General features: G+C 50.3%; 195 protein-coding genes, 2 tRNA genes and 1 other RNA gene (1 of these 198 cut by a window edge). 112 read left to right on the forward strand and 86 right to left on the reverse strand.

Annotated elements, in window-relative coordinates; translation table 11 throughout:
• The 3 genes from BUB94_RS04555 to BUB94_RS04565 form a co-directional block, all read left to right on the forward strand.
• Positions 1 to 204, forward strand: a 204-nt coding sequence (locus BUB94_RS04555) for a transposase (RefSeq protein ID WP_139258420.1), incomplete at its 5' end; no start/stop codon positions are given.
• Between the two features lie 115 nt (positions 205 to 319).
• Complete coding sequence (locus BUB94_RS04560) at positions 320 to 3,097, forward strand: glycosyltransferase family protein (RefSeq protein ID WP_254793670.1); 2,778 nt, start codon at positions 320 to 322, stop codon at positions 3,095 to 3,097.
• 13 nt (positions 3,098 to 3,110) lie between these two features.
• Positions 3,111 to 4,103, forward strand: coding sequence for a GSCFA domain-containing protein (locus BUB94_RS04565; protein ID WP_073234585.1), 993 nt, complete (start codon positions 3,111 to 3,113; stop codon positions 4,101 to 4,103).
• An 82-nt stretch (positions 4,104 to 4,185) separates the two neighbouring features.
• On the opposite strand, the gene BUB94_RS04570 is transcribed toward BUB94_RS04565, so the two are convergent.
• Entirely contained in the window at positions 4,186 to 4,389 is a 204-nt protein-coding gene (locus tag BUB94_RS04570) for a hypothetical protein (RefSeq protein WP_073157004.1), read from the reverse strand.
• 196 nt (positions 4,390 to 4,585) lie between these two features.
• Between BUB94_RS04570 and BUB94_RS04575 the strand changes: the two genes are divergently transcribed.
• Positions 4,586 to 5,989, forward strand: a complete 1,404-nt coding sequence (locus BUB94_RS04575; RefSeq protein ID WP_073234588.1) for a tetratricopeptide repeat protein — start codon at positions 4,586 to 4,588, stop codon at positions 5,987 to 5,989.
• Positions 5,990 to 6,138: 149 nt separating this feature from the next.
• Positions 6,139 to 7,596, forward strand: coding sequence for a family 16 glycosylhydrolase (locus tag BUB94_RS04580; RefSeq protein ID WP_073234981.1), 1,458 nt, complete (start codon positions 6,139 to 6,141; stop codon positions 7,594 to 7,596).
• Between the two features lie 51 nt (positions 7,597 to 7,647).
• On the opposite strand, the gene BUB94_RS04585 is transcribed toward BUB94_RS04580, so the two are convergent.
• Positions 7,648 to 8,841: a class I SAM-dependent rRNA methyltransferase gene (locus BUB94_RS04585; protein WP_073156995.1), complete on the reverse strand. Its 1,194-nt coding sequence runs from the start codon at positions 8,839 to 8,841 to the stop codon at positions 7,648 to 7,650.
• A gap of 61 nt (positions 8,842 to 8,902) precedes the next feature.
• Between BUB94_RS04585 and BUB94_RS04590 the strand changes: the two genes are divergently transcribed.
• On the forward strand, positions 8,903 to 9,244 hold the full coding sequence (locus BUB94_RS04590; protein WP_073234590.1) for a hypothetical protein: 342 nt from the start codon (positions 8,903 to 8,905) through the stop codon (positions 9,242 to 9,244).
• Between the two features lie 86 nt (positions 9,245 to 9,330).
• Entirely contained in the window at positions 9,331 to 9,717 is a 387-nt protein-coding gene (locus tag BUB94_RS04595) for a VanZ family protein (RefSeq protein ID WP_254793672.1), read from the forward strand.
• Here BUB94_RS04595 and BUB94_RS04600 read toward each other — a convergent pair.
• The gene (locus BUB94_RS04600; RefSeq protein ID WP_073234593.1) at positions 9,709 to 12,459 is read right to left on the reverse strand and encodes a TIGR02171 family lipoprotein; all 2,751 of its coding nucleotides are present in this window, start codon (positions 12,457 to 12,459) and stop codon (positions 9,709 to 9,711) included. The genes BUB94_RS04595 and BUB94_RS04600 overlap by 9 nt on opposite strands.
• A 2-nt stretch (positions 12,460 to 12,461) precedes the next feature.
• On the reverse strand, positions 12,462 to 13,391 hold the full coding sequence (gene murB, locus BUB94_RS04605) for a UDP-N-acetylmuramate dehydrogenase (RefSeq protein WP_073234596.1): 930 nt from the start codon (positions 13,389 to 13,391) through the stop codon (positions 12,462 to 12,464).
• A gap of 97 nt (positions 13,392 to 13,488) precedes the next feature.
• Between murB and BUB94_RS04610 the strand changes: the two genes are divergently transcribed.
• The 14 genes from BUB94_RS04610 (at position 13,489) to BUB94_RS04675 (ending at position 28,375) form a co-directional block, all read left to right on the forward strand.
• Complete coding sequence (locus tag BUB94_RS04610) at positions 13,489 to 14,595, forward strand: CHC2 zinc finger domain-containing protein (protein WP_073234599.1); 1,107 nt, start codon at positions 13,489 to 13,491, stop codon at positions 14,593 to 14,595.
• A complete protein-coding gene (gene mtgA, locus BUB94_RS04615) occupies positions 14,595 to 15,533 on the forward strand; it encodes a monofunctional biosynthetic peptidoglycan transglycosylase (protein ID WP_073156976.1) in 939 nt (312 codons plus the stop codon). The genes BUB94_RS04610 and mtgA overlap by 1 nt, the downstream gene beginning before the upstream one ends.
• A 50-nt stretch (positions 15,534 to 15,583) precedes the next feature.
• Positions 15,584 to 16,855 carry an argininosuccinate synthase gene (locus BUB94_RS04620; RefSeq protein WP_073156974.1) on the forward strand — a complete coding sequence of 424 codons (1,272 nt, stop codon included), beginning with the start codon at positions 15,584 to 15,586 and terminating at the stop codon, positions 16,853 to 16,855.
• Positions 16,856 to 16,981: 126 nt separating this feature from the next.
• Entirely contained in the window at positions 16,982 to 17,743 is a 762-nt protein-coding gene (locus BUB94_RS04625) for an RsmB/NOP family class I SAM-dependent RNA methyltransferase (RefSeq protein WP_073156971.1), read from the forward strand.
• Positions 17,744 to 17,836: 93 nt separating this feature from the next.
• Positions 17,837 to 19,507: a hypothetical protein gene (locus BUB94_RS04630; protein WP_073234602.1), complete on the forward strand. Its 1,671-nt coding sequence runs from the start codon at positions 17,837 to 17,839 to the stop codon at positions 19,505 to 19,507.
• Between the two features lie 6 nt (positions 19,508 to 19,513).
• Entirely contained in the window at positions 19,514 to 20,104 is a 591-nt protein-coding gene (locus BUB94_RS04635; protein WP_139260122.1) for a DUF1007 family protein, read from the forward strand.
• 23 nt (positions 20,105 to 20,127) lie between these two features.
• The gene (locus BUB94_RS04640) at positions 20,128 to 21,117 is read left to right on the forward strand and encodes a nickel/cobalt transporter (protein ID WP_139260123.1); all 990 of its coding nucleotides are present in this window, start codon (positions 20,128 to 20,130) and stop codon (positions 21,115 to 21,117) included.
• Between the two features lie 42 nt (positions 21,118 to 21,159).
• The gene (locus BUB94_RS04645) at positions 21,160 to 21,900 is read left to right on the forward strand and encodes a hypothetical protein (protein WP_139260124.1); all 741 of its coding nucleotides are present in this window, start codon (positions 21,160 to 21,162) and stop codon (positions 21,898 to 21,900) included.
• A gap of 9 nt (positions 21,901 to 21,909) precedes the next feature.
• Positions 21,910 to 23,226, forward strand: coding sequence for a PCMD domain-containing protein (locus tag BUB94_RS04650; protein WP_073234628.1), 1,317 nt, complete (start codon positions 21,910 to 21,912; stop codon positions 23,224 to 23,226).
• 11 nt (positions 23,227 to 23,237) lie between these two features.
• Positions 23,238 to 24,905, forward strand: coding sequence for a PCMD domain-containing protein (locus BUB94_RS04655; protein WP_073234631.1), 1,668 nt, complete (start codon positions 23,238 to 23,240; stop codon positions 24,903 to 24,905).
• 18 nt (positions 24,906 to 24,923) lie between these two features.
• Positions 24,924 to 25,595: a DUF3575 domain-containing protein gene (locus BUB94_RS04660; protein ID WP_139260125.1), complete on the forward strand. Its 672-nt coding sequence runs from the start codon at positions 24,924 to 24,926 to the stop codon at positions 25,593 to 25,595.
• Between the two features lie 60 nt (positions 25,596 to 25,655).
• Positions 25,656 to 25,979 (forward strand): thioredoxin, encoded by a 324-nt coding sequence (gene trxA, locus BUB94_RS04665; protein WP_073156948.1) that lies wholly within the window; start codon positions 25,656 to 25,658, stop codon positions 25,977 to 25,979.
• Between the two features lie 171 nt (positions 25,980 to 26,150).
• Complete coding sequence (gene hisF, locus BUB94_RS04670; RefSeq protein WP_073234636.1) at positions 26,151 to 26,927, forward strand: imidazole glycerol phosphate synthase subunit HisF; 777 nt, start codon at positions 26,151 to 26,153, stop codon at positions 26,925 to 26,927.
• Positions 26,928 to 26,974: 47 nt separating this feature from the next.
• Entirely contained in the window at positions 26,975 to 28,375 is a 1,401-nt protein-coding gene (locus BUB94_RS04675) for a TldD/PmbA family protein (RefSeq protein ID WP_073156945.1), read from the forward strand.
• A 67-nt stretch (positions 28,376 to 28,442) separates the two neighbouring features.
• On the opposite strand, the gene BUB94_RS04680 is transcribed toward BUB94_RS04675, so the two are convergent.
• Positions 28,443 to 29,204 carry a transporter gene (locus BUB94_RS04680; RefSeq protein WP_073156943.1) on the reverse strand — a complete coding sequence of 254 codons (762 nt, stop codon included), beginning with the start codon at positions 29,202 to 29,204 and terminating at the stop codon, positions 28,443 to 28,445.
• Between the two features lie 483 nt (positions 29,205 to 29,687).
• Between BUB94_RS04680 and BUB94_RS04685 the strand changes: the two genes are divergently transcribed.
• Complete coding sequence (locus tag BUB94_RS04685; RefSeq protein ID WP_073234639.1) at positions 29,688 to 32,246, forward strand: ATP-dependent Clp protease ATP-binding subunit; 2,559 nt, start codon at positions 29,688 to 29,690, stop codon at positions 32,244 to 32,246.
• A gap of 130 nt (positions 32,247 to 32,376) precedes the next feature.
• Here BUB94_RS04685 and BUB94_RS04690 read toward each other — a convergent pair whose 3' ends face one another.
• From BUB94_RS04690 to hisC, 3 genes are all read right to left on the reverse strand, one after another.
• Positions 32,377 to 33,273: a hypothetical protein gene (locus tag BUB94_RS04690; RefSeq protein ID WP_139260126.1), complete on the reverse strand. Its 897-nt coding sequence runs from the start codon at positions 33,271 to 33,273 to the stop codon at positions 32,377 to 32,379.
• A gap of 224 nt (positions 33,274 to 33,497) precedes the next feature.
• Positions 33,498 to 34,325 (reverse strand): inositol monophosphatase family protein, encoded by an 828-nt coding sequence (locus BUB94_RS04695; protein WP_073156934.1) that lies wholly within the window; start codon positions 34,323 to 34,325, stop codon positions 33,498 to 33,500.
• 114 nt (positions 34,326 to 34,439) lie between these two features.
• On the reverse strand, positions 34,440 to 35,531 hold the full coding sequence (hisC, locus tag BUB94_RS04700; RefSeq protein ID WP_073234642.1) for a histidinol-phosphate transaminase: 1,092 nt from the start codon (positions 35,529 to 35,531) through the stop codon (positions 34,440 to 34,442).
• A 61-nt stretch (positions 35,532 to 35,592) separates the two neighbouring features.
• Between hisC and BUB94_RS04705 the strand changes: the two genes are divergently transcribed.
• The gene (locus BUB94_RS04705; protein ID WP_073156929.1) at positions 35,593 to 36,300 is read left to right on the forward strand and encodes a hypothetical protein; all 708 of its coding nucleotides are present in this window, start codon (positions 35,593 to 35,595) and stop codon (positions 36,298 to 36,300) included.
• A gap of 1 nt (position 36,301) precedes the next feature.
• Here the strand turns inward: BUB94_RS04705 and BUB94_RS04710 are convergent, their stop codons facing one another.
• Positions 36,302 to 38,533, reverse strand: coding sequence for a DNA internalization-related competence protein ComEC/Rec2 (locus tag BUB94_RS04710; RefSeq protein WP_249269299.1), 2,232 nt, complete (start codon positions 38,531 to 38,533; stop codon positions 36,302 to 36,304).
• Between the two features lie 184 nt (positions 38,534 to 38,717).
• Between BUB94_RS04710 and BUB94_RS04715 the strand changes: the two genes are divergently transcribed.
• Genes BUB94_RS04715 through BUB94_RS04730 form a run of 4 tightly spaced genes read left to right on the forward strand, consistent with a single transcriptional unit; the run spans position 38,718 to position 42,580 of the window.
• Positions 38,718 to 39,974 (forward strand): zinc metalloprotease, encoded by a 1,257-nt coding sequence (locus BUB94_RS04715; RefSeq protein WP_073156923.1) that lies wholly within the window; start codon positions 38,718 to 38,720, stop codon positions 39,972 to 39,974.
• A 7-nt stretch (positions 39,975 to 39,981) separates the two neighbouring features.
• The gene (locus BUB94_RS04720; protein WP_083538112.1) at positions 39,982 to 40,620 is read left to right on the forward strand and encodes a DUF4416 family protein; all 639 of its coding nucleotides are present in this window, start codon (positions 39,982 to 39,984) and stop codon (positions 40,618 to 40,620) included.
• The gene (locus BUB94_RS04725; RefSeq protein WP_073234649.1) at positions 40,617 to 41,600 is read left to right on the forward strand and encodes a hypothetical protein; all 984 of its coding nucleotides are present in this window, start codon (positions 40,617 to 40,619) and stop codon (positions 41,598 to 41,600) included. The genes BUB94_RS04720 and BUB94_RS04725 overlap by 4 nt, the downstream gene beginning before the upstream one ends.
• Positions 41,601 to 41,602: 2 nt before the next feature.
• Positions 41,603 to 42,580, forward strand: a complete 978-nt coding sequence (locus tag BUB94_RS04730) for an asparaginase (RefSeq protein ID WP_073234652.1) — start codon at positions 41,603 to 41,605, stop codon at positions 42,578 to 42,580.
• A 33-nt stretch (positions 42,581 to 42,613) separates the two neighbouring features.
• Here the strand turns inward: BUB94_RS04730 and BUB94_RS04735 are convergent, their stop codons facing one another.
• Positions 42,614 to 42,931, reverse strand: coding sequence for a hypothetical protein (locus tag BUB94_RS04735; protein ID WP_073156914.1), 318 nt, complete (start codon positions 42,929 to 42,931; stop codon positions 42,614 to 42,616).
• 68 nt (positions 42,932 to 42,999) lie between these two features.
• Here BUB94_RS04735 and dtd point away from each other — a divergent pair, with 68 nt between their 5' ends.
• Entirely contained in the window at positions 43,000 to 43,434 is a 435-nt protein-coding gene (dtd, locus tag BUB94_RS04740) for a D-aminoacyl-tRNA deacylase (protein ID WP_073156911.1), read from the forward strand.
• Between the two features lie 229 nt (positions 43,435 to 43,663).
• Entirely contained in the window at positions 43,664 to 44,443 is a 780-nt protein-coding gene (locus BUB94_RS04745) for a hypothetical protein (RefSeq protein ID WP_254793674.1), read from the forward strand.
• Positions 44,444 to 44,528: 85 nt separating this feature from the next.
• On the opposite strand, the gene BUB94_RS04750 is transcribed toward BUB94_RS04745, so the two are convergent.
• The 12 genes from BUB94_RS04750 to BUB94_RS04800 form a co-directional block, all read right to left on the reverse strand.
• Positions 44,529 to 44,864: a GerW family sporulation protein gene (locus tag BUB94_RS04750; protein ID WP_073156906.1), complete on the reverse strand. Its 336-nt coding sequence runs from the start codon at positions 44,862 to 44,864 to the stop codon at positions 44,529 to 44,531.
• 55 nt (positions 44,865 to 44,919) lie between these two features.
• Entirely contained in the window at positions 44,920 to 45,765 is an 846-nt protein-coding gene (locus BUB94_RS04755; protein WP_073234658.1) for a hypothetical protein, read from the reverse strand.
• Positions 45,766 to 45,809: 44 nt separating this feature from the next.
• Positions 45,810 to 46,682: a hypothetical protein gene (locus BUB94_RS04760; protein WP_073234661.1), complete on the reverse strand. Its 873-nt coding sequence runs from the start codon at positions 46,680 to 46,682 to the stop codon at positions 45,810 to 45,812.
• Positions 46,683 to 46,707: 25 nt separating this feature from the next.
• A complete protein-coding gene (gene asd / locus BUB94_RS04765) occupies positions 46,708 to 47,559 on the reverse strand; it encodes an archaetidylserine decarboxylase (RefSeq protein ID WP_073234664.1) in 852 nt (283 codons plus the stop codon).
• 53 nt (positions 47,560 to 47,612) lie between these two features.
• Positions 47,613 to 47,930 (reverse strand): hypothetical protein, encoded by a 318-nt coding sequence (locus BUB94_RS04770; RefSeq protein WP_139260128.1) that lies wholly within the window; start codon positions 47,928 to 47,930, stop codon positions 47,613 to 47,615.
• Between the two features lie 174 nt (positions 47,931 to 48,104).
• Complete coding sequence (gene serC / locus BUB94_RS04775) at positions 48,105 to 49,223, reverse strand: 3-phosphoserine/phosphohydroxythreonine transaminase (RefSeq protein ID WP_073156892.1); 1,119 nt, start codon at positions 49,221 to 49,223, stop codon at positions 48,105 to 48,107.
• A gap of 164 nt (positions 49,224 to 49,387) precedes the next feature.
• The gene (locus BUB94_RS04780; protein ID WP_073156891.1) at positions 49,388 to 49,912 is read right to left on the reverse strand and encodes a hypothetical protein; all 525 of its coding nucleotides are present in this window, start codon (positions 49,910 to 49,912) and stop codon (positions 49,388 to 49,390) included.
• A 155-nt stretch (positions 49,913 to 50,067) separates the two neighbouring features.
• The gene (gene metF / locus BUB94_RS04785) at positions 50,068 to 50,958 is read right to left on the reverse strand and encodes a methylenetetrahydrofolate reductase [NAD(P)H] (protein ID WP_073156888.1); all 891 of its coding nucleotides are present in this window, start codon (positions 50,956 to 50,958) and stop codon (positions 50,068 to 50,070) included.
• 447 nt (positions 50,959 to 51,405) lie between these two features.
• Positions 51,406 to 51,479: transfer RNA gene (locus BUB94_RS04790), tRNA-Arg, on the reverse strand.
• 63 nt (positions 51,480 to 51,542) lie between these two features.
• A complete protein-coding gene (locus BUB94_RS16670; protein WP_158236674.1) occupies positions 51,543 to 51,719 on the reverse strand; it encodes a hypothetical protein in 177 nt (58 codons plus the stop codon).
• Complete coding sequence (locus tag BUB94_RS04795) at positions 51,716 to 52,159, reverse strand: hypothetical protein (protein WP_073234670.1); 444 nt, start codon at positions 52,157 to 52,159, stop codon at positions 51,716 to 51,718. The genes BUB94_RS16670 and BUB94_RS04795 overlap by 4 nt, the downstream gene beginning before the upstream one ends.
• A gap of 64 nt (positions 52,160 to 52,223) precedes the next feature.
• Positions 52,224 to 52,799 (reverse strand): TlpA family protein disulfide reductase, encoded by a 576-nt coding sequence (locus BUB94_RS04800; protein WP_083538113.1) that lies wholly within the window; start codon positions 52,797 to 52,799, stop codon positions 52,224 to 52,226.
• A gap of 382 nt (positions 52,800 to 53,181) precedes the next feature.
• On the opposite strand from BUB94_RS04800, the gene BUB94_RS04805 reads away from it, so the two are divergent.
• A complete protein-coding gene (locus BUB94_RS04805; RefSeq protein ID WP_139260129.1) occupies positions 53,182 to 53,466 on the forward strand; it encodes a hypothetical protein in 285 nt (94 codons plus the stop codon).
• 85 nt (positions 53,467 to 53,551) lie between these two features.
• On the opposite strand, the gene BUB94_RS04810 is transcribed toward BUB94_RS04805, so the two are convergent.
• Positions 53,552 to 55,321: a BamA/TamA family outer membrane protein gene (locus BUB94_RS04810; protein WP_073234675.1), complete on the reverse strand. Its 1,770-nt coding sequence runs from the start codon at positions 55,319 to 55,321 to the stop codon at positions 53,552 to 53,554.
• Positions 55,322 to 55,420: 99 nt separating this feature from the next.
• Between BUB94_RS04810 and rnpB the strand changes: the two genes are divergently transcribed.
• Together rnpB and BUB94_RS16375 are read left to right on the forward strand one after the other, a co-directional pair.
• An RNA gene (gene rnpB / locus BUB94_RS04815) (RNase P RNA component class A) lies at positions 55,421 to 55,801 on the forward strand.
• A gap of 350 nt (positions 55,802 to 56,151) precedes the next feature.
• Positions 56,152 to 56,346, forward strand: coding sequence for a hypothetical protein (locus tag BUB94_RS16375; RefSeq protein WP_139260130.1), 195 nt, complete (start codon positions 56,152 to 56,154; stop codon positions 56,344 to 56,346).
• A 491-nt stretch (positions 56,347 to 56,837) separates the two neighbouring features.
• Here the strand turns inward: BUB94_RS16375 and BUB94_RS04825 are convergent, their stop codons facing one another.
• Positions 56,838 to 58,304: an OmpP1/FadL family transporter gene (locus BUB94_RS04825; protein WP_073156873.1), complete on the reverse strand. Its 1,467-nt coding sequence runs from the start codon at positions 58,302 to 58,304 to the stop codon at positions 56,838 to 56,840.
• A gap of 166 nt (positions 58,305 to 58,470) precedes the next feature.
• Between BUB94_RS04825 and BUB94_RS04830 the strand changes: the two genes are divergently transcribed.
• The gene (locus BUB94_RS04830) at positions 58,471 to 58,776 is read left to right on the forward strand and encodes a hypothetical protein (protein WP_101479569.1); all 306 of its coding nucleotides are present in this window, start codon (positions 58,471 to 58,473) and stop codon (positions 58,774 to 58,776) included.
• Positions 58,777 to 58,815: 39 nt separating this feature from the next.
• Here BUB94_RS04830 and BUB94_RS04835 read toward each other — a convergent pair whose 3' ends face one another.
• From BUB94_RS04835 to dnaX, 8 genes are all read right to left on the reverse strand, one after another.
• Positions 58,816 to 60,888, reverse strand: coding sequence for an ATP-dependent DNA helicase RecG (locus tag BUB94_RS04835; protein ID WP_073234681.1), 2,073 nt, complete (start codon positions 60,886 to 60,888; stop codon positions 58,816 to 58,818).
• A gap of 9 nt (positions 60,889 to 60,897) precedes the next feature.
• Positions 60,898 to 61,896, reverse strand: a complete 999-nt coding sequence (locus BUB94_RS04840) for an MlaD family protein (protein WP_073234684.1) — start codon at positions 61,894 to 61,896, stop codon at positions 60,898 to 60,900.
• 2 nt (positions 61,897 to 61,898) lie between these two features.
• On the reverse strand, positions 61,899 to 63,152 hold the full coding sequence (locus BUB94_RS04845) for a GspE/PulE family protein (protein ID WP_073234687.1): 1,254 nt from the start codon (positions 63,150 to 63,152) through the stop codon (positions 61,899 to 61,901).
• Between the two features lie 110 nt (positions 63,153 to 63,262).
• Positions 63,263 to 66,424 (reverse strand): efflux RND transporter permease subunit, encoded by a 3,162-nt coding sequence (locus tag BUB94_RS04850; protein WP_073234690.1) that lies wholly within the window; start codon positions 66,422 to 66,424, stop codon positions 63,263 to 63,265.
• Positions 66,425 to 66,442: 18 nt separating this feature from the next.
• Entirely contained in the window at positions 66,443 to 67,492 is a 1,050-nt protein-coding gene (locus BUB94_RS04855; RefSeq protein WP_073156857.1) for an efflux RND transporter periplasmic adaptor subunit, read from the reverse strand.
• Between the two features lie 17 nt (positions 67,493 to 67,509).
• A complete protein-coding gene (locus tag BUB94_RS04860) occupies positions 67,510 to 68,928 on the reverse strand; it encodes a TolC family protein (RefSeq protein ID WP_073156854.1) in 1,419 nt (472 codons plus the stop codon).
• Between the two features lie 225 nt (positions 68,929 to 69,153).
• A complete protein-coding gene (locus BUB94_RS04865; protein WP_073156852.1) occupies positions 69,154 to 69,462 on the reverse strand; it encodes a YbaB/EbfC family nucleoid-associated protein in 309 nt (102 codons plus the stop codon).
• Positions 69,463 to 69,593: 131 nt separating this feature from the next.
• Entirely contained in the window at positions 69,594 to 71,366 is a 1,773-nt protein-coding gene (gene dnaX / locus BUB94_RS04870; protein WP_073156849.1) for a DNA polymerase III subunit gamma/tau, read from the reverse strand.
• A gap of 291 nt (positions 71,367 to 71,657) precedes the next feature.
• On the opposite strand from dnaX, the gene BUB94_RS04875 reads away from it, so the two are divergent.
• The gene (locus tag BUB94_RS04875) at positions 71,658 to 72,038 is read left to right on the forward strand and encodes a hypothetical protein (protein WP_073156847.1); all 381 of its coding nucleotides are present in this window, start codon (positions 71,658 to 71,660) and stop codon (positions 72,036 to 72,038) included.
• 148 nt (positions 72,039 to 72,186) lie between these two features.
• Here BUB94_RS04875 and pheT read toward each other — a convergent pair whose 3' ends face one another.
• From pheT to BUB94_RS04910, 7 genes are all read right to left on the reverse strand, one after another.
• Entirely contained in the window at positions 72,187 to 74,622 is a 2,436-nt protein-coding gene (gene pheT / locus BUB94_RS04880) for a phenylalanine--tRNA ligase subunit beta (protein ID WP_073234696.1), read from the reverse strand.
• Between the two features lie 171 nt (positions 74,623 to 74,793).
• On the reverse strand, positions 74,794 to 75,825 hold the full coding sequence (gene hemH / locus BUB94_RS04885; protein WP_073234698.1) for a ferrochelatase: 1,032 nt from the start codon (positions 75,823 to 75,825) through the stop codon (positions 74,794 to 74,796).
• Positions 75,825 to 76,997, reverse strand: a complete 1,173-nt coding sequence (locus tag BUB94_RS04890; RefSeq protein ID WP_073156839.1) for an RluA family pseudouridine synthase — start codon at positions 76,995 to 76,997, stop codon at positions 75,825 to 75,827. Before BUB94_RS04890 ends, hemH begins: the two co-directional genes overlap by 1 nt.
• Before the next feature lie 81 nt (positions 76,998 to 77,078).
• Positions 77,079 to 78,746 carry an NAD(P)/FAD-dependent oxidoreductase gene (locus BUB94_RS04895; protein WP_073234702.1) on the reverse strand — a complete coding sequence of 556 codons (1,668 nt, stop codon included), beginning with the start codon at positions 78,744 to 78,746 and terminating at the stop codon, positions 77,079 to 77,081.
• Positions 78,747 to 78,764: 18 nt separating this feature from the next.
• Positions 78,765 to 80,555, reverse strand: coding sequence for a pyruvate kinase (gene pyk, locus BUB94_RS04900; RefSeq protein ID WP_073234705.1), 1,791 nt, complete (start codon positions 80,553 to 80,555; stop codon positions 78,765 to 78,767).
• 184 nt (positions 80,556 to 80,739) lie between these two features.
• The gene (locus BUB94_RS04905; protein ID WP_073234707.1) at positions 80,740 to 83,889 is read right to left on the reverse strand and encodes a right-handed parallel beta-helix repeat-containing protein; all 3,150 of its coding nucleotides are present in this window, start codon (positions 83,887 to 83,889) and stop codon (positions 80,740 to 80,742) included.
• On the reverse strand, positions 83,889 to 85,751 hold the full coding sequence (locus BUB94_RS04910; protein ID WP_073234710.1) for a FecR family protein: 1,863 nt from the start codon (positions 85,749 to 85,751) through the stop codon (positions 83,889 to 83,891). The genes BUB94_RS04905 and BUB94_RS04910 overlap by 1 nt, the downstream gene beginning before the upstream one ends.
• A gap of 180 nt (positions 85,752 to 85,931) precedes the next feature.
• Between BUB94_RS04910 and BUB94_RS04915 the strand changes: the two genes are divergently transcribed.
• Genes BUB94_RS04915 through BUB94_RS04925 form a run of 3 tightly spaced genes read left to right on the forward strand, consistent with a single transcriptional unit; the run spans position 85,932 to position 88,002 of the window.
• A complete protein-coding gene (locus BUB94_RS04915; RefSeq protein ID WP_073156826.1) occupies positions 85,932 to 86,216 on the forward strand; it encodes a hypothetical protein in 285 nt (94 codons plus the stop codon).
• Positions 86,216 to 86,671, forward strand: coding sequence for an rRNA maturation RNase YbeY (gene ybeY / locus BUB94_RS04920; protein WP_083538114.1), 456 nt, complete (start codon positions 86,216 to 86,218; stop codon positions 86,669 to 86,671). The genes BUB94_RS04915 and ybeY overlap by 1 nt, the downstream gene beginning before the upstream one ends.
• The gene (locus BUB94_RS04925; RefSeq protein WP_073234713.1) at positions 86,671 to 88,002 is read left to right on the forward strand and encodes a hemolysin family protein; all 1,332 of its coding nucleotides are present in this window, start codon (positions 86,671 to 86,673) and stop codon (positions 88,000 to 88,002) included. The genes ybeY and BUB94_RS04925 overlap by 1 nt, the downstream gene beginning before the upstream one ends.
• 110 nt (positions 88,003 to 88,112) lie before the next feature.
• On the opposite strand, the gene BUB94_RS04930 is transcribed toward BUB94_RS04925, so the two are convergent.
• The 5 genes from BUB94_RS04930 to BUB94_RS04950 form a co-directional block, all read right to left on the reverse strand.
• Entirely contained in the window at positions 88,113 to 89,957 is a 1,845-nt protein-coding gene (locus BUB94_RS04930) for a DNA topoisomerase IV subunit B (protein WP_073156822.1), read from the reverse strand.
• A 241-nt stretch (positions 89,958 to 90,198) separates the two neighbouring features.
• Positions 90,199 to 91,347 carry a hypothetical protein gene (locus BUB94_RS04935; protein ID WP_139260131.1) on the reverse strand — a complete coding sequence of 383 codons (1,149 nt, stop codon included), beginning with the start codon at positions 91,345 to 91,347 and terminating at the stop codon, positions 90,199 to 90,201.
• A gap of 103 nt (positions 91,348 to 91,450) precedes the next feature.
• Complete coding sequence (locus BUB94_RS04940) at positions 91,451 to 93,361, reverse strand: glycoside hydrolase family 9 protein (RefSeq protein WP_073283676.1); 1,911 nt, start codon at positions 93,359 to 93,361, stop codon at positions 91,451 to 91,453.
• A gap of 117 nt (positions 93,362 to 93,478) precedes the next feature.
• Positions 93,479 to 94,108: an RdgB/HAM1 family non-canonical purine NTP pyrophosphatase gene (rdgB, locus tag BUB94_RS04945; RefSeq protein ID WP_073234722.1), complete on the reverse strand. Its 630-nt coding sequence runs from the start codon at positions 94,106 to 94,108 to the stop codon at positions 93,479 to 93,481.
• Positions 94,109 to 94,141: 33 nt separating this feature from the next.
• Entirely contained in the window at positions 94,142 to 94,333 is a 192-nt protein-coding gene (locus BUB94_RS04950; RefSeq protein ID WP_073157379.1) for a TM2 domain-containing protein, read from the reverse strand.
• Between the two features lie 147 nt (positions 94,334 to 94,480).
• Between BUB94_RS04950 and BUB94_RS04955 the strand changes: the two genes are divergently transcribed.
• The 5 genes from BUB94_RS04955 to BUB94_RS04975 all read left to right on the forward strand — a co-directional run bounded on the left by BUB94_RS04955 (position 94,481) and on the right by BUB94_RS04975 (position 104,230).
• Positions 94,481 to 96,472 carry an alginate O-acetyltransferase AlgX-related protein gene (locus BUB94_RS04955; RefSeq protein WP_249269301.1) on the forward strand — a complete coding sequence of 664 codons (1,992 nt, stop codon included), beginning with the start codon at positions 94,481 to 94,483 and terminating at the stop codon, positions 96,470 to 96,472.
• Between the two features lie 46 nt (positions 96,473 to 96,518).
• On the forward strand, positions 96,519 to 97,232 hold the full coding sequence (locus BUB94_RS04960; protein ID WP_073156812.1) for a transglutaminase family protein: 714 nt from the start codon (positions 96,519 to 96,521) through the stop codon (positions 97,230 to 97,232).
• Between the two features lie 82 nt (positions 97,233 to 97,314).
• On the forward strand, positions 97,315 to 100,077 hold the full coding sequence (locus BUB94_RS04965) for a TIGR02171 family lipoprotein (RefSeq protein WP_158236672.1): 2,763 nt from the start codon (positions 97,315 to 97,317) through the stop codon (positions 100,075 to 100,077).
• On the forward strand, positions 100,077 to 102,818 hold the full coding sequence (locus BUB94_RS04970; RefSeq protein ID WP_073156806.1) for a TIGR02171 family lipoprotein: 2,742 nt from the start codon (positions 100,077 to 100,079) through the stop codon (positions 102,816 to 102,818). The genes BUB94_RS04965 and BUB94_RS04970 overlap by 1 nt, the downstream gene beginning before the upstream one ends.
• Positions 102,819 to 102,829: 11 nt before the next feature.
• Positions 102,830 to 104,230 (forward strand): hypothetical protein, encoded by a 1,401-nt coding sequence (locus tag BUB94_RS04975; RefSeq protein ID WP_073234728.1) that lies wholly within the window; start codon positions 102,830 to 102,832, stop codon positions 104,228 to 104,230.
• Positions 104,231 to 104,345: 115 nt separating this feature from the next.
• Here BUB94_RS04975 and BUB94_RS04980 read toward each other — a convergent pair whose 3' ends face one another.
• Positions 104,346 to 105,719: a glycoside hydrolase family 5 protein gene (locus BUB94_RS04980; protein ID WP_073156803.1), complete on the reverse strand. Its 1,374-nt coding sequence runs from the start codon at positions 105,717 to 105,719 to the stop codon at positions 104,346 to 104,348.
• A 217-nt stretch (positions 105,720 to 105,936) separates the two neighbouring features.
• Here BUB94_RS04980 and BUB94_RS04985 point away from each other — a divergent pair, with 217 nt between their 5' ends.
• The 7 genes from BUB94_RS04985 (at position 105,937) to BUB94_RS05015 (ending at position 116,103) form a co-directional block, all read left to right on the forward strand.
• Positions 105,937 to 107,196 carry a TolB-like translocation protein gene (locus tag BUB94_RS04985; protein ID WP_139260132.1) on the forward strand — a complete coding sequence of 420 codons (1,260 nt, stop codon included), beginning with the start codon at positions 105,937 to 105,939 and terminating at the stop codon, positions 107,194 to 107,196.
• A 50-nt stretch (positions 107,197 to 107,246) separates the two neighbouring features.
• The gene (locus tag BUB94_RS04990; RefSeq protein ID WP_073234731.1) at positions 107,247 to 108,002 is read left to right on the forward strand and encodes a TrmH family RNA methyltransferase; all 756 of its coding nucleotides are present in this window, start codon (positions 107,247 to 107,249) and stop codon (positions 108,000 to 108,002) included.
• Positions 108,003 to 108,054: 52 nt separating this feature from the next.
• Entirely contained in the window at positions 108,055 to 109,170 is a 1,116-nt protein-coding gene (locus BUB94_RS04995; protein ID WP_083538115.1) for a fibrobacter succinogenes major paralogous domain-containing protein, read from the forward strand.
• 55 nt (positions 109,171 to 109,225) lie between these two features.
• Positions 109,226 to 110,365 carry an ATP-binding protein gene (locus BUB94_RS05000; RefSeq protein WP_073234734.1) on the forward strand — a complete coding sequence of 380 codons (1,140 nt, stop codon included), beginning with the start codon at positions 109,226 to 109,228 and terminating at the stop codon, positions 110,363 to 110,365.
• A gap of 123 nt (positions 110,366 to 110,488) precedes the next feature.
• The gene (surE, locus tag BUB94_RS05005; RefSeq protein WP_073234737.1) at positions 110,489 to 111,379 is read left to right on the forward strand and encodes a 5'/3'-nucleotidase SurE; all 891 of its coding nucleotides are present in this window, start codon (positions 110,489 to 110,491) and stop codon (positions 111,377 to 111,379) included.
• A gap of 57 nt (positions 111,380 to 111,436) precedes the next feature.
• Positions 111,437 to 114,130, forward strand: a complete 2,694-nt coding sequence (gene gyrA, locus BUB94_RS05010; protein WP_073161478.1) for a DNA gyrase subunit A — start codon at positions 111,437 to 111,439, stop codon at positions 114,128 to 114,130.
• 248 nt (positions 114,131 to 114,378) lie between these two features.
• A complete protein-coding gene (locus BUB94_RS05015) occupies positions 114,379 to 116,103 on the forward strand; it encodes a glycoside hydrolase family 11 protein (protein ID WP_083538116.1) in 1,725 nt (574 codons plus the stop codon).
• 175 nt (positions 116,104 to 116,278) lie between these two features.
• Here the strand turns inward: BUB94_RS05015 and BUB94_RS05020 are convergent, their stop codons facing one another.
• Positions 116,279 to 117,445 carry a GDSL-type esterase/lipase family protein gene (locus BUB94_RS05020; protein WP_073234740.1) on the reverse strand — a complete coding sequence of 389 codons (1,167 nt, stop codon included), beginning with the start codon at positions 117,443 to 117,445 and terminating at the stop codon, positions 116,279 to 116,281.
• A 118-nt stretch (positions 117,446 to 117,563) separates the two neighbouring features.
• Between BUB94_RS05020 and rfbD the strand changes: the two genes are divergently transcribed.
• From rfbD to ftsE, 6 genes are all read left to right on the forward strand, one after another.
• Entirely contained in the window at positions 117,564 to 118,478 is a 915-nt protein-coding gene (gene rfbD / locus BUB94_RS05025) for a dTDP-4-dehydrorhamnose reductase (RefSeq protein WP_073161475.1), read from the forward strand.
• A 1-nt stretch (position 118,479) separates the two neighbouring features.
• Entirely contained in the window at positions 118,480 to 118,623 is a 144-nt protein-coding gene (locus tag BUB94_RS16675) for a hypothetical protein (protein WP_158236671.1), read from the forward strand.
• Between the two features lie 128 nt (positions 118,624 to 118,751).
• A complete protein-coding gene (gene hrpA, locus BUB94_RS05030) occupies positions 118,752 to 122,744 on the forward strand; it encodes an ATP-dependent RNA helicase HrpA (RefSeq protein ID WP_073234743.1) in 3,993 nt (1,330 codons plus the stop codon).
• Between the two features lie 38 nt (positions 122,745 to 122,782).
• Positions 122,783 to 123,619 carry a hypothetical protein gene (locus BUB94_RS05035; protein ID WP_073234746.1) on the forward strand — a complete coding sequence of 279 codons (837 nt, stop codon included), beginning with the start codon at positions 122,783 to 122,785 and terminating at the stop codon, positions 123,617 to 123,619.
• A 5-nt stretch (positions 123,620 to 123,624) separates the two neighbouring features.
• Positions 123,625 to 124,914 (forward strand): peptidylprolyl isomerase, encoded by a 1,290-nt coding sequence (locus BUB94_RS05040; RefSeq protein ID WP_249269302.1) that lies wholly within the window; start codon positions 123,625 to 123,627, stop codon positions 124,912 to 124,914.
• A 15-nt stretch (positions 124,915 to 124,929) separates the two neighbouring features.
• Positions 124,930 to 125,619, forward strand: coding sequence for a cell division ATP-binding protein FtsE (gene ftsE / locus BUB94_RS05045; RefSeq protein ID WP_073234749.1), 690 nt, complete (start codon positions 124,930 to 124,932; stop codon positions 125,617 to 125,619).
• 156 nt (positions 125,620 to 125,775) lie between these two features.
• Here ftsE and BUB94_RS05050 read toward each other — a convergent pair whose 3' ends face one another.
• The 8 genes from BUB94_RS05050 to BUB94_RS05085 all read right to left on the reverse strand — a co-directional run bounded on the left by BUB94_RS05050 (position 125,776) and on the right by BUB94_RS05085 (position 132,793).
• On the reverse strand, positions 125,776 to 126,639 hold the full coding sequence (locus BUB94_RS05050) for a pseudouridine synthase (protein ID WP_073161470.1): 864 nt from the start codon (positions 126,637 to 126,639) through the stop codon (positions 125,776 to 125,778).
• 45 nt (positions 126,640 to 126,684) lie between these two features.
• Positions 126,685 to 127,509: an arginase family protein gene (locus BUB94_RS05055; RefSeq protein WP_073234751.1), complete on the reverse strand. Its 825-nt coding sequence runs from the start codon at positions 127,507 to 127,509 to the stop codon at positions 126,685 to 126,687.
• A gap of 9 nt (positions 127,510 to 127,518) precedes the next feature.
• Positions 127,519 to 128,214 (reverse strand): queuosine precursor transporter, encoded by a 696-nt coding sequence (locus BUB94_RS05060; protein WP_073161468.1) that lies wholly within the window; start codon positions 128,212 to 128,214, stop codon positions 127,519 to 127,521.
• Between the two features lie 11 nt (positions 128,215 to 128,225).
• A complete protein-coding gene (queC, locus tag BUB94_RS05065; protein WP_073161467.1) occupies positions 128,226 to 128,915 on the reverse strand; it encodes a 7-cyano-7-deazaguanine synthase QueC in 690 nt (229 codons plus the stop codon).
• 95 nt (positions 128,916 to 129,010) lie between these two features.
• On the reverse strand, positions 129,011 to 129,523 hold the full coding sequence (gene queF / locus BUB94_RS05070; protein ID WP_073161466.1) for a preQ(1) synthase: 513 nt from the start codon (positions 129,521 to 129,523) through the stop codon (positions 129,011 to 129,013).
• A gap of 108 nt (positions 129,524 to 129,631) precedes the next feature.
• Positions 129,632 to 130,366, reverse strand: a complete 735-nt coding sequence (locus tag BUB94_RS05075; protein ID WP_073161465.1) for a hypothetical protein — start codon at positions 130,364 to 130,366, stop codon at positions 129,632 to 129,634.
• Positions 130,367 to 130,401: 35 nt separating this feature from the next.
• Positions 130,402 to 131,358 (reverse strand): radical SAM/SPASM domain-containing protein, encoded by a 957-nt coding sequence (locus BUB94_RS05080; RefSeq protein WP_073234753.1) that lies wholly within the window; start codon positions 131,356 to 131,358, stop codon positions 130,402 to 130,404.
• A gap of 136 nt (positions 131,359 to 131,494) precedes the next feature.
• Positions 131,495 to 132,793: a chloride channel protein gene (locus tag BUB94_RS05085; RefSeq protein WP_371585430.1), complete on the reverse strand. Its 1,299-nt coding sequence runs from the start codon at positions 132,791 to 132,793 to the stop codon at positions 131,495 to 131,497.
• Between the two features lie 256 nt (positions 132,794 to 133,049).
• Between BUB94_RS05085 and BUB94_RS05090 the strand changes: the two genes are divergently transcribed.
• Positions 133,050 to 134,792, forward strand: coding sequence for a beta-galactosidase (locus tag BUB94_RS05090; RefSeq protein ID WP_073234756.1), 1,743 nt, complete (start codon positions 133,050 to 133,052; stop codon positions 134,790 to 134,792).
• Positions 134,793 to 134,970: 178 nt separating this feature from the next.
• Here the strand turns inward: BUB94_RS05090 and trpA are convergent, their stop codons facing one another.
• The 6 genes from trpA to BUB94_RS05120 form a co-directional block, all read right to left on the reverse strand.
• Positions 134,971 to 135,714: a tryptophan synthase subunit alpha gene (gene trpA / locus BUB94_RS05095; protein WP_249505832.1), complete on the reverse strand. Its 744-nt coding sequence runs from the start codon at positions 135,712 to 135,714 to the stop codon at positions 134,971 to 134,973.
• Positions 135,715 to 135,833: 119 nt separating this feature from the next.
• A complete protein-coding gene (gene trpB / locus BUB94_RS05100) occupies positions 135,834 to 137,114 on the reverse strand; it encodes a tryptophan synthase subunit beta (protein ID WP_073234759.1) in 1,281 nt (426 codons plus the stop codon).
• 459 nt (positions 137,115 to 137,573) lie between these two features.
• A complete protein-coding gene (locus tag BUB94_RS05105; RefSeq protein WP_073234762.1) occupies positions 137,574 to 138,896 on the reverse strand; it encodes an ATP-binding protein in 1,323 nt (440 codons plus the stop codon).
• A 152-nt stretch (positions 138,897 to 139,048) separates the two neighbouring features.
• On the reverse strand, positions 139,049 to 139,453 hold the full coding sequence (locus BUB94_RS05110; RefSeq protein ID WP_073234765.1) for a GNAT family N-acetyltransferase: 405 nt from the start codon (positions 139,451 to 139,453) through the stop codon (positions 139,049 to 139,051).
• Positions 139,454 to 139,933: 480 nt separating this feature from the next.
• The gene (locus tag BUB94_RS05115; RefSeq protein ID WP_073234768.1) at positions 139,934 to 140,572 is read right to left on the reverse strand and encodes a hypothetical protein; all 639 of its coding nucleotides are present in this window, start codon (positions 140,570 to 140,572) and stop codon (positions 139,934 to 139,936) included.
• A 69-nt stretch (positions 140,573 to 140,641) separates the two neighbouring features.
• Positions 140,642 to 141,127 (reverse strand): hypothetical protein, encoded by a 486-nt coding sequence (locus tag BUB94_RS05120; RefSeq protein ID WP_139260134.1) that lies wholly within the window; start codon positions 141,125 to 141,127, stop codon positions 140,642 to 140,644.
• 554 nt (positions 141,128 to 141,681) lie between these two features.
• Here BUB94_RS05120 and BUB94_RS05130 point away from each other — a divergent pair.
• Positions 141,682 to 141,969, forward strand: coding sequence for a nucleotidyltransferase family protein (locus BUB94_RS05130; RefSeq protein WP_073234989.1), 288 nt, complete (start codon positions 141,682 to 141,684; stop codon positions 141,967 to 141,969).
• Between the two features lie 127 nt (positions 141,970 to 142,096).
• On the opposite strand, the gene BUB94_RS05135 is transcribed toward BUB94_RS05130, so the two are convergent.
• The 6 genes from BUB94_RS05135 to BUB94_RS05160 form a co-directional block, all read right to left on the reverse strand.
• Positions 142,097 to 142,315 (reverse strand): DUF3791 domain-containing protein, encoded by a 219-nt coding sequence (locus BUB94_RS05135; RefSeq protein ID WP_073234776.1) that lies wholly within the window; start codon positions 142,313 to 142,315, stop codon positions 142,097 to 142,099.
• Entirely contained in the window at positions 142,312 to 142,551 is a 240-nt protein-coding gene (locus tag BUB94_RS05140; protein WP_073234779.1) for a hypothetical protein, read from the reverse strand. The genes BUB94_RS05135 and BUB94_RS05140 overlap by 4 nt, the downstream gene beginning before the upstream one ends.
• Position 142,552: 1 nt before the next feature.
• Positions 142,553 to 143,047, reverse strand: a complete 495-nt coding sequence (locus BUB94_RS05145; RefSeq protein ID WP_083538118.1) for a DUF3990 domain-containing protein — start codon at positions 143,045 to 143,047, stop codon at positions 142,553 to 142,555.
• Positions 143,048 to 143,182: 135 nt separating this feature from the next.
• Positions 143,183 to 144,424 carry an ATP-binding protein gene (locus BUB94_RS05150; RefSeq protein WP_073234782.1) on the reverse strand — a complete coding sequence of 414 codons (1,242 nt, stop codon included), beginning with the start codon at positions 144,422 to 144,424 and terminating at the stop codon, positions 143,183 to 143,185.
• A 117-nt stretch (positions 144,425 to 144,541) separates the two neighbouring features.
• On the reverse strand, positions 144,542 to 147,496 hold the full coding sequence (locus BUB94_RS05155; protein ID WP_073234784.1) for a DNA methyltransferase: 2,955 nt from the start codon (positions 147,494 to 147,496) through the stop codon (positions 144,542 to 144,544).
• Positions 147,497 to 147,819: 323 nt separating this feature from the next.
• Positions 147,820 to 148,416: a hypothetical protein gene (locus tag BUB94_RS05160; RefSeq protein WP_139260135.1), complete on the reverse strand. Its 597-nt coding sequence runs from the start codon at positions 148,414 to 148,416 to the stop codon at positions 147,820 to 147,822.
• A gap of 64 nt (positions 148,417 to 148,480) precedes the next feature.
• Here BUB94_RS05160 and BUB94_RS05165 point away from each other — a divergent pair, with 64 nt between their 5' ends.
• Positions 148,481 to 148,912 carry a DUF1810 domain-containing protein gene (locus BUB94_RS05165; RefSeq protein WP_073234790.1) on the forward strand — a complete coding sequence of 144 codons (432 nt, stop codon included), beginning with the start codon at positions 148,481 to 148,483 and terminating at the stop codon, positions 148,910 to 148,912.
• Between the two features lie 91 nt (positions 148,913 to 149,003).
• Positions 149,004 to 150,266: an ATP-binding protein gene (locus tag BUB94_RS05170; protein WP_073234793.1), complete on the forward strand. Its 1,263-nt coding sequence runs from the start codon at positions 149,004 to 149,006 to the stop codon at positions 150,264 to 150,266.
• 87 nt (positions 150,267 to 150,353) lie between these two features.
• Here the strand turns inward: BUB94_RS05170 and BUB94_RS05175 are convergent, their stop codons facing one another.
• Complete coding sequence (locus tag BUB94_RS05175; RefSeq protein ID WP_073234795.1) at positions 150,354 to 150,932, reverse strand: hypothetical protein; 579 nt, start codon at positions 150,930 to 150,932, stop codon at positions 150,354 to 150,356.
• Positions 150,929 to 151,336, reverse strand: a complete 408-nt coding sequence (locus BUB94_RS05180) for a hypothetical protein (protein ID WP_139260136.1) — start codon at positions 151,334 to 151,336, stop codon at positions 150,929 to 150,931. The genes BUB94_RS05175 and BUB94_RS05180 overlap by 4 nt, the downstream gene beginning before the upstream one ends.
• A gap of 232 nt (positions 151,337 to 151,568) precedes the next feature.
• Here BUB94_RS05180 and BUB94_RS05185 point away from each other — a divergent pair, with 232 nt between their 5' ends.
• Positions 151,569 to 151,886 carry a type II toxin-antitoxin system RelB/DinJ family antitoxin gene (locus BUB94_RS05185; protein WP_073234995.1) on the forward strand — a complete coding sequence of 106 codons (318 nt, stop codon included), beginning with the start codon at positions 151,569 to 151,571 and terminating at the stop codon, positions 151,884 to 151,886.
• Between the two features lie 104 nt (positions 151,887 to 151,990).
• Here the strand turns inward: BUB94_RS05185 and BUB94_RS05190 are convergent, their stop codons facing one another.
• The gene (locus BUB94_RS05190) at positions 151,991 to 153,649 is read right to left on the reverse strand and encodes a bifunctional indole-3-glycerol phosphate synthase/phosphoribosylanthranilate isomerase (RefSeq protein WP_073234801.1); all 1,659 of its coding nucleotides are present in this window, start codon (positions 153,647 to 153,649) and stop codon (positions 151,991 to 151,993) included.
• Positions 153,650 to 153,863: 214 nt separating this feature from the next.
• On the opposite strand from BUB94_RS05190, the gene BUB94_RS05195 reads away from it, so the two are divergent.
• The 4 genes from BUB94_RS05195 (at position 153,864) to BUB94_RS05210 (ending at position 158,400) form a co-directional block, all read left to right on the forward strand.
• Entirely contained in the window at positions 153,864 to 154,976 is a 1,113-nt protein-coding gene (locus BUB94_RS05195; RefSeq protein ID WP_073234804.1) for a fibrobacter succinogenes major paralogous domain-containing protein, read from the forward strand.
• Between the two features lie 121 nt (positions 154,977 to 155,097).
• Entirely contained in the window at positions 155,098 to 156,300 is a 1,203-nt protein-coding gene (locus tag BUB94_RS05200) for an ATP-binding protein (protein WP_073234807.1), read from the forward strand.
• Positions 156,301 to 156,339: 39 nt separating this feature from the next.
• Complete coding sequence (locus tag BUB94_RS05205) at positions 156,340 to 157,230, forward strand: fibrobacter succinogenes major paralogous domain-containing protein (protein ID WP_139260137.1); 891 nt, start codon at positions 156,340 to 156,342, stop codon at positions 157,228 to 157,230.
• 96 nt (positions 157,231 to 157,326) lie between these two features.
• Positions 157,327 to 158,400, forward strand: a complete 1,074-nt coding sequence (locus tag BUB94_RS05210; RefSeq protein ID WP_073234810.1) for a Fic family protein — start codon at positions 157,327 to 157,329, stop codon at positions 158,398 to 158,400.
• Between the two features lie 174 nt (positions 158,401 to 158,574).
• Here BUB94_RS05210 and BUB94_RS05215 read toward each other — a convergent pair whose 3' ends face one another.
• Together BUB94_RS05215 and BUB94_RS05220 are read right to left on the reverse strand one after the other, a co-directional pair.
• Positions 158,575 to 160,170: a bifunctional anthranilate synthase component II/anthranilate phosphoribosyltransferase gene (locus tag BUB94_RS05215; protein WP_073234813.1), complete on the reverse strand. Its 1,596-nt coding sequence runs from the start codon at positions 160,168 to 160,170 to the stop codon at positions 158,575 to 158,577.
• A 121-nt stretch (positions 160,171 to 160,291) separates the two neighbouring features.
• Complete coding sequence (locus tag BUB94_RS05220) at positions 160,292 to 161,704, reverse strand: anthranilate synthase component I family protein (RefSeq protein WP_073234816.1); 1,413 nt, start codon at positions 161,702 to 161,704, stop codon at positions 160,292 to 160,294.
• Between the two features lie 628 nt (positions 161,705 to 162,332).
• Here BUB94_RS05220 and BUB94_RS05225 point away from each other — a divergent pair.
• The 5 genes from BUB94_RS05225 to BUB94_RS17455 all read left to right on the forward strand — a co-directional run bounded on the left by BUB94_RS05225 (position 162,333) and on the right by BUB94_RS17455 (position 166,483).
• Positions 162,333 to 164,039 carry a type II and III secretion system protein gene (locus BUB94_RS05225; RefSeq protein ID WP_254793679.1) on the forward strand — a complete coding sequence of 569 codons (1,707 nt, stop codon included), beginning with the start codon at positions 162,333 to 162,335 and terminating at the stop codon, positions 164,037 to 164,039.
• Positions 164,036 to 165,100 (forward strand): hypothetical protein, encoded by a 1,065-nt coding sequence (locus BUB94_RS05230; RefSeq protein WP_073234822.1) that lies wholly within the window; start codon positions 164,036 to 164,038, stop codon positions 165,098 to 165,100. The genes BUB94_RS05225 and BUB94_RS05230 overlap by 4 nt, the downstream gene beginning before the upstream one ends.
• An 86-nt stretch (positions 165,101 to 165,186) precedes the next feature.
• Positions 165,187 to 165,954: a hypothetical protein gene (locus BUB94_RS05235; protein ID WP_139260139.1), complete on the forward strand. Its 768-nt coding sequence runs from the start codon at positions 165,187 to 165,189 to the stop codon at positions 165,952 to 165,954.
• On the forward strand, positions 165,951 to 166,265 hold the full coding sequence (locus BUB94_RS05240; protein WP_073284562.1) for a type IV pilus modification PilV family protein: 315 nt from the start codon (positions 165,951 to 165,953) through the stop codon (positions 166,263 to 166,265). The genes BUB94_RS05235 and BUB94_RS05240 overlap by 4 nt, the downstream gene beginning before the upstream one ends.
• Positions 166,253 to 166,483 (forward strand): prepilin-type N-terminal cleavage/methylation domain-containing protein, encoded by a 231-nt coding sequence (locus BUB94_RS17455; RefSeq protein WP_073234831.1) that lies wholly within the window; start codon positions 166,253 to 166,255, stop codon positions 166,481 to 166,483. The genes BUB94_RS05240 and BUB94_RS17455 overlap by 13 nt, the downstream gene beginning before the upstream one ends.
• Positions 166,484 to 166,554: 71 nt before the next feature.
• Here the strand turns inward: BUB94_RS17455 and BUB94_RS05250 are convergent, their stop codons facing one another.
• Positions 166,555 to 168,126 carry a glycosyltransferase gene (locus BUB94_RS05250; protein WP_170932275.1) on the reverse strand — a complete coding sequence of 524 codons (1,572 nt, stop codon included), beginning with the start codon at positions 168,124 to 168,126 and terminating at the stop codon, positions 166,555 to 166,557.
• A gap of 130 nt (positions 168,127 to 168,256) precedes the next feature.
• On the opposite strand from BUB94_RS05250, the gene BUB94_RS05255 reads away from it, so the two are divergent.
• From BUB94_RS05255 to BUB94_RS05315, 13 genes are all read left to right on the forward strand, one after another.
• Positions 168,257 to 168,787 carry a sulfurtransferase TusA family protein gene (locus BUB94_RS05255; RefSeq protein ID WP_073158035.1) on the forward strand — a complete coding sequence of 177 codons (531 nt, stop codon included), beginning with the start codon at positions 168,257 to 168,259 and terminating at the stop codon, positions 168,785 to 168,787.
• 10 nt (positions 168,788 to 168,797) lie between these two features.
• The gene (locus BUB94_RS05260) at positions 168,798 to 169,382 is read left to right on the forward strand and encodes a hypothetical protein (protein WP_073158038.1); all 585 of its coding nucleotides are present in this window, start codon (positions 168,798 to 168,800) and stop codon (positions 169,380 to 169,382) included.
• A gap of 14 nt (positions 169,383 to 169,396) precedes the next feature.
• Positions 169,397 to 169,672 carry a hypothetical protein gene (locus tag BUB94_RS05265; RefSeq protein ID WP_073234834.1) on the forward strand — a complete coding sequence of 92 codons (276 nt, stop codon included), beginning with the start codon at positions 169,397 to 169,399 and terminating at the stop codon, positions 169,670 to 169,672.
• An 88-nt stretch (positions 169,673 to 169,760) separates the two neighbouring features.
• The gene (locus BUB94_RS05270) at positions 169,761 to 171,650 is read left to right on the forward strand and encodes a SulP family inorganic anion transporter (RefSeq protein WP_073158044.1); all 1,890 of its coding nucleotides are present in this window, start codon (positions 169,761 to 169,763) and stop codon (positions 171,648 to 171,650) included.
• A 202-nt stretch (positions 171,651 to 171,852) separates the two neighbouring features.
• A complete protein-coding gene (locus BUB94_RS17295) occupies positions 171,853 to 171,987 on the forward strand; it encodes a hypothetical protein (RefSeq protein ID WP_254917597.1) in 135 nt (44 codons plus the stop codon).
• A 64-nt stretch (positions 171,988 to 172,051) separates the two neighbouring features.
• Positions 172,052 to 172,642 (forward strand): phosphoribosylglycinamide formyltransferase, encoded by a 591-nt coding sequence (gene purN / locus BUB94_RS05280; protein ID WP_073158047.1) that lies wholly within the window; start codon positions 172,052 to 172,054, stop codon positions 172,640 to 172,642.
• Between the two features lie 100 nt (positions 172,643 to 172,742).
• Positions 172,743 to 173,474: a ribonuclease HII gene (locus BUB94_RS05285; RefSeq protein WP_073234840.1), complete on the forward strand. Its 732-nt coding sequence runs from the start codon at positions 172,743 to 172,745 to the stop codon at positions 173,472 to 173,474.
• 233 nt (positions 173,475 to 173,707) lie between these two features.
• A complete protein-coding gene (locus BUB94_RS05290; RefSeq protein WP_139258260.1) occupies positions 173,708 to 174,400 on the forward strand; it encodes a MotA/TolQ/ExbB proton channel family protein in 693 nt (230 codons plus the stop codon).
• Between the two features lie 8 nt (positions 174,401 to 174,408).
• Positions 174,409 to 174,819 carry an ExbD/TolR family protein gene (locus BUB94_RS05295; RefSeq protein WP_073158055.1) on the forward strand — a complete coding sequence of 137 codons (411 nt, stop codon included), beginning with the start codon at positions 174,409 to 174,411 and terminating at the stop codon, positions 174,817 to 174,819.
• Between the two features lie 11 nt (positions 174,820 to 174,830).
• On the forward strand, positions 174,831 to 175,607 hold the full coding sequence (locus tag BUB94_RS05300) for an energy transducer TonB (protein ID WP_254793676.1): 777 nt from the start codon (positions 174,831 to 174,833) through the stop codon (positions 175,605 to 175,607).
• A gap of 19 nt (positions 175,608 to 175,626) precedes the next feature.
• Positions 175,627 to 176,937 carry a translocation protein TolB gene (locus tag BUB94_RS05305; protein ID WP_249269310.1) on the forward strand — a complete coding sequence of 437 codons (1,311 nt, stop codon included), beginning with the start codon at positions 175,627 to 175,629 and terminating at the stop codon, positions 176,935 to 176,937.
• A 17-nt stretch (positions 176,938 to 176,954) separates the two neighbouring features.
• Positions 176,955 to 177,554 carry an OmpA family protein gene (locus tag BUB94_RS05310; RefSeq protein ID WP_073158058.1) on the forward strand — a complete coding sequence of 200 codons (600 nt, stop codon included), beginning with the start codon at positions 176,955 to 176,957 and terminating at the stop codon, positions 177,552 to 177,554.
• Positions 177,555 to 177,653: 99 nt separating this feature from the next.
• The gene (locus BUB94_RS05315; RefSeq protein WP_249505810.1) at positions 177,654 to 178,655 is read left to right on the forward strand and encodes a tetratricopeptide repeat protein; all 1,002 of its coding nucleotides are present in this window, start codon (positions 177,654 to 177,656) and stop codon (positions 178,653 to 178,655) included.
• A 390-nt stretch (positions 178,656 to 179,045) separates the two neighbouring features.
• Here the strand turns inward: BUB94_RS05315 and murA are convergent, their stop codons facing one another.
• On the reverse strand, positions 179,046 to 180,329 hold the full coding sequence (murA, locus tag BUB94_RS05320) for a UDP-N-acetylglucosamine 1-carboxyvinyltransferase (protein ID WP_073158062.1): 1,284 nt from the start codon (positions 180,327 to 180,329) through the stop codon (positions 179,046 to 179,048).
• A gap of 5 nt (positions 180,330 to 180,334) precedes the next feature.
• Positions 180,335 to 181,171 (reverse strand): RDD family protein, encoded by an 837-nt coding sequence (locus tag BUB94_RS05325; RefSeq protein ID WP_073234843.1) that lies wholly within the window; start codon positions 181,169 to 181,171, stop codon positions 180,335 to 180,337.
• An 86-nt stretch (positions 181,172 to 181,257) separates the two neighbouring features.
• On the opposite strand from BUB94_RS05325, the gene rapA reads away from it, so the two are divergent.
• From rapA to BUB94_RS05350, 5 genes are all read left to right on the forward strand, one after another.
• Positions 181,258 to 184,245 carry an RNA polymerase-associated protein RapA gene (gene rapA / locus BUB94_RS05330; RefSeq protein ID WP_073158068.1) on the forward strand — a complete coding sequence of 996 codons (2,988 nt, stop codon included), beginning with the start codon at positions 181,258 to 181,260 and terminating at the stop codon, positions 184,243 to 184,245.
• 186 nt (positions 184,246 to 184,431) lie between these two features.
• Positions 184,432 to 185,571: a glutamate 5-kinase gene (gene proB / locus BUB94_RS05335; RefSeq protein WP_073158072.1), complete on the forward strand. Its 1,140-nt coding sequence runs from the start codon at positions 184,432 to 184,434 to the stop codon at positions 185,569 to 185,571.
• A gap of 15 nt (positions 185,572 to 185,586) precedes the next feature.
• Entirely contained in the window at positions 185,587 to 186,294 is a 708-nt protein-coding gene (gene scpB, locus BUB94_RS05340; protein WP_073158075.1) for an SMC-Scp complex subunit ScpB, read from the forward strand.
• A complete protein-coding gene (gene mutS / locus BUB94_RS05345) occupies positions 186,294 to 188,945 on the forward strand; it encodes a DNA mismatch repair protein MutS (RefSeq protein WP_073234846.1) in 2,652 nt (883 codons plus the stop codon). Before scpB ends, mutS begins: the two co-directional genes overlap by 1 nt.
• Before the next feature lie 105 nt (positions 188,946 to 189,050).
• Entirely contained in the window at positions 189,051 to 189,554 is a 504-nt protein-coding gene (locus tag BUB94_RS05350) for an HD domain-containing protein (RefSeq protein WP_073234849.1), read from the forward strand.
• Here the strand turns inward: BUB94_RS05350 and BUB94_RS05355 are convergent, their stop codons facing one another.
• From BUB94_RS05355 to BUB94_RS05365, 4 genes are all read right to left on the reverse strand, one after another.
• Positions 189,555 to 190,061 (reverse strand): RidA family protein, encoded by a 507-nt coding sequence (locus tag BUB94_RS05355; RefSeq protein WP_073158084.1) that lies wholly within the window; start codon positions 190,059 to 190,061, stop codon positions 189,555 to 189,557.
• A complete protein-coding gene (locus tag BUB94_RS17300) occupies positions 190,045 to 190,173 on the reverse strand; it encodes a hypothetical protein (RefSeq protein ID WP_256375045.1) in 129 nt (42 codons plus the stop codon). The genes BUB94_RS05355 and BUB94_RS17300 overlap by 17 nt, the downstream gene beginning before the upstream one ends.
• Before the next feature lie 65 nt (positions 190,174 to 190,238).
• Positions 190,239 to 193,631: an MFS transporter gene (locus tag BUB94_RS05360; protein WP_083538119.1), complete on the reverse strand. Its 3,393-nt coding sequence runs from the start codon at positions 193,629 to 193,631 to the stop codon at positions 190,239 to 190,241.
• A 123-nt stretch (positions 193,632 to 193,754) separates the two neighbouring features.
• Positions 193,755 to 195,428: a sodium-dependent transporter gene (locus tag BUB94_RS05365; RefSeq protein ID WP_073234852.1), complete on the reverse strand. Its 1,674-nt coding sequence runs from the start codon at positions 195,426 to 195,428 to the stop codon at positions 193,755 to 193,757.
• A gap of 228 nt (positions 195,429 to 195,656) precedes the next feature.
• Here BUB94_RS05365 and BUB94_RS05370 point away from each other — a divergent pair, with 228 nt between their 5' ends.
• The 4 genes from BUB94_RS05370 (at position 195,657) to radA (ending at position 199,642) form a co-directional block, all read left to right on the forward strand.
• A complete protein-coding gene (locus BUB94_RS05370; RefSeq protein ID WP_073234855.1) occupies positions 195,657 to 196,391 on the forward strand; it encodes an SDR family NAD(P)-dependent oxidoreductase in 735 nt (244 codons plus the stop codon).
• Positions 196,392 to 196,550: 159 nt separating this feature from the next.
• Complete coding sequence (locus BUB94_RS05375; RefSeq protein WP_073158092.1) at positions 196,551 to 197,114, forward strand: deoxycytidylate deaminase; 564 nt, start codon at positions 196,551 to 196,553, stop codon at positions 197,112 to 197,114.
• A 28-nt stretch (positions 197,115 to 197,142) separates the two neighbouring features.
• Positions 197,143 to 198,021: a hypothetical protein gene (locus tag BUB94_RS05380; RefSeq protein ID WP_073234858.1), complete on the forward strand. Its 879-nt coding sequence runs from the start codon at positions 197,143 to 197,145 to the stop codon at positions 198,019 to 198,021.
• A 223-nt stretch (positions 198,022 to 198,244) separates the two neighbouring features.
• Positions 198,245 to 199,642: a DNA repair protein RadA gene (radA, locus tag BUB94_RS05385; protein WP_073158098.1), complete on the forward strand. Its 1,398-nt coding sequence runs from the start codon at positions 198,245 to 198,247 to the stop codon at positions 199,640 to 199,642.
• A gap of 111 nt (positions 199,643 to 199,753) precedes the next feature.
• Here radA and BUB94_RS05390 read toward each other — a convergent pair whose 3' ends face one another.
• Positions 199,754 to 201,166, reverse strand: a complete 1,413-nt coding sequence (locus BUB94_RS05390; protein ID WP_083538120.1) for a pentapeptide repeat-containing protein — start codon at positions 201,164 to 201,166, stop codon at positions 199,754 to 199,756.
• A gap of 120 nt (positions 201,167 to 201,286) precedes the next feature.
• Here BUB94_RS05390 and BUB94_RS05395 point away from each other — a divergent pair, with 120 nt between their 5' ends.
• From BUB94_RS05395 to BUB94_RS05405, 3 genes are read left to right on the forward strand one after another with little or no spacing between them, the layout of a single operon-like run.
• Positions 201,287 to 202,495 (forward strand): NAD(P)/FAD-dependent oxidoreductase, encoded by a 1,209-nt coding sequence (locus BUB94_RS05395; protein WP_073234861.1) that lies wholly within the window; start codon positions 201,287 to 201,289, stop codon positions 202,493 to 202,495.
• Between the two features lie 6 nt (positions 202,496 to 202,501).
• Entirely contained in the window at positions 202,502 to 202,948 is a 447-nt protein-coding gene (locus BUB94_RS05400) for a SufE family protein (RefSeq protein ID WP_073158103.1), read from the forward strand.
• 36 nt (positions 202,949 to 202,984) lie between these two features.
• Positions 202,985 to 203,581 (forward strand): hypothetical protein, encoded by a 597-nt coding sequence (locus BUB94_RS05405; RefSeq protein ID WP_073234864.1) that lies wholly within the window; start codon positions 202,985 to 202,987, stop codon positions 203,579 to 203,581.
• A 101-nt stretch (positions 203,582 to 203,682) separates the two neighbouring features.
• Here BUB94_RS05405 and tsaE read toward each other — a convergent pair whose 3' ends face one another.
• Positions 203,683 to 204,090, reverse strand: a complete 408-nt coding sequence (tsaE, locus tag BUB94_RS05410) for a tRNA (adenosine(37)-N6)-threonylcarbamoyltransferase complex ATPase subunit type 1 TsaE (protein ID WP_073158109.1) — start codon at positions 204,088 to 204,090, stop codon at positions 203,683 to 203,685.
• A gap of 296 nt (positions 204,091 to 204,386) precedes the next feature.
• Positions 204,387 to 205,514, reverse strand: a complete 1,128-nt coding sequence (gene nspC, locus BUB94_RS05415; RefSeq protein WP_073158112.1) for a carboxynorspermidine decarboxylase — start codon at positions 205,512 to 205,514, stop codon at positions 204,387 to 204,389.
• 71 nt (positions 205,515 to 205,585) lie between these two features.
• Between nspC and BUB94_RS05420 the strand changes: the two genes are divergently transcribed.
• Genes BUB94_RS05420 through BUB94_RS05435 form a run of 4 tightly spaced genes read left to right on the forward strand, consistent with a single transcriptional unit; the run spans position 205,586 to position 209,116 of the window.
• Positions 205,586 to 206,353, forward strand: coding sequence for a hypothetical protein (locus tag BUB94_RS05420; protein WP_073234867.1), 768 nt, complete (start codon positions 205,586 to 205,588; stop codon positions 206,351 to 206,353).
• Positions 206,354 to 206,375: 22 nt separating this feature from the next.
• Positions 206,376 to 207,359, forward strand: a complete 984-nt coding sequence (locus BUB94_RS05425) for a FecCD family ABC transporter permease (protein ID WP_073158117.1) — start codon at positions 206,376 to 206,378, stop codon at positions 207,357 to 207,359.
• Positions 207,359 to 208,078 (forward strand): ABC transporter ATP-binding protein, encoded by a 720-nt coding sequence (locus BUB94_RS05430; protein ID WP_139260140.1) that lies wholly within the window; start codon positions 207,359 to 207,361, stop codon positions 208,076 to 208,078. The genes BUB94_RS05425 and BUB94_RS05430 overlap by 1 nt, the downstream gene beginning before the upstream one ends.
• A 3-nt stretch (positions 208,079 to 208,081) precedes the next feature.
• Positions 208,082 to 209,116, forward strand: coding sequence for a TraB/GumN family protein (locus tag BUB94_RS05435; protein WP_073234870.1), 1,035 nt, complete (start codon positions 208,082 to 208,084; stop codon positions 209,114 to 209,116).
• Here the strand turns inward: BUB94_RS05435 and BUB94_RS05440 are convergent, their stop codons facing one another.
• From BUB94_RS05440 to rho, 3 genes are all read right to left on the reverse strand, one after another.
• Positions 209,117 to 210,448 carry a sigma-54 interaction domain-containing protein gene (locus tag BUB94_RS05440; RefSeq protein ID WP_073234873.1) on the reverse strand — a complete coding sequence of 444 codons (1,332 nt, stop codon included), beginning with the start codon at positions 210,446 to 210,448 and terminating at the stop codon, positions 209,117 to 209,119.
• A 93-nt stretch (positions 210,449 to 210,541) separates the two neighbouring features.
• Positions 210,542 to 211,348 (reverse strand): pyrroline-5-carboxylate reductase, encoded by an 807-nt coding sequence (proC, locus tag BUB94_RS05445; RefSeq protein ID WP_073234876.1) that lies wholly within the window; start codon positions 211,346 to 211,348, stop codon positions 210,542 to 210,544.
• A gap of 150 nt (positions 211,349 to 211,498) precedes the next feature.
• Entirely contained in the window at positions 211,499 to 213,472 is a 1,974-nt protein-coding gene (rho, locus tag BUB94_RS05450; protein WP_254793677.1) for a transcription termination factor Rho, read from the reverse strand.
• Positions 213,473 to 213,786: 314 nt separating this feature from the next.
• Here rho and folK point away from each other — a divergent pair, with 314 nt between their 5' ends.
• The 3 genes from folK to panC are packed head-to-tail and all read left to right on the forward strand — an operon-like array spanning position 213,787 to position 215,802.
• A complete protein-coding gene (gene folK, locus BUB94_RS05455) occupies positions 213,787 to 214,296 on the forward strand; it encodes a 2-amino-4-hydroxy-6-hydroxymethyldihydropteridine diphosphokinase (RefSeq protein ID WP_073158128.1) in 510 nt (169 codons plus the stop codon).
• Between the two features lies 1 nt (position 214,297).
• Positions 214,298 to 214,948: a deoxynucleoside kinase gene (locus BUB94_RS05460; protein ID WP_073158131.1), complete on the forward strand. Its 651-nt coding sequence runs from the start codon at positions 214,298 to 214,300 to the stop codon at positions 214,946 to 214,948.
• Positions 214,948 to 215,802, forward strand: coding sequence for a pantoate--beta-alanine ligase (panC, locus tag BUB94_RS05465; RefSeq protein ID WP_073158134.1), 855 nt, complete (start codon positions 214,948 to 214,950; stop codon positions 215,800 to 215,802). The genes BUB94_RS05460 and panC overlap by 1 nt, the downstream gene beginning before the upstream one ends.
• Before the next feature lie 102 nt (positions 215,803 to 215,904).
• Here panC and BUB94_RS05470 read toward each other — a convergent pair whose 3' ends face one another.
• A complete protein-coding gene (locus BUB94_RS05470) occupies positions 215,905 to 218,970 on the reverse strand; it encodes an adenylate/guanylate cyclase domain-containing protein (protein WP_073158137.1) in 3,066 nt (1,021 codons plus the stop codon).
• An 89-nt stretch (positions 218,971 to 219,059) separates the two neighbouring features.
• Here BUB94_RS05470 and BUB94_RS05475 point away from each other — a divergent pair, with 89 nt between their 5' ends.
• From BUB94_RS05475 to BUB94_RS05520, 10 genes are all read left to right on the forward strand, one after another.
• Positions 219,060 to 222,032, forward strand: coding sequence for a DNA translocase FtsK (locus BUB94_RS05475; protein ID WP_073234879.1), 2,973 nt, complete (start codon positions 219,060 to 219,062; stop codon positions 222,030 to 222,032).
• 148 nt (positions 222,033 to 222,180) lie between these two features.
• Positions 222,181 to 223,089 (forward strand): 4-(cytidine 5'-diphospho)-2-C-methyl-D-erythritol kinase, encoded by a 909-nt coding sequence (gene ispE / locus BUB94_RS05480; protein WP_073158142.1) that lies wholly within the window; start codon positions 222,181 to 222,183, stop codon positions 223,087 to 223,089.
• Positions 223,090 to 223,123: 34 nt separating this feature from the next.
• A tRNA-Gln gene (locus BUB94_RS05485) sits at positions 223,124 to 223,195 on the forward strand.
• 37 nt (positions 223,196 to 223,232) lie between these two features.
• Entirely contained in the window at positions 223,233 to 223,817 is a 585-nt protein-coding gene (locus BUB94_RS05490) for a 50S ribosomal protein L25 (protein WP_073234882.1), read from the forward strand.
• A 154-nt stretch (positions 223,818 to 223,971) separates the two neighbouring features.
• The gene (locus BUB94_RS16680; RefSeq protein WP_158236659.1) at positions 223,972 to 224,118 is read left to right on the forward strand and encodes a hypothetical protein; all 147 of its coding nucleotides are present in this window, start codon (positions 223,972 to 223,974) and stop codon (positions 224,116 to 224,118) included.
• Between the two features lie 2 nt (positions 224,119 to 224,120).
• Positions 224,121 to 225,257 carry a hypothetical protein gene (locus tag BUB94_RS05495; protein WP_073234885.1) on the forward strand — a complete coding sequence of 379 codons (1,137 nt, stop codon included), beginning with the start codon at positions 224,121 to 224,123 and terminating at the stop codon, positions 225,255 to 225,257.
• Positions 225,254 to 225,868 carry a TlpA disulfide reductase family protein gene (locus tag BUB94_RS05500; RefSeq protein WP_175549681.1) on the forward strand — a complete coding sequence of 205 codons (615 nt, stop codon included), beginning with the start codon at positions 225,254 to 225,256 and terminating at the stop codon, positions 225,866 to 225,868. Before BUB94_RS05495 ends, BUB94_RS05500 begins: the two co-directional genes overlap by 4 nt.
• A 20-nt stretch (positions 225,869 to 225,888) precedes the next feature.
• Positions 225,889 to 226,440, forward strand: a complete 552-nt coding sequence (gene pth / locus BUB94_RS05505) for an aminoacyl-tRNA hydrolase (protein ID WP_073234891.1) — start codon at positions 225,889 to 225,891, stop codon at positions 226,438 to 226,440.
• A gap of 64 nt (positions 226,441 to 226,504) precedes the next feature.
• A complete protein-coding gene (guaB, locus tag BUB94_RS05510) occupies positions 226,505 to 227,962 on the forward strand; it encodes an IMP dehydrogenase (RefSeq protein WP_073158156.1) in 1,458 nt (485 codons plus the stop codon).
• 144 nt (positions 227,963 to 228,106) lie between these two features.
• Positions 228,107 to 229,654: a beta-galactosidase gene (locus tag BUB94_RS05520; RefSeq protein WP_175549682.1), complete on the forward strand. Its 1,548-nt coding sequence runs from the start codon at positions 228,107 to 228,109 to the stop codon at positions 229,652 to 229,654.
• Between the two features lie 75 nt (positions 229,655 to 229,729).
• Here BUB94_RS05520 and BUB94_RS05525 read toward each other — a convergent pair whose 3' ends face one another.
• A complete protein-coding gene (locus BUB94_RS05525) occupies positions 229,730 to 230,191 on the reverse strand; it encodes a hypothetical protein (RefSeq protein WP_073234900.1) in 462 nt (153 codons plus the stop codon).
• A gap of 51 nt (positions 230,192 to 230,242) precedes the next feature.
• On the opposite strand from BUB94_RS05525, the gene BUB94_RS05530 reads away from it, so the two are divergent.
• Positions 230,243 to 230,686: the start of a hypothetical protein gene (locus BUB94_RS05530; RefSeq protein ID WP_139259133.1), read on the forward strand. Its footprint extends 501 nt past the window's final position; the window shows 444 of its 945 coding nt (coding positions 1–444); its start codon is at positions 230,243 to 230,245; its stop codon lies off the right edge, out of view.

Raw genomic sequence — 230,686 nt, forward strand, 5'->3', positions numbered from 1 at the left:
CTCAACACAATCAGGCTGGGCGTGTCAAACGCAAGGATCGAGGCGACGAACAACAAGATAAAGCTACTGATACGGACTGCCTATGGCTTCAGGAATATGAACAACATGCTGTCGCTGATAATGTTGAGCTGTTCCTATGTAGATGTAAAGATAGCCTACGAATGGGAATCGGAATCGAGAGAATCATCTAGCAAGGCTGCCTAAATGCTTCCACACATGTTGATGATGCCTCTTTTTTTTAACATTTTTATCTAAAATGTGTTCCCGGCGATCTAGCTGGGATTTTTTTATGGGTTTGCTTCTTACTAAATTGTAAGCCATGAATTTCCTACAGAAGAAGCCCGTATTTTTCCTGGCAGCATCTGCTGTCTTCTTTGCAATTCTATTGATCGTTTTCCGCGATTTTGCGTTTGACTCGACGCAGCTGATGCTGAATAGCGACCAGCTGAACGGTATCGGTAGCCGCATTTTGCGTACCTTCGATGTCATCGTGACTGAATGGGACGATTCCCGCCTGGGCGGTGTGCCCACGATCGACGCTCTTTTTGCCGACGTCTACCATCCGCTGGTCTGGTTCCAGTTCCTGATGGATCCGGCCAGGGCTGTGGGCTTCAAGTTCATCCTCACTTTGCTGGTGGCTTTTATGAGCGCCTTTGGCCTGGGCTGGCACCTGACCGAAAATAAGTGGTGGGGTGTTCTGCTGGGCGGCCTCTATGCCTTCTCTCCGGAATTCTTCACTTACCTCTATGGCGGTCATGACGGTAAGATGATGGTGTTTGCCATTGCCCCGCTGGCCTTGCTTGCAATTCGTAAGGTAGTCCGTTGCGGAAGCTTGCCCTATATGGTTGTGCTGGCCTTGTCTGTGGCCTGGATGATTCTTGGTTCTCACCTGCAGTTGACTTACCTGTTCCTGTGGGGCGCAGGCCTTTATACTCTTTACGAAGTGGCTTTCCATTGTGATGCTCTGAAAACTCGCGGTAAGCGTCTGGGTCTTGCCGCTATCGGTTTGGCTTTTGGTCTTGCCATTTCCTGCTTCCAGATTGTTCCCCCTTATCTCTATACCACCACCCAGTCTGTCCGTGGCGATGAAGGCCATACCAATTACGGTCACGCTGTAAGCTGGTCCTTGCATCAGGAAGAAATGGCTCAGATTCTGTTGCCGGGTTTTGTTGGTGTTGACGTTTACGAACAGAACGAAAAGACTGGCGATATTGAAGGCAGTTCCTTCATTGGTTTTACCATGGACGAGTACCGCAAACTGGCTGGAGGCTCTCCGTTCTATTGGGGTCATAACGCATTTAAGCTGGACCATAATAATGCCGGTGCCTTGCTGACCTTCCTTGGATTCCTCTGCCTGTTCCTGCCGGGTAAGCGCCGCTATGCCGCTTTCTGGGGTATGGGTGCCGTTGTGGCCCTGAGCTACGGTATGGGCGACCATTCTCCGCTGTTCAAGTTGTGGTATAGCGTTCTGCCGGGTGTAAAGAACTTCCGTGCTCCGGGTATGGCCCTGTTCTGGTTGCCCCTCTTGCTGGTGATGATGGCTGGCCCTGTTCTTAAGGCCTTGACTGCTGGTTCTGCTGCCGAAACTCCCGAAGGCCAGGCTGCCGCTGCAGACGATCGCCGCGCCCTGCTTCACGGTACGGCCATGTATGTGATCCTGTTGGTGCTGGCTGTGGTTGCCCGTTTTGCCTGGACCACCTTCATTGGCCCTGTAGGCCTTGTGGTGATGATCCTCTTTGCGCTGGCATGCCTCGGTGTCATGAGCCTGGATGATCAGAAGAAGTCCTTTAGCATTGCCAATTTTGTGGACTCCTTTAAGGCTGGCCTGCCGGGAACCCATCGCGGTGTGCAGGCTTGTGTCCTCTTCGGTTTCGCTTTCCTGGGTGTGATGCTCATGAGCGGCCAGAAACTGTTGAACGATCCTATTACCGCTCCGTATTTTAAGCCGCTGAACGAAATCGTCATGAATGCCACCGCCGGCAAGGTAATCCCTGGTTTCGTGCTGGTCCTTGTGGTGATTGGCGTTGCCCTGGTTGTGGCCCGCTGGAAGGCTAGTGTTGGCGCCAAGGCTGGTGTGCTGGCTCTGGCTGCCGCTCTGGACCTGTTCATGATCAATGCCGCCTTTATCCAGAACGTTCCCGCTTCTGAATACCTGCAGCCCAACAATGGTGTTATCGCTGCAGTAAAGGCTCCCTTCAAGGCTGATTCCCTGAATACGCCTCGCGTTCTTTCTCTTTCCCGTAACAAGGCTCTCAGCGGAAATGTGTTCCCCCAGTACCACATGCGTAATGCCGATGGTATTCACGATAACGAACTGGCTAGCTACCGTGCATTCCGCGGCGGTCAGCAGGACGCTAACTATCTGATGAACGTTAACGACCCTCAGGCTGCTCACCCCTTCCTGGATTTGATGAATGTGGGCGCTATTATTTTCGACAGCCGTCAGGGTACAACTTACATGCCTATTCCTACGGCCATGGGCGAAGCCTACATCTTTGGCGAAGCTGTGGTGATGGATGATGCGGCAGCCATTAAGACTTTGCAGGAACAGGCTGCAATCAGACAGCCGGAAGTTTCCGTGTCTCCTGTTGCAGAAACAGCTCCCATGGAAGGCTCTGTTACGGATAGCGCTGCCGTGGATTCCGCTCTTGCTGCCGAGCCCCGTCAGGAAATTGCCGCTCCCAAGTATGCCGATGTATCTGGTAAGTTCTTCTATCGCGAAAAGGTGATTCTTTCCGAAGCTCCTGCTAATGACTATAAGGGTAGCGTCGCCGCTAGCGGCCCCATCCAGGGTTCTGCAAAGGTTGTGGCTTCTCCCAAGATGGATACCCAGGTGTTCGCCGTAGAAGCTGACCGCCCCGGCTTCATGGTGGTGGCTGGTAACTACCATCCGTACTGGAAGGCTTACGTGAACGGTGCTGAAGCCAAGGTCTACAAGGCATTCGGAACCCTCCGCGCTGTAGAAATTCCTGCAGGCAAGTCTGAAGTCCGCATGGAATATCGAAGCACTCCTTTCCACGCCGCTGTAAAGGTTAGCCTTGCTGCCCTGATTCTGCTGGTGGCTGTTGGCGTATTTGCCGCCATCAAGAAGCGTTAATGGTAACGGGCCTATGGAACTGCAAACTCGGGTAGAAATTCCTCCGTCGACGGTACGGATTGATTACACCGGGAAGCTTGCTTTCATAGGCTCTTGTTTTGCCCAGAACATTTCTGAAAAATTCACCCGTCTGAAATTCAGGACTCTGGTGAATCCCTTCGGGATCATCTACAATCCCCTTTCCATCGAATATATGGTGGAGCGCATTGTCAACGGCGAAACCTATTCGGCCCGGGATGTGCAGGAAGGGAATGTTTTCCTGGATGGTGAAAATTGGAACTGCTGGGACTTTCATGGTTCCTTTTCTGCGAAGGATGAAAATTCCTGTATCGAGGGGTTGAATGCTGCTGTTCTTGGTGCCCGCGAGTACCTGAAGTCTGCAGACGTGGTGTTTATAACTTTAGGCACCGCCTTTGTGTATTTCTTGAAGCAGACCGGGAACGTGGTTTCCAATTGCCATCGCCGAAATGCAGATCTGTTTGACCGTCAGTTGATTTCTGTAGAACGGGCTGCTGACGCGCTTAATTCTGTTGTCTGTAATTTGAGACGGTTGAATCCCGACGTGAAGGAGGTGTTTACCGTATCCCCCTTGAGGCACCTGAAGGATGGCGCTTACGGGAACAATCTTTCGAAGTCCTCCTTGCTGCTGGCCGTGGATCAGGTGGTGAAGGCGAATCCGCAGGTTGAATATTTCCCCAGTTACGAGATTGTGCTGGATGAATTGCGGGACTACCGCTTTTACGATTCCGACATGATCCACCTTTCCGAGGTGGCGGAAGATTACATCTTTGAACGCCTGCAGGAAACGTATTTTGACGAGGCTGTTCGGGAAAATGTCAAGCGGGTTGAAAAGTTTTTGAAGTCCGCCAATCACAGAATCGTCGATGCGGCTTCTTCCATGAACAAGGCGTTTGCATTGAAACATCTGGACATTGCCCAGGATCTTGAAAAACGGATTCCCGGGCTGGACCTAAGTGCCGAAAAGACGTACTTCCTTTCGCTATAAAAAAAGACGGACGCTCATGCGTTCGCCTATTTCTTTTTTAGGTCTGCATTGTTAATTTGCGGACCCCACAAATATTAAAGTCCTAGGGCTGGGCGCCTCGTCCGGGGGGCGTCTTTACAAAGTAGATGACGCAGGGCACAATGAGGCTGATCAGGCACAGGATGGCCATCAAATTGTTGAACCAGTCTGCCTTATGGAGCGTGGCCGGGACCAAGGTCTCGTTGACCAGTACCAGGAGTGCCGCAAAGGCGATTCCCGGGATTAAGTAAGAAAGTAACTTGCTCATAAGTGTTCTCCTATTTTTCCACGTTCATAAAACTAACATGATTTTGGCTGGGGTAATGTAAATTTTGGGAAAATTTTAGGGGTGGGTAAACGCAGGAGGGATTGTCTAACTGGGAAAATGTAAAACGCCTGTAAAATCGCGTAACTTGTTGGCTGTCAATGAGTTGAGATGTTTTGAAAATGTTATTTTTGACAGTATGAATATGAAATTTTCTGCATTTGCACTTGCTTGCCTAGTCGGATTTTCCTTTGCCGCTGATCCCCGAATGGAACAGGGCGCCCGCTTTGAAGCCCAGGGAAACTTCGAGATGGCTCTGGGTGAATACCGTTCTATTTTGGCTGAACAGCCCAAGAACGCCGAAGCCTATTTTGCCGCAGCAGAAGTCCGTGTTAAGATGAAGGACTATAGCGGTGCTTTGGCTAACTATCGACTGGCCTACAAGTTTGATCCCGCCATGAGTGCCGCCTATGAAGGTGCCGCCAAGGTTTATGAATCGTTGGGTCAGAAGGCTAAGGCCGAAGCCGAACGCGCCAAGGATCCCAAGAATAATCCCGCTCCTGCAGAAGAGGTTGCCGCTCCTGTTGAACCCGCTCCTGCCGCTGAACCGGTCAAGGTTGCCGAACCGGCACCTGTCGCTGTTGAAGCTCCCAAGGCAGAACCGGTGGCCGAAGCTAAGCCCGAACCGAAGGTTGAACCTAAGCCTGAAGCCAAGGTGGAACCCAAGGCTGAACCGGTCAAGGTTGCCGCTGAACCTGCCAAGGAAGAAACTGCTCAGGCACTTCCTTCCGATCCTTTTGAAAAGGGTAAGGCTCTGTATGCCGAAGGTAATTATGCCGATGCCGCCAAGGCTTGGCGCGAAGTGCTGAAGAAGACTCCTGGCCACGCCGGTGCTTATTTCTACGCTGGCTTGACCCGCTTCCAGCTGGGCGAATACGAAAAGGCCGAATTCAACTTGAAGAAGGGTCTGGAATATAAGGAAGAAGGCAATGATGCCAATTACTTCCTGGCTTGTGTCTATCAGAAGATGAACAAGTCTGACCTAGAAGTGAAGTTCCTGGCTAACTACATGAAGAAGGCTGCTCCTAACGGCAAGTACCGCAAGGCTGCCGAGGAACGTCTGGCTGAAATCAAGGCTGCAAAGGCTGAAGCTTCCAAGACCGAAGAAAAGATTGCAACTGCCGAAGCAGTAAAGCAGAATGTGAAGGCCGAAAAGATGGACAAGTCTGAAAAGGCTGTCGAGGCTTCTGCCCCTAAGGCTGCTGAAGAAACGGAAGAGTCCGATGTGGCTGCCGCACCTTCTGCTGTTCCGACCATTGCCAATGCCAACTTGCTCTTTGGCGCCGGCAGCTATGAAATGGCCCTGCAGATGTACAAGGCTTTGCTGGAAACGGAACAGAATCCTGAAGAACGCTACTTTACTATGCTCCAGCTTGGCAATGTCTACCGCGAACTCAGAGATTTCCACAGCGCTGTCACCCGCTACCGTGAAGTAGTCCAGCAGTTCCCGGATTCCGATTGGGCTACCGAAGCCGAACGTGCCTTGGAAGATGCCGTGTGGCTGGAAAAGCACGCCAAGGAATTGCCCCGCCGCGTTCGTTAAGTTTGTTGTTTAGACCATAGAAAAGTCCCCGCTTTGCGGGGGCTTTTTCGTTTGTGAAAATCTTTTCGCTTTGAATGTAGACGGTTTGACATTATATTTGGGGTGTGCCTGCGGGATTGGTGTTTTGGGTGTCGCAGGCGAGGATGGGTATGAAGTATTCTGGAGTAAACTTGAAGGCGCTGGCTTGCGTTGCCTGTGCTATGACTGTTGTAGCGGTGGCTGATCCCCCTGCAAATTTTAGCGGTTGGGAACTGGTCTTCGAAGACAACTTTGACGGCAACACTCTTGACACCAGCAAGTGGAATCCCACGTACAACTGGGGACACACTCACAATCACCGGGCCTATTGTGACGAGGCGAACGTTATCGTCAAGGATGGCAAGCTGATGCTTAAGGCCGAGGCGAAAAAACATCCCAAGGCTCCCGCATCCGCAAAGTTTGATGGCAAGGAGATTCCCGTAGACTATACTTCGGCGGCCATTGATACCCGCGGCCATTTCGAGGTGAAGTACGGCTACATCGAAGGCCGCTTCAAGGCACCCAAGCACAAGGGAACCTGGCCTGCCTTCTGGACTTTGCAGGACGGCTGGCCTCCCGAAATCGATATCCTTGAAATTCCTGCATCCCGAAAGCAGCATCATTACTATTTGCATTATACAAACCCTAGCTGGTACAATGACCATGGTTCCGCCTGGGATCACGAGGCTTCTTTTGGCGGACACAAGGATGATAACGTAGACCGTTCCGCAGACTTCCACACCTATGCGGTGGAATGGGATGAGTCAAACTTGAACTTCTACTTTGATGACAAGAAGTTTGCCAGTTATAACCGCCCCACAGAAATCAAGCAGTTGTCGGCTCAGTACATTATTGTGAACCTGGCTGTGGGCGGATGGGCCGGAAACGACATCGAGGTGACCGCGAATAATCCGGCCTACTTTGAGGCGGACTGGGTTCGTGTGTGGAAGGCTAAGCCGGCAAAGCCTGATACGGTGATTTTCTACAATGAAGCCTTCAAGACTTGCATGCAGCCTAGCGACGAAAAGAAGTTGGTTCTAGGGGACTGCGCCGATGAAAAGTCTGTGGCCATTATCAAGCCGCTGGGTTCTGCCAATACCTTCCGTGTGGACTTTGGTGACATGACTTTGGAAATGCCTAACGAAACTACGGATCCTGGCGTTACTGCCGGTGTGTACGCCTGGAACGGCAAGAATCACCAGAAGGTTGTCTTTGAAAATCAGTACAGCAATCAGTACCGTCTGAAGATGCTCCATAGCAATCATTACCTGCGTTCAACCTCTGACGGTGCCCGCGTGGTGCAAGACTGGAACGATAGCTGGGAATGGAATCAGAAATGGCGCATCATGAAGCCTAGCGAATATGTGGCTCCCGGTGCCGACACAACGGCCAAGGATACAGTAACGCAGGATACCACGAAACAGGACTCCACGTTGTCTATCGGCGTTAGGAATCTTCGGGTAGCAGGTCGCGAAATTGGCAACGCGTATGGAAGCCGGATTTTCCGCAAGAACGGAATGCTTTACGTGGAATTTGGAAACGGAACCGGGGAATCGAAAATTTTCGATTTGAGAGGCCGCAAACAGTAATAAAAAAAGTCCAAGGTTTTGACCTTGGACTTCTTGTTTTTATATGATTTTTTAAATCACCTGGACCAGCAGACCTTTAAGGTATTGTCCTTCGGGGAAGGCTGTATTTACCGGATGGTCCATGGGCTGGCCGAAACGTTCGATAATTTGTACGCGACGGTGGGCATCGGCTGCGGCATCGGCGATAATCTTCTGGAACAGGTCCATTTCCATAAGGCCGGAACAACTGAAGGTTGCCAGCATACCGCCTTCGGCCAGAAGCTTCATGGCCAACAGGTTGATGTCCTTGTACCCGCGGCAACCCTTTTGCAAGTTGTCCTTGGATTCCACGAACTTGGGCGGGTCCAGCACGATAAAGTCAAAGGTCTCAGCGCGGTCACGGCACTTACGCAGATACTGGAATACGTCTGCTTCTACGTGGGTAGCGTGGGCGGTAGAAAGCTTGTTGCGCATGATGCCTTCCTTGGCCAGAGCCAGAGCGTCCTTGGAAACGTCTACCTGATAAACCTTTTCGCAGCCACCGCGAAGGGCGTAAAGGCCGAAGCCTCCTGTATAACAGAAGCAGTTCAGCACCTTCTTTCCCTTGGCCAGTTCGCCAACACGACGGCGGGCGTCACGCTGATCCAGATAGTATCCGGTCTTGTGGCCGTTCTTCACGTCGATGGGGAAGAGAATTCCGTTTTCGTTAATGACTACAGGTTCATCGGGAACTTCGCCGTAGACCACGCCAGTGCGGAGGGGAAGACCTTCCTTCTTGCGGACGTCGGAATCGCAGCGTTCATAGATGCCGCGGCAGCCAGTCTTTTCGGCCAACAGCTCGTAAATAATCTTGCGGTTCACTTCGGCGCCGGCTGCCAGAATTTCTACGGAGTAGATGTCGGCGTACTTGTCGATAATGCAACCGGGAATGCCGTCGTTTTCGGCGTTAATCAGACGGAATGCCACGTCCTTGTCGGCGATGTCGAAGCCGCGGCTCTTGCGTGCGGCAATGGCTCGATCCAGAATGTCGCTGAAGAAGTCTCGGTCGATGTTCTGCTTTTCGCCAAAGGTCCAGAAACGACCACGAATCTGGGACTTGGGGGAATAGGCGGCAAGGCCCAAAAAATCGCTATGGTAGCTGTAGACTTCTACGACGTCGCCCAACTGGGGATCGCCTGTCACTTCGTCGATAGCTCCGCTAAAAATCCAGGGATGGTAACGGAGGGCTGACTTTTCGCGTCCGGCTTTCAAGGTAATTGCTTTCATGCTTTAAAATATAGAAATTGAATAAAATGTATCTTTGTCGCGAAAATTTGGAAGTTGTTAAATGGATAGGAAAAACATTGTGGGGCTGATGGTCCTGACTGGGTTCTTGCATGCTATTTGTGGTTGCTCCGATAGTGGAACGTCTGCGACAGGACCGACGGCCTTTTTTTACGATGGTGAATTTAGTGGCGTGTCTACCCGTGATATGGAAAGCCTGTGCAGCAGGCTTCAGAAAGAAGTAGATGCTCTTGGAGAGGATTCTGTTTTCTGTGGAGAACACTCTGCTGACTATATTGTCTATATTCCCAGGAGGGAAGCCGCATCTCTTGACGAAGTCCTACTGAAAAAGACTGAAGAATGTGCTGAAGCTTTGGATGAATGGCGCAGACGCTATAAAAAATGATTTTTATTTCAATATAAGACTGACCTATGTTTGAATCCCTGTTTCAAAAATACCCTTTCTTTCGTAAGATTCCTGCAATCCTTTGCATGGCGATTATCTTTAAACTTTCGTCAATGACCTCGGCGGAACTGGAGGGGCTCCCTCATGTTTGGGACAAGTTGGCTCACACTTGTGAATATGCCACCTTGGCAGGGTGCTTTTGTATGTGGTGGACTCGTGGCCAATGGACGGCTAAATCCTGGTTTCGTGTTGTTATAGTAATGTTGCTGGCTCTTGCCTACGGTTGCACCGATGAATACCATCAGCGTTTTGTAGAAGGCCGTAGCTGCGATGCCATGGATCTGATTGCAGATACGCTTGGAGGTCTTATTGGCGGTTCCGTCTACGTTCTGATTGTGAAAATCCTGAACCGTTATGATCCGCTGCCCCAAACGGAATCCGATGAATCTCCGGATTCCGAAGAATCACTTTAGGGTCTTCAGTACAGAATCCACTCGGGCTGTAATCTTGTAGGTGGCTTCGCTGCAGAGGTGGTCGTTGTCGTAGGCCAGGCTGTTGGAATAGTCATGATCGCCCATCTTGTTTTCGTCAAGCAGGACGAAGTTCGGATATTCCTTGGTCAGATTCTTGATTTGACTGATGACTTCCTTGGCAGTGCTTCTTTTCATGCCGTGTCTTCCGAAAGCGCCTGTCTTCTTGTACTTTGGATTCTGCGGGAAGATGACTCCCACGACCTTGATTTTCTTGCTGGCGGCAGTTTTGAGAATAGACTTCAAGGCTTTCATCGAATTTTCCAGAAGCTCCGGATTCTTGTCGAAAATCGTGGAGTCCGCTTCGACTTCAGCGGTTTCGCCCCAGGATTGACAGGGGATTCCTAAAAGACGTCCCTTGTCTGTTGTGTACTTGTGAGCGTCTTCTACGCCGAGGCCGTTTTCGGTGGCGTCTAACAGACCTGCGGGAATGCCTTTAGCCCAATAGTCATGATTGGCATCGTACGCATAACCGGGGTAATTGGGAGCGTTGACGGCGAAGAAATTATCGCTGCCCTTTCCGTCTGTTTTCCACCAGAAGTCAATGTCGATAGAAAGTACGATATACTTTAGCTTCTTGGCATTCTTGTAGATGTACTTATTGAGGTAATCCTTGGTGGCGTAAATAGAATTGGGGGCGTGGGCTAGGTTTACGGCGAAGAAATCGTCTTTCAGCAGATATGGGCTTAAGGAATATAAGGTACGTGATGATCCCATGAGGGCCACTTCCATGGAGTCGATGTACCTCCAGAGCAGTTCCATTTTGTAACGCATGATGACTGAGGACCAGACGTCGTTTGCTACTAGGTAGGTTCCTGCGCTATCTTGGTCAATTGTAGTATCTGGGACTGGTCTTGCAGCAAACCACATGCTGGGATGCCAAAGTTCATCTCCTTCTACAAGTTCAGTTGTACTGCTGTCCTTGATATTGACCAGGGCGATTTTTTCGTGTACTTCGTTTGCGTTCGTGAGGGAGGCAATTACAAAATTCTTGGAAACCCATTCGGTGTGATCGAAGGTTTTCTTGCTGGGGGCTCCGACGCTCTTTATCAGTTTGCCGGTGCTGTCGGCGATGAACATTCTTTCATGAGTATGGTAGGACTTCCCAACGAATTTTTTGCCGGTGGTCGAGGCGAAGTCCAGGAAAAGGGTTCTTCGGGTGCTGTCTTTAGAAAGGCTGACGTTGCAAGCCTGTTCCTTGTTGTACCAGATTGAATCCTTGGAAGAGTTGGTTAGTCTAGTTCTTCCGTAGGCGAATTTCGTTCTTAAAAGCTGGGCCCCTGTGACGGCGATTTTTCGGTCTACGCTAACGCCTCCGTGGTAGGCTCCGTCTATGATTTTCCTGGGTGTGCCGAAAGTCTCGTCTCTAAAGGAAACTTGCCAAGTGGAATTAGACTTGAATTGTGCCTCGTCCTTGTTGCTTTGTTGGCTGGTAACGTAAACGATAGTCGTATCGCCGTTAGAGGATACTTGCCAGCGGGGGATTGCAGCGGCTTCTACGTCTAATTTGTGGATGGTACGGTTGTTGGAATTCAGCTCTCTTACGTAAATCGAAGACTTTCCGGGAACGCCTTCGGGCTTGGTACAGTAGGCGACGTATTTCCCATCGGGGGAAATATCCGGATGATAGGCAGAAACGGTATCGTAAAATTCCACAATCTTGGTCTTGGTCAAGGAGTAGTCGATATAGACCAGTCTTTCTGTAATGTCGTTGCGGAATACGAGTTTTGTTTTGTAGGTTCCCGTTAGCTTTTTAATTGCGTCTGGGCTTAAGATCATGTTGATGTTGCTTTCGGTCATGAGACCGCTGCCGTTTAGCCAGGAAGGCGAAGGAATCTTTCCGAAGGCGAGGCGGAAACCGACGTAGTCGGCTTTTGTCGAAGAGGTGACTGTGTAGACATCACCGCGGCTGAACAAGCTGATTGCGCTTTTGGGATTGCGAAAACTGCCACCCTTTACGATGCGTTCTCCAAGGGAATTGCCTTCGTAAGGCCCGACGTAGTTGTCCATGATCGTGTCTTGCGGGTAATCGAGCCAGTCGTTTACCCATTCCATGACATTGCCTGCCATGTCGCAGAAATCCTTGCTGCCAGAGGCTTTCTTGCAGACCTTGTGAGTCTTGTAGTCGGAATTGTCGGCGTTCCAGGATTTGTTTAAATCCCAGCTGGTGTTTGCTGCAAAAATCCATTCGGCTTCGGTGGGGAGGCGGTAAGCGTTTGCGCCGGTGTTCAATGCCAAATTTATAATGCTTGTGCAGTGTCCATCGCTATCGAAGGTCTTGGTGGTGTAGGTGTAAGCCGTATCCCGTTTTTCCTTTTTGCTTAGGGCGTTGGCATAGACGATGGCGTCGAAATAGGTGACGTTCACGATGGGGAGAGAATCATTTTCGCATTTCTGGACAGGGGACTTCGATCCCAGTTCTTCCTTCATGACTTTTCGGAATTCGCCGCAGGTGACTTCATGCCTTCCCATAGAAAAGTCGTAAGAGAAAGTGGTCTTCATTTTGGGGCGTTCATTGGCCTTTGCGGAATTGTCGTCTGTTCCTACAAATCCGTCTGACCCTGATGCCCGAACTAAAATAAAACCGTCAATGTCTGAATCCTCTACGAATGTGGATTCAGATGAGGTGGTGTCTGTGCAGCTACAGATAAAAATCAGTGCCAGAAGAAAAAGAGACCGCAACATTGTTACCCCCCAAGTAAAATGATTTCTCTCTTCAGTTGAATTCCGAATTTTTCGAAAACTTTTTGTTGAACGTACTCGCTAAGAGCCTTGATGTCTGAAGCGGTGGCGTTGTCTGCGTTGACAATGAAGTTGGCGTGAACCGTGCTGACTTCTGCTCCGCCAATGCGGTAGCCCTTGAGTCCTGCCTGCTCGATGTAATAGCCTGGAGCGATTTGCTGAGGCATGTCTTCGGCACCAACGTCAAGGCGTTTGAATGTGGAACCTGCGTTGGGCATATTTAAGGGCTGGCTTGCCTTGCGCTTGGCCATGCACTCCTGCATTTCGGTTTCCAGAGTGTAGCTATCTTTGCCGGACATCTCTGCAGGTTCTAACTGGAATGTTGCGGACAAGATAATTTCAGCTTGACCTTTGGCACGGTCGTCGGAGGAAACCTGAAAACCGCTGTGCCTATAGCCAAAGTCGCACTGGGCTGCGGTTCGTGTATGTACGGTCCCATTGGCGTCAAGGCTTTCTACTTCTACGCAAGTCTGGCAGATTTCCTGACCGTATGCGCCTGCGTTCATGTAGATGGCTCCACCTAACGTTCCTGGAATACCGGCTAGCTTGTGTATCCCGCTGTAACCCATCTTAATGGATTTGCGCGCAAATGCGCCGAGGGATACGCCTGCTCCAACCTTGAACTTGCCATTTCCAAGATCCTGAACTTCAGAAAATGATTTCCCCAGGGTGATGATTCCGCCGCCAAATCCCTTGTCGGAAACTAACAAGTTTGTTCCGTTACCAAGAACGAAAAAGGGGAGGTTCTGGTCTGCCAGTCGTTTCCGCACATCGAGGATTTCGTCTACGGATTCCACCTTGAAAAAATAGCGGGCCTCTCCTCCGACTTTGAAGGAGGTGTGCCTACTCATGGGTTCATTTTCTAAGATAACCATTTCTCAAATATAGTTATCGGTTATGAATTGCATGAAATTTGATCTTTTTGAATGTGATTTTGTTATACTTATAGACGTTTAAATTTTGATAATCTAAATGACCAACGAAGAACTGAAACAATTCAAGGCCTCCATTTCTATCACTGCCGTGGCCCAGAGCCTTGGGGTGAATGTGGTGCGGGGTAAATGCCGCTGTTTTTGTCCACAGCGCCATGTCCATGGAGATAGAACTCCTTCTGTTTCAGTTTCTGAGGAACGGGGGTATTTCCGCTGCTGGGTTTGCGATGATATTCGCGGCGATGTGATTTCGCTTGTGCAAATTGTACGGGATTGTTCTTTTACCGAGGCCCTGGCTTGGCTTATGGAACAGTATCCGTTCCTGGTGCCTGGCAATGCGCAAAAGCCTGTTTCCCGTTCCGATGGCCCCGGCTTGCGAACCATAATCAATGGACGTCAGGTAAGCGTGCCTGCGGCACCTCCTGCTGAACCGGATCTCAAGGAACTTGTTCCCGAAGAAGATCGCAAGCGTATCGTCCTTTCTTTTTTGAAACGTCTCAGTCCTGTAGACAATACTCCCGCTGCCCGTTGGTTGGCCAAGCGTCGAATCTATAAGCCGGTGTGGGACCGTATGCTCCTTCGAACCATTGTGGATTACGAAGCGGTAAACAACAGCCTGAAAGCGGATTTTGGTGTCGAGGTTTTGAAGTATGTGGGGCTGTTTAACGACAAGGGCAACCTGCGTTACTACAAGCATCCCCTGATTTTCCCCTATCTGGATAAGGAGCGCAGGGCATTCTATTTCCAGTCTCGCGCGATTGACAGTTCCGTGGTTCCCAAGGAAATGAACTTGAGGTCTACGGTTCCCTTCCCCTATAATTTTTCGGCGCTGGATGAAAAGCCCGGCTGGGTCTACCTTTGTGAAGGTTGTGTGGACACGCTGACTTTTTTGGGGCAGAAGATAAACGCTGTAGGTATTCCGGGAGTAAGATCCTTTAAGGTGGAATGGCTAAGCTACTTTAAGAACAAGAATGTGGTTCTCTGTCTTGATCATGACGAAGCTGGGAGAAGCGGTATGGAATATATCGGTAACCTGTTTACTCAGGCTGGTATTCGAAGTGTGATTCTTGGTGAAGGCATGGAGGGTTTGCCGACGGCCATGAAAGAGGGCGAGGACATTAATGACTGGTTTGGAGGAAAGAAGTGATGAAGAAGTTTTTTGGAAAGATTAGAGATTTTTTCAAGTGGCTATCGGGTACACTGGTCATCCGGATTTTGGCCTTCATTATCAAGTGGATTTATAGACTGATCAACTTTATCCTCCGACAGGCCCTGTTGATCTGCATTATTTATTCTACCGCGTTTACGGTGGCGGCTAGCTACTTGATTTATCGTGTCTTTATCTACGGCTATGACATTTATGAAAGTGTTGAGGAACTGAAGGTTACTCAACCCGAGAATTCCAAGTACATGGAAGCCTTGAGGGATTCCAATCCAAATGTTCAAATCAGACATACCTATGTACCGCTGGATTCTATAAGCACCCATCTGCGTAAGGCGGTTATTGCCAGCGAAGATGCCGGCTTTTATTTCCATCCCGGTTTTGACATTCGCGCCATTGCGGAAGCCCTGGATGCAAACCAGATGGCCGGGAAGACTAAGTTTGGCGGTTCTACCATTACACAGCAGCTGGCCAAGAACCTGTTCCTTAGCGGTGAGCGTTCTTTTGATCGTAAGTTCAAGGAATTGGCCTATGCCTTGTTGATGGAACATGAACTGGGTAAGGACCGAATCCTGGAACTTTACCTGAACTACGCCCAGTGGGGCAAGGATATCTTTGGTTGTCAGGAGGCTTGTCTTTCCTATTACAAGAAGAGCTGCTCCAAGATCAGTCTGGACCAGGCCATCAATCTGGCCGCCATGCTTGCGGCACCGGCAAAGCATCACCCCAATATGAGGGAGAGCCAGTTCATGGCTAAGCGCCGTGCTGTTATCTATCAGAATATGTTCCCCAAGAAGGATAGCGTTCTTGTGGATTCCCTGAGGCAGTTGATGGCTCCTCCTGCGCAGCCGTTGACTCCTGTGGCTCAACCACAGCCTGCAACCGAAAAGAAGGTTAAGGCGAAGGCTTTCAAAAATCATTAAAAGTGCTATATTTTCAACGTCTAAATTTTTTTTCTTAAAAGGACAATAAAATGGCTAAGAAAGATTCCAAGAAGAAGGTCGTCCTCGCTTATAGCGGTGGTCTCGATACCTCTATCATCATCCCCTGGCTCAAGGAAAACTATGACTGCGAAGTGATCGCTTTCGCTGCTGACCTCGGTCAGAACGATTTCCCGGATGCTAAGGCTCTGGAACAGAAGGCTCTCGCAACTGGCGCTTCCAAGTGCTACGTCCTGGACCTCAAGAAGGAATTCCTCGAAGACTACGTATGGCCCACCGTCCGTGCTGGTGCCAAGTACGAAAACACCTACCTCCTGGGTACTTCTTTCGCTCGCCCCCTCATCGCCAAGTATCAGGTGAAGATCGCTCAGAAGGAAGGCGCATACGCTGTTTCCCATGGTGCAACCGGTAAGGGTAACGACCAGGTCCGTTTCGAACTGACCTACGCCGCTCTCGATCCGACCCTCGAAATCATCGCTCCGTGGAAGGACTCCAAGTGGAACATCCACAGCCGTGAAGACGCTATTGACTACGCTGCCGCCCGCAAGATTCCTCTGAACGGCATCAGCAAGAAGAAGATCTACTCCGAAGACGGCAACCTGTGGCACCTCTCTCACGAAGGTGGCATCCTGGAAGAACCGGACAAGGAACACAAGTACGATATGCTCAAGCATACCGCTACCTACGAAAAGGCTCCCAACAAGCCGGCTCACGTGACCATCGGCTTCGACAAGGGTACTCCGGTTTCCGTCAACGGCAAGAAGATGGACGCAGTTGAACTCCTCGAAACTCTGAACAAGATCGGTGGCGAAAACGCTTGCGGTCTCCTGGACATCGTTGAAAACCGCCTCGTCGGCCTCAAGAGCCGCGGCGTTTACGAAACTCCGGGTGGCACCCTCCTGTACAAGGCACACGAATGCCTGCAGCAGCTGGTTCTCGACAAGGAAACCTTGTTCGAAGCTCAGAAGATGTCTATGACCTATGCAAACCTGGTTTACAATGGTCAGTGGTTCACTCCGCTCCGCCAGTGCATGGACGCCTTCTATGACGAAGTCAACAAGGTTGTTACCGGTGAAGTTACCCTCAAGCTTTACAAGGGCAACATCATTCCGGCTGGCATGAAGAGCCCCTACAGCCTGTACGACATGAACCTCGGTGGCTTCTCTGATGTCGAAATGTACGACCAGAAGGACGCTACTGGCTTCATCCGTTGCTTCGGCCTCCCGCTGAAGACTCGCGCTCTCCTCCTCAAGAACAAGACCAACGTCAAGTTCGGTAAGGAAGTGAAGCTCCCGAATAAGTAGTAGCAAAGGGAACCCCATGGTTCCCTCTAGACTCCTTCCTAGAATCTTTCTAGAAAAAATCCCTCGGTTCATAGCCGATGGATTTTTTGTTTTGGAGAGGAACTGAAAATTTTTATTTTTGGTCCTATGGAATTTTTTGACTATTACGAGAAGTTGTTTGGGAATCGCTGGCCGGCTTTGCTGGAGTCCTTGAAGGGCGAGGGCAGGGCTATGGAACTTAGGTTTGGCGATGGCCTTGAGCCGTACTACCTAGACGAGGCTTCTGTCTATGCGGCACGTGCGCTTAACGTGCGGCCTGGTGATGACGTGCTGGATATGTGTGCCGCTCCGGGTGGCAAGACTCTCGTGATTGCATCTATGCTGAAGGGGGAGGGTTCTTTACAAAGTAACGACCGTTCTCCGGATCGTAGACTTCGCTTGCAGCGCGTGGTGGAGCAGACTTTGCCCGAGGCCTGGCGTTCCATTATCAAAATTTCTGGTTATGATGGAATGAAGTTTGGCCTGCACAAGAAGGAGTCCTACGACAAGATTCTGCTGGATGCGCCTTGTTCTTCTGACAGGCATGTGCTGAACTCTCCGGAACATTTGAAAGTTTGGTCGGCGAAGCGTGTTAAGCGTTTGTCTGTAGAACAGGGGGCTCTGTTGGCTTCTGCGGTAGATGCCCTGCGACCGGGCGGAACGATTGTGTACGGCACTTGCGCCCTTTCTCCCATGGAAAACGATGACGTGGTCAAGAAGATCCTCAAGAAGCGTCCTTCTATGCAGCCTGCAGAAATTGAAGAGGTTTTGCCAGGCGCGGACCGTACGGAGTTCGGTGTGCATATTTTGCCCGACACATCAGACGGAAGAGGCCCGATTTACTGCGCTAAATTGGTCAAGTCTCTTTAAAGTTTGCTTTTTTTATCTAGAATATTCCCTTTTTCTTACAATTATGGGTTTTGGGCTTTTGCCAAAGGCCCTTTTTTATTTATTTTTCTTTACATGTTGAAACGTATTTTAACTTCTTTGGTTGTTTGGGCTGCGGCTACAATGGCCTTTGCCCAGGATGAAATGTCCACTCAGGATGTGTGGCAGGAATCCCCCAGTGTGGAGGCTTCCGATGCCATGGCTGGTTTGGAGGCGGTTGCCTCTCAGTCTCAAGGTCAAACGTCTACAGATGAAGCCGGTACGACCGCAGAAACTCCTGCCGAGTCTCCTGCGTCTGCCGAATCTGCCGCTCCTGCTCCTGCGGCTGTTCCCGCTGCGGTTGTTGCACCTGCCGCTCCGGTTGCTCCCGTAAAGAAGACTCGCGAAGTCCCGGTCCGCTACTGGGTCAATGGTGACTCTACAGAACTGGACGCCATCTTCGTGAAGATCGAAAAGGATACGGTCTACCTGAAGAAGCCCAACGAAAAACAGCAGAAGCGCATCGAAAAATTGGATGATGCCGCCGCCGTAGCCCTCCAGGAAAGCAATGGCCAGGAGGTGGAAGAAATCGAAGAAGATGAAGAAGTCGTCATTCCCAAGAAGGAAAACGAAATCATCATGACCGACGCGGTGAAGGACTCCATGTCTGCCCAGGCCGAAGAGAAACCTGCAGAAGAGGTTCCCGCCGACGATGGTGTAGGTGACGACCTTGAAACCGCACTTGCCAAGGAAGATCAGCGCCAGAAAATGGAAGAAATCGCCAAGGTGGAAGAAGAAATCCGCCAGCGCGAAATCCAGGACAGTATCGAAGCCGAAGCCAAGAATCCCTTTATCAAGATTTACCGCTATGAACTGAAGCGCCTCTACAACCTGGAAGATGAGGTCATGATCGACCTGTCCCTTTCTGATTACGTGGTGCCCGAAATTGTTATCGAAGAAGAAAAGATTGAACTTTATCCTCCCGGAAAGGCCAACCTCCTTGTGGTGTCTGAACCGGAAGCCTGCTCCCTGTTCGTAAATGGAATCCCCCTGAAGCAGGTGGCTCCCGATACCATCAAGAATATCAAGCCGGGCAAGTACACCATCTCTGTCATGAAGGTCCTGAAGGACGTGGAATGGTGGGGCTCTACCGTGGTGCGCATCAATGCGGATAGCCTGAACAAGGTGAGCATTCCTGTGCTTCGCCCCACGACCCGCCTGACCTTGAACACGGATCCGGAAGCGGTGGAAGTGTACATCAACGAACAGCCCACCGAGTACGTGATGCCTCATTACGTGACCGACGTGGTGGTCAACGAGATTAAGCCCCAACCCTCCGCAACGGTTTACCTGAGAAAGGTGGGCTACCGCGATACTTCCGTGACCATCGAAGTGAAGGCCTTTATGCCTAACTTGGTCAACGTGGAAATGACTCCGGTGCTGGATGTGGAATTCATCGAAAGCCAGAAGAACTACGACAAGGCTCGCAGCAACCATCGCATTGGCCGTGGCCTTCTGTGGGGCTCCATCGCTCCCATTATTGCCGGTGGTGTTTTGTGGTACCTGGCCGAACGTGACTGGAGCGACGCTGCTGCCAAGAAGAAGGCTTACACCAAGCTCTCTGCATTTGATAGTGACGATACCCGCCAGATGGTCAAGGACAACCATAGTCTGAATCGTTCTGGTGACGTCAAGGGCGGTATTGCTGCCGGTCTTGGTGCTATCGGTATTGGTTTGTTGACTGCCGGTATTATTCTCGCGTTCTAGGTTCGTGTGAAGACTCTAAAGTTGATTTTCTTTTTGTGCATGGCCTGGGTTGTCCCAGGCTTTTGCCATCCCCACGTTTTTGTGGATGCGACAGTCAAGGTTCTTTTTGACAAGGATGGATTTACCTCGGTCAGGAACCGCTGGGTGTACGATGAACTTTATAGTACCGCCATGACGTCGTCTGGCGATGTTGATGGCGATGGTGTAATTTCTCCCAAGGAAAATGAGTGGTTCAAGAGTATTATCCTGGATCCTATTGAAGGGAATAACTACTACAACTACGTTCAGCGCGGTTCTGATTTCTTGAAGGCTAAGCAGGTCAAGAACTTCAAGGCTTCTTTGCAGAATCGCCGACTGGTCCTTGACTTTGACGTGTATTTTGGTTGCCCTGCCACCAATGATTACTCCATGCTTGTAGTTGTTGTTGCCGACGTTACCAATTACATCTTGATGACCACAGATATGGAAAGTGCCGACGTTGAGGCTCCTGATTCCATAGACGTGGAGTTTTTTAACGACGGCGTTAGCGACTTGACCTTGTTCAAGGCTTTTCATTCGGGTATAGAAGGCTTATACCTGAGATATAAGAAAAAGTAGCGAAAGACTGTTGCGGGGTGAATGTGCAGAATCTCCTGAAAGTTTTAATGGTGCTAGTGCTCTCCTTGGCTATTGGGGCGTCCGCCGCTGTCAAGAAGAAACGCTTTGATGTTAGTGAAGATGGTTCTTCTAAACCTGTTGCGACGCAGGTAGAAACTTCAACAGTCCCTGACAGTGCGGTCAATACAACTTCAGAGGAACCTCTGAAATCTGCGCCCACTCAGGGGGCCTCTTTTCATGCCGCTTTGGCTCAGGTGCAGAAGGATCTGCGCGAAAAAGTAACGGCGAAAATTGTGACCATGAAATCTGGGGACTGGTCTTGTATCTGGAAGTTCCTTCTGCTGTGCTTTGTCTATGGCATGCTCCATGCCTTGGGCCCGGGCCATGGCAAGTCTATTGTCATCGGATTCTTCTTGGCTCGTCGCGGACGTTGGCGTCAGGGAGTTGCTCTGGGTGCGGGTATTACTTTTACTCATACGCTGAGCGCTGTTGTACTACTCTTTATTTTGTGTGCAATTTTCAAGGCCACGGTATTCCCTGTTTTCGAAAATGGTCGCGGTGGTATCGAAATGGCTAGCTATGCATTGCTCATGATTACGGGCTTGCTGCTTGCTGTGCTTGGCGTTGTGGATTTTGTCAAGGGACGTCGCCGTAAATGTGAAGGCCAGGAAAATGTGTTGCCGCCTGTCGCCCGCTGGAAAGAAATTATCGGCATTGCTGCAGTAACGGGAATTGTGCCTTGCCCGGCTGTGGCCCTGATTGTTCTATTCTGCCTGCTGAATTCCATGGTGGGGCTTGCCTTGCTTGGTGCGGTTCTCGTTTGCATCGGCATGACTTGTACCAATGTTCTTTTTGGTATTGGGGCAGTAGCCTTTAGAAAGGGAATCGACAAAACTTCAAGGGCATCTCGCTTTGCCTCTAGCATTTACTGCTTTACTTCGATGGTAGGCGGGGCGGTAATTTTTGTTTCGGGCTTGTTGCTTTTTTCCAATTTCTTTGCTGGTAGGGTTTAGGGGTTTGACCTGATTTTCGCAAATTTTTAACTTTGCGATAATATGAGATTTTGTTTTTTGTTATGCTTGGCTCTTTTTGTAGCCATTGCTTCCGCCGAAGAAAAGAAAGGTGGAATCCTAGAAGGCTTGTATCCTGTAGAAAAAGGTGAAGCCATTGCCGCAGGAAATTTTTATGGCGGTACATCCCTTTCATTGATCCAGGCCAATACCGATGATGATGTGCTGAACATTATGATCGGCGATGTATACGAGGCTTATGGCTACACTTTTACGGTTGAAGCGTTCGGTGGCTACTTCGTCAAGGACGCTATGGCCATCGGTATGCGTGCCGGTTATTCCAGAACCTGGTTTGACATTGACTTCGCCCTGCTAGAAGATGTTTTGGATCTGTCTGAACGTCGAAAGTATGTGAGCAACGGATTCTTTATCCAGCCGCTATTGAAAAACTACCTGAAGATTCTTGATTCCAGAAACGTCTACTTCTTCAATGAAACCTCCATTTCGGTTGAATATTCCTACGGCATATCCCAGACCGATGATGGGGAAGACATGAAGAAATCCCGCAACCGTTCCTGGTCTATTGCGGCAGGTATCAATCCCGGTATTTGCATCATGGTGCTGAACCGATTCGCCTTTGAAACTTCTGTGGGCTTGCTGGGCCTGAATTCCAGCGTTATTGAAGTTGAAGAAAATGGCGAAACTAAAAGTCAGCTTGTGTACAATGTAGTGAACTTTACCATTAACCTATTGGCCCTGGACTTCTCTCTGGTCATGTTCTTCTAGGAGATTGCAATGAACTGGATGAATAAGACTGCTTTTTTGTTCGCGGCTGTGGCCTTGTGCCTGTGGGGCTGTGGCGAATCGGGAACTTCCGCCGAAGTTGAAAAGGTTGATGAAGGCCCTCTCTTTTCAAACTGCAAGGATGCAAGCCTGAATGTCAAGAAACATGAAATTGATGTTCCCTGCCAAAAGGATTCCCTGAAGGTTTCGTCTCTGTCTTCTTTGGGTGGCGCTAAATACTACCTGGCTTTGGACCAGGACCTGGTGGATCCTGAAATAGATTGGGATAGTCCGCTGAAGTCAGGCGCATACTTGATAACAAGAGAAGGTGAATTCGCAAATATTGTAGTCCTTGATGAAAAGAACCGCGTTGTTGACGTCTGGAAGGTCAAATCTCCCGAGGTAAAATCCAGCAGTTCTAAAAAGGTTAGCAGTTCCAGTAGCGTAAAATCCAGTAGTTCTGCCAAGAGCGAGTCTTCCAGTTCCGTAAAGGATGCAGAATCCAGTTCTAGCGAAGAAGTTTCTAGTAGCTCTGAAGAAATTTCTTCCAGCTCCGAAGAAATTCTGTCTAGTAGTGCCGAAGAACCGCAGCTCCCGGGTTCCGATTTTACCAAGTACGACGCTTCTTTCTGGGGAACTACCAGCGATGTCATGGCTGAAGCAACTTCCGCCGGCGATATCAAGTTCCAGTCTTCGGCTAATCTTGAATTTGCCAGTGGTCGTGCAACCTTGACCACCCGCGAGATTGTCGGTTCATTTCTAAGCATTCCCGGCTCCTGGAAAATTGCAGGCGGGTTCTACTTTGCTGGCTCCTTTAAGGCCAATGATATCGTCCAGCTTTACCAGTGGAATTACACTTCGGGAACACCGGATGCCGGTTATGAATCGGATATTTCTCAGGGGATGACATTTGGTCGCCCGTTTACGGCACGCCCGGTTTCCTTTGAGGTGAAATATTCCTACGAACATGTTTCCAATACAAGTACGGAATATCCTCAGAAGTCCTTGATGTATGTGATGCTGGTTAGCGCCGACAAGAAGGTTGTGGCCTGCGGTATGCATTCCGATTCCGAATCCGTAAGCGATAAAACCGTCGTTGTCGAATTGTCCTATGGCGCTGATCCCGATGGATTGTTGCAGGGTGGTTTTGCCATGGCTGAAGGTTTGACTTTGGGCGAGGGAACCGAAGAAGTTGCTTCTATCCATGTGATGTTTGCTTCTTCTGCCTATGCCCATGTGGTGGCTGGCGGTGCTGCTGGAACTGGCAAAAAACAGCGTGGCGGAAAAGAAGCTAAGCTGATCCTCGATAACTTTAAGCTGAATTACTAAGAGGTGGTATCATGAAAGGTCTGATTTCACTCCTTGCGTTCTTAACCGTTTTTATGTCTTTTGTAGCCTGCACTGCCGACTACGATACCTTTGGAACATCGGGCTACAAGACTCTTAACGAACTGACCTTTGAAGGTCAAGATGGTTCCGTGTCGGTCTATGCCGACGAACATAAGATCAAGGTGAAACTTGTCGCTCCCGAAGAAGGTGAATCCTGGGACTCCGTGGCGGTGGATGTTCTGGATATCAGTTCCATGGCGACATTGCACTTGGTCAATAGCAAGTTCAAGGAATTTCCGTCGGATTCCGCCGGATTGGATTCTCTGGCTCACGAAGTTTCTTATTCCAGCGAACGTCTGCGCTCTGGCGACAAAATCCGCATTCCCTCTAGCCTTGCGGTTTATGTGGCTGTGGTGGCCGAAAATGGGGACGCCTCCATTTGGCAGATTAGCTTTACCATTCCTGGCGTAGAAGCCGTTACTGATGACAAGGGCAAATCTTCTTCTAGTTCGGCCAAGTCTTCCAGCAGTGCCAAGTCTGATGATAAGTCTGACGACAAGCAGGATGAAGTGAAGTCCAGCAGTTCCAAGGCTCAGGATTCTGGCGAAAATCTCGGCTCCGCCGAAGAATTCCCTGAATCGAAACCGGATGCACCGCGAATTCTGTCTATGAAGATTGGCGGGAACGAGGCGATCATTGATAGCTCCGTCAGCGACGGCAAGGTCTCCTTCAGAATCCACTATGATGATTTGGACTACGCCTCGGGATTGTCTAGCGTTAAAATTAGCGATATTACCTTGTCTGAAGGAGCCGAAATTTCTGGAGTAGAAAATGACGGCGAATACAACCTGGCCCAGGGGGTGATTGCTACAGTCTCCAACGGCAAGACCGAACAGGAATACCGAATTGTTGCTGGCTATCAGTTCCCCAATAGTTCTTTTGATTCCTGGAACAAGTATGTTGCATCTGACTGGTCTAATGGAAACACCTCCGGCTTCAACATGACTTCTCCTTTGGATGTGGCTGGTGGAAAGGCTGCCAAGATGGAGTCCATGGATGCGAAGATTCTCATTGGACAGTTTGCCAGCGGAAATATCTTTACAGGCTACTTTAATCCTAAGGGCGTTGGCGCAACGAGCATGTTGAGCAAATATCCCGACGGAAATGAACTGATTGATTTCGGTAGGCCTTTTGAAGGTCGTCCGCAGTATGTAGAAGTAGACTTTACCTATGAAGGCAAGGGCGACAGCTGCGACATTTACTTCTTCCTGGAAAATCGTACTGCCACTGCAAATGAGGGAAAGAATCAGTACCGCACCTCTAGCGATGTAAATACGTTGGTGGCTTCTGCCTGGTACCGTTCTGCCTCAGATGACAATTCTGGCCGCCCCAATCCCGATGTGGTTTCCATCGTCGAAAAGGAAAACGGTTTTAAGACCTTGCGCTTGAAGTTTAAGTATGGCGAACCTTATGAAGATTCTCCTATCCATAATTCCAACACTTTTAAGGATGACCTGGAAAATTCCAGCGGCATTGATAACCATCTGAATGGCTATGACGGCGATATGGCTGTGACCCACCTCAGGGCGGTCATGGCATCTAGCGCTAACGGCAATTATTACAAGGGAAAGGTGGGAGCTACACTTGTTGTAGACGAGATACGTTTCTATTATTACTAACGTTTTTAAGAGGACGAAATGAAAAAGACTTTCTTGGCTTTGGTTATGTTGGGTGCTCTTGTTTCTGCAAGCTTTGCCCAGGTAGTGGACGATCCCTCCAAGTATACTTCCGGTGCTCCCGCTCCTGCGACTCCTAATGTGACGATCAATCATGTTGCTAGCAGTGAACCCATTTTTGCCATTTCTGTGCATCCGGTGTCCCTGATTTTTTACCCCCTCTTCAAGGATTATCTGCCACTGATGCTAACCTTGGAAGGTAACATCAATTCCAATGCATCCATTATTACTCGCCCTTACTTCAAAACCAAGAGCTGGGATGGCGAAGACGAAAATCGCAGGAAGATTGATTTTGATGTGAATGTCTTTGGTATTTCTGAAGGTTTCCGCTATTACTTCAACCGCGGCCATCTGGGAATGTACACGGCTATTCATGCCATTTATGAATACGCAAAGGTGGAACGCGACTACGAAGACAAGAGGAGCAAGGACGTTAAGGAAACCGGAAATAGCCTGGGTCTTGCCATGTATGTGGGTAATAAGACCATTTGGGGCCATTTTACCTCTTCCTTTGATATCGGTGCCACCTATACCAACACTTATTTGAGCAAAAAGTACCGCGATGACCTGGAAGAAGTATCTTCTGTGGGCGTAGATTTTGATGTAAATTACACAATTGGGTTTACTTTCTAGTTATATATCCTCAAATTAGGCTGATTTTATTATCTTTACAGATGTAAATTGGAGATTGTCATGGCTGCTTTAGCTCTTACTGCAGAAAATTTTGATGAAGTGATCAGTTCTGGTCAGTTGGTGTTCGTTGATTTTTGGGCTACCTGGTGCCGCCCCTGCATGATGATGGGCCCTATTGTTGATGAACTGGCTGCCGAATATGACGGCAAGGCTATCATCGCAAAGATTAACGTAGATGATGCCGGCGTGAACGACATTTGCGCTCGTTTTGGCATTACTAACATCCCCAACATGAAGCTGTTCAAGAACGGCGTCGAAGTGGGCAACGTTGTTGGCGCAGTGCCTAAGAACACCGTCAAGGCTGTTATCGACCGTAACCTCTAATAGCGATTCTTACACAGATTTTCAAAAAATCCGCCTTTTTGAAGGGTGGATTTTTTTTATCGAAAGCGCTGGATGCAATCGCGCCGGAGTTGCCTGACTTTAGCTCGCAACTGGCTGCTCACCGCTCACTGCCCATGCCTCATTCCTCGTACCTTTTTCTACATTTGCGTCATGCTCACAAAACGTTTGATTGTCTGTTTGGATGTCCGTGACCGTAAGGTGACGAAGGGTGTTAAGTTCAAGGGTAATATCGATATCGGTGATCCGGTGGAGATGGGTGCCCGCTATAGTGACGAAGGCGTCGATGAACTGGTGTTCTACGATATTACCGCCAGCGCCGAAAACCGCCCCTGCGACATGGAAATGATCCGTCAGATTGCAAAGCGCGTATTTATCCCCTTTGCTGTAGGTGGCGGTATCCGCAATCTGGAAGACATGCATCAGGCATTGCTGGCCGGTGCCGAAAAGGTGAGTGTTAACAGCTTGGCTGTCCTCCATTCCGAAATCATTGCAGAAGGTGCAAAGGCCTTTGGCCGCCAGTGCATCGTGCTGGGTATGGATGCGAAGTTTGTGGGTGTTTCTGAAAAGTTCCCCAGCGGTTATGAAGTGTACATTCGTGGCGGCCGTCAGCCTATGGGTCTCGATGCCGTAGAATGGGCCAAGAAGGCTGAAGAGCTGGGCGTTGGCGAAATTTGCCTGAATGCAATTGATACCGACGGTGTCAAGCAGGGCTACGAACTGAACATTACCGACCAGGTGGCCAAGGCTGTCCAGGTTCCCGTGATTGCCAGCGGTGGTGCCGGTACTCCCGACCATATTGTGGACCTGTTCAATAAGACCAGCGCCGATGCCGCCTTGGTGGCTTCCATGGTTCATTTTGGCGACTACACTGTGCCGGGCATCAAGGATGCCATGCGCAAGGGTGGCGTTCCCGTTCGCAACAAGTAATTTTTGACGCGGCACCTCTAGGGGTTGTCGCGTTTTTTTGAGGTTTTATGAATCCGTCTGTAGCTGTTAAGATTTTTGAGGCTGGCCGAAGCGCCGGTGCAGACTTTGTAGAAATTTTTGAAGAAGAAACTCGAAGCTCTAGCCTGGGACTTAAGGACAGTAAGATTGAAACGGCTACGGCAGGTACAGATTACGGTATCGGCATCCGTTTGCTGTATGGTACCGAAGTCCTCTATGGTTTTACCAGCGACGATTCCGAAGAAGCCTTGGTGAACTTGGTAAAGACCTTGGCTTTTGGTCGCATTGCCGCCATGAATGGTGGTGAAGGTTCTGCTGCAAAGCCTTTTGAATTTGCTCCTGCAAAGCGCGTCTGCGATTACAACGCCGCCGCCTTCCAGGATCCTCGAGTTTTGGGCCAGGCTGTCAAACAGGATTTTCTGTTCCGTGCCGACAAGACTGCCCGCGGCATTTCCGACAAGATTGTTCAGGTGACCGTTGGCGTAACTGATGACTGCACCCACATTAATTTGTTGAACAGCGAAGGTCTGAATGTGGAAATGGACCGCAGCCACTTGCGCCTAAGTGTAAGCGTCACTGCAGCAGATGGATCTGAACGCTTGACATCTGCAGAACGTCCGGGCGCCATTGGTGGTTATGAACTGCTGGCCAATTACTCTCCCGAAGAAATGGCCAACTCCGCTGGCGAACGAGTGCTTCGCATGTTGACTGCCGGCTACATTCCCGGCGGCCAGATGCCTGTAGTCATGGGCAACGGCTTTGGCGGTGTAATCTTCCACGAAGCTTGCGGCCATCCGCTGGAAACGGAATCGGTACGACGCAACGCCAGCCCCTTCTGCGGAAAGTTGGGAACGGCTATTGGTCAGCCCTGCCTTACCGCCATTGACGACGGCACCTTGGATGGTGTCTGGGGTAGCCTGAAAATTGACGACGAAGGCACTCCCGCACAGCGCACCACCCTCATCGAAAACGGTATTCTCAAAACCTACATGTCTGACCGTGTGGGTGCTAAGGAAGTGGGCATCGGACTTACCGGAAGTGCTCGCCGCGAAAGCTACAAGTACGCTCCCGTTAGCCGTATGCGCAATACCTTTATCGCCCCGGGCAAGGATTCCCTGGACGATATGATTTCCAGCGTGGATTATGGTCTGTATGCCGCCCGTATGGCTGGCGGTTCCGTAAACCCGGCCACCGGTGAATTCAACTTCGCTGTTGACGAAGGCTACATCATTCGCGATGGCAAGATTTGCGAACCGGTCCGTGGCGCGGCCCTTATTGGCAAGGGGCACGAAATTATGCCTAAGATCAGCATGGTGGGTTCTGACTTGGAATTGGCTGCCGGTGTCTGCGGCGCAAGTTCCGGCCATATCCCCGTAACCGTCGGTCAACCGTCCATCAAGGTGGACCAGATCCTGGTTGGCGGAAGGTGATTTTATCTTCTGTTAGAAAATAAAAGAGGCGCCCCGAAAGGAGCGCCTTTGCTTTAAACCTTGTGACTTAGAAACGGAAGTTTAAGCCTAGGCCATAAGTTTTAGGACGGTTGGGACCATAAAGGTGGTCGCCGATGCCAACTCCGTAGGAGGCGTCTAGGTTCAGCCATTCGGTGATGTCAAACTTGGAACCCACGGTAATCCAGGTTCCGACTGGGGTGTTTTTGCCAAGAAAGGAATCAAAACCGCTATCGTCATAGATTCCGATGATAAAGGAAACTGTAGAACGGATATAGGGCGTGTAGTGGGGTACAACGGTAAAATCCAGTTCTGCTGAAATGTTAGCGGCTAATTCCGAATAGTTCTTCTCACCTTCTGTTTCATACTGGACGCCAAGTTCCGACCCGAAGTTGACCGTGGGGGTTAAGATTGAGGAGAATTGAAAGCCTCCTTTCAGCGTCCATTCGTCTTCAACGTTGTAAGAATCATCGCCAACGGGGATAGCTACGTCGAAGAAAGCGTTCATTTTAGGGATGAACTGGTATCGAATCGAAGCTTCGATGTTTCCTAAACCATTGACATCGTCCATTTCGGTTCCATGCAGTTCTGTGTAGAAGCGGAACGGAACCATTACCCCTAATTCCAAGTTTTGAATGACGGAAAATCGTGCGCCAGCGAACATGGTGAGGCAGCTGGCGTAATTTGTTTCGTTGTAAGCGAGACCTGTATGAGCTTCGCCTTGATTTTTGGGGAGCACCGGGAACAGATCCCAGGAGGCGAAGGTTGCCGAGGCTGCGAAAATTCCGGTGAGTGCGATTTTTTTGAGCATATTTGTTCTCCTTGTTGTAAAAAATTACGGGCGGTAATATACAAAAAGGGGGGGGGGCGCAGACCAATAAACTCAAATTTTTTTTAGACCCCCAAAAAACAAGCGGCGCCCCCCCAAAGGAGCGCCGTTGTTGGTGTATGGGATGTTTGGTTTTGTATCCTTAAGATAGATTTGTTTGGTCCAAGTGGGAATAGTCCAAGGTGATTTGCCGTTGTTGGGTTTTACAACACTTTACAATGGGAGCGCTCCTTTTGGGAGGGTGTTGGAGGGTGTATGTCGCAAATTTGGACGTTCTGGCGGTTCTTTTTGAGATGAAAAATGTTCTTTTTTAAACGAAATAGGGGCTTTTTTTATGAAAAAAAAGCCTTTTTTTACCGTTTGCGGTGTTTTTTTGCGGTAAATCCATAAAAAGACGGTCTTGGCATGACAATTGCATAAAGTGGGGCGTTAATAAAGAAAAGCGCCCTTGTGGCGGAGGCAAATATGTCTGATTTTAATAATGATGCAGAAAAGGTTTTGGCCAAGGCCCAGAGTTTGATGGACCGTAATTCCCATTCTTACCTGGGATGTGCCCATTTGGCCGTGGGTCTGGTAGAAGGCCCTGATGCGACCCTGAAAAAGCTGTATAAGTCCAAGAACGCGAAGACCCAGGATTTGCGTGGTCGTCTGGAGCCTTTCGTGCAGAAGGTGCCCCGTGTGGAAGGGGCGAATCCGGATGTGGGCCCGGATAGCGACTTGAATCGTGTTTTGCGTGCTGCCGTGCAGTCGGCCCGTCAGGTGAACCGTATGGTGACTCCTGGCGATATGCTGGTGGCCTTGATGAAGTTTGCGGGGGACCGCGGCATTGCCAAGGTTTTTGAAGACGCCTTGGGTTCCGTGGAAGTGGTGGAAACTTGGCTCTCCGATCCCTTTGCCGGGGCAGCCAATGCCGAGGAACAGTCCCCGCTGAAGTTGTATGGTCGTGAGCTGGTTGAAATGGCTGCCGATGGTCGCCTTTCGCCGGTGATTGGCCGTGAAGAGGAAATCCGTCGTGTAATCTTGATCCTTAGCCGAAAGACGAAAAACAACCCCTGCCTCGTTGGTGAACCTGGCGTGGGTAAGACCGCTATCGTCGAAGGGCTCGCCGAGCGAATTTATCGCGGCGATGTGCCTGACGCATTGAAGGGCAAGAAACTTTTCGCCCTGGATTTGTCCGCCCTGATGGCTGGCGCAAAGTACCGCGGCGATTTCGAGGAACGTCTGAAATCTGTTCTGGACGCCCTTGAAGAAGACGGAAATACTCTTCTGTTCATTGACGAAATCCATACCATTGTGGGTGCCGGCAAGACCGAGGGCTCCATGGATTTGGGTAACATGCTGAAGCCCAAGCTGGCTCGTGGTGAACTGCACTGCATTGGCGCTACCACCACCCAGGAATACCGTAAGTACATCGAGAAGGATTCCGCTTTGGAACGTCGTTTCCAGCCGGTGCAAGTTGATGAACCTACGGAAGAAGAGGCAATCTCTATCCTCCGTGGAATTAAGGATGGTTTCGATGCTCACCACGGCGTGCGTCTGCATGATAATGCCTTGGTGGCTGCAGTGAAACTTTCTAACCGTTACATCAGTGACCGATTCTTGCCGGATAAGGCTATCGACCTGATTGACGAAGCCGCAAGTTTGGTGAAAACTCAGATGGATACGGTGCCGGAAGCTCTGGATACTTTGCAGCGTAAGGAACTGCAGATGAAGATCGAGGAGCAGGCTCTGGCGAAGGAAACGGATGACAATTCCGTAAAGCGCTTGAAGGAACTGCGTGAAGATTTGGCTGTGACTGCTGCTGCCGTGAAGGCTATGCAGGAACGCTGGCAGGATCGTCGTGCCGCCTTCGCTGAAATTCGTGACTTGAAGAAATCTCTGGCAGATGCCCGTACCGAAATGGAACAGGCCGAAGCCCGCTACGACTTGAACCGTGCTGCAGAACTGAAGTACAATAAGATCGTGAACCTGGAAAAGGAAATCGCGGAAAAGTCTGCTGCCATCGCAAAGTCTACCACAGGCGATGACCTGAGCGAAGAGGTGACGGAAGATACCATCTCTATGGTGGTGAGCCGCTGGACTGGCGTTCCCGTAACCAAGCTTTGCGAAGGTGAAAAGTCCAAGTTGTTGCATTTGGATGAACGCCTGCACGCTCGCGTGATTGGCCAGGATGATGCTGTGGAAGCGGTGTCTGAAGCTATCTTGAGAAACCGTAGCGGATTGAGCCGCGAGAACGCTCCTATTGGCAGCTTCCTGTTCCTGGGCCCCACAGGCGTCGGCAAGACGGAACTGGCCAAGGCTTTGGCTGTGGAACTTTTCGATGATGAAAACGCTCTGGTCCGAATCGACATGAGCGAATACATGGAAAAGCATACGGTAAGCCGTTTGATCGGTGCGCCTCCGGGATATGTGGGCTACGAAGAAGGCGGCCAGCTGACGGAAGCCGTTCGTACCAAGCCTTATTGCGTCATCTTGCTGGACGAAATCGAGAAGGCTCATCCCGATGTGTTCAACACCTTGCTGCAGGTTCTTGATGACGGTCGTTTGACTGATGGTAAGGGCCGCACGGTGAACTTCAAGAACACCCTGATCTTGATGACGTCTAACCTGGGTGCTGAAAAGTTCCGCGAACGCTTGGCCTCTGGCAATACGGCGCCGGTGACGGTTGCCGACATTGAAGCCGACCTTCATGCTTTCTTCCGTCCGGAATTCCTGAACCGTCTGGATGAAACCCTGGTGTTCCAGAGTCTTACCAAGCCTCAGATCCGCGACATTGTAAAGCTGAAGTTCGCTGGCCTTGCAAAGCGTGCCGCCCGCCAGGGCCTGGAACTGACTCTGTCCGATGCAGCCTTGGATGCCATTGCGGATGGCGCTTACCAGCCGGAATTCGGTGCACGTCCTATTCAGCGTTTCATTGAACGCAATGTAGAACGCCCTCTGAGTCACGCAATCCTTGCTGGCACCGTAAGCGCAACAAAGCCGGTGGTCATCGACTACGAAAACGGCGTGTTTACTGTGAAGTAAAGCGTCGCGGAACGCCGCAAAAAATTCCTCCTAACCCCAAAGCGCTGGACGAAAGTCTGGTACAAGAACAGCCCCGGATTTCTCCGAGGCTGTTTTTTATACAAATTGCGTTGTGTTGTTGCAGGCTAGATTAGAATTTTGCAAACCAGGAATTTTTCTTGGAATGCCTTGACTCCTTAGCTGCTCTTTTATACAGAAGGGGAATGTTTGAACTTGGCTGTTGAGCAATACTACGAATGCATTCACGGAATTCATCGATGTTCGTAAGGTGGTTTTCGTGAATGAGTTGGTTGTAAACAATGCTGTCTGGTTCGTATTCAATGCCGCATTCGTGGAACCCGCTCATGTCGTAGATGTCGCGACTATTGCAGGTTTCCCTGGTAATCTGTTCTTTTAAATCTTTTAGGTAGCAAGTGGAGGAAAGCGTGGTTACGGTTGCTTCTACCAGCCTTGATTCCATTGATTCTTCTGCAGAGGTGAGGCTAAAGGTGTAGACTTGGCCGTTAATGGTGAAGTTCGCTTGCTTGTTGCTTACTTTTTGATACGTAATGTTGTTTTCTTGCAGGAAAACGTCGAACTCCGGGCCTCCCTGATCCTGATCGTCAAAATCGCTGGCGTAGATTTCGTGGAAACCGGAACCATTGTAGAGAGCCTGTACAATGTAGTAGGCTAGATCCGTTTTTGTGAAATCAGCATTTTCTCTTAAACTAAAGTTGACAGTGGCTGTTGATTGGGTGAAAGTGATTGTTTCTGTGGCGTAAGGTGAGAGGCTGCACTCTTGCACTCCGTCGTCATCGTCATCATCGCAAAGAAGCGCTTCCCAAGTACCATATAGGCGACCATTGTTTTTGCCAATAAGAAAGTTTTTGCGATCGTAAACTTCGTCATCATAGGTCTTAAAGGTGTGGAGGATCAAAGTATCTCCCTTGATTTCGTACGTATTGGTATCTGCATGAACTTTTAAGCCTCCGTTGAGCCATTGTGGTTCCCCATCTACAAGGGCGCAGTCGCCGACTTCTCGTGACATGGAAACAATAAGTGTTCTGGATGCTTCGTCGACGGAAAGCTGATAAACATATCCGCCAGTAGGTGAAAACGGATTGTTTGAGGCTGCAGTCCCGGAACTGTCGTCGCCACATGCGATTAAGGATAAAGCAGTTAATGCAACTGTAAAAATTGCAGTTGTAATTTTTGTGAACTTCATTTGTTGTCTCCTTCTAACCTGTTTTGCCGTAATCTACGGCTTTGATATTACTTCTTGAAATACCCTGCAACTTCGTTGTGGATGAGTCCATTGGATGCGAAGCTGGTGTAGCCTTCGTAAATGGGGGCGACGGGCTTGCCGTTGGCATCGAACAGTTCGGTTCTGCCGTCCAGCATGCTGAACTTGCCACCTGCCTCAGAGAAAAGCAGAGGATACGGGGCGATGTCCCAGAGGGAAACGATGGGGTCGATCATCAGTTCGGCGCGGCCTGCGGCTACCAGGTAGTAACCGTAGCAGTCGCCCCAACCGCGGTGGAGACGGGCTGCGCGACGGACGTTTGCGTACTGTTCGCCATAGCCTGCAGTTTCCATGGTGTTGACGGTGCCGGAAAGAACCAGGGCGTCGGAAAGTTTTTCCACCTTGGAACACTTGGAGACGCGGCAGTCCTGTGCGCTGCTACCGAGGAATGCGCCGCCATCCTTCACGGCCCAAACAGCGGTGTTCATGGCCGGGATGCGGATAAGGCTGGCGATTGCTTCGCCGCGACGGTATAGTGCAATCAAGGTACCGAACAGAGGCACGCCGTGGATGAATGCCTTGGTGCCGTCGATGGGATCGATGACCCACTGGTATTCTGCATCGGGACTTTCGATTCCAAATTCTTCACCAATGACGCCGAAGCCCGGAGTTTCCTTTGCCCAGAATTCGCGGCAAAGTTCTTCGGTGCTCTTGTCGGCGATGGTCACAGGAGTCTTGTCTGCTTTCCATTCCACGCCAACATCGTTCTGGAAATACTTTAGGATGTTACCCTGAGCCAGTTCGGCAGCCTTCAGGGCAATGTTTAACAAATCAAGATTTTCTTTTGTTGCGCTCATTGTAACCTCTCTGGATCCTTCACTTCGTTCAGGATGACATATAGGGTCGTTCAGGATGACACCTCAAAGCGACGAAGTCGCGCCCTCATACCTCAAAGCAGCGCCGCTGCGCCCTCATACCTGTTTTGTCCACTTCTTAACAAGATCCATCAAGAACTGGTTTTCTTCAGGCTTGCCCAAGGTAATGCGGACGTGTTCCGGCAAACCGAAGCTGGTGAGGCCGCGGATAATCATGCCGTTTTCTTCCAGGAACTGCACCATTTCTTTTGCCTTAGGGCCGATGTGGACGCAGATGAAGTTGCCTTGGGTGGGCAGCACCTTGAAACCGAGACCTTCGAAGAAGGGCTTCAGGACCTTGATGCCGTCGGCGTTCAGCTGGCGGGTACGTTCCACGTGTTCCTTGTCGCCGAGGGCGGCAATGGCTGCAGCCTGGGCGGCCAGGTTAATGTCGAAAGGCGGCTTGATCTTCCACATGGCCTTGATGACCTGTTCGCTGGAGATGGCGTAACCCAGACGGATGCCTGCCAGACCGTAGATCTTGCTGAAGGTGCGGTTGATAAGCAGGTTGGGGTACTTCGCGATCATTTCGAACATGCGAGGGTAATCTTCAGCGGTGGCGAATTCAGCGTAGGCTTCGTCAAGGAACACCATGACGTTGGAAGGAACCTTATCCAGGAATTCCTTCAGTTCAGCGCCTGTGTAGTAAACGCCGGTGGGGTTATTGGGGCTGCAGATAAAGGCCACGCGGGTCTTTTCATTAATGGCAGCGGCCAACTTATTCAAGTCGGTCTTTTCTTCGCCTTCACCAACGCCAATGAAATCAGCACCGTTGGAGAGGGTGGTAAACTTGTAGACGCTGAAGGTGGGAGTGATGCCCACGCAGTTGTCGCCCTGACGGATAAATGCCTTGCCCACCATGTCGATGATTTCGTCGGAACCGTTACCCAGCACCAACTGGCTGGTCTTGACACCGTAAAATTCGGCAAGGGCGTTAATCAGGGTGGGAGCGTCACCACGAGGGTAAAGATGCAGTGTGTCCACGATCTTCAGGTAGGCTTCCTTAGCCTTGGGGGAAGGGCCGAGGGGGTTTTCGTTGGAAGCCAGCTTTACCACTTCGGTAAGGCCGTACTTGGCACGAATTTCATCCATGGACTTGCCAGGGACGTAGTCAGAAAGCTTAGAAAGTTCGGGACGCGGATCGATCATAATATCCTCTTTTGAATGAGCCTACAAAAGGCTGGATAAAATTTAGCTAACTTTGGGCAGTATGAGAAATTTACGTCTTGCCATTTTCGCCTTTGTGGTTGCAATGTTTGCAGCTAACAGTTTCGCCCTGGACCGTATCTGGAACATGCGCTATACTTATGGCCCTGATTTCAGACCGTCTCCCAAGTTCGCCGCCGGTGTTGGCCTGCGTTCTGATTTTGGCAGCAATGTGCTGTTCCCCGTGAACATCATGGGTCAGCTGGCCAAGGACTGGGATATCGGTGCCAAGCTGGATGTGTACACTTACAATCAGCTGGACAATGTGGAAACTTCCGTAGACTTCGGTACCCGCTACCGTTTTAACGGAGCCTTTTTTGAAATTGACGGCTACTTCGGCTTGAACCGTGATAACGGTGGAGCCTTGGTGCTGACTTATGGCAAGGAATATTTCATCGCCAAGAATTTCTCCAATGGTTATGAGGCCCGTGCAGGTTTTCTGAAGGGTGTAACTGGCGAAGACGGCTATGTGAAATTCGCCGTAGGAACCATTCCCACTTTGCATTTTGGAAAGTCCTTCCTCTTGATGATCGAGGTGAATTCCTCGGGTAGCGTGGGCTACCTCAAGGATGACTTCATGCTGGATATCATCCCCAAGATGGAGTTGGCTCTAGGTGGTGCTAGAGTCCGCGTAGAATTCGATATCGGCGTATTGCAGGAATCCAATAACGACCAGAAGAGCATTGCCCTCTACGTTTTGACTTCGCTGTAATTTATTCTAGCATGGTGCTTGTCTGCACGCCTTCCCTTGAAAATAAAATGTGGATGGTCCCTTTTTCGGCGGTATTCACGTAAGGTATTCCAAGGGAATCTAGCCGTTGGATGACCTGCTTGCTGGGGTGGCGAAAGCGGTTGTGTCGCCCGCTAGAAACAATAGCTAACTGGGGTTGCACCTTTTGCAGAAAGACTCGACTGCTAGACGTTTTTGATCCGTGATGTCCTAATTTCAGGACATCACTTTTTATGTACATATCTGTGTTCATGATTTCCTTTTCTCCTGCAATAGTCAGATCGCCTGTAAGTAGGGCGGAGTGTCCCAATCCCTTGGCCCGCAGTGTGATGCTCTGGGTGTTTACGTCGACACACCGGCGGGTAACCGGATGAAGAATTTCAATCTGGAAAAGATGTTCTTTCCATAGCAATCCACGTTCCATATCCCGAATGATTATGCCTCGGCTGTATGCTTCCTGAATGAATTTTTGCCAGTTAGACTTGTCTTCTATGCGGGCACAATCCGTAATCCACAATTCTTTTACAGGGAATGTCTTGATCAGGGAAAGGGCTCCGCCGTAGTGGTCCAGATCCGGGTGGGTGATGATAAAGGCGTCGAGGCGGGAAACTCCGATGTGGTGCAGGTAGGGGACGATGGTGTTCTGGGTTCCGTCACCGGCGTCGATGAGGAAATGTTTTTGGGATGGAGTTGTAAGCAGGTGGCTGTCGCCTTGGCCTATATCTAGGGTGGTTAATTGCCAATTGGGAACGCTAGCCTTTATGAAATTTCCGTAGGCGAATGTTCCGCAAAATACGAGAAGGCTCGTCAGGTAAAATCTCTGGACAAGGCGGTTCTTTTTTGCGGCAGGGGCCAGCAGTATCACCAGCCCCAGCAGAAGGAGTAACGCAGGGCCGAAGGGGCCCACCGTGGCGGAGGCTTCCGAAGAGTCGGACAGTAATCGCGTTAACAGGGTGGCCAGACGCAAAAAGAATTTGGCGGCATAGCAGAAGTTTTGCCTTAAAATATCGAGGGGCGATAGCAAGGCAAATAGGCCAGCCTGCATACCCATGGAAATGGCTGGCACAACGACGATGTTTCCGAACCAGGCAACGGGCGACAAAGTCTTGAAATGATGGATGAGAAAGGGGGCTGTAGAAAGGGTGGCGCAAAAGGTGACGTAGGTAGGTTCCAGTATGGCTCCTTGAAAAAATGCCCATAGTTTGTTCTTGGTCAGTTTCTTGGGGAGACCCTGTAGTGGATTTAGAGGGCCGCTAATGATGATGCCCGCCGTAGCCGCCACGGATAGCTGAAAGCCTGGATTCCAGATGACTTCAGGTTCCGGGAACATGATGATGAATAGGGCGATTCCCAGACTGTTTAATGGGTTGGGCTGCTTTTGGAAGGTGGCTCCTATTAGAGGGACCGAGAACATGATGACGGCCCGTCGCACGGCAGGAGAACCTCCGGTTACAGGGATGTAGAGCAATAGCAGTAATACCGCAAACAGACGCACTATGTGATGGGGGAGGCCTGTTGCTTTCAAAAGAATCATGAGCATTCCTGCCAGCAGTACCACATGGAATCCGCTGATGGCTAGCACATGCACAAGCCCCGTCCTCTGAAAGTCGCTGCGGAGGGCGTCGGGTATTCCGCTCTTGTCGCCGGCAAGTAGCCCGAGCAAGAGTCCTGTTTCGGCTGGGTCCAGGTAGTCGGCGAATCTGCGGGCTATCCATTGTCGGAATTTATAGAAGTATCGTTCGGGAACTAGTCGGTGGCTATAGACATCCCAGTGCTTGAATTTTCCGTAGGCGGTTAATCCTTGTGATTGCAGCCATTGCCGTGTATCAAACGCACCTGGAACGGTTGGCGGATTGACTGGGTACCAGCTGGCTTCGTAACAAATGGAATCTCCGGCCATGGGCATAATGGGGAGGTCCCGTTTTTCGGTGAGTCTTATTTTGTTAGAACCGCTGTTGATGATGACGGCTAGACCGCTGGATTTTTTTTGAATCGTCTCGACGATGCCGCAACCCTGTTGAGGAACATCTTGGGACTTAATCGGGTTTATGGGGCTATGCAATGCGTAGTGGCTGATTAGGGCTAGAATCAGGGCCGCAAGGGAGGCCTTTTGCAAGTGGCGGGAGGCAACGTGGATCAAAAAGGGACAAAGAATCAGTAGGGGAATTCCATAGACGGGGGCGTCGAAGGTGACCAAAGTGACGATGAAAACCATGGCTCCCCATAGGGCCGGTTTTCCCTGGATTCCTGTTAACAGGTCTTGAAGATTGCAGAAAACATTTTTTATACTAGTTGAAAAGTGCTTCATTGGCTGAATTCTCCCAAAATTCTATCTTTTTTCTATACACGTATCTTTGGGGAATTAGGAACCTATGAAAATGAAAAATTTCTGTAAAAATATGTTGAAGAAATCCTTGTTGTTGTGGATGCTGGCGGTTTGCCTTGGCATGATGGGCTGTATCTTCGATTCCGATGAGGAAACCGAAGTGACCTTGTTGCCCGACAGTGGATTGTTCTTTCAGATGTTCCCCAATGACAAGGCCAACAATGATTCTGTGGATGCCCAGTTGGCTCACGGTATCAGGTTGCTTGTTCATCCTAAGGCTACCTACGAACTGTCCTTTGACAAGGGGGAGGCTACCGAAGCTCCCAGGCTGCAACTTTTTAGACTTGATGTAAAGGGGGACAGCTATTATGCTTCCAAGGTCCGCGTGATTTCGGCTACCGAAAGTAATGGCCGTTTTGTGTATAAGTTTACCTGCGACGAAAATGATATGGCTCAATGGGCGACCTCGCTGGAAATGAACCGCGGATTTTATAAGGGCTCCACAAGGAATGTCGAATTTAAGGGAAAGGGAGCCTACTCCGATCACATGTCCTTGAATTTGGTGGCTGTAGGAAATGTGGCCGAGACTTTGGATGGTTTTACCATTGAGGAATTTTCCGATGAACTGCTGAAAAGGTTCCGCAAGTATTATTCCAGCGTGACCATCGATACCCTGTATGTGAGCTACGCCCAGGATCACCCCTGGGTGGGCAAGAATTATCCGGCTGATGAACCGTGGGTTGCCGGAAGATCTTCAAGGGATACCATGCTTTGCGAATTGACTGGCTGGCCCGATATGGAATCGGCTCTGGAATTGATTCTGGTTCACTCAATCTATAGTGATGGCGTTGTTGGCTTCTCGAATCTTTTTAGCGGTAATATGGAAGCTGGTGAAGGCAGCACCGTGTTGCTTGGAACGCATACGCGAAGCCGCGGGTCGTCAGTTCCTTTGACTATGGATGAAATTGTGGAAACTGCCTTGCACGAAACCGGACACTTCTTTGGACTTCGCCATACGACCTCTACTATGAGGGATATGAGTGCCTATTATGATTTCTCCAATTACGAAGACGGTCTGGAGGACACACCCTATTGTCCGGAACTTCAGCGCAGTGGCTTAGTGAAGGAATCTGCAGAAGGTGAGGTGGACTTCCGTATTCCTGGAATGAGGATGAGACGCGAAGCGAAGGCTGACTATAATTTCACATTGGAGCAGTGTCCCGATGCAGACAACTTCATGTACCCTGTTGTTTCTGATGTCAGGTATTCCCAGTTCTCGAAGGAACAGTTGGAAATCATTCGTTCCAGTTTGATGATTTTCCCTCATTAAGGTTTTTATGAAAGCTTCTCAATTTAGTGAACAGGCTCAGCTGATAGCCTTTGTTTTGCAGAAGGGTGCTGAATGGAATCCCTCTGTGATTGAACTCCTCGAAAAGACTTGGGGGCCGATTCGGCATAAGGGAAAACTTTTTGCCTTTGACAGGACCAATTATTATACCCCTGAAATGGGGGATGGTCTTTACCGTGGAGTGGTTTCTTTTGAGAAATGCATTTCGCCTGAGACCATCGCCGATGAAAAGGAGCGGAGCAACGCACTGGAATTGACTACTGCCAACAGCGAGAATCCTGATCACCGCCATGTGAATATCGACATCGGCTATATGGATTTGGATAAGGTGGTGTTGCCTAGCTACAAGCGCGGACCTTTTAAACTTTACGCCGGGAAGGGCGTGTGGCTGGATATGCTGCTGACCTATGCCAAGGGCGTTTTTCACCCTACAGCCTGGGCCTTCGAAGACTTTACCCGCAACCCCTACCAACACGACCTTCAGTTGATAAGAGAAAAGTATAAAAAGTCGAGAGTCGCGGCGGATAGCTTGCAATCCGACATGACCGAGCCGCCCACTTTGGCACCGGAGGGGCAAAAGTATAAAAAGGCTAAAGCGGCTGGTGGTGAGGGTTCTTGCCGCCTATGAAACGCTTGTGCTTGATTGTTGTGGTCGTGGTGGCCTTTTTATATGGAGGCCATCAGCTACGTATTCGCCTGGCAGAAAATGCCGCCATCGAAAAGCATAATGCCCTGGTTGAAGAGACCAACGCCTGTCTGGAATCCGGGGATTGGAAGTGCGCCGAGAAGGATTTGAAAGTGCTGCTTTCTGAAACTCCCGAAGATCGCAACTTGCAATTGCATATGGCGGGTGTGCTGCTGGAACAGGAACGCTACGAAGACTGCATCGCCTACATTTCTGGACTGGGTTACAGCAATGGGGATCTGGAATATCTAACCGAAAAATCCAAGATGCTCATTCGAGAAATGGAAACATTGGGCCTGGAACGTTCCGCCCATTTCCGACTGGAATTTGATGGACGCCCCTCTCGCAGCGATGTGCTGGAAGCCCTCTCGGTGTTGGAAGTCGCTTACGATTCCCTTTGCCACCTGTTTGATTTCCGCCCCGAAAATAAGTTGCAGGTGGTGCTTTATGAATCAGAAGATCATGGCGGTGTTGGTGGTCGTCCTGCTTGGGCAGGAGCCCTGTTTGACGGAAAGCTTCGTATTCCTGTAAATGTCATGCAGTATCGTGAAGTCTATCGCCCCATGCTGTTTCATGAATTGACTCACGCCTTTATTAGGGCCATGGTCCGCGTAAAAATTCCCACCTGGGCCAACGAAGGTATTGCCCAGGTTGTAGATGCAAGCCGCAATGACGTGGCTAGACCCGCCGGAAGTGAACCTTCCTTGGATGTGCTGTCGGCTCCCTTTGTTGGAGAGACCCGTACCGATGAGGCGGTAAAGCTTTACTGGTATTCCCAGAAAATGGTGGAGGGAATGCTGAAAAGGAATGCTGACTTTACACGGTTCCGTGATTTTATCAAGAGCCTAAGCTCCATGAGCGCCGATGAAGCCCTGCAGAAATTTTATGGAGTGACTGCCCAACAGCTTTTGAATGAGGTCTGACCATGGCGAAAAAGAAAGTTGTTATCCTTGCGACTGGTGGAACTATTGCCGGTGTTGGTGAAGCCGGTGCCAATACGGGCTATGTATCGGGGCAGATTGCCGGTGTAGACCTGGTGGCTGCCGTTCCTGAAATTGCAGACTACGCCGATGTGACGGTGGAGCAGTTCTGCAATGTGAATTCTGACGACATGACGGGCGAACTGTGGCTTAAGCTGGCCAAGCGTATCGACGAACTTGCCGAGGATGGATCCGCCTCTGGACTGGTTGATGCGTTCGTCATAACTCATGGTACCGATACCATGGATGAAACGGCCTACTTCCTCAGTCTGACTTTGCGAACCGAGAAGCCGGTTGTGCTGACTGGCTCGATGCGCCCTGCCACTGCCAAGGAACCGGATGGCCCGGCTAACTTGCTGGGTGCCGTACAGAGTGCTGTTGGCTTTGCTCTAGAAGATGAACCCGTTGGAAATAACGTGTGGGTTTATTTCGGAGGCGACCTGCTTGATGCTCGCAGAGTTCAGAAATGCAGCGCCAGCGAATTGCAGCCCATGGGAATCGATTTCCCTGGATCTGGGGCGGCTGACTTTGACAATGCCTGCGAATCCCCGTTTTTTGATATTTCCGGCGTGACGGAACTGCCTAGAGTTCATGTGGTGTACTTCGCCGTAGACGCGAACCCCCGCCTGCTGGAATTTGCCTCGGCCATTTCAGACGGACTCGTGATTGCTGGGGCCGGCAGTGGAGAATTTAGCCTTCCGTGGTCCCGTGCATTGGCTAATGTCGACATCCCTGTGGTTGTGGCTACTCGAATTAACCACGGTGTGGTTACCCTGAACAGGAATCTGGCTTTGGCACCCGAAGGTGTGGCCAGAATCAGCGCCGGTGAACTGCCTCCTCAGAAGGCTGCAGTTCTTTTGCGACTGGCCTTGACCCAGACCAAAAATCCGTCGCGTCTGGCTAAAATTTTCGAAAATGCCTGATTGCGGGTTCGTTGCGGAACTTTCGCAGGAACATTACTGATTCAGTTTTTCCTTGGCGGCCTTGATAGCGTCTTCGGCCTTGTCTAGGGCGGCGTTTGCGGCGTCCTTGGCTGTAGATTTAGCGGCGTCGGCTGCATCACTAGCTTTGTCCTTGGCTGCATCTGCTACGTCGCTAGCCTTGTCTTTAGCAGCATCTGCTGCATCGCTTGCTTTATCCTTGACTACATCTGCAGCTTCGGTAGCTGCCTTTTTGGCCTTGTTGGCGTACTTGCTGGCGGTTTCGCTGGCTTCCTCGCCACATGCGGTAAGGCAGGCTGCTGCAATCATGGAAATCAAAATTAGACGCTTCATAAATTCCTCGTAAAGTTAGGGGTAAATATAGCCACTAATATATCGTCTGAATGTCTATATTTTGTCATATGAAATTTCTAATCCAGCGAGTAAAAAAGGCCCAGGTGGATATCGCCGGCGAGACCGTCGGACAGATAAACCAGGGTTATATGGTCTTAATAGGGGTTGGCGAAACCGATACCCGCGAAGAGGCTGACCGCCTGATCCGCAAGATGATGAACCTCAGGATTTTTGCCGACGAAAATGGCAAGACCAACTTGAGCATCAAGGACGTAAACGGCGAGTTGCTGCTGGTTTCCCAGTTCACCTTGTACGCCAACTGCAACAAGGGGAATCGACCCACCTTCAATGGTGCCGGAAATCCGACCCTTGCCAATGAACTGTATGAATACGTCATTGAACAATGCCGCAAGGAAATTGCCAAGGTGGAAACAGGTCGCTTCGGTGCCGACATGCAAGTAAGTCTAGTCAATGACGGCCCGTTCACCATCATGCTGGAATGAAGGTTCGCTCGGCAAGCCTCGCTAGAGGTGCGAGGTCGGTAGCTCCGCTACCTAGAGCGAACGGCCTAAAGCGAAAAGGTTAAAGTGTAGAGAATATAACTCACACCTCATAACTCATAACTCATATCTCACCGCCCATTGCGAGGATAATGTGCGCAAAATAAAATTTCAAGTCGTCCTATTTTTTTTCGCCCTGTTCTTGTCTTCTTTTATGATTTCGTGCGCGGGTATGCGTGACGATGCTCCCGGCGAATCTGCCGGTGATTCCGGCATGATGGACACTCCCTGCGATGAGTGCGGTAAGCGTGGCGATATCGAACTGAAAATCACCGACGAAAAGTTCTACCGCGAGTGGAATGTGGCTGCCTATAACCGCCTGGATTCCAATGCCGTAGTAGGCGTGTTCCCTTCGCTTTTGGTAAATGCCAAGCGACCCGAAACCTGCCGCTTCTGCCACAGTTACAGCGCCGACGCCTTGGATTTTGATCTGGCTCGCGTTGAAGACTCCATCTTCGTAAAGGCTTTCCCCAAGATGCAGCGCGAGCTGATGCTCCCGGGAATGCGTCTGCCTGACGCCGATTCCAGCTACCTGGATACGCTGTCTGCCGCTTTCCTGAATTTCAAATTCGCCGATAATTTGCCTCTTGAAGATTTTACCCCGTGGCAGGACCGCGAAGGTATCGAGCAGCCCTTTACCCGTGTGGTGCCTACACCTCTCAAGAATTTGCTGAACAATACCGCTAGCCGCTATGGTCTGCGCTATATTTCTATCCCGGTGCGTCTTGATGTATTTATGGATCCTGATCTGGGCAAGTCCGGTGGCTTTACCTGGAAGATCCTATGGACCCTTTGGGATGCCCGTTATGGGGAATTGGTCTTCTTGACCTATTCGGAATATACCGCGTCGACTGCTAGCCGTGTCGCTCCGGAAAAGGAATGGGCGGAACCCTTTGGAGCTCGACTGCAGAAGATGTTCACCACCGACGTCAATACCCTGGAAGCTCATTAGTCTGACGCAGAAATTTAGCGCACGAAAAATGGCCCGCGATAGCGGGCCGTTTCTATACATCTTGTTTTATAGTATGCGTTGTCTATTAGACTTCACTATTTTTCTTGCTGAACTTGTTCATTACATCGGGAACCAGGTCCATGACCTTGCTCATAATGGAACTGTCCTTGCTGATGGGCATGATTCGAACGTCGTCGCCCTTGATCACCAGGAATGCAACCGGATCTACGGAAGCGCCGCCGCCGGAAGCGGAGGTGTCGCCCTTGCTGGAATGTCCGCCGAAACCAAAACCGACAGAAACGCGGCTGACGGGAACGATGATGGTGTCGCCGGATTCAATGGGCTTGCCGATTACAGTTTCTGCCTGGGTGATAAAGCGGAGCTTTTCTAAAAGAGTTTCTGCGAGTTTTTCAATAGCCATAATTCTAATATAGTTATAAATGCCTAGGTTGTTTTGCCTGGATGAACGTTAAACCTTAATATCGAGCTTCGTAAATGCGGTCGCTGGCGGTAAAGAATTTGCGTTCCAGATCGGGCCAGCTGAGGAATCCCCAGACGACGGCGATGCGGCCACCTGCCAACTGGGTTGCGATTCCGTTTGCCCCTTCGCCTGCAGCAAAATAGACGCAGTCGCTGCTGGGGAAGATGCCCTTGGGTTCAACAATGTTCAAGTTCTGGATCCAGCTTTCGAAAGCTTCGGCATCTTCCTGGTCCCAGCTGCGGGCCACGTTCCAGCGGAGGTTGCCATCGCGGTAGCTCTGTACCAGCACGGGGAAGGTGGACTTGACTCCCATGAAGTACTTTGTCTGGATGGAGGTCTTGCCCTGTTCGCGATTTTCGAAGGGCAGACTTAAGAAAGCCTGGGGAAATCCGCCGTGGAATCCGGGGAATCGACGTACGTAGTTTTCCAGGTCGCTTCGTTCGTAGCGTCTAAAGCTGTCGTGCCTGAAAATGAAAATCCTGTGGTCGGCACGGATGCTCTGTTCCAAAAAACTACCTCGCAAGATGGGGGCGCTGCCTTGGAATCGTCCGCTGTTCATGTAGTAATCCAGGGCGTACACGTCGCTCTTGAATTCCAGAATGGTTACGTCCAGAGTGTCGCCTTCCAGAATCGGGTAGCGGATTTCGATGCGCTTCTGCAGAGCGGAAATGTCGCCGACCATACTTGAATCCACTGCGGCAATGATGGGCTTTACCGACTTGTAAGTCAGCTCTTCCAGGCTTACGGGCTTAACCTCTTCCTGCTGACAGGCGCAAAGGAGTAGCGCTTGCATCAGGGCGGCCAAAAGACCTGCCTTCATCATTTTCTTGTGGAACTTCATACAGTTTGAATTTAGTATTTGTGAGGCTCTCTGTTTGGGGTTCGTCACTTTTTTTCGGCGTAATTGCAGAACTCATGGAGGGGGCATTTTTTGCAGTGGTCGGTCACTTGTCTACAAATGAACCCATCCTTGCCATTCTCCAGGAAGTACTGCATACTGTGAGACGAGAGGTAGGGGGACGCCTGGATTTCCTTGGCCAGGGCTACAAATAGCTGGTTGGCCATGACCTGTTTTTCCTTGGGGGTCATGTTGGCGAATCCGTCTCCGCCATTTTCGCTGCTGGCAGGGCCGAGAATAGAAATGTAACGGCGGGCGCCCATGGTCAGGGGCAGGTGGGGCATCTTGGATGTAGGTTTGCAGCGGAGTCCAAGGCCTACCGGTTCTTCTGTAATCAGACGGTAGATGGCGGCGCAAGCCTTGGGCCTCGGGTTGGATTTTCCCATGAAGTAGATTTCGCCCAGGTCTCGCCAGAGTTCCTCGGGGGTGCGGGAGGCGACGTAATCGGTGATGCTATTGTTCCCCTTGTGGTCGGGGCCTGCGCCGTGGTTCCGCATAAAGGCGCCCACGCTCCAGAAAATGCCTGCGGCATGATCAAACAGTTCCCAACTGCGGGTGTGAAAGACGGATTCCTCGCAGTTGTTGATTTCTTCTTCCTTGGGGACAGGCAGTTTCCATAGAGCGTCTCCAGGGAACCTCTCGTGGAGTGCTCGCATCAGGTTTGCGAATTCCGGGTTGCTGCAATTCTGGAATAATGCCGTGCCCAGTAAAACCCAGCCCACCTTTTCCTCGATAGTTTTGCAGTGCCGCGTTACGGCTACGACAGGATCCTGCAGGTCCCTGAATAAAGCGACAAATCCCGCTGTCGCCTTGAACAACGCGGGATTGTCTTGAATGAATTTGCCGATGGAAACTGCCATTGCGGAGGGATCGGAACGCTCTAGGCTAGAGGGCTTCGCCCACCTTCACGGCCTGGCCTACGCGGCTCTTGAACAGTTCCGGATTGCGTTCGCGGATCTTCTTGTCCACCACGAGAATCACGGTGCTGCCCATTTCGAAACGGCCCAGTTCGCCACCCTTTTCTACGGCGATAGGGGCCTTGGGCATCCAGTCGAAGCGCTTCTGGTTACGGGGGAGTTTACCCGCATTGACGAGCAGCTCGTCGGTGTAGGCAACACCGATGCGGCCCACGTTGGTGGCGCCTACCTTCACGACCAGGATTTCGGATCCATCTTCCAGGCGGATGTGGCTGGTCAGGCGTTCGTTAATGCAGAACAGGCCTTCCACACGTTCCACGCTGCCTACGTTCACCGGCCACAAAGTACCCGGGCAGTAGCTGGCGTCCAGGACTTGACCCTTCACGGGGCTGTGGATGCGGTGGTAGTTGAACGGTGCCAGGTAGATGGTGGCAAAGGCGCCGCCTTCAAAACGCTTGGCCATTTCATCGTCGCGGAGCAGGTCCTTCAGGGTGTAGGTCTTGCCCTTGGCCTGAATCAGTTCCTGCTTTTCGTCGAAAGTTGCAGTCTGGGAAAGAACGCCGTCCACAGGGCTAACGATTTCGGTATCTGCTATGGGGCGAACACCTGGCTTCAGATGACGGATGAACAGTTCACCGATGTTGCGGTAATGTTCCAGCGGGTACTCGGATTCGTCCATGTTCAGCTTATAATAGTTGCAGAAAATATTGCGGGCCACCTTGCTGATGACCGGAAGACGGAGACGGGTAAGAGCGCCAAAGGCGCGGCTGGCTGCGTTCTTGGGCAGCAACTTCATAAAAACATAAAAAGCAGAATTCATAAGAGTAAAGGTAGAAAAATCCCGATGCCTCGGGTTCTTTTTTTATCCTGTCGTCAGCCCCCAAGACCGGGGCTTGCCCCCATCAATACTGCCAGTAAGATGGGAAGTCCGACGATGAGGCCTATCGCAATCGTATATCCTAGAAAGAAATGTGCATTCTTTGCAGCACTTGTGGTTTGAGTTGTAGAATCCGTTTTTGAGGAGTCTGAAACAATCGCCGTGGAATCCGTTTTCTTAGTGTCTTGGGAGCCCGCATCAAGTATCATGTAGGTTCCAAATACTAAGCCTCCTACAACAACGTCTGTTTTGGAACAGCCATTTAGCCCAAACGACAAAACCAACGAAAGCAGAATGGCATTAATAAACTTCATGACTATAAAGTAAAAATTCTTCGGGTGAAAGTGGTAACAGATCATTTATGCAAAAGAATCCCGATGCCTAAGCACCCTTTTTAGGATAAAGGATAAAGCGAAAAGGATAAAGAAAAAAAGGTTAAAGGACGAATCCTTTAACCTTTAAACTTTCAGCTTTACGCTGTCTTAGGACTAGCCCAGGATCTTCTTTTCGTAGTCGCCCATGCAGTCGACGAGAGCCTGGACGCCTTCGATCGGCATTGCGTTGTAGATGGAGGCGCGGAAGCCGCCAACAGAACGGTGACCCTTGATCTGCACGAGACCCTTGGACTTTGCGAATTCGATGAAGTCCTTAGCCATGTCTGCATCCTTTTCTTCGGAAACAACTTCGCGGTTGAATACGAAGGGAACGTTCATGAGAGAACGGTCTTCCTTAGCAGCGGTACCGACGAACACCTTGGAGTTGTCGATGGCGCTGTACAGGAGAGCTGCCTTTTCGCGGTTGATCTTTTCGATAGCGTCAACACCGCCAATCTGCTTGAGCCAGTTGAGGGTGCGGTTCATGGTGTAAACTGCGAATACCGGAGGAGTGTTGAACATGGAGTTCACGCCGGTCTTTTCGTCCAGGTGAGTCTTGAAGTTCAGCATGGTGGGGATCTGACGATCGACCTTGCCCAGGAGGTCCTTACGGATGATAGAAACGGTAACACCTGCGCAGGAGATGTTCTTCTGTGCGCCACCGTAAATCACGCCGAAGTCTTCCACGTTCACCTTGCGGGCGAGGAAGTCGGAGCTCATGTCAGCCATGAGGAAGCCGGACTTGGGCTTGGGGAAGTTGTGCCATTCGGTACCGTAAATGGTGTTGTTAGCGGTAACGTGGAGGTAGGTTGCGTTGTCAGAGAGCTGCAGGTTCTTGTCGATGTGGTTGTACACATCAGCCTTGGTGGAGCAAGCAACGTTAACGTTACCGAACTGCTTAGCTTCCTTGAGAGCCTTGTTTGCCCAAACACCAGTGTCGGTGTAGTCTGCAACGCCGTCAGCCGGGAGGAAGTTCATCGGCATCATGCAGAACAGCAGGGAGCAGCCACCGCCGAGGAAAATGATGTCGTAGTTGGCGGGGATACCCATGAGGTCGCGGAGAAGCTGTTCAGTTTCGAGGAACATGTTCTCGATGGGCTTTGAACGGTGACTCATGGAGAGAATACTGATGCCAGAGTTTGCATAGTCGATGCATGCTTCAGAAGCTTCCTTGAGTGCTTGTTCGGGCAGGACAGACGGGCCTGCGCTAAAGTTATAGACCTTATTAGCCATGATAATGTTCCTTTTTAAATGTTTGCGAAACCTTATGGTCTCGACGCGGGTAAATTTAGCAAAAGCTTGAATTTTGGAAAGTTCTTTTTACATGTTTTAACAAAAAAAAGACGAGAGAAACTCTCGTCTATAGACTTTCGTCTGGAGGGGGCTTCCCGTCCTAACTACACGCCCAGCGCTTCGACTGCAGCCTGATATTTCTTCAGACGGAACTTGGTCTTCAGTTCGCGGCGTTCGTTACGGCGGATATACTTGTCTTCCAGGAGCGTGGTAAGGATAGCAGCCTTGGCCTTGGCCATGACGGGGTCTTCCTTCAGGCTTTCGGCGAACTTGACGAATTCCTTTTCGCGGGCTTCGTAAGTGGCTTCTTCGGCGGGAACGCCTTGGGCCATCAGCTTGCAGCTGTATTCGTCGATCCAGCTCTGGTTCTTGTGGTAAGTCATCTTCTCGATCTTTGCGACCAGGTCGGCGGGTACGCCCATCTGGACCAGGTCCGCAGCAGTCTTCTTGGCAGATGCAGTTGTGGTATCTTGAAGCAGGGCAAGGACTTGCACTTCTTCAGGTTCGCCCTTGGCTTTAAGGTTGTCAACAACATTCTGCAGAAAATCGATGTAGGGGCCACCGGCCTTGTCCACTTGTCCCTGGTGAATTTCGGCGGCGATCTTGTAAGCGTCATTGTAAGAGATCATATATATCCTTTTTCGCCCAGAAGGGGCGGTTCCTAGACAATATATATAATTTGAATTTTTAAAAAACAAACTTTTATTTTAACAATGGAATAAAAAAATCCGCCCAAGTTGGAATATAGGCGGATTTTCGCAAAAAATGCTTTTTTTTTGTGATTTTAGGCGATAAAGTTCTTGCCCAGGATGGCAGAAACGTTCCTCATGATTCCTTCGGCAACGTCGGGCTTGTTCATGGAATAAACGTGGACGTTGGTGATTCCGTTGGCGTAGAGGTCGATAATCTGGTCGCTGGCGTAGATGATACCAGCCTGCTTCATGGCCTCGGGGTCGCTACCGAACTTGTCTACCAGGGATTTGAAACGCTGGGGCATGAAGGAGCCGGAAAGCTTGATGGCTCGTTCTACCTGGTTGGCGTTGGTAATGGGCATGATACCGGGGAGTACCGGACAGGTAACGCCTGCTTCACGAAGCTTGTACAGGAAGTTGAAGAACAGGTTGTTGTCGAAAATCATCTGGGTAGTCAGGAAGTCGGCACCGGCGTCCACCTTTTCCTTAAGATACTTGATGTCTTCGCGCTGGTTGGCACTTTCGGGGTGCTTTTCGGGGTAGCAGGCGGCTCCGATGCAGAAGTCTGCGCCGCTTTCCTTCAGTTCGCGGACCAGTTCCACGGCGTGGTGGTAGTCGCAGTCGGTACGGCCGTTGGCGATCAGTTCCGGAGTGAGGTCACCGCGGAGGGCCATGACGTTAGTGATACCTGCAGCCTTCATGTCTTCGATGCGCTGCTTCACGGTTTCCTTGCTGCTAGACACGCAAGTCAGGTGGGCCAGCATGGGCACGCCGAACTTGGACTTCAGATTCTTGGCGATTTCCAGGGTGTACTGGCTGACGCCGCCGCCTGCGCCGTAGGTGACGCTCATAAAGGCGGGGCCAAGGGCAGCGATAGATTCGGTGGCGTTTTTCACGCTTTCAAAACTGGTTTCCTTCTTGGGCGGGAACACTTCGAAGGACAGGGACATCTTATCTTGCTTGAGAATATCAACGATTTTCATGGTGCGTAAGATAGGAAAAATTGATGGGGAATAGAATAGACTTTTTTTATATGGCTGGCAATAGAAAAAAACTATATGTTTTTTGAGGGCAAAATGGTGAAAATGCCGATTTTACTAACTAAATGGGGACCTTAGGTGTGCTTTAGTTAGTAATTTTTTAAGATAAAGTAACGAAAAGTGTCCGAAAAAAGGGGAGAGTCGGACGAAAAATGCAAATTTTTATTAAAAAAGCCCCCAAAATAAGACTATAACCACAAATTTTGTGGCGAACAAAGTAATAAACTACGCACTAAACGTAACGGAAATCGGGAAATGGTTAGTAGAATCACTGAAAGGGATGAGGTCTGCGTTGGAACAGGCGGGATGCAGCAAGCCTGGCGGCTTGCTGCAGTTTCTACGTCTCGGATATGAAAAAAAAGACCACCCACAGGGGGTGGTCTTTTTTCATAGTCGAGGCGGGATTCGAACCCACGACCCTCTGCTTAGAAGGCAGATGCTCTATCCAACTGAGCTACTCGACCATACTACTTTCTCAAGTGTGGCGGGAATATAGCAAAAATATTCTATTTCATCAACTGGATCTGTTATTTTGTTAGGTTGGTGATGCACTTGTAGAATCCCCCTTCGCTTTCGTAATCATCGAGGTTCATATAGGGAATGTTTTCTGAGGTGCAGTTTTCCTTCTTGTGATCGTAGATGTAACGGTATTGGCATTGCTTCCCGTTTGCGGAAAGGGTGAATGTCGCTATATCCGAACTCATTCCTCTGTATAGATTGACGTCCGTGAAGGAGTACTGGGTTCCGTTGATGCTGCCTCTAATTCGTTCTTGTAGAAGTCCCAATCTGGGTTTTGCGGTGAACTGAAGGTGATTGTGTTTTCTGTGATGGAAATGGTGTTTATTTCGTGGGGGATGTAATCTTCAAAAACTTCTTCCATTATCCCATCATAAACAACAAAGCCCGTTTCCGTCCAGGTTCCTGAGGGAACTTTGCTTCTGCACTTTCTATATGGCTTTCCCATTGGGCGGAGGACTTGTCGGCGGATACATTGCAGGTTTCTCTGTCGAATGGGGTGCTGAAACTGTAGAGCTGTTGCGCCGCATGCGGCGAGAATGCCTGCCGCAGCAAGAATGATGAACTTCTTGTTCTTGTCTAGCTCTCCTTGTTTTTGTGCGGGGAATACAGCATTGTCGGTCTGCAAAAAAAGAAGAGACCTCGTAGAGGTCCCTTTTTAAAAGTTAGAGCGTGTGAACCTGATGTCCAGCCTATTTCTTGAGCATCTTGTTCAGGGTGGCTCGCAGGTGGTTCATGTTGGCGTCGTTCACCGTCTCGTAGCGGTAGAATGTCCCGTCGGGGTTCACCAGGTAGACCACGGGGATGTAACCGGTGCCGTAGGCCGGGGCGAACTTGTACTCGGAGTCCTGGAAGACGGGGATGACCACCTTGTACTGGTCGATAAAGAGGCGGATGTCGTTCTTCTTGATGCCGCCGCCGAGGCCGATGGCGATACCGGTCAGGCCGTCCTTTTCATATTCCTTCATCAGGTCCTGGATTTCGGGCATGTGGCGCTGGCAGTGGGGGCACTTGGGGCTGAAGTAGTAGATCAGCAGGGGGCGGTTAGAGAAATGGCTAAAGAGGATGCCAGGATCGCTGATGCCGGCCAGGGGCTTGGAAAAGTCCATTTTCATGGGCTGGTTGGTGGTGCTATCCTGCATGAGCTGGACGTCGGCCATCTTGGGCTGTTCCAGGGCTAGCTGGGCGGAGGCGGCTCCTGCAGAAATGGCAACGGTCAATGCAACAGAACAAAACAGATTTTGTAAAAGCGTACCGGATTTTCTCATAAAACTCCTTTTCGTGCCTTAAAATACGAAATTATTTGGTTTGTGGGGTGGTTCCATATTCAAAATGTGATTTTTATCGAATTTTGCAAACTGAATTTTGGATACGATAATGGGAGGAGAGGTGTAAAATGGGCCGAATAAAGAAGAGTGGGGCGCAGAAAGCTAAACAGAATGGCGAAAATCGGGTATCCTGAGCAGAACCGTAAGGTGTCCATGAAGGTTAGTTTCGGGATTGAGGTCCGGCTGAAACGCCCTATTGGGGAATTGCCTCCAGTTTTTTTTGATGAGCCTTTTTTCTGGTATTCAGACAGGAATTTCTACCCTGTGATGAAGAATGTCCTTGCGTGTCCGGATGGTTTCCGTATTAATCGTGAGATGGGATATGTTTGCCGTAAGCCGCAGAATGGGGAAGAGAGCAATCTATGGTCCGTTGAAAGAAGAAAACCTAGACGAGGCCATTCGGTTTGTTAAAGACGTCTATGGAAAAATTCTGTCGGGTAAGGCCGATGATGAATGGCGGGGTATTTTCTTTGATAGTCTAAAGGTTCAACTAAAAAGGGATTCTTTCAAGGGTCGAAATTTGACTCCCGAATCAAGGGAGGAAATCTCAAAGGAATTGGAATATGTGGTTGCTGGTCAAGGAATGGATGATGCGAGTTCTGGCTGATCCATTCCTGCATACGGATTCGGCATGCCCGGCGGTGGTCGACCTGGCGAAAAGCTGTATCGACGGGACCCTGTATGGAACCTAACTACAGGCTGTAGGAGGTGGTGACGGAGTAGTGGGGCTCGCCCTTGCGTATGCCGTTGACCGGGATGGTGACGTCGATCTTGTTGATCAGATGGCTGATGGACTTGGTCTGCACAAAGCGGGCGCCGAAGCCTACGACGTAGATCAGGTCCTTGCGGTTGATGTCGTTGAAATCCCAGGCGGTTTCGCCGATGCTTCCGAAGGCGACGAAAACGGGGCGCAGAGTGGCCAGTTCGAAGTCGAGGAAGTAGCGCTGTTCCAGGTTGCCGTATACGCGGGCCTGACCTGTGTAGAATCCTGTGGGAAATCCTGCGAAGCCTCCGTTGATGCCGCCTAGGCAAACCTGATAGCCGTAGCGGGCGTCTTCATAAAAGTCTGCAAGTCCCGTAATGGCAGTAGAAACCTTGTTGCTTGGGTGGAAAATGTATTCGCCCCACAGTTTTCCGTAGAAGTCCCGCTGTTCCCCGTGATCCAGGTAGAAGTTCATGTTGGACTTCAGGGTCAGGTGATGCATGCCTGTTCCCAGGTAAAGTTCACCCCACAGGTCCAGACGGATGTCGTTGTTGGCGGAACCCAACTGTTCGTAGTTCTTGGAAATCTGGGCCTTGAGGCTGTAACCCTTTTCGATATCTTCGGTCCACTTGACGTTGTGGAAATTCTTGATTTTTTCGTAGCGCAGGTTGGAAAGAGTCAGGTACAGACCCAATCTTGAATCCTTGCGTTCCGGAAGCCATTCGTTCCAGGCGCTGGCGGAGTCGATGGCGTAGGCGTCTTCGCCGTCGGTAAACAGGTAACGGTACAACTTGCCGTGGGAGGCTGTTTCGCGGCGGTAGTCGTAGGTGGCGCCTACATAGAGCTTGCGGAAGGTTCCGCCGAAGGACCTGCTGACACGGAAGCTGAGGGAGTCGTCTACATATTCCTTGACCTTCATCAGCTGGACGGTTTCGTTGCCGTTGTATTGCTGGAGTTCGCCCAGATATTTGTCTAGGGAGTCGGCGGGAACGTTCATGTCGTAATGGGTTGCGCCGGCGGGCATATCTCCGCTGCCATAGAAGTAGGCGTAACGCTTGTTCTTGAGGCCTGCAATGGTGTAAGCCCACTGATTCTGGCTACGGCTCAGGAAGGGAATATACATCTGGCCGCTGGCGAGATAACCGTCAGTGTTATAGCTGTAGGTCAAGTCCAGGTGGTTGTAGCGGAACAGAAAATGGGGGGCGCTGTATTCCAGCGTAAGCATGTCACGGAATTCGTTGTGTCCGTAGTAGAATCCCAACTTCTGGCCTAGACCGAGAAAGTTGCTTTCTTGCAGGCCGATGCTCCAGACCAGATTGTCGTAAGACCATTCCTTGCCGCCGAAACCGATACCGATGGGAACGGTGAGAGTCCAGTTGTCGCTGGTGTGGACATGGGCGATGTTTTTGCCGTCGGAATTTTCGATATTGATGTGGGCGTCAGAAAGGAAGTTCTGGGTACGCAGGAAACGTTCGGCTTCCTGGACCTGGATTGACGTTACCTGGTCGCCCTCATTAAACAGCAGAAGTTTTTCGACGGTGGATTCACGGGTTTCGATGTGAATCCAGTTTAGAAGATCGTAGGCCCACTTGTCGTACTTGGTGTGGACCTTGGAATCGTCGAATGCATCGCCAATGTGGTATTGGATGGAATCGATTTTAAAAGCGCCTTCGTCCTTGAATGTGGAATCCTGCTCTGCAAACGCGGCTGTGACAAGGGTTGCAAAAGTGACGAGGGCTGTGCTTAAGAATCGGTTCATAAAAATCCTAGGTTGTCCACAATATAAAAAAAATGGATGTTGACGAAAAATGCCTACGGAATGGCCTCGCCACAAATGCTAGGTTTTTCTATATTAAGCGCGGGGCAGCGGATGGCCGCCGGCGAGAAGAAATTCAGACTGGAGGAAAGTCCGGGCACCACAGAGCAGGATGCTGGATAACGTCCAGGCGCGGAAACGCGAAAGAAAGTGCAACAGAAATTATACCGCCTGCAGCAATGTAGGTAAGGGTGAAATGGCGAGGTAAGAGCTCACCGCATTCCTGGTGACAGGGGTGGCAATGTAAACCTCATCCGGTGCAAGACCAAGCAGGAATCCGCTGGAGGCAACTCCGGCCAGGTGCGGCTCGTGCCTGTTGGATATCCGGGTAGGTCGCTTGAGGCGGCTGGTAACAGTTCGTCCAGAGAGATGGTCATCGCCCCGCAAGGGGTACAGAACCCGGCTTATAACTGCCCCTTATTTTGAAGACCCCTGCCCTAAAGGCGGGGGTCTTATTAGATGCAGGGGGCTTTGCCCCCTGGACCCCCAGGCCCTTGCCCAGCAAGGGCTGGATGCAAGCCATCTCTGGCGGGGCTTTGCCCCCTGGACCCCTAGGCCCTTGCCTTGCAAGGGCGGGAGGCAGGCCATCTCTGACGGGGCTTTGCCCCCTGGACCCCTAGGCCCTTGCCTTGCAAGGGCGGGAGGCAGGCCATCTCTGACGGGGCTTTGCCCCCCTGGACCCCCAGGCCCTTGCCTTGCAAGGGCTGAATGCAGGCCATCTTTGGCGGGGCTTTGCCCCCTGGACCCCCAGGCTCTTGCCCAGCAAGGGCTGAATGCAGACAATCTCTGACGGGGCTTTGCCCCCTGGACCCCCAGGCTCTTGCCCAGCAAGGGCTGAATGCAGACAATCTCTGACGGGGCTTTGCCCCCTGGACCCCCAGGCCCTTGCCCAGCAAGGGCGGGATGCAGGCAATCTCTGGCGGGGCTTTGCCCCCTGGACCCCCAGGCCCTTGCCCAGCAAGGGCTGAATGCAGGCCATCTCTGGCGGGGCATTGCCCCCTGGACCCCCAGGCTCTTGCCCAGCAAGGGCTGGATGCAAGCCATCTCTGGCGGGGCTTTGCCCCCTGGACCCCTAGGCCCTTGCCCAGCAAGGGCGGGAGGCAGGCCATCTCTGACGGGGCTTTGCCCCCTGGACCCCTAGGCCCTTGCCTTGCAAGGGCGGGAGGCAGGCCATCTCTGACGGGGCTTTGCCCCCCTGGACCCCCAGGCCCTTGCCTAGCAAGGGCTGAATGCAGGCAATCTTTGGCGGGGCTTTGCCCCCAGGCCCCCCAGGCCCTTGCCCAGCAAGGGCGGGATGCAGGCCATCTCTGACGGGGCTTTGCCCCCTGGACCCCCAAGCCCTTGCCTTGCAAGGGCTGAATGTAGGCCATCTCTGGCGGTTGCGGAGACGGAAAAAGCCCACGACGGTGCGTCGAGGGCTTCTCCTTCTTCTTTTTAAGTCTGCTTTGTTTTTATGCGACTAAATATCCAGGTCAATGCCGATACCGAATCCGCGGCTGGTGCGTTCGTAGGTGTTGAGACCGTACTTTTCCTGATCCGTATCCTTGTTGTAGATGGTGTGGTAGTAACCCACATCGAATCGGAGGTAGTCGGTAACACGGTAGGCGAAACCAAGACCGATGGTTGAGGTGTTCAGCAGCTGGCTCAGGTCGCTGACGTAGTTGTCGGTGCGGTCGCAGCGGAATACGGCGAGTCCGCCGCTGATCGTCCAGCTCTTGGACAGGTCGATTTCTACGCCGTACATGAATTCCTGGCTGTTTTCCAGATAGTTTTCGGTGTCTCCGGTCAGGTCGACATCGCTATCGAACCACAGGTTATAGCCGAAGGAAATTCGGGTGTTGGGGAGGATGGCGTAAGACAGGCCCAGGGCGAGAACTGCGGGAACGTCGGCGTGATCGGTCTTGCCGTCGTCAAAGTCGGACATGCCCACTTCGTTCTTCTTGGTGCTGTTCTTCATTTCCAGGTCGGTCTTCATTTCGTACTTCACGCCTACGGTAAGGCCCTTGTACTGGAAGGAGGCACCGAAGATGGGGGCGAATCCCCAGCCTTCCTGTTCTACGTCAAGTCCCTTGTCGCTGACCTCCTGTGCGTAACCGGCCATGGCTTCAGACTGTGCGGCCATCTGCTGGGCGGTTGCCTCGTATTCGGCTGCGGAGGCCTTGTCGCCCATTTTTTCGAAGAGGGATGCTGCTTCCTTGGCGGCGGTGGCGTATTCGTCAAACGTTTCGGAAAGCTGGCTGAAGGTGGCGGCTGCGTTGACCATTTCGCCGTCAAGTCCCAACTGTTCGTTTTCCGGATTGATTCTTACGTTGGAGAGGGTCGCTTCGTACTTGTTGTAGGAGTAGGTTGCTCGGCCACCGGCGTAAATGCTGAACATGTTGGCGAACTGGTAGGCGGCACCCAGGGCGATACCGATCTGGTAAGACGATGCTTCCAGCTTGATGTCGGCGTCATACTTGGTAGTTGAGAGTCCACCCATAGAGAGTGCCATGGGGAGAGAGGCTAGCTGGGAGTCGAAAGAGGGGATGCCGTGCTTGAAGTTCAGGGATCCACCACCACCGATAACGCCGACGGTAGAGGAAATGGCCAGGTTGCCGTGATGCCATGTGGCGTGGAAGCCGGGCATGGAGGGGGCAAAGGTGTTGCCTTCGTATTCCTTTTTACCACCCTCGAACAGGGGAGATTCGGTGGTAATGGTACGGCCCTGCCAGAAAGTCTGGTTGGAAAGTGACAGGTGGAAGCCGTCCTTCATGAAGGCGGTTCCGGCCGGGTTGTAGTAGGGAGCGTCGTTTTCGATAGTGGCATTGCGGGCAACGCTACGGAGGAAGGCGGCGGAATGGTTGTTGTTGGTGGTGGCGCCGCCTGCGAACAGGCTAGAGGTGGCCAGACCAATAACGGCTGCAGTTTTAACCCATGTTTTTCCCATAAAAAGTCCTTTGGTAATCTTTTGTTATCAAAATATACCATTAATTATCAAAAATTGTGCTGAAGAGATTACTTTTTTATTACAAAATGAAACGAGTGTGATTTCCGTCTGCTGAATTTTGTATGCGGAGGACGTCCGATTTGGGTTGGGTTTCTAAATTTAGGGTGTGATTGATAGAAAACAGCTGAAAAATATCGTTTTACGCGTGGAGGTCATTATCGGCGTCATCGCCATGATTCTCGGTGCGGTGCTTACCATCCTGTTTTTGGGCGAAGGCTATTTTGTTGGGGCCCTCATGATGGTGATTACTGGCCTGATCAGCGTTTTTCTTGGAATCAAGGAACTGGTGGCGCCTGTGGACAATATGCTCCAGTGGCTCCCGCTTTTTTATATCGTGGTGCGCCGGACGTTCTTTTTCTTGAATGTGGTACTGTGTGCCCTAGTGGTGGGTACGGTGACCAATTTATTATAGGGACCGCAGAAAGGGTTCCGCTAACTATAAAGAGAACTGTTAATGGATTCCGTCTTCGTTGGCGGACTTTTTCTCGCTGTACCAGATCTGGATTTTTTCACGGGCTTCCTCGTCGAAGGCGGTGGCATCCTTCAATATGTTTTCGGCCATCTGTAACGTCTGACTGATCAGTTCCTGGTCGTGGATCCAGTCGAACCAGCGGAATACCCAGCTGCCGCTCTGTTCGTTGCCTTCTAGGTTTCCTGCACCGCGGGTATTCAGGTCCAGTTCCGCAATTTCGAAACCGTCTTCGGTGTGGCTGAACTGGGTGAGGCGTTCGACGGAGTTTTCGGCGGCGGCACCTTCGGGCATCATCAAGAAGCACCAGGCTTGCACGTCTCCGCGACCGACGCGGCCTCGCAACTGGTGGAGCTGGGCCAGTCCGAAACGCTCGGGGGAATCGATGGCCATGACGTTTGCCTGAGGGACGTTGACGCCCACTTCGATGACAGTAGTGGCAACTAGCACATGGACTTCGCCTGCGGCGAAACGTTTGAGAATTTCATCCCGCTGGGATTCGTCCATCTGGCCGTGGATGCCCTCTATCACGACGGTCTTGTCGAAGGCGCGCAGTTCGTTGACTACATCCTCGACGCTGCGGGCGGGTGCTGCGTTATCGCCGGCGGAACTGCCGTTGTCGTCGGCGTTGACGCGGCTGACGATCCAGTAGCAGAGATTGCCTCCCTTGGCTTCGTTCACGATGAACTTCTTCATGTCGTTGCGCTTGTCGGGGGAGACCAGGCGGGTCTTGATGGGCTTACGTCCTGCAGGCTTTTCCTTGATGGAGATGACCTGCAGGTCGCCGTATAAAGTCATGGCGAGACTGCGGGGGATAGGCGTGGCACTCATGACCAACAGGTCAGGATACTCGCCCTTGGCGAGAAGCGCTTCGCGCTGCCCCACGCCAAAGCGGTGCTGTTCGTCGATGATGACGAAACCTAACTTCGAAAATTCAACGTCCTTCGAAAACAGCGCATGAGTGCCGATGACGGCCTGGCAAAGTCCCATCCGCAGTTCACCCAGAATCTGCCTACGTTCTGCCGCAGGAGTGGCGCCTACCAGAAGTTCCACTCGCATGCCGGCGGCTTCAAAGAAAGGCTTCATCTGCTTGTAGTGCTGTCTTGCCAGAATATCAGTGGGGACCATCAGGGCGCTCTGTTCGCCAGCACCGCATACGGCCAGCATGGCCAACATGGCCACAACAGTCTTTCCGCAGCCCACGTCACCTTGCAGCAAAGCATGGAACTGCTTCTTGCCGTTCAGCCCCGAGACAATCGTATTCAGGGCGGCATCCTGCCCGGCGGTTAGGCTAAAGGGCAGCCTGGTTTTCGCATTCATGACCTGCCCCAAATCCACCTGGCGTTCGTGCCCGCGCAATTTCTGATTTTCGCGACGGCGGATCATACGGAGGCAGAAGGGCAACAGTTCCAAAATTTTCAGCTGGAACTTTGCCTGACGAATGGCGTTAAAATCTGTGGGCAGGTGCAGTGCCTTCAGGTTGTCTACCACGTTTCGGTAATGGAGGTAATCCGTCAGCGCCTTGGGGCAGACATTAGGTAAGGTTAGATTTGGAAAATTGAATACAAACCTGTACCAGTTTCGCATGGCCTTCTGGGTAATACGACTCTTGGTCATGACTTCGGTCATGGGGTAAACTGGTAAAATCTGGCCGTTGAATTGCTCGTCGGCATCGAAGGGCTGCATGTCGGGGTGGGTCATCTGGAACCCACGGTATTCGCCAACTATACCTGTTACCAGCCAGTGGCTGCCGGGCTGTACGCGCCTGCTCTGATAACTAGCCCCTTGAAAAAAAGTCAGCGAAATTTCGCCGGTGCCGTCGGTAAGGGTGGCCACAAAGCGGCTAGTCCTTCCGCGGATTAGACCAGCCCTGGTGACGGTTCCAATCAACACGACTCGGTCCCCTACATGAAGGTCGCCAATTTTAGAAACCTTGGTCTGGTCCAGATAAGTTCGGGGAATGTTGTAAAGAAATTCAGAAAGGGAGCTGATGCCTGCGGACTTTAGCGCGTCAAGACTTTTAGGCCCCATCTTGGGAAGGTGCGACAAATCCATCGGCTCACCTTACTTGCTGGACTTCTTGGCTTCTTCTGCGCGTTCGCGAGCCTTTTCGCGGGCGGTCTTTCCAATCAGGTTGGTATTCTTCCAGGTAAACAGCTTGACCGGGTTGCCGTCATCGTCAAGAACCTTGATGCCCTTGGTGTCCACAGCCTTGATCAGGCTGCTGAGCTTGTCTAGCAAGTCGTTCAGCATATCCACGGTTTCGGTGGAGGTAATAAGCTGGTTGGCCAGGGAGTTCTGTTCTATGCTGAGGATGATTTCGTTGGTGTGGGCGACCCCTTCAGAAATGACCTTGAGCGCGCTGTCTGCCATCTGGACTTTTTCGTTGACAGTCTGCTCAGCTACCTTAATGGCGGTGTCAGCCTGCAAGGTTACGTCGATGAGAGTTTCGCTGGCGTTGTCGATCTGTGCGAATACGTCCTTGAGTGCAGGCTGAAGGATTGAAAGCTGCCGTTCCACATTCTTGGCGATTCCCTCGATGGTTGTCATGGCGTTTTCGACCATCTGGATGGCGGACTTGTGGGTGGAATCCCCTTCGACAATCATAAGGACCATGTGGCGGATGACATCCATCTGCTCGTTCACATTTTCAATGTAACGGAGGACTTCGGCGATGCCCGGCTGGAATGTTCCCGTATGAACATAATCTTCGGGAAGAACATTTCCGGTCTTGGAGGGGATAATTTCTAGACGGCGCTGACCCATGATGGCGTAGTTCACGTTGTTGAACTGGGAGCCTTCTCGGAGGATGATGGGTTCGTTAAACTTGATTTGCACGCGGGCGCGGTCGCCAAGCCAGGTGACGGAGCCAATGGTTCCGACAGTATAGCCACGAACAACCACCTGGTCTTCGGGCTGCAGGGTTCCCAACTCAGGAAAGTCCACCAAGGCGGTCTTGGTTTCTTCGTGGTGGGCGTTGTACATGCTGTAGGCCACAACTACGAATATCAACAGCAGTGCGACTATGCTGAGGTATCCCAATGTGCGGTCAGAAATCTTCATGGCTACCAATATAGAAAAGATTTTCCCAAGACTCGATGGACTTCGGCCTGGTCTACGGCCCCTTGTTGCACAAGTCTGCGAGCTGAATCCTGCAGGTCCCCGTCGGCAAATGATCCGTTGGGCAGGAGCAATTCTACAATGGCCTGTCGCCCTCCGTTTTTCAATCTGACAAGACGCTGGGCCATAATGCCCAGAAGCGATTCTTCCAGGAGGTTACGCTGAATGCCCAAATCCTGCAATCGGGTGAAAGCGGCCTTTGCGCTATTGGTGTGCAGGGTAGAAAGGACCAGGTGCCCGGTCTGGGCGGCGCGAATTGCAATCTTGGCTGTTTCCGAATCGCGGATTTCTCCCACAAGGATAACGTCGGGATCCTGACGTAAAATAGACCGTAGTGCCGAGGCGAAGGTAAGCCCGCATTTTTCGTTGACTTGAACCTGATTGGCCCCGTTCAGAGTGTATTCTACCGGATCTTCGATAGTGACTACGTTGATTTTTCTTTGGATGATTTCCTGAAGTCCTCCGTGAAGCGTTGTGGTCTTGCCGCTGCCCGTTGGGCCCGTAACCAAGAACAGCCCCTGAGGGGATTGGAATATCCGCTGGAGGGTTCGTTCAATTTTTAAAGAGAAATGAAGGGCGGCGAGTCCCCGAGGTGCCTCGCCTTGGTCCTGCCTTTGTGGCAGCAGGCGAAGAACGCATTTTTCGCCACCTTGAACGGGGAGCGTGTTGACTCGGACATTTGCGGTCCCCTGGAGCCCGCAGTAGGTAAAGCTCCCGTCGTGGGGAATCCGCCTGTCGGTAATGTCGATTTCTGCAAGAATTTTCAGGCGTACAAGAATCGGGTCGGCGGTCCAGAGGGGCAACCTCTTGAAATCTTCAAGAAGTCCGTCCCTGCGAAAACGGATCCGCAGTTCATCTTTTAATGGTTCCAGGTGGATGTCTGTGGCACCTGAATCGACGGCTTGCTCCAGCAAGTTGTCTACGAGATTGATAATAGGTTCCGCTTCCCAGGAGTTGGTGGACTGCTTTAGAATATCTTCGGTAAGTTCCTGGCTGGTGTTGCGGTTGGCGTATGGACTTTGGCTGATCATCCTGCGGATTTGAGCCGGCGAAAATTCCTGCGGCGTTATGTGGCTTACACTCAGTTCCTTTCGGAGTTTCTCTAGCAGGAACTCATCGTATTTGTTGGGGACGGCAACCGCCCCTTCTATGGGGCAGACTCCGATACGTCTTAACCATTGGACACTTATCTTATTCATCTACTGAATTATACAAATAAAGTATAACGTTTTGTGTCGCATATTGTTTGCAAAATAAAAAGCCCCGCGAACGAGTTCGCGGGACCTTCTCTCTCTAATGTACTAAAATGTTAGTCGTTCTTGTTGCGCTTTACCTTGTTTGCCACAGCCTTGGCGCCCTTCTTGACCTTGCCGAAGATGGCGTTGGGCAACCAGAAGAAGGTAGGAATCAGGTACATGGTAAGGATTGCAGACACAATCAAACCACCCACAGAAGCGATACCCATAGGCTGGGTCATAGCTGCCACATCACCACCCATTGCAAATGCCAGCGGAAGCTGAGCCACAACGGAAGCAAGTGTTGCAAGCACGATGGCCTGGAACTTGGACTTTGCTGCGGTCATCACAGCGGAACGTCGTCCCATGGCACCGCTTCGTAGCAGTCGGTTTGCTTCGTCAAGCAATAGAATAGCGTTGTTCACCACCACACCGATAAGCATCACGATAGCCATCAATGCAATCATGGACAGAGCCTTGCCTGTAAAGATGAGGCCCAGGAACACACCGATTGCACCCATAGGAATGGTGGTCATGATGATGAAGGGCTGTGCGAAGCTTTCCAGCAAAGCCACCAGCAAGATGTAGGTCATGAGGATTGCCATGATGATTGCTGCGATAAATTCTTCCACCATGTCGTTCTGCATGTCTGCGTTACCGCCGAAGCCCGTGGTAACACCATCAGGAAGCTGATCCTTCATTTCTGCAGCAAGAGCGCCAACCTTACCCATGATTTCACCAGTGGTGTGACCCGGGAGCAAGTTCATAGAAACGTCAATTCGGGTGCGCTTACGCTTACGTTCGATCTTGGTAGGACCTGCACCGTCTTCGATGAAGAAGAGTTCCTTTGCAGAAACGTAACCCTTGGGGGTCAGCATGGGGAGGTCTTCAATGTCGGCGTGAGTTGCGCGGTCCTTTTCCTGCATACGGAAGTAGACGTCGTATTCTTCACCGTTTTCAGAGTAGGTACCAGCTTCGTAACCGCTGACTGCGATGTAGTTGTAGGTAGCCATCTGCTGGACGGTGGTTCCGTAGTCTGCCATGGCCTGGCGATTCGGAATCATACGGATTTCAGGCTTACCAGCTTCGTAGCTGGACTTGATTTCAACGACACCTTCAATCTTTTCGGCAACGGCAGCCTTGAGAATGTCGGCGGCCTTGATCACGGAGTCTGCGTAAAGACCGCTAACTTCAAGCACCACGTCACCGGCGGAGTTGTTACTCATTTCGGAAGCGGAGGTGCTCTTGACGGAAATGTAAGCGTCAGGAATGTCGGCCAGGTAAGGACGGATGGAGTCCACGATTTCGTCGGTACTGCGGGTACGGCCTTCCCAGCGCTTGATCATCTTGTAACGCATCTTGGCCTGATTTACGGAGGTAAAGCCGCTTTCGCCACCCACCGTCACACTGTACTGGCTGATTTCGGGAATGCCCTTCAGGCGGGATTCAATGATCTTGGTAACGCTATCCGTTGTTTCGATATTGGTACCCACAGGCATTTCCAAAGTCACGGCCATCATACCCTGGTCCTGACGGGGAGAAAGTTCCACAGTCATGTGGTTCTTTACCATGTAGCCCACGAACATCACCATGGCGACAAGGGCGCCAACCTGGAAAATCACACCGAAAATGGAGAGTGCAAAGCTAAGGGTCTTGAGGTAGACAAAGCGAACACCGTTCATGATGGCGGGGAAGATGCCCATGATGGCACCAAAGATTCGACCGATAATGCCAGGCTTTTCTTCGATGATGTTGCCATTCTCGTCACGCTTCTTGCCCTTGAACAGGTAGGCTGCCATCAGCGGGGTAAGAGTGAAGGTGATGAGGAGGGACACAACCGTTGCGAACACCATGGTCATACCGTAGGTCTTGAAGAAGATACCCACGATGGACTTCATGAATGCAATAGGCACGAACACGCAAACGTTGGTGAGGGTAGAAGCCATAATGGCCACCATGATTTCAGAAGTACCCTTATAGGCAGCTTCCTTGGGATCAAGGCCTTCTTGCAACTTGGCGTTAATATTTTCAAGCACCACGATGGAGTTGGTCACCAACAGACCCACTGCAGAAGAAAGAGCCATCAAACTCATCATGTTGATACCGAAACCGGCGAAGTACATGAGGGTAAAGGAACCCACCACGGAAATCGGCATGGTCAGTGCTGCGATAAGCATGGTTGAAAGCTTACCCAGGAACAGGAGCAACAAGACGGAGGTCAAGAGAATTGCGACGATAATGTTCTGAATCACGTTATCGATAGATTCGCTCACTGCTTCAGACTTGTCGTAGACCAGATGGAGTTCGAAACCAGGAGGCAGAGTCTTGTTGACTTCATCCAGACGCTTGATCACACCCTGGGCGACTTCCACCACGTTTGCGTCAGAGCGCTTCTTGATATCCAGAGAAACAGAGTTGATGCCGTTGAAACGAGATGCAGAAGTAATGGTCTTGACGGTGTCCTTCACCTTTGCGACTTCGCCCAGCTTGATAACGCCAGAAGCGGTGGGGAGGTCCAGGTTGCGGATTTCATCGAGGCTGCGGAACTTACCGGCAGTACGCACAGAAGTATTCTTGCGCTTACCGATGACTTCACCCACAGGGTTGTTGATGTTAGAGGCTCCGTACATACCCATCATGGTAGCGATATCTACGCCACGGTTCTTGAGCATGTCCTTGTCCAATTCCACAGAAATCTGACGGGTGGTACCACCGAAGATATCGACGCTAGCAACGCCGGGAACGGAAGTGAAGAGCGGCTGAATGTCGTCTTCCACCTTCTGGCGGAGTTCGGTAGAGTTTGCGGGACCGGTGAAGGAGATGGACATAATTGCAGAGGCGTTAATGTCCACCTTGGAAATGATGGGAGCTTCCGCTGCATCGGGGAAGTCGGCTGCAGCCTGCTCCACCTTGGCGCGGACGTCGTTTGCGGCCACGTCAACGTTGATACCCATGTTGAACATGGCAACGATAATGCCGTAGTTTTCCATACAGATGGACTGCACGTAGTCGATACCGTCCACCAGTTCCACCTGTTCTTCGGCGGGTTTAATAATTGTAGATTCGATTTCTTCCGGGTTTGCACCAGGGTAGACAACCACTGCGGTTACAACGGGAATATCGAATTTCGGCATCAAGTCCACCACCATCATACGGTAGGTGTAGATACCGAACACCACCACGGTCAAGATGACCATGAGCATGGTGATTGGTTTGTAAATACTTGCCTTAATCATTCAAAAAGTCTCCCGGGATTATTCTACGATGAGAACCTTGTCGCCGTCGTTCATCTTGGACTGACCTTCGACCATCACGACGTCGCCATCGCTAAGTCCATCTACAATCTGGACATCTCCGTTTGCCTGAACGCCAACCTGCACAATCTTGCGCTTGGCGTTACCTTCGCCATCAACAGTCCATACTGTGTTAAGACCGTTGCGGTAAACGATTGCTTCGGCAGGAACGACTACGCCGCTAACCTGCTGCATGTCCATGTCCGCTGTAATGTACATGCCGGGGAGGAGCTTCTTGTTCTTGTTATCGAAAGTAACTTCAACAGGGAAGAAGCGGGTCTGGGGATTGGCAGCCAGAGGAATAGTGGTCACCTTACCCTTCACCTTCTTGCCGTCGGCGAGGGTAACAGTTGCTGCAGCGCCCTTCTTGAAAAGACCGATGTCCTGGCTGGTAATGTTCAGCTTCAGGATGACCTGGTCCAGCTTTGCGATGGTGCAGAATGTACCCTGTCCCGGAACCTGTCCCACCTGGAACTTCATTTCGGTAACGACACCGGAAGAAGGTGCCAAAATCTTGTTTGCACGTTCCAAAGTTTCCAAGTTCATCTTGGCAATCTTCAGCTGCAGTTCCTGGGAATCCATATCCTGCTGAGTGATGCCGCCCTTGGCGTGGAGATCGCGCATACGTTCGGTTGCCTTTTCCAGGAGGGCAATCTGTTCCTTGGTCTGTTCCAACTGGGTGTTGTCTGCGGAACGTACGTATTCTGCGAGAACCTGATCCTTCGTGACGTTGCTGCCGACCTTTACGTTGATTGCGGCGAGAGGATCGTTCATCTTGGAAATGGCGTAAGTCTGCTGCATGCCTTCGATGGTGCCGCTGAACTTGCGCACGTCGGTAAGCTTGGCCTTGGTTGCCTTTACGACGCGAGCGGGCTTGCCATTCTGCTTCTGGATTTCTTCGATGGTTGCAACCTTGGGCTTGTTTTCCTTTTCATCCTTTTTGAGGTCGCAGCCGGCGAAAAGCAGGGAGGCTGCCATGAGAGTTACGATTGTCTTAACGGTCTTGTTCATTTTCTTCCTCTTTTCTCTTAATATTCACCGGTTGCCTGGAGCAGAGCTTCGTATGCGGAGTTCCAGTTCTTGAGGGCTTCGAAGTATTCCAGCTTTGCCTTACGCAGGCTTACCAATGCGGTAAGCAGGTTTATCTGGGTTTCTCGGCCAACTTTAAAAGCTGCGTCGGTTAGATCGTAATTTTTTTGTGCCAGCTCTACGGAACGTTTCTTCATGTCGATTTGCTGACGTGCGTTTCCGAGGGTGCTGAGGCAGGATTCAATCTGCAGGCGGAATCCGCGTTCTGCCTGGTCCTTGAGAATCTGGGTGGAACGCAAGTCGGATTTTGCCTGGGCAACCTTTTCGGTGGTCTGCTTACCATTGAAGAGGTTCATGGTGACGGCAAGAGCGATATACTTGTTGATGTTCTTGTCCCAGTTAGGTGCATCCCACTTGTAGAATTCATTCTGCTTGTTTGAATATTCTACACCGCCCACAAGTACAACGGTAGGCTTGAAACTGCCTTCTTCGATGTCAACCAACTTGGTGTCGATTTCTTCCTTGGCGGCAAGCTGAGCCAGTTCCTTGCGGCGCTTCTTGACACCTTCCATGGAAAGGTCCGGCATAGGGGTCTTTTCGGGGTCGCGGAATTCACCAGTGAACTTTACTTCGGGATCATAGGGGAGGCCCATGATGTTGAGAATGCCGTTGCGTGCCACGATCTGAGTCTTCTTGAGGCCTTCGATACCCGACTTGAGGCCATCCAGTTCCAGCTGGGCGCGGACAACGTCCAGTTCTGTACCGAGGCCGCTCTGGTATGCCTGAGTGGCCAAATCCACGGCGTTCTGGAGGAGTTCCATGGTCTCTTCGGTGACGGCAACGGAACTATCCAGGAAAATGACGGTGTTGAAGGCTTCATCAACCTGGGCGCGGACGTCATTCTTGGTCTTTTCGAGGGTGATTTCGCTGGCGAGCTTTGCTGTCTTGGCAATTTCAATACCGGTACCCACCTTGCCGCCGGCGTAAAGAATCTGGGTGGCGGTGATGCCCAAACTGGACTGCCAACGGTATCCTTGAGCTTTCATGGCGGAAACAAGTCCGTCAATGCCGCCTGCGGCAGCCATATCATAGGCAGAGGGGGCGCCGTAATCGGGGTTTTGTGCCATTCCCTTCATGGCATCGGACATATCTGAACTTGCCTTGACGTCATCCAGGCCGAAAATTCGGGTCACTTTGGCAGAGAGATCGATGCTGGGGTATGCATTGCCGTAGCCTTCGCTAACTGCGGACTGAGTCTTTTTCAGGCTTTCTTCTGCAGATTTTACATCGGATGAGTTTTCAAGGGCCACCTTGATAGCTTCTTCGCGGGTATATACCTGTCCTGCGAACGTCTGAGCGGCCATGCTTAGGGCAATTGTCACAGCCATTGTGGCCGAAATAGCAAGTTGCTTAGACATAATTCTCCTGTTTAATTTTTTTACGTGCCAAATTTAGGAAAATGAGGGGGTGATTCAAGGGCTTTTTTCCCTAGGGTCTGTATGAACGGGCCATTTTGGCGTATGAATGAAGAAAAAAATGAAAGAACCCCCTTTTTTAGGGGGTTCTTTTACATAAAATGTAAAATGTTTTTGACTCTTTTTTCCTCAAAAATGGTTGTAAATGAGGTAAAAAAGATGGAAAAATTACATCAAACCGGGGATTTTCATGCCGCCTGTAATGTCGGAAATGCTGGACTGGGTGGCTTCATCTTTTTTCTTGACAGCGGAGTTGATGGCAGCCATGAGCAGGTCTTCCAGGGCTTCCACGTCGTCCTTGTCTACGGCATCCGGGTTGATCTTGATCATGGTGACCACGCCCTTACCGTTCATGGCGATCTTGACCATACCACCACCGGCTTCTGCTTCGAAACTCTGGGCTTTAAGATCGCTCTGGGCCTTCATCATCTTGCTCTGCATCTTCTGAAGGTCTCTCAACATTTTGCTCATGTCCATAGTATTATTCCTTTCTTATGTTCAAAAATGCGTGTCTAAATTGACTTTTTTCTTTTTTTTATAAATGTTCGCAGTTAAAATATGCTGATTTTATACAAAAAGACGAAAAATTTGGGCAAACATAGTTTTTTTTAGTTGTCCTGCTCCGCCATTTCGAGGTCTTCTTCGGTCTGTTGCACGGTAACCTGGCGCTTGCTCTTGCGGGAATAGATTAGTTCCGCATTGAAAAGTTCCTTGAGGCGTTGGAGGCCCGGCTCCTTCTGGATATCCAGTTCATAGGGGGACATCTGGGCCTGCATTCGTTGGTGAAGTTCCTGGGCGTTGAGGGCACGGGTCTTCACGGAGAGTGCAACCGGGGTCTGTAGGCAATTTTCCAGAATCTGCTTTAGACGTTCCAGGTATTCCGGGTGTTCTTCCATCTGCTTGGGGCCCCAGGCGTCTTTACCGGCGTCGCCTACATAAGTCAGGGCGATGGGGAAGGGGGTTTCCTGGATGTTGCCCGTTTCAAGCACGGAATCGTTGAGGGCCACAGAAAAGGCGAAGTCTCCGTCATCGTTGATGCGGTTTCTGATGGAACCCCAGGCGGCAGCCACTTCGTAGCGGCTGTAGACGTCGCCGTAGTAACCTCCAGAGATGCCCCTTTCCATGGCGGCAAAGGGATTTTCGGCGGCTTGCTGGAGTGCCTTGGCTTCTTCCTGGGCGTCCAGCATATTCTGGACATCAGTTACTTTTTTTTTTAGCGCCTCTTGGTCAGCACTGGCCGAGGCGTTTGCGGGATCGTTGATGGCGGCAAGAGCTCGCCTCAAGTCGACGATTCTGTCGAGCCATGCCATTCGGGCGAATGTTGTTTCTACCAGAAGGCGGGGGTTGGTGCTGTAACGCAGTGTACCCTGGAGGTCGATCAGCATCTTGGAAATGCGGAGGATGTCTACGTTGCCAAGGCCGGGAACGGCGCTCTTGTACTTGGAGTACATTTCGTCGGAGACGTTCAGGGCGTCGGCGGTAAAGGCGTCCAGACGGGAGTACAGCAGGTTACGGAGGAACTTGCCGAAACCATCCAGCAGGGGAGTAAATTCGATACCGCGCTTGCAGGCGTCATCGACCATATGGAAGCAGGCCTTGAGGTCGTGGCTTTCGATGGCATTAATCAGCGTGAAGAACAGTTCTACAGGGGGAATGCCCAGAACGCTGCGTACGGCTTCGGCGGTCATTTCGCTGCCGGTAAAGGCGTAGGCCTGATCGAAATAGGTGAGACCGTCACGCATGGAACCGTCTGCCTTTTCGGCGAACACGTCAAGAGTTTCGTCGGAGGCGTTGATGTTTTCCTGTTCGCAAATGTAGCGCAGACGGCTGCGGACCTGTTCTACAGAAAGGCGCTTGAAGTCAAAACGCTGCACGCGGCTAAGAATAGTCTGGGGCACCTTGTTGACTTCGGTGGTGGCGAAGATAAAGATTACATGTTCAGGCGGTTCTTCAAGAGTCTTCAGCAAGGCGTTGAAGGCACCGGTAGAAAGCATGTGGACTTCGTCGATGATAAAAATCTTGTACTTGCCGATAACAGGCGGGTACTGCACACGTTCGATCACGTCGCGGATATTGTCCACACCGGTATTGGATGCGGCGTCGATTTCGAAAATATCCATGGGATTGCCGCCGGCAAAGTCCTTACAGCTGGGGCATTCGCCACAGGGGTGGAGCGGGTCGCCGCCGGTGCAGTTCAGAGTACGGGCGAGGATACGGGCACTGGTGGTCTTACCGACGCCGCGGGTTCCGGTAAACAGGAAGGCGTGGTGAAGACGGCCCCCTTCAATTGCATTCTGAAGGGTTTTTGCGATGTGTTCCTGACCGACCATGTCGGAGAAAGATTGCGGACGCCACTTACGGGCCATTGCTACGTATGCCATGGGCTGGAATATAGTAAAATAGTTTAAAGGGTAAAGTTTAAAGGGGACATATTAAGGGGGGAGGGTGGAGCCTGCGGCTCCTTTGAGGTATTATAATCGCGCCGGAGGCGCCTAGAGTCACCCTGAGGACGTTCAGGGTTTTATGCACTCATGAGATTCCGAAACAAGTTCGGAATGACAAACGCAAACACTCGTCAAAGCCATATCTCATAAATCCTTTTCACTATTCACTGTTCACCCTTCGCTGTTCACTATTTTATTGTATCTTTAGCAAAAACAAACGAGGTACTAATGAATCCGAATCTTGCTCTTTTGATCCTTTCCTGGCAGGTGGCTTGCCTTTTTCATGAAACTGAAACCGAAAAACTTTTGCCGGGTTCCGCCTCTGCAACTGAAGCCGAAAGCGATGAACTAGACAAGATTCATGACGAACTGACTCCGAACGTAAGTTGGGACGATTTCAATAACACCTATGGCAAGTTCCGCAACGCCAAGGATCGTATTGATGCCTGTGTGGCAGCCATCAAGGGTGAGTCCGAAGAATTTAAGCGTGCTGTGCTGAACGCCATGATCCGCGTGGCAGAAGCTTCTAACGAAGACGGAAACGCAAGCAACATTTCTCCCGAAGAAAAGGCCTTTATTGGCCAGGTGAAGGACGCCCTGGGAGTTTGATAGCTTAGAGCTTATAGTTTAAAGGTTAAAGTATAAAGGAAAAATCCTCGCAGTTGGACTGCGAGGATTTTTTGATGTTCAATCTTTTTTGAAGCCTGAAGCCTAAAGGTTAAAGTTTCTCTTTACGCTTTGACCTTTTCGCTTTCCGCTATCTCAGAACGATGTCGCCGTTAGCAACCAGCTTGTCGCGGAGCTTGTTGTGGGCCTTGTTCACTTCGTCGTCGGTCAAGGTGCGGTCCATGGTCTGGTAGGTCAGACTATAGACCATGTTCTTCTTGCCGGCTTCAATCTTTTCACCTTCGTAGATACTCTTGAGGGAAATCTTGGCAAGGTTCTTGGGATTGAGACCCTTGATGCGGGCGACGATTTCTTCGTGGGTGAGGCTCTTTGCCACTTCCAGGGAGATATCGCGGGTAGAAGGAACCTGACGACTGAAGGCCTGGAAGATAATCTTCTTGTGGCTTTCTTCAATCATCTTGTCCAGGTTAGCTTCCATCACATAGGTTTCGTAACCGATTTCGAAGGACTTGGCTACAGACGGATGCAGGGCGCCCATGGTGCCGAGAACGGTCTTGCCGCAGACGATTTCGGTCTGCTTGCCCGGATGCATAAAGGCTTCCAACTTTTCGGGAACGCGGAATTCGACAACGAGACCGCAGCGCTTGAAGAAAGACTGGACCAGACCCTTGAAGGCGGCAAAGTCAATCTGAGCGGGCTTGTCGTTCAGCGGGTTCACGTCGAATGCACCAGCAACGGTAAGGGCGATGAGGTTGGATTCGTCAAAGCCGTTGTCGCGGACGTCGGCACGTTCTCGCTTGAACTGACCCTTGGCCACTTCGAATAAGCGAACGGAGCCCGGACGGTTCTTTTCGTTTTCTGCAACGTTCTTCAGCAGGTTGGGCAACAGAGAAGTGGGAACGACGCCCAGTTCTTCGGACAGCGGGTTCAGAAGTGCTGCGGGGTTTGCACGACGGTCAGAAGCGTCGGTGCCGAAGAGAGCCTCGGTACGAGCCTTGCTGGTAAAGCGCAAGTTCAAGCATTCATGGAGACCCATGGCACTCAGAGTTCTGCGGATCTTGCGGTTCATCTGTTCCACAGCCGGCAGTTCGTTGGGCTGCATGGTGAACTTGGGCAGGCTGTAAGGAATGTTGTCGAAGCCTACGAGACGTGCCACTTCTTCAATAAGGTCAACTTCGCGTTCCAGGTCCGGACGGTTACCCGGAATTTCGAAGGTCATGGTTTCGCCGTTCTCTGCAGCCAGCTTCAGGTTGATGCTGGTGAGGTGCTTGCGGATCACGTCGGCAGCGATGTCCATGCCGATGATCTTTGCAACGCGGGAAACACGGAGGTCGATCTTGGTCAGTTCCTTCTGGTGGTCTTCGCCGGTGTATTCCACGCAACCCTTCAGAACCTTGCCGCCAGCCACTTCCTGGATCATGGCGCAAGCGTACTTGCTGTATTCGTCCTGGGTGGTGGTGTCGATGCCACGTTCGAAGCGGTAGCTGGAGTCGGAGCCGATGCCCAGACGCTTTGCCTGCTTACGGACGATGGTGGGGTTGAAGTAGGCGCTTTCCAAGAGAACGTTCTTGGTGGTGTCCACAATTTCGGATTCTACGCCGCCCATGGTGCCGGCTACGGCTACGGGACGGTCGCCATCGCAAATGACCAGTTCAGCTTCGGTCAGTTCGTGGTCGGTGTGGTCGATGGTCTGGATCTTTTCGCCCTTCACAGCGCGACGGACCTTGATCATGGAACCCTTCAGCTGGTCCATGTCAAAGCTATGGAGGGGCTGACCTACGTCCATGAGGATAAAGTTGGTAACGTCCACAACGTTGTTGATGGAGTTCATGCCAACGGTGTGGAGGAGTTTAGCCAGCCAGCTGGGGCTCTGCTTGACTTCAACGCCCTTGATGACGCGGGCGGTATAGCGGGAGCAACCGCAACCGGGGATAACTTCAACAGATGCTGCGGAGGATGCGGGTTCTGCTTCTTCAACCAGGTTGTAGGCCAGGGGCTTCAGTTCGCGACCGAACTTGGCTGCCAGTTCGCGGGCGACACCGCGGTGGCAAAGTGCGTCGGGGCGGTTGGGGGTGACGTTCAGTTCGAAGCAGACGTCGTACATGCCCAGGCTTACGAAAGGAGTGCCGGCGGGGATGGAGTCGTCCAGAACCATGATGCCACCGTGGTCGTCGGAAAGACCGATTTCGTCTTCAGCGCAAATCATGCCGAAGCTTTCTACGCCGCGGATCTTGGACTTCTTCATCTTGAGGACGGAACCGTCGCTCATGGGAAGTTCTGCACCGATAGGAGCGAGAACTACGGTCTGGCCTGCTGCAACGTTAGGTGCGCCGCAAACCACCTGAACAACTTCCTTGCCGTTGTCGACTGTGGTGATGTGGAGGTGATCGCTGTCCGGATGGTTTTCGCAGGTGAGGACCTTTGCCACCACCAGCTTGTCGTAAACCTTACCCGGTTCTTCGATGCCTTCAACTTCCAAACCGATGGAAGTCAATGCCTTTTCGATTTCTGCCACAGATTCGGGCAAATCCACATGACGCTTCAGCCAACTTAAAGAAACTTTCATCTTTTATTCCTTTTTTAACTGCATCCTGTACTGCAATCTTTTTTAAAGACAGCAGGCTCTTGTGCAGCCCATAAATTACGCGGGACAATTTAGAAATAATAAAAGCCTCGGTCTTGGGACCGGGGTGTTAAAATGCGTTTTGACAGCGTTGGAGACTTTTTGGGGCTGGACCTAGGCGAACTTTAATGCGGGCAGGATTTCTTCGACGAATGCAGTAATCCAGTCGGGGGTTGCATTTAGGCAAGGAATACGCTTGAGTCGAGGACCGCCAGCACTGTAATAGATCTGAGACACCTCGTCGTCAATTTCGTAGATGGTTTCCAGGTTGTCGGTGGTAAAAACTGGACTTACCACAACGACGGGTTTGTTTTGTTCGCCCAGCTGCTGCAAAGTCTCTGCCAGTGATGGCCCCAACCACTTTCCAGAGGGGAGCTTGCCGGGCTTGTACTTGCTTTGGTAAACCAGGTGGGCTTCTCCGCTGAATTTGTCGCCTGCAATTTCTGCGAGGCTTTGGCAAATGCTCTTGAAACTTTGTTCGCAGTCGCTGCGGTAAGGGTCGCTTGCGTTTTCTACACGCCAACTTTGGATCGAATGGAATGACACAAGAAGGGTGTCTTCCTCTTCGATTTGCTCGCTAATGGTTTTTGCCACTTCTCGGGCCCAGGCTTCATTTTGGCAGAAACCTGTGGCAGATAAAATCTTCCCCTTGAACTTGATTTTCCTGGCACAGTCCAATACGTTGTCGATGGCTGCCTGTGTGGTAACGCCAGATCGCTGCGGGTACAAAGGCAGCATGTGAACTGTGTCGACACCGTCTTTTTCAAGTTGCTTTAGGGTTTCGCTAATGGATGGAGTACAGCCGTATTGATAGGCGAGACGGATTGTGACGTAGTCTTCAACCTTGTGCTGTTCCAGTGCGTCCGATGTGACGAATTTCCTGCGGAGTGCCGTCAGAAATTCTTCAGAGTACGTTACCAGCGGCATTTCCTTGAAATCGTTGCTGTTAAACATCTGAAGGTATTTGTCGTAACTAGAAAATTTGCCCTTTGGCAAAATGACGAACTTTAATAGCAGCTTCCAAAATAAGCTCTTCTTGCCTATGGTATGCCAGTCTCCAAGAAACTGATGGAGATAAGTCTCGATGTCATCGACATCAAGATTGGCGGGGGAGCCTAATTGAACCAGAAGAAGAGCGGTTGACATTACCTGCGGCGGCTCTGCTGGAAGTTGTTTTCCTTGCGTTCGTAGGGCTTGCGCTTCAGCTGGTCTAGAACAGATTGCAGTTCCTTGGGCAGGGGGCAATCGAAAACTTTCTTTTCGCCCTGCCAGTCGAATTCCAGACGGCAACTGTGGAGGAATAGACGGTGCAGGCCCAGCTGCTTCTTGATTTCGCGATTCAGGGCGAAGTCGCCGTAGCGGGAGTCGCCCAGCAGGGGGTGACCGATGCTTGCGAAATGGGCGCGAATCTGGTGCATACGACCGGTTTCCAATTTAATCTTAACCAGGTCGAAACCGATGTAATGCTGCTTGACGCGGTAATGGGTGACGGCCTCCTTGGCGTCCTTGGAGTCTTCGCCAACTTTCATCTTGCTACCCTTGGCGGCGTCGGTGCGGGTCAGTTTTTCGCTGATGGTGCCGCGGTCCTTGGAAAGGTTGCCCTTGACCAGGGCGAAGTAATACTTGTCTACTTCGTGTTCGCGGATCATGCGGGTAAGTTCGCGGAGGGTGTCGCCGTGGAGGGCCACCATGATCATGCCGGAAGTTTCCTGGTCCAGTCGGTGGGCGATGGTGGGCTTGAAGTCCAGATCTTCCTTGCGGCCCCATTCCCACAGGTATTCCACCAGGCTTTCGCCGGGCTTGGTGCCGGAACCGGGCTGGCTTGCCAATCCCGAGGGCTTGTTCACGATCAGATAATCTTCGGTCTGGATGACGATGTCCAGTTCCTGAGCGCCCCAGTTGGACTGCTTCTCGGCGCCAGACATGTTCTTGCCCCAGGTGGATTTGTTCTTGGCGAAGCCTGTGACCGCAGATTTGTCGCGGTTTGCGCCTGCTGCGGAACCCGCTGCACCGGGGAAGGAAATGATGTTGGATTCGCCTGCCTCGTAGGCGGCTTCTACTTCGGCCTTGATCTGTGCGGACTGGGCGCGGCTCATGTCCTTTTCTTCTTCGGAAACGGACTTGAAGTTTTCATAGATGTTTACCAGATCGCCTTCCTGGAGCATCTGGTTTGCCTTGGCGACCACGCCATTGACGCGGACTTTCTTCTTGCGGATGACGGAGAAGAATACGGAGAGGGATTCCTCGGGGAAAGCCTTGCGGAGGAATCGGTCGAGACGCATATTTGCGAAGTTGCGGTCAATCTGGCGAGTAATCATGTTTTAGTGGTTAGTGATTAGTGGTTAGTGATTGGTGATTAGTGGATGGTGAATTCCTTTCTACTGTCTACTAACCACTGTCTACTGTTTACTTCTCTTTGCGTAGTGGGCTAGACGGATGCCATCGGCGGCGCTGGTGACGATTCCACCGGAGTAGCCGGCACCTTCACCAAGAACGTAAAGACCCTTGGTGTTGACGCTTTCTAAAGTTTCGTTATTGCGGGTGATGCGGAGGGGAGAACTGGTTCGAGTTTCCGGCGCCACAATCAAACCTTCTTCAATAAAGCCTGGAATCTTCTTGTCAAAATTCTGGAAGCCTTCTGCCAGGGAAGCGCAGATGGTCTTGTCCATCCAATCCCACATATTGCTGTTTACCAGACCGCAGGGGTATGTGGTCTTGGGCAGATCCTTGTCGACGCGTTTTGCCAAAAAGTTCTTGATGGTCTGGGCGGGAGCGGCGTAGTTCTTACCGCCAACTGCGTAGGCGTCCGCTTCAATTTTGCGCTGCAAGTCAAGACCGCCAAAGAGGGTGCCGGCAGTCTTGATATCGAAACCTTCTGCACCCGGTGTAATAGGAACTGCGATGGCGCCGTTGGCCAAAGGACCGTTTCGATGGCTGTAGCTCATGCCGTTGGTGGCGAGAGTGCCGGGTTCTGAAGCGCAGGGCACCAGGACACCACCGGGGCACATGCAGAAACTGTAGGCGGAACTGGTCTTGTTCAAGGTCGGCGTGGCCAAAAAATATTCTGCGGAACCGGTAAGCTTTGTATCGATGTCGCGACCCAGCTGGCGCATGTTGATAAGCATCTGCGGGTGTTCTACGCGAACGCCCATGGCGAACGCCTTGCTTTCGAGAGAGACTCCGCGAGCATGGAGCATTTCGTAAATGTGCCGTGCAGAATGACCTACGGCGAGAACCAAGGCCTCGCAAGGCTGCCAATGGCTGGGGCAGATTTCTGCGAAGTCTGCAGAAGGAACTTCTCCCAAATTACGGCGGGACACGTCCCGCAGCTTGATGCCGCAAATCCGTCCGTCCTTGATTTCAATATCTTCCAGGGTAGTGCTGTAATGAATCTTGCCGCCAAGGCGTGCGATTTCTGCACGGAGCTGACGTAACATAAGCACTAGACGATCCGTACCGATGTGGGGCTTCGCAAAAGTGACCACCGATTCGTCCACGCCAAAGCTTACCATGTCCTTCAAAACTGCTTCGGAGAACAGGTTGCGACTGCGGGTGTTCAGTTTTCCATCACTGAAGGCACCTGCGCCACCTTCGCCATAGAGCACGTTGCTGTATGCATTGAATTTTCGGTCTACAAAGAAACGGCGGATATCCCTAAAACGTTCTTCTACCAGTTTGCCTTGTTCGTAGAGGTCCACAGAAAAACCCTTGCGAAGCAAGTGTAGGGCTGCCCACAATCCGCTGGGACCTGCACCGATCACATCCACATGGCCTGCCATGGGAACGGTGTTGCGTTGGGGATCATTTTCCAGGGATTCGGTTTCTCGTGTGGCGGCCACCAAGCCCTTGGCGTGATTGCCCGTGGCTCGCAACTGGCGCTTTACTTCAAAAATGACATTGTAAGACCACTTTGGGTCTCCCTTACGGCGGCTATCCAGAGAAAAACGTTCCACTTCCAGATTGAAGATTTCTTCGGGATGGATTCGCAATTCCCGGGCCAAAGCGGCTCGGTACTCACCCTTTTTGGCGAGGGCGACGGAAAGTTCTCTGTAGCGGTAAGTATACATCAACCCAAAGGTAGAAATTTACAGCGTACCTTCGTAAACCACAAGACGTTTTCCGTCGATGGTGACGGCCATGCCGCTTTCCAGAGCGTTGAAGGCACCCTTGGCTTGGGCGAGCCATACCAGGCGGGGGTTGATCAGAGGCAAGGTTTCTGCAGGAATTCTGCTTTCGCCGTCTACAATTACGCCGCGAACGTCTCGGAGTACGGGAATGTATTCTTCGGTCAGAGTGTTGCACAGCAAGATTTCGTTGCTGTCGCGACGCAGAAGCATGTAGGCTTCGGTGGGGGTCTTTGCGCGAAGGATACGGCCGTTGGCGCGGGCAATATCTGCAGAGGCGCAGCCGCCCTGTTCGCCCTTCACCAGTTCGTTACCCACGTGGAGGACTCGGATGGTGTTCACAATTTGTGCGCTAATGGGGTAGCCGGAAGCCATGACGATGCGGTCGGAAATGTGGACGGCTCCTGCGTCGTAGGCGCTCTTGATAGCGTTCTGCACCATGGAATCGGAGTCGTTTACTTCTTCGGCAAACAGAGGGAATACGCCCCAGTTCAAGAGGAGCTGGCGCTTGACCTGTGCGAAGGGAGTTACAGCAAGGATCGGCTGACTGGGACGGAACATGCTGATCATGCGGGCGGTGTTTCCGGTAAGCGTCGGCGTGATGAGGGCAGCGGCGTTCACTTCGCGGGCGGTCTGGTAGGCGTTCTGGGAAACGATGCGGCTCATGTCGCCCTGCAGATCCATTTCGAAGGATTCCCGCATCTTCTTGTAGTATTCGGGAGAATATTCTACGGTAACTGCAACGCGGACCAGAGTTTCTACCGCTTCGATGGGGTAGAGACCGTTGGCGGTTTCGCCGGAGAGCATCACGGCGTCGGTACCGTCGAAAATAGCGTTAGCCACGTCGGTCAATTCCGCACGGGTGGGGCGGGGGTGCTGAATCATGGAGTCCAGCATCTGGGTGGCTGTAATGACGGGCTTGCCCAGCTGGCGGCAGACGCGGATGATGTGCTTCTGGGCCAGAGGAATTTTTTCGGTGGGCAGCTGAACGCCAAGGTCACCGCGGGCAATCATGATGCCGTCAGCCGTGGCGGCAATTTCGCGGATGTTGTTCAGACCTTCTTCGTTTTCAATCTTGGCGATAATCTTTGCCTTGGAATTGAGACTATCCAGGTAGCGACGGATTTCCTGGACTTCGCTGGCGTAGCTTACGAAAGAGGCGGCGATAAAGTCTACGTCCTGTTCGGCACCGAACTTGATGTCGTTCTTGTCCTGTTCGCTCATGATGGGAAGGCCGGCGTGAAGACCGATCAGGTTCACGTTCTTCTTGCTTCCGATGGCTGCGGAATTCTTGGCGACGCACCTGACGGTAAAGCCGTCCGTTTCTTCTACGTCTAGTTCCAGGAGGCCGTCGGCAATAAGGATGCGGTGGCCGGGTTCAATCTTCTGGGGCAATTCCTTCCAGGAAAGGCTCAGCTTTGCCGGTTCGTTTTCGGTGGCGCCCTTGGTGAGGGTGTCGTCGACGGTTACCCAAACTTTGTCGCCCTTGTTGAACTGGATGACGGCATCACCCTCGGTATTGCCGGTGCGGATTTCGGGACCCTTGGTGTCCAACATCAAGGCGATGGGTCGCTTGAGGTTGGCAGAAACGCGCTTCACCCTGTCCATGGCATCCTTGTGGGATTCGTGGGAGCCGTGGGAGAAATTGAATCGGGCCACGTTCATGCCTGCGATAATCAGGCGGGAGACAACTTCGTCATCCTTGGTGGTGGGGCCCATGGAGCATACAATTTTCGTCTTGTGGGTGAACATTTTTCGCCTCTTTTTTTTTCGTCAGAAATCAAACTATTAATTTTCGGCGCCAATGATAAAAATTTTTAACACCTTCCCAAAGGGTAAAAGTGAACGTACTAAAAATGTATGAAAAAGGCGGGGCATAAGCCTCGCCTCTCAATGTTCTTTCTATACAGTATGCGGTACTTTTACGCTTACCGTATTAAAAAATGTAGTTCACGCGGATACCGCCGTAGATGTCGGTGTATTCATCGCGCTTGCTATCGGGACGCAGATACATGGCCGTGCCGGCAAACCATTCGCTGCTCCAGTGCTTGGTGTGGTTCACCTTTACGTTCAGACCACCAAGAATATCCATTTCTGTTTCATCCTGTTCGCCATCGTCTTCCCAGGTGGTAAGCAGGTAGCGGAATTCTCCGTTGATGCCAAGCGTCAGGAACTTGTTCATGAGGGGAATCGTCATTTCTTCGTCGACATTGATTTCGGATTCCTTCATTTCGTCGCGAGTATAGTTCTTGAAGCGGGGGCGGACAATTAGGCTGTTCTGGAGAAGGTCTGTTTCCAGAGTCCATGAAAGGGGATAGGTGTGTTCCAGATAATCGGCGCCGCCGAAGTAATAACCCATCTTGCCCCAGGTAGAATCAGCGAGGTCCAGCAAGTTGGCAAGGCTATCCTTGTAGAATTTGGAATAGTCAGATCTGATAGAGAGGACTCCACCCACCTTGACAATGGATTTACCCTGTTTCAGGGATACATCTGCTGCCCAGGTATGTCTGAAAATTCTTTCCTGGAAATTGGAGGCCAGGTAGTCTTCAATGGCATAGCCGGTGTACTGAGCCCAACGTTCTGCGTCTACGGTTGTGGAATTTTCGTTGTCGGTCAGTTCAATAGTTTTCTTTCCCTTGCGAGGTGCAAACCAATCGTCTAGGAAAACTCCGTCCTTGTAGAACTGGTTCACCTGCAACTGGTAGGGACGATATTGAGTGCGGTATTCAAGATTGTAATTCAGTCTTGTAGAAATGTTGTTTGAGATCTTGAATGTGTTTTCTAGAGAGAAATTCTGGATGTACTTGGTTCTGTCGTTATCCAGTTCATGTTCTTCCTGCCAACTGTCGGATGCCTCGTCAAAGAATCCCCAACGGGTTCCTTCACCAAGGCCGAATAGGTTGGTGTTTCCGTGGTTGGCTGCGTTCTCTACGTTAATCTGGTAGGCGAAACCAAGAGTCCAGTAATCTCGGATTTCCTGTTCAATGCGGCCGCCGAATTCGCGGGTGTCGGAAAGCTGGTCTGGGGAACCTGCGCTGTAGAAGTCTTCGCCTACATACTTGACGTGAGCCGAGATAGTTGTCTTGTAGATGCTCCAGTCAAGAGAAGCGCCGATGGCGAAATTCTGACTGCCCCAGTTGAGGCCCATAACGCGGCTGTCTTCGATATCGCTGTCTTCTTCACGCTTGGCAAGTTTCGCATCGCGAATGAGGGTGCGCAAGGAGTCGCGCATCTGGCTGCGGGTGAGGGTGGTGTTGTCTCCGAAAATGTTGTAGAGTTCCTGGTCGCTGAGGGTGCGAATTCGGGATTCGTTGTTCATAAGCTGACGGAGAGTTCCCATGGAACTTACGTTCAGTCCTGCTTCGCTAAATACCTTGTTTGCTGCGCGTTCCTTGGCGACGTCGGCGGTGTCTGCGCGACCTACGGCCACAGAGCCATTCAGTTCAATGTCTCCAGGATAGAATAGCCAGTTTCCGTCGGCGTACATGGTGAAGGAAGTCTGCATCGGTTCGCCGGTACTTCTGCTGGAACCGTCGCGGAGCAGCGGGTCTTCCATTTCGTCGTTGGCGTAAATGATTCCCACGGTGGCGTCGAAACGGCGTACGGGCGCCCACTTGAAGGAGGCTCCGTAGGCAAGACGCTGGGCCTGGAGTTCTCCATCTTCAATGTATTCTTTGTAAATAAGGGGGTGACGGTCATTCCAGGCGTAAGGGCGGCGGGCTTCGCCAAAGAAACCGCCCAGTTCAAAGAGGGGCATGTCTGCGTTGTTTCTGAGGAGCGACATGGTGTAGCCTACACCGAAGATGGGTAGGTTTGACATGTAGATGTCCCCCTGACTTTTCTGGAAGTCACCTAGAACTAAATGGTTGACTTGGTCTGTGTAGGAGAGGGTGACCGGGTTTGGTGAGAAGCGATTCCAGGAGTCTGCAGAGAGGTCTGCGTTAAATTCGATGGTTCGACCGTCTGGAGACTGCATCAGCAAGTAGGCGCTGGCTTCAGCACCGAATCCCGGAACCTGGAATGTATTTTCGTAGGATTTGCCGGTGATGACATGGTGGTAGTTTCCGCCCAGCATGACGTTACCGATGATGTTCCAGGACTTTGCGGTAGAATCCTGCAGGGCGGATTCCTTTTCGCGGGACTTGATCAGGTTTCCGATCTTTTCGTCGGGGTCGGTAATACGTTTCTTGATTCCGAAAATCTGCGGGTCTTCGGAAAGGGCTCCTGCAACAGTTCTGGAATCTACCGTAAAATCGTTGGCGTTACCGGAAATGCTTTCTGAAACAGAATTGTCGAGAACGTCAGCGGCGCTTGCTCCCACGGTATTTTTCGATATGTCGGAATTTTTCAGGGTCAGATGGCTGTTGCCCATATCCAGAATACCATAGCCGTTTTCCTGGATGGTGGTTCCGCTAGCATCAATGTATCCCAGATTGGAATTGTAGATGGCTACGGTGTTCTTCTTGAAGACAACGTTGTCCAGGGAGGCCTCGCCGTAGTTGGATACATGGAGGGCTGCACCCTGGTTGTCGGTAAATTCGCAGTCCGTGATTTCTGCCTTGCCGTTACGGATATAAAGACCGCGACCTGTACTGTTCTTGATAGAACTTCCGTGGAGGTTCAGCCCTGTGTTTTCAATGACGACTCCGTTTTCTGCATCGGTAATGACTGCGTTACGCAACTCGGATCCGTTTTCGCCAGAAATTGTGATGCCCTTCCAATCGCCGGCCTTGGGTGTCCTGGCTGCGGATTTGAAAACGACTGCTTCGGTGCTGATGCCTGCAGCCACAATCTGACCTTCGACTTTCAGCTTGGAACCGGGAGTGAACTGGAGGATGACTCCCGGTTCGATGACCAGGGCCGAAGCCTTGTCTACAAGCAAGTCTCCAGTGACAAGATAAGGGGATTCGCTTGCTCGCAGAAAACCGCGGATGTTTCCGCTGATGGCGGTGCCCCGAAGAATGGGGGACTTCTGTGCTGGGGTCTGTTCTGTCTGGGCTGCGGTTTGAGCTTCTGCCTGAAGTTCAGTTTGTGCAGAGGAAAGGCTTGCTGTTAACGCGATTGCTGTAATAAGAACGTGTTTCATTAGCGAACCTCGTAAATCTTAGTTGCGTTCAAGGTCTCGCCGCTCTTCAGGAATACCTTGATCTTGATTTCGGTAGTCTTTCCTCGGATGATTCCTACCTGCCTGTCAAAAGCTGTTCCATGAAAATCGGTTTCGGTGAGAACGTCATCCTTTTCGCCGGACTGGCTAATGACAATGCGCTTGATAAACTGGGGATTGTTTTCGGGCAGCTCGTTAACCTTGAAACGGATCATCTGGTAAAAACGATTGGTGTGGTTCTGGGGCGGGCGCGGAACGCGGAGGCGGATCTTCTTCGGTCCTTCAACATCCAGGGTGGCATTAGTCTTGGGGAAACATCCCAAGGTCTTGCTAACCTTGCTTGTGTTGCCTGCCAGGTCTTCTGCAGTAAAGTTGTAGTTGTGGATGCCCTTGGTGGTCTTCAAGGTGTATTCACCGGAGTTTCCGTAAATCTGGTCGATGCCCTTGACTCCATCTACATAGGGGGTCAGTATGACCTGGTCACCTTCAGTATCCTTGATATTTAACTTGATAAAGCACTTGAGGGAATCGGTCCTTGTGATGCCGATGGTTGGAGAAATTGTATTGATGGTCTTGCTGTTCTTCTTGATGGCCAGCTTGAGTGTTGCCTTTTCGGTTCCGTATTTTTCAGAATTGTATTCCACTTCCACCAGTTCGCTGTTCCAGTTTTTCCAGGAGTCCTTGATGGATAGGTTGTAACGCAAGTGTCCATCGGGATTGCGCAGGAGCAGGTTGTCAGAAACCTTGCCATCGTGGGTTACCGTAAGGGTGGCATTGGGGTCGGACGGATCAAATCTTCCTTCGATGATGGTCGCAGACGGATCGCTAACGGTAAGGGGAGAGCTGGTGATGAGAGTCAAGGGCTCGTGGCCTGCCACAGAATCCCTGGGGGCGGAACTGACATAGTAAGTGGCCAAGTTTCCGCAGTCAAAGCTGGTCTTTCCCACTTGGCAGGTGACTGTAAATTTCTTCGGACCTTGCTGTTTCGGAGACCATTCCGGGGTGAAGGTGACGGAGCCTTCGTCGGAGTTCTGCATTTCGCCGCCGATACCGACCTTGATGCCCTGGGTGCACTGGCCCTGGATTTTTACGGAGTTTTCGCGGATGGTGTCCGGCAGAGCCTCGAATTCGCAACGCACGCTATCCTTCAATTTTTTCAGGGCTTCTGCACGGAGCTTGTCCAGTTCGCCGGCTTTCTTGAGCAGTTCCTCTTCCGTGATGGTGGAGTCGCCTGCCAGGCTGTCAATCTTGTCCAGGAAATCGGCGTCGGCTCCGGCGCTCAGGTCAATGACGACCAACTTGTCGCGGTGGGTGACAATGGCTTGATTTTCGTGGATGGATACGGCCTGAGTTCCCATGAACATGTCCATCTTACCAAAAATCAGGGCTGCAATGGGTGTCTGGCGTTCGCTAAGTCCTGTCAGACCGTAGGTTCCTCGGATAGCTGCCGTGGCGGTGCCCGTCTTGAACTTGAAATGACTTCCGCCATTCTGTTTCTGGACGTCGAACTTAATCTTGCCCGACTTGATTTCGGCGGTGATGTAATTCTTCCCGTCGTCTGTCATCACTTCGGTCATGGACACCAGGGAATTCTCTTCGATGGAAAAGTTACTTCCGTCGGGGAGGGCGATGATTGCCTGGGATTCCAGCAGGGTACGGATCAAGTCGCTCTGGTTGACCTTGTTTCCAACTTTAAGGTCTTTCCAGTCTCCCTTGCCTTCCTTTTGGGTCGTTACTTCGCCAATGCGGGAACGGACCTTGCCCGAAGCGGACTTGGCGGCGAAGGAGTTGGCTACCAGAAGGGCCAGGAATATCGCGATAACTCTAGAATAGCGTGAACACATATTGCCTCTCGTTCAAAGGGGTCTTCATGTCTTTTGGGGCAAATATAGCTTTAGGGGAAGATGCCTTTTTGTATCAAAAATAAAAGTTTGATGTATTCCGTGGACTAAAACCCCTTGGAGATTTGCTCTTTTGGCGAAAAAAGCTATATATATAGAAGTATTTCATAAAAGGATAGCACTATGGAAGTTGAAGAACTGACCGTTGCATTCAGCGACGAAGACTCTGGCGAAGAAGTCATCAAGGAATTGGGCAAGGAGATCCTCTCCAAGGGCGCATGGCCGACCGTCATGTTCCACTATCAGGAAAAGGATCCCAAGACCGGTGAATTCGGTGAACCTAAGGTTAGCCTCCGTCGTTATCGCAAGATGAACGGAAACTTCAAGGCCCAGGGTAAGTTCAAGATTACCGGCAAGGCCCAGGCTGAAGCTATCATCGAAGTTCTCAAGAAGTGGTACAACATCTAATGGACCCTGCTAGTTATAACATCGACTTTCTTACCGAAGGCGACATCGAGAAGTTCCCTTATCAGGACAAGTTTGAAAAGATGGCTCGCAAACTCCTGGCCGAAGAAGGCAAGGAGAAGGACGTCAATATCGTCATGTGTTCCGACGAATTCGTCCGCGAAATGAACAAGAATTACCGCGGTCTGGACAAGGTGACCGACGTGCTCTCCTTTGAATGGCATGCCGAGTTCCCCGGTGAACCCGAAATGCTGGGTGAAATCTACATCGCCCAGGAACAGGTCCGCAGACAGGCTCCGGAGTACGGCAACACTTTCTACGCCGAACTGAAGCGTGTCATTGTTCACGGCCTTTTGCACCTGTCCGGTTACGACCACATCAAGGCTGCCGACCGCAAGGTGATGCGCGCCCGCGAGTGCGAATTTCTTGGACTTGACCCCTACAAGGAGAAGGACTGATGGAATCTCCTGAAAGTTGGGCGATTGTTTTTTTAATCCTTTTCCTTTTTGTTTCCTTCTCTTTCTCGTTAATCAAGGCTGTGTTCAGTGGCATTTACGCCAAGCGTGATGCCAAGGACCGCGAAGGCCGTGAAGAGAAGGTGGCCGCCCTGGTGGAACTGGGCGGATTCAACGAGACCATTTCCATTGGCCGAATCTTCTGCAATGTGGGTAGCGGTGTCCTGGGATTCTATCTGTTCGAGATGCTCCCCTGGGCAAAGGACTACTGGATTCTTGCGTTCCTGGCCTATATGGTGGTGGCCTGCATCTGCATTTATACCCTTACGGTTTTCTGCGCCAACGTTCTCGGAAACCTGAAACCCGACACCTTGGCCATTGTGCTGATCCCTCTGTTCAAGTGGATCCGCCTGCCCTTTGCGGTACCCGCAAAAATCTGCCACTGGATGTTTGTCAAGATCTTGAAGGTCATGGGTTACGATTCCAAACTCAGCTTCTTGCCCGAAGAACGCCGCGACGCTGTTCAGGCCGACTTGTCTGACGTCCAGGGCGACGATGGCGAAGGTCTGGAAAAAGAAGAACGTCAGATGATTCTGAACATCTTCGACTTTGTGGAAACTCCGGTTCGCGAAATCATGACTCCCCGCGTGGACATGTGCGCCATCGATGCCGATACCAGGCTGGAAGATTTGGTGAAGGTGCTGAACACCGAACGCCATTCCCGCTTGCCGGTGTATAAGGAAACCGTCGACAACATCGTAGGTATCCTTTCTAACCGCGATTTTTTGCAGTGGTACACCGAACATCACGAAACCGAAACTTTCGACATCATGAAGTTGGTGATGCCGCCGGTATTCGTGCCCTACCACAAGAAAATTGACGACATGCTGACCGACCTGCGAAAGACCGGTAACCAGCTGGCCATTGTGGTCGACGAATATGGTGGAACCGCGGGCCTTGTAACCCTGGAAGACATCCTTGAAGAAATCGTTGGCGAAATCCGCGACGAAGACGACGTGGATGAGGAACAGGACGTCCAGAAACTGAAGGACGGCCGCTACATCCTGGATCCGCTGATGACCCTGTCCGACCTGGAATACGAACTGGGCGTGGAACTGGAAGCTCCGGAAAATTCCCATGTGGAAACCCTTTCCGGCCTGATCCAGGCAACCCTCGGAATCATTCCCTCTCCTGGCGCCGAAGTGGTCATCAAGGGCTACACCTTCCGTGTGCTCAAGATGGAAGGCAACCGCATGGAAAAGGTTCTCATGATCCAGCCCGGCAAGAACAAGCCCAAGTCCGGTCCCCGTACGCAGGCCTTCCGCGTCACTTGATTTTGTTTGATTTGGGGACGCAGATCGAGTCCCGCAAACCTAAAAAAGAAGCCCGCCGAAGCGGGCTTCCTTGCGTTAAATTCGCGGTCTGTTTCGTCTGACGATCTAGGTTAAAGTTCGTCAACCGCTTCAGCACGGAGGTTCGTCACGATGTGGTCCTGGCGCTGGGGAGTGTTGTTTCCCATGTAATAGGCCAACATCTTGCCGAAGTTGGCGTCCGGCGGGAGAATCACGGTTTCCAGACGCATCTGGTCGCCAATGAACTGCCCGAATTCTTCGGGGCTGATTTCGCCCAGACCTTTGAATCGGGTGATTTCCAGACCAGTCTTGCCGATTTCCTTGGCGGCCTTGTCGCGTTCGGCTTCGTCATAGCAGTACTTGGTCACGTTCTTGTTACGCACGCGGAACAGCGGAGTCTGCAAGATGAACAGGTGCTTCTGTTCTACCAGTTCCGGGAAGAACTGCAGGAAGAAGGTCATGAGCAGCAGGCGGATATGCATGCCGTCCACATCGGCATCGGTTGCGATAATCACCTTGTCGTAACGCAAGTCTTCAAGGCCATTTTCGATATCCAGAGCGCTCTGGAGCAGGTTGAATTCCTCGTTTTCGTAAACCACCTTCTTGGTAAGTCCGAAACAGTTCAAGGGCTTACCGCGGAGACTGAACACGGCCTGGGTCTGCACGTTGCGAGCCTTGGTGATGGAACCGGATGCAGAGTCACCTTCGGTGATAAAGATCATGGATTCCTTGTTCAGTGCGTTCTTCACGTCGGTCAGGTGGACCTTGCAGTCGCGAAGCTTCTTGTTGTGCAGGCTTGCCTTCTTGGCGCGTTCGTTGGCCAATTTCTTGATACCTGCAATTTCCTTGCGTTCGCGTTCGTTCTGGGTAATGCGATCCTGAAGGGCCTTTGCGGTTTCGGGATTCTTATGGAGGTAGTTGTCCAGTTCCTTGGAAACGTAATCCACGATCCAGGTACGGAGCTGAGCGCCTCCCGGAGAAACGGTGGTGCTGCCCAGTTTGGTCTTGGTCTGGGATTCGAACACCGGTTCCTGGATACGCACAGAAATGGCGCCGATAATGCAGTTGCGGACGTCAGACGGATCCAGATCCTTCTTGAAGAAGTCGCGGGCGCCCTTGACGATACCTTCGCGGAAAGCCTGCTGATGGGTACCGCCCTGGGTGGTATACTGGCCGTTCACGAAACTGTAATAATGTTCGCCATACTGGTTGCCATGGGTAAAGGCGATCTCAATGTCGGACTGCTTGAAATGGGCCACCGGATAACGGATAGAATCGTCTACGTGCTTCTGGAGCAAATCCAGGAGGCCGTTGGGGCTGACGTAGGTCTTGCCGTTCATGATGAGGGAAAGACCGTTGTTCAGGTAGGCATAGTTCCAGACCTTTTCTTCCATGTAGGCGGGAAGGAATCTGAAGTTCTTGAAAATATTGGCGTCCGGTTCGAAGAAAATTTCGGTACCGTTCTTTTCGGTGGTGTCCTTTTCCTTTTCTTCGCGGACAAGCACACCCTTGCTGAATTCTGCTTCCTTGACGCGGCCATCGCGGTAGCTCTTGACGATGAACTTGGTAGAGAGGGCGTTTACAGCCTTGGTACCCACGCCGTTCATACCTACAGACTTCTGGAAGGCGTCGGAATCGTACTTACCACCGGTATTGATCTTGCTGACGCAGTCGATGACCTTGCCCAGGGGGATGCCGCGGCCGAAGTCGCGGATGTGGGCGGAGTGATCTTCAATGTCGATAATGATCTTTTTACCGGCGCCCATGACGAATTCGTCGATGGAGTTGTCGATAATTTCCTTGACGAGAACGTAGATACCGTCATCGGGGCTCTGGCCATCGCCCAGCTTGCCGATGTACATACCCGGACGTTCGCGGATGTGTTCGTTCCATTCCAGTGTTCTAATGCTGTCGTCTGTATACTTTGCTGCTGCCATAATCTTTAAATCAGAACGTTTAAGGTTAAAAAATCAGTTCAAAATGTCTATTTCAAAATTTTTCACAAAGATAAACTTTTTCGCTGACACTTTAGTGTCAAGATAGTTCTGCCCCTGCGAACTTTTCGGTCGACAATATAGTAAAAACGAAACAGGAACTGTTCAAAAGAGCAGTTCCTTGTTGCAAAAAAAAGGCCTGGCCCTGGGCCAAGCCTTTTCCATAAAAATTTGACCTTGTGGGTTAGACGCCCAGAGAAACTCTCATGAGCAGGCTGAAACCATGGAAAGTGTGGTTAATGGGTTCATAGGTGTTAAAGAAGTATTCACCATGAATCCAGGTGTTGAGACGTCTGTTACGATTCAGTAGGATGCCGCCACCAATGTGGGCCTGGAGGCCGTTGTCGCGGATTTCATCGCTGTTGTATTCGTAATCGATGTCAAAGGTTGTTGCAGACATACCCACGCCAATGTAGGGGGCAATCGGACCAGAGAGGATGGGGTAGTAGAAAGAGAAACCCCAGGCGATATAGTCTGTAGTGATGTCTTCGTACTTATCGTAATTATAGTAGTAGTAATCGCCGTTGTTAACCTTGTTATTTCTGTCGACTGTATTGACCTTGTGGCTGATGTTGAGGGTCAGCATGGTGATTGTGTACTTGGAATCGTACGCAAAGAAGAAATCGTAGGAGGTCAGGGGTTCGTAATCGGTGAATGCGTTGATTTCGTCACCGATGAACTTGGTTAGACCGAGACCGACACCGAAGTAGAGATTGGGAATGCGAGGCTTTTTGGCGGGTGCAGGTTCTGCGGACGGAGCTGCTTCATAAACTGCAGGAGCCGGTGCTGCAACAGGCTGTGCGGCGGGCTGTTTTGCGGGGGCCTTTGCTACGGGCATGGGAGCCGGAGCAGCTGCGACTGGTTCTGCTGCCGGTTTGGGGGTAGGCTCGGCGACAGGCTCTGCAACCGGTTCGGCGGCAGGTTCTGCCTTGGCGACGGATTCAACTGCGGGCTCAACGGCAGGTGCTGCAGCCTGATTTTCGGAACTCATGACTTCGGCCAGTTTTGCAAGGGCCTTGTCCATATTCTCTTCCTTGAGAATCTTGACCTGGTGATTCCAGACAGGCTTGTTTTCGGAATCCTGGATCTTGGCGCTGACCATGGTGGCCTGACCCAACTTGCTGACGTTGATGGAGGCTGTCTTCTGGCAACCTTCGGCAACAATCTGGTAGCTGCCCTGGCTGTCAACGTAGTTCTTGAAAAGGGAAGGAATACTAGCCTGGGTTTCGGCGGAAATGCCACTGGCTTCTACAGGAGAAAGGCAGAGAGGCTCTGCTGCGGAAATATATGCGGCAAGAGAAAAAAAGACGGGGATAAAAATTTTCTTATTCATACCGCAAAAGGTAAATAAAAATACGACGGAACGCATGGTTCCGCCGCATTTTCCGTTGTAAAAATGTGTGGTGTTAATCACATTTTTTTCTGGGGTGTGGATTTTAACGGATTTGACGTCCTTTGAGATTGAAGTAGCGAGTAGATCCGTTAACATCGGTCTTTTTGATGTTTACGCTTCCCTTGCGAACAATCAGCTGGCTGCCAACTGTGTTTTTCGGGGAAATTTCGCGTTTCCTGGCGATACTGCTCACTTCAAAGTTGGCGGCAGAGGCTTTTTCGACGTCGAATACCTTGCCAGTAGAGGAAATTGCCTGGAGACCGTTGGCCAGGAAGGCGAAGGGGGCATTCCAGTTGATAGCCACTTCGTTACTGGCGTAGCTGCACTTGTTGTCGTAGAAGGATTTGGCGGGAGCGCTTTCATCGCGGTAGTCTACGTTGCCGCAGGACTTGATGTCGGTGGCGGCGGGGTTGGGACCGCCAGAAAGCATGCCGGGGACGGGGGCTTCAACGGTGTCAGCTGTGCTGGGACGATGGTGGGGGTGCATAACCTGGTTCACGCCATAGCCAGTCAGGTAAGACATATCCAGGGGGTTTCTTCCCATGAGGTAATCCAACAGACCTACTGCAGCATCCAGATACTTCTGTTCCTTGGTCAGGATGTAGGAGTAGATCAGGGCCATGCCCTTGTTGGCAGCGAAGCTATTGGAACCCCAGTTGAAATCCTTGCCGTCCATGGCGACGCCATAGCCGTTATCATTCAAAAGGTCAACGATCTTGTCTCCGAGACCCAAAACCTGAATTCTTGCAGAATCCACATCTGCCTTGTCAAAAATGGTGGGGTTGGTGGATACGGTGTAGGAAGTCAGCATAAAGGTGGTAGACCAGGTGGGCAGAGACGTTCTGGAATGGAACAGGGGGACTTCCTGGAACTTTGCCTTGATGGTTTCGTTCTTGCTGATTCGGAAAAGTTCGGCGGCGGCCCAGATTCGTTCGTCTGTAGCGGAGTTGTCGGAATAGGTTCCGGTGCCGACGCCCGAGGGCTGTACAAACTTTGCGTTAGGATTCAGTGTACCCCAGTAGTAAGCTTTTTCGGCGGCGCGAACGCACTTTTCTGCAAAAGCTTCGTCATAAGGCTTGTAGATGTCTGCTGCGAGAGCCATGACTGCTACGAAGTTCCAGGTAGCGGTGATGCTCTTGCCGATTGCGAAACGGACGGATTTGTCTTTTTCGGGCATGATTTCACCACAGAAATTCTTGGTGGTCAACTTGTGGAAAATACCGCCGTCGACATCCTGCATGGTCAGCATCCATTCAAGGTTCCAGCGGATTTCATCAAGAATGTCGGGAACGTCGTTCTTGCTTTCGGGAATGTTCAAATTCAGGGACTTGAAATAGTCTTCGTTCAGACGGTAAAGCTGAAGAAGGGTGTAGGTTGTGATGCCGGAGTTGACAATGTATTTGCCGTAGTCACCTGCGTCATACCATCCTTTGGCTCCATTAAAGGTGGAGATGTTGTCGATGATTCCTGTGGATTCGTGGTATCGAACAGCTGTGTCCGGGTGGCCTGCTGCGCGGGCGTACTTGCCGGCGAATTCTTCGGTCAGTTCGGTGGATGAACGCTGGAAGTAGAAGAACTTGAGGGCGGCCTTGCCGATTGCCTCATAGGCGTTATCGCTGACAATAATGGGGTAGCCTACGGCTTCATCGCCAATGTAGGCCTGGTAGGTGCCAGCCTTGGAAAGTTCGGAAAAATCTACAAGGGAGGCTGCTGTATCGCCTGCGGGTGCCCAAGGTGCCGCTGCAGGAACCTTTACGGACAGAGCCTTTGAACCGGAAGCGTCCTTGAAGGTAACTTCCATGCCTTCTGCGCCAACGACTGCAATTTGCTTGAGTCCCTTGGTCAAGAAGCCAATCTGGTTCTGGTGAACTGTTGCTGCCACAGCACTTTGGGCTGCTATAGTAGAGAACGCAGCGACAGTCAGGAATCTTGCGATACTTTTTTTGAAATTCATAAACCAATCCTCATGTTTGACTATAAAATTAAACAGAGCGAGGATTGTCTTGCTGAAATAATTGCACAAAAGTGTTTTCTGCTGAAAACACCCTAATGTGGAATGTTCTAGTATGTCTTACTTGGAAGAGAGTGCCTTATATAGGGCACGGATGGCATTGCCGCGGTGGCTGATGACTTTCTTTTCTTCAAGTTCCATCTGGGCGAAAGTTCTGGTTTCGCCATTGGGAACGAAGAGAGGGTCGTATCCAAAACCCATATCGCCTACGGGTGCATAATTGATGTTGCCTCGGCATTCGCCTTCATAAATCTTAGGCTCGGTCACGGAGAACTTTCCGTCTTCGCCCTTGATGACTTGCTGGTAGGAGAGGGCGCAGAAATAGCGGGCGGCGCGATCTTTGATTCCCTCAAGTTTTGCCATTAGTTTGTCATTGTTGGCGTTGTCATCGCCGTGACCGCCGGCATAGCGAGCACTGTAAATTCCCGGTTCGCCATTTAGTGCAAAAACTTCAAGACCGGAATCGTCGGCAAGAACGGTTGCTTCGATACCGCGGTCGGCGAGCCACTGGGCGGTAACGCTAGACTTGATGATGGCATTGGCGGCAAAGGAGTTTCCGTCTTCTACGATATCCCCGTCAAAACCGATGTCCTTGAGAGTCTTGAATTCATAGTGGTCTGTTCCCAGGATGTGGGCGAAATCACGAATTTTACCTGCGCTGCCGGTAGCGATAACAAAAAGACTTTTCATGGGTGAGGTTCGGTTAAAGGTTGATGGGGAAGATTAGTAGTGTTCCGGTTTAAGGACGATGAGGATTGCGTCGACGACGATACCTACGCCGCAAAGACCTCCAGTGCAAAGCCAGAGGATTCCCGTCCAGATTTTTCCTTCGTAAAAACGGTGCAGTCCTAGATAGCCTAGTAAGATACAGAGGGCTAGAGCTATCCACTTGTTGTGTTCACCTTGTGCGGGCATATGCATTCCTTTATTTACCGAGTTAAATATAGAAATTGTTCCTTTCCTGTAACACTTGGATATGTTTGATGTGTTACCCAAAGGAAATGAATTTTTAGAATCAAAAAAAATAAAGTCGGGCGGAGTTTTTTATATTCCCTAGTGAATATGAAAAATTATACCGTTAAATGTTTTAAGGTCGGGGCCGTTCTCGCTGCATCGGCTTTTTCTTTTGGTTTGATGTCTTGTGCCGGAAGTAATTCCGGGGTCGATAAGAAGACTGAAATTGATTCTTCTGCAGAAATGGTTGCGCCTGTCATTCCGCTGCCGCCTCCTTCTTCACCGGTTGCCGTTTTCGAAATGAAAGTGGTTTCTGCAGACAAGCAGATTCGTGTGGTGGAAAAGCCCACCATGGCTGCCCTTGATTTTGCCGCCTATTTTAACAATCCTATCCGTTGGGCCGGTAAGGATGAAAAGCCTGAAAATTATACTGGTAAGATGGCTTCCGCCGAGCTGAAGGATTATCCGTTCCCCATGCTGGATTCTCTTTCTGCTTATGAACCTGCCGTTGTCGGTGGACGTGCTCCCATTTCTTGGGAACCTTTTGCCAAGTTGATGTATACCCAGTTGGGTAACGATTCCCTGAATGTAATTTTGAATTCCGTGGAAGCGGTCAAGTGGGACGAACCTGAAGTGTTCCGTGCCTTCCAGAATGTGAATCGCATGTGGGGTGTTCCCATGAGTGACGGTTCTGTGGAATGGTGGGTCGAGGTGATGCCTGCTTTCTGGACGGGTCGCAGTGTTTTCTATGGTAAGCTGAAGTACAAGTCTACTGGAGAGGCTGCTGAAATCCTGAATTACTATCTAACTGGTGAGATGAATGCGGATGATGCCATGAACTGGGCTCGCACTTTGTCTTCTTACTGGTATCCGACCTTGAATACAGATTTGGAACCGCATACGGCAGGTGCTCCCTGGGAAAATGGTAAACCCTTTGCCGTGATGCGTGGCAATCCAATGGGCACGCCTATGTGGATCGGCTTTGAAGTTCCTGCGTTCCGTATGAGTGATGAGGCGATTCGAGCTAAGCAGGTGGCTGATTCTCTGGCCAATTCCGGCGAAGTGATTCCGGTGGAACGTCACTTGGATACAACGTCTGCATTCCGCCTTGAAACTTTGAATGAAGTGAAGGGTTCCTGCCCGGCGAACGAAGCTACCGCAACATTCCGCAAGGCTCTGGCAGAACAGATGGCGAAACTGCCCAAGGAACAGAATGCCTGGGCCGAAGTAGATGCTAACGGCAAGAAGGTGGAGGGAGGTTTCCTCTGGTTCCGTCGCAATGCAAATTATCTGCTGGCTGACAAGATTAGTGCCCAGGATTCTCTCCATAATCCGCTGCCCCGAATGGTAGAATTGAAGCAGTATCTGGATTCTCTTGGTATCCAATTGTTGGTTGTTCCAGTTCCGGTGAAAGAAGAAATCTATGGTGAAAAGCTTGTGCCGGGGACTGCTGCTGACTTGTGCGTCAATCCTGAAGGTCGAGCCTTTACTCAGGAACTTCTGGAAGCGGGTATCGATGTGCTGGATATTTATCCGGCACTTATGTCGGCAAAGGCTGGCGATGAACCGCCTCATTTCAGCTACCAGCGCTACGATACCCACTGGGCCTTGCCGGGTGAACTTGCTGCCATGGAACTTTTGGCCGGCCGCGTGACGCAGTATAGCTGGTACGCAGAGACGGGGGCTCAGCCTGGTTCCCTGAATTTGCAGGAAACGACCACCTTGCGTGAAGGTGATCTGGTGGCTCATTTGCCGGATGCAGAAAAAGCAAAGTATCCTGCGGATACCTTGAACGTGATGAAGGTTTATAAGGGAACTGAAACTTATAAGGGTGGTAAGAATGCTCCTATTCTTTTGATGGGGGATTCTTTTACGGGTGTGTTTGAAAGTGTGGATCAGAAGAGTGGTGGACCGGGTTCCTTGCTGGCTTATGCAACAGGTTTGGATGTACAGGTGCTTACCAGTTGGGGCGGTGGCCCTGGCGTGCGCAGCCGTATGATGAAGATGAAGAAGGATATGCAAAGCAAGAGACTCGTTGTCTACATGATGACAGCAAGAGACCTCTGGCAATCCCCCATGGAGTGGGACGCGCTTCGGTGATGATTAGTTTTGCTCCGGGCGATGCGTTTCGGTTGGGTGAAAACGTATGAAAAAGTCGAAATACATCTTTAAGCTGTTTGTTCCTGGAACTTTGTTTGTTCTGGGGGGTATTGGGTTGTATTGGCTTTGGGGTGGTCAGGGTGGAAATCCTAGCTACTTGGAAATGGCTTGTGGCTTTGAGGGTCGCTCTGTGGATTGCGCTGATTCTACGGATGATTGGCGAAGGGGGCTTGCGTTTTACGACAGTTCCCTTGCAGCTTCGGGTGATACCTTAGGTTCCCTAAAAAAATTGCTCTGGAATTTCTGGGATATAAAATTTGCCGGGGCGGGGGAGGCTGCGGTATCGGAAGGTTCCATTTTACCGTTGAAGGTTCTTGATGCGAAAACCTCGGGTTGTATGGGATTGGCCTGGCTCGCCATGATGGTGGCTGAGGCTCGTGAAATCAATCTTTCTGCAATTCTCTTGCCGGGGCATGTTTTTTTACGCTATGGCTCAGTAAACCTGGAACCTAATCGCCAGGGGTATTCCTACACGGATGACGAATACCGTGAAAAATACAAGTCTGGACCATGGACGGGTTTTGAATTTAAACCGTTGACATCCTCCCAGTTCATGGGGCTTGCCGCCTTTAACATGGGCAATCTGTATTTAAAAGATGATGTACATCACGCTCTGATTTGGTATCGGGTTGCAGAACAGTTTTTTCCTGATTATGAAGGCATAAAGGTAAACCAGCAGGTTGCAAAGAATAGTCTTTAATTTTATAAATTTGGTTGTCTAACCAGGACTATTTATGCCTAAACATCTCAAAAAATATTTGACATCGTTCTTTGCTTTGGGAATGGTATTTTGTTCTCTTTCGTGCTCCGATTCTGAACCGGAGGCGAAGATTGTGATGCCGGAGTATTTTCAGCCTGTAATGGATAGGGATTCTGTCGAAGGTATGCTCCGGATTCTTGCCGCAGGGCACTCAACCTTCTTGGGCTCGGAATATGGTAAGGTCAATGAACGCCCCGTGATGAAGGTGGAATTCGATTACAATTTTTCTGTGGGACGACATGAGGTAACCTGTAAGGAATTTAACGAACTGAAACTGTTGCAGATTCCTTGCGACAACGATAGTCTGCCTGCAACCAATGTTACCTTCTATGATGCGGTTCTCTTTGCCAATGGCAAAAGCGTCAAGGATCATAGGGATACAGCCTATTCCTACACGAAGGCTGTTTTTGACACAGAAGGACATTGCACTGATTTAGAGGGTTTTGTCTTCAGGCCAGAAACCGATGGCTACCGTTTGCCAACGGAAGCGGAATGGGTCCTGGTGGCCTCTACGGGTTGGAATCCTGATTTGTCTTGGAATGCCGGTAATTCTGACTATGTACTGCATCCTGTGTGTTCCGTGAAAAAGACTGGAAATACCCTGTCTAGGAAAGCCGTTAAAGAAGAATTGATGCTTTGCGATATGGCAGGTAATGCCATGGAGTGGGTGAATGACTGGCTTGGTTATTTCAAGGATACTACGATTTTAAATTATACGGGAGCTCCTGATGGAGGCTCTCTTGGTGAACGTGTTGTAAAGGGTGGAAGCTATCGTAATGATTTAACATCCTTGAATGTGTATTCCCGTGGTGATATCTATACGGTGACTTCTTCGACTAGGGCGGACTATGTGGGATTTAGGCTGGCTTATGGTAAAATCGCCAACGCAACATGGTTGTCTTCTGATGGCTCCGCCAACGGGAGCCGCGTACTTTCTCTAGTTAGCTCGTCTACCATGCAGTCCCTGGTGGGAACATTTTCTGCAAAGCTTGCTTTCCGAAACAATGTATCTGGAAACTTGAGCTTTGTGAATTATGCCAGTGGCCGTTCTACCGTTAGGGAAATCCATGATACACTGTCGGTTTATCATCCGGATATTTCCCCTGATGGTTCCAAGGTGGCCTTCTGTACCAAGTCGGAAGGAGTTAGCGGCCGTTCTGAACTTTATGTGCGTAATTTAGATGTGTCTGGTTTCGGTCTGGTTAAACTTGATGTTGAAAGTGCCGCTATACCTCGCTGGCGTGTTACCGAAGATGGGGATACGACGATTGTATATGTGACGGATGCTGGCAACAATAAAAATGATGATTCCTTTAAAGCAACTTCTACATGGCAGGTTTCTTTTGCAAACGGCAAGTTCGGTACTCCCAAGAAACTGTTTGATGGAGCCTATCATGGCGGTGTTAACGAAAAGTTGGCTGTAACCGGTGCTCGTTTGCTCCGTGCAAAAGTTGCCCGTAAGGGGGAAACCCTGGCTTCTTCCGCAAAGGATGAAGTATGGTACAATGGTGAACAGGCCTGTAACGTTTCCTTGTCTAAAGATGGCTCTGCAAGAACCTTATTCCTTGATTTTGGTGGAAAGACTGGTGCTGACTTTGTAGGCGAAAAATACAGAACTCACCAGCGCCTGCTGATTGCCGATGAGTCTGGCAAACTGGTACAGTCTGTTGCCGCTCCCGAAAACTATACCTTTGATCATAGCGAATGGGCTCTAAGAAACAATTGGAGCGACAAGGAAAATTTTGCTGTAGCTACTCTTACCGATTTGGAAGGTTCTCATGTTAGAATTGCCTTGATTAATCTTGCTGACAGTAGCGTGGTTGAACTGATTGAAGGTGATGACCTTTGGCATCCTAGTCTGTGGATTAAGCACAGCGGTCACGCAGGAGAAGAGTCTACGATTGATTGGGATAGTGCTGGCGTCTACCTCGGAGATGGCCATAATCTTGAACAGGCTCGCTATAGAATCAAGATTCAGAAGTTCTGGGAACAGTTAGACCGTACAGAAGTCCTGATGGTCGGAAGTTCTCGCAGTGAAATGGGCTTGAATCCCGACCTCTATCCGGAATGGAATATGCTGAATGTGGCTGTGTCGGGTATTGACGGTCATCGAGACTTGAATTTTATCCGAAACTACGCCTTGAAGCATGCAGACCGTTTGAAGGCTATTGTATTCTCTGTCGATTTGGATAACTGGCGTGGTGTCGAAGATCACTGGGCTTTGATTAGAGATTTTGTGCCTGGGTATATTTATGACGAAAACCACAATCATTGGGAAGATGGAATTCCCGAAGGCTTTGTTGATGCGGTTCGTGAAGCCTATCCTGCAGAAGATGAACTCGTGGAACAGTTTAGTGAACGCGGAAATATTTGGTCTGCTTCTCGCGGCTGGAATTCTGATCCGGTTGACGTCCTGTTTGACTCTGTCTTTACCGATAAACAGCTGGAATTCCTGGATAGTTGCTTGCAGGAAGTGGAAGCTCTGACTGATATTGCTGCAGAAAAAGGCATTTATCTTATCGGTATAATTTTCCCGCAGGCACCCCAATATGCCAATACCGGTAGCTTTGGTGTTTATGGCCTACAACGCAGTATCGCTGTTGAAAAAATCCAGTGGCTGAATGATTTGGCCAAGCGAAAGAAACATTTTATCCTGATGGATGAATACAAGATGGGTTACCATAACTACGCTGATGAAATGGCCTATAATCGTGACCATTTAAGTAGTGTGGGTGCCGAATACATAACAACCCGCCTTGTTGATGTGTTGAAAGGACTTAAGTAATGAAACGTGTATTTAGCCTTGCCTTGTGCATGATGGTCTTGCTTTTCTGGGGCTGTTCGGATTCTGCTAGCAGCTCTACGGAAGAAGGCTATATGCCAAAGGGAATGGTGTATTTTGATCCTGCCGCAGAATTTGACAACTTCCTTGGAACCGATGATGAAGATGCCAAGGAAAATGAAAAGACCAAGATGCGGGTCCTTTTCAACTACAGTTTCTACATGGATAAGCATGAGGTTACTTGTGGCGATTACAAGAAGTTGGCCAAGGGCGAAAAGTGGGGGAAGTTCGTTTCCTGTTCAAAAGAAAATTTGCCTGTGACGAACGTGACCTTCTATGATGCGGTTCTATATGCGAATGCCTTGAGTAAGCAAGAGAAGTTGGATACGGTTTATTCCTATACGGGAATGACTTTTGATTCCGACGGAAACTGCACTAACCTGGAAGGCTTCGTCTATAAAATGGAAAATGTGGGCTTCCGTTTGCCCACTGAAGCGGAATGGGCTTTTGCCGCAAAGACAAATTGGCTCCCGAAGAAAAGCTGGAATAGCGACAATTCTGATTATGAAGTTCATGAAGTCTGCACTACCGGCGATGATTTGAATGTGTGCGATCTGGCCGGTAACGTTGCGGAATGGGTGAACGACTGGCTGGGAAAATTTGCCGATACCACAGTGTATAACTTTGTGGGGGCGCTGAACGGCGGCTCCCTTGGTGAACGCATTATCAAGGGGGGGAGCTATCAGAATTCTCCCAAGTCCATGCATGTCTACAGCAGGGGTGACGTTTATACCGTAACATCTTCAACGAAGGCCGATTATGTGGGCTTCCGACTTGTCTATGGTCCCTTCCTTTCTGCGGTATGGTTGAGCAGTGATGGTACCATTAGTTGCAATCGCGTAGGTTCCGTTATTGACTATAACACCATATACCGCCTTTCAAAAAGTTATAAGGGAAAGCTTGCCTTTAGAGACGATATGACGGGAAATCTCGCCTATGTGGACTATTCTAACGGCTTCTTGAATGCTTATGAGTTTGATGATTCCGTTTCGGTCTATCATCCGGAAATTTCTCCTGACGGTCGATATGTCGCCTATTGTACAGGATTGGAAGGCGTAAGTGGAAAGTCTAACCTTTTTGTTAGAAACCTTGAAACTTATAAACGTTATAAGCTGGATAGCGATCATGCCGCAATTCCCAGATGGCGAGTTCTGGATAACGGAGATACCGTAATCGTTTATGTATCCGATGCTGGTAATAATAAGAACGAATCTGACTTTGAGAAAAAAAGCACTTGGCAGGTAACTTTCTCGAATAACCGTTTTGGAACTCCGAAGAAACTCTTTAACGGAGCCTATCATGGGGGCGTCAGCAACAACAATAAGTTTGCTGTGACGGGGGCCCGCCTGCTTAGAGCTCGTGTGGGTGGGGCGGATACGGTCTGGTATAATGGAGAACAGGCCTGCAACGTGTCGCTATCCCATGATGTTTGCAAGAGGACTTTGTTCCTGGATTTCGGTGGAAAGACTGGCAAGGAATTTGTTGGCGATGATTACAAGACCCACGAACGTATTCTTGTGGCCGATAGTACGGGCAAGCTCATTCAATCCGTAAAGGCTCCCGAAGGATTTTCTTTTGACCATAGCGAGTGGGTTCAGAATCGCAATCCTAATGAATGTTCTAACCTGATTGTGGCTACCGTTACCAATTCCAACAATGCTCATCCTAAGATCGTGCTGGTAAACCTTTCTGACAGTAGCGTTATCGATGTGGCCGAAAGTGATGAGTTGTGGCATCCCAGTTTCTGGATTCAGCAACCGATAAAATTGGAAAACGAATCTGTCCTTGATCCCGATAGCGCGGGTGTCTATATGAAGCCTAGCGACAGTCAAAGTGCGCTTCTGATGCGCTATAAGATGGAACTGATCTGGAAATATAGGGATTCCGCCGAGGTTGTTATTGTTGGCTCGTCTAGACCTTTGGATGGTGTGTCTCCGAACAAGATGAAAGATGATTTCTTTTCTATCAATATTGCGCAGACGCCAAGCTCCATTTATACCATTAGGGATTTGCTGCACAAGTATGTGTTCAACCATGTGAAGAACATGAAATATATCGTCCTGTCGCTGGATATTGATTTCTGGCATAAGGTCGATGGTGCTGACGGTGATAACTTCTTTGACTCTTATTACAAGAACTATCCTGGTTATGTGTACGATGAAAATCACGATTATTGGAAGGATGGATATCCTGAAGGTCTTGCGGAATATACTGAAGACGGACCTGGTGTGTTGTCCGGTTCAGATTATAAGGTGGATTATGGACGTTACTGCAAGGCGAAATGCAAATCCTGGGGCAAGAATCCCGAGGTCCTGTTTGACTCCACATATTTAGATGATCATCCCGCATTGCTCGACAGTAGCTTTAATACGTTAGTTTCCATTATCAAGGAAGCTAAGAAACGTGATATCTATGTGGTTGGCGTTTTGTTCCCGCAGAATCCGGCATACAAGAAAACAGGCGCTTACGGACGCTACGGCTTGCGTCGCAGTAAGGCCAAGAGCCTTATCAAGAAGATTGAGGCGCTGAGCGAAAAGTACCCGAATTTCGTGATGATGGATGAAAATAAGATGGGAAACCACGACTACGATGATGATATGGCTTCTGATGCAGACCACCTCTGCTATTATGGGGCTATGCGGATTACTAGCCGTATTGATTCCTTGCTCAAGACCTTGGAGTAGTCTTGCCTAGGATGCTTTCATTTATCTGTTTGACGGCAATTCTGGTTGCACTATTCCCGTTAACGGATACTGATATCTGGTGGCACCTGGCCTGTTCGCGAGAATGGGTGGTTACGTGGACTCCAGTTCGTGAACCTGTCGTAAATGTACATGAATACTTTCAGGCCGTTACGGGTTTTGTCTATGGTCTAGGTGGAGCCCCCTTGCTTGTATTTGCAAAGTCCTTGCTTTGGGGCTTGGTATTTTGGCTTTTCCTCCGCCCTTGCTATAAAACCTTAAGTTGGCTGGTGACGGTGTGCTTCGCCATTTTACTTTTTGTTTTCCGTTATCAGTTTGAAATCCGTCCTGTTGTATTCAGTCTTGTATTTCTAGGACTGTATTGGAATCTCCTTGAAAAAGTTTTTGATTCTGCCTGGGCCTTGAAAAAGAAAATGATGGTGTCGCTGCTGGTTCTCTTGGTACAGTGGCTATGGTGCAAATGCCAGGGATTGTACATTCTCGGCCCTCTCTTTGCATTCTATGTTCTTGTTTCCAGGGTTAAATGCTGGTGGCGTTCTCCATGGATTGCCTTTGTAATAGCAATGTTCTTGATGCCACTTCTTCATGCTGAAGGACTCCGGCTTTTCCTGTATCCGTTTGGACTTCTTGACCGGCTTTTAGGGCTTACGGAATCCGCCTCTATTTTTGCAAGTGAAATTGCCGAGAACAGGTCACCCTTCAAGATTCTTCTTGCCGGAGAATCTGCGGGAACTTCTGCGCTTGTAATCTTGATGTCGCTGGCGGGAATTGCGATTAGCCTACGGAGTTCTTTTAAGTATCGCTTTGGCCTGCTTGTGGTTTCGGTTCTCGCTTTGACCGCTGAACGGAATTTCGTGCTGTTCCTGCCCGTGTTCATCTACAGTGTGGTTGTGGTGACTGCCGGAGTGAATCTGTGGATAAAGAGAATGACCGCCCATGGGCGGCAAGTCGTATGGGGCATTCTGTGTGCGGCATTGATGTTTGTCGCAGGGCTTTGGTGCCGTTCTCTAACAACGTACGATTGCTCGATGATTTCGTATCAGCGTGTGCCTGTGTTGGCGGCACAGTGGATGTCGATGCATCCTCATTTGGGAAGATTGTTTAATGATGACCGTGCTGGAGGGTATCTAGCCTTTATAAATCCTGCGGATTCAACGTACATCGACGGACGCTTTATTTTAAAGTCAGCGGATTTTTTTCAGCAGTATCTAAACTTTGCCGAAAATCCCCAGGAGTTTGTAACTCATGCGCAAATTCATAATATAGATAGGGCCGTTCTTCCCTTGCGATATTACGCCCGTTGGGAAAAGCTGATTAATTCCTTGATTCAGTCGGGTCGGTGGACTTGCGTTTATAACGATGAGTACTTTGCAGTACTAGATCGCGTCAACTAAACGGATTCCAGGTTACGTTCTTTTATCTGTATGCATTCCTGGATGCGAAAATGGCCGCCAGCGTTATGGTTTGACCCACGGCCGGCGACCTCTTCTCTCTCATAGAAAATTTGAGTTACTTGATGCTGATTGCCTTCATCTTGGAAACGGATCCAGACTTTACGCGAACCAGGTACTTACCTGCAGGGAATGCGGCAAGGGAAAGTTCGCCCTGCACGTTGTTGATGTCCATCAGCTTGTCACCCTTTGCGGTAAAGATTTCAACGTTGGCGGTAGCACCGGAAACGTTCAATGCCTTGCCTGAGAAGGTTACGTCAAAGTTTGCGCTGTGCAAACCATGGATTGCTTCTTCCGGATTGGGTTCCGGAATGGGGGCGGTGGCGCACCTGGTGTAAGTGGTGGGATTGGTTGACAGATATTCCTTGACCATTTGACCGGAGGTGGTGTACTGCAGGCTGTTCCTGTTGGATCCGCTGCTGAATGCGGCGGTACCTTCTTCAACCTTGGAGGCACTCCAGTTTGCCCAGGAAAGTTTATTCTGATTCATCCAATTCTGCCAGCTGGTGTTGCGGCCGGTATCGGGATTGCCGCCGCCGTTTGCGTCGGCGGTTCCCCATTCAGACACGAATACGGACAGACCGGCGTTGATTGCCTGCTGGGCATTGGCGCCTTCGCAGGGGTCACCCCAGCTTGTCTGACCTTCCCAACAATGGGAATTGGCGTAATAGTGGAAGGTGTAGGCGATGTTTTCGCCGGTTACTTCGTTATTGATGGCTTCCTGCGGGTTTTGGTCATACTTTCTGTTGCCCACAAGAATCAGGTTGTCGGAATGTTGACGGATGGCGGAAACGACCTTGTCTGCGTAGTCCTTGATCACGCCCCAGGATGTTTCCTTGGGCTCGTTGTAAAGTTCGAAAATGACGTGGTCATACTGGCCCCACTTCTGGGCCATTTCTGTGAAGAATTTTGTTGCGTTGTCCACTTCTTCGTGAGCCTGATGGGAATGCCAGTCGATAACGACATAGATGTCGTTCTTGATGGCTGCTTCTACCACGGTGTTCATAAGATTGGTCTGGAATTCGGCATCGGTTGCATAGCCGGTAATGTGCTTGGACTTGTCGTTGCCGCAACTTTCCGTTCCGTCCTTACATCCCCACCAGTCTTCGTTGGTTGTACCCATGGCGGCACGGACAATCTGGACGTTCATGTCGTTGACCATAGTGGCGATACCTTCGGGAGTCCAGAATTCGGTAGACTTCGCGACCATACTCCAGTAAAGGCTCATGCCGCGAACCTGTACTTCGGCACCGTCCTTGACGCCTTCGCAGGAACCGTAAATGCGGCCCTGTCCGGCAGAATTCTTACCGGTGATGAGCTGGCCGTACTGGCTAACGGGACCCACGCGGGTGGGGGTGATTGTCTGAGCGGATGCCAGGCCAAAACCCAGGGTCATGGCGCAGGCGAGAGCGGGAATAGAAAACATCTTCATATAGCACACCTTTTTTTGTACTAAAATAAATTCAAAAGTTTAATTTGCGATTAATTGTAAGTGATTTATGTATACGGATGGAACCGATTGTGTTTCTCGTCAAGTTTTTGACCTTAAAAATGGGGAATGTCGGGTATAAAATGCTGATTTTTTTTAGAAAATAAGGCTGTGTTGCTATCTTTTGAGAGAAAAGTATAAGGCGCGAATTGAGGATTTTATGAAAGCAATGAAGTTTGTATTGCCCAGTCTGTTTGCAACTGCTATGGCTTTTGCCCAGCAGGGTGCTCCTACCGGAGCTGCCGTTGACCCCACCGCCGATGAACAGAAGGCTTTGGACGCCTTGAAAGGCAAGGTGGAAGGTATAATCGCCTGGTCTACAAGTCGAGCAAATTCTCATCACGATATCTGGCTTATGAATGCCGACGGAACTGGCGCTCATGCCCTGACTGCTAGTGACAATGTGGACTGGTTCCCCAGAATTTCCCCCGATGGATCCAAGGTGCTCTTTAACCGCAGCAAGGGCGGTTGGGTTCCCGAAAACGATGCCAACTACCCCGAAAAGTGGGACCTCTGGATGGTAAATCTGGATGGAAGTGATGCCCATAAGGTGGTTGAGAATGCGACCTGGGGTACGTGGCGCCCTGATGGAAAGTCTATTGTGTTTAGTCGTGCAGGCAAGGTCTTTACCATGGATTTGGCTTCCAAGGCAGAAACTATGATCCTTGACGGCGAAGTCGCTTTTGACAAGTCTGGCGTAATTCTTCAGGAACCGAATATGAGTCCTGATGGAAAGCATCTGGCTATTACTCTTCGCGGTTCCATGCGTGAAACTGGCGTCTGGAATCTGGAAAAGGGTGGCTGGACCAAGTCCGGTGACGGTTGCCAGATTGACTGGAATTTTGACGGTTCAAAGCTTTATCGCGTGAATCCTACGGGTAATGGCGGTACTGCCGCTCCTAGCGAAATTTTGTGGTTCTCTGCCAAGGATGGCAAACAGGTTGAAAAGGTTGGCTTCTTTGGTATACCCAAGAATGTTCGTCTGATGGATTTGCCGGGTCGTCGCAGTCATGAATACTTCCCCAGAATTTCCCCTGACGGAAAGTGGCTGGTGTGGGGGGCTACCGATAAGGGCCATGACCACGACATGTTCGACTACGAACTTTATATGTGGAAGATTGGTGAACCGGTAGAAACTGCAGCACGTATTACTTATCATTCCGGTAATGACCGCTGGCCAGACATTTGGCTGGGCAAGGTTCCTGTTAAGGCTGCGCCTGTTGCCACCGTTGCTGATGTAAAGGCCCAGGCTGCCGCAGCCGTTGCAGGTGGTGCAAGCGATGCCAAGATGGACGAACTGATCAAGTCCATTGATCGCCTGACCGATGCGGTGAATGCATTGACCCGCACTCAGATGGACAAGAACATGGCCGCCGAAGGCGCTGAACACATTCCCGCAGGCGTCGCCGAGGCCAAGTAATGTTCTCCTCCCGCGTGTCATCCTGAACGAAGTGAAGGATCCAGCAAAATATGTTCTCTGAAAAGAAATTTCTCGCTACAAAGGAAACCTCCAAGTACAAGCGCTTGGCGGAACTTCTGCGTGTCATCATTTTGCAGTTGGGCGATGACGTTTCTCGTGCCAAGAAGGAATTTGAAACCTACGCAGAATGGATGAAGCTTCCTCCCGAAGAAACTCTGGTGGGCAAGAATCAGGCCCAGATGATTGACCTATACAAGACCTTCCGCACCCGCGCAGGCCTTGGCTTTGAACGTGACGTTTATCTGGAGCAGGAACCGGGCGACCGTCTGGAAGCCGCGGAAAAGCCTATCCAGTTTGCGGTTCTGGTTCACAACCTCCGCAGTGCCTTTAACGTAGGTTCCATCATTCGCAGTACCGACTGCTTCGGTCTCGAAGGAGTTCACCTTAGCGGCTATAGCTGTAGTCCCGACCACGTCACCGTGAAGAGCGCTGCCCGTGGCTGTCAGGAATGGATTCCTATCAAGCGCTGGGAAGATCCCTTTGACTGCATCAACTGGCATAAGGAAAACGGATACGAAATTATCGCCCTTGAAACAGGTGAAGATATTCCGGACATAAATAAAGTAACATGGCCGGAAAAGGGCCTGATTATCCTGGGTAACGAAGAACTGGGTATCGCTCCCGAAATCATGGCCGCAACCACCATGAAGGTGACCATTCCCATGGCAGGCCGCAAGGCCAGTATGAACGTGGCAGGGGCCTTTGCCATCATGGCGTTTAAGATTCGCTCGGACAAATCTGCATAAAAATAGAGGCTGTTCTCGAAGGGTACCTGAAATTTTTTCAAGGAAATGGAAAATGAAAAAGAATTTCTTGACAAGTGTTGCGTTTGCGTTTGCTTTGGGCCTTGTGGCCTGCGGCGATGATAGTTCCTCAAGTGGACCGTCCGGGGATGAAAATGCTGCTGAAGAATCCTCCTCTAGTGTCATCCCGAGTTCCTCCTCTAGAGTCATCCTGAGTTCCTCCTCCAGTGTCATCCTGAGCGATAGCGAAGGATCTAGCAGCTCTGTGGTTTCCTCTAGTTCCGTGGAGTCCTCTTCATCGGTTGTTAGCTCCTCTAGCGAGAAAAGTTCCTCTTCTATTGCTAGTAGTTCCAGCTCTGCGGTTTCCTCTATTTCTGTGGAATCATCTTCTAGCGTAGAACTACCTCCTTCCTCTAGTGTCATCCCGAGCGAAGTCGAGGGATCTAGCAGCTCTGTTGCATCTTCCAGCTCCGCGAAGTCTTCGTCGTCGGTAGCAAGTAGTTCCTCGGTAAAGAGTAGTAGCAGTGTAGTTGTTGTAAAGGGGTCCATGACCGATTCTCGCGACGGTCAAGCCTACAAGACAGTCACCATCGGCACCCAGACCTGGATGGCTGAGAACTTGAACTACGACCCAGGCGATGTGTCTAGCATGAGTAGCTTCGCATGGAGCGGTTGTTACAACAACAAGGCGGACTCCTGTGCCAAGTATGGTCGTCTGTACACCTGGGAAGTTGCCATGGACAAGGCTAATTGTGCCTATGGCAAGAAGTGCAATGCTTCACTTAATCCGACAACTCCTGTTCAAGGCATTTGCCCCGAGGGCTGGCACCTGCCAAGCCATTACGAGTTCGAACAGTTGATCAACTTTATAGACCCAGACTTCGGTTATAACCATACTGATGACGCTTATTCATCTACCGCTGGCCAGCACCTGAAGTCCAAGTCCGGCAGCAATGGGACGGATGCTTACGGTTTCTCCGCGCTCCCCGGTGGTGGCAGGAACGTCAGTGGTGGCTTCTACAGTGCCGGCAACTACGCTGGCTTCTGGTCTTCGAGTGAGCTCAATAGCGACGACGCCTTCAACTTGGAACTGTCCTGCAGTAGCGAGAACGCGCGCTTCAGCTGGACCTTCAAGGTCATCGCAAAGTCGGTTCGCTGTCTTAAAGATTGATTTTTTTGTAAAACGTGTACTTGACTACCATTTTTACAAAATTTATATTTGAAGCATGATTAGGCGCCAAATCAAAGGATTCCTGTTAAAGTCTGCTTCGCAATACCCGGTTGTACTGGTTCATGGCCCCAGGCAATCCGGGAAAACCACTCTTTGTCGCGACACTTTCGCCGACAAACCCTACATATCTCTAGAAAATCCTGACACTAGGGAAAGAGCTTTGCAGGATCCCCGGGGGTTCTTCAAAAGTATCCCGAACGGGGCCATTCTTGATGAAATTCAAAATGTTCCCCATTTGCTATCCTATATGCAGCAGATTGTGGATGAATCAAATCAAAAGGGTCTGTTCATCGTTACGGGCAGTAATAATTTTGCATTACAGCAGGCTGTTACGCAGACTCTTGCCGGTCGTGTCGCCATGCTTAAACTGCTGCCTTTTTCCCTGGACGAAATCAAGGAACTGAACGCAAATGATTCCATCGACAGTCTTATTCTTTCTGGAGGGTACCCCCGCTATATAACGGAACGCCCAGACAGGTTCTTCTTTTACCAGAATTACATTTCAACCTATGTTGAGCGGGATGTTCGCCAGATTGTCAATATAAAGGATACGGCTCTTTTTCATAGATTCCTTGTTCTTTGCGCTGGGCGAATCGGCTCCATATTGGATTACACTTCTCTTTCTAACGATTGCGGAATCAATGTTAGAACAGCGAAGGAATGGCTGTCGATTCTTGAAGCTTCGTTTATCGGTTTCACATTAAATCCGTGGTACATGAATAGGACTAAACGCTTGATAAAATCGCCGAAGTTCTATTTCTACGACACAGGGCTTGCATGCGCCTTGCTAGGAATTGCCGAAGAGTCGCAATTAAACCGCGATCCTTTGCGAGGCAATCTTTTTGAAAACCTTGTGATTCTTGAAAGAATGAAACGTTCGTTTAATTGCGCGGAGCAGAAAAATTTCTGGTATTATAGAACCAGTGACGGCAAGGAAATTGACCTTGTTGAAGAAACTGGAAGAATCTTGACTCCTTTTGAAATAAAGTCTTCGGAAACGTTCAATTCGGAATTCGTCAAAAATTTCGGAGTCTTTGAAAAGGAATATCCCGAAATGTGTGGCGAAAAAACGGTCGTTTATGCAGGCCACGAAAGTTTTGAATTCAAAGGCGTTCAAGTCAAGAATTTTAGATAAAAGTTTGCGTTCTAGTTTTCCCAAAAAAATACCCCTAAAAACACCTCAAAAGGGGTGTTTTTTGCTTTAAAATGTCAGGTTTTTACAGCCCGCTTTGTAAGAAATTTCTATTTTTTATAGAGCATGCAAAATACCCCTAGAACACGAGTTCTCATCGTAAACGACGATGGGTTTAGGAGCGACAATCTGCGCGCTCTTGCGGCTGCCTTGTCCAAGGTGGCTGACGTGTTCGTTTTTGCCCCCGAAACGGAGCAGAGCGGGGTTTCTCAGGCCTTTACCGTGCGTAGGGCTCTGAGGATTAAGGCCGTTCCCGCCGATGATGATGCTCCGGTGGCTGCCGATGGATCTAGGAATTGGCTTTTCGGTTTTTATTCTGTGTCTGGAACTCCCGCTGACTGTGCCAAGTTTGCCCTTGGCCATTTCGCCAAGTTCGGGCTTTCCCAGGAACCGGAGGGTTGCCCGGGTGTAAGTTCTGCGGCAGGGGAGTTCGACGTCTGTTTCTCTGGCGTGAATGTGGGTGAAAATTCCGGCGTCTCGTCCTTGTATTCCGGTACGGTGGCCGGTGCCCGCGAAGCCGCCCTGTGGGGTGTTCCTGGTGTTGCACTTTCCCTCCGCGGTTGCGGGGGAGACCTGCTGGAAACTGCTGTTGAATTTGCAGTTCGTGTGGTCAAGGATCGCCTGTTCGAGAATGTCGCTCCCGGTACTTTCTGGAATGTGAACTTCCCCAAGGTAAAGCCTGCGGACTTCAAGGGCTTCAAGGCTGCGGTCATGGCCCGCGAAATGTTTACGGACCATTATAGTCTGGTAGACGCAGAAGATGGCTCTGGCGACAAGCTGTGGCTGCTGGATGGCGACAAGTTGTGGAATGAATCCCCTGTGGATAGTGATGACTATCTGTTGAACCAGGGTTATGCGACTATTACGCCCCACCGCATCAACCAGACCGCCTACGAAAGTTTGAAATTAATAGATGAGATGATAAATGAAAAATTAGCGGAGGGTGGCCAAGTTTAGGAGTGCTTTCCTAACCACTAACCACTAACCACTAATCACTAATTTGAGGAAAAGTGAATGTCTGAAGAAATGCTTCCAGGTACTCAGTTCAAGTCCTTGATTGAACAGGACATGCAGGACTGCTACCTCCGCTACTCCATGAGCGTGATTGTGGCTCGTGCTCTGCCCGATGCCCGTGACGGCTTTAAACCGGTGCATCGCCGCGTCATGTACAGTATGCATAAACTGGGTGTGCTTCCCAATAAGCCCACCGTGAAGTCTGCCCGTATCGTGGGTGACGTGATCGGTAAGTACCACCCCCATGGCGACTCCGCTGTATACGAAACTCTGGTCCGTATGGCTCAGGACTTCTCCCTGCGCTATCCGCTGGTTTTCGGTCAGGGTAACTTCGGTTCTATCGATGGTGACGGCGCCGCTGCAATGCGTTATACCGAAGCCAAGATGAACAACCTGGGTGTTCTCATGCTGGAAGATCTTGAAAAAGATACCGTAGACATGGGTCCCAATTTCGATGAATCCTTGGAAGAGCCGAAGGTCCTGCCTTCTGCCATTCCCAACATGCTGGTGAACGGTACTACCGGTATTGCTGTGGGTATGGCCACCTCCATGGCACCCCATAACCTCCGTGAAATTGCAAACGCTATTCATGCTCAGGCTGTAAATCCCGACATTACGGGCGAAGAACTGCTGAACTATGTCAGCGGTCCGGACTTCCCTCTGGGTGGCATCATCTGCGGTCGCGCAGGTATCCGTGATGCATACCTCACTGGCCACGGCAAGGTCCGCCTCCGTGCCCGCACAGAAATTGAAACCGACAGCCGCGGCAAGCCCCGCATCATCGTGACGGAAATTCCGTACATGGTGAACAAGGCTGAACTCTGTAAGAAGATTGCAGAACTTGTTAAGGACAAGCGCGTCGACGGCATTACCGACATCCGCGATGAATCCAACAAGGAAGGTATCCGCGTCGTTATCGAACTCCGTAAGGATGCCGTTGCAGAAGTGGTTCAGAACAACTTGTTCAAGAATACCCAGCTGCAGACTACCTTCAGCATTTACAACCTGGCCCTGGTGAACAACCTGCCCAAGGTTCTGACCCTGAAGGACTTAATCCAGATTTATATTGACCATCGTCTTGATGTGATCACCCGCTCCACCCAGTTCGACTTGAAGAAGGCTGAAGCCCGTCTCCACATTATCGAAGGTCTGCGCATCGCTACTCAGAACATTGATGAAGTGGTGCAGATTATCAAGAGCAGCGCAACCACCGAAGCCGCAAAGAAGTCTTTGCAGGATCGCTTCAACCTGGATGAAATTCAGTCCCAGGCTATCGTGGACATGCGTCTTGCCCAGCTTACCGGCCTGAACCTGGAAAAGTTGGAAAACGAATACAACGAACTGATCGCTCTCGTTGCCGACTTGAAGGATATCCTGGAAAAGCGCGAACGTCGCATTGCCATTATGCTTGAAAAGCTGGATGCCGTTGTGGCTAAGTTCGGTGACGAACGCCGCACCTCCATCGAAGATGCTGTAGACGATTACGACTACGAAGACCTGATTGCCGAAGAAGAACAGGTAATTACCTTGAGTAAGGAAGGCTACATCAAGCGCCTGCCTATCGATACCTTCAAGGCTCAGTCTCGCGGCGGTAAGGGCGTTGTTGGCACCGGCCTCAAGGACGATGACGACGTGGACCAGATCTTTACTGCAAGCACCCATAGCTACCTGCTGGTGTTTACCAACAAGGGCCGTGCCTACTGGACCAAGGTTTATCGCCTGCCCGAAGGTAACCGCAACAGTAAGGGTCGCCCCATTATCAACTTCATTGGTCTTACCGAAGGCGAAAAGGTACAGGCTATTGTGCCCGTTCGTAAGTTCGGCGGTTACTTCTGCCTGGTATTCGCTACCAAGAAGGGTATCGTCAACAAGATGGACCTCACCCTCTTCAGCCGTCCCCGTAAGGCTGGCGTCAATGCCATCAGCCTGGATGAAGACGATGAATTGGTGAAGGTACAGCTGGTGGGTATGTCTGCCGAAGAATTTAACGCCTCTCAGGAAGGTGACGACAATGATGAATCTGTAGAATCTCAGACTGCAGAAAATCAGGCCGCCCCTGAATCTGAAGATGGCGACGATACCGCTGCCCAGCCCATTGCCAAGGACCTCCTGATGCTTGCCACCAAGAATGGTCAGGCCGTAACGTTCCCCATTAGCTGCATGCGTTCCATGGGTCGTGGCACTCACGGCGTGAAGGGCATTACCCTGGCCGAAGGTGATGAAGTCATCTCCCTCATCTGGCTCAAGGAAGGCAACAAGATCGTGACCATTACCGAAAAGGGCTTTGGTAAGCGTTCTCAGCCCAGCTCCTACCGCGTGACCAAGCGCGGCAGCAAGGGCGTTCGCAACCTCAGTGCCGACGGTATGGAAAAGACCGGTTCTGCAGTATTCGTAGAAAGTGTTGCAGATGATTACGACTTGATCATTACCAGTAAGGAAGGCCAGGTCATCCGTATCGAAGCCGATTCTATCCGTCTTACCAATCGTAGCGCGATCGGCGTGAAGTGTATCCGCCTGAACGATGGCGACACCGTCCAGGATGCAACTGCTCTGCCTAGCGTCGAAGACATCGAACATGATTCCGCTGAAGCCAAGGAAACCTTCGATCACGTCGAAGGCGTTGAAGTGGATGACGATTCCGTTGTGAAGGATGATTCTCCGGAACAGCAGATTGGTGCTCCTTCTGAAGACTAGCGATAGTTTGTTCTAAATTATCGGTTAAAACTTTTAATCCCTGTTGCTTATTATTGCAACAGGGATTTTTTTACGGAACTCTATAAAGCCAACGTTCTTTTTGTTGATTTTTTTTAGAAAAAAGCTGTTTTTTACCTGTTGTAGCTGTTGTAGAAGGCTACAACGGAATTGATCCAGTAGTGCTTAACAACCGATGTAGAATAGTATAGATTAGAATAGAGTACAAATAACCCCCCGAGAGGATAAGTATGAGTATCAAAAAAGTTTTAACAACAGCCTTTGCCATGGCTGCAATTTCGTCATCCATTTCCTGGGGACAGACCGTTACCTGCTCCAATGGCACATCCCAGAAAATGGGTAGCGCCGGTGGCTATGATTACGAACTCTGGAGCCAGAATGGTGCCGGTTCCGCAACTATGAAGCTTAACGTAAGCGACGAAAATGGTGGTGCTTTCGAAGTTGAATGGCAGGGTACTATCAACATGTTAGCCCGTACCGGAAAGCGTTGGGGATCTAACTCCAGTGTTACCGTACAGAATGTGGGTAATATTACCTCTGAATTTGAAGTGGAATGGAGCTCCACCGACAACGTGAAGTATGTCAGTGTCTATGGCTGGGGCTATTACGACCAGGCGGACATTCCCAGTGGTTTCAGCAATGAAATTGAATACTACATTGTCCAGGATCGCGGAAGCTACAATCCTACCCAGGGCGGTAAAAAGTGGGGTTCTGCAACTATCGATGGTATTAGCTACGATTTCTATACTACCGACCGTATTCAGCAGCCTTCTCTTTCGGGTACCAGCACCTTTAAGCAGTATTGGTCCATCCCGTCGAATACGAGCCAGCATCGTACCAAGGGTACCATTTCTATTTCCAAGCACTTCAGCGAATGGGCTAAAGCTGGTATGAAGATGGGTAAGCTGTATGAAGTTGCTTCCATGAAAATTGAATCCTACACTGGAAATACGGGTACTGCAAAGGGTTATGCTAAAGTTAAGAAGAACCTGCTGAAAATCGGTGGCAGTGCCGATGAACTTGCCCTCAATGTAACTGCATCTCCGGCTGCTGCAGGTACTGTGACAAAGAGCCCCAGCGCTAACTATTATGCTCCCAAATCTACTGTACAGCTCACCGCCAAGGCTAACGAAGGCTGGAAGTTTGTGGGTTGGGAAGGTGGCGCTACTGGTTCTACCGAAACCATTTCTGTAACCATGGACAAGGAAAAGTCTGTGGTCGCCAAGTTTGAATTGGTTGGCGAAACCTCTGTGAACCTTCTTAAGGATGGTAATTTCCCTAGCGGCAGCGTGATTTCTACAAGCAACGATGCATCTTGGTTCCTGGGTCAGGGTACAAACTGGGGTGGCTCTGCTGCAAAGACTTCTGTTGCTGGTGGCTCGGCTACGGTTGACGTTACCACTACTGGTAAAGAAACTTATATGCCGCAGCTTGTTCAGTACGGTGTGGCTCTTGATAAGGGCATGAAGTACAAGTTGTCCTTTAAGGCTAGCGCAGATGTTGCTCGCAAGATTGAAGTTTCTTTCCAGCAGTCCGTAGACCCCTGGGGTGCATACGCCACTAAGGAATTTGACATCACCACCACGGAAAAGGAATACGCATTTATCTTTGCTATGGAAGAAGATTCTGATGATGCCGCTCAGTTTGCCTTCAATTTGGGACAGGCTACAGGTGCTGTCAAGATTAGTGACGTCAAGCTGGTCTTCACCACTGCTGAACCGGGTTCCGAAACTGATCCTGGTACGACTTCTTTCGGTTCTATGGTTCAGGGTGTTCAGTTCGAACTGGCTGTGGGCAGCTTCCAGGTATTCGATATGCAGGGTAAGAGCCTGGGCTTGGTTGAAGTTGCTGCCGGTACCTCTCTGAAGGATGCCCTCAAGGCCAAGTTCCAGCAGAGTGGTGTCTATATGGTTCGCCAGGGCAATCGACTCCAGAAGGTTTCTGTCTCTCGCTAAGAAAGGCAAAAGGTTTCGTTACTCACTCAATTGCTCCTTACAAAACCTCTGTGATTAACGAAGAAACGTCCCGTGAATGCGGGACGTTTTTTATGTGTGCGTGATATGAAAAATTCCCGAAAGATGAAGGAGGCTTTTTGGGGGCCTCTTCAAAGGCGGTTTTCGGGACTTGTTTTTATTTCAGCAAATCTTCGGGAACGGCCTCCGCCATGGCCTTATAGGCTGCGGCGCTAGGATGCAGGTGGTCACCAGAGTCAAAGCCTGGGGCGAAACATTCTGGGCGGGCGGAATCGCGTACAGCGGCGTCAAAATCAACGCAACCGTCGAAATCCGCTGCGGTTCTCAGCCATTGGTTGAATGCGTTACGGATGGCGTCGCGGTTTTCGTTGTAGGTGCGCCAGCCGTAAATGGGGAGCAGTGTGCCGCTGTAAACTTTGAGACCTAGCTTGCGGGCGTGGGTGAGGTAGATTTCCTGAATGCCGCTAATCAGATCTTCTGCGGTAGGCATGTCGCTCCAGGGACGGAACTTATTGACTTCGACGCCCACGGGATGGATGATGTCGTTGATGCCATGCTGGATAATTACTGCAGAAGCTCCCGCTACGTTCAATTCGATGGGGAAGCGGGTGGCGCCCTTTAAACCGTAGGCGGCATAGGTGATGCAGTTGTATTCGCGGAGAATGCGGGTGCCGCTGACGGCGCGACGAATGACGGACACATTGCGGAAGCCTGCGTCCCATGCGCGCAGGGCGAGATAATCGGGCCAATCCTGGGCGGTAATGGAATCACCGTAGCAGACCAGGGCGTGGTTCTGTTCTTCGGTGAATACGTCGACGGTGTTCAGGAAGTAAAACCAGTTGGTGTTGCGGGTTAAATCGGCGGGAAGGTCGCGGTCCTTGGCGAAATTGCCGTAGCTGTACTTGCCATTGGAAAGAGGGCCCGTAATCAGGGTGCCTGCGTTCATTTGTGTGAAGTCTGCGAAGTACATGCTGACTTCTATGGTTTCGCCGGCGGTAATGTCAAAGGCGATGGCGTCGCTTTCTACTTCGGTGCCGGGGGCCATGGTGATGGAGACCTTGCTATCAAAGGTGATGGCTGCGGGGGTGTAGGTCGTTGCGTTTGCGGTTTGCGGAACTTGCTTGGCGACGAATGCGCTTGTAATGGTGACGGGTTCAGTTCCTGTCAGATTGGAAAATCTGAAACGGATCTTACTTCCCGAAAAACAAATGCGGATGGGGTAGCGGAGGGTGATGTCCTTGGCGTATACCGCTGCAGTTCTGTCTGTGATAGAGGTGGCGTTACCCCAGGCGGCAACCCATTTGGTGAATGTGGACATTGACATAACCTTTTTTTAAAGTTAGCGTTCCTAACCTGATTTACCGGAATCCAAATTTAGCTAAAATGGGAAACTTTCTATCTTTGGTGTCATGGAGCTCCCGCAAAAAATGGGAGAGTGCATTATGAAGTTTTTTGTTACAGGTGTGGGTGGCCAGTTAGGTCACGATGTGATGAATGAATTGGCTAAGCGCGGTCATACCGGTGTCGGTACGGATATGGCTCCTGAATACAGTGGTGTGGCCGATGGAAGTGCCGTTACCACGATGCCCTACGTTCAGTTGGATATTACTGATGCCGCTGCCGTTGAAAAGGTGATTTCTGAAATCAAGCCCGACGCCGTGATTCATTGTGCTGCCTGGACTGCCGTGGATATGGCTGAAGATGACGCCAACGTGGCAAAGGTACGTGCGGTAAATGCCGGCGGTACCCAGAACATTGCCAACGCCTGTAAGAAGCTGGATTGCAAGATGACCTACATCAGCACAGACTATGTGTTCGATGGTCAAGGTTCTGAACCCTGGCAACCGGATTGCAAGGATTACAAGCCTCTGAATGTTTATGGTCAGACTAAGCTGGAAGGCGAACTTGCCGTTTCTAACACTCTGGAAAAGTACTTTATCGTTCGCATTGCCTGGGTCTTTGGCTTGAATGGCAAGAACTTCATCAAGACCATGATCAACGTGGGCAAGACTCACGATACCGTGCGCGTGGTGAACGACCAGATCGGTACTCCCACTTACACGTTTGACCTGGCCCGTCTGCTTATCGATATGAATGAATCTGAAAAGTACGGCTATTACCATGCTACCAACGAAGGCGGATTCATCAGCTGGTACGATTTTACCTGTGAAATTTACAAGCAGGCTGGCATGAGCACCAAGGTTGTTCCTGTGACTACTGCGGAATATGGTCTTTCTAAGGCGGCTCGACCCTTTAACAGCCGACTGGATAAGAGCAAGTTGCGTGAAGCTGGCTTTGAACCGCTGCCTACCTGGCAGGATGCCCTGAGCCGTTACCTAAAGGAAATTGCGGAATAAAATGAACGAAGAAAAAGAAACCTATCGCGAAGTAATGCCCGGTGAACTCCCCTGTGAATGCCCCGAATGCGACGGTGTCATGGTGGTGGATCCGGATAACAGCTACAAGTTCACCTGCGACAAGTGTGGACATATCAAAGATTAAAACCGGCGGTTTTAATCTTTGAATTACAAAGTACGAATTATGAATTATGAGATAGGTGATCTTGGCTGGACCATGCCATAGGATTCTCGTAACTCATACTTCATACTTCATAATTCATAATTGTTCTGATGGATCTTACTGCTTTAAAGATTGAGTACCCGGAGCTTCCCGTTGTTCAGAAACGGGAGGAGTTTTTTAAGCTACTTGAAAAACATCAGGTTGTGATCGTCAAGGCGGATACGGGATCCGGTAAGTCTACCCAGTTACCGAAATTCCTGCTGGAGTATTTAATCACCAAGGGTGGTGATTTCAAGATCGGCGTGACGGAACCTCGTCGCTTGGCGGCTATGTCTATTGCAGACCGCCTGCGTGAGGAACTGAAGGCGGATGAACTGGTCAGCACCAAGATCCGTTTCTGGGAACAGGGAACCAATGATGCTCCTGTCAAGGTCATGACCGATGGTATCCTGCTTCAGGAATTCCGTCGCGACAGACTTTTTAAGCAGTACTCCGCCATCGTGATTGACGAAGCTCACGAACGCTCCTTGAACATCGATATCCTGCTGGGGATTTTCAAGTCGGTGCTGAAGGCGCGTCCCGAGTTTAAGCTGATTGTGGCTTCTGCCACCTTGGATGCGGCCCTCTTCGAGAAGTTCTATGATAACAGCTGTGTGCTGGAAGCGGAAGGCCGCACGTTCCCTGTAGAAGTGGAATATTACTTCCGGGATGCGGTGCAGAAGAGCAAACCGAGGGATGGTTTCCGCGGACCTTGGGATGATGACGACGATGATCGCCGTGATGCCTCTGGCAAGGGGGACTCCGGTCTCATAGAAGAAGCCCGCGATGCCATTCTGGATCTGGAAAGCCGCCATCGCGACCATCTGCTTTGCTTCTTGCCGACGGAACGTGATATTCAGGATTTGGCCAACGAATTGAAGCCGGATCTGGATGCCGCCAGCTTTGATATTTTGCCGCTGTATGGCCGCATGAGCCCCGATGAACAGCGCCGCATTTTCAAGAGTACCAGCAAGACCCGTGTCGTTCTTGCCACAAACATTGCTGAAACTTCCCTGACGATTCCCGGTATCGCCTACGTGGTGGATACGGGTATGGCTCGAATTTCACGTTACAACGCCCAGTCCCGAATTCAGGGGTTGCCTGTGGAAGAGGTTTCCAAGGCTAGCGCCCGTCAGCGTACAGGTCGTGCGGGCCGTGTGAAGCCCGGTGTCTGCATTCGACTTTATTCTCCCGAGAATTTTGAAAAGCGTGACGACTTTACGGAACCGGAAATTCGCCGAAGCAATTTGGCCAACGTGGTGCTGCAATTGCGCAGTCTTGGCCTTGAAATGGAAAGCTTCCCTTTCTTGCAGGCTCCGCCTCATTCTGCGTTCCGTGGCGCCTATAAGACTCTGTTTGAACTGGGTGCCCTGACGGCGGATAATGCCAGCGGTCATGTGACGAAGTTGGGCCGCGATATGACGAAGCTGCCTATGGATGTGGCTTTGTCTGCGGTGCTGCTGCGTGCTCGTGATGCGGGTGTTTTGCAGCCGGCCCTTATTGTGTGCGCCGCCCTTTCTATTCAGGATCCGCGAGTGGTTCCTAACGAGGAGCCGGAACGCGGTCGTGTTCGCGGACTCCATCGAAAGTTTGCGGGACACAAGAGCGATTTTATCACCTATGTGTGCATGTGGAATGCATTTTGCGAAGCCTGGGATACCGATCAGAAATCCTGGAACAAGTTGCGCAAGTTCTGCGACAAGATGAGTCTGCATTTTTTGCGTTGCCGCGAATGGATCGATTTGTACGAACAGTTCGGACGAATTCTGGATGCCAAGTTCGAAAGCCGCATTTGCCCGCCAGACAAGTTCCATCAGGACAATTTGCACATTGCCTTGCTCAGCGGTTTCCTGGGCGGTATTGCCCGCCGTGATATCGAGAACGGTTGCTACCGCCTGGTAAGCGGTCGTGAAACTCACGTGTTCCCGGGTAGCGATCTGTATGGCAAGAGTGTGGAATGGCTGTTCAGCGCCGAAGTTCGCGAAACCAGCCGAATCTTCTTGACCAAGGGCGCAGAAATCAAGCCTGAATGGATTGTGCAGGTGGCGGAACCTTTCTGCACCCGCCGCTGGTATGCGCCGGTGTGGAACAAGGAACGAGGCTTTGTAGAAGCTGTTGAGGAAGTGGCCTTCCGCGGTCTTGTGATTAGCCGCGGTCACCGTGTGGATTATGCCCGCGTGAACCCTGAAGAATGCTGCCAGATCTTCTGGCGCGAAGCGGTTGTGGTGGGCGAGATGGCAAGGCCCTTCCCCTTCATGGTCCACAATGAACGTGTGGTGGAAGATTTGCATGCCCTGGAAGCCCGTAAGCGTCAGTTTGGTCTGGCTCCCAGCGAAGATGCCCTGGTGGACTATTATGTGCGTATTGCACCTAAGGTTAATTCCATCAGGACCTTGAAAAAGTATTTGGAAGAGTCTGGCGACCAGTGGCTAAAATTCGATGCGAAATTCTGGCTGGATCAGCTAGACGAAAAGATGGGCGTTGCCTTGCAGTCTAGCGGGGACCGCAGTCTTGGAAAGTTCGGCGATTTGCTGGATGGTGCCTTAAAGGGTCGCGGTAATGATCCCCGTGCCACCAGGAAGCACGAAGAAAAGCCTCAGGCGGAATTGGGCGGTTCTGTAGAACAGTTCCGCATTATGGAATTGACTCGCGGTAAGGAACGTGTGGTGACCGGCGAAATGGTTTTCGACGCCACCAAGGATTGCGACGGCATTACCTTGAGATTCCCCTATGACTTGCTCACGGAAACTTCTCCGGCTACTTTGGCGCTTTCTATTCATCAATGGCGTGAGTGGATGGTGGAATCCATCGTTCGCGAAATGCCCAAGTCTGCCAAGAAGTACCTGGAAGGCAGACGTACTCAGATTGATGATGCCTTCTGCGAAAAGCTGGTGAACAATCCCCATAAGGCTCCGCTGCTGTGCCTGTACGAGGCTTTGGCTGAAATTAAACAGTTGGACTGCGATATTCCTACCGTAACTCCGGAACGTGAAAATCATCTGCGCTTGCATCTTAAGGTGTTTAAGCAGGGTGTAGAAGAAAAGTTCCCGCTGGAACTTTCTCCGGAGTGGGGAAGCTACCGCCTGTTCCTGGCGGTGCGTCCGGTGGTGGTGACTTTCGGTATCGATTTCCCGCTGGAGAACTTGCGCTTTGGTTGGCGCCTGGGAGAGTCTGCCTTGATGGCTCCCGAGGAATCGACTTTCTGGCAGGATTTCCGCAAGCGTCTGGAACGGGGCTCGACGGCTAATTCCGGGACGGGTTCTGCTGCGGGTGCAGCTGACCTTGTTGCGGACCGCCTGAATATGCTGGAAACGGGCGGCCTCTATTCCGACGGCTTCAAGACGGCCCTTAAAATCTGGGTGGCGAAATCCCTTAACGCAGACGGTCTGGACGCTAATCGCTGTACCCGTTTTACGGGGCTGGAATTTTCCCGCGGCAAGAAAATTTCTGATTTCAGGAATTTGGCAAACACTACTCGCAGTGAAGACGAAGAAATTCGTCTGGCCCTCGTTCGTGGGACTTACGAAGCAGGCCTCCTTGGCGGAAATGCTTTTGTCAAGGCTTGGGACATTCTGAAGAATTTCAGTGTGGCCATGCGTCAGGGCCACGACCATGCGGTTGATGCTGCGGGATTCGTGGTGAATAAAATTGCGGCTCTTTACCAACAAGATAACGCTTTGTTTGACCGCGTTCAGGCGCTTGGCAATTTGCTGGATCATTCTCTTGATCAAAAAGTTAGCGGAACCCGTCGTGACGTCCATCCCATAGATTCGGCTGGGACTCCGGCCCGTGAACTGGATGCCCGCGCTCTTCGCGACTTGTTCCGCCCGTACCTCAAGGCTCGCTTTATGAAGGATCATGAGCTGAAGGCGGCTCGTGACCTGCTTTCTCAAATTGAACGCAAGAATAGCGATGATGCTGAATTCCCGGAACTTTTCTTGCAGGCCAAGGCCATGCTGGAAGATTTCGAGATTGTTCGTTTCAAGCGGAAAGGCGACGATTCCGAAGAAGTGGTTGAAGTGGACGCTTTGGCTAAGCTAAAGGGCCGATTTGGCCGTCTTTAACGTGGTTTGGAAGGACGTAATTTTCTAAATTGTGTCCGATGAAATTTAATTTCCGCAATTTTTGTATTTCTTGCGTGATGGGCCTTGCCGCCCTTACGCTGACTGCTTGTGATTTGCCCTTTAGTTTGGGCAAGAATGATTCTGTGATTGTTTCTGTTGGCGAATCTAAGTTGCAGGATTCCGACGTGCGCCGCATGGCTCCGGATTGGGATTCCTGGGACAACCGTCAAAAGCTTTCTTTCCTGGAACACTGGATTAATGAAGAAACCATTTACCAGGAAGCCTTGGCCAACAACGTGCTGGAAGATACCGTGCTCCAGTACCAGATCGAAAAGACAGTTCGAAAGATTGTCGTGGATCACTTCCTTCAGACTTTTGCAGATACCATGATGGTGGGCGATGGCGAACGCCTGGACTACTATACCAATCATCAGGATTTGTTCCTCCGTGGTAAGACCACCATTTCTGGCTTCCTGATTTACTTCAAGGATTGGCAGAGCGCTGACACTTATTACAAGGGCCACAAGAATACGGTTTACGATTCCGTTCCGGGCCCCCATTACCTGGTTAAGAAGTACGAGACTTTTGACTCTGTGGCAGTGACGCCGGACAGTTGCACCATTCCGTCTCTAGATAGTGTGTCTGTGGGTAGCCTGACCCGCATGAAGTATTGCGGTGGTTCCCTCAAGATGGCCGTGGTTCTTTCTCGCCTGGATTCTGCCGATGTGCTGCCCTATGCCGAAGTGGCTAACGATGTGGCTGATCGCGCCTGGGTGGAACATCAGAAGGTGGTGATGGACCGACTGAAAAAGGAATGGAAAAAGGCTCGCCCCATTTTTTCACAGATGAATGTTTTTAGTGGAAAGGAACAATAAAAGGTATGATGATGAAGTTCCGTTTGATTTTGTTGGCGTTGTGTGCTGTGGCTTCCTTGGCTTCTGCAGAACCGGTCTTGATGGAAGGGGTTGCAGCAGTTGTAGACGGCAAACCTATTATGCGTTCCGAATATTTGAGCAGCCTTTATCGGTATCAGGAAACACCTGAAGGCTCTGCCATGAGCGAAGCGGATCAGCGTAAGTATGTGCTGGATCAGCTTATCGAAGAAAAGGTTCTGCTTTCTCGAATCGACCGCGATTCCATTGTGGTGTCTGACGCCGAAGTAGATCAGCGTGTGACGGCCCACTTGCAGCAGTTGGCTTCTAGCCAGAACACCAACTTGGCCACTTTGGAAAAGGCAATCCGTGCCCAGCTGGGGATTAGCATGGCTCAGTACCGCGACCAGCTGGCCAAACAGATTCGTGGCCATATCGAAATGAGCCGTGTCCGTCAGCGTCATGTTGGCTCCATCAATCCCACCAAGAAGGAAGTGGATGCCTTCTACGCAGCCTATAAGGATTCTCTGCCGCCGCAGTATAATTGCGTCTTGCTGAGCCATATTCAGATACCCATTGTTCCCGATGCCGCCATTGTGGACTCCGTGAAGAAGTTGGCCGAAGCCTTGATCGATACCCTGAACTTGGGTATGAGCTTTGAACTTTTGGCCAAGGCCCACTCTCAGGATACTGCCGCTGCCAAGGGCGGTGACCTGGGTTATTACAAGCGCGGTCAGCTGGACCCTGTATTTGAACGCGCCCTGGATCAGCTGAAGAACGGTCAGTATTCTGCAAGCCCGGTAAAGACTTCTCTGGGTTGGCATATTCCTCGCGTTCTCGGTCGTAAGGAAGACGGCGTTCGTTCCGCACAGATTTTGCTCTATACCATTCCCTCTGCCAAGGACAGTGCCGACATTCTGGCTCGCGCCGACTCTCTTCATAAGTCTATCAAGTCTGCCGAAGATTTTGGCAAGGCTGCCCGTAAGTTCAGCGAAGACAAGGCCAGCAACTTTGCCGGTGGTCGCCTGGGCTGGTTCCAGAAGAGCGAAATGGTTCCTGCCTATGTAGATCCTGTCTCTAACTTGGAAGTAGGTCAGGTTTCTGAACCGGTGCTGATTGATGGTGCCTACCATCTGTTCCGCCTGGATGATTCCCGCCAGATTCGTGAACTGACTCTGGAAGAAGATTACGGCAAGATCGAACAGATGTGTGCTACCCACATGGAAAACGAAAAACTCGGCGCACTCATTAAGAAGTGGCGTGAGGAAGTCCATGTGGAAATCCGTATGACCGAATAATTTTTTTGCTGAACCATGATTCATTTTAACCACGTCACCAAGTCTTACGAAGAAAACTGGAAAGCTCTTTCCAACGTTTCTTTCCGTATTCACAAGGGTGAGTTTGTGTTCTTGACGGGTCATTCCGGTGCCGGTAAGTCTACGCTGTTGAAGCTGATTTACATGGACGAACGCCCTGACGATGAACGCGGTGGACAGGTCATGGTGAAGTTTACCGGCGATTGCCTTTACGATAGTAAGAACACTCCCGACAAGAACATCCTGGCGCTGCGTCGCAAGATGGGTATCATCTTCCAGGACTTTAAGCTGTTGCCGGATCGCAATGTTTTTGAAAATGTGGCCTTGGCCCTGCGTATTGTGGGCACTCCCAACAACAAGATTAACGCCGCCGTTTTTGACGCCTTGGCTTTGGTGGGTATCAGTCAGAAGCGTTTTGCCATGCCTTACACATTGTCTGGCGGTGAACAGCAGCGTGTGGCCATCGCCCGCGCCATGGTGCATAACCCGTACTTGTTGCTGGCTGACGAACCTACTGGAAACCTTGACCCGAAAAACGCCGAAGAGGTGTTTAAGATTTTTAAGGAAATCAATGCCCGCGGCACTACCGTTTTGATGGCAACCCATAATCCCGACTTCTACATGAACAGCACTTTCCGCCGTCTGACTCTTGATCACGGCGAACTGCTCAATCGCGATATTATTTAAGGCCTTCGAATATGTTGAGGGGAATGGCTGTAAAAATCATTTGCTGCCTGGCAATGATTTGTTCCTGTTCCTTTGCTGGTGGGCTTTGGACGTCATCCTGGTTTCCATTCCATTTAACTCGTTTTGGATTGCCATAGAAATGGCTCTATTCTGCTTTTAGGAAATCTGGATTTCCTTGATGCAACCTGGTTTAAGGTCGCCTAAAATAAATTCATCAATCTGAATGCGGACCAGGCGGAGAACCTCGTAGCCTAAGTGGGCTAGCATGCGGCGAATTTCGCGGTTCTTGCCTTCGGTCAATGTGATTTCTAGCCAGCAGTTCTTTTCGCCTTCGGTGTGGAGGACAGCCTGCTTGGCGTGCATGAATTCTTCGGATTCCCCGAAAACGCGGGGCGGAACTATAAAGCCCTCTTCCATTTTGTGAAGGTCTTCGGCGGTGGGCTTGCCCTTGGTCTGCACGCGGTAAATTTTCTTGTGGATGTCTGTGCCGGCGCTCTCGTCTCTCGCCTCTGGTCTCTCGTCTGATTTGCGGGGTTCCAGAATGCGGTTGGCCCACTCAGTATCGTTGGTGAACAATAGCAACCCTTCGCTGGCTGCGTCTAGGCGGCCCACCGGCGAGATGTGGGGCGGTTCCTTGCCCGAATACATTTTGCGGTATTGCTCTGCGAAAACTTCCATGACGGTGGCGCGTCCCTTTTCGTCGTTTGCCGTGGTGACGATTCCCCGGGGCTTGTTCATCATGAAGTACACTTTGGCGTTGGCTTCGATGCGCTTGCCGTTGATGATGATTTCGTCGCTTTCACGGGCAGGAGTTTCGGGGTCGTGGATGATGCGACCGTTCAGGGTGACGCGGCCTTCACGTACAAGCATTTCGGCCTTGCTTCGGCTGCAGTAACCCCGCTTGCTAATAACGCGGGCAACGCCGTGAGCGCCTCCGCCAAACTTGTTGGCGGTTTTTCCAAAGGATGGCTTACCCTGTTGCGGACGCTTGTTGAAACTGTTGCGAGAATTGAAGACCATTTTTTTACGTGTCATCCTGAGCGAAACGAAGTGGAGTCGAAGGATCTAGAGCACATCTAGAAGGCTGAATATTTTTTTATTTAAAGCATTGTTTGTGGCATCCGCAGAGCCTTCGTCAATGCCTTCCGGGAAATCCTGGTTCCGAGCCCGTTCTCCGCAAATGTCCACCCCAAGTATTTTACGGTGGGCAAACAGATTCTTCAAAATATTTTCCAGTTGTTCAAAGGTTAGACTGCCTTGGTCCCAGTTGGTCACCACGTCGTCAATGGAAAGGGTATCCTTGTCGATACTGATATATAGGTTTGATGAACGTAGGGCGGCAAGTGCTACCTGTGATATATCAAAATTTGGGGTGCGTAACAAAGTCTCGGGAATGAATGTCACGCGGCTTGCGTACTTCTCGAATTCCGCACTAGGTTCGTTCTTGATTTCTTCAATCAGATGGTCCGCAACGCCGATAAGCACCACATTTCTAATAAACTTGTTGTTGTCCAGAACTTCCTTGACCCAGCCCCCGCAACTGAGAATTCCTTCAAATCGGGGTGGCTGCATATCGGGATGATGATCGAATATGACCAGGTCAAAATCTTCGTTGACGCGGTCCGTCCACAGCTTGCTCATGTAGTGGTAATTGCCGTTGTCAAAGAAGTGGATGCCGGTGAAACCGGCGTCGTTATTAGCTGTGATGCGGTCTGCGGCTTGGTCCATCATTTTACGGATTTCTGCTTGGGCGTCGTCATCGCAGTAACAATCAGTGCCGCTGATATTTGTGCAATCCATCCAGTAGACGTTGGCGCGTTCCCGCAGCTCCTGCATAAAAGGCTGTTCGCTATGGATGCCGGTAAAGTCTTGGATGGTGCAAAAATTCATGACGTAAAGTTAAGAAAAATCTTTTAGCTCTATTTCGGTATCCTTTTTGATATCTCGGGTGAGCAAGTAGAAAATGGGGGTGTCGCAGGCCGCAAGAATCATCTTGAAGAAGTATTGCCCCACCATCATGGAAAGTAGCACCGGGCGCATTTCTGCCTGGAACAGCCAACCGAATCCGAAACCGAAGGCGATGCCGATAAACACAACGGTATCTAGAATTTGGCTGGTCATGGTGGAGGCGTTATTCCAGATCCAGCGATGTTTGGTATCGCCATGCTTGGCGATGTAACGGGTGCGAATGCTGTGGAAAATCCAGATGTCCCATTTTTGTGCGATGAGGTAGCCGGCGAGGCTTGCCACCACGAACACCCAGTTCTGACCTAGAAGGCGAACGTAGGTTTCTTGCATGCTGTCGTCTGCGGCGGGCAGGTGCTGGGTCAGCAAAATCAGGAGGGTGGCAAAAACTTGCCCCACCAGGCCGAAGATGACCGCCTTGTTGGCTTCTTTCTTGCCCCAGATTTCGCCGATGATGTCGGTGGCCAAAAAGGTAAAGGCATAGCAAACGCCCGCACCAGGCAAAGTGACTGCGTTGCCGAAAAGGCTAATGCCTGTGTACATCAGCTTGGCAGTAACCACATTTGAGATGACCAAGCCAACGGTGAAGATTATGTTTAGAAGAATCAAGTTTTCGTTGGTCTTTTTCATGAGTGAAATCCTTATGCGATGGCGGGGTCCTTCACGTTGTTGGCGGCAAAAGCTTTAGCGCGGTCGATGCAGGTGCCGCATTCGCCGCAGGGTTTATCGCCGCCTTCGTAGCAACTCCAGGTCAGTTCAAATGGGGCTTTAAGCTCCAGACCTTTCTTGACCACGTCTGCTTTTGATAGTCCTGCAAAAGGAGCGGTGACGCGGACTTGTTCGTAGGTGCCGATAGAAATGGCTCTACTCATGGTGCTTACGAAAATTTCGCTGCAGTCGGCGTAAGCGTTACCGGCGGCGTCATCTCCGTGGGCACCCAGGTAGATTTCCACGTCGTCGTTTTCAAAAATGCTTTGGGCGAGACTGGCACAAACACTGAGCATTAAGCCGTTGCGGAAAGGAACGTAAGTGGAAACCTTGCCATTGACGGGCGTGATTTGCTCGGCGTAGCTTTTGTGCTCGATGGCTTGTGTAGACTGGGCTAACAACGAACAGTTGGAAAACTGCAGTACGCTGGACAGGTCAAATTCGTAATGAGGCAACTTGTAATAGTCTGCCACCTTGCGGGCACATTCCAGTTCCTTGTTGTGTTTTTGACCGTAAAAAATGGAAGTGGTGGCTACATTTTCTGCGCCGTATTTAGCTACGGCCATGGCCACGCAGACGGTGGAATCCACACCGCCTGACGAAAGGACGATTGCTTTTTTCATAGAATAGTGGTTAGTGGTTGGTGATTAGTGGTTAGAATTACAGAAAATGGACTTCTCCTGCCACTTCTGCTTACTAATCACTAAGCACTGCTTACTTATTTCCAGGAGTTTCTGCGGTCTACGCTGGCGAAAAGCCGGTCGGTTGCCTTCTGTTCGTAAATGGTACCCGGTTTGCCATAGTTGGCGAAGGGGTAAATGGAGATGCCGCCACGGGGCGTGAAAATGCCTTCCACTTCAAGGTACTTGGGTGAGAGCAACTTCACCAAATCCTTCATGATGATGTTGGCACAATCTTCGTGGAAATCCCCGTGATTGCGGAAACTGAAAAGATACAGCTTCAGGGACTTGGATTCCACAATGTACTGGTCCGGAATGTAGTTGATGCGGATTTCCGCAAAGTCCGGCTGACCGGTTTTGGGGCAGAGGGAAGTAAACTCCGGGCAATTCAGCATGACCATGTAGTCATTGTCGGGATGCTTGTTGGGGAAACGTTCAAGAACGTCGGGATCGTAATCGTACTTGTACTTGGTATTCTGATTGCCAAGCAAGGTGACGCCTTCCAATTCAGCGTCGGTACGGCCGGAATTAACGGACGTATTGTCGGTCATATGTGCTCCTAGTTTTGTTTAGAGACAGGAGGTTTTCGAACTGTCTTTGCGTACCGCAATTTAGAAAAATAAAGGCGGTCCATCAAGACCGCCTCGGATAACTTTTTATCACCAAGTTGTATAACCTTCGGTAGGAGTTCCGCATGTTCCTAAAGGACCGATTTTTTGAATTTCAAATCCACCTTTATAGGATCCGTCCAATTCTGGTCCGTTGTCTTCGAATTGGACCATGAATCCCACGATTCGCGTGAGGAAGTCTTCCTTTGTTACCCGTTGTTCTGCAAAGCCATCCTGACGACTGAAAACTTCCCAGGGAAGGTCTGCTATGACAAGGGAATCTGCACTTTCCATCCATGCCATATAATTGATTCCTCCCGAATAATTTTTTGCATCTTCGGGGACAATGCCGAGGAAGAATCTACCTTCTGATTTGAAGACGGCGCAAAGCCCACCCCAGTCAGTTATGTCTTGCTGTTCTTCGTAAATGCGAATAGTTGCGCCGGCATAAGTGGATTCTCCCATTTGGCATTTTACAGCGCCCTTCAAACCTGTAAAGTCGTACTCTTCGTAGTAAACGCTTGATGCTGAAATTTTGCAGGCGTCGCAGTTATCTTCGTAAAAACTCCAGACACCCAACTTATTGGATGTATCTTCGCTACTGGAGGAACTATGAATTTCGGATTCATTCGATGATTCCGCAGTTGCTTCACTGCTGGAAGAAATTTCTTGACTGTTGGAATCAGAGGATTCGCTTATGCAACTTGTGCTAGAAGTATCATCTCCGCAAGCCCAGAATGCTAATGAAAAGGCTAGGACAGAGCCAAATAAGAATCTGTTTTTCATATAAACCTCCTACTGGAGGAATTATAGAAAAAGTCTTATTTAAATCGTTTGCAGAAAGTACAGTTTTGACAGAAGGGATGGCGCAGCTCGTGATTGGTAAAGCCTTCCTTGATTTTGACCGCAAGAGGAGAATGCAAAATGTTTAAAAGACTGTTGTCTTGAATTCGTCCTAACGTAATTTGTCCGCTGTGATCCAGACAGCAGGCGACTACGCGGCCGTCGTGAAGGATGGCACAGTGAGTGTCCAAGGCGCGACACGTTCCCTTCGGAAAGTTTGCACAAGAACTTGAATTGTCGTCGTTGGAGACGGCCGCGGGCCATTCAAATCTTGAGTCCTGATGAATATAAATGCGGCCTTCCACAAGGAAACTCTTGTGGCGGCTGCAGAAATGCTCCAATGTGATGGGTGCGCGGTTTTCTTCCGGTGCACTGTTCTCATCTGCAGAGCCTGTGCGGCCTAAGGCTTTATTCACCTGCTCCAGCATGTAGTTGTTCCAGGCGTTGGAACTTTCGTCGCCTACATTCCACAGTCGCAAATTGATGTACAAGTCGGGACGTTCCGCAGCGGCCATACGGCAAAAGTCTAGGATATTCTGCAGGTTTTCCGCGGCTTCGTCAAAGGGCAATTCCGCATAGGCGTGGGTTGAAAAATTCACCTGTCGGACAGCGGGGGAGGCTAGAATTGATTTGCCACAGCGTGCTATGGTGGTGCCATTTGTAGTTAAGTTCAGTTGGAGCTTTTTGCCGTCGGTGCGGGCGTTGGAAACTTCCTCCAGCTTTTTCAGGTACAGGGAAAATCCCGGATGTAATGTGGGCTCCCCAAGAACGTGAAAGTAAACTTGTTCTGTAACGACGGCTGCTTCGGTAACACAACGCTCAAAAAGATCCGAGCTCATGAATTCACGAGGCGCTTCCGTCTTACGCTTTCCGCAAGGGCAGAAACTGCAGTGCAGATTGCACACATCCGTGATTTCAATGTAAACGCCGTTCATTTTCTACCTGAATGTCATTCTGAGCAAAATGCCGTAGGCTTGGATTCGAGGAATCTAACGACTGGATCCTTCGACTTCGCGGGGCTTCGCTCAGGATGACGTTTTCGCTTGTTTCTTGAGCTTTTAAAAGAGTTGCCTAGAACTTCAGTTTCAGTTTCTTCTGGTTGTAAATGGATTGTCCGCCGTTGCAAACATAAGCTGCAATGCAAACCACAAAGAATGCGGGCAGACAGTCGAAACCGAAAACTTCACAGCCGATTAAAATCGGGGCCCAAAGGGTGTTGGTTGCACTTCCGAAAACAGCGGCGTAGCCAAGGGCTGCTGCCAGGGGGAAGGGTAGGCCGAACATCACTGCAGAAACTGCACCAAGGCTTGCGCCGATGCTAAACAGCGGAGTGACTTCGCCTCCTTGGAATCCTGCGGCCAATGTCAAAATGGTCAATGCAAATTTCAGAATCCAGTCGTAGCTCTGGATGCCGCCGGCGATATTGGAACCGTCAGCAATACCTGCGCCAGAGAAACACATGTCAATCAGGTTGGTGCCCAGGCCGGAATAGCGACCCTGCCACAGCAACAGGAAAAGTGCGCTCAAGGTAACGCCCATGATGGCGATACGCTTCATTCCGTCGGGGAATTTCTTGGCGAAAAATTCCTTGGCCAAGCTCAGCAACTTTGCAAAGCCTCCACCAATAACACCAAACAAAACGCCCAGCAAGGCAAGCTTCACCACAAAATTCATGTCCAGTGCGCCGCCATTCATAAAGAGTCCGCTAACGGTTGCTCCGCCGTCGGTGCTCAAAATTCCATTCAGGTCTACCGCAAACTTTTCAAGGCCCAACATATTGGAAACCTTGCAGGCGGTAAAAGCAGCCACTGCAGCCGGCAGCAAAGCCATCAGGTCCATGTGGCCAACAATCAGCACTTCCAATGCAAAGGCCGTTGCCGCCATAGGAATCTGGAAAAGTCCGCTGAAGCCTGCGGCCATGCCCGCCACCAGCATAATGTGGGACGCATTTTCAAAAGGCAGTTTCTTGCTGATGTTGTGACCCAGTGCGCCACCAATCTGTACTGCCACTCCTTCGCGGCCGGCGCTTCCGCCGAACAAGTGGGTAAGCCAAGTGCCCACAGCCACCATGGGAATCAAACGCAACGGAATGTGGCTTTCCTTGCCCTGTCCCACAGAGAAAATCAAGCCCATGCCCCGTTCTGCGCCCTTGCCCCATTTCTTGTAGGCGAGAACGATGGCGATACCCGCCAGAGCCAAACCCGGAATAAAGTAGATGGGGTGTGCATCTCGCAATCCGCCAACAGTCAGCAAGACCTGGCCGAAGAATGCCATCAGCGCGCCAATGGCTGCACCCATTCCTGCGGCAACGATTGTCAAAACCGGCAGGGAGAACCACTTCTTGAAAAAGCCACCAACACGGGCCTTCATCTGTTCCTTCGCCATCTTCATCATCTGCTCCTTCATTTCGGGAGACATGTTGGCGAACTGTTCCTTGAACTGGTTGTATTTTCCAAAGTCGCTAAAATTCATAAAAAATCTCGTGATTGTGCAGGGGCGGCCTGCTTTAATTTACGGCGACAAATTTAGAAAAAAGGTTGGTCCGCCGTGTAAACGATTTCTTGCTTCGGGATAAAGCTTTTTTAAAAGAAAACAATCTATATTCATTGCGGCATAAGAGGATTAGATGAAGCGTTCTATTTTGTTTGGTGTGGTGGCCTCTGCGGTCATAGGTTTGAATTTAGGGGCCTGTAGTGATGATGACGTCAGTACGGGTATTGCTAACGAAATTTCCAGTTCGTCGGAAGATGCGGCTAATGAAATGCCTGCGGGTACTTCTGCGCTGATTCCCGAAGATACAATATCCTATGTTTCTGCCGATACCGCGTTGACTGTTCCTGCAGATTCCTCGACGGTTCCCGTTGACACCTCTGCGATGGAGCCTGCAGACACAACGATAGTGCCTACAGACACGACGATAGTGCCTACAGATTCCGCGGCGGTACCTACTGATTCCATGACGATCGCTCCCGCGGATACGGCAAAAATTTCTTATGTACTTAAACCGTATGACGGACCATTAGCTAACCCCCATAAAGGCTTTACCGTTCCTGTGGGCGGCACCTGGACTTTTGTCCCGGAATTTGAATATGGTCCCTATGGTGAATTGAACAATCGTGCCTGGGATTTGATCACTTATGGTTCCGGCTATTTCCAGTGGGATTCGCTGAACCCTGGCGAAGGTGTGTACAATTGGGCTCCTGTAGAAAAAATCCTGGAGGCTTGTCAAAAGAATGGTTTGACGTATGCGCTCCGCGTTTTGCCTTACACACCCTCTTTTATTACCGGCAACGATACGCCCGAAGAAAAATACGACTGGACTCCCAAATGGGTTTATGAAAAGGGCGCAAAAAAGATTACCGCAAAAACTTTGAAGGAAGGTTATGACGCCTCCGTTCCTGTTTGGGATGATTCCATTTACTTGCAGGCCGCCAAGGATTTTGGAACCGCGTTGGCTGAAAAGTATGATGGGGATCCCCGCCTGGAATACATTGATATTCGTTCCTTTGGGGAATGGGGCGAGTGGCATGCTTCCCATTTGGTGGGGAGCGAAATGCCTTCTGCCGAAATCGAGAAGGACATGCTGAAACATTACGCCTCCGTTTTCAAGAAGACCTTGATTGTGTTGCCGTCTAACGGTTCCGGCGATGTGTATACGTATGCGCTGAGCCTGGGCATCGCCAAACGTGATGACGGTTTTATCGGAACTCCCGGAAGGGCTGATTCCCTGGTGCGTTGCTACAAGGCAGGGCTGCCTACAATTGCGGAAAACTTGGGTGGCTATAAGACCATGCTCACGTATAATGACGTCATTCCTGGCGGTTATTTGAAGTGGACTCCGCAACGTTGGGTGGATGCCATTACTACCGCACACCTGACCTACTACGTGCTGGATCAGGATAGCTATGATGGCTACTATTTCTACAAGGATAACAAGGCGCTGGCGGATTCCATGACCCATGTTATCGGTTATAATTTTACGATCGCCAAGGCGGAACTGCTAACCGTAACCGAAGCGACGGTGACTACAAATAAGTTAAATATTGCGGTGAAGAATTCCGGTGTGGCTCCCTGTTTCTTTGACGTGTATCTGGTGGCTGAATTTGTGGATGGCGAGGGAACGTCCCTGGCGCAGATTGGCAAGACCGTCCATATTCCCAAGAAAACGTTCAAGGATGGCATGACTCAGGAATTCTCTTTCTCCCATGAAGTTCCTGCAAGGCAGACCAATGTGGCGGCTTTGCCTGGCGTAACTATAGCCTTGTCCATTTATGAAAGCGAAGAGGCTTATAAGAAGGGCGAAAATCCAACCGTCCGATTTGATAATGAAGGCCTTCAGGAAAACAGGAAACTGTATTTGAAACCGTAGGGGAGTCGGATATTTCTCTATAGATAGGATCCAGGGTTGTTGCCTTGGACTTTTCTATATGCAACAGAGTGTTTGAAAAGCCCAAGGTTCTTCACCTTGGACTTTTCATTTGTGTTTTAGGCTAGATTGCCACGCTTCGCTCGCAATGACAACTGCCTAACGATTTTGCTTGACGGAATTACAAGCCGGAAAGTTCGCGGGCCTTGGCTTCAACGCCTGCGATATCCTTGGGATCCTTCAGCATGATGTTCACGAATACGGAACCTGCCACAACAGCATGCACATGCTTGCAGAGAACCTTGGACTGTTCGCCGGTACGGATGCCGAAGCCGCCCAGAACCTTGGCACCGCCCTTGCCCACGGTATCCAGGAAGTCGAGAGTTGCCTGGTCGATGACAGTCTGGGAACCGGTGGTACCTGCGCGGAGTGCTGCGTAGATGTAGGTGAAACCCTTGGAAGCCATTTCTTCCAGGCGAGCCTGGGTCATAGAAGGTGCTGCCACGGGGATGTTTTCCATGCCGTACTTCTTGCAAGCGGCGGTGAGGCCTTCGTCGTTATCGAAGGGAAGGTCCGGAATGATGCAAGCGCTAACGCCTGCGTCCTTGCACATCTTCACGAAGTTTTCGACACCGGGGGTAAATGCCAGGGAGCCGTAGGTCATGATGTAGATGGGAATGTCCGGATGCATGTCGTGAATCTTCTTCACGATTTCAAGACCCTGCTTGGTGGAGTAGCCCTTTTCCAAAGCCACGGTAGAAGCGGTCTGGATAGCGGGACCGTCAGCGCTCGGATCGCTAAAGGCCAGCTGGATTTCCAGGATGGATGCGCCGCCCTTTACCAGAGCGTCTGCAATTGCCACAGAAGTTTCTCCATCAGGGAAACCTGCAATCAAATGGGACATTAAACGGATTGGTGCGTTCATAAAAATTAGTGGTTAGTGGTTAGTGATTAGTGGTTAGTGGCTTGTGGTTAGAGGTTAGTTTTATAATCGCGGCGCAGCCGCCTTATTTTCACTGCTTACTAACCACTGTTTACTAATCACTACTTATTCATAATTTCTGCGTCGTGGATATCTTCATTGTTTTCGAGGCGCTTCAGTTCAGCGGCCAGGAATTCCTTCCACTTTTCGGGGCGGAACACGGGGCTGGTAATGAAGATGTCCTTGTCGCCACGGCCACTCATGTTGATGATGATTGCCTTATCCTTGGGATAATCCTTGGCGATCTTCATGGCGGCAGCACCGGCGTGGGAGCTTTCCAAGGCGAAGAGGATGCCTTCGTTCTTGGCGAAGAAGTTTACGGCTTCCAAAGCTTCCTTGTCCAGGATGCTGGTGAATTCTACGCGGCCGGCTTCGCCAAGGGCTGCCAGCTGAGGGCCGATGCCCATGTAGTCGAGACCTGCGGAAATGGAGCGGGTAGGCTGGGACTGACCATCGTCATCTACCAGGAACTTGCTCTTGTAACCCTGAACGATGCCCACCTTGGCAGCATTGCCCACCATGCGGGCTGCGTTTTCGCCAAGCTTCGGGCCTACGCCGCCAGCTTCTGCACCGATGAGGCGAATCTTTTCATTTTCAATAAACGGAGTGAACACGCCAATGGAGTTGGAACCGCCACCAACGCAAGCCACGATGGCTGCGATGTCCAGGTTGCGTTCTGCAGCCTGACGCTTCACTTCTTCACCGATGATGCTCTGGAAAGTACGGACGATATCGGGGAAGGGTGCGGGGCCAAGAGCGGAACCCAGAACGTAATGAGTGGTGGCAAAGTTGGTTGCCCAGTCGCGCATGGCTTCGTTCACGGCATCCTTCAAGGTGCGGCTACCGCTGGTGACCGGCACCACCTTGGCGCCGTAAAGTTCCATGGTGGCGACGTTGGGCTGCTGACGACGAACGTCCACTTCGCCCATATAGACGACGCATTCAAGGCCCAGCTTTGCGCAGGCGGCTGCTGTGGCGAGGCCGTGCTGACCTGCACCAGTTTCTGCGATAATGCGGGTCTTGCCCATCTTCTTTGCAAGGAGGCACTGACCGATGGCGTTGTTGATCTTGTGTGCGCCAGTGTTGGCGAGACCTTCCAGCTTGATGTAGATCTGTGCACCGCCCAAAAGTTCAGTAGCGGTAGGAGCGTAGTACAACGGAGTTTCACGGCCGATGTAATCGCGCTGGATAATTCGCAATTCTTCCAGGAATTCCGGATCCTTGATGAACTTGTTGAATGCTTCTTCAAGGTCGTCCAAAGGACGGCGGATGATTTCAGCGACGTACTTGCCGCCGAACTGATTAAAGAAGCCGTTATCAGATTCTACTAGAGATTTTGCCATATGTGGTCCTTTTGTCTCTTGTTCGTCACCCTGAGTGGAACTGTTGAAGTTCATTCCTCAGAGTGTCATCCTGAGTGGAGGCGAAGCCGTAGCGAAGGATCTAGAATCATCAACCTCGCGGGCGCGCAACGCTCAAGATGAATTTTTTTACGTCTAAAAAATAGCTTTTTTAGGCGCAGGCCCTGGATTACCTGGAGGTTCTAAATGTCTTTGGAAAAAAATAAAAGCCTCCAGGGAGTCTGGAAGCCTTTTGCCTTGATCAACTATACCTGCAAAAACCAGACTCTATGTTAGAGCCCGCGCCACCATCGGCCGTCAAAGTTTTCGCAAAGCACGTTAATCATCTTCATGTACCAAAATTTATGAATATCCCAAAAAATTGGCAAGGGGAAGGGGGAGGATTGTCGGGAAAATTTGGTGAAAATGTGCTGTAGGTTTTACTTGGTTCAAAAAGAACCCTTATAAGACAAATTCCTTCACCCTAAAGCTTTCGTAAAGCGGCAACATCAAGGTTTCGGTTTCTTCGACACTAGCGGTTCCCGCATTTTTCATGGAAAGTTTTAAACCTTTTTTCGGCTTGAATTTTTTGCAGAACTGGTTGTAGCTTTTGGCCTTAGTGTGCTTTTCGGCTTTGACTTCTACTGGAATCAGTTCATTCCTGACTTCAAGGAGAAAGTCCAGTTCAGCGGTGTTTTCGGATCGCCAGAAATAAGGATGGAAGTTCTGTTTTAGAAGTTCGTTTAGAACAAAGTTTTCTGTAAGCGCACCCTTGAAGGTGGCGTAAAGAGGTGTCTCGTTAAGGATTGTCTGTGGGTCCAGTCCAGATTTTACGCGAAGCAAACCCACATCGCTCATATAGACTTTGAAGATCGATCCTTCTGCGTTGTTTGAAAGCGGGAGTTCAGCGTTGGTAACGCACTCGAGCTTATGCAGCAGACCTGCGCTAAAAAGCCATTGCAAAGCGTCTTCCAGATCTGCGGCTCGCTTGCCCGCCTTGACATGGGAGAAGACAAACTTGTTGTTGTCCTTTGCAAGTTGCTTTGGCACGGAATCCCAAATCAGGTGTAGCTTTGGAACATCGTGAATGGGGGCATGCTTTGAAAAGTCATCGCTGTAATCCTGCAGGATGTTGGAAAGAACTTGGCTGACGGCTTCAAAGTCGTGAGTTTCAAAAAAGGTGGCTACGGCTTCGGGCATCCCTCCGACGATATAATAGTAGCGCAACAACTTTTCGAGAGGTTCCGCGAAAACAGTTCGTAGCGGTTCGCAAGCATCTGTGGACTTGGCCGCCTGCAAAAGAGTCTCGCCGTTTTCGCTAGCCATAACGAATTCCTCGAAACTCATGGGGAACATTTGCAGGCGTTCCACCTTGCCCACGGGGAATGAAATTTCTTGTTGCCGGATGACGACGCCGAGAAGTGAACCCGCGGCAATCACATGGAGTTCCGGCATGTTTTCGCAGAAGTATTTTAGGCTGGTGATTGCCTTGGGGCACACCTGAATTTCATCAAAGAAAAGCAGGGTTTTGCCCACTTCGATTTTTTGACCGGAATAAAGGGTTAGCTCGCGAACGATGCGGCTGACATCCAGATCGTAATCGAAAATGGATTTCAGGGCTTCGTTCCCTTCGAAATTGATGTAGGCGAAATTTGCAAATTCCTGCGCACCAAATTCCTTGATGGCGTATGTTTTTCCGCACTGTCTAGCGCCGGTTATTACCAGTGGCTTTCGCTTGGCCTTGTTTTTCCAATCTAAAAGTTGTTTGCTGATGGATCTCTTCATAGTACTGAAAATACATTTTTCCTATGAATTTTGCAAATGTTACTGCGTTTTTTATATGAATAATGCAAAAATGACGCATTTTTGATTGTAGATTTTGCTTTTCTCCAGGTTCAAAAAGAACCCCTATAAGATTAAAACAGCAAAATCTGAATTTATGTCCATAATGATGTAATAAACATTGGTGATGCATCATTACTTTTTGCAAATCCACATTGTTCATAAAAATGTAATTCGTTATCATATGCAATAACTGCTACTCTCAGATAATCTTTATAATGTTCTTTCATCATAGCTACCAATGTTCTTCCTATCGTGTTTCCATGATATTGTGGATTGACTAACAAATAATGAACATATGCATTCATAATTCCATCATCCATAGCACAAATCATTCCTACAAGTTTTTCCCCTTCCCATGCAGAATACACAGTCTGGAAATTTTTCATTGCTACTACTAACTTATCTGGATAATGACCTGATGACCATTCAACAGAAAGAAATAAGTCCTTCAATTGTTCAGCTTCAAATTCGTGAATTTCTTTATATTCTATACTCATTTTACAATTTCCCTTCTAACACTAAAAATCGGAATTTATCTGTTAATCTACAATAATCTCTGACCATTTATCCTTATCAATCTCTTCAATTGATACAGAAACAACATCCTGGCTTAATTCAAATTCTTCAGTTTTCCCCTGGTTCAAAAAGAACCCCTATAAGAAAAATTGACTAAAAAGTCGAACATTTGTGTTGCTTTGGGGAGGAAAGTATTACCAATCACGCCTATATGGGGGCAAAGAGGGAGGTGCGGGGCTTAGGTTATGTATGTTTATGTGTTACGGGTAGTATTTTTCGTTTAGTGCTTGTGAAAAAGTATGACCAGTTAAACGAAAATAGGTAGCGCTTTGATTGGTTTGTTTGTAAATAATCATACTTTTGTTGTTTGTTTTTATGAAAAGTATGACTTTTTTGCTCACGAACATGCTGGTAAACGCCATTTCTTGCACATGAACGGCATTTTTTTACCGGGGGGGGGGCTATAATTCAAGAAAGAAAAAATTTCCCTTAGGAATCCATTTAAATGTATATGAATGAACAATATGGATGTTGACGGCCTTGCCTCCAATAGGTGTTGTAAAACAGGCAGGGCCATTAAGCACAAATCCATCAGAAATGTCGTAGTTCCAAAGTTTTCCTACCTTCCGCTTTGGGTTTACGATGTTTACGAAATCGGTCATTGCAAGGAAGACTGTTTCGTTGCATTGATTGTTGGATATGTAGCGTTCAAGGGTTGCTATGTCTTCATAGACATCCTTATGAAAAATATCTTGTGCTCCTCTTGGATTGCCAGAACTTGCTAACCTTTTGTAACATTTCATTTCTATAGCAATAGAGTGGGTCTTCTTGCCTTTACGGCATTTTAGAACTACGTCAGCTTCACAGGTTCCAGTTCCGTCATTCAAAGTTTCTTCAAGTAGCAGGGAAACTTCCTCATCCTTTGAAAAAGTTATCAAGGAAATTACGTGTTGCAAAATACTTGCAAATTGGAGCTGAAGGGATGCTTCCTTGTTTATCTCAATAAGACCGTATGCAACCTTGTTTTGTAGAATGGTCCAGGCTAGAGATATGGCGCTCCTGAGACGTACATGTAGAGCTTCGTTATCTAGTGTGTTCATAGAATGATTTTACTCCTGAGAACACTTGCTTCAGTTTTCTCAGGGTTCAAAAAGAGCTACAATAAGATTTTATTTTTTTTTGTTCTTTTTAAAGATTATGATTGCAGGTAAAATGAGCATGCATAGAAAACCAATGATGCAAAGGGCTATTGTTGGAAAGTAGTCCGGATCATTTTCGTGTTTATAGGTTTCTGGAACATACACTGGCTTTGGCGGAACAGCTGTTTTCTGAACGGTTTTGTTTGCGATAGTGTTTGTATTCGAAACACTAGAAAGACTATCTAAGGCCCTTATTTTATCATCGATAGTTTCAATTTTAGAATTATTTTGGATGAGCAAAGGTTGTTTGAATAAAGCCTGGTTTTGGTAGGTTGGTGCATAATTGGGGCTTGGTGTGTTTGATAAATCAGTTGGAATAATTAATCTATTTCCAGAGGAGTCTATCTTTATACGATAGCGATTTGTATCAAGATACATACGCCTGTACTTAACTGAATCTCGATCCCAATCTTGCTTTAAAATTTTATTTCCTACAATGGCAGTTCTCGTAGCCATGTAGTGCTCCATTCCGTTATAGGCCGAATGGTTTGCGGAATGACTTGAAGTTTCGGCAGTTTTTTTTCACGATTGTTTTAATCAGGTGAGTTTTTCCACCGCAAAAAGCTGGTTGTGCAACAGCAAAGAAGAGGATGGCCAAAAGTACCATTATCCGTTTCATTATAGTTTCCTTCTCAAAGTTCTTTGTGTTTTCCCCGGGTTCAAAAAGAACCCTTATAAGATGTCCTTTGCTAAGATACCTTATTTTATGCGGGTTGGCAAACGATTGTGTGTGAAAAAAATCAGAAAATTTCAATAAAATCCTTGGCGCTGGTCCAAATTTTTGGCGCCTTTGGCGTCCGCTCTACACCTCAGCAATAAAACAAATGAATTTGTTTTGCTGCATTCGGCTTGTACGCTTTTTGGCGCCTTAGTAAAACCGAAATTGCTAAAGATTTCGTTGAGTTCGCGGTCAGACATACTGAATAAGCAGACCGTTGATCGAGGCTTTGTGCTGGGTAAATTCTTTATAGGAAATGCAATGTTGCGATTCAATTTATTATATTAACGGCATGGTCAACATTTCCGATAAATTGCTGCAGCAAATCGTTCAGTTCGCAAAGAAGTGTGAACTGAGTCGTGTGGTGCTGTTTGGTTCCCGCGCCCGTGGAACCAATAGGGAACGTAGCGACGTTGACCTGGCCGTAACAGGCAAGAACGTTTCCGATTTTCAGTTCATGTTAGAAGATGAGGCTGATTCGCTCCTGTCTTTTGACGTTGTGGATATGGAATCGATTATATCGCAAAAGCTGAAGCAAAACATCGAACGTGAGGGAGTTTGCCTCTATGCGGAAGTTTGATAACTTCAAGACGACCTTGGAATCCAAGATTTCTGTACTAGAGAACTCTGCAGAAAATAAGCTGTAGTTTTTTGCTGGGTTCAAAAAGAACCCTATAAGAATTTACTCACCTTTTAGAACGTAATCATTAAGGATTGTCAGAAACCCTTTTCCTGTTTGACAAGTACTGATCCACGTCTTCGACGCAATAGGCAAGGCTTGTGGTGTGAAGCGCTTCGTAATGGCGGATTAAGTAATCGACTACGTTGTATTTTTTGAAAAGTTCGATGACGGCGGCGCCAGTCATTTTGTGGACGAACTTGTATTCCTCCAGGCAGCATACCGCAAATTCAGTTTCGATGCTCATGCTTCCTCCGGATATACGATTTTGCCTGTTTCAATTTCTTGATGCCACAGTTCAGCCAAGGCTAACGGACTCAAATGCCATAATTTTGTGGGCTCACGTTCTAGATCGCTGTACAGCTTTGATTCGTACAAAGCCATGAGGGCGTCGTACTCGCTTAAGCCATATTCCGAACAAATGTTCTGCACGACCATGGGCACAAGCATCTGCAAGGTAGATTTGAATTCTATTTCAGACATCTTATACCTTCACCGAGAAACTTCTGTCAAACTCCAAAAACTTTAACGCAGCTTCAGTCTTGAAAACAAGCTGATTATAGAGTGGTCGAACCTTTAGACGGTCAATGGTATCTTGCTTTGTCAAGATTCCATTTTGATAGGCGATGAACGTTTTGAAAATGGTGTCGTTTGCAACGGGGCCGTAAACGCAGTCAAGGTTGATATCCTGCATTTTTCCAGAACGATTGTCGCTTACAAAATCCAACCAGACTTCATCTGGAGACTCAAACCATTTGCCTTTCAATGATTGTTTCAATTTGTCCAAGTCGATTTTGAAAACGGAAACGACGGCAGATGTTGTTTGATTTCGTTCGCAAACTTTTTTTGCAAAATTTATGGCTTGTTCACGATTCGTCGTTGTGTAAAAACCGGGACCAAAATCAAGGGCCCTGGACGAAATCCTAAGTTCCGGATTCGTTACGACAAGATCGCTACCGTGAAAAACTTCAATCTGCATGTGGTCTAATATAATAATTTTTGATTTAGCCTGAAACTAGCTACTGGTACATTTTCAGGAGCTCGGCGACGATTTCGAATTCGGTCATGCATTTGGTGATGATTTCCACGGGTTCAAAATCAAGGGTCTTCAAACTCAAAAGGAATCGTTTAACAGGAAATTGATAATCCCCATGGTCATGATGCCGTCGTCATCGTAACGGGGCGTCATTTGCCCTTTCACAACGATGATCTTCTTGAAACTGTCGCGGGTATTCAGGAGAGGTCTCTTTTCCTGAAACTTTTTTTCGGCATCGTCAATATTCAATGCGGACTGTATGTACAATTTTTCGCCGCCCCGGGTTGCGACAAAATCTACTTCCAGCTGGCCTCTGCTGTTTTTTCCGTTGTTCTGGGTGTTGATTTCTACAATACCTACGTCAACCATGTAACCGCGAAATCTCAGTTCGTTGTAGATGATGTTTTCCATCACGTGGGTTTCTTCCACCTGCCTAAAACCAAGGCGGGCGTTTCGGAGCCCCACATCCTCGAAGTAGTACTTGGACGGGGTGTTGATGTAACGCTTGCCCTTGATGTCGTAACGAATTGCCTTACTGATGAGAAAGGCGTCTTCGAAGTAAGATATGTATTTGCGAATGGTGTTGTCTGAGATGGTCTTGTTTTTGAGACTCTTGAATGTTTTTGAAAGTTTGATTGGATTGGTCAAGGATCCCACAGACGACGAAAGGATATTCAGGATTTCATCCAGTTCGCTCCCGTTACGAACCTTGTATCGTTCAAGAATATCGGCTACATAGATTTTGTCGAATAGTGACTTGAGGTAATTCGCTTTTTCTTCGGACGATTCAAAAGATAAGGTCAAGGGCATGCCGCCGAAAAGAACGTAACTGTCCCAGGCCTCCAGGGAACTGCCTTTGTATGCCGTTGAAAATTCGCTGAAGCTCAATGGGAATATGTGAATTTCGTCACCGCGACCACGGAATGTGGTAATGACATCGTTTGAAAGCAGGTGTGAATTGCTCCCCGTGACATAGACATCAACATTGTCAATATGCAGAAAACTGTTTAAGACATCTTCGAATTCATCCAGGTATTGGATTTCGTCCAGCAGAATGTAGTAGGTCTTGGAATCTGCAATTTTGCTCTTGACGAAATCGAGCATGGTGTCGGGATTTCGCAGTTCCTTGTTTGTGCGATCGTCCAGGGCGATTTTTATAATGTGCGCGTCGTCAACGCCTTGCTCCTTGAGTCTTTGAACAAAGAGCTTGAATAGCAGAAAAGACTTGCCGGAGCGTCTGCTGCCGGTAATGACCTTGATGAGGCTGTTTTCCTTATGCCTGAGTAGCCTTTCTATATATGAATTACGCTCAATAATCATTCTATTGCGAAAAATTGCGAATTTTTACGTTTTTACTCATTAAATATAAGTAAAAACAAGCGCATGTGTTAAAACTATTGCGAAAAATTGCGGATTTATGCGAAAATTTTCAATAGGTTAATTTTCTGTTTTGCCAGAAACTAGCTGCTGGTACATTTCCAGGAGCTGGGCGACGATTTCGGATTCGGTCATGTTCTTGTTGAAACCGTAGGCGGCCATGACTGCGGCGTCGTTGGCCTGGTGGGCCTTGCGGAGCTCGATAGGCATGGTGGTTTCGTCGTAGAGGTCTGCCAGGGAACAGTCCGGATAGAGGGCGCGGGCATCAAGAATCGCCTGGGCTGTTTTCTCTATGCGTTCTCTCTCGTCTTTCGTCTGTAGGCCGGAGGCCGTTCTCTCGTCTAGATTAGGCCATGGGAAATTGTTGTATACAACATCCTTGGAATAGCGGTATCGCATTTCTAAACGACCGCAGACGGCTCGCATCCACGCCATGTGTACGGAACTGGTGAGAACTCCAAAATGGAAAAGGGTGGCGGAGGGGATTAAAAACACTAAGTCACTGCACAAGCTGTCTGGTGTTAGATACCCCATTGGAACGTATTTACGTCGTTCAGAAGATACCTTTGGGATAATTATATAATTGCTCTTCGGCATGTTTTCAACATGAAAACGAGTCGGCTTATCGGCGATTTTTCTTGTTCCTTCGCTTGTACTTGCCAACCTGTATTTTCGCACATTTTCAACACGCTCCAGGCACTTTGGCATTTTACGCAATTCTGCCGGGGAGCAATCTCCAAGCCATAAACAATAACGTGGTTTTCTGTTGATGAATTCCTGGGAGCCATACCAAGGCTTGAAATATTTTTCAGAGTCCCGTTCCTTCTTTATAAATTCTTCCATTTCCTCTTTTTCAAAGAGGTAGTTGCCATCGTCAATAGGCTTGTTTCCAATGCCGATTTCCGGTACCTTACACAAAGGCTTGCTTCGGCTGCCCACAAAGATGTTGTCACCGTCCAAAAGATAGGCGTTAATGTTCCTTGCAATTTCTGCAGAGCCATCGCTGTTGAAAATTGTTTTTGAAACATCTTTAGATTGCTTCGTCGCCGTTGGCTCCTCGCAATGACGTGGGGGCATTAACTCCTCGCAATGACGTAAGGTGGACGACTCGTCGCAACAAGAAAATCCTATAATCACGCAGTGGACGTGGGCCTTGCTGTTGGACTCGCTATCCCATCGGAAGGTTCTGTATGCAAAATCGATTTGGATTCCCTGATTGAATAAAGGTTCCCAAAGGTTTGCGACCTGTTCTCCCTGTGAAACGGAATTTGTAGAAACTAAGGCGCACTTGGTTTTTGTGCCTGTTATTAAATCGGCGCACTTTTTATACCAACCGCAAACATAGTCCATGTTGCCAATGTTTTTCCACTTGCTTCCGAAAACATCAACCATGTCCTGTTTTTGTTCTGCGCCCATCAACCTTGCGCCCACAAACGGCGGATTCCCGATGATGTAATCGAAAGCGGGGCCTCTCTCGTCTCTCGTCTTTCGTCTCTCGTCTAATTTAGACCAGTCAATTTGCAACGCATTTCCGACGGTGATGTTCCCGTAGCTTTTTAACGGCAAGAAATCCAGATTGCGGTGAAGGATTTCTGCAGTCTTCTGCATCATCTGGCATTCGGCGATCCACAGGGCGGTCTTTGCAACGGTGGCCGCAAAGTCGTTGATTTCGATGCCATAGAACTGGTGGATGTTCACGAAGATATCGTCGCCCATCACGTCGAGGACAGCCTCGCCATTGTGCTGAACGGCCAGGGCCTCGTTTTCGAGATTTCGCAGGCTGATGTAGGTTTCGGTCAAGAAGTTGCCGCTGCCACAGGCGGGGTCAAAGAAAGTTTCTTCGCCCAAGCTTTTGCGGAATTCCAGCAGCTTTGTGTTGCGTTCCTTGGTGTTTTTTACGTTCTTGATTTCGGAGAGTTCCGCCTTGCGAGCATCCAGGAAAAGCGGGTCGATCACCTTGTGGATGTTCTCGATGCTGGTGTAGTGCATGCCGCCCTTGCGTCGGGTATCCGGGTTCAAAGTGCTCTCGAAAACGGCACCGAAAATCGTGGGGCTGATCTCGGACCAGTCAAAGCCCAGGCTCGCCTGATCCAGGAGGATGTTGGCGGTGGCTTCGGTAATGGTCGGGATAACTTCGCCTGGCTGTTCTGCAAAAAGGTTGCCGTTCACGTAGGGGAATGCCTTGTACTTTTCTTCAAGGAACGGGTCTCGATCGCAAAGCTTTGTATCCAGAATCCTGAAAAGGTCTTTCAAACCGCCGCGCATATTTTCGGGGCGGAAGCTTTTCATAAAATGGTAGAACTGGTCCTTGTTGAAAATGCCCGCGTCTTCGGCGTAAAGGCAAAATACCAGTCGCACGCAAAGTACATTTAGGCTGTGCAAATCCTCGACCGTCAGGGCTCCAGGCGTTGAGCCGTCGCCGCGGACCTTCGCAAACTCCGCCTTGAACGCGTCATAAATTTTTCCGACAAGTTCACCCGCCTTGATGGAAACTTCCAGTTCCTTTTGCAGCACATTGGATTCTTCCTGCACCAGGAACTGCAGGCGGCTCCATTCCTTTTCCAAGTCCTTCAGGAGAATTTCCTGGGGTTCTCCGTCGGGCGTTTCCATATCGTAAATCAGGAAACTCTTGAAGTTGCATGTCACTACGTAACGGGGATAAAGGCTGCGGGGGAGTTGCGTTGCGTAACGCTTCGCCTGCTGGAAAGGCGTCAGCTCGGTGCCGTCACTCTGGGGAATCTTTTCCCGCAAATCGCGTTTGGCAGACTTCTGCTCAATCAAAATCTTCGTGGAGGGAATATAGGCATCGATGTAGCTGGTATGGCTCAGCTTGACGCGGCTCTCGTAGCTAATGACTTCTTCGGGGCGTTCCACGCAAAGGACGTCGCGCAACAGCGCATTCCAAAAACTCTGGGAATACTGTTTTTCGTCGTACTTGGTCGGGTCGGACCACTGTTCAACAAAATGCTTGATGTTCGCCTTGTGCGTTGTCTTATCAATCTTTACTGAAGCCATACGGAAAATATAATAACAAGTTGTTCCCTACAGTTCGGTGCGGTTCTCGTCTTCGTCGGACCAGGGACATAATATATATTCTTTGTCTGTCGAAATATGTCAATCGTTTTTTGATCGTTTTTGTATGTTAGTTTTCCCCAGGCTCAAAAAGAATCCTTATATGGTATAAGAGAACACGCCTTTAAATGAATTGTTTCTCCCGAAAATACTTTTAAATGTCAAAATTTGTTATTTATTGAGACTGTCTTTTTAGGTGAAACATCGCGCTTTTTGAAATCTTGAATTGGATGCTGGTTTCGGGTTCCTCGTCATTGAACCAAAACTTAGTAGTCTTCAGCTAATCGATACCTATCAGGCGAAAAAATTTGGATTAAAGTATTTCCCTGGTAAACCGTATAGAATTCTTGTCCGTTAAATGCTGCGTTAAATTTTTTTGAACCCACCATAAATGAGGAACCGCTGTTAAATAGCAAGTGGTAGGAGGTTCCACTTTTTGATCCATGGGACTTATACTTATCGACGACAAATTCTTTATGGAGTCTAGGTTCTGCCTTTAACCTTGTGGGAAAATCCAGGTTAGGGGCGATAGATGCAAAAAAGCCTATAACAGGAAACACAATGAGAGAGCAAGCCAGATTCCATTTTTTGTGATTCTCTTCGAATCTTGGGAACTTGTATTTGAGGGCGATGTAAATGCAAATAGCGATTCCAAAAGTGACTGCAAGTACTGCGGATGAATCCTGGATGATTTCGTAATTTTCGTACTGGACCAGCAACTTCAAAAAGTCGTCGTTGATTACATACCCAAGTTCTGGCAAGGAATGAATTTTCAAAGTCGCAACAAGACAAATTACGCTACAGACCGCAATCACCATGGCATAGGCGATGACAAAAGGATCTTTAGTAATTCTATTCTTCATACGGTTGTAAATATAATCCCTTCGCCCTACAAGAGTCATTGAAAAATAGAGTATATTTATCAATATGAGTTTCGATTTGCAAAGGTTTAAAGACGCCCAGGAATCCGATTATCCAGTCGCGCTGAATGAAATTAAGGCAGGTAGCAAAGAAAGCCATTGGATTTGGTATATCTTTCCTCAGCTGAAGGAACTTGGATATAGCCCAACGGCAAAATACTACGGATTGACGAAGGACGAGGCCAGGGCTTACATTGCAGATGATGTTTTAAGAATGCGCCTTGTTGAAATTTCAGAGGCATTGCTGGCGTTGGAAAATAACAATGCAACAGAAGTCATGGGGTATCCCGACGATCTGAAACTGAGATCGAGCATGACTCTGTTCATGGAAGTGGCGCCCGAAATCGAAGTCTTCGGCAAGGTCCTTGAGAAATTCTTTTCGGGAGAAAAGGACTCCAGAACTTTGGATCTGCTTGGTTTAAAAGGCGATTCTATATAATCATTGATTTTGAACCGATTTTGGTTTTATTTGATTTTTTCTACTGAAAACTTTTGTATATTTTAGAAAAAGTTTTCAGTAGAGGTTTAGGGTGATTTCAAGAGAAAAGTATATTGTTCCGATTCGTGATTTTTATAAATCCGACTTAATCAAGATTATTACTGGGATTCGCCGCTGCGGAAAGTCCGTGATTCTTATGCAGGTCATGGAAGAGATTTCCACTAAGTCATCTAATCTAATTTACCTTAACTTTGAAAATGCCGTCAATGTTTCGAATATAAAGAACGGCGATGACTTAATCAATTATGTTTTGAAAAAGAAGAAGCGGGGGCTTTGCTATGTCTTTCTTGATGAAGTGCAAACCATCGATGGATGGCAACTTGCATGCAAAACCTTGCGCCTAAATCAATGTTCTGTATTTATTACAGGTTCAAATTCAAAACTGCTTTCAAGTGAATTTACCAAGGAACTAAGCGGTCGCTATGTTTCCTTCAGGGTTCGTCCCTTTGTTTACAAGGAAATTTTAAAGATTGCCAAGGAGAAAAGGAAAAAGATTTCAATTTCCGATTACTTGATTTGGGGTGGTTTCCCGAATCGATTCTATATGAAGAATCAAGAGGCTCAAGACTTATATCTTAATGACCTTAAGGAAACTATTGTCGTTAATGACCTGGTAAACCGCTACGGCATCAGAAAACGCTCACTCTTTGAAAGCCTTGTTACTTTCATACTGCGTTCCAATAGCCGCATTTTCTCGGCCAAGGCAATTCGTGATTACGTGAAACAGGAACATGATAAGTGCTCTGTCAACACAATCATGAAATACATTGCCTACTTAAAGGAGGCTTACGTCATTTGCGGATTGCCGCAATACTCCACCAAGGTCAAACGGGAACTTTCTTTCTACGAGAAAATCTACAATGAAGATGTTGCCCTCAATTCTATCCATGCCTCCGCGGGTCGCTACGACATTACGCACAACCTGGAGAACATTGTCTACAATGAACTAATCTATATGGGCTACGAATTGTTTGTGTACAACAACAAGGGAAAAGAAATTGATTTCCTTGCCCAAAAGGGTAACAAAAGATACTTGATACAAGTTGCCTACAGCGTCGCCGAAGAAAAGGCTTACGCTAGGGAGTTTAATGCGTTCATTGGTGTAGAAGGTGATTTTCAGAAAATCATTATCACAAACGATGATGTAGATTATTCCTCAAGCACCGTAAGGCATATCATGCTCAAGGATTTCTTGACGATGGATTCATTGGAAGTTATGCCTAAGGCTTTGACTTTGGCGGAAGCACAAGCGGCTTACAACGTGTGGCTGCAATACAAAAAAGAGCATTCCTAGAATGGAATGTCCTTTTATTGAATAAAAATTCCTACTGAAAACTTTTACTTATTTTGGAAAAAGTTTTCAGTAGAGAAAATGCTGTTTTTATAAATCTAAGTATTTGTATTTTTCTGTTTCTCGGCATTTGGGATTGTCTTTAAATATCGTAAACCATTCATTCTCTGGCAGGCGGTTGTCTGGCATGTGAATATGAATTCGTGAATCCCTGATTACGATATAATTGTTTAAGCACAATTCTTGCTTTCCATTCCAAAAGGCTTTAAAGGAAACGATATCCCCTTTCTTTATCGTATATTCGATATTCAAGGTTTGGTAAGGAACGCCTTTATTGTACCACACAATTTCGGTTGCCGGGTCGAATTCGTCTATAAGAACTTCGTAAGAGGGTATTGGATTCTTAAAGTCGAATCCTCCCGTTTTTAATGCATATCTATAATCAATATAATATTTGTAAGGAACGACGCTTTTGACAGGAGTATTTTTGTAAGCGACAATCTGGAAATCCTTTGGGGACACTCCTTCAGGAAAATCACCGACAACAACAAAAAATGGCTCAATCTCAATTTTTGAGGGTAGCCTATCTACATAGGACGATGAATCTGAGTTGAAGATCCCTCCACAAGAAGCAAGAAGAAATAGTGCTAATAAGAGTAAGGCTTTCATTTTACTTCAACCACCCATTCTTCTCGTGATTTCAGAAAAGTTACATGCGTTGTTTTGTCAATAATGTTCTTTACAACGAACTCTTTTTTTTCTGCATCGCAATATGCCTGTATTCCGCGGTAGGCAATTCCTTCTCTGTACCAAATTACATAATAGTTGTAACCGCGATATCCTTCCCAAAGTTCATCGGGATCGCATGTCATTCGCCCGTATCGTGTAAATTGGATTTGCCTTACATTTTTATAAATCGTTGCGCTATGCCATTCCACATCCTTGTCGCTTAGAGGACAATCCCCAGGGCAGTCCCTTTGTGCATAAACAACGACGGATTCTTTTTCTATGGTTGCATTTTTCGGCAGGGATTCGTTAATGCGGATTAGGTGTGATGGAGGCAGACAACCCATCAGGCTAAAACAGAGGAATAGCAAAAAAAATGATGCTATGAATTTTGGCATGTTGATGTTTTTAATTAAGCGGTGAAGCAACACTTATATAACTAGAAATTTTCAATATGGTTTAAGAATAGGTGCGTTTTTTTTTGCGCCTTTTTTATACTGCGATAAAAATAAGTGTTTTATGATTACAATACATTGACAAATGTATGCTATTATCATATATTCTATAATGAGGTTAAATATGGCGACGTCGTTATTACAAATTCGAATGGATGAAGATTTGAAAAACCAGGCCGCAGAATTGTTCGAAAGTCTCGGCATGGACATCCCTACTGCAATTCGTGTATTTTTCAAGCGTGCCCTTGTTGAAAAAGGATTGCCCTTTGATGTCAAGGTCACACCATCAAATGAAATTGAGGATCCGACTGGACTTCTTGCTGCGTTCCAGGTCCTGAATGCGAATGCTCAGAAAAATGGGACTATTGGCATGAGTGAGGAAGAAATCGAAGCCGAAATCAAGCTTATGCACGAAGAACGGAGACGGAAAAGAAACGGTTAGTTTTCAAAATACGGCAGTGCGGATTAACATGCGTTAGAAAAATGAGAAAACTCCGGAGTTGTGATCTCTGGAGTTTGAATTTTTTGAATGCTTATTGAGAATTCTTACAAGCTGTTGATTGCTTCGAACAGCTGCATCATCTTTTCTGCGTTCTTGATGCCTGGTGCGTCTTCTACGCCGCTGGAAACATCGATAAGTTCCGGGGAGAACTTTGCGCAAATGTCGCCGATGTTCTCGGGAGTGATTCCGCCGGCGAGCCAGAAGGGTGTTTCGCCTGCTTTTTCGCGGAGCAGTTCTTCAGGAATGCGCTGGCCGGATCCGCCGGGGATGCCTTCTACCTTGGCGTCCAGAAGAACGCGGGGCTCGCCGTGCTTGCGGATGGCGGCGAAGTTCTCGAAGTCTTCTGCGGAACCGATGCGAAGGGCGTTGTAGCAGGGGAGGGACGGAGACTGGGCGGCGCTTGTTTCCGCAGCGTCTACGGGGATTGCGTCAAATGCGGGTGCTGCAAATCCGTGGAACTGCACTGCGTCCAGAACGCCTTCGGCCGCAAGCTTAATGGCGGTCTTGCCTTCTTCTGTGGTGGTCTCGGTAATGACGCCAATAAACAGGGGACAAAGCTTTCCTTCCGCTTCGTATTCGCTACGGAGCAGCTGGGTGAAGTCGCGGACGAACTTTTCGTTGGTGAGGCGCTTGGTGTTGCTGAAAACAAATCCCAGCAAATCGGCGCCCATTTCGGCAGCGGCGAAACCGTCTTCTTCGCGAGTGATGCCGCAAATCTTGACCATGGGGATCTTGTGGGCGGCGCGTTCTGCGTCGGCGCTTTCCACACCTGCGTCAACCATAGCAGCGGCGTAAGCGGAGCGCTTGGCATCTCTACGTTCTGCGAAAGTCTTCCAGAAGTCACCGCGGCGGTTATCTTCGGCTGCAGCGAATGCTTCAACCAGCTTTGCGGCCAGGGGCGGGTTCTTTGCCACGGCTTCACCTACGAGAATTCCCTTGAAGCCCAGGCTGCGGGCGAATGCTGCGTCGGCAGGAGTGTGTACGCCACTTTCAAAAACAGCCTTTGCCGGCAACTTGTTGCGGATAGCCGCGGGAACCATGGGGTCGATGTGGAAGGTTGCCAAGTCTCGGCTGTTTACGCCTGCGACGATGGTGCGTGCGGCACTTTTCGCAGCATCTCCTGCTGCCTCCCTGTCCAACGTTTCTAAAACTAAGTTCAACTTTCTCAGATCATCCGGTTCACGGACTTCCACGAAGGCCTGCATCTCGAAACTTTGGGCACGGCGAGCCATCTTCAAAAGCTGTTCGTCATCCAGGATGCGGGCGATCAAAAGAACCGCGTCGGCACCGCAGCGGTAGGCGATATCGATTTCGTCTTCGAACAGCAAGAAGTCCTTGCGAAGAACGGCGCACTTCTTGGTGCCCAACTTTTCGTCAGTTGTGTCGCCATTGTCAACGGCCTTGGCCACGGTAATCAAGTCGGCCAAAGTACCTTTGAAGAAGTTGGTTTCCGTCAAAACGGAAATTGCCTGTGCGCCAGCAGCGGCATAAGTGCATGCCAAATCAGCAGGAACCAGATCCGGGGCAATGTCCCCCTTGGAGGGCGAAGCTCGCTTGACTTCCAGAATGGGACCAGGACGGCCCAGGAATTCGCAACGACCAACGGTGCGCTTTTCGGGAATGTCAAAACCAAAGGTGAGATCAAGGCGTTCAATGTCTGCACGTCTCTTGTCTACAATCTTCTTTAAAATATCTTCGCTCATTTATAGGTTCCAGGTTCGAGGCTCGAGGCGCGAGGTTCCAGGTTCGAGGCTTGTGGTTCGAAGTACTGGGCGCGGGGCTTGAAATTTTACCCGCAAAATTTAGAAAAAAAGATAAATGAAAAATTGCGTTTGGAAATCGGCTTGCGTTGCATCTGTAGAATCAATCCTTTTTTTTTGAATTTTTATCTTGTAGGTGATTCAAGGAGAAGTTTCGATGAGAAAGTTGTTTTATGGAATAAGCGTTGTGGCCATGGCTTTGGGTATGGTGGCCTGTGACGATAGCGTTTCTTCTGCAAATAACGAAGATGCGGACAAGGAATCTTCATCGTCTGTTATTTCGGAGGACGCTTCATCTTCCAGTGTCAACCCAGGCTCTTCCAGTAGCAAGAAGGACGACCCGATGTCCAGTAGCAGTGTAGTTAGCTCTAGTAGCGAAAAGTCTTCTAGCTCTGTAAATTCGTCGTCATCGATTGAATCCAGTTCTTCTTCAAGTGTCACCCTGAGCGAAGTCGAAGGGTCTAGTTCCTCCAGTGTCATTCCGGGCTCCGACCCGGAATCCAGCAGCAGCGTAGAATCTAGTTCCAGCGTCATTGCGAGTAGTTCTTCTGAAGAACTGGTCAGTTCCAGCAGTTTCAATAAATCCTCCAGCAGCAGTCGTGGCCTTTTTGAAATGTCGAAGGATGAATTCTTGAATCCGAAGATCTCGTATGGCGAAATGACGGACTCCCGCGACAATAAGACCTACAAGACTGTAAAAATCGGTGACCAGGTGTGGATGGCCGAGAACCTGAACTACGATTACAACAAGGGAACTGCCAAGAGCTATTGTTACGGCGGCATAAAAGCCAACTGCGACGTGGCGGGTCGCCTTTACACCTGGGCCGTGGCCATTGACTCTGTTGCCTTGGCAAACGATGCAGACAATCCTCAGATTTGCGGTTATGGTAAGACCTGTACGCTGCCGACAGTTGTTCAAGGCGTGTGCCCCGAGGGCTGGCATTTGCCGACATACGACGAATGGCTAACTTTGTTCGAGGCTGTTGGTGGTTCCAGCGCTGCTGGTAAGGCTCTTAAGTCGGGCAGTGGCTGGTCCGACAATGGCAACGGAACGGATACCTACGGCTTCTCCGCGCTCCCTGCAGGCTACAGAGACGGCAATGGCGGTTTCTACTATGCCGGCGACTACGCCTTCTTCTGGTCTGCTAGCGAGGACACTAGCGACGGCGCCTGCTACATGCTCTTGTACTACCGCGACGAGTATGCCTACCTGGTCAACTACTTTAAGGACGACGGTTACTCAGTTCGTTGTCTCCAGAACTCTAACTAAACTTTTACCTAAAATAGGTTATCTAATTCATTTTATTCAATTTACTTACTGTATTGAATAAAAATTAACCTTTTTTATTCAATATGGTTGCTTTGTTGACTAAAAATGTTATTTTTAAGGCATGAAAAGTGCCGTGCTCAATCAGCGAAAAGAACGGGATCGCCTTTTGGCGGAGCCTTACCTTACGCGTCAAACAGTGTATGATTTTGATGCCTTGCTCCAGAGCCCGAACATAAAGTTGTTAACGGGGCCTCGTCGCGTGGGAAAATCCACCCAGGCTATTTTGATGCTGCGCGGGAAGAATTTTGCTTACCTGAATTTCGATGACAATGAATTGCTAAAAGGCTGGAACGAGGAACAGGCGGAAATGCTGCTGAACGAGGTGTACCCGAATTTTCAGTACATTTTGCTTGACGAAGTCCAGAATGTAAGTGGCTGGGATGTTTGGGTCGGCAAGCTTTTTCGTCGTGGGTACAACCTGGTTATAACAGGTAGTAACGCCAACATGCTTTCGGGAGAAATGGCAACCGTGCTTACGGGCCGATATCTTGAAATCAAGATGCTATCTTTTAGTTTGTTTGAGACAAGCTCGTTTAATCGGGAATTGACCAAGGACGATTATCTTAAAAACGGGGGCTATCCAGAAACGGTGTCGCAACGGGCCATAACGCAAACATACCTGCAGACACTGTTCGATTCCATTGTGTACAAGGATGTGGTTCGCAGGCACAAGATCCGAAATGTTACGGACTTGAATAATGTGGCTACTTTCCTTCTTGCAAATTTTACGGGAACGTTTAGCTACAACGATGTGGCGGACGACCTTGGCCTATCCAGCGTTGCCACGACAAAAAAGTTCATGGACTATTTGCATGAGCCATTCCTGTTCTATTATCTGGATAGATACAACAACAAATTGAAACTGATGAAAAAGGCTCCGCGCAAGGTCTATGTGGTTGACAATGGCTTTGTTTCGTCGAGGGCGTTTAGTCTTAGCGAAAATCTGGGAAAACTTCTGGAAAATCAAGTCTTTATTGAATTGCTTCGCCGTGGGTACGATACCGAAAAATCCTTGTTCTACTACCATTCCCGCAATGACAAGGAAACGGATTTTGTAGTTCGTGAAGGTGACAAGGTAAAGCAGCTAATTCAAGTTTGTTACGAGATGTCGAACGAAAAAACAGAAAAGCGAGAGGTGGGTAGCCTTGTGGAATGCGCCGGCGAACTGAAGTGCGATAACCTTACCATTGTAACATGGAATGATGAACGGCTCATTGAAAAGAACGGGTATGTTATTAAGGTTGTTCCCGTGGAAAAATTTTGAATGTTTTTTATCTTGTAGGTGATTCAAGGAGAAGTTTCGATGAGAAAGCTGTTTTATGGAATAAGCGTTGTGGCCATGGCTTTGGGTATGGTGGCCTGTGACGATAGCGTTTCTTCTGCAAATAACGAAGATGCGGACAAGGAATCTTCATCGTCTGTTATTTCGGAGGACGCTTCATCTTCCAGTGTCAAGCCCGGTTCCTCCAGCAGCAAGAAGGACGACCCGATGTCCAGTAGTAGTCGCGGTCTTTTTGATATGACGAAGGATGAATTTCTGAACCCGGAAATCACCTACGGCACCATGACTGATACTCGCGACAATAAAACCTACAAGATAGTTAAGATTGGCGATCAGGTGTGGATGGCCGAGAACCTGAATTACGCAGATTCTATAAAGACGCCGAGCCTGAAGGGCAATTCCTGGTGCTATGACAATAAGGCTGAAAACTGCGATGTAACCGGTCGCCTTTACACCTGGGCTGCAGCCATTGACTCTGTTGCCTTGGCAAATGATTCTGACGATCCTCAGACTTGCGGCTACGGCGAAGAATGTACGCTGCCGACAGTTGTTCAAGGTGTGTGCCCCGAAGGCTGGCACCTGCCGAGTTATGATGAATGGGAGACCTTGTTCAAGGCTGTTGGTGGTTCCAGCGCTGCTGGTAAGGCTCTTAAGTCGGGCAGTGGCTGGTCCGACAATGGCAACGGAACGGATACCTACGGCTTCTCCGCGCTCCCTGCAGGCCGCAGACTCAGCAGTGGCAGTTTCGGCGGTGCCGGCGGCAACGTCGGCTTCTGGTCTGCCTCTCAGTACGGGTACAGTGGCAGCGACGCCTACGGCATGCTCTTGAACTACGACTACGAGGATGCCCGCATGTACGACTACGAAAAGTACTTCGGTTACTCAGTGCGTTGTCTCCAAGGCTCCAACTAAACTTTTACCTAAAATAGATCATTTAGAACGAAAAGTTTGTGAAAAGGTGGTTGTTTAACTACCTTTTTTACGAAATTTTTGCTATTTTCAGGTGGTATGAGATACCTAACATTAGAAAAAGCCCTTGATGCGTGGAGAAAACTCCAGCCTATTTCAGATGAAAATAGGGCCCGTCTTGCTCGTCGTTTTTCCGTTGACTTCAACTATAACAGCAACCATATCGAGGGGAACACCCTTACTTATGGACAGACGGAAATCCTTTTGCTGTTCGGGAAGGTTATTGGTGAAGCGAATGTGCGGAGCGTTCAGGAGATGGTGGCCAGCGAAGTTTCTCTCAAGATGATGGTGGCTGAAGCTAAAATCAAGGAAACTCCACTTACACAGAATTTTATACGAGGCCTGCATCATACTCTACTGCGGGAGGATTATTCCGTTCATCGGGAACTGCCTGGTGGAATGCAAGTCGGGTATGTGGTTCACGCAGGGCAATACAAGACTCGCCCAAATAGTGTCATTACGCGTTATGGAGATCGGTTCGACTATGCGTCACCAGAAGAAACTCCTGCACTGATGACGGATTTGGTGGATTGGTATAATGCTGCAGAAAAAGAGGGGAAGTTGTCCCCTGTGGAATTGGCCGCGCTGTTCCATTATCGGTATATTAGAATCCACCCATTCGAAGATGGAAATGGTCGAATCGCTAGACTGCTTGTCAATTACATTTTGGCGAAACATGATATTCCCATGGTAGTTGTTCGCAGTCGAAAGAAAGACGAATACCTGGAAGCTTTGCATGCAGCCGATTTGGCTGTAGGAGCTGCGCCGACATTAGGCGCGAATGCCTCGTTGCGAACTATCGCTCCATTTCTCAAGTATTTTAAGAATATGGTGGCGCAAGAAATTGATGGCGATGTTCGCTTTCTTACAAAGTGTGGTGAAAATATCTGGTGGTATGATGGCGAGTGCGTTGAATTTCGCACCCCGAATTATGGCCGTATTTTGAACCTTATGCAAAGTGAACCGGTTTTGACGCTAGCCGATATCCAGCGAAAAATTGGTATTCGAATTTCAGCGGTTAACAAGCTGGTTCAGCACCTTCTTGATTGCCATTATATTGAACGCGGGAATGATGTTGGCAAATGGCATGTGTTTATCGTGCCGTCAGTTTAGAGACTTTGCAATATTAGAAATGCGAAAAAAGGACCTGAGTTTTCTCAGGTCCTTTCTGTTTCTAGATCCTGCTCCTTTGAACCTAAGAATTGTAAGGAACTAAAGTTCCAACAATTCTATATCGCTAACGCTCAGGATGACACCGTGAGGCACATGGTCTCCGCGATGTTCTAACTAGCTATTACTTGCAGCCTTTACAGCTTCGATGGTCTTTAACACGGAGCCGTCTTCGATTGCCTTCATGGCCATGTCGAAGCCTTCCTTGATGGTGGCGGCCTTCTTGCTGATGTAGAGGGCGGCGCCAGCGTTCAGGGCGCAAGCGTACTTGATGCCCGGACGGCCCTTGCCGTTCAACATGTCCAGACCCAGCTTGAAGTTTTCTTCGCCGGTGCCACCTGCCAGATCGTCTTCGTCCACAGCCGGGATGCCGAAGTCCTTGGGGTCGATACGGTAGGTCTTGTAAACGCCGTCTTCTAGGATTTCTGCAATGGTGGTGGGAACGCAGGGAGAAATTTCATCGTAGCCGTCGTCGCTCAAGGCGACCATGACACGCTTTGCACCCAGGGCATGAGCTGCCTTGGTGAAGGGTTCCAGCACAGCTTCGCTGTACACGCCCAGGCAGAGGTACTTGGCTTCTGCAGGGTTGGTGAGAGGTCCGATGAGGTTCATGATGGTCTTGATGCCGAGGCAACCACGGACAGGACCTGCGTAACGCATTGCACCGTGGTAGACCGGAGCCATCAAGAATACGAAACCGGTCTTCTGCAGAACTTCGGCAGCCTTTTCCGGAGTCATGTCAAGCTTGAAGCCTGCAGCGGTGTAGAAGTTTGCTGCACCAGACTTACTGGAAACGGCGCGGTTACCGTGCTTTGCAATCTTACAACCGCAGGTAGCTGCAATAAGGCCAGACATGGAGCTTACATTGAAGCTGCCCTTGCCGTCGCCACCGGTACCCACGATGTCGGTGAGTTCGTCGCCAGCAATGGGGAACTTGCGCTTCTTACGGCTGAGCACTGCGGCGCAGCCTGCGATTTCGTCAGCCACGGGACCCTTGCAGGAAAGTGCGGTAAGGATTGCTGCCATCTGGCGTTCATCCATAATGCCATCGGTCAAGTCGTCCATGAACATTTCAGCAGTTTCGCGAGTCAGGTCCTTGCCTTCCATGAGAGTGTTCAATACACCGCGAATGTTCTGCGGTTCACGACGGTAGTTGAGGAATGCCTTGAAGAAATCGGCTTCCCTGTCGCTGGCGATGGATTCCGGATGGAACTGGACACCTTCGATATCCAAGGTCTTGTGACGAATGCCCATAATGTCGCCGTCTGTGGCGCGGGCGGTCACTTCGAATTCCGGCGGGAGGGTGGTTTCGTCAATGACAAGGCTGTGGTAGCGGGTGAAGGAATTCTTTGCGCCCATGGTGCGGAAGAGACCCTTGCCGTCCAGGTTGATTTCTTCGACGATGCCGTGCTTGATGAACTTTGCGCCAACGATCTTTGCACCGAAAGCGTAGCCAATAGCCTGGTGACCAAGGCAGATGCCGAGAATGGGGAGCTTGCCTGCGAAGTGCTTGATGGCTTCAACAGAGATGCCTGCATCTTCAGGGCGACCCGGGCCCGGGCTCACAATGAGGCGGCTGGGGTTCAGGGCTTCGATGTCGGCGATGGTGCATTCCTTGCTGCGGAGCACGCGGATTTCTTCGTTAGTGATCTTGGCCAGAGCCTGGTAAACGTTATAAGTGAAAGAGTCGTAGTTGTCAATGAGTACAATCATGATAAAAAAGTGGTTAGTGGTTAGTGATTAGTGGTTGGTGATAAGTAGTTAGTGGTTAGTCGTTAGTGGCTTGTGATTGGTATCTGTCATTCACTGTTTACTAACCACTGTTTACTAATCACTACCTACTTCCTTCCAGGACTGCGCGGACAGCGCCCAGCTTTTCGTTAGTTTCTTCAAATTCGCGTTCTGCGTTGGAAGCGGCCACAATGCCACCGCCAGCCTGCAAGGTGATCTTCTTGCCCTGCTTCAAGCAGCAACGGATAGAAATACAGAAGTCCAGGTCGCCATCGGATTCGATGTAACCTACAGCGCCTGCATAGAAGCGACGTTTGACCTTTTCGAGGCCAGAAAGGATTTCGATAGCGCTGATCTTTGGAGCGCCACTAACGGTACCAGCGGGGAAGCTGGAACGAAGCACTTCAATAGACTTCTTGCCGGCGCTGACCTTACCCTGAACGTCAGAAACCAGATGAATCACGTGGCTGTACTTTTCGCATTCCATGAACTTCATGGCTTCCACAGTGCCAGCGGCACAGACGCGACCCAAATCGTTACGAGCCAAGTCAACGAGCATCAAGTGTTCTGCACGTTCCTTCGGGTCGTTCTTCAGTTCCTTCATCAGTTCATAATCTTCCTTTTCGTCCTTACCGCGGCGGCGGGTGCCTGCAATCGGATGGATGGTGGCGATACCATCACGGACGCGGACCAGGCTTTCGGGAGATGCGCCGATAAACTGGTGTGTGCCGTAATCCAGGTAGAACATGTAGGGGGACGGGTTCACGGAACGGAGGCGGCGGTAAATGTCCAGAGCCTCGATGTCGCTTTCGAACTGGATGCGGCGAGAAGGCACGGCCTGAACGATGTCGCCTGCCACAATGTGCTTCTGCAGTTCTTCCACCTTCTGGGTGTATTCTTCCTTGGACTTGGAAAGATCGGTAACGGTAACGCCCTTGGCCACTTCCGGTTCCGGAGCCAGGTAGCTGAAGTCCAGGTCGGCCAGGCGCTTCTTCACGTTTTCGATAGCGGCAGGCAGGTCCACCTGATGTTCTTCGTAGTTCAATGCGAACAGGTGAAGCTTTTCGGTGTAGTGGTCGAACACGATGTAGATGTGACCCACCATGAATTCAGCTTCGGGAATGTTCAGTTCATCCACCTGGGGAGCCAAGTGAATGGTATCGCAGCGGGCGCAGAATTCATAACCCAGGTAGCCCACGCCAGAAGAAGGAATCGGCATCTGGTTAGGCGGCACGGTGTTTTCGCCGGAAATGATCATGAGGGCGTCGAGAATGTCGCCTTCGCCTTCCTTCAGGAATACGCTTTCCTTGCCGTCGACGACAATGGAAACGTCCTTTTCGTTCTGGCGGAGACGGAAGGCTTCGTCGACCATCAAGGTCGAGTAGCGGCTACGGCCATGAGCGAAAGAAGCAGATTCAAAGATTGCCTTTGCTCCCAGCTTCTTGCCGAGAGAGAAAGGTGTGTAACGTTCGCCGGGGAGGGCGACGTAGATGCTGTCGGTACGAGGTTCCTTCATGTTCAATCCTTCGTTTTTCGTCGTCACCCTGAGTGAAGCGAAGGGTCCAGCATAGCATGGATTCTTTCACTGCGTTCAGAATGACGCACTTATTAAAATTCTTTTTGGCGAGGCTTTACGACCCGAAACAGGGTAGTGGTTCCGACCCGGAGGAATTCAATTTGTCTTGGAAAAAATTAAGGCCTCCAGGGAGTCTGGAAGCCTTGCCGCTTTGCTCTTACGCTTTAAACGCGCGATACAATTTGCAAATACCAGACTCTATGTTAGAGTCCGCGCCACCATCGGCCGTCGAATGCAACTGTAAGAGCATAAATCATCTTCATGTCCAAAATTTATGAATATCCCTACCTGTTGGCAAGGGATTTTTCGTAAAAAAGGGGCTGTAAAAACGTAAAAAATGTGCCGGTTGCTTTTTTTATCCAGTTCGCGTTAAATTGTCTGCAGTTTTATATATTATCTCCATCACTTCAAATTGGAGTGCTTTCTCTATATCCCTGGCCGGGCGCCCTTGTGGGCGGTATAAGCCTAACCAAATCGGGATTTCTTGCATCCTTTAAAAGTACTGTTCTGGGCCCTTTGGGGGGCTTTCAGCGGCGTTGCCTTTGCGCAGGCGGTCGCTTTGGATTTTGTGGACACGCCGATTGCAGATGTGGTCCGTTCTGTTTCGCGGGCCTATGATACGCCGATCCTGGTAGATGGAAATCTGGATATCCGTGTCACTTTTCACCTTGAGGGGGTGGGGGTGTTAGATGGACTAGCGGCCCTGTGTGAGGCTCATGGGCTAGAGCTGGCCCAGTCGGGAGAGGTGTTTCATGTGCGGCAGGCCCGCATTCGCGGGGAGCACCTGTTCTCTATGTATGATTCCCTGATTTCGATTTCGGTTAAGCAGAAGGGGATCGCAGACTTTATAAGGGAATTTGGAAATAACACGGGAATGAACGTCCTGATGATGGAAGGGGTACAGGGGGAAGTGAACGGCAATCTTCAAGGTGTAACGGCCGAAGAAGCTTTGCGTCTGCTGATGAAGTCTAATGGTTTCAAGTTGGTGCGGGACGGGGCTGCTTTTCGCGTAGAAAAAGCCGGTGATGCAGAATCTGAAAGCGTTACTGCCGATGGGGTTTCTGGAACTTTCGGTCATGCGGAGGTGGGGCAAGTCTTTTTGCAGAAGGATAGTTTGTGGGGAGATTCCTGCTATTCCATTGACGCCAATGAGGCTCCTCTAGAACGTGTGCTAAAGGAATTGTCTGATGTGGCGAACCTAGACCTGGCGCTTTATGGTGAAATGGCCGAAGTGGTTCGCCTCCGTTTGAAAAACGTACCGTTGGAGACGTTGCTGTCGGCTATTTTCAAGGACCGCCGTCTAGGATACTCCCTGGATCGTAAAACCCTGTATGTGGCTGGAACGGGACGTCTAGAGACGTTATCAATAACGCGGCTCTATACTCTGAAACATGTGCATACGGAACGGGCGCTGGGGCTCCTTTCCAAGTTTCCCCATAGTTCCGGTTTTGTGGCTGTAGAGGTAAAGGAGCAGAACAGCTTGCTGTTGAATGGCTCCGGCGAAGATATTCGCTTGGCTGAAGATTTGCTGTCCCAGGTAGATGTTCCTGCCTTGCAAGTGACATTGTCTTGTCTGATTGTAGAATTTAAACGGGGGAAAAATTTTGAAATCGGGATTCATGGTGGGGCGGCCCGTAAGACGGGGGAGAAAAATGTGGGCTTCCGTGGGTTCTGGGATTTTACAGATTCCCGTTGGCAAAAGTCGGGGGCCTTTGGAAAGGTGGGCGTGTTGCCGGACCGTTTTGAAATGGAATTGGCCGCCCTCGAAGAAAATAATTCTGCGGAAGTGTTGGCTCGGCCTAGGCTAGCCACGATTAACGGTAATAAAGCCGAATTGAATGTGACCAATACCGTCTACTATCTAGTGAGTCAAGTTTCGGCAGATGGCTATCCCATTACGGATTACCGCTCCTTTAATGATGGAATTTCTCTAGAAATCACGCCGACGGTCACGCAGGACGGAAGTATTACCCTGGAAGTTTCGCCAGAAATAAAGACCGCTGGACGTAGTACCGGAGATGGTCCACGAGACATTAGTACCCGCAATCTAAAAACGGTTGTGGTGTTGAAGGATGGGGAAACTTTTTGTCTTGGCGGGCTAATCCGCAAGAACAAAACGGAGGTGCGGTCGGCTGTCCCCTTTTTGGGAAGTTTGCCGTTGGTGGGTCGATTGTTCAGCTATGTGTCGGAGGAAGAAGAGGAAAATGAACTTGCCATTTTTATAACGCCTCATATAGAAGACCTGAATTATCTTGAAGGTGGGCATGTTCCATGATAAAGCGATGTTATTCTGCTGATTGTGAATTGCTGACCTGGGAATGGACGACGACTTACGACAAGTCTCCCACGGTGCAGGAATTGCATGAATCCTTTGAAATGGATTTCCCCTTGACGTGCGAAAGGTTGCGGATGGCTGGTAGGCGCTATTGGCTGTTTCCCCTGATATCCTTTAATTCGGCTGAAGGCCGTCGTTTCCGTTATCTGGCCGTTCTTGGTTGCGAAGATCTAGAACCTTGTAAAGGGATTGTTGGATGGAGGAAAAACTTGGGCTTGGTTCGGATGCTTCCAAAAAGTTTTTGGATTTATGGGGCCGCCGATGAAATCCTGCGAGGTAGTCAACTAATGTGCAAGGACTGGGGTGGGAATGGGCTGTTCTATTTTTTGGAAGGAGGGACGCTCACTGTATTGATTTTCTTTGAAGGGCGTCTTTGCCATTGGCTAGAGGAAACCGGCTATGAAAAAGATGATTCTTTGAAAAATCGACTTGAAACCTTGAGGGGCTTTGTGAAGCAAGACGCTCTTTTTAGTCGATATGAAACTATGGAATTCATACGGATTGAGTGTCCGAAAGATGTATCGCAAACGGTCTGGAAAAACGGCTTGTTTAAAAGGGCTGCCATGGATCCCTTGGGGCGAGAAATCAATTTGTGTGATGATAATCGGTTTGTTGGCTTGTCGAGGTACGCCATCTTTTTTGTTGTGTTCGCATTTCTTTTAATTGGAGCGTGGCTGTGGTGGATCGGCTCCTCGAAAAAATCAATTCCCCTGGAAGATGTGGTTCCTCCGGAACTGACTACGGTTCCTGAATTGCCTATGGTGTCTGAAGAAACAGTCTCTGAAAAAGTGACGGAGTTAAAACCCTACATGGGGACTGTGACTATGAAATGCGATTCTTCTGTGCGGGTACAGGGGGTTGTGTCTGGGAAGTTGTTTATTTCGGATGGAAAAACTTTTTTTAGGGGAGATTCTCTTGGAGGGCTTGTTGTGCGGGACGTTCTAAAAAATGGTGTTCTCTTTTCTTGCAGAAATAAACAGTTTTTTGTGGAGGTTAAATGAAGGGGGCTGTGTTGCCCGTCGTGGTGGTAATCTTGTTATGTGTCGGTTTTATGGTCTCCGCCTTGCTGTCTATGCCAGGGGGTGTCTTGCGAAAGGCGAAATCTCTAGAAAAGGATCTGCAGACCTTGTATGATAGTGAATCTAGAATGCTAATGCACTTGGAGGGGTTCGTCGATACTAGTGTTGATTGTGCTCCGGCAGGCCCATGGGTGGAACTATCGACTCCTGTGGATTCTCTTCGGCGTCTTAAGGTTTTGGCGGGACGTCGTTTGGATTCTTCAGAAAATTCTTCGCAGATACCGCGCCTGCTGAAGAAAAATATCGTCGAAAATTTTCGGACAAATCTCAACCGGGAAATCCTGCTGAAAAAGAACCTCATCATAAAATCGGGCAACCGCCGTCTGATGGGACCTGCAGAAAATATTTCCCTGTTTGTTCAGGACGGAGATTTGCTGGTGGACTATTTCGGATCCGCCCAATCCTGTAATTTTAAGTCCACGGGGAGTATCTCTGTTCGAGGTTCCGCAATGTTTGATACTTTGCGATTGTATGCTGCCGGGATGATAGCTTTGTCTGGCCATGTCAGGGCTGGGTGGCTTGAAACCTATAGTTCTGATCAGCAGGAAGTTTCTGGAAATGTTCGTTTTTCTGGAGCCCTCCTGGCAGATGGTCCCGTTGTTTTGCGACAGCACGCCTTGGGGGAATATCCTTCTGCCTTGATGTCGTTGAACGATTCTGTGGAATATGCTCCCCGGAATATATCCGCTCCATTGTTGCTTCCTGCCAGAGATTTGGCTTCGGACGGCAATTCGTTTTTGTCTGGCCTTGAACCGTTTCGCTGGAGCCTGCAATGAACCTAAACTCTTGCCGAGGCTTTACCTTAATGGAGGTCTGGACAGCGGTTGTGGTCATGTCTGTCGGGATGTTGGCGGTTGACCGTATGTTCGACTTCTTTAATCGAATGAAGACGGCTGAACGCAATCAAACTCTGGCCTTTGAATCGGCTGTCACTAAGGTTGAAAGCTTTGTTTTAAATCCGCCTCCCTGCAATCAGCTTGACTCGGTGTTGCCAGGAACCGGTCTCGCGTGGGCTGATGTTCTTGTAACTCCAGAACCTCCTGCTCATCCGGTTCATTTTAGAAGGCTTGTCCAATGCAAACGATAATCCGTCTGCAGAAAAATAGAGGCTTTACCTTGATGGAATTGATGGTTGCCGTGTCTGTTGCGTCCGTCGTTACATTGTCTGCATTTTTGTTTTATGTCAGATATCATGAAGCGACGTTACACCTTCAACGAAAATACATCACGGAATCTCGAATTCAGATAGAACAAATGAATGGGGTTCTTCCCTATGGTAAGGGGCGATGTTATCAAAGACGGTAAATGCCTGATGCTAGAAAAAAAAAGAAACCCCGGCGAAAAAGCCGGGGTTTAATCTCTAGGTGGGTTAGCTGTTAGCCTTGACCCTTGTCCACGTCTTCAACGAAATGATTTTCGTCCTTGCGAGCCTTGTGAACTTCAACCAGGTTGCCCAGGTAATGCATGAAGCTCAGAACGCCAACAGAAAGGAAACCGATGGAGTAGAGGGCGAGGAACGGTCCGATAATGAACTTCTGTGCGCCGATGTATTCCAGCATACCGAAGATACAGTAGACGCCAACGCCCAGTTCAAGGATTGCCTGCCAGGGGAACTTCTGCTTGTAGTGGCTGGTAGCCTTCTTCTTCTGGCCGACACCGCTCTTGGGGGTGCGGACGAAGCCGCTCTTGCGGCCGGTGATTGCGGCGAACACAGCCTTGGAGTTGCTGACTGCGATACCTACACCCAGTGCCATAAGGATCGGCATGCTGAGGAGGCGGACCTTCCAACCGGTATAGCCGGAGCAACGCTGTGCAACAAAGTAAAGAACAGAAGGAGCGATTGCAGCGAGGAAGATGAATGTGAAGCCTACTGTGTAAACCCAGACCGGCAGGTTAGCTACGGGCTGGAAGAATGCCAGCAGGGGCCATGCGCAAAGTGCAGTGAACAACATGCAGGGGTGAATAGAATAGTGAGTCGTATGAAGGATTGCACCAATCTTTACGCGAGTCGGAACGTTGGACTTGAGAACGCGGGGCAGAATCTTGATTGCGGTCTGGATAGAGCCCTTTGCCCAACGGAACTGCTGAGCCTTGAAGGAGTTGATATCGTTGGGGAGTTCTGCAGGAACGATCACGTCGAACACGAACTTCATCTTCCAACCAGCAAGCTGAGAACGGTAAGAAAGGTCCATGTCTTCGGTCAAGGTATCGCCTTCCCAGCCGCCACCGCCATAGATGGCCTGCTTGCGCCAGACACCTGCGGTACCGTTAAAGTTCATAAAGAGCTTGCCCCAGCTACGTGCAGACTGTTCCACCACGAAGTGGCCGTCGATACCGATAGACTGAGCGAGAGTAAGACCGGATTCGGTGCGGTTCAGATGACCCCAGCGACCCTGGACCAGGCCCACCTGTTCGTCCATGACCATGTAGGGGATGGTCTTCAGGAGGAAGTCCTTCTCCGGTACGAAGTCGGCGTCGAAGATTGCAAGGAATTCACCCTTGGCGACAGCCATGGCTTCCTTAAGAGCGCCGGCCTTGAATTCCTGACGGTTGGTGCGGTGGATGAGCTTGATGTCGTAGCCCTTGGCTGCCAGTTCTTCCACCTTCTTCTTGGCGACTTCATAGCATTCGTCGGTGGAGTCGTCCAGCACCTGGATTTCGTGCTTGTCCTTGGGGTAGTCTATGGCGCATACGGCCTCAAGGAGTCGTTCGACACAGTTAGCTTCGTTGAATACGGGAAGCTGGGTGGTGACTTGAGGCAGGTCTGCCATGCTGTGTTCGCGATAGAACTGCAAGATTTTCTTGCGGTCGGAAAGGCGTGTGGTACGGCTGTTCTTGAGGAACAGGTAGATGCTGTAGTAGCAGCTGAAGCCGTAGATGACGAGTCCAACACCCGCGATCACGTAGACCGCGAACATGATGTCCAGTAGGATTGTACTGATTGCCATAATAACCGTATAACCTGTATTAAAATAATGGCCTTTTTCAAGGTTTGGGGCCAAATATAGAAACCCAATGTGAAGTTTGCTACATTATATTGTGATTATCTGGTGTTTTTTACCTAAAATTTGGTCAAATATGGCTGGCGAATTGGAAAAAAGTCCTATCATGAAATGGTTGACCGCCAATCAGGGGCTGTCTAATTTTGATGAATCCTTAAAAAAGTTGCTGGCTTTTGCCTGCGCCGACTGGATTCGTCGTGGTTCCGGCAGGGTGGTTCCGCCGGAAGAGGCTCTTGCCATGGTGGTTGCCGCCAATTTGCCCGGAATTCCCATGGGACCATGGCTAGAGGACCCATGTGCCAATGGTATTAAAATTGCCGAATTTTGCGAAAAAATAAAGGTTTTGGAACTGCCGAAGGAACTTTGTTCTGATTTTCCTGAACTTTTGGACTTGCGCGGGGTGGTATGCCCCAGAAACGCGGCCCGCAGTCGGCTGGTGCTTGCCGGAGCTCCCAAGGGGACCCGTATGACCATCTATCTAGATGAGGGGTCGCCCATCGAAAACGTACCCCAGTCCTTGGTCGCCGATGGCCATATTGTGGAAAATCGCGAAAAAAAAGGAAATTTTTGGTCTATAAGTGTGGTTTGCGGCGGTGCAATTGTGTAGATTATAACATGTGGAAAACCGTATATTGATATTAGGCGATGAATTTCTGGGAGAACAGGGCGAGGCAGCAAACCGTTGCTCCGAAATGATCCTGTGTCGAGAAGCTAATCGGCCTATCCAGTTTTCCATCAATGCGCCTGCCCCCCAGAGCATGGCTCAGCTTTTGACCCGGGCTTCTTCCGACATTATCGGCAAAAAGGCTGGCCGCCTTATCATAGGTCTTGGACTTCGCGAACTGAAGCGGGGCGGTGTAGACTATAATGGCGTTTTTGATCGGTATAGCGCATTGGCTAGCGAACTCCTGAACAAGACAACCGCTCCACTGCATTTTTTGACTATTCCCGAAGACATGTTTCCTCCGGAACCGGCGCAGTTGACAGCCCTGAACGAACGAATTTTTGAATTGGCCGGACGAAACGAGAAGCGGGTCTTTGTAGAAGATTTCGCAGCCCATGCCGCAAAATACAAGGAAAAACAGCTTGAAAGGGGCAAGTTTGGACGTAGCCTCTACACAGAAGAGGGAAGGGCTACCCCCTTGTGCAATATGCTGCTGGGTTTATTCATGTATGATTTTATAATTAGAGAAATAAAATAAGAAAAGGTGGAATAATGGAAATCAAGACTGAAAAGAAGCGTACTCCCCGTGAACCTGCCGTTCCCCAGATGGGTATCTGCGACAAGTGCAAGACTGAAGCCCTCCTTAAGAAGTTCCGTTTCAAGGAAACTTCTATTTCTGACGGCGCGGCAAGCTTTGGTACCGTGGTCAAGCGTCTCTGCGAAAATTGCGCTCCCAAGTCAAAGGCTCAGAAAGAGGCTGACGTTCCTTCCATGTCTAGCAAGGAAATCAGGAATCTGATGCGCTCCGTGAAGAAGAGCCTCCGCTAGAGGGCGGCTTCAAATAGGTAATTTTTACCCTTAACGAATTTCTTGGATTTAATTAAATTTGGGCCGCTTTTTAAAGGGAGAAGCCCAAATGTCTAACGTTAATGCCAAAGAATCCGTCAAGAAATTCTTGACCGAATCTGTAGCGACTGTTACCCCCGAACTTGTAAAGTCCATTAAGAGGGGATATACCAAGCAAAATCTTATTAGCGACTTGATGTCCGGCGTTATCGTCGGCATCCTGGCATTGCCTCTGGCAATCGCTTTCGCTATCGCTTCTGGCGTGGGTCCTGAACAGGGCCTCTACACTGCCATCATTGCTGGTTTCACCATCAGCCTTTTGGGTGGTTCCCGTTTCCAGATTGGCGGTCCCACTGGTGCCTTCATCGTGATCGTGTACGGCATCGTTAGCCAGTATGGTTACGATGGCCTCGCTTCCGCAACGCTCCTAGCCGGTATCATTCTTATTGTCTTCGGCCTTGCCAAGTTTGGTGCCATCATCAAGTTCATCCCGTATCCGGTGACTGTGGGCTTTACTGCCGGTATCGCCGTGATCATCGCTTTGGGTCAGGTTCCCAACTTCTTCGGTCTGAAGTTCCTGGCTAAGGACCCTGCCGACGCCGTGGGCAAGATCAAGCTCTATGTTTCCTCGTTCGACACTGTAAACGTATACTCCGTGATTATCGGTGTTATCGCCTTGGCCGTCTGCATTCTTTGGCCGAAGATCACCACCAAGGTTCCGGGTTCCCTCATCGCCATTATCGTTGCTACCGTCATTGTCAAGGTGCTTGGCTGGGACGACCCCATTAACGGCCACGGCGTCATGACCATCGGTATGAAGAACCATATCCCGTCTGGTTTCCCCACTCCGCATCTTCCGAACATCAGCCTTTCCATGATGCGCGAAGTGTTCCAGCCTGCTTTGACTATCGCTATTCTCGGTGCTATCGAATCCCTGCTTTCTGCTGTGGTGGCCGACGGTATGACTTCTACCAAGCATCGCTCCAACACTGAACTTTTCGGTCAGGGCGTGGCTAACCTTCTTTCTCCCATGTTCGGTGGTATTCCGGCTACTGGCGCTATTGCCCGTACTGCAACCAACATCCGTAATGGTGCCGTTTCCCCGATTTCCGGTCTCGTTCATGCTGTTGTGCTCCTGCTCATCATGCTGGTTCTGGGTAAGTATGCCGAAATGATTCCTATGGCTGCCCTTGCCGCAGTGCTTTTCCAGGTGGCATTCAATATGTGCGGCTATCGCGCTGTGATCAAGATGTTCAAGCTTCCCAAGAGCGACGTAATCGTTATGCTGGTGGCTTTCTTCCTGACCGTGATTATCGATCTGACTGTGGCTATCGAAGTGGGCGTGCTCCTTGCTGCCATCCTCTTCATCAAGCGCATGAGTGAAGTTGCCGAAGTGGATGCCGTTACCGATGCAATCCGTGCCGATGACGAAGAAGTCTCGCACACCGAATTTGCCCGTCAGGTTCCCAAGGGCGTTGTGGTTTATGAACTTGCCGGTTCCCTGTTCTTTGGTGCTGTAGACAAGTTCAAGGAAACCCTGAACCGCATTGCAGTGAAGCCCAAGATCCTCATCTTACGCATGCGTAGCGTTTCCAGCATCGATGCAGCCGGTATCAACATGATCGAAGACCTGCTGAACCACTGCAAGGCCGACGGTACCCAGCTGCTCCTTTCCGGTGTGCACGCCCAGCCGGTGGTGGCCCTGACCCGCGCAGGTGTGCTGAAGCAGCTTGGCGAAGAAAACGCCTTGGGTAACATCGATGCCGCCTTGAACCGTGCCCGCGAACTTCTGGGCCTGCCTGTGGTTGACGCTTCCGTAGATCCGAACCCCACTGTGAGCTGGGAAAAGGGTCTCGACAAGCCCTGGCTGCCTGAAGAATCCAACGCAGCCGTGGCCGAAGGTACTCCCGAAGTCATCGCAGAAAAGGTTGCTGAAGAACCTGTCTGGAAGCTGAAATAATTAGATCCTATCTATGAATTTTAAGAGTCGTAGGGCTTTGCCCTGCGACTTTTTTGTTCTCAAAAAATATGTTGAGAATTGCTGTTGTGAATTATCTCACACTGAAAATTTTTATGGGCTTGTGTTCCTAGGAGGTGAGCCTTTCCTTTTCTATATTTGGCCTCGCTTAGGGAAGTTTTGGTTGGGCACTATAGGAGCTATAATGTATAAGTACTTGACTGCAGAACCGAAAAAAGTGAAAAAGAAAAAGTCCTTCAAGAAGACTCCTTTCGGTATTTTTATGGAAAATTACATCATGGTTTTGTTTGCCGTGATTGTTCTTGTCCATCTGTTCTAGTCAAATTCTATAGTTTTTGTGATTAATGCGGCCTTGAGTTGCATTTTTTTTTATCTTTGGCACCATGTTTAAGATTGGCGTTATGGCTTCCGGTGGAGGAAGCAATTTTAAAGCGATTATAGATCGAATTGGCGAGGGCGATCTGGAGGCCCAGTGTAAGTTCCTCATTACCAATAATGGTGGCTGTGGTGCTGTTGACCACGCCAAGACTTACGGTGTCCCCGTGTTCCATATTTCTGGCAAGACCCATCCGGACCAGGCGGAATATGAAGCCGCCCTCCTGGAAGTGATTGACAAGTATGATATCGACTTGTTGATTCTGGCTGGTTATATGAAGGCAATTCCTACCAGCATTTTGAGACGTCTGCCCGACCGTGTGCTGAACATCCATCCGTCTCTGTTGCCGAAGTTTGGTGGTCGAGGCTTCTACGGGCATTTCGTACATGAGGCTGTTCTTGCCGCAGGCGAAACGGAATCTGGTCCTACCATCCATCTGGTATCCGAAGAAATTGACGCCGGTCGCATTCTTGCCCAGCGAAAGGTGCCTGTTATGCCTGACGATACTCCGGAAGTCCTTGCTGCCCGTGTGCTTGTTCAGGAACACGACCTGTACTGGCGTACCATCAAGGAATACGGCGAAGCGCTGGTAAAATAGTTGTCAGCAATCAGTTGTGAGTTTTGAGCTTCAATAATCGCGGCGAAGCCGCCTGACTTTAGCTCGCAGCTCATGGCTCGTAACACACCGCACGTAGCTTATGAAATTTAAACTGCCGGCATTTCTGGATGGAATCGAATCGCCTATCGATGGTGAAGTTGCCCTTCGTGAGAACTTCGCAGGATCCATCATTGCCGGTGTTGATGAGGTGGGTCGAGGGCCGTTGGCTGGCCCTGTGGTTGCCTGTGTTGCCGTTCTCAAATCGCCTGACGCCTTGATTTCGCTGAACGACTCCAAGAAACTGACCCGCCCCAAGCGCGAAGCTATGTTCGAAGCGGTGAAGGAGGCTTGCGCCTGCTATGCCATTGCCAGTGCCAGCGTTGCCGAAATTGATGAAATCAATATTCTAGAGGCTGACTTTTTGGCCATGCGCCGCGCCTTGCAGGCTCTGGGAATGCCTGGTGTTCAGGAATCTGCCCCCCAGATCCCCATTGAAGTCAAGGGTTCCTTCGCTGAAGTTTCGTCCCTCTCGTCTATATTAGTAGCAGTAGACGGTAACTTGAAGATCCGAGGTATTCCTCAGGATAACCAGCTGCCTATTGTAAAGGGTGACGGCCGTGTTGCCAGTATATCTGCCGCTTCTATCCTGGCGAAGGTCTTCCGTGACCGTTACATGGATGAACTGGAGAAGAAATATCCGGGTTATGGCTTCGACAAGCATGCTGGGTATGGTACCAAGGCTCATCTTGAGGCAATCCGAAAGCTTGGCTATACCCCTGAACACCGCATGAGTTTCCATCCCAAGTCTTTGCAGTTGGAACTTCCGTTATAATTTTTATTTATTAAAGTTTGACTTTTATTTATTTTGACGGACCCATTTATTTTGTAAGAAATTGTAAATGTTGGGCCTTGGCACCTTCTTTTTTGTATTTTCTCTTTAATTTGTGGTGAAAACTGACATTTTGCCATGGTTTTATGTCTTAATGAAGATGTAAAACTTTAAAATTTTCTATCTTATTGATAGTCAAAGATTTATGTAATCCTTTTTTATGAAGGGAGGCTATTTTGAATAACTCAGTTCCTCTGTTTCAAATGATTGCCCAGTCGGACATCGCTACCATTGTTGTGCTCTGCATTCTTGCAGTCATGTCCTTGGGTTCCTGGGGCATTATTCTGGTCAAGTATGTGGTGAACAAGAAGAATCAGCGGGCCAATGTGGTGTTCTTCCGCAAGTTCATTAACGTTCAGCAGTTTGTGGAACTGCAGACCCTGTGCGAAACCGCCGACGAAAGTGCCCTGAAGAGCCTTACTTCCGAAGTACTTAAGGAAGCTTCCAAGTTCAGTAACTTCGTGAGTTATGACTCCATCCAGCACCGCGCGTCCTTGCTGGAAGATACCATCCAGCGTTCTATCGAAGGTCTGCGCCTGGCCGAAGACCGCTATCTGAGCTTCCTGGCAACCTGCTCCAACCTGGCTCCCTTCTTCGGACTGCTGGGTACGGTCTGGGGCATTATGGTGGCCTTCTTCCAGATCGGTCAGCACGGTTCTGCCGACTTGACTGTGGTGGCTCCCGGTATCGCTATGGCTTTGATTACTACGGTTGGCGGCCTTGTGGTGGCAATTCCCGCATCTGCCGGCTACAACTACTTTACCTCCCATAACGGTCAGAACGAAATTTCCTATTACAACTTTGGTTCCCAGGTGCTGAGCTTGTTCAAGCGCGGCGACTTGCTGGCTCTTGAAGAAGTGGCCGGCTAGGAGGCGTCGTGAAACGTAGCCGCGGTAAAGAACTTAAGCAGGAAATGAACCTGACGAACATGATTGATATCGTGTTCGCCATCTTGATCGTGTTCATCATTTCTGCTCCCCTCATGAGCCAGGGTGTCAAGGTGGACTTGCCCAAGGCCGAAGCTCCCACTATGGAGCAGGAAAAACTTTTGAAGGTTTCCATCACCAAGAAGGAAGAAATCTACATCGCAGACATGATGGTGGATTTCCATAGTTTCAACAACGTGTTCAAGTCTTTGTGGAACGGGGAAATGGCTGTGGTCATTAACTCCGACGAAGAAGTGAAGTACGGTCTTGTGATGAAGGTGGTGACCCAGGTGCAGAAGCTGGGCGTTACAAAGCTTGGCTTCTTGACCATGAACCCGAAAGAAAAACCGGGTAAAAGGTAAGGATTATTTTAGTGAGCGAACGTAAGGAACAAATCCGCTACTTCTCTAGCGAAGGCGATGGAATGATGGTGCGAATCATCATTTGCGCCGTTGTGTTCCATATGGTGATCGCAGGAATTTGTATTGGTATTCACTTTGTGAATTTCAAGCAGGAACCGGAACCCATTCCCGTGTTCGAGATGGTGCAGGTGCAACAGCCTACGAAGGCTCGCCCCAGACCGCCTCGTCCTAAGCCCCCAGAAATTCCGCCTGATCCGCCTAAGGAACAGCCTAAGCCCGACGTGAAACCTAAGCCTGAGCCGAAGCCCAAGGTAAATAAGGAACTTCCGCCGGACATCAAACCCGAAGAAGAAAAGAAGCCGGAACCCGAGCCGGAAGAAAAACCGGAACCGCAGCCGGAACCGGAACCCGAGCCGGAGCCGGTAGATGACTTTGACGTGGATGACCTGGATTTGCCGGCCGCTGTAGAAGCGCCCAGCTTGAATCCTGTGGGTTCTGTTGACATGGACCCGTTGATGCAGGTCTACCTGGAACAGCTGAAACGCATTATCATGGCGAACTTCAATCCTCCCAATAGTTTGTCTGTGAAGAAGAGCGTGAAGACCACGGTGCAGTTTACCATTGACCGTTTTGGAGGCATTACTGGAATTACGCTGAAGCGTTCTTCGGGTAACAAGACCTGGGATCATTTGTCTGTTCGTGCGGTCTCGATTTCCAAGGCTCCGGAGCTTCCGCTTAATTTTAGAGCTCCCAGCTTGACGTTGCATTTTAACTTTACGCCGAATTAATATAGAGGTGTGATCGGATATGATTGAAAAAATCAAGGCTATCTCTAAGTTTCTGTCCTGGGCTCTGGTACTGTTCTTTGCGTACCTGCTGTTTTCCCCGGTCGCAAGCTTTGCTGCCATTGATACCATTGCGGTAGACGTTGGTATTTCGGTGTTCAAGACTATGCCCATTGGCATTGTGCCTTTTACCGAAACCAAGGGTGCCATTGAGTGGATCGAGGAAAAACCTCATCAGATCATTACCCGAGATGCAGAACTCTCTGGACGTTTCGAAGTGATTGCTTCTGACAAGTTCAACTTGGCCTTGTTCAGTAAGAATCGTGCCAAGCACTACATTACCGGTAAGGTGACTCCGGCTGAAGGTGGCAAGCTCCGTCTGGAATGTTTCCTTTATGTGGCTCAGACCAAGGACATGATGCTGGGCGAAGCCTATACTATCAGTCAGCAGGACCTTCGCCGTGCCATGCACAAGTTCTTTGACCAGGTCATTTACCGTTTGTGGGGCGAACGTGGTGTTGCCTCCACCAAGCTGGCCTATGTATCCAAGATCGATGGAGTCAAGCAGGTTGTGGTTTCTGACTACGATGGTTTCCATCGTTCCCAGATTACTCGCGATACGACCATCAGCATGATGCCTGTATGGACCCGCGGCAATAAGGGCTTGATCTTTGTGAACTTCCAGACTCACCGCCCCAAGCTTTATTCCAAGACGTTTGGCGGACCTATTAAGTCTTTGTTCCCTCATCTAGATCAGACGTATAGTCCTGCTGTAAATCCCAAAACTGGCGAATTACTTTTCTCCAGTACCGTAGACGGTAAGACGGATCTGTATATCGGTAATCCTGAAACGGGGAAGGCCAGGAAGTTTGCCTATCTGAAGAGTAACCAGACAAGCCCCGCCTGGAGCCCCTTTGCCAGCGAAGTCCTGTTTACCAGTGACCGTGGCGGTGGACCTCAGATTTTTGTGATGGGCAAGGATGGCAGCGATATGCGCCGCGTGACTTTCATGGGCCGTTACAATGAACGTGCCAGCTGGTCTCCTGAAGGGGATCGCATTGCCTATACTTCCATGGATAATGGCAAGATGAATATTTATACCTGCGCCCTGGATGGCTCTGACATTGTACAGCTGACCAACAACGCAGGCAACAACGAGCATCCCACCTGGTCTCCCGATGGTAAGCTCATCGCTTTCGCAAGTAACCGCAGCGGAAGCTATCAGATTTATATCATGAGGAAGGACGGATCCAACGTGACCCGTATTACCAACTCCGGCGAAAACACCGCGCCTACCTGGTCCTTCTTCTATGAAGACGATAATAAACAATAAACAAAAGAAGGTGCAAAATGAAGAACTTCGTTAAACTCGCCCTGGTGGTTACTACCGCCTCCCTCGCCCTTGTCGCTTGCTCCAAGAAGCAGCCCCCTGTAACGGATCCCGCTGCAGAACAGGCTCCTGCTGCAGAAGCAGCTCCTGCTGTTGAATCTGCTCCCGTGAACCAGGATTCCCTGGCTGCAGAACAGGCTCGCCTTGAAGCTGAACGCCTTGCTGCAGAACGTGCCCGCCTTGAAGCAGAACGTGCCCGTCTGGAACAGCTGATCAACCAGATCATGAGCGAAGACGTCTACTTTGACTTTGACCGTTCCGAACTGACTGAAAAGGCTAAGGAATTGCTGGCTCAGGTTGGCGAACTCCTGATCAAGGAAGAACGCTTCACCATCACTATCGAAGGCCATACCGATGCTCGCGGTACCGAAGATTACAACTTTACCCTGGGTGCAAAGCGCGCCATGAAGGTGAAGGAATTCCTGGCTGCTTACGGCATCGACAACAAGCGCATGGAATCTGTTAGCTACGGTAAGGAAGCTCCCAAGGCTGAAGGTTCCTCTGAAGAAGCCTATTCTCAGAACCGTCGCGCTAACTTCCGCGTGAATATTAAGGACTAGAGCCGGGTGTCGCGAGCGAGCTTGCTTGCTCATGATTGAGGCCAATGAATAATGTGGACTTGAACGTTTATTTTTCGCTGGTTTTATAGCGAGGTGTATATGAAACGATTGGCTTTGGGTATTGCTGTTGTCGCGCTGGCACTCACTGGCTGTAGTCAGGTGACCATGCTCCGCACTCAGGAAATGAAGGCTGTTGGCACGGACGTGCAGACTACCGTGCAGAAGAATGCTGCCTATACCGTAGAAACTCTGGGCGCTCAGAATGATTCCCTGCGTGCAGAACTGGACTCGGCTTTGGCTCGTCTGGAAGCGGCCTCCCTGGCTCAAAAGCGTATGCAGGCTGAAATTACCATGCTTTCTCGTCGAGTGTCCGACGAATCTGAACGTAATGACTCTAGACAGGAAGAAATTCTGTATCGTCTGGACATGCTGTTGGGTAAGTCTGACAAGATCCTTGCCAAGAAGGTTGTGGTCAGCGGCGCTCCGGCTCCTGTTTCTATGGACAGCCTGGAACGCGAAGCTGAAAAGCTTGTGGAAGCGGAAGCCATGTTCAATACTGCCCGCAGCGACTATCACCGTAGCGAATATAAGCTGGCCTACTCCGGCTTTAAGCAGGTCTATGAACAGATGAAGACCGGCGAACTTGCCGAAAATTCTCTGTACTGGATGGCTCTCTGCCTGATTGAAGTAAATCAGATGGATAAGGCCAAGAAGGTTTTCGCCCGTATGTCCGAAGCATTCCCCGATGGTCAGAAGACTTGCCCAGCGATGTTCAAGCTGGCTAGCATCTACAGCGATGAATGCGATATCGATATGCAGAAGCAGTATCTGCAGAAGATTCTTTCTAACAAGTCTTGCGAAACTACCGGCGAGTTCGAACAGGCCGCCGAAATGCTCCAGGAAATCCTGGAAAAGGAAGACAAGGTTAAGGAAGGCGCTCCTGTAGAAGCTTGCGTGCCTAAGGAAGTACCCCTGGAAGCTCAGCCCGTTGCGGAAAAAGCACCTGCCGCAGCCCCCGCTGACCCCTCCGCCGCTCCTGCCGTAGAATCCGCAAATCCCGCCGCAGCCCCCGCACCTGCTGCCCCCGCTGCAAATCCGTAGAATTTTACCTACATAAAAATGAAAAAGTCCGACGCAGCCCGCTGCGCCGGATTTTTTTGCCTTAAGGTTTTGAATGGGGTGCGGAAGTGGAATTCGCGTGTGTGGGAGTTTTTTTTCGGGGTTTACTAACCTAATGTCGAATGTAAGAAAGTTTGGTTAGTAAGAAATTAGTTTATATATAGTGTTTTCTTGAAAATTGGAATATGTATACTAACCAAACATCGTTTTTTTGTCAATTTGGTTAGTAAGACAAAAATAAAAAACCTCTTCCGTTGGGAAAAGGTATTCGTTTTTTACTAACCAAACGGCGCCTTTGGACCAATTTGGTCAGTAATTTGGTCAATTTGGTGAATGAATCAAGGGTGGAATAGCTCCTCCCTTGCATCATTATCAGAAATTATCGTCTTCTTCGTCGTCGGAGTGACGGATCACTACGCCGCCGATCTTAGCGACTTTATTTTCGAAGTCTTCGTAACCGCGGTCCAGATGGTACACGCGGCTGACGGTACTTTCGCCTTCGGAAATGAATGCGGCCAGAACCAGTGCGGCTGTTGCACGCAGGTCGCTACCCATGATATCGGTACCTTCCAGCTTGGTGCCGCCCTTGATGATGGCGGTGTTGCCGTTCACCTGGATGTCTGCGCCAAGACGCTGCAGTTCTGCCACGTGCTTGAAGCGGTCGTTGTAGACTGTATCCTGGATGGTGCTGTTGCCCGGGATGGAAACGAGAGTTGCCATCAGCGGAGCCTGCATGTCGGTGGGGTAGCCGGGGTAGGGGAGGGTGGTGACGTTGATAGGCTTCAGTTCTACGCCGCGGGCGTCAACCTGAGCCCAGTCGTTGCCCACTTCCACCTTGCAGCCCATATCGCGGAAGGCGTCCAGGGTGCTGGCGATATGTTCGGGGAAGACCTTGGTGACCTTGATGCATCCGCGGGTGATGGCGGCTGCGCAAAGGAAGGTGCCTGCTTCGATACGGTCGGGAATGGTAAAGCACTTGCCCGGACGGAGAGCTTCCACGCCCTGCACGGTAAGGGTGCGGGTTCCGCGGCCCTGGATCTTGGCTCCCATGGAGTTGAGGAAGTCCACCAGGTTGTCAATTTCGGGTTCAAGGGCGGCATTCTGAAGAACGCTGGTGCCCTTGGCGAGAGTGGCTGCCATCAACACGTTGACGGTGGCGCCTACAGAAGAAATGGGGAAGTTGAAGTTACCGCCGGGGAGACGTCCTTCACAGGTTGCTTCTACATAACCGCGGGTCAATGTGATTTTTGCACCTAGGGCTTCAAGACCCTTCAAATGCAAGTCCACGGGGCGGGGGCCCCAGGCGCATCCACCGGGGAGAGAAACGCGGCAACGTCCGAAGCGGGCCACCAGAGGTCCCAACACATAGAAGCTGGCGCGCATGGTCTTTACCAGTTCGTAGGGGGCTTCCAGATGGTCGGCACCGCGGGTGTCGATTTTAAGCTGGTGGGATTCACCGCTGATACGGCAACCGATAACGCGGAGCACGTCAGACATGGTCTTCATGTCTTTCAGGTGGGGGACGTTTGTAATTTCGGAAACGCCGTCGGCCAGGAGAGCGGCTGCCATCACGGCAAGCACGGCATTCTTTGCGCCGGAAATTTCGACTTCACCTTCGAGAGGTTTTACCGCCTGGTGAACTTCAAAACGATACATATAAACTATTTCTCCTGATCGTCGTCGGGACGAACTTTGATTTTAACACTTGTGTCGTGAACCACGTAGGTTCTTGCAATCCAGTCATGAAGGGATCTGCGCTTGGGGTCAATCATGACCACCAGATAGCCGATGCCGTAGAACATCAAGGTGAACTGGGTGAAAAGGCTTGCCACATAACGCAATGTGCTGAGAACCCAGCTAACCTTTGCGATTCCGCTGACGGTACTGATGCTGTAGGCGGGTTCCACATGGATCTTGAACAACTTCTTGCCGGGGGTGGCGGACTTTATTGCGGTAAAGACGATGAAGTAAATGCCCTGCACGATACCCCAGATGGATAGGAACAGATGGGTGCCGGGGGCTTCCAGGATCTTGCTCATGGCGTCTTCGGCGGTGGGGTCTGCGATGTAGGCGTTCATTGCTTCGGAAATGGCGTTCAGGTCGGCCAGCTGCATTGCGCTCAGGACCATGAGGATGACGATTCCGAATGCAGAAAGGATGAAGTTGTCGACGAAATAGGCGGCGGCGCGGACGAAGAATCCGGCGTAGCGCTTGGAGGCCTTATGTTCTGCCAGGATGGCTTCTAGGGCTGCCTTGATTTGCTCTTCGTCGGAAAGGGCGGAACCTTCTGCGGATTCCCCCTTTTCAAAAAGGTTGGCATTGTTCTTTGCTTCTTCCGTATCTTCCCAGCGGCCCCAGTCCTTCATACCTGAGTGCCATACCAGAGTCTGGGGCTTTACCGTTTCGGATTTGACAAGATCCATTAATTCATCGATAGAATAAGGACCCTTGCGCCTGTCTCCGTCGGTTATGCTTTCATCAATATAATACCAAATCATACTGGGTACAATGTAGCAAAAAAAGCGGATATTGTCGGGCGTAGTAGGGAAGCCGAAATTTTGAAAAAAAACTAAATTGGGGGCTTATGATGAATTTTAAGGTTGGCCAACGCTACGTAAGTCAATCGGAACCTGCTCTGGGACTCGGCATAGTCACAGAAGTTCAGGACCGTATTGTGAAGATTTCTTTCCCTGCTGTGAATGATGTTCGTCTTTACCGTTCCATGGGTGCCCCGGTGGACCGTTTCCTGCTTGCCGTGGGTGAAACTGCGAAGAGCGAAAAGGGTGTTTCCTTTACGGTGGAAAATGTGGTGGAAGTGGATGGGCTGGTGGTCTATGAAGGTCGCGCCGGTCGTTCCATGAAGGAATCCGAACTGAATGGCAAGATTTCCATTGCTAGGCCCGCCGACTTGTTCCGTGCCCTGCAGGAAAACCGCATTTCCGATAGCGACCAGTTCCTGCGCCGCGAACAGTCCATGAAGCTGTATTGCAAGTGGCAGTCTTCGCCGGTACGCGGTATGATTGGCCCCCGTGTAAGCCAGATTCCCCACCAGTACTATCTGTGCCAGCGCGCCTGTTCCAGCTCCGCTCTGCCCCGTCTGATGCTTTCTGACGAAGTGGGCCTGGGTAAGACTATCGAAGCCGGCATGATCTGGCATGCCCTGAAGGCCCGCGGACGCGTGACCCGTACCTTGGTGATTGTTCCCGAAACTCTGAAGCATCAGTGGCTGGTGGAAATGAAGCGCCGCTTCAACCATCTGTTTACCCTGGTGGACGAAGGCTACCTGAAGGGCTTGTTTGTGGCTGACGAAGACGATAAGCCCAATCCGTTCTCCCAGGCCAACGACATCATCTGTTCCATCGACTTCTTGATCAAGCAGCCGGCCCTGATCGAAGACTTGCTGAAGGTCAAGTGGGACATGACCATTATCGATGAAGCTCACCACCTGGTTTGCGAAGATGGATTTACCAGCCACGAATACTTGCTGGCCAATGCGGTGATCCAGCGCTCCAAGGGTGTGTTGCTCTTGACCGGTACTCCGCTGCAGTTCCATCCGGAATCCCAGTTTAACCGACTGAAGATGTTGGACCCGGTCCGCTTTGCGGATTACAATAATTTTATCAAGGATCAGGATGCGTACCGCAAACTGGTGAATGAACTGAACAAGTTGCCTACCGATCCTGGTCAGCAGATGAGCTGGGACGACCTGAACGAAATTGTTCCCAAGAAGTCCATGATCCGCCCCTGGCTTGAACAGGAAAGCGCCAAGTCCATGTCTGCCGATGAATGGATCCGCCGTATCGTGGATGCCGTGGGTACTGGCTCCGTGGTGTTCCGCAATACCCGTAAGGGCGTGGGCGGATTCCCCAAGCGCGTGTTGGACGAAATCCCGTTGGAACCTAACGAACGTTATCGCGAAATGGTGAACGTGGCCGCCGAGAACGACCTGGATATGTCTACGGACATTCAGGAAAACGGTTTGCTTTGCACCAGCTACTCCGATGCCTGGTGCATGGACGAACGCTATGTGTGGTTGAAGCAATTCCTGAAGGAACATAAGGACGACAAGGTCCTGCTGATTTGCGAATCCATTCAGGTGGTTCTTGCTCTTGAGACCTTGCTGACGGAATACATGGGCGAAGGCGCCTTCTCCATGTTCCATGAAAATATGACCATCATGGCCCGCGATAAGGCCGCCGCAAACTTTAGCCGTGAAAACGGCGCTAACCTTCTGATCGCTTCTGAAATAGGTTCCGAAGGCCGTAACTTCCAGTTTGCCCATCACTTGATCTTGTTTGACTTGCCGCTGGACGCTTCCTTGGTGGAACAGCGTATCGGTCGACTGGACCGCATTGGCCAGACTGAAAACATTATCATCCATGTGCCTTACGTAAAGGGTTCCGGTCAGGAAGTCATGTTCCGCTGGTACCACAACGGCTTGAATGCTTTCGGCACTCCCATGATGAGCGGTGGCGAACTGTTCCTGAAGTACACCGACGAGTTGATTGCCGCCTTGGCAGAACCCCAGGAATTCCTGCAGCACTTCATGGACAATGTCATTCCCCAGGTGAAGAAGGATTGCGACACCATGCGCAAGAACATCGAGAAGGGGCGTGACCGCTTGCTGGAATTCAACTCCCGCAATCCGGCGAAGGCAAAGGAAATTACCGACGAAATCCAGCGCGTGGATGCTGAACCTGAACTTGAAACTTTGGTGTTCTCTTCGTTGATGAACCGCGGACTTGAAATTGAAAAGAGCAAGATTCCGGGTTGCTATGTGGTGACCATGGGAACTCAGGTGGAAGCCGGTTCTGTGCCGGGGATGCCCGAATCTGTGGGCGGTGTGCCTGGTAGCAGTGGCGGTGGCGGACGTGTGGTCCAGAATGTGGGCGACTTCTCTGAAGGTGGTGGCGGTGACGAAGATGCTCGTTACTCCGATGCCTCCAGCCTGACCGTTACCTTTGACCGTAATGTAGCCATGATCCATGACGAAGTGGATTTCGTTAGCTTGGAACATCCGCTGTCTCAGGGTGTGATTGACTTTGAAACTACTTTGGACAATGGCGCTGTGTCTTGCAATATGTGGCAGAACTCCGGTATGCGCGGCCTGCTCATGCAGTACAACTTTGCTGTAGACTTCTCCATTTCTGAAGAATGGGGCGTGTCTGACATTGCGGGTCCCAAGTACATTAGCGTTCTGGTGAACCCCAATGGCGAAGACTTGTCTAGCAAGCTTGAAGATCTTGCCAAGGCTACCTTTAAGGATGTGGCCGTGCCTCAGGGAAATCCGGCTGTGAACATGACTCTGAAGTACTTTGGTAAGGAAGGCTTGGCTATTGCCCGTCGTGAGGTGACTGCCAAGGCTAAGGAACTTGCCGAACAGGCTGCAGAAGCTGTGGAAGCTCGTGCCGAACAGGAATACCAGCGCATGAACCACTTGCTGACTATGCGTGGCAAGGCTGGCAACAACGAACAGTTGAAGCAGCTCCGCAAGAATGCCCAGGAATGGAAGAAGATTATTTCTAACCCGCAGCTCCGCCTGGATGCCATCCGCCTACTGGTCTGCAGATAATAGGTATGAGGAATGAGGTCGGTCCTTGCGGCCCTCTGAGGTATGAGGTCAACCGGGAAAGAATTTTGAGAGATGTAAAGAGATTTGTAATTTAGCCTGAAAGCGAGCGACGCGAGCGACCTGATACCTCAAAGCGAACGTAGTGAGCGACCTGAAAACTGAAAGCACCAAAGGTGCGACCTGAATATGAGTGAATTAAGAAAGAACATTTTGAATGAAGCCCACCGCATTGTGGTGAAGATTGGTTCCCGCATTCTGGTGGATTCCGAAAAGGGTGGCGTCCGTACCCGCTATATCCAGAAGCTGGCTGATTCCGTTGCCCGCCTTATGGAAGCTGGAAAGGAAGTGGTCATCGTGACTTCCGGTGCTGTGGGTACCGGCATGAGTCAGCTGGGCTATAAGGAAAAGCCTACGGTCATTGCTGAAAAGCAGGCTTGCGCTGCAGTGGGTCAGATTGACTTGATGTACGCCTACCGCGAAATGTTCCGCTGGTGCCAGCTTTCTGTGGGCCAGATTCTTTTGTCTGCAGATGACTTCCGCGATCGCGGCCGTTACAAGAATCTGCAGAACACCATCAAGGCCATGCTCGCCCGTAAGATCGTTCCTATCATCAACGAGAACGACTCCCTGGCTGTGGCTGAAATCAAGGTGGGCGATAACGATAAGCTGTCTTCTGACGTGGCCCTGTTCCTGGATGCAGACTTGCTGCTGATCTTTACGGACGAAGACGGTCTCTTTGACGATAATCCCAAGAAGAATCCCAATGCCCGCCTGCTGCGTTTCGTTCCCGAAATTACTCCCGCTGTTCTCGCTCTGGCTGGTAAGCCCGGCGAAGCCGGTTCTGCTGTAAGTACCGGCGGTATGCGCAGTAAGCTTGAAGCTATCCGTAATGTAACCAAGAGCGGCTGCAATGCGTTCCTGGCTTGCGGTATGCGCGTGCTTCCCCACGAAGTGATTCTCGAACAGGCTGAAGGTACTTTATTTGTAGGCTCCAAGAAAAAGTTGAACAGCCGTCAGCGTTGGCTCAGCTTTATTACCACTCCCCGCGGAAGTGTCGTGGTGGACGAAGGTGGCGTAAAGGCCTTGCGCGAAAAGCATTCCAGCCTGCTGCCCGTTGGTGTTGTCGCTGTGAAGAAACATTTTGACAAGGGCGACCTTATTGAAGTCCTGAGCGAATCTGGCGAAGCTGTGGCCCGCGGTGTCGCAAAGTTCGATAGTGAAACTTTGAAGCTTGTACTCCACAAGAAGACTTCCGAAATCCATGCCTTGCTGGGTAAGGACGTTGCCGACGAACTGGTTCACAAGAACGACCTGGTGGTGTTTTAATAAGAGAGTTGAATTATGGCAGAAGATCAGAACTTAGACGAATTGGCCGAAGAATCGGCGGAACTCCCGAAAGTTGAAAGTCAGGAAGATCTGGCTCGCATTATCCAGGCATTGGTTTTTGCCTCTACTGATGTGGTGACTTTGAAGAAGCTTCGTGAAATCCTGGGCGACTTCCTGGATGCTCGCCTAGTGTCTGACGCACTTATTGCTGCCAACGATTCCCTGAACAAGATCAATTCACCTTTTGAAATTGTGGAACAGGCCGGTGGTTATCGCTTCCGTACTCGCGCCAAGTATTATCCTTGGGTCCGCAAGTTGTTCCCCGAAGCAAATGCCCGCCGCTTAAGCCAGGCTGCACTTGAAACTCTCGCTGTGATTGCTTACCAGCAGCCCATTACCAAGGCGGCCATTGAACAGGTTCGTGGTGTGTCTTCTGTAGATGGCCCGATCCGTAACTTGCTGGATAAGGGTTTCATCGCCCTGGGTTCCCGCGCCGAAACTGTGGGTAACCCTTACACCTACGTGACCACCCAGGAATTTATGAAGTACTTCGGAATCAACCGCATTCCCGAAGACTTGCCCCGCCTCCGCGAATTTAGCGAACTTCTGGAAGCCGGCGCCCTGGTGCCTCAATACGCCAAGCCTGAATCCATTGCCAACGATGAACCTCAGGAACCTGAGGATAATCCGGATCAGGTTGAACTTTCTATGGGAGATCTGTAATGGCCTGCACTCCTTTAATGCAACAGTATTACGATATCAAGGCCCAGAATCCGGGCTGTATTCTGTTCTTTAGAATGGGTGACTTCTTTGAACTTTTTGAAGAAGACGCTGTTATCGCCTCCAAGATTTTAGGCATTACCTTGACCAGCCGCAATAACGGTGCATCTGGAGCCACACCCCTTTGCGGATTCCCTCACCACGCCGCTGAACGTTACGTTCCCAAGATGGTGGCAGCAGGCTATCGAGTGGCTATCTGTGAACAGGTCGAAGATCCTAAACTGGCCAAGGGTATCGTCAAGCGCGACATTGTTGAAATCATCAGTGCCGGTACCGCTATGAACGAAGCTAACCTGGATGCTAAGGAAGCAAATTACCTTTGCGCCTACATCCCTGCGAAGGCTGCCGTTGCGGAAACCGTCGACGGAAAGTGTGCCGACTTGGCCGCCTTTGCCATCGCCGATGTGACTACCGGTTATTTGGCTACAAGTAAAAGTTCCATTCAGGCTTTTGAATGTGAATTCTGCCGCCGCATGCCCAAGGAAATCGTTGTTCCCGAAGGAACCGTGATTCCCGATGGCGTCATGGACTTGGTGAAGTCCGAAAATATTCTGGTGACTGAACTGCCCGCTTTCCAGTTCGGTGAAGAGGCTGCCCACGATACGCTGTTTAGCCATTTCAAGGTGGAAGCTCTGGATGGCCTTGGTCTTGATGGCCGCCCCGAAGAAACTTCTGTGACTGGGGCCATGCTCCAGTATTTGATGTTTCAGAAAAAGTCTGAGCTGTCTCATTTTACGGCTCTGGAAATTTTGAATCTGGATGACTACATGACATTGGATCCGTCCACCTTGCGTAACCTGGAACTGGTGCGCCCGCTGAACGCCGATGACATGAGCAGCACCCTTTGCTATGTGCTGGACTTTACCGTTACTGCCATGGGTGGTAGAACTTTGAAGGACTGGGTGAGCCATCCGCTGATTTCTGTAGACCGCATCAAGGCTCGCGAAGAAGCCGTCGATGAACTGGTGAACAATCCGGTAGCCCTTGACGAGTTGAAGGAATCCCTCACTTCTATTCTGGATATGGAACGCCTGATGGGCCGCGTAGGCTCTGGCCGTGCCAATGCCCGTGACCTTGCGGGTATGGGCCGCTCCCTTTCTCAGGCCGCCAAGGTGGCCGATGTTCTGGAAGGTTTGCGTTCTCCCATTTTCGAACCCATGCGTGAGGCTTTGATCCGCGCCCAGGGCAGGGGAGAGGAACTTCTCAACCAGTTTAACGAAGACTTGCCCTTGACTGTCCGCGAAGGCGGCATGATCCGCGAAGGCGCCAATGCAGAACTGGACGCCATGAATGCTGACATTAAGGATAGACGTCAGTGGATTGCGTCCCTTGAAACTCGCGAAAAGGAACGTCTTGGAATTCCCAGTCTTAAGGTGGGCTACAACAAGGTTTTCGGTTACTACATCGAAGTGACCCGCGCCGCCATGGCCAAGGCCACCAATCCTATTCCCGACGAATATATCCGTAAGCAGACTACGGTGAATGCCGAACGTTACATCACTCCGGAAATGAAGGAATGCGAATCCATCATCAGCAATGCCGAAGTGAACATTCACGCTCTGGAATACAAGATTTTCTGCGAACTCCGCGACCGCGTCAACTCCTGGCGTGCAGAACTTCAGGAAATCGCCAACGCCATTGCCCGCGTGGATACGCTGTATAGTTTCGCCCGCGCCGCCCGCAAGTACAACTACGTCTGCCCCGAAGTTTTTGAAGGCTCCGGCATCGAAATCAAGGGCGGTTTCCATCCGGTGATCGTTGCGGTAAATCCTGACCTGGATTTCATCAGCAACGATGTAACGCTTTCTCCCGAGGCGACCCGACTGATGCTGATTACTGGCCCCAACATGGCCGGTAAATCAACTTACCTGCGTCAGACTGGCTTGATTGTCCTGATGGCACAGATCGGTTGCTTTGTGCCTGCGGAAAGTGCCCGCATTGGCGTTGTGGACCGTATCTTTACCCGCGTAGGTGCCAGCGACCGCCTGAGCCGAGGCCTTTCTACCTTCATGGTGGAAATGATTGAAACTGCAAACATTCTGCGTAACGCCACCGCCCATAGCCTGGTGCTGCTTGATGAAATCGGCCGCGGTACCAGTACCTTCGACGGTCTCTCCATCGCCTGGGCCATCGTAGAAACGTTGCACGACGAACCTGCCCGCGCGGCCCTCACGCTGTTCGCCACCCATTACCACGAATTGACTGGTTTGGTGGATGACCTTGAACACGCCGGCAACTACCAGGTGGCCGTTCAGGAAAAGGGCGATAAACTCTTGTTCCTCCATAAGATTCTCGAAGGGGCTTGCGACTCTAGCTACGGTATCCATGTGGCAGAAATGGCAGGCCTTCCCAATAACGTGCTGCGCCGTGCCCGCAAGATCTTGCTCCGCCTAGAAAAGCACAAGATCGACCCCAGCGACGAAGCCGCCAACAAGAAACTGAAGGAAAAGCCCCAGGTGGACCTGTTTGCAACCCCTGTAGACGAATCCGCCCAGCTTCTGAAGGAAGAAATCCGCCGCCTCCGCCCCGAAGAAATGACTCCCATGCAGGCGCTCCAATACCTGATGGACATGAAGGACCACTACGGGAAATAGCGTAGAGCGTAAAGGTTAAAGGGAAAAGGTTTTTGCATATCTTGCAAACACCTTTTCTTTTACAAAGAATGTGTGGCAACTGAAAAAATTGCTATTAGTTGTTGTATGATCGATTTCGCTGCATTACAGGAGTTTGTTTACGAGGATCGGGTTTACGATTCCAATATCCACGGATTGGCCCATTGGCGCCAGGTGGAGTTTAACGGACTTTTGTTAGCTAAAAAGACCAAGGCCGATGTCACTGTGGTTCGTCTGTTTGCGCTCTTTCATGATTCCAAGCGGGAAAGTGACGGCTACGATAGCAAGCATGGCGGCCGCGGGGCTGAATTTGCTCTAAAATGTCGCGAAGAAAAACTGTTCGAAATTACGGACGAACAGTTTGAAAAACTGTATCACGCCTGCAAGCACCATACTACGGAACGTAGTAGCGGTGACCCGACGATCGATACTTGCTACGATGCCGACCGTCTGGATTTGGGCCGCGTAGATTTTCTTTTGGATCCACAAAAAATGGCGACCTCGGCGGGCGCCCTTATTGCAACCAAATCCCGCAAGGAAAACGTTCCGACGCAAAAAATGCGAGATTGGTTGCTTCGATTTGAATTCTAGTTACTTTTCGATCCAGCCGTAGCGACCTTCGAACTTGGTTTCGCTCTTGATCACCTGGAAGGTACAGCTGACTTCTACGCCGGCGTTCTTGGGCAGGGCGGCCACACCTACTGCGGTGCGGGCGTGCTTGCCGTTATCACCCAGAATCTGTACGGCCAGTTCGCTGGCTCCGTTCAAAATTGCGGGCTGTTCCTTGAATTCCGGGTTAGACTGCACAAAACCCTGGAGCTGAACCAGCTTCAAGGTTTCGCCGTCCTGCAGTAAGCTCATGGCGGCGGCAAGGTTGTTCAGCAGGCAGATGGCTGCGCCTTCCTTGGCCTTTTCCGGAGAAAGGGCGTCGGGCACAATGCCGGTGTATGCAGAAAAATCACCGTTCACGGAGGGCAGCTGGCCCGACACGAAAATCACATCGCCTGCACGAGTGGCGGGTACGTATGCGGCCAGAGGGGCTGCAACGGCGGGAAGGGTCAAACCCAGTTCTTCGACTTTCTTAACGATGTTCTGCATAAGGATCTCCTTGACTTTTACCTCTAAATAATACAAACTTTCCTTTTCTGAGTTTTTCTTTTTCTTTATAAAGTTTGCTTTTTTTATTTGCGGTTCCCCATAAAAAACTCATAGAAAAAGGCGAATCTTTCGATCCGCCTTTTCTATAGCTCTTGTTGTAGGGAACACTCAGAAGATTTACTTCTTGGTGCCTTCCATCAGTTCGATGGCCAACTTCTTCATGTTGGTGAAGTCCCACTTGCCGGAACCCAGCTTGGGGATGCTGTCCACCTTGAATACGGAACCGGGGATCATAAGGGGCGGGATGCCGGACTTACGGATGTTGCGGGATAGTTCTTCGACGTCGAACTGGCCGTTTACCAGCAGCACGATTCGTTCGCCCTTCACGGAGTCAGGAACTGCGGTGACTGCGAATTCCATGCCTTCCAGGAGCTTGGTTTCGGCGAGGCGCAATTCCACGGCGGTCAGGGAAATCATTTCACCGCCCAGCTTGGCAAAGCGGCTGTAGCGACCGAGAATCTGTACGAATCCGTCGGGAGTGTGGGTGCCCTTGTCGCCGGTCTTGTACCAGCGGCGGCCATCCTTTTCGAAGACCACGCTTGCGGTCTTTTCGGGATCCTTCAGGTAACCCTTCATGACCTGGGGACCGCTGACCACGATCATGCCCTCTGCGGTGGGTTCCAGGAATTCGTTGGTTTCGGGATCGATAATGGCGGTGATGGAACCAGGGATGCCGAGGCCGATACTGGAGGTATCGTTGCACTTGCCCATGGTCAGGAAGTCATCCAGCAACACGTTGGGTGCGTTCAGGGTGGCCAAGGGGGAGAGCTCGGTACAACCGTAAGCTTCGTAGATGTCCTTGCCGAATTTCAGCTTGAAGGCTTCGCGCATTTCGGGGCGGAGCTTTTCGGCACCGGCCACGATGTAACGCAGGGAGTCCAGACACATGGGGTGGACCCAGCGGTTGATAACGATTGCGCGCAGGAAGGTGGGGGTACCCATCAGGATGGTAGTCTTGTACTGGGCACAGACGCGAGCCAAAGTCTTGATGTCGGTGGGATCGGGGCAGAGCACCATGGGAACACCGTTCAGCATGGGTGCCATGAAGGTCATGGTAAAGCCGAAGGAGTGGAACAGCGGCAAGAGGCAGGTCATGACATCGCCACGATGCATCTTGATGATGTAGTCCATCTGCTGGGCGTTGGAGACGATGTTCTTGTGGGTCAGCTGAACGCCCTTGGGGGTACCTTCGGAACCCGAACTGAAGAGGATCAAGGCATCGTCGTTAGGCTTTGCGGAAGTAAACCACAGGAACTTGAGCCACTTGGCGGGGAGGAACTTGATCTTTGCGGCATCGAGTATTCTTCCGATGGAACCCAACTTTTCTTCTTCTTCGTCAAGATAGATCATCTTGCAACGGTTGGCGATTTCTTCGAAAGCGGGGTTCTTGCTGGAAAGCTTGGTCAAGAAGGCGCGGGTGGTGACCACCGTAGAAATTTCGGCCTTTTCGATACAACCCAACACAGTGTCTACGGGGGCGGTATAGTTCAGGTTGACGGAGGTCTTGCCTGTGCCGAGAATAGACATGATGCCTAGGGCGGCGTCACGGCTGGTGGGGAGCATAAAGCCGATGTGGCGTTCTCCCTTGGAAACGGAACGGATTTTGCCGCCGAAACGGTGGCAGAGGCGGAGCATGCCGTGGCCGGAAACGTGTTTGCCTGCAGGGTCTATGAGAATGGGACGGTTGCGGCGTTTGCGCATGGCCCTGAACCACAGCGGAACGATGGGCTTGGAGTGATCCATGGCTACGTTCCACACGTCGGCGCTCAGTGCCTGCAAGTCGGCGCGGATCTGTTCTTCGGTTGCCGTTTCGGTCAGAGCCTTGGAGAAGCCTACGCTAACGATGCGGTTGTAATATTGGGGGCGGTTGACGCATTCCGAGGCGTGGCTGTAGCGGCTGCCCCAGAGACCCTGAATATAGAAGGGAATGATCTGTGCGCCGGTATCTTTGACGGCGGCGGAATAATCAAGAGTAAACTTTGAAATAAACGGCGACTTGGAAACTTCACCTTCGGGGAAGATTACCACCACTTCTCCATTGAGCAAGGCCTGACGGATTTCTTCCATGGCGGGCTTGGGATCGCGGCGGTTAATGGGAATCAGGAACTTGCCGTGGAACAGCCAGCGCTGGTACCAGTCCGCAAAGGTATTTCTGTTGCTTGCGATGCGGAGGGGGCGCGGGCTTGCCATCTGGAGTACTGCCCAGTCGATGTAGCTGAAGTGGGGGCCGACTAGAAGGGCGGGGCCACTTTCGGGAATGTTCACGCTTCCCTTTACCATGATACGGTAACGGAAAACATAGCTGAAAGCAAAGCGGAGGCCAGCTCGCAGAAGTGTCATGGGATTACTCCGCAATGTTAGGATGAAGGTGATGATGAACATTACAGACAGAATCAGGAAGCAGTGGTAAACCTGACAGTCGGTAAAGATGAGGAGCAGTGTCTGACCGCCAGTGAGTACTGTAAGAACAATCATCTGGATCATGTTGGATACAGAATGAATTCGTCCTGCCGTGTTGGTCTTGGCCAGATTCTGGGTTGTTGTTCTAAGAATGACAAAGGCGGCACCAGTGCTGATTCCAAGAATGCTGTAGAGGATGCCCTGCAGCCAGTCAATATGAACGAAGGGAATCAGGAACATGACCAGAGCCGATGCGATTGCGGCAAAGGGAATGATGCCTGTTTCTACGAACCCCTTGGAAGAACGACTTGCCATGACGGCGCCGACGATAATACCTGCTGCAGTCAGCGTTACTGTAAATACAAATCCTGCCAGGGTCAGGCTGAAAGCGTTGTTTGCGCTGCCGCTGGACATGTGCTGTGCCAGAAGCATCAGAATCTGGATGACACCCCAGAAGGCAGAAAGACCGAGAATGGCCAGGCGGGCGCTGGGAATCTTCCAGGTGGCGGTAAAGACGCGACTTGCGGAACGATACTTGATGGACTCGTCGCGGCGTCCCACGCGGACAAAGAAACTGAAAATGGTTGTGGCGACGGAGGCGCCCAGGTAGATAAAGAGAATCTGATTGAAACCGATAAAACCGAGGTAGGCGGCCAGTGCAACTCCCAGTACGTAGTAAATCATGAACCAGGCGTTTGCCTTTACAAGATCGCTTCCGTCAAAGACTTTCTGCATGGCGCTGAGTCGGGCTGGCACATGGAGCGCATAGCCGATGCCGTAGACTCCAACTAAGCCAAATGCAACCCAGTTGCAATCCGTAACGTAGCAGACCGAAATGGCGATAAGGGCTGCTGCTGCAATGATGCTGGACCAACCCATGGCTCTGCTCTCGGATTGCTTGCTCACAAAGTAGCTTGCAATGGGCATCATGAAGATGCTGGGCACGAACATCCCCACCTGCAAAAGCAGACTTCTCCAGAGGAACGCAGTATCCTGGTAATTGGCACTGAGCCAGGCCTGGAAGTGAACGAAGATTCCCATCTGGGTAAATGCGCCGAAGAATACGGCGAAGAAGAAAGGAATAGCTCCGTGGTATTTATACAGTTTCATAAAAACTCGAGGTGGGTGTTTATTTCTTTTTGAAGACCTTGGCGAAACAGAACGCGCAGAGGGCTATGATGGCTGTCCAGGAGCCAATCATGAAAATGAGACCGCCGGTAGTGAGTTCCATTGTTAGACCTCCATGTTTGACGAACGTTCAGTGTCGGAATTTCCCACAGACATGTTCTGTTTGTGGTGGTTCTTGGGGGGCTGGTCTGCGGGATCACCCTTGCGCCAAGCAAAGTAGATGAGCACGTTCAAGAGAATGGTCAGGACCAGCAAGAAAATACGGATGCCCCAGGTAAAGGAAATCTGACTCATTTCGCAACCCAGGAAAGTGACCATGGCGTCTGCTGGTACGTTCTGCAGGCTGACTACGGCCCAACCGTCGTGGATCAGCCAGGCGACCAGCACTACGGCCAAGTAGATCGGGCATACAAATCGGATAATGAATCTGAAGAACTTGGGAAGCTTGATGGCGGCACCTTCGTTCATCAGGGCGAAGGCCTCGCTCTCCGGATTGCCGTTTTCGTCCTTGACGGTTGCGGACTTGCGTCTGCCCAAGACAATGGAGAAGACGATTGCCTGGATGGTGCCGATAAATACCAGCAGGAAGCTGCCTCCCCAGAAATCGAATTCATCTACGGCACCGGCTGCAAGACCGAAGATGCCTACGAGACCGCCCAGGAAGGTTACGATACTGACAGATGTGATTGCGCCCTTGCGGGTCTGCTTCAAGTCGTCTTCGCAGAAACTGATCAGGGGCTGGATAATGGAGATGGCGCTAGTGACGCCGGCAATGAACAGCATGGCGAACCACAGAGTCTGGAAGAATCCGCCAAAGGGCAGCTGACCGAATACGAAAGGCATGGTCTGGAAGCCCAGGCCGAAGGTTCCGAGCTTTGCGCATTCTTCGATGTTGTTGCCTGCAATAAGAACTGCCATGGGAATCACGATGGTGCCGCCCAGGATGATTTCTGCAAAACCGTTGGTGGCGCCTGCGGTAAGAGACGAGAGAACCAGGTCTTCCTTGGGTCTGAGGTAGCTGGCGTAGCAGAAAACGATACCCATGCCCAGACTCATGGTAAAGAACACCTGACCAGAAGCGGCGAGCCATACCGTGGGGTTGGTAATTTCAGACAGGTTCGGATTCCACACAAAGGCGAGACCCTTACCGATGCCGTCAATTGTCAGAACGCGTCCCACCAGAATCAAACCCATAATCAGCAAAATTGGCATGGTAATCTTGTTGACTCGTTCGATACCCTTGCGCACACCGAAGGAAAGCAGTGCCATGTTGCAGGCGAAAGTAATCAGGAAGAAAACGATGGCGGCAGGGAAGGAACCCAGCTGGGTGTTCAGCATAATATAGTTGCCGAAGAATTCCTTCATGGGGCCATATCCACCCTTAACCACATCCATCAAGATTCCGGTTGCAGAATAATAGGTGAATGCCAGAATCCAGGACTGGATGAACATATAATAGAAGGTAATGAACAGCGGAGGCAGAATGCAGAGGGAGCCCAAGTGCTTTGCCCAGGGTTTCTGACCTAGAATATAGTGGAAACCGCCCGGAGCCGTACCATGACGCCTACCGCCGGCAGCGCGGCCCAGAGTCCATTCCATCCAGGACAGAGGAATTCCCAAAAGCAGGAATGCTATCAGGTAAGGGATGATAAAGGAGCCGCCGCCATTTGTTGCAGCCTGAACGGGGAATCGTAAAAAGTTTCCTAAACCAACGGCAGAACCGGCAACGGCGAGAATAACGCCAATCTTTGAGCCCCAGTTATCTCTAGAATTGTTCATCGTATATGTCCCTAAATAAATTTGGGGTTCAATCTAGAAAAATGTGCCTCTTGTCACATTTAGGTAATAGCTATGTATGCGTTTTTGTAGTGAAATATTGCCCCTTTTACAAGTGTATACAAGATTTGCGTAAAATATTCCCGATTTCTATGATTTTTTGAATATTTTTTGAGCATACAAGACCGGTTTGACAAAAAAGACTGGCTTTTTAAAAAAGGGATTGGACAAATGATTGACGTTAAGGGTAAATGGACCTTGATTACTGGCGGTTGCCGCGGTGTAGGACGTCTAACTGCCATTGAAATGGCCAAGTTGGGCGCAAATATCATTCTTCAGGGTCGTTGCAAGGCTAATGCCGACAAGGTTATCGAAGAACTGAAACCCTATGGTGTTGAAGTCCGCGCTGTTGGCTGCAATCTTGAATCTGAGTCAGAAATTGACGCTGCCCTTGCTGAAATCGACTCCTGGGGCGTTCAGGTAGACCTGGTTTTCAATAATGCCGGTCTTATGAGCCATTATTTCCAGGATTATCTGTCCAATACCATGGAAGATTTCCACCACGCCATGGCTGTGAACTTCTACGCTCCCATCAAGATTGCCTATCATTTCTTGCCGGGTATGATCAAGCGTGGTTTTGGCCGTATGCAGCTCACTACCAGCGGTATCGCCAATGAACCGGAATTGATGGGTTATGCCTGCGCAAAGGCCGCCCTGACCAAGTTCGTCAAGGATTTCGCTGTCAAGCTGAACGGAACCGACGTCATGATGAACGTCATGGATCCGGGTTGGCTCCGTACCGACCTGGGTGGCCCCGCAGCTCCCAACGCTCCCGAAACGGTTATCCCCGGCTCCATGGTGGGTGTCCTCCTGGACGACAAGAAGAGCGGTCGCTGGTTTAGCGCACAGGAATTTACCGGCATGTCTCTTGAAGACGCTGTCAAGAAAGGCGCAGACGTTCAATAAAAGTTCCTCCTAACCCCCAAAAAAGCTGGTGGTGGCTTCGGCTGCCACCAGTTTTTTATTGTCTTCCTGAGTTCCGCAAGGTGTTGATAAATGCGTTTTTGTTGTCATCCTGTGCGTTAGCGAAGGATCCAGTAAAACTTTTATTATATATTTAGCGCCATGAACAAGGAACCTTCCCGTACACAGCTTCGCGACGAAGTCTACACCCAGATGATGGTGGCCCAGGCTCGTCTTTCCAAGGATCAGAACACTCAGATGGGAGCCATCCTGGTATCTCCCGAGGGGCGCGTCATCAGCACTGGTTACAATGGTGCTCCTGCCGGTTTTGACGACGAAACAGTCCCCTACACTCGCGAAAAGCAGTTGTTGGCCTACGACCTGCTGGATGCTGATTCCGGTGAACTCCTGAGCCATCACGAGTTCGAGGCTAATAAGTATCCCTTCATGGTACATGCCGAAATCAATGCCCTGCATTATGCCCGCGGTAAGGTACCTGCAGGTTCCAAGCTGTACGTGATTGGATTCCCCTGTGAAAGGTGTGCTCTGGATGTAAGCCTTTCCGGTGTTTCTGAAGTCTTTGTCACGAAGGACGATTACGATCCTAAGTCCACCTTGAACAACAGCCGCGACACCGCCTACTACATGTTCGCCCAGGCCCACATTGTTGTGACTCTGTGCGGTAAACGTATTCGCCCTGTTGTTTCAAAGCCTGCGAAGGCGTAAAAAATTTTCTTTTTTTCGGAGGTTAGTCATGAGGAAGTTATTTCTTCTTTCTTTATTCTGTGCAGCGACTGTTTTTGCGCAGCAAGATGATTCGGATGCCCTGGATTTCGCAGACGAAAACAGTGCGTCTGTTTCTGCACCGGCTCCGTCAACGTATGCGGAACCTGCATCTGCGTCATCCCCTTCCAAGTGCTCGGTTTATTCTCCGTGTGCAAACACCGCTGAATCCAACACGGCATCCGGTCAACTTGTAGCCCAGGTGCAGACGGCTCCTGCCAGAAGCGCCTTCTTCCTTGACCTTACCTTGGGTATTATGTGGAATAGTTACAGTCGTGAAACGGTGTATCGTAGCTATGCCAGCTATTACAATGATTATTATAATCGTGATCAGATGGAGCGGGAATACTCTGGTTTGGGTCCGATACTTGGTTTGAAAATTGGTGGCAACATTCGTGGCTGGGCTGCACCTCATTTTGTAATGGAATTTGGCAGATCTTATGGTGAAACAGAAGAAGAATACTATGATTCCGATGAGAACGAGTATCGTAAGGCCAAGACCAGCGCCTTTAGATTTTTCATTGGTGGTGGTGTGACATGTTTCCTTAGCAATGACCCGCAGTCTGCTTCAAGCGGCGTTTTCCTGGGGCTGGATTTCGGTTTCGTTTTGTCTGCTGCCCAGAAGCACATTTCCTGGGATGACGTTGAGGATGTGGGGGGCATTGATGACGTGGCCGTCGGAATCAAGTTTGAAACAGGATATGTGTGGAGAATGGCGGATCACTTCAATATTGGTTTCACATGGTCCCTGAGTATTGATGACGCTGTTGATGATAACGATAGCGATTATCGCAGGGAAGAATCTTCCATGTATACCATTGGGTTCGCTCTCACTATCATGAGAAAGTAATGGTGAACAAGTTTTCTGTGTTGGCGGTTCCGTAGGCTATGTCGTCACTGCCGTCATGTCGTTGGATGATAATAGCAGGGCTGGATTTGGTTCAGGTTTCCAGGTTGAAATTCCTGCGTCTCACCCGAGGTTAATGGGGGAGAGTCGGGCAAAGTTCCGCTAATTGTTAAGAAAAAAGCCCGTTGACAGAAAATGTCAACGGACTTTTGTTATATTGGTGCACATGGTAGCAGTAAGTAAGTCTAAGAAAGAAATTGAGTTCCTCTGTACGGAATGCGGCAATACTACGCCGAAGTGGGCCGGAAAGTGCCCGTTCTGTGGTGCCTGGAGCACCCTCAAGGAACATGCTATAGAAAAGCTGGATGTGGCTGCCGGTCGAGGTGGCCGCGGTTTGGGAGGTCCCGTGCATAAGGTGGTGGCCCTGCGAGATGTGGCCACGGAAGATACGAAACGTCTGAGTACTGCAAACACGGAATTCGACCGGGTCCTTGGAGGCGGCTTTGCTCCAGGCAGTCTTGTTCTGATTGGTGGCGATCCCGGAATTGGTAAATCGACTCTTGTGTTGACGACTCTCGCTACCATGAATGCGGCTGGCGTCAAGGCGCTGTACGTCAGTGGCGAAGAAAGCGCCTGTCAGGTTAAACTCCGTAGCGAACGTCTGAACGTGGCTGGCTCCGATATGCTACTGCTCTGTGAGACCAGCCTCGAAAAGATTATTCAGCAGGCAAACGAAATCAAACCGCAAATATTGGTAATCGACTCCATTCAGACTGTGTATAAGGGCGATCTTTCAGGAACGCCCGGGTCCGCGGCGCAACTTCGTGAATGTACTCTGGACTTGATGGTCTGGGCGAAAAACTCAGGCTGCATTACCATCTTGATTGGCCATGTTACCAAGGACGGCCAGATTGCTGGCCCCCGTATTCTGGAACATATGGTGGATACCGTGGTCTATTTCGAAGGCGACCGGAATCATCAATACCGTCTTCTTCGAACCATAAAGAATCGTTTTGGCGCTACCGACGAAATCGGCGTCTTTGAAATGACGAGCCACGGGCTGGCTTCAGTCCCGAATCCTAGCAAGGTGTTCTTGCAGGAAGGCGTTCCGCCTACTCCGGGGAGCGTCGTGTGCTGTACCATGGAAGGGTCAAGGGCGCTGCTCTTTGAAACTCAGGCCCTTGTGAATCAGACTACCTTTGCGGTTCCTCAGCGGGTGGCGGCGGGTATCGATGCCAAGAGACTCACTATCATACTGGCCCTGCTTGAAAAGTTTGGCGGTATCACAATCGGGGCGTCCGATGTATTTGCAAGCATTGCCGGGGGCATGAAGGTGAACGATACTTCGTCGGATTTGGCCTTGGCTCTAGCTATAGCCAGCAACCACTTGGGAATTCCGTTATCCCGTCAGACTATTGCCATCGGTGAACTAGGTCTGTCTGGCGAAATCCGCAGCGTAAGTCTGCTGGATCAGCGTCTTAAAGAGGCCGGTCGACTGGGAATGTCCGAAGCGATCGTTCCTGCGTCTGGAGCGGATCCGTCCCGCGAGGGTGGTCGTTCCCTTAAGGTGGTCCGCGTAAAGACCTTGGGTGAGGCCATTGCCTGGCTGATGGATAAAAAGTAGATGTAAAAAGCCAATGCTGCTTTGACTGTGAACATCAAAAAAACACCCTGCGATGCAGGGTGTTTTTAAGTTCTATAAAATCCGCTTTGGTTTTAAGAAGCAAAGAAGAAATTAGTCTTCGTCGTCGGATTTTCTCTTCTTCTTTTTCTTCTTGGGCATTGCGTCGTCTGCTACAGAAGACTTCTTGCCTTCGACCTTGATGTCAGCAGCCTTTTCGCCGCGCTTGGTGAAGCCGTACTGACGAGGATCGAAACCGGAGGGGAAGACGGTCTTGTTATCGTAGATCACCTTCTTGGCGGTGAACTTTTCGATCTTAGCGCCATCCAGGTTTGCACCGGAGAAGTCAACGTCGTTCATCTTGGTGTCGGCGTCGATCTTGATGCCCTGCATGTTGGCGTTGGTGAAGTTAACCATTTCCAGCTTAGCGCCGGCGAAGCTTACGCCGCCCATCTGAGCGAGGATGAAGTCGGAACGTTCGATGGTGGAGTTGGCGAAGTTGGCCTTGGTCAGGTCAGCCTTGTCGAAAATGTTCTTACGGACGTAAGCACCGTCGAAGACAGCCTTCAGGAGTTCAGCTTCCTTAAAGTCGTTCTTGCTAACTTCGGTGTCGAAGAAAGAGGTCTTGCTCATCTTGGACTTGTTGAATTCGCTCTTGGAAACGGAGCCCTTGTCGAATACAACACCGGTCAGGTCCTGGCCGCTGAACTTCATGTTCTTGACGGTGGACTGAGCGAACTTGGCCTTCTGGAGCTGGGCCTTAGAAAGGTCAACATCGTTAAAGGTGGTCAGAGAAAGGTCTGCGTCCTGCAGATTGACGTTCTTGAAGTCTGCACCGCTGAATTCAGCCTGGGAAAGACCGGCCTTGGCGAAGTTAACGTCAACCAGGTCCACGCCCTTGAAGTTTGCTGCAATCAGGTTACAGGCGGTAAAGTCGGTCTTGACCATGGTGGTCTTGCGGAGGTCTGCACCAGCCATCAAGGAACGAGAGAAGTTGGTGTTGGTCAGGTTGGCCTTGTAGAAGTTTGCACCGGTAAGGTCAACGTCCATGACAGAAGCCTGAGTGAGGTCAGACTTTTCGAAATTGGTGTTTTCGTCTACCTTCATAGCGTCCAGACGGGCATTCTTCATGTTGGTCTGGGGAAACTGGCTACCCAGGAGGGTTGCACGGTAGAGGTTTGCGCCTTCAAGGTTTGCACCTTCGAAAGAGGAGTTACGAATGTCTGCGCCGCTGATGACGACCTTTTCGAGGTTGGCGTCTTCGAAGCTAGCGTCGCTAATCACAGCGTTCTGGAAAGAAACTTCCTGGAGGCTTGCCTTTGTAAAGTTGGGGCCTTCGCCAGTAGCACGGCGGAAGTCGGTGGTGTTCTTGACTGCCTTAGCCTTGCTGAAGTTGAAGCCATCGATACGCTTGTTACTGAAAGAAACGTTCAGATCCTTGCCTGCCCAGTTGTCCTGTGCGAATACGTTCAGTGCAAGTGCACTAACAAGGCAAAGGCCAAACTTTGAAACTCTCTTCATATTCATATATAACATTCCCTTTGAGGATAAACCAGATAACGGATAGCCCTAAAATAACTAAATAATTTGCAAAACTGCAAGACTTTTAAAAAAACTCTATAAATAAAAGCTAACTTGTAGGGCGAAATGAGCAATTTTTCGTCAAAACAGTACGATGTGGTGGTCTGTGGGGCCGGTCCTGCAGGCTTGATGGCTGCCTGCACCCTTGGACGTCTGGTTCAAAAGGAGACTTCCGGTGCTAGACGGGTCTTGCTTCTAGATAAAAAGGAACCTTGGAAAGAGCCTATTTTCTGTGCCGAAGCGGTATCTTCTCGGCGTCTGAAGGCCCTTTGGCCTGTGGATTCCTCCTTTGTTCGCGGAAACCTGTCCGGGATTTATTTTACCTCTCCCAAACGTTACCGCGCCGAGTTTTATAGTAAGGATTGTGGTTATCAGCTGAATCGCTCCGCTCTGCACAAGAATATTGCCGACGAATGCGTCAAGGCTGGTGTGGAATGTCATTTTGACTCCGTGGTCAAGAAGCTGGATCGCACCGAAAACGGTTGGAATGTGGTGGTATCTTCCAAGGGTGTCGAAGAAACCCTAAGTTCTACCCTTATTATAGACTGCTCTGGCCCCGGTGCCAAGCTGACCCGTGGAATCCCCTGCCTCGAGGGCATGGAAGACGGTGCCACTGATCTTGAACCTGCAGTCTTTGCGGTGGCCGAGGGCATTCCTCATAGCCGTGAACATATTGAATTGTTCTTCGGTAGTGAATTTAAGGACGGCTACGGCTGGATCTTCCCCCGTGACGGCAAGGAAGTAAATATTGGTTTTGTGCTGGGGAAGGACGTTCGTAACGAGGGTTCCCTCCGCCAGAAACTTCTTGATTTTATCGCTCGCGACTATCCTGGCTCTACGGTCAAGGCTGTCTACGGGGGCATGATTGCCTGCGGACAGTCCCATAAGCCGATCGCCAAGTGCGGTCTCTTTAAGGCCGGCGATTCTGCCAGCTGCGTCAATCCCATTAGCCGTTCCGGCATTACGGAATCCCTCCTTTGCGGTAAGATTGTGGCCGAGGGTGCCATGGAATGGTTGCAGGATTCTGGCGAAAACCGTGAAGCGATCGAGGCCCGCGCCCACCAGCGCTGGATGCAGGAAATGGGCAAGTCCCATATGCAGATTGCCCGCGGAAAGCCTGGCTTCAACAAGATTACAGACGAGCAGTTCGACAAGGCAGCCTTGCGTCTGTCCAAGTTGCCTAAAGAGAAGCAGACTCTGTTCCGCATATTCTTTAACGTCCTGTGGGCAAGTCCGTCCTTAGTCTGGAAACTCAGGTCATTCCTCCACTGGTAGTCTAGTATGTCTGAAATTATCGAAAAACGTCTCGAGGAAGTTCGAACCAAGTTCGCTGGCTTCACCGATCCCGATGACAAGTGGAAGTTCATCCTTGATCTGGCTAAGGCCCACAAGGGGATGGACGCCGCTCTTAAGGCAGAAAAGTTCATTATTTCTGGTTGCGCATCCACCATGTACCTGGTTCCTAATTTTGACGGAAACCTGCTCCATTTTGAAATGGATGTGGAAGGCGGCACTACGAATCCACTGATCAGCCGTGGTCTGGGAGCCCTGGCCCTCAAGATTTATAATGATACCGCTCCGGCTGACATTCTGGCGGTGGACCCGAAGTTCTTTCAGGACATTGGTCTAAACGTTGGACTTTCACCTACAAGGTCTAACGGTTTTGCGAGCCTTGTAAAGCAGATTTATTTGTACGCCCGAGTCTTTGCTGCTCTGGCCAAGAAGTAGAAGAACGCGATTTATAAAAGTAAAGGATAAAGGAAAATGTCTTTTAGTTTCTTGAATGGAAAGAGCCCCTTTGACGAGGCTGAAGAACGCCTGGAAGCTGGCGAAACCGTTAACGGCAAGCCGAAGATGCCTGTGGCTCCTGTCATGGGTTGGCAGGATGGTGTTACCCTCCTGGTGATTATTGCCCTGGTTGTTGGTGGCTACCAGTACTATCAGTATGCCAAGCGCACCAGTGCAGAAGCCTTCGCTACCTGCGAAACTCTTTATACTGCAGCTCAGACCGATGCGTCCAAGTATGTCGAAATGGAAAAGTGCTATGAGGCTACCTGGGATCTGGGTTTTGTAAGCGATACTCTGGAAGTGGTTCGCCAGAACCGCCTGGGCGAAGTGGAAGATATGCGTACTGCCCAGAAGGATTTGCTGGCTAGCGCCAATGCCGCTTTCGACAAGGGCGATACCGCCGCCGCAGTCAAGATCGTGACCGAATACAAGGGTGCTATGCTTCTGTACACGGGCGACCAGTCTGAATGGGATGAAATCGCAAAGTTTGCGACTGCCGCTCCTGCTGCCGAAAAGGTTGCAGAACCCGCCGCAGAAAAGGCTGCTGAACCTGCAGCTGATGCTCAGAAGTAATTCTTGTCAAAAGGTTTGCTGAACTGAAAAACACCGCAATGAAATGCGGTGTTTTTTGATGTCCACAATATTTTTTAGGACCGTCTATTTGAGGTTTTGCCTCAACGTTTTTCCAAGTGTATTTCCCGTTCGGTTTCGTTGAGAATGTCGATGCGGATCACGTGGGTGATGCCCGGGTCATTCTCTTCGAGACGTTCCGGCCATTCAATCAGGCTGACACCTTGTTCCAGGTAGTCGGGATCCAGACCCACTTCGTTCAGGTCGGCGCCACCTTCCAGTCGGTAAAGATCGAAATGGAAAATGGGCGGATTGTTGGGGTATTCGTGGAGGATGGTGTAGGTGGGGGAGCATACGGCGCCCTCGAATCCGAGACCCTTGCAGACTCCGCGGCTAATAACCGTCTTGCCTGCACCCAGGTTGCCGAACAGGGCCACCTTGTCGCCTGGTTTCAGGGACTTGCCGAATTCCACGGCCCAAGCATAAGTGGTTTCTTCTGACGTAAACTTCATAATAGTGAACAGTGAAGAGTGAATAGTTTTGAGCGATGAGCAGTGAGTTATGAGTTTTGAGTTGTGAGTTAATAAGTCAGGCGCCTTTGACGCAGTTATGATAACTCATGGCTCAAAGCTGAATACTCATGGCTGAACAAGGCGCCTTTGGCACGGTTATTAGAAGTTAGTAGGAAGTAGGAAGAGCCGCTGACAAAAAATGCCTACTGCCTACAGTCTACTTTTTAAAAGGAGCCGCAGGCCCCGCCCTCATACCTCGAACCTGAAAGCGAGCTTTGCGAGCGACCTGATACCTGCTACAGCTTGTCCTTGAACTGCTGGTAGGTGAACTTATGGAGCAGGTGGAACTTACCTTGTTCGTCAAACTTGCCTATGCTGGGGTGGCGCACACCGTTGAAGAATGTGGTCTTCACCATGGTATAGTGGATCATGTCTTCGAAGATGATTCGGTCGCCGACCTGCAGGGGTTTGTCGAAGGAGAAGTCGCCCAACTGGTCGCCGGCCAGGCAGGAATTTCCGGTCAGCTTATAGGTGTAGGGCTTTTCGCCGGGGAATGCGGAACCGGTAACGGCAGGGCGGTAGGGCATTTCCAGACAGTCGGGCATATGGGCGCTAATGGAGACGTTCAGTACGGCGATGTCCATTTCGTTGTGGACGATGTCGCCGACTGTGGCTACCAGTTCGCCGGTTTGCCAGCCGACCGCTTCGCCTGGTTCCATGATGACAGTCAGATGGGGGTAACGTCCCATGAAGTCCTTCAGGATGCGGACCAGCTCATCGCGGTGGTAATCCTTGCGGGTGATGTGGTGGCCACCACCGAAGTTGACCCATTTCATCTGGTTCAGATACTTGCCGAAGTGCTGTTCGAATGCCTTCAGTACGCCTTCCAGGGCGTCTGCATCCTGTTCGCAGAGGGCGTGGAAATGGAGACCTTCAATTCCGTCCAGAAGTTCCGGTTTGAACTCGGCTTCGGTGACTCCAAGGCGGCTGAACTTGCCGCAGGGGTTATAAAGGTCGGTTTCTACGGTGGAATACTGGGGATTGACGCGGATGCCTGCAGAAACGCCTGCCTTCAGGGTCTTTTCCTTGAATCGTTGCCACTGGCTGAAGCTGTTAAAGGTAATGTGGCCTGCACAGCTCAAAATTTCGTCGATTTCGTCGTCGTCATACACCGGTGCGAAGACGTGGACTTCCTTTCCCATTTCTTCCTTGGCCAGTTTAGCCTCGTTTAGGCTGCTGGCGGTGGCCCCGGCTAGATATTCGCCGATCAGGGGGAAGGAACGCCAAAAGCTATAACCTTTCAGGGCGCAGATGATTTTTACGCCGGTTTTCTTCTGGATATCGTCCAAAATTTCCATATTTCGGCGGAGACGGGCCTCATCGAGGACAAAACAGGGGGATGGAACTTGAGAATAGTCTAGCATAGGGCCAAAGATAGCCTTTTTTTACACCTTTTTAAACTTTTTTGCTTATGCTTTAACTACATTTAACGGTGATGAGATTTTCTTCTTATAAGCACGTTGTTATTTCGCTGTTGGCTCTGGCTTTTGCCGGAGTGGCAATGGCTCAGTCCGTTCCCTCCAAGGTTGAATCCCAGGTGGTGGCGGCTCCCCGTGGCGCTTCGACTCTTGATGAAATGATCCAGGCAAAACTGGATTCCATGAATCATGCTGTTCCCTCCGTCGGTCCCCGTAACTCTGATAGCCTCGCTAAGGTTCAGGCCGATAGCGTTCGCAGACTGATCAAGGAAGGCAAGTACGTCCAGCGCGCCAAGTACGACAAAAAGAACTTCGACCACTGGAACATCGATACCGTTCTCCAGAAGTCCATGAAGGAAAAGCTGGTGGGCGTGTGGCGCACTCCCATTGTGGCTCACGGTCATGCCTTCCGCGATGCTGAACTCCGTTTCTGCATGAACGATACCTTGATCGGTGTTACCCGTACTTATTCCGATTCCGGTCGTTATCAGATGACTGGTGAATATGTGTTCAAGGCCCGCTACCGCTTTGATTCTGACCGTTCTCTGGTCAGCCGCGAAGTGTTCAGCGACCGTAAGGTGGTCCGTTGGGACTTTATCACCTTCGATATTACCGATGGTGCTCTTGAATACAACCTGAACAAGCTGGAATTCCGTGACCTGAACGATAACTGGCTCAACGCTCTGCAGGGCTTTGATAACGTTCCTCCCGAAGTTTATAATCGCGACGAAAAGGGCTCTGCCGAAATGAAGCGCGAATACGAAAACAGCAAGAAGAAAAAGTAATTGCGGTTTGGGGCCAAGCGCCATGAGCCGAAATTCTTCGAAAATTTCTAGAGCAGTTGTTGGCTTTGTAGTGCTAACACTGCTCTTTCTGTTTTTTGCGGCCCTGACCTTGACCGCCGGTTCAACCTCCATCAGCTGGTCGGACCTGGGGTTCAGGAACGTTCCCTACCAGAATATGGCTGCCCAGATTTTCTGGGAAATCCGCTTCCCTCGACTGGTGGCGGCGGTTCTGTCTGGTGTGGCGTTGGCGGTTTCGGGCCTGGCTTTGCAGACCTTATTCCGTAACCCGCTGGCGGGACCTTTTGTGCTGGGTATTAGCAGCGGGGCTAGTCTGGGTGTTGCCCTTTCACTGTTGGCGGGTCTTAGCTTTGGACACTTTGGCGTGCTGGGGGCTGCGGCGGTGGGCGCTCTCGGTGTGACGTTCCTGGTGATGGCGGTGTCTACCCGCTTTAGAAATTCCACGGTGCTCCTTGTGGTGGGGCTGCTGGTAGGGTACTTCATCGACGCCGTGATTAGCCTCTTGATCGTGAACAGCGATGCGGAATCCTTGCGGGTTTACGTGAGCTGGGGCATGGGAAGTTTTGGACGTCTAACTTATGACGGGGTCTGGATTTTTGCGGCTGCGGTGGCGGTTGGACTTGGGCTGGTGGTGTGTGCCATGCGGTACTTGAATGCCGTGCGCCTGGGGGATGATTTTGCCCGAGGTCTGGGTGTGAATGTACGTTTGGGCCGCGGTCTTGTTCTGCTGGGAACTTCCATCCTGGCGGCATCGGCCACGGCTTTTTGCGGCCCGGTGGCTTTCGTTGGAATCGCGGTTCCTCACCTGGCTTTTATGTTGTTCAAAATCAGCAACCATCGCGTGCTGATTCCTGGGGCGGCCTTGTGCGGTGCTGTGCTTTGCCTGGCCGCAAGCCTCTTCATGACTTTGCCCTTGAATGCGGTTCTTAGCCTGGTGGGCGTTCCCGTGGTGCTGTGGGTGATTATTCGTGGTGGGAGGGGGCGCTGATGGCGGAATTGCTGAAGTGTGAAAATCTTTGCTTTGGGTATGTCGGTTCTGGTTTTGCGGCACCCCTGAATTTTGAACTGCAGCCTGGCGAAGTGGTGGCCCTGATGGGCCGCAACGGTTCCGGCAAGAGTACCTTGCTGAAAACTTTGTGCGGTCGGATTCCCGCTCTGGGCGGAACTATAAAGGTTTGCGGGACCTGTCTGAAGTCCCTAAAAACTATGGATCTTGCAAAGCTGATCGCCTATATTTCCATTAGCAAGGCCGCTCCGGATCGGATGACCGTCCGTGAATTCGTGGGGCTCGGCCGCATGCCTTACAGCGGTTTTCTGGATGGCCGTACTGCCGAGGACGTGAAGATTGTGGATGAATCCCTGGAACTTTTGGAACTTTCCGGTTTTGGGGACCGCTATGTTTGCGAACTGAGCGATGGCGAACGGAGCCGCGTGTATTTGGCTATGGCCCTGGCCCAACAGGTGAAGGTCTTGTTGTTGGATGAGCCTAACGCGTTTTTGGATATTCCCTGGAGCCATCAGCTTTTTAGGACTCTGCGCACTATTGCGGCGGAACGTGGCGTGGGAATTTTGGTGTCGACCCATTCCCTGGATTTTGCAGAAAAATATTGCCAGCGCGTGATGGTCGTTGGGGACCGTAGCGTTTCTGTAGAAAATTGGGAAGGGGCGCGAGCCGGGGGCTTGCTGGACTGGACAAAGGGGGAATAGCTTATGGGGAATGCAAATTTTTTGAAGTGCGTTATTCTGGGCTGCTTATTTATTCTGGCGGGGTGCGCCGGGAACAAGGCCCCAGAGGTGTCCGCTGAAGTTCCTGCAGAAAGTTCCGTTTCGCCGGCTCTAAAGGGAATTGAGGAGCCGGCCGGCGAGAAGCATTTCTTCTGGAAAGTTTCCGACGAAAATTCCAGCGTGTGGGTTTTGGGTAGCGTTCATTTTGCGGACTCGACTTTTTATCCGCTGGATTCCGTGATTGAAACGGCCTTTGTCGCTTCAGAGGAACTGGCGGTAGAAATTAATCTGAATGACGATTCCACCAGCAACGAAGTTTCGTCGAAGATGATGCAGGACGGCTTGCTGCCTGCGGGGGTGTCCTTGAATTCTGTGCTGCCCCGTAATGTCTGGAATTCCCTGGACAGCCTGTGCGCGGCCTGGAACTTTCCTGTGATGGCCTTGCAGCGTTTGCGCCCCTGGTTTGCGGCCACGACTTTAAGCGCCGTTGCCATTCAGCGGGCTGGCATCCAGGCGGAATACGGAATTGACGTCGTTCTGATGGACCGTGCCGCTACCGATGGGAAGGCCATTGTGGGCTTAGAAACTGCCGAGGATCAGGTGAGTGCCCTTTCTGGAACGGGGAAAGATTCCGATGAATCGCAGTCGGATTCCGCGGGCGTTTACTATCTGAAGACAACCCTGCGTGAAATTGCGGGGCTGGATTCTATGGTGGCGCAAATGATGCGTGCCTGGAAGACTGGCAATGATTCTTTGCTTCGTGTTGTAATGAATGCTGAATTCTGCGACGAAAAATCCGGTAATTGCGAAGGTGATTCCGAGTCCGAAAAGAAAATGAAGGCGGACTTGGAAGAACGAATTTATACCAGTCGCAATGCCAAGATGGCAGGCTCCATTGCGCAGTTCCTTGAAGAAGACAGAAATGTATTTGTGGTAATCGGGGCTGCCCACTTGGCCTTGGATGAAGACAACGTGATAGAACTGCTTCGCCGTAAGGGCTTTAGAATCCAGCGATTCTAATTATTTTAAATCTTTCACATCGATGCCGAGGTGGCTCAGACGGTTGTAGAGGGCGGTGCGCAATAGGCCCAGCTGTTCGGCGGTGGCGCGTACGGAACCGTTGTTTTCGCGGATCTTGTTCCTAAGGAATTCCCGTTCCTGGTCCAGTTGCATTTCGCGGAATTCGTCGTAGGTTTCGGCTGCGGGAATGTCCTGGATCTTGGGGAAATCCTGGGGTTCGTCCAACTGTAAATCTTCGGGAGAAATGAGGGTGGACGTTGCGAAACAGAGGGCTCGCTGGATGACGTTTTCCAGTTCGCGGATGTTGCCGGGCCAGGGGTGTTTTTGCAGTTTTTCCAGGGCGGCCCTGGAAAGGGTGAACTGCTCGCCGGGGGCCTGATACTGCTGGATGAAATAGTTGGCCAGATCCTCGATATCTTCGCGGCGTTCGCGGAGGGGTGATATCTTGAGGGGGATGACGCTGAGACGGTAGTAAAGGTCTTCGCGGAAAGTCTTGTTGCGGACGGCTTCCTTTAGGTCGCGATTGGTTGCCGCGATGAATCGCACGTCGATATGCTTTGTCTTGTTGGCTCCGATGGGGCGGATTTCCTTGTTCTGCAGCACTCGCAGCAGTTTGACCTGGGTGTGCAACGGCATATCGCCAATTTCGTCTAGGAAGATGGCGCCTCCATCGGCGGCTTCGAAAAGGCCGATGCGTTCGTTCTGGGCGCCGGTAAAGGCTCCGCGGGTGTGGCCGAACAGTTCGCTTTCAAAAAGGTTGTCGGGAATGGCGCTGCAGTTGACCGTTACGAACTTGTCGTAGACGCAGGAGACGGCTCGGGCAATCAGTTCCTTACCGACGCCGGTTTCGCCCTGGATCAGTACGGGGCCGGTGTGGATAATGGCGCGTTCTACAGATTTGCGCAGCTTTTGCATGGCGTCGCTGTTTCCTACCAGATGGCTCATGCGTTCGCTAAAGACTTTGCGGGCGTTGTAGATTTCCTTTAGTTTGGAAATCTTGCTCATCAGATGAAGCTTTATGGCTTCGACAGATAGGATGATATCATACAGTTTATTGGAAAGTTCGCTGTACCTGTCCAGCGATTCCCCATAAACAAGAATCAATGTGTCCGGATTCTTTTCGCGAATTTGGGTCAGTGCCTGTAAGTTGTCGCTAAAGGAATCCAGATCCCAGATGACGAGGGGGCTTAATTTGTCGACGGACTTTAAAAGAAAATCCGCACCCGCGTAGGTGTCGGTAATGTGCAGGTTGACATCGTAATTCACCGTGGAGAAAACGTCCTGGATGAACGAGGACGTCGGAGTCTCCTGGGTGAAAAAATCGATGAGCATAATTTAGCGTAAAGCGTAGAGCTTAAAGTAGAAAGAAACTCGCTTTAAACTCTTACCTTTAACCTTTATCCTTTAACCTTTATCCTTTAAACTTTATTTGCCCAGTTCCTTGCTGCGTTCGGTGCCTGCAACCACAGCCTTCATGACGGTGCTGCGGAATGCGCCTTCTTCCAGGGCGTTGATGCCTGCGATGGTGGTGCCTGCGGGAGAGCAGACCATGGCGCACAAGTCGCTGGGGCTCTTGCCGGACTGCTTCACCAGTTCGACGCTGCCTTCGATGGTGCCGAGGGCCAGCTTCAAGGCGACATCGCGGGTAAGGCCGGCCTTTACGCCACCGCGGGTCAATGCTTCAATGAATTCGAAGACGTATGCGGGAGCACTGCCGGAAAGACCGGTCACTGCGTCCATCAGGCTTTCTGCTACGCGGCAGGTAACGCCGATGTTGCCGAAAATCTTTTCTGCGGTAGCGAGGGTGGCCTCGGTAACGCCGTCGGTAGCGAGACCTACGGAACCCTTGCCCACAGTGAGGGGCAGGTTGGGCATGACGCGGAGAACCTGGTTCTTTGCGCCAAGAACGTCGGTCAGGGCGGCGCGGGTAACGCCAGCCATAATGCTGATGAAGGTCTTTTCGTTTGCGATGGCGTCGGCTGCAGCCTTCCATTCGGCGCTGACCAGCTTAAAGATCTGGGGCTTTACGCAAAGGAAGGTGACATCGGCGTTGTTGACGCCTTCTGCGAAGCTTGCTACGCGGACGCAACCCAGTGCAGAAACTTCTGCGGCAGCCTTGTCGCTGGGATCGAAGAAGAAAATGGACTTGGGATCATTTCCGGCCTGGAGAAGGCCGCGGAGAATTGCACCACCCATGTTGCCGGTGCCAGCGAAGAAAATTTTATTAACCATAGTTCGTTGTTTTTAAAAAAGTGAAAATTTTCAGTTATAATTTATGAATTTTAAATTATGAGACGAATAATCGCGGCGTAGCCGCCTTTCTTATTCTCGTAATTCATAAATCGTAATTCATAATTAGGTAAAAATCAACTTCGTTGATTTTTACCTCACGCTGTCCTTGGCCTTGCGGAGGAATTCTAGCAGGTCGGCATTGCTCTTATACTGCTTCATCCACTTGATTAGCTTGTCCATAATGCCGTTTTCGGTATCGTTCTGCATGCTTTGACGAACGCTCCAGAGGATGTTCTGTTCGTACAGAGAAAGCAGACGGTCTTCCTTACGGGTGCCGGACTTAAAGATATCGATAGCGGGCCAGGTGCGCTTTTCGGCAAGGCGACGGTCCAGAACCAGTTCCATGTTACCTGTGCCCTTGAATTCTTCAAAGATCACTTCGTCCATGCGGCTGCCGGTTTCGATCAGGGCGGTTCCGATAATGGTAAGGGAGCCGTTCTTCTGGATGACTTCACGAACGGGTTCACCTGCGGAGGTGTAAATCATCTGACCGTTGGTGTCCTTCTGGAAATCGCCAAGCTTGTCGGCAATCTTACGGGCTGCACCAAAGAACTTCTTGGGGAACTGCATGGCCATGGCGTCTACACCGCCAGAAAGAATCTTGCCGGAGTGGGGAATCACTACGTTGTTGGCGCGTGCAAAGCGGGTAATGGAGTCCAGAAGCACGACCACATCCTTCTGCTGTTCCACCAGGCGCTTGGCCTTTTCCAGGACCATGGTGGCCACGCGGGCGTGATGGTCAGGAGGTTCGTCGAAAGTGGATGCAACGACTTCTGCCTTGAGGGCGGGGTTCTTTTCTACCAGCTTGCCTACGATTTCGCGCATTTCCGTCACTTCTTCGGGACGTTCGTCAATGAGCAACACCATGATGATGCATTCAGGATGGTTTGCTGCAATGGCGCGGGTCATGTTCTGCAGGAGGATTGTCTTACCGGTACGGGGAGGTGCCAGGATAATGGAACGCTGACCCTTACCGATGGGGCTGAACAAATCCATGACGCGGGTGGTCAGTTCGTCCTGGTCCCATTCCAGGTTGATCTTTTCGTTAGGATGGATGGGAGTCAGGTATTCAAATGCTACGCGGCGCTTGATCTTTTCGGGATCGTCAAAGTTGACCTTGTCTACGCGGCGGAGGGCGTAGAACTTGTCGCCATCGCGGGGGGGGCGTGCAAGACCTGCAACGGTGTCGCCAACCTTCAGGCCGAAACGGCGAATCAGGTTCTGGCTCACATAAACGTCATCGGGACCCTGCTGGTAGTTGAATTCGGTATTGCGGAGGAAACCGTGACCCTGCGGGGTGACTTCCAAAAGGCCTTCGGCGTAAACGATGTTGTTTTCGTTTTCCAGGCTCTGGAGCAGAAGGCCCAGGGACTGCTTGCGGTAACGGCGGAAGTCCAGATTTTCTTTCTGGCTTGCCAGTTCCTGCAAGTCGCTCATGGTCATCTTGCGGTACTTGGCCCAGCAATCGCGAGCCTTGCACCAGGCTTCGGAATCCGGATCCGGCATCGGCACGGTGTCTTCCTGTTCTTCCTGCTGCTGGGGGCGGTTGTTGTTATTGTTGTTGCGGTTGTTCTTGTCGAACTTGTTAAACTTGTTCTTCTTGTCGTACTTGTTGAAGCGTTCTTTCTGCTGGGGTCTCTGCTGACCGTCTGCAGATGCGTTTTCGGAGGTGCCGTCCTGGGCTGCGCTAGGATCTGCGGTGGCCTGAGTTTCTGCCTGCTGACCATCTGCATTCTGTGCGGAATCCGTTGCGGGAGCGGTTTCTGCTGCGGGAACTGCGCTAATTTCTGCGGGAACGGCTGCCGGTTCGTTTTCGGCCTTCGCTGTTTCAACGGGTGCTGTGTCGGCCTGCTTTTCGGCGGAAACTTCCTGAACGTTGTTCTTTTCCTTTATCCGTTCGACTTTCCTGTTTGCTTTTTTCTCATCGTCATTCTTTGCAGCCTTTGCTCGAGGAGCCCGCTTTGCGGGTTTTCCTTCGGGAGCTGGTTCTGCCTGGACGGGGAGTTCAATGCCTTCGCGGAGTTCGGCAGGAACTTCCATGCCTGTGGATTCTTGGTCGGCCAAGTGGGTACTTTTAGTCGTTTTTTTGATGGGAGCCACGATTGTGTCCTATTAAATAAGAATTGACGTATTAAAATGCGACTTTATTCATCTGCAGTATTTGGATTATTCCCAAAATGGACGGATGAATAATTTTCGATATGAAAAATTTGAAAAAAATATGAATGCGGCCGAATGTCGACCGAACGTCGCTAATTATAATTAATTATATGGGGATTGTCATAAAAAAGGTCAGATTTTATAAAAAAACTTTTTGGGGGTGCCGAAAAAATGGGGGTGTCAACTTAGTGACAATTTGAATAGTTATATTTACCAGCGTGAATTCACTAGAACGTGTATTTGTTGCCCTGGGGTCCAATTTGCCCAATCGTTCCGCTCACCTGAGTGAGGGGCGCGATATGCTCCGCAAGGTGTCTAAGGGTGGCTGGAAAGAAAGCCCGATTTATGAAACTCCGCCGGTTGGTCCGGAGGGGCAGGGGCCCTACCTGAATCAGGTTGTCTCGTTCTGGTATTCGGGAACGTCGGAACGTTTGCTGAATTATCTGAAAGGTTCAGAGTTCATTTTGGGACGTAAGTACCGTGGGCACTGGAATTCCAGGGAAATTGACCTTGACTTGCTCTACTTTGGAAACGAGGTGAGCCGGGGAATTCCTACATTGCCTCACCCGCAGATTGTTAACCGCCAGTTCGTGTTGGTTCCCTTGAATGATATTGCCCCGGAGTGGGTGGATCCCCAGATGGATTCCAAGGTTTCTGACCTTCTGACGAGACTTCTCCTGAAAGAGGAGAAAATTCCTTTCCGCGTAGTCACCTCGGAGGAAGCGTAATATGCTAGTAGAAAAAGGTGTGCATTTCCTGGCCATCGAAGGCGTTATCGGTGTGGGAAAGTCTACTCTCGCGAAGATTATTTCGGAGAGGTGGAATGCCATGTTCATCGAGGAAAATTTTGCCGAAAACCCGTTTTTGGAAAAGTTCTACCAGAACAAGTCGGCTTACGCCTTCCAGACACAATTGTTCTTCTTGCTGGAACGTCACAAGCAATTGCAGAATAGCGCCATGCAGAGCGACATGTTCCATGAACTGCGGGTCAGTGACTACACTTACGAAAAGGATCCGATTTTTGCTGCGCAGAATTTGACGGATAGCGAGTTTACCATGTACGAACAGGTGGCCATGGCCTTGAATAGGGACATTCCCCGCCCTGACCTGGTGGTCTACCTGCAGGCCAGCGTACCTACCTTGCTAAACCGAATTAAGGGTCGTGGTCGCCCCATGGAAAAGACCATCGAGGGGTCATACCTCCAGTCCCTGATGGACCGGTATGATCAGTTCTTTTGGAATTATCCCTATGCTCCGGTGTTGATCATCAATACCGACAATATCGATTTTGTACATAACGAATCCCACCTACAGCTGGTGCTGAATGCTATCGCAGAATGCCCCAGGCAAACGACTTATTTTGTTCCAGAAGGTAAATAATGCAAGTCATCACTTCAATCGATGTTCTACGTAAAACCCTGAAGCCGTTGGCTCAGCAGGGCAAGACTATTGGTCTTGTGCCCACCATGGGCGCTCTGCACGACGGTCACGGAGCCTTGATCAAGGCTTCGGTCAAGGATTGCGACGTAACGGTTGTCAGTGTATTTTTGAATCCCATCCAGTTTGGCAAGAACGAGGACTTGGACAAGTATCCCAAGCGTCTCGAAGCTGACGCCAAGCTGGCCGAATCTATCGGTGCCGACTATGTGTTCGCACCCTCCGTTGCAGAAATGTATCCGGATGGCGATCCTTTGACCATGGTCCGCGACGAAACTTTGGAAAGCATGTATTGCGGTGCCTACCGTCCGGGCCATTTCCGTGGCGTGCTCACCGTGGTTTCCAAGCTGTTCCTGATTTCCGGTGCCCATCACGCCTACTTTGGCGAAAAGGATTATCAGCAGGTGTTCCTGATTGAACGCATGGTGAAGGATCTGAACTTCGATATCCAGATTCACCGTGTGAAAATTGTCCGTGAAGAATCCGGCTTGGCTCTTTCTAGCCGTAACGAATACCTGAGCGAAGAAGAAAAGGCTCGCGCACTGGGTATTAGCGGTGGCTTGAAGCAGGCTAAGGACGCTTTCGATGCTGGTGAACGTAGCGTTGCTAAGCTTCGTGACTTTGTCCTGAAGTCCATCTTGGCCGCTCGCGGTACCGTGCAGTTCGTAGAAGTGGTGAACCAGAAGACTCTGCAGAAGTTCTCTGCAGGAATGCTGGCTCCCGAAGATAAGGTTGTCATCCTGGTTGCTGCCTTCTTCGGCAAGACCCGCCTCATTGATAATATTGAATTGAATTAGTCAGGAATCCGGCTGCGCCGGTAACTCGAACTTTCAAAAAAAAGACCTCGGTTTTAACCGGGGTCTTTTTATGCATAATGGGAATGCACTAAGCCTAGACGTTTACTTCTCTGTTGCTGTAAATACGCCGTCCCATTCTTCGCCTTCGGTGACAGGGGGGTGCTGCTTGTAGGCAATGCAACGTTCGATGTACACGTGGGAGGGGGTGGTCTTGCTTCCCGGGTCGCGGTCTGGGTGGTGGGGCTCCAGTTCTAGACACATATTGAACATCTGCAGGGCGGTGTCCCATTTCATGGCTAGGTAATATTGGCGGGCTTCTTCCCAGAGCTTTACCAATTGCTGCAGTTGGCTTTCGTTTTCGCAACCGACGTGTTCCAGCAGTTCGAAAGTCTTTACAGGCTGACTCTTACCCACAACGCGGATTGTATCCAGCGAACGGTAGATGAATCTGGACTTGTCCAGCTGCTGTTCGGTATCTTCGCTGATTTGAATGTAGGCTCCGTACTGCTTGGCTGCACTTTCTAGACGGGCGGCCAGGTTCACGGCGTCACCCATCATGGTGTAGTTCTTACGCATGGTAGAACCCATATTGCCGGTAACGATGTCGCCGGAATTGATACCGATTCTCATGTGCATGTCATGGACGATCTTTGGCCACTTGTTTCCTTCGCTGGCCCATTTCTTACGGAGCATCTTCAGTTTGCGCTGCATGTCCACGGCTGTATCGCAGGCGCTCTGGGCGTGGTTTTCTAGAGGCATGGGTGCTCCGAAGAATGCGATAATGGCGTCACCTTCATACTTGTCCAGAGTGCCTTCGTTCTGAAGGAGCGTGTCGGTCATGGCGGTCAGGTATTCGTTCAGCAAATCAACTAGTTTTCGCGGGTCGCCAATCTTTTCGGAGAAGGTGGAGAAGCTGGCGATGTCGGTAAAGTAGGCGGTAATGTTAGACTTTTCACCACCGAGGGTGGGCATAATTTCATTGTTCACCATGGCGTCGATCAGTGCCGGAGAGATGTACTGCTTGAACGCATCGTTGATGAATCGTTTTTCCTTGTTTTCGAAATAGAACTGCACCACCAGCGTGGTAATGTTGATGAGCAGCATGGTCGATAGAGGTCTCGATACACCGATGTAAAGCCCGTGGTCAAAGAAATTGTAGGCGACGTAGGTGTAGATAATCATTGACAGCAAGGAAATCGGCACAGAAATGTTGCTCTTGAAGCAAAGGCCGATTAACAGGCTGAATACGGCAAGAAGCAAGACGATAATCTGCTGCTTGTGTTCGCTGAGGGTAGTGACGTAGTCCCCATCCAGAATGTTCTTGATGATGGTGGCATGGATCAGCACGGCGGGATAGTTTTCTTCGTGGGGGCCGGACACAAAGTCGAATAGGGCCGCCGCGGCAGAACCCAGGATGAAAATTTTTCCCTGGTAAAGTGAGGGGTCGACACGGCCGTTGGATACGTCATAATAGGAAAGGTGCTGGAAGGTCCTCTGGCCCACTGTTGTTTTGTAATGGCCTTTGTAGTTGACCTGGTAACGGCCGAATTTGTCGATTGGAACTCGCTTGACGGGGCCGAAACGCATTTCTTCGCCGGGGGCGAGGTTCTTGATGGCCAGATTTTCTGTAAGCTTGATGTCGCGGATGACTTCGTCGGACAGGATTAGCTGATTGGATTTCCACTTTTTGGTAGACCTGTCATATCGGATGTCCATATCCATGGAAAGGTGAATGGACCTGTTTGCGGGAATCCGCTGAATGGAGTCCTGGAAGTACTGGATTGTCTTGACGATGTATCGGTTGATGATAATGTCGTCGCCTTCTTCGGGGTCGTTTAAAATGAATCGATTTCCGGAATTGTCTTCGTCGTCGAAACTCAGGGTCATGCCGTAGTTCAGGTTTACGGGGGCGTCTTCCTTGACCATGGCCAAGGTTTCTTCTGAGATGTTCAGCAGTTCCTGGGAAAGTCTTTCGTTCAGGTACTGACCCTCAAAAATTTCGAAGGTCAGCTGGCCCTGGCTATCCTTGCGGGCCACAATCTTGGACGAAATGTCGATAAAGTCCTTGGCAGCCTTTTTCTGGAAATCTGCATCGGCTAGGGCGCTGTGCAACGCCAGGAACATGGGGTAGCTGAAGTTGGGGTAGGTGGTGTGGTATATACCTGCAGAATCGCGGTAGATGCCAAAGGGCTTGCCTAGGTCGATGTATTGCCCCATCTTGATCTGGACGTTTTCGGGTTTTTGACCGAATAGATGGAGGATGGTCATCAGCGACATGGTGGAGTAAACCATGCTGGTGTCGTCGGGATAGAGTTCCGGACTGGGGAAGCGGTACAGCATGGAGACTCGGCGAACAACGCCATCAAGGTCCGGATAGGCGTTCACGGATCCTAGCTTGGTTCCTGCCTGGGCCAGTTCCGGGAAAATATTGTCTAGCAGTTCCTTGGGTTCTACCTGGTCAATTTTGTCAATCTGGTCGTTGCGGAATACCGAACTATATCCAACTTCGTCGGCACGTTCCTTGGAACTGAGGGGGCGCCACTGGGATTCGTGCTTGTAGGATTTGGCGTCATCGAACATGTCGCATACGATGGAGTTGCCGCCAGCCTTGATGGCTGCGACCAGCATGGAATCGTAGTTGAAGAAAGCCCTGATGCTAGGCTTTAGGGAATCCCAGTTGCTTTTGGGGCTAATGTTTGATAGGAGGGTGTTTACCTGTCCTGCCTTCTTGGATCCAAAGTCTGCACTTTTTAGCAAGATATCAAAGCCGATGGCCGAAGCGCCGCCTTCGTTCAGGTGGCGGACCACGTTGGCGTGGATGGAACGGTCCCATTCGTTATAAGGGCCAAGCTTTGCCAGGGAGGGTTCGTCGATATCTACGATGATGATGTTGGGGTCAGAATTGTTTTCCAGGGAAATCTTGTCGTCTACCTGTTCATCTTCTTCGTCCTTGGTATTTGTAACGCCCTTGAAGAATAAATCGTAAAAAATATTTTCAAGGGATTCTGCACCGTTGCGGGTCATGCCCGTAATGTCGTTCTGGGTGCTTCCGAAAATAAGAATGATAAAAACAAAGAAGGCTGATATCAAAAGGCCCGAGGCGACCTTCTTGATTCTCTTGGAAATCTTGATTTGTTTTTGTTCGTTCCTTGAATTTTTCTCTTCCATAGAAATAAAGATAATAAGATGGAAAGGATTGACACTTTTGTGTCATGAAAAGTGAGTATATTTTAGCGGTAAAATTTGCGGAGGCATTTTTGGCTACACAAAGAAAAACTTCTGGCTCTAAGAGGGGTTCCAAGGGGAATAAAAAGGGAAAGTCTAGTTCGACTAATCCGGTCGATGATGGTCAGGGCTTTGGCCTAGTTCTTGGCGGTTGGTTTCTTTTTGCCATAGGCGTTCTGCTTCTTTTGGGTTGCGTAAGTTCTGTCTATAGCGGAACACACGGTAACTGGTTGGGCCCTTATCTAGGCAAGATGATTCCGGATGGGGTGACTTTGCTGTTTGGCAAGGTCTCTGTGCTTTTCTTTACGGTGTCCCTGATTCTGTGGGGGCTTGGTCTTGCCTTTTCGGGAATTCGGGGCCGTTTGATTCGCTATGGACTTGGCCTGACATTGATTTCCCTGGATCTGTCGTTCCTGCTTGCTCTTAAAAACTATGGCTTTGCCCAGGTTTCCGAAGACGTGCTCGCCTTGAGTGGAGGCATACTTGGACAATTTTTTACCCAGAATATCGCCATTCCGGTTTTTGGTGCTGAGTCCTGCATTGCGCCCTTGATTATTCTGGCTGTAACGTTCTTGCTGATCCTTGTGCTTTCTTTTGGACTTCGCCCGAGGCATTTTTATTTCATTGTGCAGGGTACGAAATGGATCCAGAATACTTTCAGGAAAAAGGAACCGCTGGAAGGTGAGGTGGTGGATGCGTCAGGTACCCAGAGCAACATTTCCATGAAAAGGTCGAGGGGCGCTGATTTGGACCGCGCCGTAGATGCCGGGGTTTTGCCCAAGGGCGCCTATATGGACGACAACACGGTTATGCTGCAACCCGATGAATTTAAGATTCGCAGGAAGGGGAAGGTTGTTCCCTTTAGCGGCCGCAACAACTGGCTGGGAACGATGGACGGCGTGGCTCCCGTGCCCGCAACGCCCACCCAGGAAAATCCTGTTGTTCGTAATCCGGTGGAAATTGCTCCGGAACCTCTGCCAGAACCGACCATGAATGTGGCTGGTGAATACAATATGGACGAAGATCCTGAAATTCGCCGACTTGAGGAATATCTGCGTGTCAATGGACGCAATATGAACGCCCTTGAAATCGTAGAGGTGAAGGACCGTATTGCCGCTCTGCGCAGGGCCCGCGAAGTGATTGCCTGGGAAAAGGAACATCGCGGCCGCATGCAGGTAAAGGGTGATGTCCGTCGTGAAGACGGAAAGCCTTCCATGGCTACAGAAGCTATTGTGGATGTTCCTGTTGCTGATCCCGAACCGACAAGAGTGGCGGGCGTTGCTGCCGAAGCGGATGATGCTGCTGAAAAAACTTTGACTCCGTCTTTTGATCCGGAATCGCTGCTTGGTGGTGATGGTGGACGTGATGAAACCTGTGCCCCTGTAGTTTATGGTGCTGACGATGGCGCCGAAGACGATGGCGAGGGCTTTGTTGCGTCTGAAGACTCTTTGGGTGGAACATTGAACGGTTGTAAGGCTGCCCCTATTCCGCAGCCGGATCCCACAGAAGTTTATGACGAATATAAGGTTCCTTCCATTGGCGATATTCTTAATGATCACGAGGCTCAGACTGCGGATTATACCGAAGAAGAGTTGAATGCCATTGGTAAGATGCTGGAAGAAAAACTGGAAAACTTCAAGGTGAAGGGACATGTTATCGGTTGCGAAACGGGCCCCATGATCACTCGTTTTGAAGTGGAACCTGGGCCGGGTGTAAAGGTAAGCCGCTTTACTGCGTTGCAGGAAGATTTGGCCATGCCCCTGCGAGTGACTTCTGTTCGTATTCTCGCTCCCATCCCCGGTAAGGCTGCAGTGGGTATTGAAATTCCCAATCGCAAGTTCCAGACTGTTTTCAGTAAGGATGTTTTTGAAAGCGAAAAATTCAAGCCGTCCCCCGAAAAGATTTTGGTGGCCTTGGGTAAGGATATTACTGGCGAGGCCTTTACCATGGATTTGGCCAAGGCTCCTCATTTGCTGATTGCCGGTCAGACCGGTTCCGGTAAGTCTGTTTGCATTAACGCCCTTATGGCCAGTATGCTCTTCAGTAAGACTCCCGACGAACTCCGCATGATTCTTGTGGACCCGAAGGCGGTGGAATTGAAGATGTACGAAAGCATTCCCCATTTGCTGGCTCCGGTGATTACCAAGCCCGAAATCGCCATTCAGGCATTGCAGTGGCTGTGCTATGAAATGGACCGTCGCACCGAAGTTCTTGCGACAGCCAAGGTTCGTAACATTGGCGGCTTCAATGCCAAGTACGAAGCGGGTGAGCTGCCCGATGATATTCCTGAACAGGACAAGGGTCATCGTATGCCGTTCATTGTCGTTATTATCGATGAAATGGCAGACCTTATGATGGTGGCTGGTAAGGAAATCGAAAAGTCTGTAGCCCGTTTGGCTGCAAAGGCCCGTGCCGTGGGTATCCACCTGGTGCTCGCAACCCAGCGTCCTTCCGTGAAGGTGATTACGGGTATTATCAAGGCGAACTTGCCTACCCGAATTAGCTTTAAGGTGGCATCCCAGATTGACGCCCGTACCGTAATGGATCACGCCGGCGCCGAAAAACTTCTGGGCCGCGGTGATATGCTGTTTAAAGCTGTGAATGATCCGGATCCCGTTCGCGTTCATGGCGCCTTCCTGAGTGACGAGGAAGCCGAAAAGCTGGCGGATGCCTGCTCTAACCAGAATGTGTTCTTCCCGCAGGTGGAATCCTTTGACGTTTCTGAAGGCGTCGATGGAGACGATGATGGGGAAGGCGGCAAGCAACTTGGCAAACTTGACCCGTTGCTCTTTGACGTTGCATGCTGGGCTATTGAAGTGAGCGGTCTTTCCACTTCTGCGGTGCAGCGACACTTTAGTGTTGGCTACAGCCGTGCCGGTAAAATTGTAGATCAGCTTTATGGCCTTGGCGTTTGCGGCCCCAGCAAGGGAAACTCCAAACCCCGTGCGATGCTGGTCGGTATGGACGAACTAATGCAAATGGAACGCTCAGGAACCTTTAGATAAATAGTTACAAAGTACGATTTATGAATTACGAGAAGACAAATGGCGAGCTTTGCTCGCAAAATAAGAGGGCGGCAAAGCCGCGAAAAAAATCTCGTAATTCGTAACTCATAATTCATACCTCGAACCTCATACCTCGAACCTCATAATTATGCGTGAATATGCTCCTTCAAAAATCAATTTGTTTCTGGATGTCATCCGCAAACGCGAAGATGGCTACCATGATCTAGGTACCATTTTTCAGACTGTCGATGCCGGCGATACATTGAACGCCGAACTTCGCAACGATGGCGAGATTGTCCTGACCTACAACAAACCCCAGGAATATCCGGTTCAGTCCGACTTGGTATTCAAGGCTGCCGTCGCTCTTAAAGCCTATGCGGTGGAACAGGCCGAAACCTCTGCAAAGGCTGCCGCAGAATCCCTGGGCGCCGACCTTTATCTAGAAAAGGTGATGCCCCTTGGGGCTGGCCTTGGCGGTGGTAGTGCCGATGCGGCTGCGGCCCTTCGTGTGCTGAATCGCCTGTGGAATCTGAACTATGCAGCCGAAGTTCTTGAAGGAATCGGTGCAAAACTTGGTGCCGATGTGCCTTTCCTGGTTCGGGGTGGAACCGCCTTTGCCGAAGGCATTGGTGAAAAGTTGACTTTTATCGACCCGCTGCAACTTTCCGAAGGGGAATACCTGTTGATCTGCACGCCCCTGGATGCTGTCCCTACCAAGGATGCTTACGCCGGGGTGGCAAAGTCTGGTCCGGCTCGTTGGGATTCTTACAAGGCCGAATTCCAGTCTGCCGCTGACGATAAGACTCTCGTCTCCCGTCTTTCCTCTTTCATCTCGTTCAACGCATTTGAAGGATCCGTGTTCCCTCTGCATCCCCTGGTTGCCGAAATGAAGGCTGAATTTAGCCGTCTGGGGGCCAAAACGACACTCATGTCTGGTTCCGGAGCCTCTGTTTTTGGCGTTTTTGCCTCAAAGGAACTGGCTGAAACCGCTGCGGGCGCCATGAAATCCATCTCTAGATATCAAAAAGTGACTCGCTTTTGGGTGCCGACCCTTTAAAAAGTTGTCATTAATACTATATTTGCGCCACCATTGGGATATCGTCAAGTGGTAAGACAACGGATTTTGATTCCGTTATTCGCTGGTTCGAGTCCAGCTATCCCAATGTTTTTTTTTAATCATAAACTCGAATGGAGTAAATTATGGAACTCACTAAGCTCGTAGCAACCTCGAGAGTACAGGGCAAGAGCGCTGATAGCAAGCGTCTCCGCAAGGCCGGTCAGATTCCGGCTGTCTATTATGGTAAGGGTCAGGAAGCAGTGAATGTTAGCGTTAGCGCTATCGACGTTCGCAAGGTCCTCGCCCCGGGTAAGCGTTATACGCTTCTCGACCTCGTCATTGATGGCAAGGAAGGCAACGCCGCTGTAGTTTACAACTATCAGAAGGATCCTCTGACTCAGGAAATCATCCACATCGACTTCCTGAAGATCGACGAAACCACCAAGGTTAAGGTTCGCGTTCCCGTTAAGCTGAACGGCCTTCCGGTTGGTGTTAAGACCCAGGGTGGTACCTTTGCTCAGCAGAATCGCTACATCCAGCTGGCTGCTGTTCCCACCAAGATCCCCACTCTGATCGAAATGGATATCTCCAGCTATCCGGCTCCCACTACCTTCTACGCCAAGGATCTTCCGCTGACTGAAGGTGTGGAACTGGCTTGCACTCCGCGCGTCGTGATTTTCAACATCACCGCTAAGCGTGGCGCAAAGACTGAAGAAGCTCAGGGCTAATCCCTAGTTTCTACGGTTCTTTACCGAGATTAAAGACGCTCAAGTGAACTTCGGTTCCTTGGGCGTTTTTTTGTAATCAGGTGAAAACATCCTGGCCTTATTTTTATATTTGAGTCGGATATAAAAAGTCTGACTTTTAAGAAAGGAGAATGAAATGAAAAAGTTTTTTGCTGTTCTGGCTACTGTAGCCTCTGCACTTATGATCTGTGCCTGCGCAAGCAGCGAATCCAAGCCTGATTATGATTCTACCCGAGCTAACGCTCAGTCTGCATATCAGGAATTGGATAACGACGCTGAATAATTATGAAGCAAATCCTGCTTTTGCCGCTGGCCCTGTGGCTTGTCTCCTGTTCCCTTTCGTCTGACGCAAAGACTTCTGCCTCGGATGTTTCCGCGGTCCGAAATTCCGCAAATGCCGCCTACTCCGATTTAGGTCAGACGTCGGGGCAGCCTTCGGCCCAAACTGCGAATCCGTCTGTAAATCCGTCTGCGAATCCGTCTGCAGATCAGGGGCAGGCCGCAATAAACGCACAGTCATCTGGAACGTGCCCTGATGACACGGACCTTCGTGGCGAGGGAATTGATGCCGATTACAATCAGGCTGTGGTTTTGGCTCAGAAGGCCATTGCCGCCCAGATCCAGTCGACAGTATCTGCCGCAACTCACACCAAGGTGTCTTCTACTGAAGATGCTGATGGTCACGAAATCATCAAGTCCAGTTTTGATATGGAGACCAAGGTCCTGGCTCATCTTGAAAATGCCCAGGATGCCAAGGTTGTCTTGAAGCAGCCGCACAATGGTAAGGTGAAGGTCGTTGCCTGCATGTCCCGAAACGATGCCATGAAACCCTTCCGCTTCAAGGCCGGCGTTTTTCAGGATTCCCTCCACTTGTATGCCAAGACTTATGAGGGTGCATCGCATCCCCTTCAGAAAAACAAGACTTACAAGTTGGGCCGTCAGGTGTATATCCGTTATGTAGCCAATCGGGAAATCCTCCGTAGTTTCGGGATGGTTGACGAAGCATCCTCTGCTGCCACCGATGCCGATTACGCCTACATGCACAATGATTTTTCCCAATTCCTTTCCACCTATGCCATGTACTTTGAGGCTCCCGAGAACGATGTGGAACGTTCCATTTTCTCGGTGGTTTCGCAGAACTTTAGCGTGGTCAGTGGACAGTGCAAGGGCGGCCTTGTCCTGAAGGCTGGCGTTCTTGACCAGAATTGTAAGGAAGGTAGCTTGGGTATCAAGTGCTCTGCGACTTTGACCCTTACCGGTTCTTCTTGTGAAGGTGAACGTTATTTTGAACTGCATGCCAGTGCTGCCGGTACCGGCAAGTACGATGAAGCCGAGGCCATGGATCGCCTGAACAAGAATATCGGCAAGGCTGAATGGTTTGCGGATTGGCGTCGCGAACTGAACCGCTGGAGAATGAAGTGAAATTAAAAAAATCATTGATTTTAGCTTTGTGCATCGTGTCTTTGGCTTTTGCCAAGTTCGCTCCCCAGCCCTCTGCGAATCCCTCTGTCAAATATGCCCCAGACGATGAATATGTGGAAGAGCCTGATGTACCGCCATCGGTAAGGCTGAAAATTCCTTCGGCCATTGCAGATTCCTTGCCCTGGTTTGCTGTACGCGAAGTGAGTGTCGCCAATACTCCTTTTACCAAGATGCACCTGACTAAGCTCGCCCAGAATAACGACCGTGTGGCCCTGGTCTACTTTGCCACCTGGTGTATTCCCTGCCGCGTGGGAGTCAAAAATCTGGCCGCCGCCGAAGCCCTGTTGACCCAGAACAAGACCGAAGTTGTTCTTGTGAATATCGGTGAAACTGATGAAAAGGCTATTGCACGTTGGGTCGAAAAGTTGGGTGCTAGTCGATTTAAGGTCGTTGTGGACCCCTTCAAACGTATGACCGAGAATTTCGGCATCACCCGTTCCGGTGAAGAGATGTCTTTGCCCAAGACACTGGTGGTGGATTCCAAGGTCAAACCGGTGAAACTCATTGGCAAGGAAGGCGGCGACTGGCCCCAGGCCCTTTGGACAAAGTAAATTAAAAGTTTGAGGTTAACATGTATCTGATTGTCGGTCTCGGAAATCCTGGAACTCAGTATTCTAACACCCACCACAATGCCGGTTTTATGGCTGTCGAAAAATTGGCTACTTCCGGTGACTGGAAATCTGAACACAAGGCACTGACCCAGAAGGTGGTTGTCGGTGGGCAGGAATGTCTGCTGGCCAAACCTCAGACCTATATGAATTTGTCTGGCGAGTCCGTTCAGGCTCTTATGACTTGGTATAAAATCAAGCCGGAACAGCTACTTGTTTTTAGTGATGATATTAATCTCGATGTGGGTCGCATCCGTTGCCGTGCCAACGGCAGTCATGGCGGTCAGAATGGCCTTCGTAATATCATCGAGAAAATTGGTGACAAGTTCCCCCGCATCCGCTTTGGTGTGGGTAAGTGCCCTCCCAAGTTTGACCTTTCCAACTGGGTGCTTGCGAAGTTCCCGCCCGAAGACCGCCCTGTTTTCGACGAGGCTCTCGAAAAAGTCAAACCTCTGGTGGAATGCTACTTCAAGTTCGGCATTGAAAAGTGCATGGAACGCTATAACGGCAAGTAATTCCTTTTGACGTGTCGCTCGGTTTTTTCTATCTTATCTTTGCAAAATAGAATGAGGTTCATTTATGAAAATTTTGCCTGAAGCTTTAACGTTTGATGACGTTCTTCTCGTTCCCGCAGCTTCCTCCGTTTTGCCGTCCCAGACAGACGTGAGCACTCAGCTTGCTCCGAACATTAAGCTCAACATCCCTGTGATCAGTGCTGCTATGGATACCGTTACTACGGCTCCCCTGGCAATCTCCATTGCTCTTCAGGGTGGTCTTGGCATTATTCACAAGAACATGAGCGTCGAAGAACAGGCCGAAGAAGTTCGCAAGGTCAAGCGCTGGCAGTCCGGTATCGTTAGCAATCCGGTGACCCTGGAAGCTGACCAGCCGGTTTCCGCTGCATTCGAAATGCGCGCTGCCCATAAGATTAGCGGTTTCCCCATTCTCAAGAATGGCAAGCTGGTGGGTATGCTCACTAGCCGCGACCTCCGCACTATCTCCGACTACAATGTGAAGATTGAAAAGGTGATGACCAAGAATCCGGTCACCGCAAGCCCGAAGATCAGCCTTGCCAAGGCTAAGGAACTCCTGGCCGAAAAGCGTATCGAAAAGCTCCCGCTGGTGGACAATGCAGGCAACCTCAAGGGCCTCATCACCATGACCGACATTCTGAAGCGCGAAAACAACCCCTCCGCAAGCCTGGACAAGAATGGCCAGTTGCTGGTGGGTGCTGCTGTCGGTACCTCTGCAAATACTCTGGAACGCGTTGCAGCCCTCGTTGACGCTGGCGTCGACCTGTTGGTGATCGACACCGCTCACGGCCACCACATCGGTGTCCGCAACATGGTGAAGACCGTCCGCAAGAAGTATCCCAAGCTCACCATCTGCGGTGGTAACGTTTGCACTCCGGAAGCTGTTACTGAACTTGCCAAGTGCGGTGCCAACATCGTCAAGGTGGGTATCGGTCCTGGCTCCATCTGTACCACCCGTATCGTGGCTGGCGTAGGTTACCCCCAGTTCTCCGCTGTTGTGGAATGCGGCAAGGCTGCACGCAAGGCTGGCGTCAAGATTATCGCTGACGGTGGTCTCAAGTTCTCTGGCGACATCGTGAAGGCTCTGGCCGCTGGCGGTCACGCCGTGATGATCGGTTCCATGTTCGCAGGTACCGAAGAAGCTCCGGGCGAAGTCATTCTCGCTGATGGCCGTAGCTTCAAGAGCTACCGCGGTATGGGCTCTCTGGGCGCCATGGCTGCAGGTTCTGCAGACCGTTACTTCCAGGGTGGCATCAAGGAACCCCGCAAGTTCGTTCCGGAAGGCATCGAAGGCCGCGTTCCTTACAAGGGACCGCTCCGCGATACCATTTACCAGATCATCGGTGGTATCCACTCCGCTATGGGTTACGCAGGTGCTGCAAACCTGAAGGAACTCTACGACAAGGCTACCTTCGTTCGCATCACTGGTGCAGGTCTCCGCGAATCTCATCCCCACGATGTGACCATCACCAAGGAAGCCCCGAACTACAGATCCGAAGGTTAATTTGGCCGCGGACTTTGGCCGCTCGCTAACCATTTGAAAATCCCGTTGCAGTTTTTAGCTGCAGCGGGATTTTTGTTTAGAAAGACTCTGTTTTGTTTGATGGGAATTTTTTTTATTATATTCAGAATAACGTATGAGGATTGGGTGAAAAGAATTTCTTTGTTTGGTATTGCGGCTTGTTTTGCCTTAGGGTTAGTCGCATGTGGTGATGATGGAAACAGCACAAACGCAGCTAATGAAGTGTCTAGTTCCTCGGAATCTATTACTTTGGAGTCAAGTTCCTCAGACGAAATCACCAGTGGTTCCGCAAGCGGTAACACTACAAAGATTGCTTACACTCTCAAACCCTTTAATGGTCCGCTGCCCAATCCTCATAAGGGCTTTACGCTCCTTACCGAAGGTGCCTGGAATTTCGTTCCCGAATTCAGGTACGGTCCCGATAAAAATGGCGCATGGGATTTGATTACCTACGGTTCCGGATATCAGCGTTGGGACAAGTTGAATCCCGGCAAGGGAGTTTACGATTGGTCCGAGCTAGAAGATTTGCTTAACGTACTTCAGGAACATGGTCTGGGTTACGCTTTGCGAGTGTTCCCTTACTCTCCCTGGTACATCACGGGTAACGATACGCCCACAAGTGAATACGACTGGACTCCTGACTGGGTTTACGAAGAGGGAGCCAAGAAGGATTTCGCCATCTTTCAGGATAATGGTGCCCGCGCCCAAGTTCCCAGATGGGATGATCCTGTCTACCTGAAGGCCGCCAAGGATTTCGCTACGGCTATGGCAGAAAAGTATGATGGGGATCCCCGCCTTGAATACATTGATGTCCGTACCTTTGGTGAATGGGGCGAATGGCACGTTTCCCATCTGGATGGTAGCGATATGCCGCCCTTAAAGGTTCAGAAGGAATTGCTGGACCATTACGCTTCTGTATTCAAGAAGACTCTGCTTGCCTTGCCTTCTGATGCCTATGGCGAAATTTACACCTATGCGTTAAGCCTTGGGATTACCAAGCGTGACGACGGCTTTATTGGAATTCCCGGTACTGCAGATTCCTTGGTGCGTGCCTACGAGGCAGGGCTTCCGACTATTGCAGAAAATATTGGCAGCTACGAAAGAATGCTGACCTTTGACGATCGTGAGTACAAAAAGTGGACTCCGGAACGTTGGGTTCACGAAATTACCACAGCTCATTTGACCTACTATGTGCTGGAACAGGAAAGCGATTGCGGATTTAAAATCTACAGTGAACACAAGGACTTGGCAGATTCCCTGACCCATGTGATCGGTTACAATTTCATGGTGCAGCAGGCTGAACTTCTGACGGTTACGGGTGACAAGGAAACTACAAATACATTGAATATCACCGTAAAGAACACGGGCATTGCTCCCTGCTTCTTTGATATTTATATGGTGGCAGAATTGGTCAACGGCGAAGGCGAAGTTCTTGAACAGCTGGGTAAAACCATCAAGGTTTCCAAGGGTACTTTCAAGGACGAAATGGTTCGTGATTTTACTTTTGCTAACTCAGTTCCTGCAAGGCTGACCAATGTGGCGGCGCTGCCGGGAGTTTCTGTGGCGCTCTCTATCTACGAAAGTGAAGAAGCTTTCAAAAGCGGAAAGAATCCTACCGTACGTTTCGATAACGACGGCCTGCAGGCAAACAATAAGCTGTTGCTGAAACCGTAATTTTGACGAGATGAAATTAGCCTGCACGAGTCTTCGTGGCAGGCTTTTTTTATAGGTTGATTTTGTCGGCTGTTCCTAGGTGTTGACGCCTTCTCCGGAACTGCGCAAATCTCGCATGGCCTGGCTTGCCATGTCATGAACTTCCTTTTGGCGAGGGAACTTGTGGTAGGGGAGAATTCCGATTTCCACGTTCTCCGGCTTGGGGTAGTTTTGAATATACTGGACGTTGGAGAGGAATACGATTTTTTCGAAGGTGCCCGCGCGGTTTTCAGAGCTCGCGCGATTTTTAGAGCTCGCGCGACATTCTGACGTACCGAACTTCTCCAGGACGTGGTCCATGGCCCTGTAAATCATCTGAAATTCCTTGGTGTTAAAGTCCGACGTAGTGTAGGTATCCACGATTTTCCCGCCAACGCCATCCTTGGAATCGGTGGCGAAGGTTTCGGCAATGTAGGCCCCGCCGCCGGCCCGTTCCTTGTGGCCGTAATCGCAGCTGCCGCCTACCCAGACGTATAAAGTGTCTTTTTCGAATTTCATTTTATGGTGCGAAAGATAAATAAATTGAATGTTTGTGCTATCTTTGAATTCATGAGGTTAGTGAGATTCGTTCTTTTTTGCTTATTGATAATCGGGTTGCCTTGTCTGGCTTCAGCCAAGTATGTGGCGGTGCTTGAGACTGTCTGCAATGACTCCACGGTCATGCCCTTTCAAGAAAGGCAGTTCATCACTAACGTGTTGCGTGCCGGGGCTGTTAAGGCCTTGCCTGCGGATTTCGGATTTACCATTATGACCCGGGATAATATCAATGCCATGTTGCCTCCCGATATGTCTATCGAGGATTGCGAGGGTAGCTGTCTGGTTGAAACGGGGCGCAACATTTCTGCCGACTATGTAGCTCAGGCTCGCGTAGGTCTCTATGGTGAAAAGTTCACCCTGACAGTTGAATTGTACGAAACGATTTCTAGTAAACTGGTTTCCAGCTTTACTGGCCGCGGTGTCGATGCCGAGGAACTGCTTGGAATTGTAGAGTCT

It is taken from the genome of Fibrobacter sp. UWH9 (assembly GCF_900129715.1).
Taxonomy (GTDB): Bacteria; Fibrobacterota; Fibrobacteria; order Fibrobacterales; family Fibrobacteraceae; genus Fibrobacter.

Excerpts from the sequence above, each read along its gene's own strand:
- BUB94_RS04560 (WP_254793670.1), top strand. The coding sequence starts at position 320 with ATGAATTTCCTACAGAAGAAGCCCGTATTTTTCCTGGCAGCATCTGCT.
- BUB94_RS04565 (WP_073234585.1), top strand. The coding sequence starts at position 3,111 with ATGGAACTGCAAACTCGGGTAGAAATTCCTCCGTCGACGGTACGGATT.
- BUB94_RS04570 (WP_073157004.1), bottom strand. The coding sequence starts at position 4,389 with ATGAGCAAGTTACTTTCTTACTTAATCCCGGGAATCGCCTTTGCGGCA.
- BUB94_RS04575 (WP_073234588.1), top strand. The coding sequence starts at position 4,586 with ATGAATATGAAATTTTCTGCATTTGCACTTGCTTGCCTAGTCGGATTT.
- BUB94_RS04580 (WP_073234981.1), top strand. The coding sequence starts at position 6,139 with ATGAAGTATTCTGGAGTAAACTTGAAGGCGCTGGCTTGCGTTGCCTGT.
- BUB94_RS04585 (WP_073156995.1), bottom strand. The coding sequence starts at position 8,841 with ATGAAAGCAATTACCTTGAAAGCCGGACGCGAAAAGTCAGCCCTCCGT.
- BUB94_RS04590 (WP_073234590.1), top strand. The coding sequence starts at position 8,903 with ATGGATAGGAAAAACATTGTGGGGCTGATGGTCCTGACTGGGTTCTTG.
- BUB94_RS04595 (WP_254793672.1), top strand. The coding sequence starts at position 9,331 with ATGGCGATTATCTTTAAACTTTCGTCAATGACCTCGGCGGAACTGGAG.
- BUB94_RS04600 (WP_073234593.1), bottom strand. The coding sequence starts at position 12,459 with ATGTTGCGGTCTCTTTTTCTTCTGGCACTGATTTTTATCTGTAGCTGC.
- murB (WP_073234596.1), bottom strand. The coding sequence starts at position 13,391 with ATGGTTATCTTAGAAAATGAACCCATGAGTAGGCACACCTCCTTCAAA.
- BUB94_RS04610 (WP_073234599.1), top strand. The coding sequence starts at position 13,489 with ATGACCAACGAAGAACTGAAACAATTCAAGGCCTCCATTTCTATCACT.
- mtgA (WP_073156976.1), top strand. The coding sequence starts at position 14,595 with ATGAAGAAGTTTTTTGGAAAGATTAGAGATTTTTTCAAGTGGCTATCG.
- BUB94_RS04620 (WP_073156974.1), top strand. The coding sequence starts at position 15,584 with ATGGCTAAGAAAGATTCCAAGAAGAAGGTCGTCCTCGCTTATAGCGGT.
- BUB94_RS04625 (WP_073156971.1), top strand. The coding sequence starts at position 16,982 with ATGGAATTTTTTGACTATTACGAGAAGTTGTTTGGGAATCGCTGGCCG.
- BUB94_RS04630 (WP_073234602.1), top strand. The coding sequence starts at position 17,837 with ATGTTGAAACGTATTTTAACTTCTTTGGTTGTTTGGGCTGCGGCTACA.
- BUB94_RS04645 (WP_139260124.1), top strand. The coding sequence starts at position 21,160 with ATGAGATTTTGTTTTTTGTTATGCTTGGCTCTTTTTGTAGCCATTGCT.
- BUB94_RS04650 (WP_073234628.1), top strand. The coding sequence starts at position 21,910 with ATGAACTGGATGAATAAGACTGCTTTTTTGTTCGCGGCTGTGGCCTTG.
- BUB94_RS04655 (WP_073234631.1), top strand. The coding sequence starts at position 23,238 with ATGAAAGGTCTGATTTCACTCCTTGCGTTCTTAACCGTTTTTATGTCT.
- BUB94_RS04660 (WP_139260125.1), top strand. The coding sequence starts at position 24,924 with ATGAAAAAGACTTTCTTGGCTTTGGTTATGTTGGGTGCTCTTGTTTCT.
- trxA (WP_073156948.1), top strand. The coding sequence starts at position 25,656 with ATGGCTGCTTTAGCTCTTACTGCAGAAAATTTTGATGAAGTGATCAGT.
- hisF (WP_073234636.1), top strand. The coding sequence starts at position 26,151 with ATGCTCACAAAACGTTTGATTGTCTGTTTGGATGTCCGTGACCGTAAG.
- BUB94_RS04675 (WP_073156945.1), top strand. The coding sequence starts at position 26,975 with ATGAATCCGTCTGTAGCTGTTAAGATTTTTGAGGCTGGCCGAAGCGCC.
- BUB94_RS04680 (WP_073156943.1), bottom strand. The coding sequence starts at position 29,204 with ATGCTCAAAAAAATCGCACTCACCGGAATTTTCGCAGCCTCGGCAACC.
- BUB94_RS04685 (WP_073234639.1), top strand. The coding sequence starts at position 29,688 with ATGTCTGATTTTAATAATGATGCAGAAAAGGTTTTGGCCAAGGCCCAG.
- BUB94_RS04690 (WP_139260126.1), bottom strand. The coding sequence starts at position 33,273 with ATGTCACGAGAAGTCGGCGACTGCGCCCTTGTAGATGGGGAACCACAA.
- BUB94_RS04695 (WP_073156934.1), bottom strand. The coding sequence starts at position 34,325 with ATGAGCGCAACAAAAGAAAATCTTGATTTGTTAAACATTGCCCTGAAG.
- hisC (WP_073234642.1), bottom strand. The coding sequence starts at position 35,531 with ATGATCGATCCGCGTCCCGAACTTTCTAAGCTTTCTGACTACGTCCCT.
- BUB94_RS04705 (WP_073156929.1), top strand. The coding sequence starts at position 35,593 with ATGAGAAATTTACGTCTTGCCATTTTCGCCTTTGTGGTTGCAATGTTT.
- BUB94_RS04710 (WP_249269299.1), bottom strand. The coding sequence starts at position 38,533 with ATGGTTTTCATCGTCACTTTGGTCACCTTCGACGCCCCCGTCTATGGA.
- BUB94_RS04715 (WP_073156923.1), top strand. The coding sequence starts at position 38,718 with ATGTTGAAGAAATCCTTGTTGTTGTGGATGCTGGCGGTTTGCCTTGGC.
- BUB94_RS04720 (WP_083538112.1), top strand. The coding sequence starts at position 39,982 with ATGAAAGCTTCTCAATTTAGTGAACAGGCTCAGCTGATAGCCTTTGTT.
- BUB94_RS04725 (WP_073234649.1), top strand. The coding sequence starts at position 40,617 with ATGAAACGCTTGTGCTTGATTGTTGTGGTCGTGGTGGCCTTTTTATAT.
- BUB94_RS04730 (WP_073234652.1), top strand. The coding sequence starts at position 41,603 with ATGGCGAAAAAGAAAGTTGTTATCCTTGCGACTGGTGGAACTATTGCC.
- BUB94_RS04735 (WP_073156914.1), bottom strand. The coding sequence starts at position 42,931 with ATGAAGCGTCTAATTTTGATTTCCATGATTGCAGCAGCCTGCCTTACC.
- dtd (WP_073156911.1), top strand. The coding sequence starts at position 43,000 with ATGAAATTTCTAATCCAGCGAGTAAAAAAGGCCCAGGTGGATATCGCC.
- BUB94_RS04745 (WP_254793674.1), top strand. The coding sequence starts at position 43,664 with ATGCGTGACGATGCTCCCGGCGAATCTGCCGGTGATTCCGGCATGATG.
- BUB94_RS04750 (WP_073156906.1), bottom strand. The coding sequence starts at position 44,864 with ATGGCTATTGAAAAACTCGCAGAAACTCTTTTAGAAAAGCTCCGCTTT.
- BUB94_RS04755 (WP_073234658.1), bottom strand. The coding sequence starts at position 45,765 with ATGAAGTTCCACAAGAAAATGATGAAGGCAGGTCTTTTGGCCGCCCTG.
- BUB94_RS04760 (WP_073234661.1), bottom strand. The coding sequence starts at position 46,682 with ATGGCAGTTTCCATCGGCAAATTCATTCAAGACAATCCCGCGTTGTTC.
- asd (WP_073234664.1), bottom strand. The coding sequence starts at position 47,559 with ATGAATTCTGCTTTTTATGTTTTTATGAAGTTGCTGCCCAAGAACGCA.
- BUB94_RS04770 (WP_139260128.1), bottom strand. The coding sequence starts at position 47,930 with ATGAAGTTTATTAATGCCATTCTGCTTTCGTTGGTTTTGTCGTTTGGG.
- serC (WP_073156892.1), bottom strand. The coding sequence starts at position 49,223 with ATGGCTAATAAGGTCTATAACTTTAGCGCAGGCCCGTCTGTCCTGCCC.
- BUB94_RS04780 (WP_073156891.1), bottom strand. The coding sequence starts at position 49,912 with ATGATCTCTTACAATGACGCTTACAAGATCGCCGCCGAAATTCACCAG.
- metF (WP_073156888.1), bottom strand. The coding sequence starts at position 50,958 with ATGAAAATCGTTGATATTCTCAAGCAAGATAAGATGTCCCTGTCCTTC.
- BUB94_RS16670 (WP_158236674.1), bottom strand. The coding sequence starts at position 51,719 with ATGAGTTCGGATATAGCGACATTCACCCTTTCCGCAAACGGGAAGCAA.
- BUB94_RS04800 (WP_083538113.1), bottom strand. The coding sequence starts at position 52,799 with ATGAGAAAATCCGGTACGCTTTTACAAAATCTGTTTTGTTCTGTTGCA.
- BUB94_RS04805 (WP_139260129.1), top strand. The coding sequence starts at position 53,182 with ATGTTTGCCGTAAGCCGCAGAATGGGGAAGAGAGCAATCTATGGTCCG.
- BUB94_RS04810 (WP_073234675.1), bottom strand. The coding sequence starts at position 55,321 with ATGAACCGATTCTTAAGCACAGCCCTCGTCACTTTTGCAACCCTTGTC.
- BUB94_RS16375 (WP_139260130.1), top strand. The coding sequence starts at position 56,152 with ATGCAGACAATCTCTGACGGGGCTTTGCCCCCTGGACCCCCAGGCTCT.
- BUB94_RS04825 (WP_073156873.1), bottom strand. The coding sequence starts at position 58,304 with ATGGGAAAAACATGGGTTAAAACTGCAGCCGTTATTGGTCTGGCCACC.
- BUB94_RS04835 (WP_073234681.1), bottom strand. The coding sequence starts at position 60,888 with ATGGATTTGTCGCACCTTCCCAAGATGGGGCCTAAAAGTCTTGACGCG.
- BUB94_RS04840 (WP_073234684.1), bottom strand. The coding sequence starts at position 61,896 with ATGAAGATTTCTGACCGCACATTGGGATACCTCAGCATAGTCGCACTG.
- BUB94_RS04845 (WP_073234687.1), bottom strand. The coding sequence starts at position 63,152 with ATGAATAAGATAAGTGTCCAATGGTTAAGACGTATCGGAGTCTGCCCC.
- BUB94_RS04850 (WP_073234690.1), bottom strand. The coding sequence starts at position 66,424 with ATGATTAAGGCAAGTATTTACAAACCAATCACCATGCTCATGGTCATC.
- BUB94_RS04855 (WP_073156857.1), bottom strand. The coding sequence starts at position 67,492 with ATGAACAAGACCGTTAAGACAATCGTAACTCTCATGGCAGCCTCCCTG.
- BUB94_RS04860 (WP_073156854.1), bottom strand. The coding sequence starts at position 68,928 with ATGTCTAAGCAACTTGCTATTTCGGCCACAATGGCTGTGACAATTGCC.
- BUB94_RS04865 (WP_073156852.1), bottom strand. The coding sequence starts at position 69,462 with ATGGACATGAGCAAAATGTTGAGAGACCTTCAGAAGATGCAGAGCAAG.
- dnaX (WP_073156849.1), bottom strand. The coding sequence starts at position 71,366 with ATGGCATACGTAGCAATGGCCCGTAAGTGGCGTCCGCAATCTTTCTCC.
- BUB94_RS04875 (WP_073156847.1), top strand. The coding sequence starts at position 71,658 with ATGAATCCGAATCTTGCTCTTTTGATCCTTTCCTGGCAGGTGGCTTGC.
- pheT (WP_073234696.1), bottom strand. The coding sequence starts at position 74,622 with ATGAAAGTTTCTTTAAGTTGGCTGAAGCGTCATGTGGATTTGCCCGAA.
- hemH (WP_073234698.1), bottom strand. The coding sequence starts at position 75,825 with ATGTCAACCGCTCTTCTTCTGGTTCAATTAGGCTCCCCCGCCAATCTT.
- BUB94_RS04890 (WP_073156839.1), bottom strand. The coding sequence starts at position 76,997 with ATGATTACTCGCCAGATTGACCGCAACTTCGCAAATATGCGTCTCGAC.
- BUB94_RS04895 (WP_073234702.1), bottom strand. The coding sequence starts at position 78,746 with ATGTATACTTACCGCTACAGAGAACTTTCCGTCGCCCTCGCCAAAAAG.
- pyk (WP_073234705.1), bottom strand. The coding sequence starts at position 80,555 with ATGTTCACCCACAAGACGAAAATTGTATGCTCCATGGGCCCCACCACC.
- BUB94_RS04905 (WP_073234707.1), bottom strand. The coding sequence starts at position 83,889 with ATGAAACACGTTCTTATTACAGCAATCGCGTTAACAGCAAGCCTTTCC.
- BUB94_RS04910 (WP_073234710.1), bottom strand. The coding sequence starts at position 85,751 with ATGTGTTCACGCTATTCTAGAGTTATCGCGATATTCCTGGCCCTTCTG.
- BUB94_RS04915 (WP_073156826.1), top strand. The coding sequence starts at position 85,932 with ATGGAAGTTGAAGAACTGACCGTTGCATTCAGCGACGAAGACTCTGGC.
- ybeY (WP_083538114.1), top strand. The coding sequence starts at position 86,216 with ATGGACCCTGCTAGTTATAACATCGACTTTCTTACCGAAGGCGACATC.
- BUB94_RS04925 (WP_073234713.1), top strand. The coding sequence starts at position 86,671 with ATGGAATCTCCTGAAAGTTGGGCGATTGTTTTTTTAATCCTTTTCCTT.
- BUB94_RS04930 (WP_073156822.1), bottom strand. The coding sequence starts at position 89,957 with ATGGCAGCAGCAAAGTATACAGACGACAGCATTAGAACACTGGAATGG.
- BUB94_RS04935 (WP_139260131.1), bottom strand. The coding sequence starts at position 91,347 with ATGAATAAGAAAATTTTTATCCCCGTCTTTTTTTCTCTTGCCGCATAT.
- BUB94_RS04940 (WP_073283676.1), bottom strand. The coding sequence starts at position 93,361 with ATGAATTTCAAAAAAAGTATCGCAAGATTCCTGACTGTCGCTGCGTTC.
- rdgB (WP_073234722.1), bottom strand. The coding sequence starts at position 94,108 with ATGAAAAGTCTTTTTGTTATCGCTACCGGCAGCGCAGGTAAAATTCGT.
- BUB94_RS04950 (WP_073157379.1), bottom strand. The coding sequence starts at position 94,333 with ATGCCCGCACAAGGTGAACACAACAAGTGGATAGCTCTAGCCCTCTGT.
- BUB94_RS04955 (WP_249269301.1), top strand. The coding sequence starts at position 94,481 with ATGAAAAATTATACCGTTAAATGTTTTAAGGTCGGGGCCGTTCTCGCT.
- BUB94_RS04960 (WP_073156812.1), top strand. The coding sequence starts at position 96,519 with ATGAAAAAGTCGAAATACATCTTTAAGCTGTTTGTTCCTGGAACTTTG.
- BUB94_RS04965 (WP_158236672.1), top strand. The coding sequence starts at position 97,315 with ATGGTATTTTGTTCTCTTTCGTGCTCCGATTCTGAACCGGAGGCGAAG.
- BUB94_RS04970 (WP_073156806.1), top strand. The coding sequence starts at position 100,077 with ATGAAACGTGTATTTAGCCTTGCCTTGTGCATGATGGTCTTGCTTTTC.
- BUB94_RS04975 (WP_073234728.1), top strand. The coding sequence starts at position 102,830 with ATGCTTTCATTTATCTGTTTGACGGCAATTCTGGTTGCACTATTCCCG.
- BUB94_RS04980 (WP_073156803.1), bottom strand. The coding sequence starts at position 105,719 with ATGAAGATGTTTTCTATTCCCGCTCTCGCCTGCGCCATGACCCTGGGT.
- BUB94_RS04985 (WP_139260132.1), top strand. The coding sequence starts at position 105,937 with ATGAAAGCAATGAAGTTTGTATTGCCCAGTCTGTTTGCAACTGCTATG.
- BUB94_RS04990 (WP_073234731.1), top strand. The coding sequence starts at position 107,247 with ATGTTCTCTGAAAAGAAATTTCTCGCTACAAAGGAAACCTCCAAGTAC.
- BUB94_RS04995 (WP_083538115.1), top strand. The coding sequence starts at position 108,055 with ATGAAAAAGAATTTCTTGACAAGTGTTGCGTTTGCGTTTGCTTTGGGC.
- BUB94_RS05000 (WP_073234734.1), top strand. The coding sequence starts at position 109,226 with ATGATTAGGCGCCAAATCAAAGGATTCCTGTTAAAGTCTGCTTCGCAA.
- surE (WP_073234737.1), top strand. The coding sequence starts at position 110,489 with ATGCAAAATACCCCTAGAACACGAGTTCTCATCGTAAACGACGATGGG.
- gyrA (WP_073161478.1), top strand. The coding sequence starts at position 111,437 with ATGTCTGAAGAAATGCTTCCAGGTACTCAGTTCAAGTCCTTGATTGAA.
- BUB94_RS05015 (WP_083538116.1), top strand. The coding sequence starts at position 114,379 with ATGAGTATCAAAAAAGTTTTAACAACAGCCTTTGCCATGGCTGCAATT.
- BUB94_RS05020 (WP_073234740.1), bottom strand. The coding sequence starts at position 117,445 with ATGTCAATGTCCACATTCACCAAATGGGTTGCCGCCTGGGGTAACGCC.
- rfbD (WP_073161475.1), top strand. The coding sequence starts at position 117,564 with ATGAAGTTTTTTGTTACAGGTGTGGGTGGCCAGTTAGGTCACGATGTG.
- BUB94_RS16675 (WP_158236671.1), top strand. The coding sequence starts at position 118,480 with ATGAACGAAGAAAAAGAAACCTATCGCGAAGTAATGCCCGGTGAACTC.
- hrpA (WP_073234743.1), top strand. The coding sequence starts at position 118,752 with ATGGATCTTACTGCTTTAAAGATTGAGTACCCGGAGCTTCCCGTTGTT.
- BUB94_RS05035 (WP_073234746.1), top strand. The coding sequence starts at position 122,783 with ATGAAATTTAATTTCCGCAATTTTTGTATTTCTTGCGTGATGGGCCTT.
- BUB94_RS05040 (WP_249269302.1), top strand. The coding sequence starts at position 123,625 with ATGATGATGAAGTTCCGTTTGATTTTGTTGGCGTTGTGTGCTGTGGCT.
- ftsE (WP_073234749.1), top strand. The coding sequence starts at position 124,930 with ATGATTCATTTTAACCACGTCACCAAGTCTTACGAAGAAAACTGGAAA.
- BUB94_RS05050 (WP_073161470.1), bottom strand. The coding sequence starts at position 126,639 with ATGGTCTTCAATTCTCGCAACAGTTTCAACAAGCGTCCGCAACAGGGT.
- BUB94_RS05055 (WP_073234751.1), bottom strand. The coding sequence starts at position 127,509 with ATGAATTTTTGCACCATCCAAGACTTTACCGGCATCCATAGCGAACAG.
- BUB94_RS05060 (WP_073161468.1), bottom strand. The coding sequence starts at position 128,214 with ATGAAAAAGACCAACGAAAACTTGATTCTTCTAAACATAATCTTCACC.
- queC (WP_073161467.1), bottom strand. The coding sequence starts at position 128,915 with ATGAAAAAAGCAATCGTCCTTTCGTCAGGCGGTGTGGATTCCACCGTC.
- queF (WP_073161466.1), bottom strand. The coding sequence starts at position 129,523 with ATGACCGACAATACGTCCGTTAATTCCGGCCGTACCGACGCTGAATTG.
- BUB94_RS05075 (WP_073161465.1), bottom strand. The coding sequence starts at position 130,366 with ATGAAAAACAGATTCTTATTTGGCTCTGTCCTAGCCTTTTCATTAGCA.
- BUB94_RS05080 (WP_073234753.1), bottom strand. The coding sequence starts at position 131,358 with ATGAACGGCGTTTACATTGAAATCACGGATGTGTGCAATCTGCACTGC.
- BUB94_RS05085 (WP_371585430.1), bottom strand. The coding sequence starts at position 132,793 with ATGAAGGCCCGTGTTGGTGGCTTTTTCAAGAAGTGGTTCTCCCTGCCG.
- BUB94_RS05090 (WP_073234756.1), top strand. The coding sequence starts at position 133,050 with ATGAAGCGTTCTATTTTGTTTGGTGTGGTGGCCTCTGCGGTCATAGGT.
- trpA (WP_249505832.1), bottom strand. The coding sequence starts at position 135,714 with ATGAACGCACCAATCCGTTTAATGTCCCATTTGATTGCAGGTTTCCCT.
- trpB (WP_073234759.1), bottom strand. The coding sequence starts at position 137,114 with ATGGCAAAATCTCTAGTAGAATCTGATAACGGCTTCTTTAATCAGTTC.
- BUB94_RS05105 (WP_073234762.1), bottom strand. The coding sequence starts at position 138,896 with ATGAAGAGATCCATCAGCAAACAACTTTTAGATTGGAAAAACAAGGCC.
- BUB94_RS05110 (WP_073234765.1), bottom strand. The coding sequence starts at position 139,453 with ATGAGTATAGAATATAAAGAAATTCACGAATTTGAAGCTGAACAATTG.
- BUB94_RS05115 (WP_073234768.1), bottom strand. The coding sequence starts at position 140,572 with ATGAACACACTAGATAACGAAGCTCTACATGTACGTCTCAGGAGCGCC.
- BUB94_RS05120 (WP_139260134.1), bottom strand. The coding sequence starts at position 141,127 with ATGGCTACGAGAACTGCCATTGTAGGAAATAAAATTTTAAAGCAAGAT.
- BUB94_RS05130 (WP_073234989.1), top strand. The coding sequence starts at position 141,682 with ATGGTCAACATTTCCGATAAATTGCTGCAGCAAATCGTTCAGTTCGCA.
- BUB94_RS05135 (WP_073234776.1), bottom strand. The coding sequence starts at position 142,315 with ATGAGCATCGAAACTGAATTTGCGGTATGCTGCCTGGAGGAATACAAG.
- BUB94_RS05140 (WP_073234779.1), bottom strand. The coding sequence starts at position 142,551 with ATGTCTGAAATAGAATTCAAATCTACCTTGCAGATGCTTGTGCCCATG.
- BUB94_RS05145 (WP_083538118.1), bottom strand. The coding sequence starts at position 143,047 with ATGCAGATTGAAGTTTTTCACGGTAGCGATCTTGTCGTAACGAATCCG.
- BUB94_RS05150 (WP_073234782.1), bottom strand. The coding sequence starts at position 144,424 with ATGATTATTGAGCGTAATTCATATATAGAAAGGCTACTCAGGCATAAG.
- BUB94_RS05155 (WP_073234784.1), bottom strand. The coding sequence starts at position 147,496 with ATGGCTTCAGTAAAGATTGATAAGACAACGCACAAGGCGAACATCAAG.
- BUB94_RS05160 (WP_139260135.1), bottom strand. The coding sequence starts at position 148,416 with ATGAAGAATAGAATTACTAAAGATCCTTTTGTCATCGCCTATGCCATG.
- BUB94_RS05165 (WP_073234790.1), top strand. The coding sequence starts at position 148,481 with ATGAGTTTCGATTTGCAAAGGTTTAAAGACGCCCAGGAATCCGATTAT.
- BUB94_RS05175 (WP_073234795.1), bottom strand. The coding sequence starts at position 150,932 with ATGAAAGCCTTACTCTTATTAGCACTATTTCTTCTTGCTTCTTGTGGA.
- BUB94_RS05180 (WP_139260136.1), bottom strand. The coding sequence starts at position 151,336 with ATGGGTTGTCTGCCTCCATCACACCTAATCCGCATTAACGAATCCCTG.
- BUB94_RS05185 (WP_073234995.1), top strand. The coding sequence starts at position 151,569 with ATGGCGACGTCGTTATTACAAATTCGAATGGATGAAGATTTGAAAAAC.
- BUB94_RS05190 (WP_073234801.1), bottom strand. The coding sequence starts at position 153,649 with ATGAGCGAAGATATTTTAAAGAAGATTGTAGACAAGAGACGTGCAGAC.
- BUB94_RS05195 (WP_073234804.1), top strand. The coding sequence starts at position 153,864 with ATGAGAAAGTTGTTTTATGGAATAAGCGTTGTGGCCATGGCTTTGGGT.
- BUB94_RS05200 (WP_073234807.1), top strand. The coding sequence starts at position 155,098 with ATGAAAAGTGCCGTGCTCAATCAGCGAAAAGAACGGGATCGCCTTTTG.
- BUB94_RS05205 (WP_139260137.1), top strand. The coding sequence starts at position 156,340 with ATGAGAAAGCTGTTTTATGGAATAAGCGTTGTGGCCATGGCTTTGGGT.
- BUB94_RS05210 (WP_073234810.1), top strand. The coding sequence starts at position 157,327 with ATGAGATACCTAACATTAGAAAAAGCCCTTGATGCGTGGAGAAAACTC.
- BUB94_RS05215 (WP_073234813.1), bottom strand. The coding sequence starts at position 160,170 with ATGATTGTACTCATTGACAACTACGACTCTTTCACTTATAACGTTTAC.
- BUB94_RS05220 (WP_073234816.1), bottom strand. The coding sequence starts at position 161,704 with ATGAAGGAACCTCGTACCGACAGCATCTACGTCGCCCTCCCCGGCGAA.
- BUB94_RS05230 (WP_073234822.1), top strand. The coding sequence starts at position 164,036 with ATGATAAAGCGATGTTATTCTGCTGATTGTGAATTGCTGACCTGGGAA.
- BUB94_RS05240 (WP_073284562.1), top strand. The coding sequence starts at position 165,951 with ATGAACCTAAACTCTTGCCGAGGCTTTACCTTAATGGAGGTCTGGACA.
- BUB94_RS17455 (WP_073234831.1), top strand. The coding sequence starts at position 166,253 with ATGCAAACGATAATCCGTCTGCAGAAAAATAGAGGCTTTACCTTGATG.
- BUB94_RS05250 (WP_170932275.1), bottom strand. The coding sequence starts at position 168,126 with ATGGCAATCAGTACAATCCTACTGGACATCATGTTCGCGGTCTACGTG.
- BUB94_RS05255 (WP_073158035.1), top strand. The coding sequence starts at position 168,257 with ATGGCTGGCGAATTGGAAAAAAGTCCTATCATGAAATGGTTGACCGCC.
- BUB94_RS05265 (WP_073234834.1), top strand. The coding sequence starts at position 169,397 with ATGGAAATCAAGACTGAAAAGAAGCGTACTCCCCGTGAACCTGCCGTT.
- BUB94_RS05270 (WP_073158044.1), top strand. The coding sequence starts at position 169,761 with ATGTCTAACGTTAATGCCAAAGAATCCGTCAAGAAATTCTTGACCGAA.
- BUB94_RS17295 (WP_254917597.1), top strand. The coding sequence starts at position 171,853 with ATGTATAAGTACTTGACTGCAGAACCGAAAAAAGTGAAAAAGAAAAAG.
- purN (WP_073158047.1), top strand. The coding sequence starts at position 172,052 with ATGTTTAAGATTGGCGTTATGGCTTCCGGTGGAGGAAGCAATTTTAAA.
- BUB94_RS05285 (WP_073234840.1), top strand. The coding sequence starts at position 172,743 with ATGAAATTTAAACTGCCGGCATTTCTGGATGGAATCGAATCGCCTATC.
- BUB94_RS05305 (WP_249269310.1), top strand. The coding sequence starts at position 175,627 with ATGATTGAAAAAATCAAGGCTATCTCTAAGTTTCTGTCCTGGGCTCTG.
- BUB94_RS05310 (WP_073158058.1), top strand. The coding sequence starts at position 176,955 with ATGAAGAACTTCGTTAAACTCGCCCTGGTGGTTACTACCGCCTCCCTC.
- BUB94_RS05315 (WP_249505810.1), top strand. The coding sequence starts at position 177,654 with ATGAAACGATTGGCTTTGGGTATTGCTGTTGTCGCGCTGGCACTCACT.
- murA (WP_073158062.1), bottom strand. The coding sequence starts at position 180,329 with ATGTATCGTTTTGAAGTTCACCAGGCGGTAAAACCTCTCGAAGGTGAA.
- BUB94_RS05325 (WP_073234843.1), bottom strand. The coding sequence starts at position 181,171 with ATGATTTGGTATTATATTGATGAAAGCATAACCGACGGAGACAGGCGC.
- rapA (WP_073158068.1), top strand. The coding sequence starts at position 181,258 with ATGATGAATTTTAAGGTTGGCCAACGCTACGTAAGTCAATCGGAACCT.
- proB (WP_073158072.1), top strand. The coding sequence starts at position 184,432 with ATGAGTGAATTAAGAAAGAACATTTTGAATGAAGCCCACCGCATTGTG.
- scpB (WP_073158075.1), top strand. The coding sequence starts at position 185,587 with ATGGCAGAAGATCAGAACTTAGACGAATTGGCCGAAGAATCGGCGGAA.
- mutS (WP_073234846.1), top strand. The coding sequence starts at position 186,294 with ATGGCCTGCACTCCTTTAATGCAACAGTATTACGATATCAAGGCCCAG.
- BUB94_RS05350 (WP_073234849.1), top strand. The coding sequence starts at position 189,051 with ATGATCGATTTCGCTGCATTACAGGAGTTTGTTTACGAGGATCGGGTT.
- BUB94_RS05355 (WP_073158084.1), bottom strand. The coding sequence starts at position 190,061 with ATGCAGAACATCGTTAAGAAAGTCGAAGAACTGGGTTTGACCCTTCCC.
- BUB94_RS17300 (WP_256375045.1), bottom strand. The coding sequence starts at position 190,173 with ATGAGTTTTTTATGGGGAACCGCAAATAAAAAAAGCAAACTTTATAAA.
- BUB94_RS05360 (WP_083538119.1), bottom strand. The coding sequence starts at position 193,631 with ATGAAACTGTATAAATACCACGGAGCTATTCCTTTCTTCTTCGCCGTA.
- BUB94_RS05365 (WP_073234852.1), bottom strand. The coding sequence starts at position 195,428 with ATGAACAATTCTAGAGATAACTGGGGCTCAAAGATTGGCGTTATTCTC.
- BUB94_RS05370 (WP_073234855.1), top strand. The coding sequence starts at position 195,657 with ATGATTGACGTTAAGGGTAAATGGACCTTGATTACTGGCGGTTGCCGC.
- BUB94_RS05375 (WP_073158092.1), top strand. The coding sequence starts at position 196,551 with ATGAACAAGGAACCTTCCCGTACACAGCTTCGCGACGAAGTCTACACC.
- BUB94_RS05380 (WP_073234858.1), top strand. The coding sequence starts at position 197,143 with ATGAGGAAGTTATTTCTTCTTTCTTTATTCTGTGCAGCGACTGTTTTT.
- radA (WP_073158098.1), top strand. The coding sequence starts at position 198,245 with ATGGTAGCAGTAAGTAAGTCTAAGAAAGAAATTGAGTTCCTCTGTACG.
- BUB94_RS05390 (WP_083538120.1), bottom strand. The coding sequence starts at position 201,166 with ATGAATATGAAGAGAGTTTCAAAGTTTGGCCTTTGCCTTGTTAGTGCA.
- BUB94_RS05395 (WP_073234861.1), top strand. The coding sequence starts at position 201,287 with ATGAGCAATTTTTCGTCAAAACAGTACGATGTGGTGGTCTGTGGGGCC.
- BUB94_RS05400 (WP_073158103.1), top strand. The coding sequence starts at position 202,502 with ATGTCTGAAATTATCGAAAAACGTCTCGAGGAAGTTCGAACCAAGTTC.
- BUB94_RS05405 (WP_073234864.1), top strand. The coding sequence starts at position 202,985 with ATGTCTTTTAGTTTCTTGAATGGAAAGAGCCCCTTTGACGAGGCTGAA.
- tsaE (WP_073158109.1), bottom strand. The coding sequence starts at position 204,090 with ATGAAGTTTACGTCAGAAGAAACCACTTATGCTTGGGCCGTGGAATTC.
- nspC (WP_073158112.1), bottom strand. The coding sequence starts at position 205,514 with ATGCTAGACTATTCTCAAGTTCCATCCCCCTGTTTTGTCCTCGATGAG.
- BUB94_RS05420 (WP_073234867.1), top strand. The coding sequence starts at position 205,586 with ATGAGATTTTCTTCTTATAAGCACGTTGTTATTTCGCTGTTGGCTCTG.
- BUB94_RS05425 (WP_073158117.1), top strand. The coding sequence starts at position 206,376 with ATGAGCCGAAATTCTTCGAAAATTTCTAGAGCAGTTGTTGGCTTTGTA.
- BUB94_RS05430 (WP_139260140.1), top strand. The coding sequence starts at position 207,359 with ATGGCGGAATTGCTGAAGTGTGAAAATCTTTGCTTTGGGTATGTCGGT.
- BUB94_RS05435 (WP_073234870.1), top strand. The coding sequence starts at position 208,082 with ATGGGGAATGCAAATTTTTTGAAGTGCGTTATTCTGGGCTGCTTATTT.
- BUB94_RS05440 (WP_073234873.1), bottom strand. The coding sequence starts at position 210,448 with ATGCTCATCGATTTTTTCACCCAGGAGACTCCGACGTCCTCGTTCATC.
- proC (WP_073234876.1), bottom strand. The coding sequence starts at position 211,348 with ATGGTTAATAAAATTTTCTTCGCTGGCACCGGCAACATGGGTGGTGCA.
- BUB94_RS05460 (WP_073158131.1), top strand. The coding sequence starts at position 214,298 with ATGCTAGTAGAAAAAGGTGTGCATTTCCTGGCCATCGAAGGCGTTATC.
- panC (WP_073158134.1), top strand. The coding sequence starts at position 214,948 with ATGCAAGTCATCACTTCAATCGATGTTCTACGTAAAACCCTGAAGCCG.
- BUB94_RS05470 (WP_073158137.1), bottom strand. The coding sequence starts at position 218,970 with ATGGAAGAGAAAAATTCAAGGAACGAACAAAAACAAATCAAGATTTCC.
- ispE (WP_073158142.1), top strand. The coding sequence starts at position 222,181 with ATGCGTGAATATGCTCCTTCAAAAATCAATTTGTTTCTGGATGTCATC.
- BUB94_RS05490 (WP_073234882.1), top strand. The coding sequence starts at position 223,233 with ATGGAACTCACTAAGCTCGTAGCAACCTCGAGAGTACAGGGCAAGAGC.
- BUB94_RS16680 (WP_158236659.1), top strand. The coding sequence starts at position 223,972 with ATGAAAAAGTTTTTTGCTGTTCTGGCTACTGTAGCCTCTGCACTTATG.
- BUB94_RS05495 (WP_073234885.1), top strand. The coding sequence starts at position 224,121 with ATGAAGCAAATCCTGCTTTTGCCGCTGGCCCTGTGGCTTGTCTCCTGT.
- pth (WP_073234891.1), top strand. The coding sequence starts at position 225,889 with ATGTATCTGATTGTCGGTCTCGGAAATCCTGGAACTCAGTATTCTAAC.
- guaB (WP_073158156.1), top strand. The coding sequence starts at position 226,505 with ATGAAAATTTTGCCTGAAGCTTTAACGTTTGATGACGTTCTTCTCGTT.
- BUB94_RS05525 (WP_073234900.1), bottom strand. The coding sequence starts at position 230,191 with ATGAAATTCGAAAAAGACACTTTATACGTCTGGGTAGGCGGCAGCTGC.